Raw genomic sequence first — 198,541 nt, 5'->3', positions numbered from 1 at the left:
AAGTTGTCTTGCAACACTTTTTTAAATCTTTTTTTGATTTGTTTATTTCGCGTTGCATCGTTATTTAACGACAAAAACTATAATATCATCATTCAACTAACTTGACAATACCTTTTTCTAAAAAAATAAAAAAGTTGATTTAAGAGGGTAGCATCTCCTCTTAAATCAACTTTTATTCGCACCTTACAAGTATCAAAACAGCTATTAATACGATCATTGGAAAGAAAATTGCATTAATACCAATCCAGATAGAAAGCCATGAACTCAATATAGCGCCTAATACAAAGGTTAAGATAATAAGCAAACAATCAACAAATATCGTTTTATTTTCACTTTTATTCTCACCTAATAAGTAAGCAATTGCTGAATTTCCTACTTTTTTTAGATTACCCGTATTCATAGCAGAAGCATAAGGATGATTATTTACAACTCGAAATGAGTGAACCTGAAATGCCATAAAAAATGACAACATACTTACTATAATAGTAGTATCTAGTTGACTAATTAACAGTCTAGTGATGAATAGCCCTATCAATTCAATATATATAACAATTTCTTGCCAAACAAACCGATTTAATTTTGGTCCAGATAATTCTACGAAATTGGCTATAGCGCTTGCCACTAAGAAAGAAAAGATGGGTAAGAGATAATGCAAGATTGCCCCTACATTAAATGTTGCAATGTTTAACCCAAGTAAAACAATATTTCCTGTTTGTAAAGCCGAAAAGACATGCCCTAGATGCAAATAACTAAAGGCATCAACAAACCCACCGACTATTGATAACATAATCGCGATTGGTAACGACTCAAACTTATGTCCTTTTTTCATTATATTCTCTCCAAATATGATTTAAACCCAACTATTCCACTGGGTTTTCCAGTTTTGCAATCCGACCTTGTTGAATGTAAACACTCAAAATACCAACATCAGCAGGATTCACCCCACTAATACGGCTAGCTTGAGCGATAGATTCAGGTCTGATTTTCATCAATTTTTGGCGAGATTCTGTGGCTAAGCCATTAATGGCTTCATAATCGATGTTCTTTGGAATCTTTTTAGACTCTAAGCGGCGTAACTTATCGATTTTACCTTGTTCTTTTTTGATATAACCTTCATATTTAAGTGAAATTTCCACTTGTTCTTTGACATAACGATCAATATCGTGATCAATAGCCATAAACTGTTCAACATCACCATAACTAATCCCTGGGCGTTTTAGCAATTCACTAGCCAAAATACCATCTTTCAATTTAGCTTGGTTATTTTCTTCCAAGTAAGTTTGTAATTCAGCGGTTGGTTTAAGACGTGTTGTCTGGAATTGTTTTAAAACAGCTTCGATTTGTTCTTTTTTCTGTGTGAATCGTTCAAATTGAGGTTCTTGTACCAAACCTAAGTCGTGTCCTTTTTGAGTTAAACGTAGGTCAGCATTATCATGACGCAAAATCAAACGATATTCAGCACGACTAGTTAGTAAGCGATAAGGTTCAGCTGTTCCTTTGGTTACTAAGTCGTCAATCATCACACCAATATAAGCTTCATCACGTTTCAAAGTAAAGCCTTCTTTACCTTGAGCACGAAGTGCAGCGTTGATTCCGGCCACAATTCCTTGTCCGGCTGCTTCTTCATATCCTGAAGTTCCGTTCATTTGACCTGCTGTAAATAAGTTTTTAACCACTTTAGTTTCTAGGGTATGAGTCAATTGCCAAGGTTCAATCACATCATATTCAATTGCGTAACCTGGACGCATCATTTCAGCTTTTTCAAGTCCTTCAACCGAGTGCAACATTTTCAATTGAACGTCTTCTGGCATTGATGTTGAAAAATCACCGACATAGTATTCTTCTGTGTGGCGACCTTCTGGTTCTAAAAATAGTTGGTGGCGAGGCTTATCTGCAAAACGTACAATTTTATCTTCAATAGATGGACAGTAGCGAGGACCTACCCCTTCAATCACACCTGAAAACATTGGGGCACGGTCAAGATTTTGACGAATGATATCGTGAGTGTTTTCGTTAGTGTAAGTCATCCAACAACTAATTTGATCAATTGCGTAATCTTCATCTTTGGTTTGATATGAAAAATGATTTGGTTTAGTGTCTCCTGGTTGTTCTTCTGTTTTAGAAAAATCAATCGTATTTTTATCGACACGAGGAGGTGTTCCGGTTTTGAATCGGTTTAACTTGAAGCCTAAACGTTCAAGACCTTCAGATAATTTAATAGAAGGAAGTGAATTATTTGGACCTGATGAATACATCAATTCACCGATAATAATCTTTCCACGTGAAGAAGTTCCGGCTGTTAAGACAACTGATTTAGCGTAGTATTTAGCCCCTGTATTTGTTAAAACTCCTTGGCAAACACCATCTTCAACAATTAAATCTTCAACAAGACCTTGTCTTAGCGTTAGATTGCCTTCTTGTTCAATCGCCTGTTTCATTGTTTCGTGGTATTGATTTTTATCAGCTTGTGCACGTAGTGCTCGAACCGCTGGTCCTTTACCTGTATTTAACATTCTCATTTGAATATAGGTTTGGTCAATGTTTTGGCCCATTTGACCACCTAAAGCATCAACTTCACGTACAACAATTCCTTTAGCGGGACCACCAATTGATGGATTACATGGCATAAAGGCTACCATATCTAAATTGATAGTTAGTAGGAGGGTTTTTTGACCCATTCTAGCTGAAGCAAGTGCCGCTTCTGAGCCCGCATGTCCAGCACCTACAACAATAACATCGTAATCATATGAATCGTATGTCTTCATGTGTTTAATCTCTCCTCATTATTTTCCTAAACAGAACTGGCTAAATAGCTGGGTAATTAATTCATCAGGTGCACTTTCACCTGTGATTTCACCTAATTTATCCCAACAAGCTGTCATGTCAATTTGAACTAAATCAATTGGCATACCGTTTGCAATTCCAGCAATCACTTCATCTAAACTGTGTTGAGCTTGCGTTAACAAGCCAATTTGGCGAGCATTCGTTACCATCACATCAGTCTGGTTAGTTTCGATTCCGCCAAAGAACATGGTCGCAATTTGTTCTTCAAGTTGATCAAGTCCTTGGGTATTTTGCACACTAATTTCGATAATTGGGGTATCAGGTGCTTGATTGATTAAATCATCACGTGAAATCTTAGCTCCCAAATCAATTTTGTTTAATAAAATGATCCGATTCTTATCTCGAGTTAGCTCTAGTAATGTTTGATCCTCGCCAGTTAACTCTTCTGCTGCATTAATAACTAGTAAAACCAAGTCTGATTCATTAATCGCTTTTTTAGACCGTTCCACGCCGATTTTTTCAACAACATCTTTAGTTTGACGGATACCTGCTGTATCAACTAATTTCAACGGTACATCACGAACATTGACATATTCTTCTAAAACATCACGCGTTGTTCCTTCAATGTCAGTCACAATCGCTTTATCTTCTTTAATTAAATAATTTAACAAGGACGATTTCCCAACATTTGGTCGCCCTACCAAAGCCGTTGCCAATCCATGACGTAAGATTTTTCCTTGTTTGGCAGTTTGAAGAAGACCATCAATTTGTGTTTGGATATGTTGTGCCTTTTCAAGTAGCAACTGGGTTGTCATATCATCCATGTCATATTCAGGGTAATCAATATTAACTTCTACTTGAGCTAAAACCTGTAAAATTTCTTCTCTTAAATTATGAATTAGATTATTTAATTGTCCATCTAATTGGTTAACTGCGACTTGCATAGCTTTGTCGGTTTTGGCACGAATTAAATCCATAACAGATTCGGCTTGTGTCAAATCGATTCGACCATTCAGAAAAGCTCTCTTAGTGAACTCACCTGGTTCAGCTAGCCGAACTTCTTCACCTAAAAAGTTTTGTAGAATTCTATTAGTTGCCACCACACCACCGTGACAATTAATCTCGACAATATCTTCACGAGTAAATGTTTTAGGTGCACGCATCACACTCACCATCACTTCATCAATTGGTTTTTGGGTGGTGGCATCCAAAATATGACCGTAGTGAATAGTATGGCTATCCACATCAGTCAAATCTTTTCCTTTAAATAAACGATTAACTTGTTCTACTGCATCTTCACCAGATAATCTCACAATCGAAATTGCACCTTCACCTATCGGCGTTGAAATCGCAGCTATCGTATCGTATTCCGTAACAGCAGTGGCCATAATTCCTCCTTGAAATAAAAAAGGTGCTAGATATCCACTAAGAGTTCAAGCTTCTAGTGGATAAAGCACCTTGACTACTTTATCGATATTCATTTATTTAAAATATAGCGGTATTCGCTAAATTTGTCAATGCTTCAATGTTTTCACGTGAAACATTTTTGATTTCTAACCGAGTTTCTTCCATTATATGTTATAAAAATGTATTATTTCTTTGCTTATTTATCAATAATTAACTATCATAGTAACAAAGCCTAAAAAAGGAGCTCACAATGAATCAAAAAAACAGCATGACCTCAAGACTATTTTTTCTTGCATTCGCCATTTTCATCAATGGACTTGGTAATGCTTTGACAGTATCCATGAATCTTGGTTCTGCACTTTGGACTGCTAGCGCCGTTAACATCAGTTCGTTTTTTTCTTGGAACTTAGGATCAACACTTTTTGGTACTGCTCTATTTGCAGCATTGTTGACAATCGTCTTGCTTCGCCAACTCAAACTCAAGCAGGTTATTGGCAACATCATTTTCATGGTTCCATTCAGTCTAGTCGTTAACTACTTAACATCTTTACTGATGATGACCTCACTTCCCGAATTACCTTATTTTGTTAAATTAATTATTGATTTAATTGGTATTGTTTTCATCGGATGTGGTATTTCACTTTATCAAAGAGTCAACTTAATCATGCACCCCGTTGATGACTTGATGAAAGTTATTCGATTTAAATACACAAACGGCAATCCCGTTAGTGCACAGTTATTAACCTTTACACCACCAATTATTATCATCATTATTATTTTCGCTGTTTCACACCAACTCTCAGCTGTTAATATCGGAACAATTTTTGCTCTGTTTTTCCAAGGTAAAATTGTTGATTTAGCTGATAAGTTTTTATTTCCTAATTTCAAATACGAAAACATAAAATAAAAAAGTCACGCAAATGCGTGACTTTTTTATTTTTTATAAATTTTCTTTTTCGCTTTATTCAATTTACGACGACGATTACGTTCTAGTTGTTCTTTTTCACGAATTTCGCGACGATATTTCAACGGATTTTGAAAAATGAAAGTTTGTGCTAATTGGAATAAGTTTGAAGCTACCCAATAAATTGTTAAGGCTGATGGCAAATTCAAACCTACGATTAAAATCATAATTGCTGGAACGAATGTCATAATCTTTGTAGTAGCATTAGTTTCAGGCTGCTGCATTGAACTAATATAAGAAGTAGCCAAAGTTAACAATGCCGAAAGGATTGGCATTACAAAGTACGGATCATGCTTCCCTAGCTCCATCCATAAAAATTTACCAACTTGAAGTTCTGGCGTTCTCAAAATCGAAGAATAAAGTGCCAACAAAATTGGCAATTGAGGCAGCATTGGTAAACACCCTGAAATCGGATTGATTCCTTCTTCAGAATATAATTTTTGAGTTTCTACCTGAACTTGTTTTTGACTTTGAGCATCTTTACCTGGATATTTTTTCTTGATTTCATCCATTTGTGGTTTCAGTTGTGACATTTTTTTCATATTACGCATTGAAATCACATTTAATGGTAATAAAATAATTTTAACGACAATAGTAAAAATTATAATAGCCAGACCAGGATTATTTCCAACACTTTTTGAAATCCAAATTAATAGCTGTGACATATTATACAAAATATAACGATCCCAAAAGTTTGACGTACTTGGATCAATTGGCTGATTTGTTGATGAACAACCCGTTAAAACTAATGTGAATAACATCAAAGTTGCCATCAGCAATATTTTTTTACGATGTTTCTTTATAAAATTAGTCAACTCTATCTCCTTAAGTTAAACACTTATTTTTCTAAAATATTAGCGACCTTCAAAGCATGCCGCAGATTCTGTCTAACCTCAGCCATCGTAAAATCACGAATGTAGGGTCTAGCAATAACCAAAAAATCCAGTTCTTGTGGTAGGTCTTGCAATTCTTCAGTTAATGTTTGACGAATATAACGTTTCAGACGATTCCTAACAACAGCATGGTGGCCAACTTTTTTTCCGACAGAAATCCCGACTCTAAAATGCTTCTGGTTTGGTTTGGACATTTGGTAAATTACAAAAGCACGATTTGCACAAGAGTTCTTCCCTTGATAAACTGTCTGAAACTCTTGTTCTTTTTTTATGCGATACTTTTTTCTCATTTGAGTATTTCCACCTTATATAACAAAAAAACCACTGAAGTTTATTCAGTGGCCTTAAGCAGATAATTCTGTTCTACCTTTACGACGGCGTCGTGCTAAAACTTTGCGGCCGTTCTTAGTACTCATACGTTTTCTAAAACCGTGAACACGTTGACGGTGACGTTTTTTAGGTTGGTAAGTTCTTTTTGACATGTTTTTGCACCTCCTAATTATTTCGAGTGCTTTGGACTGTTACGTCATTATTTTATAAATTACTGTAATGTATATAAGCACAATACTGTTAAATTTTAGCATATAAACAATAATAAGTCTACTTTATTTCAATTGAATAGTTGATAATTTCATTAAAAAAATTTGTGGATAAAAAAGTGGATAAAAAAAACAAAAAAATCCTCTTAAAAAATATCCACAGATTAATAAACAGCTTTATCCACATTCCATCTTCGATAAAAAATGTTATGCACAGGATGAAAAAACGCTTGATTTCAATAATTTTCACTATATATGGATATATATACAAAGTGTCAGTTATACCTAAAGCTTTTTATCCACAGGATAAATTTTGATGTTTTCCACAGCTGTGATTTTGTGTAAAACTATTTTTTATCTCTGTGGAAAAGCCGTTAATAAAATGTTAAAATATTTTTTGACGTTACCATTATTTTATTGATTGGAGGACCAACTGATTGTTTAATCTAAATAGCTTTTGGGAATATTTTACTAATGAAATGAAAAAAAGATACAATGAAGTCACCTATAATGCTTGGTTTAGAAATACACATCCTGCTTCATTTGATGAAAACACTAAGCAAATGACAATTAGTGTTGAAACTGCTGTCAGCAAAGGCTACTGGGAAAAAAATCTTTCTTCTGATTTAATTCAAGAAGCTTACGGCTATGCTGACCTTGAAATCTCACCTATTTTTTATGTTGAGAATCAACAACCTGAACCTGAAATAACTAATTACAAATCACAACCTGTTCAACAGCAATCATCAAATAATACCCGTTCTAGTTCAACTGATTTGCAACACACGCGATTGGCTTCTGACCTACGCTTGAATAATAAATATACATTTGACACCTTTGTTCAAGGGGAAGGTAATAAGCTAGCAGCTGGAGCTGCTATGGCAATTGCAGATAATCCTGGTGATTTTTACAACCCACTTTTTATATTTGGTGGTGTTGGCCTAGGTAAAACACATCTAATGCAGGCTATTGCTCACCAAATGCTACGAGAAGATCCTAACTGTCGAGTTGTTTATATTCAAAGTGAGACGTTTGTTAATGATTTAATTAACTCAATAAAGAATAATACCCAAGAAGCTTTTAGACGAAAATATCGTAATGCAGACTTATTTTTAGTTGACGACATTCAATTTTTTGCTAATAAACAAGGTATTCAAGAAGAATTCTTTCACACTTTTGAAACACTCTATAGTAATCAAAAACAAATTGTTATGACAAGCGATCGTTTACCAAACGAAATTAAAAGTCTTTCCGAAAGACTTAGCAACCGTTTTGCTTGGGGATTACAAGTCGAAATTACTCCTCCTGATTTCGAAACACGCATTGCTATTCTTAAAAAGAAAGCGGATGCTGAGAAAATCAAAATTAATGATGCCACTATCAGCTATATCGCCAAACAAGTCGATACTAATATTAGGAATCTTGAAGGAGCGCTTGTTCGTGTCCAAGCCCACGCGACTATTAAACGACAAGATATAAATCCTCAACTCGCTCAAGAAGCTCTACAAAATCTAAACTTAGTCCAACAATTCAGTAGTGTTACTATCCCAAAAATCCAAGAAGTTGTCGCCAATTACTATCAAATATCTACTAGTGATTTAAAAGGTAAAAAACGTGTTAAAACAATCGTTTTACCTAGGCAAATTGCCATGTACTTATCTCGAAATATGACTGACAAATCGCTTCCTAAAATCGGACAAGAATTTGGGGGTAAAGATCATACAACTGTTATGCACGCTCAAGAAAGAATAGCTGAACTTATCAAAATAGATTCTGATATTAAAAATCAAATTAATGATATTACCCAAAAACTTACACACAACTAGTGTGGAAAAAGTACCCCAGTTATACACAGTTTATTCACAGGCGAAATGTTGTGTTAACTAGTTATTAGCTGAGTTATCAACAGTATCCACAGTACCTACTACTATTACTAACTATATATAAATATAAATTAAATAGAAAAAGAGGATTTTTTAATGAAATTTACAATTGATAGAAATAAATTTATAAATCATTTAAATCATGTTATGCGTGCAATTTCTTCTAAGACTACGATTCCCATTTTGACAGGAATTAAATTAGAATTGTCAACAGAAGGACTGATATTGACAGGAAGTAACTCAGATATTTCAATCAAATCAACAGTGATAAAAGATACTGAATTACAAATTCAAAGTGAAGGAAACATCGTTTTACCTGCAAGATTTTTCAGTGAAATTGTTAAGAAATTGCCGGAATCCATTTTTACATTTGAAGTGAAAGAAAATTTACAAACAGTTATTAAATCTGGAAGTTCTGAATTCTTAATCAATGGATTAGATGCGGATAATTATCCAAGACTACCGCAAGTTTCAAAAAATTTGCAATTTGAGTTAAACGGGAAAATGTTACGCAACTTAATCAATCAAACTAACTTTGCTGTATCAACACAGGAAAGTAGACCCATTTTAACTGGAGTTCACTTTGTTATTTCAAATAATCAAGTGAAGGCTGTTGCCACAGATAGCCATCGACTATCGCAACGTATATTGCAAATTGAAAATGGTCCAGATAATATCTTAGATTTTATTATTCCTGGAAAAAGTTTAACTGAGCTTTCAAGGATTTTAAGTGATGTTGATGATAATATTCAGATTCAGATGAGTGAAAATCAGATTTTATTTACTATTGGAAACTTATCCTTTTATTCTCGTTTGCTTGAAGGAACTTACCCTGAAACTGATCGTTTATTGCCTGATAGTTCAACGACAGATATCACGTTTAACAGTTCAAAAATCTTTAGTGCATTGGAACGTGCTAGCCTGTTAACACATGAAAGCCGTAATAATGTTGTTCGTTTAGTGATTAATCCTGAATTACATCAAGTCGTTCTTTATGGGAACTCCCCAGAAGTTGGAAATGTTGAAGAAATTTTGAATGTTGACACTTTAGTTGGTGAAAGCCTTGAGATATCATTTAATCCTGATTATTTAAAATCAGCTCTTCGAGCATTCAAAACTGACCAAATCACAATGAAATTTACACAGCCTTTGAGACCATTTACAGTGGTACCAAAAGAAAATGACGGTCAATTTGTCCAATTGATTACCCCAGTTCGAACATTTTAAAAAAAGGTCACATATTTGTGGCCTTTTTTTATTTGGCAAATTTTAGCTATTCTCAGCCATTTTTTGTTTTTTGGATAGTTTACAAAGTTTAATAGTAAAATTTGTTAGGAATTAAAAATATCGATTTTAAATTTGTGCTTTACTTTAAAAGAAAGTATAATAGAAAGTGATAAAGTAATTGGTTTTATAAAGATGGGGGGAAATGACAATTCAAGATTTAACAATTAAAGAGGCATATATTACCTTAAACCAGGCGTTAAAAGAATTAGGTTATATTTCAACAGGGGGACAAGCCAAATGGTATTTGCAAGAATTCCCAGTGAAATTAAACGATGAACTCGAAAATCGTCGCGGTAAAAAATTATACCCAGGAGACATTGTCAATATTAATGGTGATTTGATTCAAATCAAAGATTAGCTTGTTTTGGTATAGATAATGTATTTAAAACAATTAAACATGGTTAATTACCGAAATTATAAGCAATTAAATGTTCAGTTTTCACCTAATATTAATATTTTCATTGGAAAAAATGCACAAGGAAAGACAAATTTATTAGAATCGATTTACTACTTAGCTTTTGCAAGATCTCATCGAACTAACGTTGATCGACAGTTAATTAATTTTGAAAGCCCTTTTGCGAAAGTTTCCTCCCGGATTTATAAAAGACAAACATCAAATATATTAGAATTAGTCACTTCTAATCGAGGAAAAAAAGCTAGTATCAATCATTTAGAACAAAAGCGATTATCAGCTTACATTGGCCAATTAAATGTTGTGTTGTTTTCACCAGAAAACCTCAATTTAATCAAAGGTTCTCCAAGTCAAAGAAGACGTTTTCTTGATTTGGAATTTGGTCAAATTGATAATCGTTATTTGATTTCACTAGCACGATATCAGCGAATACTTAAACAGCGTAATACATTTTTGAAAAAAATGACTTACCAAAAGGAACCTGATTTTTTATATTTAGAGGTTTTGACTCGGCAACTAGTCGATGTTGCAGCAATTGTCATTGAATTAAGATTGAAGTATTTAACTCATCTTGAACAGATGGCTAAAGACATTCATTTTCAAATCAGTAATCAAACCGAAACATTGGCGTTTCACTATCAGACGGCTAACTATGATTTTAAACAAAAAAACGACAAGCAAACAGTTGTCGATTTTTTAATTAATCAGTTTTCGAAAGTTCAAAATCGTGAAATTAAATTGGGCACAACACTAATAGGCCCTCATCGAGATGACATTAATTTTGAAATAAATGACAAAGATTTACAATCATTCGGTTCGCAAGGACAACAAAGAAGTTGTGTCTTAAGTTTAAAGTTAGCTGAAATTAAATTGATAAAACAAGTCACACACGAAAGCCCAATATTATTACTCGATGATGTATTATCGGAATTAGATAGTAAACGACAAGCAGCCTTAATTGAGATTATTGATGAAGATATCCAAACTTTTATTACGACAACCGATTTAGATAGTGTGTCAAAAGAATTACAACATAAGCCAACTATCTATGAAGTTAGTAATGGAAATTTAGTAAACAAAGGAGTTAAAAATGACCCAAAATAATGATGACCGTTTAAAGCAAAAGCAAGTTGAAGAATTAGAAGCTCGTGCTAAGTCTTATGACGCTAGTCAAATTCAAGTTCTAGGCGGACTTGAAGCAGTTAGAAAAAGACCAGGTATGTACATTGGATCAACTAGTTCACAAGGTCTTCACCATCTTGTGTGGGAAATTATCGATAATGGTATTGATGAAGCATTAGCTGGTTTTGCTGATGAAATTAATATCGAAATAGAAGCTGATAATAGTGTGACAATTACAGATAACGGTCGTGGTATTCCGACTGATATTCAACAAAAAACTGGACGTCCAGCTCTTGAAACTGTTTTTACGATTTTGCACGCAGGTGGTAAATTCGGTGGTGGCGGATACAAAGTTTCAGGAGGCTTGCACGGTGTGGGAGCTTCTGTTGTAAACGCACTTTCGACTGAACTTGATGTCACTGTGGTTCGCGATGGTAAAAAATACTACATTGATTTCACAAGTGGTAAAGTTAAAACGCCAATGAAGGAAATGGGAGAAGTAGCTGAACATCAACACGGTACAAAAGTTCACTTTGTACCAGACCCAGATATCTTTACTGAAACGACAACTTTCGATAGCAAAGTATTAACCACGCGTATACGTGAGTTAGCTTTCTTAAATAAAGGGCTAAGGCTGACTTATCTGGATAAACGCATTGAAAATCCCGAATTGATTGCCTATCACTATGAAGGTGGGATCAAAAGCTATGTTGACTATTTAAATCATAATAAAGAAGTGTTATTTGACACACCAATTTATGTTGAAGCCGATCAAGATGATATCCAAGTTGAGGTAGCACTTCAATATACCGATGGTTACCACACTAATTTAATGAGTTTTGCTAATAATATTCATACTTACGAAGGCGGAACACATGAGTCAGGATTTAAGTCGGCTCTAACTCGCGTTATCAATGACTATGCTAGAAAGACAGGATTATTAAAAGAAAATGATGCTAAGCTTTCTGGTGAAGATGTGCGTGAAGGAATGACAGCGGTCATTTCAATCAAACACCCTAATCCACAATTCGAAGGACAAACAAAAACTAAATTAGGAAACTCAGATGCCAGAACAATAACTGAACGGTTGTTTTCTGAAATTTTTTCTAAATTCTTAATGGAAAATCCGACAGTTGGTCGTCGTGTTGTTGAAAAAGGACAGTTAGCTTCAAAAGCAAGAGTCGCAGCTAAACGTGCACGAGAAGTGACTCGTAAAAAATCTGGTCTTGAAATTAGTAATTTACCAGGTAAATTAGCTGATAACTCAAGTAAGGACCCTGAAATGTCTGAATTGTTTATCGTCGAAGGTGATTCTGCTGGGGGTTCTGCAAAACAAGGACGTTCACGTTTAACTCAAGCCATTTTGCCTATCCGAGGTAAAATTTTAAACGTTGAAAAAGCTAGCATGGATAAAATTCTAGCTAACGAAGAAATCAGAACTTTATTTACAGCTCTAGGAACTGGTTTTGGTGCAGACTTTGATGTCTCAAAAGCGCGCTATCACAAACTAATTATCATGACCGATGCCGATGTCGATGGTGCTCATATTCGAATTCTGTTATTAACGCTATTTTATCGCTATATGCGTCCAATGGTTGAAGCAGGATATGTTTATATCGCAAAACCACCATTGTACCAAGTTCGCCAAGGAAAAATGGTGAAATATGTTGATAGTGATGAAGAATTAAAAGAACTACTTAGCACGCTATCGCCAAGTCCAAAACCCGTTGTTCAACGTTACAAAGGTCTTGGAGAAATGGATGCTGAACAACTTTGGGAAACCACAATGAATCCTGAAAATCGTCGTTTAGATCGTGTTGATCCACAAGATGCTGTTGAAGCTGATGGTATCTTTACGATGTTGATGGGTGACAAAGTAGACTCAAGACGTCAGTTTATTGAAGACAATGCGAAATATGTTGAAAACATTGACGTTTAATCAGGAGGTCAAAAATGGATAATACAAATGATAGACGAATAACGAATGTTAATTTATCGGAAACCATGCAATCCTCATTCTTGGATTACGCAATTAGCGTTATTGTTGCTCGTGCATTGCCTGATGTACGTGATGGTATGAAACCTGTTCACCGCCGTATCTTATACGGTATGCATGAACTAGGGGTTACACCTGATAAACCCTATAAAAAATCCGCACGTATTGTTGGGGACGTTATGGGTAAATATCACCCTCACGGTGATAGTGCGATTTATCAATCAATGGTTAGAATGGCACAAGATTTTAGTTACCGTTATATGCTAGTTGATGGTCACGGTAACTTTGGTTCTGTCGATGGTGATGGTGCTGCTGCGATGCGTTATACCGAAGCACGTATGAGCAAAATGGCGCTTGAAATGCTACGCGATATTAACAAAGATACGATTGACTATTCTGACAACTATGATGGTTCAGAACGCGAACCTGATGTGTTACCTGCACGTTTTCCTAACTTATTAGTGAACGGTGCAACAGGTATTGCTGTTGGGATGACCACTAATATCCCACCACATAACTTGAATGAAGTTATCAGTGGTTTGCATTTATTAATGAAAAATCCAGATATTAGCATTTTGGAACTAATGGAAGCTATCAAAGGACCAGACTTCCCAACTGGTGGGTTAGTTATCGGGAAATCTGGTATTAAAAAAGCTTATGAGACAGGAAAAGGCACAATTACATTGCGTGCCAAAACTGATATTCAAGTTGATAAAAAAGGCAAAGAACGCATTATTGTAACTGAATTACCTTACATGGTTAACAAAGCGAAACTGGTTGAAAGAATTGCTGAATTAGCTCGTGATAAGCGAATTGAAGGGATTGTCGATTTAAACGATGAATCCGACCGTGAAGGTATGCGTATCGTGATTGACGTTCGTCGTGATGCTAGTGCAAACGTGATTTTGAATAACCTTTACAAATTAACCTCTCTTCAAACCTCATTTGGATTTAACATGGTTTCTATTGTCGATGGTGTTCCTCGCTTGTTAAATCTAAAACAAATGTTAAGTTACTACTTGAAACATCAAGAAGATATCATTCGTCGTCGTACGCAGTTTGAATTAACACGTGCACAAAAACGTTTGCATATTGTTGAGGGTTTGCAGATTGCGTTAGATCACATTGATGCGATTATTTCAATTATTCGTAAATCAAGTACTTCTGAAATTGCTAAAAATCAATTGATGGATGATTATCAATTATCTAATAAGCAAGCACAGGCTATTTTGGATATGCGTCTGGTTCGTTTGACAGGTCTTGAACGCGATAAAATCGAAAAAGAATATCGCCAGCTTAAAGAAAAAATCGCTGACTATGAAGCAATTTTGAGCAATCAAGAACGCATTAACGAAATCATTTATCAAGAGTTATTAGATATCCAAGATAAATTTGGTGACCAAAGACGTACTGAACTAATGGTTGGTGAAGTACTAAGTATCGAAGATGAAGACTTGATTGAGCGTGAAGACGTCTTACTAACCCTAACTCATAACGGTTATATTAAGCGCCTACCAGCTGATGAGTTTAAAGTTCAGCATCGTGGTGGTCGAGGAATTAAAGGTATGGGTGTTCATAAAGATGACTTTATCGAAAAACTAATTTTTACCTCAACACATGATGTTGTCTTATTCTTTACTAACACAGGTAAAGTTTATCGTGCTAAAGGGTATGAAATTCCAGAATTTGGACGCGCAGCTAAGGGAATTCCAATTATTAACTTGCTGGGTATTGATTCAGATGAAAAAGTACAAACTGTTATTAGTGTTGAAGAATCAAAAGTTGACCAATTCCTATTCTTTATTACGAAAAACGGAACAGTTAAACGCACGCCAATTAGTGATTTTAAAAACATTAGAAGTAAAGGTATTCGCTCAATCACGCTTAAAGAGGATGACGAGTTGAATAACGTTTTACTAACAGATGGTCAACAAACTATTTTCATTGGAACGCACAAGGGTTATGCGGTTACTTTCAGCGAAGAAGCAATTCGTTCGATGGGCAGAACTGCTGCTGGTGTTCGTGGTATTCGTTTACGTGAAGGTGATGCAGTTATTGGATCAGATATAATCACACCCGATTCAAATGTTTTAGTTATTTCTGAAAAAGGTTATGGTAAACAAACTAAAGCGACTCATTATCCAATTAAGGGCCGTGGTGGTAAAGGTATAAAAACTGTTAATGTGACTGAAAAGAATGGTCCGCTTGCCGGAATACGTGTAGTAAATGGTCATGAAGATATTATGCTAATTACTGATGAGGGTGTTTTAATTCGTTTTAAAGTTGCTAATGTTTCAGAAACGGGTCGTGCAGCTCTAGGTGTACGCTTGATTAAAGTGAGTGAAAACTCAAAAGTGGCGACTTTGACAACCGTTCCAGAAAGTGAAATTGAAGAAGAATCTACTGAAATTGATGCAAATGCTGATAATTTGAGTAACTAAAGATAACTAAATAAGCTAATAATTAACTAGAAAATAAAACAATATTGTGATAGAATTAATGCTCGTGAGTAATCGGTATTTATTACCGGCTGAAGTAATTCAGTTTACTCCTTGTTCTTGATCACAAATATCGGGAGCCATAGACCATAAGGAGGTGACAGTCATGGCAACAACAAAATACGAAGTAACTTACATCATCAAACCAGATGTTGATGAAGAAAGTAAACAAGCGCTTGTTGAACGTTACGACAACGTTTTAAACCAAAACGGTTCAGAAGTTGTTGAATCCAAAGACTGGGGCAAAAAACGTTTTGCATACGAAATGAACAAGTATCGTGAAGGTACTTACCACATTGTCGTTGTAAATGCAGAAAATGCAGATGCAATTAACGAATTTGACCGTCTTGCAAAAATCGATTCAGCGATTTTACGTTCAATGACAGTAAAAATCGAAGCTTAATTAACTGAGACTTTAAGGGGTGAGAAATTATGATAAATCGAGTAGTTCTTGTAGGACGTTTAACACGTGATCCAGAGTTACGTAGTACAGGAAGTGGCACTTCTGTTGCTTCATTTACGATGGCAGTTAATCGCCAGTTTACAAATGCTCAAGGTGAGCGTCAAGCCGACTTTGTAAATTGTGTAATTTGGCGTAAAGCTGCTGAAAACTTTGTTAATTTCACGGATAAAGGTTCACTTGTAGCTGTTGAAGGACGTCTGCAAACGAGATCTTACGATAATGCTGAAGGTCAACGAGTATTCGTGACCGAAGTAGTTATTGATAATTTTTCACTGCTTGAATCAAAATCTCAAGCTGATGCTAGAAGAAGAGAAGGTGGAGGCGGTTTTAACCAAAACCAATCCCAACAAACTTCTAACTATTCATCACAAAGTAATACACAAAATCAAACTCATAATGATAATCAATCATTTACGGATCCTTTTGCAGATTCAGGAAATACAATTGATATTTCAGATGACGATTTACCATTTTAAGTAAAAGGAGGGAAACACTCATGGCTCAACAAAGAAGAGGTGGAAGACGTCGTCGTAAAGTTGATTTTATCGCGGCTAACCACATTGAATACATTGATTACAAGGATACAGACTTGTTGAAACGTTTTATCTCAGAAAGAGGTAAAATTTTACCACGCCGTGTGACGGGTACAAGTGCAAAAAACCAACGTAAGTTGACTATTGCCGTAAAACGTTCACGTATTATGGGACTATTACCATTCGTAGTCGAAGACTAACATGTTTCCTAATAGATAAAAATAAAAAGCTTTGCACATTCTGCAAGGCTTTTTATTTTTATCTATTTGCTTATAATTGAGGCTAACAACCCATTTTTGACTTTTATGATAGAATAGGCATAGATATTAATTAAAATAATTTTAAATTGAAATATCGTTTGGGGATACTTTATGAAAAAACTACTACAAAAAATAGAGATACCGACATTTTTAAGAGATATACGTCTGGTAATTGCTACAACTATGATATTTGCATTATGTATTATTGGCGCACTTATTGGCCTAGCCTTAAACTTATTTTTCGGTATGATAATCTTCATCATCTTTTTATTACTAGTTGTCAGTTTTATTTATGGCACGATGATTTTATCAGAAAATACTACTAATTTTGTCTCAAATCTAAGTTACCGAATAAAAAGAGGAGAACAAGAGGCATTAATTAAAATGCCAATAGGAATTTTACTTTATGATGAAAAAAAACAAATTCAGTGGGTAAATCCCTATTTACAGCTATACTTTGGGAATAAAGAAGTTATTGGCAAAAAAATTTCAGCTGTTGATTATGACTTATCTACATTAGTAGAAAAATCTCTCGATAGTCAAACTATTGAAAATCAGGTTGTAACCTGGGGTAAGCGTCAGTTTGAAATGAGCATTCAAGATGATTTAGGTGTATTATACTTACTTGACGTTACGCGATATGCAGCGATTGAACAGCGTTACTTATCAGAAAAAATGACAGTGGGACAATTGTTCTTAGACAACTATGATGAATTGTCACAAAGTATGGATGATCAAACCATTTCATCTTTAAATAATTACATTACGCACACATTAACTTCTTGGGCTAGTCAGTATCAAATGTACTTGAAGCGTGTAGATGATGATCACTTTTTAATTTTGGCACATTTTGATAAATTAAATGATGCTGAGCGTGATCGATTTATGGTACTTGATAAAATACGGGAGGAAACCTCCAAACAAAATTATCCAATCACTTTGAGTATTGGATTTGCTTACGGTGTTGATGACTTAAATGAACTAGCAACACTTGCACAACGTAATCTTGATCTTGCACTAGGCCGTGGTGGTGACCAAGTTGTCATTAAGAATCAAACTGACTCTGCTCGTTTTTATGGTGGAAAATCAAATCCTATGGAAAAGCGTACTCGTGTGCGAGCTAGAATGGTTAGCCAAGCTCTTAGAGATACAATTAAAGACCGAGATGAAATATTTGTAATGGGTCATAGACATCCGGATATGGATGCTATTGGTGCGGCACTTGGAATTAGTCGAATTGCAAAAATGAACAATAAAAAAGCTTACGTGGTATTGGATAATACAAAACTTAATTATGACGTTAAACGTTTGTACGATCTATTTTTAGATAAAGAAGAAAATGCAGAGAGATTTGTCACACCACAACAAGCTTTGAGCATGGCTGATGAAAAATCATTGTTAGTTATGGTCGATCACTCAAAACCATCAATGTCAGAAAGCCAAGAATTGTATCAAAAACTCGAAAATTCAACTGTGGTTATAGATCACCATCGTCGTGGAGAAGAGTTTCCAGAAAATCCAATGCTTGTCTATATTGAACCGTATGCTTCATCAACTTGTGAATTAGTGACAGAAATGCTTGAATATCAACCTAAAAAAGCTGATAATATTACCAAGATTGAAGCTTCTGCGATGCTTGCAGGAATCATCGTTGATACTAAGTCATTTTCACTTAGAACAGGAACACGGACATTTGATGCAGCTAGTTATCTTAGATCGGTTGGAGCTGACAATAAATTAATTCAAGATTTATTGAAAGAGGATTTGAATCAGTTTATTAATCGTAATCATTTGATTTCAACAATTGAAATTATAAAGCCAGGTATGGCATTATTAAAAGGTGAAGACGATCAAATATATGATCCAATCGTTGCTGCTCAGGCTGTCGATATGAGTTTATCTTTAGATAACATCGAAGCTGCTTTTATTATCACTAGACGTGATAAAAATACAATTGGTATTTCTGCTCGTTCTGTTGGTAAAGTCAATGTTCAAGTGATTATGGAAAAATTAGGTGGTGGTGGTCATTTATCAAATGCGGCTACTCAGCTCAAAGATGAAACCATTGATGTTTCAAGTGAACAACTAATAAAAGCTATCGACTCTTATCAAGCAGAAGAAGAACCAGAAGAACAAGAATAAGGGAGGACTATCAGTATGAAAGTTATATTTTTAGAAGATGTACGTGGTAAAGGAAAACGTGGAGAAATCAAAGAAGTTCCCAACGGCTATGCACAAAACTTTTTAATTAAAAATAACAAAGCAAAAGAAGCAACACCAACAGCAGTTAGTGCTTTGAAAGGTAAAAAAAATGCTGAAGCAAAAGCTTACCAAGAAGAAAAAGAAGAAGCACTAAAATTAAAAGCTTTTCTTGAAGAAGATAAAACGGTTGTTGAAATCAAAGCTAAGTCGGGTGAAGATAGTCGCTTGTTTGGTTCAGTACCAAGCAAACAAATTGCCAAAGCATTAGAACAACAGTTTAAAGTCAAATTAGACAAACGAAAAATTGAATTATCAAATCCAATTCGTACATTGGGTTATACAAATGTTCCTGTTAAATTATTTACAGGCGTTGAAGGTAAAATTAGAGTACATGTTGTTGCTGAATAAAAGTCACGTGAGTGGCTTTTTATTTAGTTATACAGAGAAGGTGAATTATGGATAATCAATATATTGCACAAAATATGCCGCGAGATGAAGAAGCAGAAAAATCTGTTCTAGGGGCGATATTCTTAGACCCAGAAGCGATTGTTGAAGCTTCGGAATTAATTATTACAGAAGACTTTTATCGTCATGCTAATCAACTTGTTTTTGCAGCTATGATTGAATTAAATGCGCAAGATAAAGCGATAGATGTAGTGACTTTGACTGACGAACTAAAACGTCAAAAACAATTAGAAGATATTGGTGGTGTTTCATATATTAGTGAGCTTGCTGAAGCTGTTCCAACAGCTGCTAATATTGTTTACTATGCTAAGATTGTTCAGCGAAAAGCGCTACTTAGACGCTTGATTTCAGCCTCACAAACAATTATTTCTGAGTCGTTTGAAGAAGACACCGATGTGACAACTATTTTAGATGATGCTGAACGAAAAATCTTGAATGTGTCGCAAGCTAATGGTCAAAACGGGTTTAAAACGATTCATCAAGTATTAGATACGACTTTAACACAGATTAATTCAATTCCTGAAAATGCAGAAAATATCACAGGACTTGGAACCGGATTTAAAGCTTTAGATAATTTAACAACTGGATTTCATGAAGACGAGTTGATTATTTTAGCAGCTCGTCCAGGTGTGGGTAAAACTGCCTTTGCTTTGAATATTTGCCAAGCTATCGGAATCAAAACTGAAAAAACAGTTGCGATTTTCAGTCTTGAAATGGGAGCTGAACAACTAGTGAGCCGAATGCTTTGTTCAGAAGGATTGATTGATGCCCAGCATTTAAGAACCGGTAACTTAACTGATGAAGAATGGCGTCGCTTAGTTGTGGCTGCGGGGTCACTTGATAAAACTAATATTTTTATTGACGATACTCCGGGAATTAAAATGGCAGAAATTCGTGCCAAAACAAGACGTCTCCAAAAAGAACAAGGGGATCTTGGGATTGTGGTAATTGACTACTTGCAACTGATTGAAGGAACCCGCAAAGAAAGTCGCCAACAAGAAGTGTCTGAAATTTCAAGACAACTTAAGAAACTAGCGAAAGAATTGCACGTACCGGTTATTGCACTATCACAACTTTCTCGTGGAGTGGAACAAAGACAAGATAAACGCCCTATCCTATCTGATATTCGTGAATCAGGGTCAATTGAACAAGATGCCGATATCGTCGCATTCTTATATCGTGATGATTACTATCATAGCGATGACGAAGAAGAACAAGAAAATCAAGACACCAGTGTGGTGGAAGTGATTATTGAAAAGAACAGAAGTGGTGCTCGTGGAACGGCTAACCTAATCTTTACTAAATCACATAACCGATTCTCAAACCTTGATTATCAACACGAACCTAGCTAAAAAAGACGCCTCTATTAAGGCGTCTTTTTTGTTTTACAGAAAAGGAAATATAATGTCTAAATTTTGTCGTGCATTGTGAAATAAATGCACAGCTACTTTGATAGCTAACTTTTTGGTTTTAGGATCAAGACCACGAAAGGCTTTGGTAAAGCTAATCGCACTTTGAATTTTACCATCTGTCAGCTGTGAAAGGTCTGTAATGTCGGCTTTTTCAAAAGCTTCAAAGATAGCCTTCCATAATAATTTGCGTCGTGAACGAGGAACTTCTTCAACCCAGCGACGTAATGTTTTATCAATAAAAATACTACCATTGGTGACCTCAGGCATTTCAATAAAGTTTGTTCGGCCAATATCCCACGTATCTGGCACATGCTGGGCCAGCAAATTACGGGTACTAGACTTAACAATAATATGAGGCTCATTGTGGTCTAGCATACGTCCAAAAATAGAACCTTGTGGAATAAATGTTAATATCTTATGTTGGATGTTTTTGTAACGTTTATTTTGGAGTAAGTTTTTTTCAAATCCGGGACCATCCAAATTATAAACATAGCTAATTCGTTCTTGAATTTTCATAGATAAATGTGTTGCTGCAAAAATAGCTAAGTTGCCACCTTTTGAGTGACCTGCTACAAATAATTTACGCTTGGGATATTTAGCTGACATTTGTTTTAAATAAAGCGTGGCTAAAAACTGTCCATTGATGGTCGGCGCATAACTCATCACCATGTCTTCATTCCAACCGACCATAGTTGTATCTGTTCCACGAAAAACAATATAAGCTGTTTTGTTCTCAAACAAAACAGTCATTGCTGCGAATTGAATCGCAGGGTTGTAGTTGAATTTTGTTTCCCAATTGGTGATTCGTGCAGAACTAAATCGCGGACTTCTTCTAAGTAGTTCTAACAATGTTTTTTCGATTTCAGGTAAATCATCAACACAATATAAAGGATTATCAAGTAATAATCTCGCCACTTCTCCAATGGGGACAGACTGACGATACTTCATAATATCATCTAAAGGAAGATAAACTAGCGCACTCAAAATAGCTGAGTCGATAGGATTCAAAGGATCTTGCTTAATGGACAAGTCTCCGCGAAAACGTAAATAATCTAAATAATTTGCCACTAGCTAGCCTCCTTAAAGTTTCATTTCTGTTATCATCATAATCTTATTATAGAATATTTTCAAAGTTTAAATTAACTGTGCTATAGTTTACTTAAAATATTATTAAGAAATGGAGCCAAGTTATGACAGCACAATCAGATATTGAATTATTAACCAAGTTAACCAATGCAAGTGGGGTTTCAGGTTTTGAGGATGAAGTTGTAGATTTATTTCAACAAGAAGTTGCAGGATCTGGAGAAGTTTCAAAAGATCCAATGAATAATGTTTATGTAAAAGCTAATCAAAATAAAGGTGATAGACTGCGTTTACAAATCGATGCTCATTCAGATGAGGTTGGCTATGTGGTCAAAAACATCAGACCTAATGGATTAATTGAATTTGTTTTAATTGGTGGGCAAACAGCTATTACACTCTCATCTACGAAAGTTAGAATTTTAAATGAAGACGGTCAATATATTTCAGGTGTTATTTCAAGCATCCCACCTCACTTTATGACACCTGAACAAAAAACACGTTTACCAAAAGTAGATGAACTAACGATTGATGTTGGGGCAACTTCTGCTAAAGAAGTTGAAGACTTGAAAATCAAACGTGGTGCACCAGTGACAATTGATGTCAAAACACAATACAACGACTACAACAAGACGCTAGTCGGGAAAGCTTTTGATAATCGTGTTGGGACAGCTTTACTTGCTAAAACAATGAATTATCTAAAAGATAAAACTTTACCTATTGATGTTGTGGGAGCTTTAGCTTCTCAAGAAGAAGTCGGAGCTCGTGGTGCACAAGTCACAGTTAGAAAAGTCCAACCTGATTTAGCAATCGTATTTGAAGGTGCACCTGCAAACGATACGTGTTTTCCTGACTATGCTATTCAAACTGGTATTAAACGTGGACCAATGATTCGTCACATGGATTCAACAATGATTACCAACCCTCGATTCCAAAAATTTGTTTTAGATGTTGCTAAAAAATACGATATTCCACATCAAGAATATGCCGATACTCGGGGTGGTCAAAATGGGTCAGTTATTGCGGGGTATAAAGGCGCGCCAACTATTGTAATTAGTGTACCCGTTCGTTATGCCCATACGCCACATTCATACATCGCATTAGAAGATTTTCAAAATAGTTTTGAACTAGCTAAAAAAGTCATTAATCATCTCACACCAGAAATTATTCAAAACTTCTAAAAAGTTTCATGTGAAACAATAAAAAAGGAGACTTAAAATGCCAACAATTCCAACAGTTACCTTAAATAATGGTGTCAAAATGCCACAAGAAGGATTTGGCGTTTTCCAAATCCCTGATTTTGATGAGTGTAAACAAGCAGTGAAAGAAGCACTAGAGGTTGGTTATCGTTTAATTGATACCGCCCAAATTTATCAAAATGAATCCGCCGTTGGACAGGCGATTCAAGAAAGTTCTGTTAGGCGAGAAGATATTTTCATTACCACTAAAATTTGGGTAACAGATTATGGTTTTGAAGAAACAAAAGCTGCCGTTGAAAAATCAATGGAAAGATTAAAAACAGACTATCTAGATTTGGTGTTATTACATCAACCGTTTAACGATTATTATCGGGCATATCAAGCATTAGAAGCCTTATATGAAGCCAAAAAATTACGAGCAATCGGAGTTTCAAATTTCTATCCAGACCGTTATATTGATTTAGCTAACTATGCTAAAGTTGTACCTGCAGTTAATCAACTTGAGATGCATGTGTTTCATCAACGTGCAGAAGATCAATATTATTTAGAAAAATACGGCACAAAAATTGAATCTTGGGGCCCATTTGCCGAAGGTAAAAATGGGTTGTTTACTAATGAAGTACTGGTCAAAATTGGCCAGGACCACAATAAAACCGCTGCTCAAGTGGCTTTAAGATATTTGAGTCAACTAGGTGCGATTATTATTCCAAAATCCGTTCATAAAGAACGAATGCAACAAAATATTGAGGTATGGGATTTTGAACTAACAGCAGATGAGATGGCAAAAATTAAAGCGTTAGACTTAAAACAACCTTTATTTATTGATCATCATAGTCCAGCAGCGATTGAACGATTTGTCGATTTGAAGAAATAGAAAGAAGTCAGTTTATGACCACAATTAATGTTATTTTAGGTAGCTCAAGAAGAAACTCATTAGGTCGCCACGTTTTGAACTATCTTAAAAAACAACAACAGTCTTACGAAGAAGAAATGTCAGTCAAGCTTAATTTGATGGAGATTGGTGACTATCACTTGCCATTTTTCTATGAAGCATTACCACCTCTTGGCAATCCTGATCGAAAACTTAAAGAAAATGAACAAAAATGGGTGGATGATATGGCCCAAGCTGATGGCTTTATCTTTTTGACACCAGAGTATAATCATTCATTTCCCGCTGTTTTAAAAAATGGAATTGATTATTTAAGTACACAGTTAGATGATAAACCTAGCTTGGTGATGACTTATGCTAATAATGCACGTGGTGGTCAATTTGGTGGGCTTGAATTAACACCAGTACTTGAAAGACTAGGGAATTTAGTTTTGCCAAAACCAATTGCAATTGCAAATGTTCAACAACACTTTAATGAAAATGGTGACTTACTTGAAGACGGACCTTCAAGCGGTTTTTATCAAAAACGATTACAACAAGGTCTTCATAAAATTTCATTTTATAGTCAATTATTTAAAGATAATCCTTATCCAGAATTAAATTAAAAAAGTTACCTGTTAACAGGTAACTTTTTTGGTATAAAAAAACCTCGTCAATTGACGAGGCTAAGTGTTGTTATGATGGGTGGTCAGGGGCTCGAACCCTGGACCCACGGATTAAGAGTCCGTTGCTCTACCAACTGAGCTAACCACCCGGTTTGCTTCAATATTGTTATACTATCACTTTACTAATAGAATAACAAGTATTAATTTATATAAAAATTAATACTTGTGCTAATAATTGGTTTTTGTGTCAAACTGGCTTAAAATGAATAAGTGAATACCTAAATCAGAAAAGTTAAAATTAATTTAGAGGTGAAAGATATGAGTAAAAAAATACTAGTCGTTGATGACGAAAAACCTATTTCAGATATTATTAAATTTAATCTCAAAAAAGAAAACTACGATGTGGTTGTCGCTTATGATGGTGAAGAAGCTGTTGCTCAAGTTGAAGCTGAAAAACCAGACCTAATTATTTTAGATTTGATGCTACCAAAAATGGACGGTATTGAAGTGGCTCGTGAAGTTCGCAAAAAGTATAACATGCCAATCATCATGGTAACTGCTAAAGATAGCGAAATTGATAAAGTGCTAGGGCTTGAAATTGGTGCTGATGATTATGTGACTAAACCGTTTTCAAATCGTGAATTAGTAGCACGTGTTAAAGCTAACTTAAGACGTGAAATCACCTCTTCCAGTGAAGAAGAACCAGAGCAAAAAATGATTAAAGTTGGGGATTTGATTATTAATTTAGATGCGTATAGTGTTTCCAAAAACGATGAAAAAATTGATTTAACGCATCGTGAATTTGAATTACTACACTACCTAGCTGCACATATTGGTCAAGTGATGACACGTGAAAATCTGCTACAAACTGTTTGGAGTTATGATTATTTTGGGGATGTGAGAACAGTTGATGTAACAGTTCGTCGTTTACGTGAAAAAATTGAAGACGATCCAAGTAAACCACAATATTTAGTAACTAGACGAGGTGTCGGTTACTTCATGAAAGACCCAAGTCAAGAAGACTAAAAAGTAATAGTAACTAGGAGAGTTGAATGATTTAATGAACAAAAAAATTGGTTTTTTTCAATCGATTCATTTTAAAATTTCGATTGTCTTTATTTTGCTTTTATTAGCAACAATTGAAATTATAGGAGCTTATTTTACTCAGCAACTACAAAGACAGAATATGGACACTTTCAAAACGTCGCTGCAAGTAAAACCGTATACCAATACGCAATTAGCCGATCAACTGAATAAAACCGACACTAAAGCAGCAAATGCCGAAATTGCTAATATTATTTCTGATATGAGTAATTCTCAAATTACGGATATTCAAGTGATTGATAATAAAGAAACAATTCGAGGTATCAGTAATTACAGTTCTCGTGATTTAATCGGCCAAAGATCGACTGATCCAGATATTAGATTAACAGATAATTCTAAAAGTCTTTATAAAACAAGGGTGATTAATGGGGAAAACTATTATATTCAAGTGTTGCCCATTACCTCTAATACTGGTGATAATAATGGAATTGTCGGGTTAATCTATATTAAGGCTAGCATGAGTTCTGTTTATAATAGTATTCAAAATGTCATGGTGATTTTTTTAACAGCGTCTTTAGTAGCATCAATATTAGGAGCAGTTATTGCGTTATTCATTGCACGTGCCGTTACGATGCCGATTGATGAAATGAAAAAACAAGCTATTCGTATTGCCAATGGTGATTATTCCGGACAGGTTAAGGTTTATGGCCAAGATGAACTCGGTCAATTAGCTCAGGCGGTTAATAATCTCTCTATTCGCGTTGAAGAAGCACAAGAAGCATCTGACTCTGAAAGAAGACGGCTCGATAATGTGTTAGCTCATATGACAGATGGCGTTATTGCGACTGATCGACATGGTAAAATTACAATTATTAATGAAACAGCCATGCAACTTTTTGATTGCACACAAGAGGAAACAATCGGGGAATCTGTGATGACGCTATTAGATGTTGAATCAGAAGACAATATTCAAAAGTTCTTAGAAAAACGAACTGAAATGTTTATTACATTGAATGAAGGCCATGGTCAAGAAATTATTTTACATGCTAATTTTTCACTAATTCAAAGAATTACAGGATTTGTTTCAGGGATGGTTTGTGTGTTCCATGATGTTACAGAACAACAGCAAAATGAACAAGAACAGCGTCAATTTGTGTCTAATGTTTCACATGAATTAAGAACACCACTAACATCTGTTCGTAGTTATATTGAGGCATTAAATGATGGTGCCTGGCAAGACCCAGATATTGCACCAGAATTTTTGAAAGTCACTCAAGAAGAAACTGATCGGATGATTCGAATGATTAATGATTTGTTGAATCTATCACGAATGGACCAAGGAACATCGAAGATGAACTTAGAGTGGGTTAACTTAAATGAGTTTGTTTCATATGTCCTCAATCGTTTTGATATGATTATTAAAAATAATCAAGAAGATCAGCAAAAAAGTAAAGACTATACTATCAAAAGAGTACTCGGATCCCATGATTTATGGGCAGAAATTGATACGGACAAGATGACACAAGTGATTGATAATATTGTCAATAATGCAATTAATTACTCACCAGATGGTGGTGTGATTACGGTTCGTTTGGTTAAAACTGCTAACCGTGTCATCATTAGTATTTCAGATCAAGGACTTGGTATTCCACGAAAAGACATTAACAAAATATTTGATCGTTTTTATCGAGTAGATAAAGCCCGCTCTAGACATCAAGGAGGAACAGGTCTTGGATTAGCTATTTCAAAAGAAGTAGTAGAATCGCATAAAGGGCGCATTTGGGTTGAAAGTACGGAAGGCAAAGGCTCTACTTTTTATATCTCTTTACCCTTTGAACCATTAAATGAAGGAGAACCGTGGGATGCAGTTTAGAAATTATATTGTCAGGATTTCTTTAGTTGGTTTGGTTGCTTCGAGCTTATTTTTAACTTTTTTAATCTGGACTAGCAACCAAAGTTTAGAACAAGAAAATTATGAAAATCCGGTAGTAACTGATGAAAATAATCAGTTAAATAATCAAAACTTTGCGCGAGTATTTTTACCAACACAGGTTGTAAATGCGCAAAATGGTCAGAATTATGTTCTAATTAACCAACAAAATGACTTAATCAGTAGCCTAATTGCTATGTTAAAATCTTGGAATTTAAAATTAAATCAAATCCAGACTTTAGATGATAAGAGTTATTTAGAAAAATTAAATAATCAAAATTATACTCAGGTTGTTTATACAGATAGCATGTCATTAAATGTCTTTTCAGATGTTATTGATAAAAAAGAATTACGACAAAATGATGATTTTATGTTTAATCGTGTCTTTATTCCCAAAGATTTGGATAATCATATTTACTTTGCTAATGATCAAACAAAAGAAATTTATGCGGTGGAACGTGGGGGTTATGATGCATCAGGATTTAATAAATTAGTTGATGATTATGGGTTTAAAACACCAGCGAAGTTTATCAAGTTAGCTTCAAATCGATACGTTCTTAACTACACAACTGAACCCAAACTTTCAGTCTATAGCTATATGATTTATCGTGAGATGGAAGATAGTTATGTTTCTCGGTTATTGGGAAATAATATTGCTCCCCCTCAAACAAATTATGTGACAACTTATAAGTCAGGAAGCAGTAAGCGTTTAGTTGTCGATAAAAATAATGATTCCTTGCAGTACAGCGACGTTTCAATGACAAAAATTCCTCAAGACTTACAAAGTTTATTCGAACAAAGTTTTCAATCTATCTCTAATTTAAAAACAAGGTTAGTTGAATGGCGGTATTATAGTTCTTCAGATGAAGCAGCTGATAAACAAATTACTTACCGAAATTATGTCGAAGGGCTACCTGTATTTAGTCAAACTGAAAATGGGGTAGCAAGCGTCAAATATTCAAATAGTGGCGAAGAAATGAACTTTACTAATCAAATGTTAAAAGTTCCGATTCCACCAGATGGCAAAGTCGCAACTTTACCAACGACGTCAGAGCTCCTAAATCAGCTTAAAAAGATTGGTTATGACTATCAAAATATCCAAGACGTTGAACTGGGTTTTGAATGGCAAAAAGATGCAACTAATAATGATTTGATCGATTTAGTGCCGACATACTACGTTAAAGTGAATGACAAACTGGTCAATTACGAAACACTGATTAATAAGTCATCTACTAATGATGTATCTACAGATAATAAATAGAAAGGAATTGCTATGGATTTTAGAAAAATAGAATACATTTTCATTGCGGTCTTTTTATTTATTAATATCTTTTTGAGTATTTCAGTTCAAAATCCGCCTTTTTTTGAGAATAGTTCAGCTAATAGTAATGACAACACCATTAATTCAATTCAAAAAGATAATATTAGTTTTCCTGAATTATCAACGACTACTGATGAAAGTCAGTACTTAGCAACACGCAATTTGAATAGTTTGGCTAACTACAATCAATACTTAAAAAATCAGCGTGTAAGTTATGATACTGATAAAAATGTGCTAACTAGTCAGCTTAATCAAGTGATTCATTATCAAAAAGAATCAGTAGCTAATGACTTAGCTCAATTTATGAGAAATAGCGAAAATGTCATTTATGGATCAGAGTATGTTTATGCACCTGAACTCTCAACAGATACTGAGGTTATTTTTGTACAACAGTTAAATCTAGGTCAAAGTAAACAAATGACAGGATTAATTTACGATGATAAAAGTCAGATTCGGTTTCAAATTAAAGGAAATAATATTACAGGCTATACGCAAAGTTATGTTAACGATTTAGCTCAAATAGGTGAAAAACAAGCAACAATTAGCCAACAAAGTGCCATTATTAACCTCTACAGTCAAAAATCGATCAGTAACAACTCAAAAGTGAATTTTTTGAAGCTAGGTTATAGTCCACTTTATAATACAACGATTAGAGGTAGCGAGATTTATGTCCCAACATGGTATGTGGGCGTTATTACCAATAATGATAATCGTTTCTTTGTAAAAGAAGTTAATGCATTTGATGGAAAAGTAATGAACTAATAAGGGAGCAATTCATAAAATGAAGTTATCAGTTTTAGCTAGTGGGTCAAAAGCCAACGTCACGTATATTGAAACAAGTCAGCATAAAATTTTAATTGATGCAGGACTTTCTGCTAAAAAAACGAAAGAAGCACTTGCTAAAATTGATCGAGATATTGCAGAAATTGATGCGATTTTTATTACACATGAGCATAGTGATCATGCCAAAGGATTAGGTGTTTTGATGAGAAAATATCACATTAAAGCCTATACTAATCAAAAAACTTGGCAATCTTTACTAACTAAGATAGGAAAAGTGGATACCGAACTTTGCCAAATTTTTGAGACAGGTGAATTAAAATTATTTGATGAACTACAAGTATTGAGCTTTGCGACTTCACATGATGCGGCTCAACCACAGTGTTACAAAGTTAAAGAAGCTGAACAATCTGCAGTTATTGTGACAGATACGGGTTATGTTCCTCAAAAAATATGGCCAACCCTCAGTGATTCGACAGTTTACGTGATGGAGTGTAATCATGATATTGAGTTATTGCGTTCAGGTCCTTATAGTTGGGATTTGAAGACAAGAATTTTATCTGATCAAGGTCATCTTTCAAATTCAGATAGTGCAAAATTGTTAGCTAATTGGGTTGGCGAAAGTACGGAGTATATTTATTTAAGTCATTTAAGCAAAGACAACAATACGCGTGAGGTTGCTTTTGAAACCATAGATGAAAGTTTACAAAAAAATCATATTTACCATGTTAAATTAATGAAAACACAGCAAAATCATGTTCAAAAGTTGATAACTTTATAAAAGTTGTAATCATTTTGTCACACATTTTTCTAAATTTAGCGTTAGAATAGAGGCAAATAAGGAGGAATTGATATGGCTAAAAATCAAGAAAGTCAAAAATCAACTAATAAAGGATGGAAATTGGTAGCTGTCAGTGCTGCTGCTGGTCTTTTAGCAGGAAGTATTCCTTTTGCAAGTGTTGGTGCTTATAATGCACTATCAGGTAACCAATCAATTGTACAAAGTAGCAATAATGTTAGTTCAAATACTAGTGGTTCTGCAAAACTACAAAACACATCTACAGGATCATCAAATAATGGCTCCATGACTAGTGCATTTAATAAAGTTAGTGCGGCCGTTGTTTCAGTTTCAAATTTACAACCCGCAAAATCTAGTCAAAATAGTTTATCATCTTATTTCGGTCAAATGTATGGAGATGATGAAAAAGCTAAGAGTACCCTTCAAACCGCTAGCGAAGGTTCAGGTCTTATTTATCAAACTGCTAACGGTAAAGGATACATAGTAACAAACAACCATGTTATTGAAGGTGCAACTAAACTTCAGGTTATTTTGAACACAGGTGAAGCAGTCGATGCTAATGTTGTTGGTTCTGATAGTGTGACTGATTTAGCTGTTTTATCAATTGAATCTGCTAAAGTTCCAGCTACGGCTAGTTTTGGTAGTTCAGATAGTTTAGAACCAGGACAACCTGTGATTGCAATTGGTTCACCTCTAGGCAGCCAATATGCAACAAGTGTGACTCAAGGAATTATCTCAGCTAAAAGTCGTACATTGAACAGTAATTCCGGTACTCAAACAACTGTTATTCAAACTGATGCCGCAATCAACCCAGGGAACTCAGGTGGTCCATTGGTTAATTCTGATGGTCAAGTAGTGGGTATTAACTCTATGAAACTGGCTCAAAGTCAAGATGGTACCAATGTTGAAGGTATGGGATTTGCTATTCCAAGTGATGAAGTTGTAACAATTATTAACCAACTTGTTGAAAAAGGTTCAATTACAAGACCTAAGATTGGTGTAAGAGTAGCAAGTGTTAGTGAAATGACACAACAACTTCGTCAAAAAGTTCAATTGCCAGACTCAGTAACTGGTGGTGTTTATATTGCTTCAGTAGATGATAATACATCTGCTAAGGAAGCTGGTATTCAAAGTGGTGATGTTATTACTAAATTTGAGGGACATGCTGTTAACTCTGTAACAGAATTACATTCATTGCTTTACCAAAAACAAGTTGGCGATACAATCAGTCTTGAAATTGTTCGTGCTGGACAAACACAAACTGTCAGCTTAAAACTTAACTAAAGCTCTGATATAATTGAGATGGTTATCATTTGATAGCCGTCTTTTTTGTATGTATAAAATGTGAAACATGTATAATGTTCGGATTTGGATGAAATTAATCAAAAATCAGAAAAGCACAAAAGGGTCAATACCTGTGGATAACCTTGTGAATTGTGGATATCTAAAAGATTTGAAGCAGAATTAACAATAGATATAAACCTCTATAAACATTAACGTAATAGTGTTTTAATCACTTTATGAAAAAACGAACTAAAATTATACTTTATAAGTTATTAAATTTTTTATAAGAGGTAATATCAACTTATAGTGGTTTAATTAATTGTTATATACAAGATATATGACTAGTGTTTCACGAAATAAAGGAGTTTTTGATAAAATGCCACAAAAAATAGTGTGTGTAGGAAAACTAAAAGAAAAATATTTGAAGTCAGCAATTGATGAATATCAAAAGCGGATGCAACGCTTTGGTAAACTTAATATTGTTGAAGTCCCTGATGAAAAAGCACCTCAAAATATGAGTGATAAAGAAATCGAACAGGTCAAAGATAAAGAAGGTGAAAAGATTTTATCTAAAATTAATGATCAAGATTTTGTGATTACGCTTGAGATTTTAGGTAAAGAAATTTCATCAGAAAAACTAGCTCAAAACATTAAGGACTGGACAACATATGGTCATAGCTCATTGGTTTTTGTTATCGGGGGTTCTAACGGATTGAGTGAGGCTGTGATGAAACGTTCTAATTATGCTTTGAGTTTTGGAAAAATGACATTACCTCATCAATTGATGCGAGTTGTGTTGTGTGAACAAGTTTATCGTGCTTTTATGATTAATAGTGGTAGTGCTTATCATAAATAAAAATACCTTTTCAGATGAGAAGGTATTTTTTATGGTCAAAATTTAAAAACATGGAATATATAGTTGACATCTATCAAAGATTATGTAATATATAAATTACTTAAGGAACTTATATATTACTTTTAAGGAGTAACTGCTGATGGAAAATAAAGTTAAAGTAGTCCGGATTTCTGAAGGTATGCAACAAAAAGATTTAGCCTTAAAAGTGGCGATATCAAGACAAACGCTTAGTTTGATTGAAAAAGGACAATATAATCCCTCTTTAAAGTTATGTATCAAGCTAGCTGAAGCCTTGGGGTCAGATTTAAATTCATTATTTTGGAGGATATAATTATGCAAAAAGAATCATTATATGTTAGAGCTGTCAGAAGATTTTATGGGATTGCAGGATAATTTGACGAATATCGCGAACAGGAAATTAACAAAATTGGAAATAAATCATTTATGATGTTAACTATCTATAACATGCTTTCTGTATTTGTCGCTTGGTTGGGACTTATGAGCTCTTTAGATAAGGAGCTAACATTTGCGAGTTATATTATATGTAATTTTGTTGTGCTGCTCGGAATATTTGGCTATATTGCGATCAAAGTTTATCGATTAAAGCTTGATCAGGTCGAAGTTTACAATGATACACAGTACGGCCAACTAATGAGAAAATCAAAGAAAAGTTTCGTTTTAGGAGGACTATTCTTTTTTGTAGGTACTCGTGTTTTAAGCATTATAATGAATTTAGTTGATGCTAAAAATCAGCTATCATTGATGGATTTAGTTCTTTCGCCAAAAGATAATATTCAAATGTTAATATCGACAGCATTATTTATTATTTTTATGTATATCCTAACGAAGGCCAGAATTAAAAAAGATGAATAAACAATAACTCAAAAGCCTAATTTAAAATTAGGCTTTTTTATATTGAAATAACTGTACTTTAAATTAGTACTAGGCTAGTGTAGTTGACGATCAATTCAATTGAGGATAGCAAAATGAAAACAAAACAATTTGAAACGCAATTAGGCACTTTTTCAGCACAAGTAAGACCAGGCAAACCACTGATTGTGTTCTTAAATGGTGCAGGGAATATTGAAGCTTGCGATAATTTTGCTTTGATTATTAATCAGTTAAGCCCTGAATATGGTATTTTTGCGATAGATTATTTGGATAATGGTAGAAGTGGTTTAGCTCAAAAGAATTATACTTTGGCCGATGAAGCTCAAAAAATTGCCCAATTTATCAAATTGCAGGATTCAGAATCTATTGCAATTGTGGCTCACAGTATTGGCGGAATCTATGCTAGATATTTGGTACAAGAGTTGGCCAATGTTAGGGGATTAGTTTTAATTGAACCAACTACTGGAGAAATTATGCTAAATCCACCTCAGACTCCTGACTATTTAGCAGCCCAACAACAGCCCATTACACTGGATAGTTTAAAAAGCTCACTTTCTGAAATTTTTTCGACTCGGCTAGTTAAAAAAATAGTAAAAAGTATCACGACTCCGCCAGCTGAACACGATCAGTCCTTTACCAAAATTCAGCAACAAAATTTTAATCAGTTATTACTATCTAATCATAGTCAATTAACTTCAGAGTCTGTTGTGATTTTTACACAGCCTTATCGTTTAGAAGAATATCAGCGTTCAGAATTTAAAACGTCGAACACCGAAAGGGCAACCCATTGCCTGCATTGGCATTATTCAAAGCAACTCACACAGGCGATTGTTGATTTAATCAAACCTTGATGCAGGTCAAGAATTGGGATAAACTGTATCAACAATAATAAGAGGTGACAATTATGCAAGAAGATATTCGACAAAAAGTAAAAGAAAGAATTCAATCAGGTGACTTTGACTGTGCCAAAGAGCTGACCATGTCGATGTTTATGGGCAAACATAAATTATTTATTTTATGGGAACTAAGAAAGGGCAATCCGATTCACTTTAATGAGTTTACACGCCTTATTCCAAATGTCAGTCGCAAAGTATTAACTAATCAGTTAAATGAATTAATTCAAGATAATATGATTAAAAAAAAGGACTATGATGAAGGCAACGTCAAACGTGTCAGTTATGAATTAACCCAAACTGGAAAAACAATTATGCCAATTCTTGAGGCGATGTATCAATGGGGTGAAAACCGCATTGAAGAGCTAAAAATCAGTCCTAATTACCAAACTAATTCGAGTGAAAATTAGGGAGTTACCTCAAGGTAACTAATTGTTTCAAAACAGTTCTTTCGATAAACTTTTAATTACAAAAAGTTAGTAGGAGGAACAATTAATTATGAAATTACAACTCGCAATTGATTTAGAAGATGTAGATGGTGCGATTGAACTTATCGAAAAAACAAAAGATAGTGTTGATGTATTTGAATATGGCACTCCATTAGTTATTAACTTTGGTCTTGAAGGACTAAAGAAAATTCGTGAGCGTTTTCCAGATATTACGTTATTAGCTGACGTTAAAATTATGGACGTTGCTGGTTACGAAGTTGAGCAAGCAATCAATTATGGTGCAGATATTGTGACAATTTTGGCTGCTGCTGAAGATCAATCTATTAAAGATGCTGTGGCTAAAGCACATGAACATGGCAAAGAATTATTAGTAGATATGATTGGGATTCAAGATGTTGAAAAACGTGCTAAAGAACTAGATGAAATGGGTGCAGACTATATTGCAACTCACACAGGTTATGATTTACAAGCACTAGGTCAAACACCACTTGAAAACTTCAACAAAATCAAAGCAACAGTTCAACAAACTAAAACAGCTGTTGCAGGTGGTATTAAAGAAGATTCTGCGCCAACAATTATTTCACAACAACCTGACTTATTAATCGTTGGTGGTGCAATTTCAACTGATGATAATCCAGCTGAAAAAGCAAAAGTGTTCAAGGATATGATTGATAATGCCTAAGCAATCTAATTGGCAATTAATTTTGTCAGAGTTGCAAAAAGGGGCAGTTGAAGTGAACGATTCACAACTGGAATTAGTTCGCCAAGCTAACCGTATCTTTGTGGCAGGAGCAGGACGTTCTGGGTTAAACTTGAAATCGTTTACGATGCGATTAAATCAACTTGGAAAGCCAACTTATGTTGTGGGTGAAACGACAACCCCTGCCTTTGGTGAAGCTGATTTATTAATTGTCGCAACGGGTTCTGGAACAACTAGTCAAATGATTCAATTTATGGAGAAAGCAGCTAATTTAGGTGGCAAAGTATGGCTCCTAACCGCTACTAAACAGACACCCGCTACTGAATTAGCTTCAGAAATCACGTATTTAGCTGGTAAAGGTAAATTCGATTCAGGTGAACAATCAACTCAACCGATGGGTTCGCTGTTTGAACAATCACTATTGATTTTTGGAGATGCTTTTACACTTTCATATATGAACCAATTTGATATTTTGGAATCAGATATGCAACACAATCATGCAAATTTAGAATAGAAAAAAGCTGCTAGTATTTGGTAACTAGCAGCTTTTTTGAACCTAATAAATTGTAAACAATCTAATTTGGTGTTATGATATTCTAAAATAAATGACAAGTCATGGAGGCAATCAAATGACAGCAAAATATGATTATGATGTTCTTTACTTAGGTGCAGGTCACGGGACTTTTGACGGTGCAGTGCCACTCGCACAAAAGGGCTTTAAAATTGGTGTAGTTGAAGCCGATAAAATGGGTGGAACTTGTCCGAACTGGGGCTGTAATGCCAAAATAGCGTTGGACGCACCTGTTTTGATTCGTCATCAACAACAAAATATGTCTGATTTATTCGAAGGTGAACTTCCTAAAGTAAACTGGAAAAATAATATGAAACACAAACATGATGTTATTGATGCACTACCTGATATGATCGAAGGATTGGTTCAATCCGTAGGAATTGATGTTATTCATGGCTTTGGTCAATTAAAAGATAGTCATACTGTTCAAGTAAACGGTGAAGAAAAAACAGCTGAAAAAATTGTGATTGCAACAGGTCTACATCCACATAAATTAATGGTTGATGGTCATGAATTAGCTCATGATAGTCAAGAATTTTTAGCTTTGGATGAATTACCTGAAGATATTACCATTATTGGTTCTGGTTATATTGGAATGGAATTTGCATCAATTGCTCAAGCAGCAGGTGCTAACGTGACGGTTATGATGAGTCATGGTATTGTCTTGAGAAACTTTTACCAACCTTACGTTACTTTAATTGTTGACCAAATGAAAAAAGATGGTATTCAATTTATCGAAAACGCTAATGTTTCTGCTTTTGAACAAACAACATCAGGCTATGTTGTGAAATATGGTGACAATCAAGAACATGCTACTAAATGGATCTTAGATGCTACAGGACGTACACCTAATGTTGAAAACATGGGACTTGAAGAAGTTGGTGTTGAATATGATCAAACTGGAATTAAGGTTAATGGCTATCTTCAAACAAGCGTAGATAGTATTTATGCTTCAGGGGATGTTATTTCAAGTTCTCAACCTAAGTTAACACCTACCGCAGCTTTTGAAAGTGCTTATTTAACACAATTGTTTTCACGTGAAACATCAAAAGAAATTGATTTTCCAGCAGTTGCTTCAGTGACATTTACAACACCAAGAATTGCACAAGTCGGTGTTTCAGTCGACGAAGCTAAAGATAATCCTGATTATCGTGTAGTGGAATCAGACTTAGCACAAACAAATTGGTATTATCAAGCCTTTAAAGAACCAATTGCCAAGAGAAGTCTTGTTTTTGATCAAAATAATCAATTAGTTGGTGCAACTGAAGTTAGTCAAAAAGCAGACGACGTCATTAATGCCTTGGTTCCAATTATCGAATTAAAACCAACAAAAGAACAAATGGGTCGGATGATTCACTTGTTCCCATCAATTGCTAGTGATGTTTTTAGTTCACTATAAATCATTACAATACTGCACACTGTTGTGTGCAAAATACATAATTCAATTGAATAAGGAGATGTTAAAATGAAAACTCAACAATACGATTACGATGTGATGTTTATTGGTGCAGGTCACGGTTCAGATGGTGCGGTGATGCTGAATAAACATGGCTATAAAGTAGCCAAAATTGAAGCTGAAAAAGTCGGCGGAACTTGTACAAACTGGGCATGTAATGCCAAAATTGTACTAGATGGTCCAGTTAAATTAAGCCGAACACATGAACAATTAAAAGATATTGTTCAAGGTGATTTACGTTTAAGTTGGGAACAAAACATGGCTCACAAACATGAAGTTATCGATCCACTAGCTGATGGTATGGAAAAGAAATTTACAGGTTCTGGTATTGATGTGCTTCATGGCTGGGCTAAGTTTGTTGATAATCATACTGTTGAAATTGACGGCAAAACCTATACATCAGATAAATTTGTGATTGCAACAGGCTTGCACCCACATCAACTAGATGTTCCAGGAAAAGAATATGCTCATGATAGTAAAGATTTCCTAGACTTAAACCCATTACCAAAACGAATGACAGTTATTGGTTCAGGTTATATCGGAATGGAATTTGCGACAATTGCGAATGCTTTTGGTAGCGAAGTCACTGTTTTGATGCGTGGAGATCGTGTATTGCGTCAATTCAATGCCGAGTATGTTGATGAAGTAGTCCAAGATATGACAGAACGTGGCGTTAAATTCATTAAAAACGCTACAGTAAGTGAATTCACTCAAGAAAATAATCACTATATTGTGCACTACGATGATGGCAAAACAGTTGAAACAGACTGGATTTTAGATGCAACAGGTCGTGTACCAAATACGTCAGGATATGGTTTGGACGAATTAGGGATTCACTATAGTGATAAAGGGATTCAAGTGAATGGTAAAATGCAAACTAATATCGACAATATTTTTGTTGCAGGAGATGTCGCTGATACAACTTATCCAAAACTAACACCAACAGCAACTCACCACTCAAACTATATCGCACACTTTATTATGGGGGATACCAAAGATGATATGAAACCATTTGTGGTACCAACTGTAACCTTTACTTCACCAAGAATTGCTGAAGCAGGCGTAACGGTTGCCGAAGCCAAAGCTGATCGTGAAAAATACGATATCTTAGAAAGTGATGTTACAGGCGATTGGTTCAGAAAAGTTAATGAAGATAAAATCGGTAAACAAACACTTGTTTTTGATAAAGCTGGCCACTTAGTCGGTGCAACTGAAGTCAGTGAAGAAGCTGAAAACTTTATTAATGCGGTTCTACCAGCGATTGCATTGAAATTAGAACGTGATCAAATCGAACAAATCGTCCCACTATTTCCATCAATTATGCACGAAGGATGGAAGAAACTTTAATTAACAAAAAATGCATCCAGTTTAGGATGCGTTTTTTATTTGGTCAGGTTATAGCATCAGTCAGGTAAACACGATATAATAAATTTATATTATTAAAATAAAATGAAAAACAGGAGAGACTCATGACAGAATTAAAACGATTATATGATGTTTTTGAACCTAAACATTATGACTTATATATTGATGTTAATCGTGAAACCAAAACGATTAGTGGTACAACAACAATAGTGGGTGAAGCAAAAGAAACAGCAATGGCTTTACACCAAAAAGATTTGGCTGTTTCAGAAGTGAAAGTAGCTGGTCAAGCTGTTGATTTTACAATTGATAAAGAAAAAGACTTAGTTAAATTTGAAACACCAACTACAGGTGAAGCGACGATTGAAGTGACTTATACAGCACCATTAACTGATACGATGATGGGTATTTATCCTTCATACTATGAACATGAAGGTGTCAAAAAACAATTAGTCGGCACACAATTTGAAACAAACTTTGCTCGCCAGGCTTTTCCTTGTGTGGATGAACCTGAAGCAAAAGCAACCTTTGAATTGGCACTAAAATTTGATGAAAAACCAGGCGAAATCGCTTTAAGTAACATGCCAGAAACCCTTGTTGAAGAGGGTGTGCATTACTTTGATAAAACCGTTAAAATGTCAACGTACCTAGTGGCCTTTGCTTTTGGTGAAATGCAAAGTAAATTAACAGAAACTAAAAGTGGGGTTAAAGTTGGCGTATTTTCAACAAAAGCACACCAATCTAATGAATTAGATTTTGCTTTGGATATTTCAAAACGTGCCATTGACTTCTATGAAGATTTCTACCAAACACCTTATCCATTACCTCATTCATGGCAATTAGCATTACCAGACTTTTCAGCTGGAGCAATGGAAAACTGGGGACTTGTAACTTATCGTGAAGCCTACTTATTGCTAGATCCAGACAATACAGCACTAAGTATGAAACAAGTAGTCGCTACTGTGATTGCCCATGAACTAGCTCACCAATGGTTTGGTGATTTAGTTACAATGAAATGGTGGGACGACTTATGGTTAAACGAAAGTTTTGCCAATATGATGGAATACGTGGCAATTGATGCTATTCAACCTGATTGGCATATTTGGGAAAGTTTCCAAACAGGTGAAGCACCTGCCGCTCTTCAACGTGATGCAACTGATGGTGTCCAATCTGTTCACGTTCAAGTTGAACATCCAGCTGAAGTTGATTCACTATTTGACCCTGCGATTGTTTATGCTAAAGGAGCACGTTTACTAGTTATGGTGCGTTCATTAATTGGTGATGATGCTTTACGAAAAGGGCTTAAGAATTACTTTGAAGCTCATCAATATAACAATGCAACAGGTCCAGATCTTTGGAAAGCTTTAGGTGAAGCCTCGGGTATGGACGTTAGTGCTGTGATGGATTCATGGTTAGAACAACCGGGTTATCCTGTAGTTAAAGCTGAAGTAATTGAGGGTGAACTAACCTTATCACAACAACAATTCTTTATTGGTGAAGGTCAAGATATTGACCGCAAATGGCAAATTCCGCTCAATGCAAATTATAAAGAACTGCCAGAGCTATTCACTGAAAAGAGTGTTTCTTTAGGTAACTATGATGCCTTAAGAAAAGCTAATAAACAAGCATTGCGTTTGAATGTGAACAATAATTCACACTTTATTGTGCAATATGATCAAGCTTTACTGGATGATATTTTAAGTGATGTGAACCAACTAGATGCAATTGCTCAAATGCAACTATTACAAGATTTACGTTTACTTGCTGAAGGCCGTCGTCTGTCTTATGCTGAACTAATCCCACTGTTACAAAACTTTGCAGATAGTTCATCAAATATTGTGAATGCAGGTCTTTACCGTTTAGCTAACAATCTAAAACGTTTTGTTAAAGAAGATAGCCAAGCTAAAAAAGATTTACAAAACTTATTCAACCGTTTAAGTGAAAAACAATTTGCTCGTTTAGGCTTCACACCAAAATCAGGTGAATCAAATGATGATCAATTGACTAGACCTTATGTGTTAAGTGCGGCTCTTTATGCCAAAAATGAACAAGCAATGAGTGAAGCACACGATTTATTTAACCAGCATCGCGATAACTTGCTAAGTTTACCAGCTGAAATTCGTTCATTTGTTTTGAGTAATGAAGTGAAGAATTATGGCTCAAAAGAATTATTTGATAACTTGCTTACACAATATCAAAAATCTACTGATGCTAGTTATAAACGTGATTTAACTGCTGCTTTAGTTTCAACATCTGATGTTAAATTAGCTCAAACGCTGATTTCAAACTTTGAAAATAGTGAAGTTATTAAACCGCAAGATTTAAGATCATGGTTTAGTGGTTTGCTTTCAAATGATAAATCTCAACAACAAACTTGGGATTGGCTACAAAACGATTGGCAATGGCTTGAAGATACCGTGGGTGGCGACATGGAATTTACTAGCTACATTACGGTTGTTTCAAATACTTTTAAAACAGCTGAAAGATTAGCTGAATTTAAAGCTTTCTTTGAACCAAAAATTAATACACCAGGTTTAACTCGTGAAATTAAAATGGGAATTAAAGCAATTGAAAGTCGTGTAGACTTAATTGAATCAGAACGTGAAGCAGTTGAAAAAGCACTAGCTAACAACTAATCTATGAAAAAAGCAAGATAGGCTTAAGCCTATCTTGCTTTTTTATTTTGCCATTCATCTCGTAGTAAAGACCAAATCGTTGAATCATGAAAACCATCTCGTAATAATTCACCTGCACGGTGAATACCATCAAAATGAAAACCAGCTTTTTTAGCAACATTGTTGCTACTGTCATTTTTAACACTGGCGTGAATTTCAACTTTGTCAATGTCATAATCGGTAAATGCAATATCGCATAGTGCCAACACAGTACGATGCATAATGCCCTTGCCACTAGCATCTTTATCGAGCCAGTAGCCAATCTCAGTACTTTTATCGCTCGCATGAAATCGGTTTAATGTGAGCGTACCAACAGGTTTGTGATTGTACCAAATAATGGTTAATAACATCTCACCTTTACCGTATTTTTGTAGACAATCTTTCAAAAATTTTTCTTCATCTTTTGGACTTTTGATGTTGCTTGCCCAAGGCAACCATTTTGCAAATTCAGTGCGATTTTTTTCAACTAATTGGTAAATTGCCTCAGCATCTAGTTCGGGTCTAGGTAGAGCAAGTTCTAATTCATGATCAATTTTGTAGGTAAACATAATTTATTCTCCTTAAAAAGTTTTTCAACAAAATTTATAATCGCAAACCTTTACTGAATAAGCTTTTTGTTGATAGAGGCTGTTATTAATTTAAAAAAGAGTTTGACATTCGATTATAATCTCGCTATAGTAGTCATCAACAAAGTAAATAATTAAATTTTACTGAGAAAAGATGAGTAAATATTTATCTTATTTTAACAGAGAGCCATGTTAGGTGAAAGATGGTATTTAAGAAAATATTGAAGATGGTCTTGGAGTAAGTTTAAATTGTGAGCCAGTTAGGTTAGCAATTTACGGGATAACACACGTTACTGTGTTGAAGGATAGCTACCATGAGTGTCCGGATCGAAGATGGTGATAATAGCATTGTATAATTATCACTAATATAGGGTGGTACCGCGTTTAACAACGCCCCTAGGTTTAAGCATAGTCTTAGATCTAGGGGCGTTTTTTTATGGTCTTAATCAAAAAAGGAGAGTTGAAAGTATGTCAGTGAATGCGTGTAATGGATTTTTAAAACAACAAAAAGAGTGGATAAATAGTCAACAAAGCAATCCTATGACTATCGTGATTTTGAATTTAATGCCTAACAAAAAAGAAACGGAAAGACAATTTTTGAATTTATTAGACAGTTTAGATGCTGAAATTGCGGTGCAATTTATTTATCCTAAAACACACCATTCAAAGCATACACAGGCTAAAGATTTAGCCGCATCTTATGCCACATTCGATGAAATTAAGCACCAACAAATTGATGGTCTAATTATTACTGGAGCACCTATTGAAAAGTTGGCGTTTTCAGAAATTGATTATATTGATGAATTAATCACTATTCGAAACTGGGCCAAAACACATGTTAAACAAACCATCAACGAGTGTTGGGCTGCCCAACAAGGTCTTAATCAAGATTTTGAGATAGAAAAAATCAATTTAAAGCAAAAATTATTTGGTATTTATCAAGCCAGTTATTTAGCTGAAGAAAACGAGTTAACGAAATATTGTGAAACGATAACAATGCCACAATCACGCCATACTAAATCTCTTGTGGATGAACAAAACTTACCAAAAGATTTAACGGTTATTGCCTCGAGTCCAGAGGCTGGTCCATTTATTTTATACTCTAAAAAATATCACCAACTTTACATTAGCGGTCATCCAGAATATGACACTCATACGCTTCATAATGAATACTTAAGAGATTTAAACCAACAAAAAAAGATTCAAAAACCAAAAAATTATGACACTAATCAACAGCTAATTAATACTTGGCAAGCTAGTAGTCAGCAATTTTATCAAAACTGGTCAGACTTAATTAAGAAAGAGGTTTTACTTTATGACACAATTTAATTTTGAAACTTTGCAAGTTCATGCAGGACAACAAGTTGATAAAGAAACAGGTGCTCGAGCTGTTCCAATTTATCAAACAACCTCTTATGTTTTTGATAATCCCAAACAAGCTGCAGATCGTTTTGAATTAAAAGAACCAGGTAATATTTATACTCGATTAACCAATCCCACAACAGATGTTTTAGAAAAAAGAATTGCAGCTCTTGAAAACGGCACATCTGCTGTCGTTCTAGCTACAGGTGCAGCAGCAATTACGTCTGCGATTTTAAATATTGCAGGACAGGGTGATGAAATTGTATCAGCTAGTAGTTTATATGGTGGTACATACGAATTGTTTTCGGTAACCCTACCTAAATATGGAATTACAACTAAATTTGTTGATTCTGATAATCCTTTGAATTTTGAAAAACAAATCACCGAAAATACCAAGGCTATTTATGTTGAAAGTATTGGGAATCCTAATATTAATCTCGTGGATTTTGAAAAAATTGCAGAAATTGCACACCGACACAATATTTTATTTATCGTTGATAATACCTTCGGAACACCTTATCTAGTTAAACCATTAGAACATGGAGCTGACATTGTGGTGCATTCTGCTACCAAATTCATTGGTGGTCATGGAACAACAATGGGTGGTGTGGTTGTTGAAAATGGTCAATTTGATTATCGAAAAACGAATCGTTACCCAGAATTTATTACACCAAATCCACACTACGATGGTTTGATTTTTGCAGATATTGAAGGAGCTGCTTTTACAACTAAAGTAAGGGCAGAAACGCTAAGAGATTTAGGAGCCGCAATTAGTCCATTTAATTCATTTTTACTACTTCAGGGACTGGAAACATTGTCGCTAAGAGTTGAACGTCACGTTTCAAATACTGAAAAAGTCATCGATTTTCTAAAACAACATCCTAAAGTTGACTGGATTAATTATCCAAAATTAGCAGATAATCCTTACCACGAACTAGCCAATACTTATTTCAAAAAAGGAACAGGCTCAATTTTCACTTTAGGATTGAAAGGTGGAAAAGCAGCTGGTCAAAAATTAATTGAAGAACTTCAGTTATTTTCATTATTAGCCAATGTTGCAGATACTAAATCACTCATTATTCATCCTGCTTCAACAACTCATGCTCAATTAAACGAGGAAGAACTAAAATCAGCTGGTGTAACACCTGATTTAATTCGCTTATCAATAGGAATTGAAAATAGTGATGATTTGATTGCTGATTTAAAACAAGCACTTGATAAAATCTAAATTTTAAGGAGCAAAAAAATGGAAAGTCACTGTACATGGAAGAAGAAAATCGATACGATTCTTGCCCAAGCAGGAAATCGCCAAGATAATGTCACGGGTGCGATTTCGATGCCACTTTATTTTTCAACAGCTTATCGACACCACGGTTTAGGTGAATCAACAGGTTATGATTATTCACGAATGAACCAGCCAACACGACAAGTACTCGAAGAAGTATTAGCTAAACTTGAAAATGGTGTGCGTGCATTTGGATTATCATCAGGGATGGCTGCGATTCAATTGGTTTTTACGCAATTTAAAAGTGGTAATCATATTGTCGTATCTGATGATTTGTATGGTGGTTCTTTTCGATTTTTTGATTTATTGAGCCAACAATATGGCATTGAATTTAGTCAATGGAATGGTCAGGATTTTGACCAGCTTGCCCAATTGCTGACCGAAAAAACCAAAGCTGTTTGGATAGAAACACCCTCAAATCCAATGATGAAAGTCATCGACATCAAAAAGACAGCTGAATTAACACATCAAAATCAGGCTCAATTAATTGTAGATAATACGTTTTATACGCCACTCATTCAACAAGTTTTGGATGAAGGAGCCGATATTGCAGTTCATAGTGCGACCAAATATTTGTCAGGTCATAATGATATTTTAGCTGGGGCCGTCATTTGTAAAGATGAGCAAACAGCTGAGGTTCTGGATAAAAATCTGATTACAATTGGCTCAAACATTAGCCCATTTGATTCATGGTTGCTACTTCGTAGTCTGAAAACTTTACCTATTCGATTGAAGAAGCAACAAGAAAATGCACAGCAATTAGTCAGTTTATTTAAACAATCAAAGGCCGTAACTAATGTTTTATATCCAGGTAAAGGCGGTATGATTAGTCTTTATACGGCAAAAAATATTAAAATCGATACGTTTTTAAAGAAGCTGGAAGTCGTTTCTTTTGCAGAAAGCTTAGGTGGAACAGAAACCTTAGTCACTGTTCCAGCTGTTCAAACTCATGCCGATTTAAGTGAACAGCAACGACAAAAAACAGGTATCACCGATAACTTACTACGAATTTCATGTGGTCTAGAAGATAGTGATGATTTAATTAAAGACTTCAAACAAGCATTTAAGCAAGCTGAAAGCGAGGAATGAAAAATGAGTCAAGCAGAATTTTCAGATTGGACTAAAGTAGTCAAATCAACAGCTAAACCTGATTCCCATACTGGAGCGGTGAATCCACCGATTTATTTGTCTTCAACATTTGAACAACCCGGACTCGATGAATTTGGTCAGTGGGATTATGCCCGAAGTGGTAATCCAACTCGAGATGTTTTGGAAGAAAGTATTGCAGAACTTGAAAATGGTGACCGTGGGTTTGCCTTTGCTACCGGAATGGCCGCAATCTCAACAGCCTTACTAACGCTTAAACAAGGTGATCACGTTATTGTGACAAAAAATGTTTATGGTGGTACTTTTCGCTTGGTAACTGAAGTTTTAGTTAATTATGGTATCAGTCATACATTTGTTGATTTAAGCGATGAAAAAGCGTTGAAAGATGCTTTTCAAGAGAACACTAAAGTGGTCTATCTTGAAACACCAGCAAACCCGACTTTACAAGTAACCGACATTCAAAAGGTTTCAAAAATTGCTCATGAAAGAGGTGCTTTGGTATTTGCTGATAATACTTTTATGACACCTATTTTACAAAAGCCATTAGAATTAGGAGCAGACCTTATTGTTCACAGTGCAACTAAATTTTTAGCGGGTCATAGTGATATTTTAGCGGGACTTGTCGTGACGAAAACTAAAGCTTTATCAGATCAAGTTTATTTCTTACAAAATGCGATGGGAGCAACTTTAGGTGTTGCTGATTCCTTCTTGTTATTAAGAGGGATTAAAACACTTGGTGTTCGAATGCAAACTTCGTCAAGAAATGCCCTAGAATTTGTCAAGTGGTTAACCGAGCAACCTGTCGTTACAAAAGTGAACTATCCTGGACTTGAAACATCTGACAGTTATTATTTACAGATTAGCCAAGCAAAAGCAGGTGGTGCGGTTTTATCATTTGACATTGGAACTGAAGAAAATGTCAAAAAGTTAATTGAAGAAATTAAAATCCCAGTCTTTTCGGTATCTTTAGGTGCAACTGAGTCAATTATTTCATACCCTCCGAAAATGTCCCATGCTGAATTGAACCGAGAAGAACGTCTAGAACGTGGCATTACTGATGGATTATTAAGACTATCAATTGGACTTGAAGACATTGATGATTTAAAACAGGATTTTGCCCAAGCTTTTGAAAAATTAAAGTAATCAAACAATCTGAAGGAGGCCCTTATTATGCCAAAAATTAATGGAACACTTAGTCACTATGATACAGTTGGTAGTTTTTTGAGACCTGAAAGTCTAAAAATTGCACGTGAAGAATTTAATCAAAATAAAATTACGCAAGCTGACTTAACACAAATTGAAAATGAAGAAATCAAAAAATTAGTCCAAAAACAAAAAGAAGTTGGATTAAAAATCGTAACGGATGGTGAATTACGCCGAAGTTACTGGCACTTAGATACTTTTTGGGGATTTGATGGGATTAGTCATACTAAACAAGAACATGGCTATTTATTCCAGGGTGTTGAAACTCGTAATGATTCTGCTCAAGTGAGCGGAAAAATCAAATTTAACCCTAATCATCCTGATTTATTAGCATTTAAATATTTGCAAAGTCTAGTTGAACACGATGATGAGTTAGTTGCTCGTCAAAGTATCCCAGCTCCTGCTCAACTTTATGCAGAACTGGTCAGAGGACCTGAGAATATTGAAGCAATCGGTCGATTTTATTCAAGTGAAGATCAGTTAATTGAAGACGTTGCCCAAGCCTATCACGATTTAATTATTGCTTTATATAATGAAGGCTGTCGTCATGTTAAATTAGATGACTGTACTTGGGGAATGATTGCCGATAAAAGTTTTTGGAAGACGATTTCAAAAGATTATCAAGATATTGATCGACTAAAAGCCCTTTACCTAAGCTTTAATAATCGTGCATTAGCTGATTTACCAGAAGATTTAGCAGTGACAACGCATGTTTGTCGTGGTAATTATGCCTCAACATGGGCAGCAAGTGGGGGTTATGAAACCGTTGCTGATACGTTATTTGCAAAAGAAAATGTTTCAGCTTTCTATCTTGAATTTGATGATGATCGTTCAGGTGATTTTGAACCCTTAAAACATGTTACACCTGGTAAAGAAGTCGTTTTAGGATTAATTACTAGCAAAAAACCAGAACTTGAGTCAAAAGAAGTCATTAAATCGCGTATTAAAGAAGCTAGTCAATATGTCCCACTTGAAAACTTATCCCTAAGCACTCAATGTGGTTTTGCTTCAACAGAAGAAGGGAACCATTTAACTGAAGAACAGCAATGGGATAAAATTAAACTCGTAATCGAAATTGCAAACGAAGTATTTGCAGTTGGTAAAGTTAAATAAAAAAGCTAGCTATGATGTGACCCCAAAAAGTTGGACACATTGATTTAGTTAAAATGGGTGGTGAGTTTTCGGTATTGAACCGGAGACTTGCCACCCAATTTTAATTTGATTCGATCATTATTGTAATAATGAATCCATTTTTTCATCGCGTCAACTAATTCGGGTTTTGTTTGATAATGTGTTGTCATGACTTCAGCTTTCATAATGTGAAAAAATGATTCCATGGCTGCATTATCTAAACAGTTACCTTTGCGTGACATACTTTGACTAATTGAATTATCTTTTAACGTTTTCTGCCAAATTGGTGTTTGATATTGAAATCCTTGGTCACTGTGTAAAATAGGTTGTGTCTGTGTTTGAGGTAATCGTTTAACCAGTCTTTGAACTGGATTTAGTGTCAACTTTACAGTCGGATGGGAACTGATTTCATAATCTAAAACTTCTCGAGAATACAAATCTAGTATTGGCGATAAATAAACGCGATGGTTGATATCGGCTTTACCATATCTAAATTCACTGACATCTGTTACCAGTTTTTGATAAGGTTTTTGAGCATCAAAACGACGCTTGAGATGATTATTTGCGATTTTTCCAATTTGACCCCGATAAGAATTATAGCGACGCTTTTTCTTACCATAGGCGGTTACTTGCAAGTGATTTAACTGCATGATACGCTGAACACGTTTATGATTAACGTCTATCCCTTCATTTTTTAGGGCGAAGGTTAGACGGCCGATAACCATAGTTAGGATGAGCCTGCTTAATTAATTTGATGTGATTAAGCAGTCGCTCATCTTTTTGTTTGTCTTGATTTAAGTGATAATAATACACACTTTTAGCCAGACCAATGGTATGCAAAATAAACCGAGTTGAATACTCAGGTAATTGTTGGATTAATTCTGTCGCAGCTTTGATAGTTGAAGTTACTTGATGTTTGATTCTTTCATAGTGATACTTAATAAAGTAATGTGGATCTTGTGGTTTTATTTGTCTTTTAGGGCAACCAGGACATGATTGTAAGCCTGATTCACCGTATAACTCCCATTGTTTTGCCAATTATAAATCGTACTAGCAGTTGGAATATTGAAATATAAAGCTGCTTCAGGATAGGATAATTGGTGTCTTTTTTGAAAGTCTAACACCTGCAGTTTAAATTCAAAAGTATAGGTTTTGGTGTTTGGTTTTTGAATCGCTAAACCAGCTATACCATAACGTTGGTAACGCTTAACCCATTTGAAAATAGTACCAGTTTGAGCAATATGATATTGACGACACAAGTTGGTTGAACTTTTCCCATTGAGATAATCGGTTACAATTTTTAGTTTGAATGCTTGATTAAATTTGACCATAAAAAAGACCCCTTTAAGTTTGGATTTTTGGTCCAACTTTTGGGGGTCACATCATGAAGTCTTTTTTGCTTGGCTTTCGAAAATAATAATTAGTTTTTACCTTTCAATTGTCTCATGTATTTTTTGAAATAAGAGCCAAAAATACATACCGCAACAATTGATATAACAATTGAAAGACAGATTTTGATATTTATACCACTTGTAAATAAGGTATAGCTATCAAAAAATATATTTATGATAGCTGCTATTGTAATAACGGCGGTTTCTAAAACTTTAAGCTTGATCATAAAAATTTTTCCTATTAATTTTCACTATAAGGCTATTAAGTTATCTTTTTACCTTATGAGTTACTTAATAAATTAACCGTAGTGAAGAATCTTTTCGTTGTTTTCGTAATATTTTGTATTACAAATTTATAATACCTTGGATTTTATGTTAATAGTAGTTTAATAGTGTGGATTTAAAATGTCTACAGAGTGTAGCGATAATTTAAATATTAATAAATTGTCTATTTTATTGTTTTCATGATAATTAATTGGAGTTTCATGAAACTTTTCTTCAACAAGTAGTGTTGATTATAATAATTCTACTAATTGGTGAGTAATTTTGATATTAGTTTGATTACTGGTTTATATTAGATTTATCATAATAAAAAAGGAGATAAAATATGGAGAAAATGATTTGTTTATCTAATGCAGAATTAGAAAAAATTAATGGCGGAGGCCTTTTTGATTTTATTGGTAATACATGGAGTACAATTTACAATACTGGAAGAGATTTTGGAAGAAGTGTTGTCAGAGGCGTAATGTCTTAATATAGGAGGTATAGAGAAATGAAAAATAGAAATGGTATTGAGTTTGAGTTAAGTGATGATAAGTTACAAGAAATTAATGGAGGTTTTTGGCCTGCAGTTTTGGTTGGAGTTGGACTTCCATTTGCTGCTGGTGCAATTGCTGGTGGTTTTGATGAATATGCAAGACAAAGGGGTAATCGTTAAATTATGATTGAATTTATCATTGATAATAAATCAACATTAACTAAAGTTGGTTTAGCTTTAGTGGCTTTCATACTTTTATTGGCGTATCCGTCAACTTTTGTTAGTATTTATAATACTGGTAAAGATTTCGGAAGAAGTTTAATCAATGGTCTAATGTAATTTAGTGATTTGAACATCAAATTATTGATTTCTTGCATGAAAATAAAAATTAGTTATTTAAAATATTTATAATTTTTATTTTCGTGATGACTAGTATTCAAATTAATCTTTGAATCGGTTTTAAAGTAAACTTCAAAGTCAGATGAGAACTAATTTTATAATCTAAAACTTATCGATAATATAAATCTAATACTGGCGATAGATAAACACACTGCTTAATATCAGCTTTGCCATATCTAAATTCACTGACATCTGCTATGAGTTTTTGATAAGGCTTTTGAGCATCAAAACGATGCTTAAACTGATTCTTAGCGATTTTTCTAACTGACCACGATAAGAATTGTTTTATCTTGTTGTGAGACCTCGCTTGTAAGTGATTGACCTGAATGATACGCTGAACGCGTCTGTGATTATCGTCTAGTCCCTTCATTTGAGACGCCGATAAAACTATAGTTAGGATGAGCCTGCTTAATTAATTTAATTTGATTGAGCAATCGCTCATCTTTTTGTTTATCTTAGTTTAAGTGATAATAATATATGCTTTTAATTAGGCCAACGGTATGCAAAATAAATCGAGTTGAATACTCAGGTAACTGTTGAATTGATTTTTTTCGTACCTTTGATAGTCAAAGTGGTGTGATGTTTGATTCTTTCATAGTGATATTTAATAAAGTAATGCGAATCTTGAGAGTTCATTTGACTTTTAGAGCGACCAGGACGTGACTGTAAACCTGGTGGGCCCATATAATTCCCATTGTTTTCGCCAGTTATAAATCGTGTTAGCAGTCGGAAAATTGAAATATACAGTTGCTCAGGATAGGATAATTGATGGCTTTTTTGAAAGTTTAATACCTGTCGTTTAAATTCAAAGAATAGTTTTTGGTATTTGGCTTTTGAACATATAAGCTAGCCATACCATAACTTTGGCATCGATTAACCGATTTAAAAATAGTGCTCGGTTTAGCAATATGATATTGACGGACACAGACTAGTTGCTAAATACTCTGTGACGACTTTTATAAATTTGATCATAAAAAAGATCTCTTTAAGTTTGGATTTTTGGTTCACCTTTTTTGTTTATATCATATAAGAATTTTTGATAACGAAAAATAAAAAACTGAAACATCTTGTTTGTCTCTTTTGATATCCTAAACAACGAAACATTTTGTTTGTGTTAAAATAATAACAGTTATTAAAAATACTTATTAATAAGGAGAAAATGTATGAAAAAATTATCAGATAAAAAATTATTCAAAATCAGAGGGGGAAGTACTGGTGATTTTATGCGTGGACGTTCAAAAACAGATCCACTGCAATGTATTTTTTCATTATTTACTAGATGTTAACTTAGATAGGTAAATTATATGGTTGTAGATACAAAAATATACCTATTACATTTTTCGCTTTTAACTATACTACAGATTATAGTCCTTTTTTTTATTTTATATTCGGTTACTAATACTAAAAAAATAATTTTATATCTACTCTCAATGGTACCTATAATGATATTGTTAATAGTTTCTGACTTATTTAATATCCTAACTATATGCATTACGTATTTTATATTTAAAAGATATAAATTTGATTTTTTTGTATTAAGCAGCATATTATTCGTGCAAATAATATGCACAATAACATATTATTTCTGTGAATCTATATTAAATTTTGTGGAGAAAGTATTTAGTTCAGAAATTACTTCATTTTATCCAATATCATTTTGGAGTAATGTGTTCCTGTTAGTAATAGTTATTTTTCTAGTAAAGAGATATAAAATTGTTGATAGATTAAAAAAAAGTAACCTAATATCAACATCACTTTTTTTATATTTTTTTCTAGTTATCAGACTCACTATTTTTATAAGTAATTTCTTTGATATTTTAGATACATCTATAATGGTGATTAATTTTCTGTTGATAGTTCAGGCAATTTTTACAGTATTAGCTTTTTTAATTATTTCATATAATCGGCGTAAAAAGTATAATTTTCAACTTTTAAAAAAACAGTTAGATGTTCTAAAAGAGTATACAAAAGAGCTAGAATATGATGAACAAGTTAATGCTAAATTCAAGCATGATTATAAAAATTTGTTATTGAGTTTAAAAGGTTCAGCAGAAAATGATAGTAGTTCTGAACTGATTAATACTGTTTCCGATTTAGAACAATACTCAGATAATTATTTCAAAAAAATAGAAGTTGACTTTAGACACTGTCAAAATATTAAAAATGATTATTTGAAGAGTTTGATTATTTCTAAACTATCAAAAGCCAAACAAAAAGAGATAGCTTGTCATTTTGAATGTGAAATGGTGGTTGATAAGATGCCAATTGATCAATTTGATTGCGTTAGAATGTTTGGCATTGTTTTAGATAATGCTATTGAAGCTGCCGTAGAAACCGCTCATCCAAGAATTGATATCATGTTGTATCAAGATGATAATCAATTAGAGTTTTGGGTAAGAAATAATTATGTAGCTAATACAATTGATTTGAAATCATTAAGACAAGCGAATGTTTCGACTAAAGCAGGACATTCTGGATTAGGATTAGTTAATATTGAAGAGATTAGTCAAAAACATCCTAATATTTTAAAAACTTTTTCTAAGAAAAAAGATATTTTTTCAGTAAACATTAAAATTTTAGTTAATTAATAGAAGGGAACGAGATATGTCTTATCCAATTATAATCTGTGAGGATAATCCTGTTCAGTTAAAACAAGTTGAAAAGACGATAACGAATTATCTATTATTTCATGAAGGAAATTTTGAGATTAAATTGGCGACACAAAGTCCCGATGACGTTATGCACTATTTATCACAAAACGAAGTTTCAAATGGTATTTTTTTGCTAGATATCGACTTAAATCACGCAGTTAATGGGATTGAATTAGCTGTTCAAATTAGACAGTCATGTGTGGATGCAAAAATTATTTTTATCACAACTCATGACGAGCTAATGCCTTTAACTTTACAAAGAAAAGTTGAGCCTTTAGGATTTATAGCCAAGGATCAAGCATTAGATGTCTTTAGAGATGAAATTCTAGAGCTTTTAATTCTAGCAAAAGCAAGAAATGATAAATACAATACTGATAAAAATAAAAGTTTTAATTTTTCTATTTCTAATCAGACTTTTTCAATTAATAAAGATGAAATTTTATCAATTGAAACCTCAACTATTCCGCATAAAATCGTTTTGTATACGATTGACGAGCAACATGAGTTTTATGATAAATTATCTGAAGTATCTGCTAAACATCCTGAACTGTTCAAAATTAGTCGATCATGTTTAATTAACTTAGATAATATTGAAACGGTTAATCATCATGATAGAGAAATCACTTTTACAAATGGGATGACACGATATTATTCAATTGGAAAAAGTAAAAAATTGAAAAATGCAATGAAACGATAGGTGTCTAACTAACGCCTATTTTTTATGGTCTTAGAGGACGAAGAAAAACATGAAAGAAAACCAGTCATTTATCAGACAACATGAACAAAAAGATTGTGGAGTTGCCTGTTTAGCAATGATTCTAAAAACATACCAAACAGACGTCTCATTTTCTGAACTAAGAGAATTATCTGGCACAAATTTAGAGGGAACAACAGCTCTAGGATTGAAAAAGACTCTAGAAGCTTTTAATTTTAAATGTGATGCTTTTAAAGCTGATGAATCAGTATGGCAAAATAATGAATTAAAATTCCCTTTGATTGCACACCTAGTTGTTGATAATCAATATACACATTATGTTGTTATTTATGGTATCAAGAAAAATAAACTGATAATAGGTGATCCTGCTCAAGGAAAAGTAGAGAAAACAATTGAGGAATTCAATCAAGAATGGACAGGGACTTTACTTTTTGCTACTCCCAATGAAGACTATCAACCTGTACAACGAAAAAAATATCGCCTATCTTCATTTATGCCTTTAGTTATGCAGCAAAAGAAACTACTCTCTTTAATCGTTATCCTATCTATTTGTATAACGATGCTCGGAATTGCTTCTTCTTATTACTTTCAAAGTATTATTGATTTTCTAGTTCCTCGACAAGAAATTAATTTACTTAATATTATTTCGATAGGTATGATTACAATTTATGTAGTGAGGACAGTATTTGAATATTTGCGTAACCTTTTGATGACTAAACTAGGTCAAAAAATGAGTTTAACTATCATTTTGGACTATTTAAAGCACGTTCTACGACTCCCTATGAGCTTCTTTAATACAAGAAAATCTGGAGATATCATTTCTAGGTTTTTAGATGCTAATAAAATTATCGATGCACTAGCCAACATTAGTTTATCAATGATTTTAGACTTGGGAATGGTGATTATCATTGGGATAACACTACTGGCTCAAAATAGTACTCTGTTTTTGATTGCTTTAGGAACACTGCCTTTTTATATGGTTGCCATATTAGCCTTTGTTAAAAAATCAGATAGAGCAAATCAAGAAGAGATGTCTGCTAGTTCGGAACTTAATTCTAATATTATTGAAGCGTTTAATGGCGTTGAGACTATTAAAGCTTATAACGGGGAACAGGTAGTAGATGATAAAGTTACAGAATTGTTTGAAAAAGCTTTGAACAAATCATACGACAACAATAAATTAAATAATCTACAGCAAACTTCCAAACAATTAATACAGTTGATCAGTAGTGTGCTAATTTTATGGATTGGTTCCTATTATGTGATGAATACTACCATTAGCTTAGGACAGCTAATTACATTTAATGCTTTATTAGTCTTCTTTACAGAACCTTTGCAGAATATCATAAACTTACAAGCAAAATTGCAAACAGCAAAAGTCGCTACAGAAAGATTATCTGAAGTTTTATCAATTGAACGTGAACAAAGTCATAATGAAACAAAAGTAGAAGCTGATGCATTTAATGAAGATATCGCAATTAACAACGTTTCATTCTCTTATAAAATGGGAACTCAAACTTTGGATAATATTAATTTTAAGATTGCGGCTAAAAGTAAAGTTGCTTTGCTTGGACTTAGTGGATCTGGGAAATCTACTTTAGCAAAAATTTTAGTTAACTTTTTTGAACCCTCAACTGGTAATGTGAGTTATGGCCATTATAAAAGTTCAGATATCAATAATTCCCAGTTAAGAAACCATGTTACTTATATTCCTCAAGAATCTTTCTTTTTTAGAGGAACAATACTAGAAAACTTAACCTTTGGTTTAGATGTAATACCGACTTTAGAAGAAATTAAAGAAGTTTGTGACAGAGTTAAACTAAGTGACTTTATTCAACAACAAGAATTGCAACTAGGAACGATGCTAGAAGAAGGGGCTTCTAACTTATCTGGCGGACAAAAGCAAAGGTTGGCCATAGCTAGAGCTTTACTCAAAAAATCTAATGTTTTTATACTAGATGAGGCAACAAGTGGTTTAGATGCTTTAATAGAAAAAGAAATTACCGACTACTTGCTATCATTAAATCAAAAAACAGTTATTTTTATTTCACATCACTTACCTGTAGCTAAAAAATGTGATCAAATTTTAGTTTTAGATAAAGGAAAATTAGTTGAACAGGGTAGTCACAGTGAGTTAATTAAGCAGGAACAGCTGTATCATCAATTATGTAACATATAAAAAAAGGTGACATCTATGATTGATTAAAGTTAAGATAGTTGTAGAACACAGACTTAGAGGAGTAAATATGTCACTTTATCAATTTCAAAATAATCAACTAACGCGCCTGAAAGCCATTCCATTTAAAGTTGAAAAAGAAATTCAACGTTTAGTCGAGGAAAATACTGAAGTTTTGCTGGGATTAACTTTTTTGGCGACTGAGTTTCACGTGGAACATTATCGCTTAGATACAGTTACTTTTGATGAAACAACTAATAGTTTTGTGATTATTGAGTATAAAAACGATACCAAATATAGTGTGATTGACCAGGGATATGCTTATTTGAATACATTACTCAACCATAAAGCAGATTTTGTTTTGCTATATAACGAGGTTCATGGCACGCATAGACGCGTGGATGAATTCAATTTTGAACAAACTAAAATTAACTTTATTACCAAAGGGTATACGAATTATCAGTTAGATGCAGTGAATAATCCGGAGTTACCAATTGATTTATATCAAATCAAGCAATTTGAGAATGGTCAAATTCAACTCGATTATACTGAAAAAACAAAGCCAGCAAAGGTGGCTAAAAGTCAAACAATGTTAACTAAAGAGCCAGTTAACTTTACACAGATTAGTGAATTGAAAAACTATACTGAAGCCGATATGTTGAGGAAAGGTTCAGATGAAACAAACGACTTGTATCAGGAATTGAAAACTGAAATTTTGGATTTGAATCCCAATATTTCAATCAAAGCTCATAAAACTTATCTGGCTTTTTTGATTAATGATAAGGATTTTTGTGATATCACCATTCAAAAGAAGCAATTAAAGTTATTCTTGAATATGAAATTTGGTCAATTAAATGACAAACTCGATTATGCCCGAGATATGCGAAATATTGGTAAATATGGGAATGGGGATTATGAAGTGACATTCAATAATCATACTGATTTACCTTATATTATCGATTTAATAAAACAATCTATGGTAAAAAATGATCAGTAAAAAACCTTTAGACTTTAGTCTAAAGGTTTTTATTTTTTTGAAACTTGATAAATTTATGTATTTCAGAGAACGATGCCCAGGGTTTGCCAGTTTTTATTAAAGAAAAAGATTGGTAACTAATAACAATAGCTTGAGCTAGCATGTAGGAAATAATAATCCAAGCCATGAATGCTGCGGCAAATTCTATATTTGATAAAGTTGAAGAGAATAAATACACACCAAATGAAGAATTACCTAATATAAGATTAATTGTGAATAAATAAAGTACTGCCTTTTTGTGCAAAGACTTTTGAAAATTATCTGGGCTGAAGCGGTTGAGCTGGATATTTAGATAGATTGAGGTCAATATAAGTATGCAAGAATTAATTGTATTATTGTAAATTTTAAGCAACGTTAAATAGCCTAAAAATATAAAAATAATTTCAATATATAATGCCCAGTTAACTTTCTTTTTGAATTTAGACTGCAATTCGTTTGAATTTAAAAAGATTTTTTGTTTCTTGTTCATTAATTGATTTTCTGGGATATTAAATATGCTTTCAATAGCTTTAACTAAGTAATAATCAGGAATTCCACGATTATTTTCCCAAGCAGAAATCGTTTTACGAGAAACATTGAGTTTTTTGGCAAGTTGATCTTGAGTTAGATTGTGATAGTTTCTGATATATTTGATTTTCTCACTAAATTCGATAACTGTAAGCTCCTTTAATTTTGATTTGAAATATGTTTTTCTTTATACAAAATGATTATGACTTTATAAATAACAAAAATAGCATAACTGATTATTAGACTAACAATTATTAGACTTGCTAATATTCCTAAATTGTAGCTGATACTTAAATGTGAACTAGCATATATAAGTTTATTAGAAAATATTCCGCCTAAAAAAGTATTGCTAATCAGTATTACTCCAAACAAACCTAGAGGAGAAGCATATTCAGAAAAATAGTTAGCAAATTTTTTATAATAACCTCTTATTAATTTATTTAAGTAGAAAGTATTTAAAAGTAAAAACGGCGTATTGTAAAAAGTATTTACTAATTTCATTAGGGTTAAGTATCCAATAATTAATGATATGGTTTCTATGACAGAAATGATTTTAATTTTTAAAAGCTGTTTTCGTTTTAATTCAAACATATCAAAATTGATTTCTTTTTTCGGATTGAGAAGAGAGTCAGAATCAATATTAAATAATTGTTCAATAGCTTTAACTAGATAATAATCAGGAATTCCACGATTATTTTCCCAAGCAGAAATCGTTTTACGAGAAACATTGAGTTTGTTGGCGAGCTGATCTTGAGTTAGATTGTGATAGCTTCTGATATATTTAATTTTCTCACTAAATTCGATAACCGTAATCTCCTTTAATATGAGTTTATGAATTATTTTAATTATATCGAAAAAGTTGTCCATAGAATAGGTAAATGTAACCCAAAATAGCTAAGTAAATCATTAATAATTTGTTATAGTCAGGTCAGATAGCAGGATATTTCAAAAGAGGAACATCTTTTTGAAATGGAATAATTAACTAGGAGAATTATTAATGAAGCGAGGAACAATTAAATTATGCAGTGCGGTATTATCTGCAATATGTTTATTAGGCGTGGGACAAACAGCAAGTGCTGCAACAAAGCAAGTTATTAAGGAGGATGATTATAATAAAGGTGTAACTGCAACGGTTAATTATGTAAAAGGGTATGGAATTTCTACTTGGAAAAATGTTGATGAAACACCTACAAGACACTATTTACCAACAGGAACGCAATGGATTGTTAACCACGTGTCAATGCTAACAGATAATTCATTTTGGTACTTAGTTGGAAATAATGAATGGGCTAGTGCTAAATATTACGATTTAAATCATGAATATAATAATCAAAAAATGAACGCAGTTATTACCATTAAAAATACAAATACTTTTAGAAAAGGTGTTCCTATTTTTTCTGACACTACAAGTTATAATCAAACAGGATTTGTAAAGTTTAATAATGATTATCAAGTTTTCAGTAGACAACTTGTTAATGGTAAAAATTGGTATAATGTTGGCCAAAATCAATGGATTGAAGGTCAATATGCTGATATTAAGAGTGAAGTTTCACGAGAAGATAAGGTATATCCAGATAATTTACCAGATGTTAATCAAAAGAACTATAATTTTTATCAAAATAAAATCAAAAATCGACAACTATAACTAGTGGAGGATAACGATATGAAAAAGAAAACAATTGCTACAGGGTTAGCATTATTAACTGCTATGATTGGACTTTCAACAAGTCAATCCCAATCAGCAGAAGCAGCTGCACCTGATAAAACAGCAACCGTCAATTATGTCAAAGGATATGGCATTGCGACATGGCGTGATGTTCAAACAGCTTCCAGTGTAACAGGTCATTATTTACCAACAGAATCTCAATGGTTAGTGAATACAACTGTTACAGGAGCAGACGGTCAACCTTGGTACCTAGTAGGAAATAATGAATGGGCAAGTTCTAAATATTATGATTTGGGTAATGAAAACTCAGTACAAGATTTAGATGCTATTGTTAAAATGGAGAAAAATGATTATTATGATACTCAATTTATATACTCTAGTCCATTAATCCCTGAAATATCGACTGTTACTTCGCCATTTGGAACTGAATATAAAACATTTAGTAAAAGAGTTGTTGGCGGAAATGCGTGGTATGAAATCGGTAAAAATCAATGGGTTAAAGATATATGTGCTACGATAAAAAGTGAAAAATCTAGGGGGAATAAAACATTTTTTGAGCCTACAGATTACAGGAAAGGTCCAAATCCTTATCAGGGGGAGTAAAATATGAAAAAGAAAACAATTATCTCAGGGTTAGCATTATTAACTGCTATGATTGGACTTTCAACAAGTCAATCCCAATCAGCAAAAGCAGCTGCACCCGATAAAACCGCAACCGTCAATTATGTCAAAGGATATGGCATTGTGACATGGCGGGATGTTCAAACAGCTTCCAGTGTAACAGGTCACTATTTACCAACAGAATCTCAATGGTTAGTGAACACAACTGTTACAGGAGCAGATGGCCAACCTTGGTACTTAGTTGGAAATAATGAGTGGGCAAGTTCTAAATATTATGATTTAGGTGGTGAAAATTCAGTACAAGACTTAGATGCAGTTATTAAAATTGAAGCTGATGTTGATTCAAGAGGAACTGAGACACTTTTAAGTGCGGTGGGCTTTAGAGGTAATAAAGCTACTGGTCGGGTTTATCCAAATATGGAATACAAAGTACAATCCCGAAGACTAGTAAGAGGCGAGGCTTGGTATGAATTGGGAAAAGATCAATGGCTTCGAGCAAGCATGGCTACTATCAAAACAGAAAAATCTAGAGGCAATAAACTAATATCTGAACCAAGCTTTATTACAAATAATCAATAATCTAAACTTAATAGAGGACGTGTAACCCGAAATAGCTAAGAAAACCAACGATTATTTGATATAGTCAGATATTAGCAGTTCCATAACAACTGGTAGTCGTTAGGAATTGCGATACTTTTATCAAAACGCTAAGTACATTGTTGATAATTAGGAGGTTGTTATTTAAGTTCTATTATGGAAGATTGACGAGATATTAGTAAGAAACAAGCTTATATCATAGGGATATCAGCAAGTAGTGGGTTAATATTAAGTCAATTGAATCTCATAATCTATTGGAGGTAATGAGTAAATGACAAACACTCATCGAAAACTAGTTTTTATTTATACGGGACTATTTCTAATTATGATAGCCATGATTTTAGCTTTAGTATCTTATTTGAGTATTTTGCCAGGTAATGATTATGTATGGCAAATACCAAGAGTTTTGCTTTTGATTTTCATTTTATCAAATGTCATAAAATTAGGACTGTGGCTATTTAAAAGCGGTTTAAAAATAAAAGAATAACGCAATCGATAGCCTTAAAAAATGATACTAGTTATCATTTTTTAGGGTTATTTTTTATTTGCAATAAATCGCTTAATAATGTATTTTAAAAATGTACTTTCTAAGTACACACATATACGTTTACTTCTGAGTAAAAACATACAAAAAGGCTTGTTTGACGACTGTCAAGCAGGCCTTTTTTGTGTAGAATAAAAGAAGAGAGTTAAACACTATTTAATAGGGAGAATCAATAAGTGATTATAAAGAGGGTATATTATTTAGATATTTTAAGAATTATGGCAATTATAGCGGTGATTATGATTCATGTATCGTCTCAAAGTCTGTATTATACGGCAGATGTGAGATCATTTACTTGGCAGAGTTTGAACTTCTGGGATGCGATGATGCGATGGTGCGTGCCAATATTTGTCATGATTTCTGGGGCATTGTTTTTAAACCCCAAAAGAAAACTAAATCTAAAGAAATTGTTTCAAAAAAATATTGCTAAGATTGCTTATCTGACAATTTTTTGGCATATTGCATATGGTATTTTCAATTATTTTGAAGTAGGAAGTTTAAGAGAAGCAATCGTCACAATGATTGAAGGTTATTCGCACTTATGGTTTTTGCATATGCTGCTAGGACTTTATGTACTCATTCCACTGCTACGCAAAATTACTGAAGATATAAAATTAACACGTTATTTTTGGGCTTTAGCACTTATTTTCACGTTTTTATTGCCAACATTATCAGAATGTTATGAAAATTTGGCGATTTATCAAACTATGCCACACGCCATTAAAGTTATTTTTGATAGTATAGCGATTTCTTTTTCAAGGATTTACTTTAATTTCACATTAGGTTTTTCAGCTTATTTTGTGGCGGGCCATTATTTTGATGAAGTCAGCATACCAAAGAAGTGGCGTCATATTTTGTACATTTTAGGGCTAATTAGTGCAATTATTACTTTTGCGGCGACAGGAATATTATCACATCACTATCAAGTTATTATGATTCCACTCTATAGTTATACAAGTTTTAACGTTATGTTAACCACTTTTGCACTGTTTATTTTTATCAAACAATTAAGTAACAAGATAGATTGGCAATCTAATTATAATCAGAAATGGTCACCTTATATGGTTCAGTTATCTCAAATTGTAATGGGGATTTATTTAGTTCACTTTTTCATTGTGACGATTTTAATAAAAAAATGTCAGGCATTTGAGTGGTTCAATAATACATTGATTGCTGTACCAGTTATTTCAATAATTGTTTTTCTTCTATCAATATGTCTGACATTGATTGCACGTCGTATACCATTACTAAAGAAGTTTATGATGTAAAATCGAAAACTTTTAATTTAGTTAAAAATAATTTTGAGTATTTTTTAGGAAAAAATATTATGATTATTCTTCCGTGATTTTGGCTTAAATCAAATAATAAGTTGTCTCAAATAAAATTTTCTTAGTTTTACCTTCAGTTATTTTTAGTTTTATGGGAGCTGAAGAATCTAAAATCTTATAAGATGAAGATCTGGTGCTATAATCAATATCGTTGATTTTTGATTGGGTATTATTAACGCCATCACTAATCAATTCTTGTTTATTTTGAGAAATACTGATATCTGTGTAATTATCATTAGGAACACCAATCGTTGTATGATTGTAATCGTATGGTGTATCAAATATAAGCGTGAATTGGTTATATTGAGAAACAATTTGATAACCAGTTATTTTCGTTGGCTGATTTAGAAGGTAAACTGTATCTTCACGTCGATTAAAAGTGCCGGCGTTATTTTGGTAGATAATATGCTGATCAAGTTGTGCTTTAGAGTGTTGTGAGCTGTTGTTGGGTTGATTTGAGCAGCCAGTTAAAACCAGTATAAAAATTAGTCCAAATAATTTTTTGTTCATAGTGATTCCTTTCATAATTTTGATTTAGTTGAGGTAGTAAGTTCTTTCAAATAAAATCTGATTTGTCTTGTAGTCAGATAATTGAAAGTAAACGGGGATCGTTAAATCAAAAAGTTGAAAATATTTGATGGAGTTATTTTCATTGATAACCTCTTCGTATACTAAAGTGTGATCACCTTGTTTAGCAGAGACTTTAAAAAAAGTATTAGTGTTGTTTTTTGTCATCTTGATAGGTAATTCAAATTGATTGGGATTATCGTTATTACTAGTAACTGCTAGATTTTGAATGATGGTAGAACTCGAACTTTTCGGCAAAGTCAATTCGTCAGTTTTTGAATTTGTGTCAATAGGCAGTGAATTTTGCGATGATTCCTGTGATGGTAATTCATAATGTTTAACTGAGCATCCTGTAAACATTATTAAAGTTAATATCGTCAACAATGTACAACTGTACTTTTTAAGCATAAAAGTGTAACCTCTTTTCATAGTTATTAATAAATTCAAATTACTAAAGATAGTCGAAGATGAACATCCCCAAATTGTTGATTTTTGATTATCTTTATTTTGTAGAGAAGTTCTTTGTAACTGATTTCAAATTCTGGGTGAGATTTAGTATACTGAAACTACAATTGGAGGCGTGAGATGTATTTTAGTCATAATTTAAAAAGATTACGAAAACAAAAATCATTAACTCAAGAGCAATTATCACAGAAATTAAATGTTTCTAGTAAAGTCATTTCATCTTGGGAGAATAGTCGAACTGAGCCTGATATGTTATCGCTTCAAAAGATTAGTGCTTTTTTTGAAACGACAATTGACGACTTGATTCATCATAATGGTGTAAGTGAAGACCATTCAACAGTTCCGATGGGCAACCGACATCGTTTATTTAGCAAACTTTTTATTATTATGCAATTGATTTTAGTTCTACTAATGTATGGCGATACTTTCCAGGTAGTTAATTTTCCAGGTGCTTTTGTATTGGTCATTGTTAGTATTTTGGTTTATGGTATCTTCTTTCGCAAAACAAAAATGCAAAATAGGGGATTTATACTAATGAGTTGCCTGCCATTTAGCTTAATGCTTATTAATTTAATTGTTTTATTTCAGCCACTCATTGCAGGTCATATCACTGGAATTACGATTGGTACTATACCAATTATGTTAAACATTAAAGTCTATTATGTTTTGGCAGCATTGATTATAAGTATGAGTGAGTTTTCGATTATCTTGGCGTTCTTAAATAGAAAAAGCTAGTCCAGATTAGGACTAGCTTTTTGATTAATAAACCAATGTAACATGACAATTGCTTGTGATGTGACAACATTTTGGTGTAAGTTAAAATAAGAGAGCGAGGAAAAATGATGACATTAGGACAAAAGTTACAAGAGCTAAGGCAAGAAAGTAGAGCGACACAATCACAGGTAGCAAAAGAACTATATGTAACTAGGCAAACTATTTCTAGATGGGAACAGGATCAGGCTTTGCCCAGCATTGAGACACTAAATCAGATTGCCCATCTTTATCAAACACCACTAAATACTTTGGTTTCAGATAAGAATTATAATGAACAAAAAAATAACAAGAGAATAAATATTTTAGCCTTGTTTGGTGTCATTTTGTTTAACTTGATAGTTGGTCTTGCTGTGTTTATTGTGGTTATTAGTATTGTGTTTTCACTTTGGGTAACCCTTATTGCTTTTATTTTATCACCATTCATATTATATATATCAACATTGTCAGGGCTGCAGTCTTTTGCATTATGGCAATTAATAAGTAGTGTGTTACTTTGTATATTTGGAGCAGTATTGATTCCATTTTTATATAAGGGAACTGTTAAAGTAGTTAATATTATTAACCATTATTTAGGATTAAACAAAAAATTAATTTTTAGTCATTAATAACAAAGAATTTTTCTTAGTAATGAAAAATAGCCTGAAAAGGCTATTTTTAAGTTTCACTATTATTAGGATTTTTAAGTCGTTGTTGGCCTATAATTTTACCTCCTTTAGTGGCACTCAAAGTAAAATCAGAATTATCGTCTTTAACTGGATAACATATATAATAATAATGATTTGGATCAGTTTTATCCATATTTTTTGCAGGTGAAGACATTCCACTAAAGTTTAATTGAACTGTTACAGGTGATGGGGCATTATCTTGGTAAACACTGAAAAAATTAGTGAAGACGCTATTACCATCGATATCATTGTTAGGGATTTTGCTATCTGATTCAAACTTGATAACAAGTTGTGAATACTGAGCAGTATCATGTAAATAATCAGAGTACTCACCTTTTTTAACGACCTTGTACCCTACTATTTTAAGTCTAAGTGAGTCAGTTTCGAGTAATCCATTTTCGAAAGATCCTGTCTTAGAATTAGCTAGTTCATTATCAAGGTTAATATTTGTTGTAGCAGGACTTTTATCGTTAGTACATCCTGTCATAACTAAAGTTAATAATAATAACCCCATTAATATTATTTTTTTCATTTTAAATCCTCCAAAATTTTATTATTTGCATTATAACATAGAGCTTACTTAACTGCTGATTGTCCCTATTAATTAGCAGTTATATCGGTTATAGTGGAAGATACAAGACTAATATTGGAGGATATGATTGATGGTAAATCGAAAACAACTTAAAGAAAGAGCAAGAGACTTGATTAGTCAAGATAGGGGTTATTACTTTAAATTAACATTATTGCCAGCATTACTACAGTTTATGGTAATTGTAGCTGTTGTACTGTTACTGTCAGCTGATATCTCAAGTTTGTTTTCTGATATGAATCCACTAAAGGCGATGCAATTAGCTTATTCATTACTAGCAACTTTACTTAGTATTTCAGTATTTTTTTCATTAATTAAAATCTGGTTTGACTTTAGTATGAAAATGATGATGTTGCGATCTTATCGAAAAGATAAAAAACCAAAAAAAGTATCCAAAGCCATTACTTATGTGTTCACAGATAGTAAGTGGCTGTACGTGATTGGGTTATTGATTGTAACCGGAATTTATACGAATATTGTGAATTGGATTACAGAACTCTTTGTTGATTTAGTTGCAACGATTATGAGTTTTGGTAGAATTGCTGCTAATAATCAGACGCTATCCGTAATTTTGGTTGTCGTTTATATTCTGATTGCAGTTATATTGAATATTATTAGCGTTTTATTTTTAAATGTGAATGAACAAATTGCTTATGCTTATCTAGATAGTTATGACATAGGAGAAGGTGTTTTCTACACTTTCAAAAAGGCGTTCGTTTTAATGACAAAAAAAGAAAATATGCTACAATTCTTCTATTTACAGTTAAGCTTTTTAGGGTGGTATATTCTAAATACGCTAACTTTAGGAATACTAGGAATTTGCTGGTTTAACGCCTACGCTGAAATGACTTATGCTGGATTTTATGATGAAATAACTAAAAAAGAAGATTAAAAAAAGACTTAACCATTAAGGTTAAGTCTTTTTAAGTTGTTCTTAAAGTAAGTCACTAATGATCTGCTTGATATATGATTTATTAAACCAAAAAGACTGTGTTGTCATATAATTGCCAGTATATTTTTGATTATCTTCAGGTGTTTTAATCCATTTTGCAAGTGTTGGTAGTTTATTAGCATATTCATTATTTTGATAACTTGAAAGACCAGAATGTGGCCTAACATGAATAATTGATTTATCAGTAGCTTTAATCAAGTTATTATGAACACGTTGACCTCTAAGTTCTAATTGAACACCTTCTTGTAATTTGCACTTAGTATCAAGCCAGGCTTTTTTAATAGTTGTATCCAAATCGTATTGGGGAACATTATAAAATTCAATACCTTTTAGTATGATTGTACTTTTGTCGATTTTTTTGAAAACTACAAATAAAAATTTGCTTTCGATAAGGTAATTGTGTAAATCAGCTTCAGGATTTCCATTCTTATCAGTCCAATTTTGAGTTACTAATTCTTGAAAGTTAAACTCTGGAAACGACATATGTTCAGTAGGATTATTTTTTTCATCAACTAGAATAGTTTTTGGTACAATTGAGGCTTTTTCAAATTCAGCAATCTTATCAAGTTTGCTATTCTTATTAAGACCTAAAATAGCTCGAACAATCATATTACGAATACTTTTACTTGTTGAGTTAATTTCAAAGATTTCTTGCAGTTCTTTTTGACTTTTGCCAACATAAGGTGCAAATTTGTCTTTGATTAACTCTTCAAGTGATTTATTTTTAACTTCACTAGCATTTTTGATAATACTTTCGTTGCTATTATCATTGAAGACGTATTGTCTTAACAAGTTAGTCATAAATCCTGACTTAAAAGAAAAAGCACGCTGTTTTGCTTTAATATCTGAAAAAGGTTGGCTACGGACTGATTTTCGATTAGCACCTTTAGTACATGCAGATAAGTAGTCTGTTAAACTTTCACTCAATTCATGAGCTTTACCAGCTTTTACATATTCTTGAATGATGTGCCAATCTTTTTTGATAATTTCAAAATCAGCGGGATATTGTTGCATTTGATAGCTGAAAACTTCTTGAAAGAACCATTCTGACTTAGAAACTTCTGGATTAGCCTCATAAAAAGCTAGCTCTAAGTTTTTGTTTTTTTGAATTAAATGACTACTATCAAATGATTCATTAACGAGGTTTTCGTAATTAATAATGTTCAAAACTAGTCTTTCTTTAGCACTTATTTTGCCGCTTTTTAGTCGTTTAAAAGGAGTCGCTTTTAATTCAACAAGTCCTAGGTCAGGTGAACTATCCGAATCTTTTGGCTTTCCAAACCACTCTTCAAATAAATCTCCCATTAAATTTTTGTTTCCATTGACGCTGTAGTTGAAACGTTCAATTAAGTCTTTTTGCTTAATATTACGAATACCTTTAGCTTTTTCATGCACTTCTTCAATACTTAAATATGTCATATTGATTTTTCTCCCCTCAGATTTGATCTTTTGTTATAAACAAAGTATAATAAAAGACATCGAAAACTTTTAAATAACAATAACTAGATAGAAGGAAACTGATACGATGCCAAGAAAATTGAAAGTACTAGAACTATTTGCCGGTGTTGGTGGATTTAGAGTAGGACTTGAACATGCAAATAAAGAGCTCTTTGAAACAAAATGGGCTAACCAATTCGAACCTTCTCGTAAAAGCCAAGATGCCTTTGAAGTTTATGATTATCATTATCCAGAATCTCACAATATTTGTACAGATATAAACGAAATTTCAGATGATGAGTTTAAGCAGATGGATGCAGATATTATTGTAGGTGGTTTTCCTTGCCAAGATTACTCAGTTGCCCGTTCAGTTAAAAATGAGATGGGAATCCAAGGGAAAAAAGGGGTACTATTTTGGCAGATTATCCGTGCAATTGAGAATATTAAGCCAAAATATTTAATCTTAGAAAACGTTGATCGTTTGTTAAAAGCACCTACTAAACAGCGTGGTCGAGATTTTGCTGTAATGTTGTCCGCTTTAAATCATTTGAATTACTCAGTTGAATGGCGTGTTGTTAATGCTGCTGATTATGGTGGTGCCCAACGCAGAAGACGGGTGTATTTTTTCGTTTTTAGAAATGACTTACCTTATGCTAAACAGTTGGATAAGCAATATGAAATTAACGACGATAAAACCCGATATGATTCGTATATTTTCAATGAGGGTTTATTTGCTAAGCAATTTAAAATTAAACAAGAAGCCTACAAAAAAAGACATGCAGCCTACACATTATCAGATGATATTGTTGAGGTATCAGATAATTTTTCTGGTAAAGTTTTCAATACAGGTGTAATGCGACATGGTGAATATTTTACAATTGACACACAAGCACTGGGAAATGAACAACCAACAGCTTTGAAGGATATTCTACAACCAGAACAAGATGTGGATGAAAAGTATTTCGTTGACGATGCAACAAGAATTGAAAAATTTGCTTATCTTCGTGGTCCTAAAAAAATTAACAGAACTAGTCAAGAAGGATATGAATATACTTATTCTGAAGGTGGCATGTCACCTTATGAAGATATTAATCTTCCTGGTCGAACAATGCTGACCTCTGAAGGAACAACTAATCGATCAACTCACTGGTTGAAAATTAATAATCGCTATCGCTTTTTGACACCAATTGAAACGGAACGTTTACAGAGTTTTCCTGATAATTGGACGAAATATAAAAAAGTTGATGGTGAAATAAAAGAAGTATCAAACCGTATGCGAATGTTCTTTATGGGAAATGCTTTAGTGACTGATATTGTTAAACGAATTGGGAATTATATTGACTATATCGAAAATAATTATAAATAAAAAGCTTGCTGAGCCTTCAGCAAGCTTTTTTAGATTAATTGAATTAAACCTAGTGAAATGATTCCAACAACAACCGTTATTAATAAACTTTTTGAAAAAATGGCGGCGAGTAAGGTGGGAATAGAAGCGAGTAGATTTGGAATATTGAGTTCAGGTAATTGACCTAATCTTTGAATAAACAAGTTTTCAAACCAAAGAGCAGACATAATAACAATCGGAACAAAGTTTAAAAATTCAATCGCTTTATCAGGCAAATTAACTTTTTTAAGGACGGCAAATGGTAAAACACGTGAACACCAAGTGACAAAACCACACAAAAAAATGGTTAAGATAACAAAGTTAGTTGAAGGCATTTTTAATCACCACCCCTAAAGAACAGCCAATCAATGTGACAATAATGATTAAAATATTTGACGGTAAGAAAATCAGCCCAATGTACATTAGAATTAATACTAATCCAATAACCGTTAATTGTAATTTTTTACTTAATTTTTGATCACTTTCAACTTGTAAATAAAGTAGTCCAATAAACATGGCAACAATCGCAAACTGAAGCCCGAGTGATTGAGGATTAGGTATAAAGTTTCCAACTAATCCGCCAATAATTGACGCAATAAACCAGGTTAAATAAGCAACGATATTAGCCGTGTTAAACCACGTAAACGATAACTGATTTTGCGTATAGTTTAATTTATTCATACTTAACGCAAAACTTTCGTCAGTTAATAACGTTCCAAGCCATAAATTTTTAAGTAGTGATTCTTTTTTGAAATAAGGTGCTACAGATAAACTCATGATAAACATGCGAGAATTCACTAAAAAAATAGCCAAAACAATTGAAGCAAGTGGCGCATGGGCTAGCAACATGCTCACTAATACAAATTGTGCTGATCCGGCATAAGTGATGAGTGAAATCAGTCCAATTAAGAAGATAGATAATCCAGAAGCTTGCCCAATAATCCCAAAGGCAATCCCAATTCCCAGATACCCAAAAGTTGTCGGCAATACATCTTGCATAGCTGTTTTAAAATCTAGTTTTGAATTCATAAAACCCCTCCTCAAGTTTAGTCAATACACTACTTGACTTTGGGGTTAAATTCAACAAAAAAAGCCAACCAATTAAGGTTAGCTTTTAATAAAAAACGAGGGAATGCGATTAATTAAAATCAAAACAATAATAATGGCTAAAATCGTGTCAGGAATGACATAACTGCTATTGTAAACCAGCGAATATAACCAAACAGGTTGACCTTCAGGTGCAAAGCTTTGATAGAAGAAAATTCCGGCTAAAAAGTGGCTAATTAAAGAAAATATTCCCCCAACTAGTCCTCCCATAATTACGGTAAATCCAGCTTTTTTAGATTGCTTTTGCTTCAGTGCTTTTTTGAATTGTGCTGAAAAAATCCCCGCTAATCCAATTAACGCAAAAGCCAAAATATAGTCGAATAAGACTTGAATTGGATTTAAAAAGTAGCCCCCAAATACTAAAGAAATCACGCCGGTAATTAGACCAGAAATACTTCCAGTTAATAAACCGTACTTTAAACTGAGTAAAATAATGGGAACAAAGGTTAGTGAAACGCTTCCGCCTTGTGGCATTTGAAATAAAACCAAATAGTTAAATACAATAGCTAATGCCGACATAATCGCCGTTTCTGTTAATAATTGAACTTTAGTTGTCATCATAGGTTATCCTCATTTAGTTAAATTAGTTGTTAGACAAAGTTTAACAGAATTCATCATAGTTTGATTGTAAAAAAACGCTTCTTAAAAGTAGAAGCGTTTTTTAATAATATTAGTGATTTTGTGCTTCAAATAATTGCCCCGTTTTGATCAATTGTTCAGGGGCATCCATCACGCCCATATTAGCTTGAATAACGATTAATTTGTCGGGAATATCGTTAGCTTTTTGCATAGCGTTAACTAAATCTTTTTCAGTATCGACATTAATAAATAGATATTGCTTATCAGTTGCACCAAAGGCATGGGGAATTGTATAGTAGTTTAATTGAGGCACATCGTTATAGGGCTCAGTTTCACCATGAATAACACGTTCAACTGTGTAACCGCTGTTTTCAATAATGAAAATGACAGGTGTTAAGTTTTCTTTGAAAGCAACTCCAAAATCTTGGATAGTTAAAAGAAGTGACCCTTCACCAGTTGAAAGGACAGTACGACGGTTATCTTTTTGGTTGGCGAATTGTGAACCCAAAGCAGAAGGGAAAGCATAACCAATTGATCCCCAAAGCGGTTGTCCAATAAAGTTAGTGTTGGCTTTTAGTTGTTGACTTGCTAACCCAAAGAAGGAAGTTCCTTGTTCAGCAACTAGCGTATTCTTGCCTTGAACAAAGTATTGTAAAGCACGGTCATAGAATTCTTGTGTTAATTTGTTGTCTGTTGCTTTTAATTCGTTTGATGCAAGTTGTGGACGAACGACTTTGTCGTAGTTTTGGTTTAAGTTTGTTGCAGCTAACTGATTGATAACAGCTTCAAAATTATACGGTGTGGTTAATCTTTCGCCGTAAATCGTAACATTATCAAAGTTTAAACTGATTGTTTTTTCGGGACCAAAACTTTGCGTAAATCCACCAGTGATGGAGTCTGTCAATTTAGCACCAATAGTAATCACAGTATCTGCTTCATCAACAAAACGATTAATAGCTTCATCAGAAATTGATCCGTTGTAAGTTCCAATAAAGTTTTCAAATTCTTCACTTACTGTACTTTTACCCATTGCAAGAGTAGCAACAGGAATATTATTGTGTTTTGAAAAGTCTTCGATTGCATCGCCTAAGTTAAAACGTTGTGCTTCATGACCAACGATGATAACTGGTTTTTTAGCAGTTTTAATTGCTGAAGTGATTGTTTCAAATGATTGAGAAACATCAGTTTGTTTGCTTTCAAATAAGTGTGGGATGTTAGCTTTTAAATTGTCATTAACAGGAAGAGCGACTAAATCTGTTGGTAAAACAAGGTAAGCAGGTTTTTTATTTTCGTAAATGTAATGAATGGTATCATTAATTTGATTAATCGCATTATCTTTCGTTAAAAAGGAAGCTTTAAGACCTAAAGCTTCGTGTGCTTTAATGAAACGTTTGAATTGACTATCTGCAAATGTATGGTGAACAAGTCCGCCATTATGTTGCACTTTTGTTGTAGGTGCACCAACAATTTCAAGTACAGGAACTTGTTCAGCAACACTACCAGCAAGTCCATTAATTGCACTTAATTCGCCAACACCAAAGGTTGTGACAAATGTCGCAAAACCACGTTCACGCGCATAACCGTCAGCCATGTAAGAGGCGTTTAGTTCGTTTGCATTTCCAATCCATTTCATATCATGACGGTGAGTAATGTGATCCAAGAATTGTAAGTTGAAATCTCCAGGCACTCCAAAAATTTCATCTGAACCAAGATATTTTGTTACATCTAATAAATAATCTGCTAAGGTATACATAGTATAAGTCTTCTTTCATCTCAAAAATTAATCAGTCAATTTAATTGACCTATTCACAATTATCACTATACTATTTCAAACCAAAAAGTCAACTAAGTTGACCTAATATTTTACAGGAGGATTTCTATGGAATCTAAAAATCGCTTAGCGACGATTTTTTTCGCTTACCAAAAATTTGCAAGTTTAATTGATTATGAAGCCTATGGATTAACCAAAAATCAACATCGGGTGTTATTTTGCTTATACACACTAGAAGAGGCCTCAATCAAGAACTTATTGTTAGTTTTAAATATTTCAAAACAAGCATGCCACGTTTTAGTTAAAGACTTGGTTGAACGAGAATTGGTTTATGAAGTCCCTTCAAAAGTGGATAAACGTATTAAACTATTGAAATTAACGACAAAAGGTCATGAGTTAAATCAACAAATGAATCAGGAACAATCTCAAATTATCGATGCTATTTTTGAAGCTCAAGATGACGATTTTGAAAGAGCCATGGCTCAAATGGCTGATGATTATTTAGATGCGTTAAAATAAAAATACTGCAGGAGGTAGTTAAAATGAAAAATCAAAAAGCTCGCGAAAAAATTCAACAAGCACTCTATGATTTGATTGAATCGGGGAATCAATTATCAGATATAAAAGTGACGACACTTTGTCAAAAAGCTGGAATTAATCGCTCAACTTTTTATGATAACTACCTTGATATTTATGATTTGGCAGATCGATTAAAAGTTTATTTAGTTGATAGCTACCTGACCTTTTTGAAAAACGATCAAGAAAAAAGTATCTTGTCATTATTACGACATATGTCGCAATATCCCGAAACTTATCGCTTATTCTTTTGGTTTAATTTAGACGACCAACTCACAAAAAACCATGAAAAAATAAAACAATTCGCTTATCAAAATAGTCGTCTGAAAAACCCTTACCAACATTTGTTTTTTATTTCAGGACTAAATGCAGTTATCAAACAATGGTTAGCTAACGGATGTCAAAAGTCACCAGAAGAAATTGCCGATTTACTTGAACATAATTTAGCGAAACTTTCGGAGTGATAAGTCCGTATTTTGAAAGATAAATATCAGGTTAATAATTAAAATGATTGAGCAGATAACAATCCCTGTATAGCTCATAAATGAGCTTTTCATCAAGCCATCTTGGCTGTATCTAGCAAGCATCAAAGATTGCATATTATAAACAGAGACAAGTGCTGTCATAAAATTAATAATGGCGTAAAAATTGAAAAAGTCTTTAAAGTGATTTTGTTTTTTAAATAAAATGACGACAGATTTGATTAACATACCCAAGGTGTAACCAGAAATCAGATAAATCATTTCATCACGATAAACAATTTGATAATAGTGATTTAAAGTCAAACCAACAATCCCTACAAGCATCAAATTAATAGACAGTAGAATCACACTGATTAAAAGTGTCGATTGTTGTGGGAGTTTTTGATTTCGAGTAAAAATAAGAACTGTGAGTCGAAGTAAAAGCACAAATAAATAATAAAGCCCCATAGTTGTATGCCAAATTGAATTATAAGTTATCCCCAAAAAGAGTTCGTAACTTAAAATAAAGCTATTAATAACTAGGCCACTTAATAAGATAATGTGTTTGATACTTTTATTTTGACTTACTTTTTTAATCATAGGGGCGACTTTTTTGCTAATGATGAGACAATCTAAAAATGCCACAATTCCTGAAAAAGAGGAACAAGTTAGTGTAATCCAGTCTGCTACTGCTAAGTTTTTATTAAAAATAAAGGGTAAGATGAAAAGCATCATGAGATTTAAAATAATTAAAGTAGGGCCAATTTTTTGATTAATTTGAGTCAATTTCAAGTCACCTTCACTCCAGTTTAAAAGTTCGTCAATCTTTATTTTAATTCACGAATAGTCTGATCATAACCCACAATTTTTCTAAAAATGTTGGATTTGGATGAGTTGACAGAATGAAAAGTGTGCTATAGGTTAAATCTGAGGTGAATAAAATGAAAGTATTAATTGGTGTACCAGAATCAAACTCAAATTTATCTGCTGAAGAAATCAAACAACACTTTGAAGAAAGTGCCAAGACTTATCAATTTGATTTAGCTTTAAGCACTGATAATTTAACGTCTTCAGAATTAGATGAAGTTGAAGTTTATGTTGGAAATAATATCGCTGTGTTGACCCAACTTCTTGAACGACCTCACAGTCAGTTGCGTTGGGTGCAAACTTTATCAGCTGGGATTGATAACTTGCCCTTAACACGATTACAAGAAAAAGGAATTCGACTAACAACGGTTAAAGGCATTCATGCTGAACCTATCTCTGAGTCCGTTATTGGGATGATCTTAGCCATGTATCGAGGCATTAATGAATCAGCCCAAGAAGGCCAGTGGTTTAAATTAACGCAAACACTCAAAATGCTACAAGGAAAGCAAGTGGTGATTTATGGGACAGGCCATATCGGCGGTCGAATTGCTGAAATCTTGACGGTTTTTCATGCTAAAACTATTGGAATCAACTCTAGTGGACATGAAGCTAAAGGCTTTCAACAAGTTGTCTCGATGGCTGATAGTCAACCTGCAATTGAAAATGCGGATATTTTAGTTAATGCATTGCCCTTAACACCTCAAACAAAGCATTTATTTAATGCAGACTTATTTAAGCAACTTAAACACCATCCGTTATTTATCAATATTGGACGAGGACCAAGTGTGAATACAAGCGATTTAGTACAAGCACTTGATACTAAACAGTTAAGTGGAGCGGCACTTGATGTTACTGATCCAGAGCCTTTACCAAAAGATCATGCGCTTTGGCAAAAGGCTAATGTTTTGATTACGCCACATATTTCAGGTATTCACGCCGAATATTTGGCTGAGTCATTAGCCATTTTTAATCACAATATGACGGAATTTGTACAAAATGGACAAGTTGTTCAAAACCAAGTCGATTATAAAAAAGGTTATTAGTATTAAAAAAAGAGTTAGCAGTTGCTAACTCTTTTTTATTATCCTTGTTTCAACCCTTTTGAAAGTGGAATCAAACTAAGTAAAGCCATAATCCCGATGATAGCTAAAATAGTGCCGAATACCAGTTGGTTGAACACCATAGTTAGTGATAAACCACCACCAAATATAATAACACCAATAATAGCCACTAAAGCAATACCGACTGTTTTAAGTGATAAGTTGATTTTGGGCTTATTTGTCATTTTTCGGTGAACTATAACGGTAATTAAACTGAAAATAATGCCTAAACAACCAACAATGACACCTTGATTGTAAAGTCCTGAATCTGGAAGGAGTGCCATGCTCATGCCACTACCTAAGACTAAGGCACTAAATATACCTAATACTAACGTTACAAAACTACTTTTTTTCATTTCTTTCACCTTCTCATTGATTGTTAACTATTAATGTTGATGTTTTTGTTTTTCTAAATCTTCACGACGTTTTTTGTTTTCTTGACTTAAACGTTTTTGAGCATCCTCAACTGATTCGCCATCACGTGTTAAATATAAATCAACGAATTTGTTTTCAACTTGTTTGTAGCTACCAACAACCGTGTCTTCGATTTTCTTATAACCACCGACAACACCGTTTTCGATTTTTTTGTTTGCTTTGATTAATTTTGATTTTGCCATTTGAATAGCCTCCTTATAAAATCTCTTTGCGTTTATCTATGTCTAGATTATAGTGCGGTTTTATCAGGGGATTCAATCAACAGCTTTTTTGAAATTGTTGGGTAAATCTGTTAGCAACTAGTAGTTGCAAGGTCGGCAATAAGGTATTGCCAGTCAAACAATTGCTATTTTAAATGCGAAGAGGATAATGAAATTTATCAATACAACCGAAAAGAGGAGAAGCGATGAACAACGTTTTTAGTCAGCAACTCGTTAATTTAAGAAGGCAAAATAATTGGTCACAAAGTGAGTTAGCAGAAAAGCTGTTTGTTTCAAGACAAGCAATCTCAAAATGGGAAATGGGGACATCTGAACCTGATATAGATAAGTTAATTCAATTATCGCAATTGTTTAATAGTGATTTGGATTTTTTGATAGTAGGAAAATCAATCCATAAGAATCAGATTCTATCAGTAAATAATTTATCAAAAGCTTATGAGTATCCTGTATTAAAAAAGATTAACTTTACAGTTCACAGTCGAGAACGAATTGCTTTATTAGGATCTAATGGTGCAGGGAAATCAACTTTGATTAATTTGATTTTAAGTCAACAACAACCAGATACTGGTGATATTGAATTGAAATTAAATCCAAAAGAGGATTTGAATGTAATGAAGCAAGAAGATAATCTTTTACTTGCTTGCACGGTTTGGGAGCAAATTGCCCTAGTTTCAAATATGATGAATAACTATTCGCAAGAAAAGATCACTCAGTGGTTAAAACAATTTAATTTAGAAAAACAAATGAAAACTAAAGTTAATAACTTATCGGGTGGACAAAAAAGAAGGCTATCTTTATTACTGAGCTTAATTCGTCCTTCCAAACTCCTTATTTTAGATGAACCAACTGCTGGAATGGATTTGGAATCAATTGATATGTTTTGGCAATCTTTAGATTATGTTTCGGGGAGTGTGCTAACAGTTACACATGATTTTAATCAAATAGATAAATACTTTTCACGTGTTTTGTTACTCAAAAATGGTGAAATTTATGCAGATAGTTCAGTAGACAAGATTCACAGTCATAATCAAACGATTGAACAATGGTATCGTCAGCTCAATAAGGAGAACTAAACATGATTAGAAGTATTCAGCTTAAGCAGATTTATCGCAATAAACGATTTTTATTTTTTACGATAATGGTGCCATCATTTTATTATATTTTCATGATTTTGATGTATAAAAACAATAATCAGGCAAATTTCCAACAAATCATAAACGAAACGTTACTTCCGATTTATTGTGAGTGTGTGTTACTTGGGATTGTTAGCAATAGTTTATTAACATTTGGTTCTAAAATTAGTTCAACTAGAAAATTTTACAGTTTGTATAATCGTATAACGACTTACACTATTCACCAATTTTTAGTTGATCAAATTATGATTCAAATTATCGCTAATTTGACGATTAGTACACTAATTACACTTGTTGGATTTGGATTTCAAGTTTTATCATTTAATTGGCAAACCCTATTATTATTTTTATTACTTAATATTTTAGGTATTTATTTTACAGTCATTGGCTTTTTTATGGGTCAAAAAATCAAAACGGAAACTTTTCAAATGATGAGTATGCCATTGATACTACTCGTACTAGCATTTACATTGCCTTATCATCTCATGACATCAGGTACTTTAATTACGCTAATCACCATGATTCAACAACTATTTCCAATTCATTATTTTTACGGTATTTATTATGATTTAATGATGCAAAACAGCTATTTAGGCAATCTTTTAGGCTTCACTATTAGCTTAGTTCTGACATTAATACCTGTTTTATATCTTAACTATAAAAAGTTAAAGTGATAAAATTTATTAAAAATAAATTAATTTTACATTTGACTTTTTAATGATCAGGTGTTTTAATAATGACAACAAACAACACAGGAAGGGAATTTCAAAATGAATAATCTCAATCATAGTCGTAACTATTATTATAACTTTTATTACTTTAGCAAAAGCGTTTGCTAGTCCAGGTTTACTGATGCAAACGCTTCAAACAAGGCGTTTGCATCTAAAGCATAGGAGTTATAATAATTCTTTGTCGGTTAGATGCAGCAAGTCATCTAATTCGATAAAGTGATAGTTAGTTATGATTACAGGTTTTCATATGTGTAATTTAATTCTCTATAAACCAAAGTCGGTTAGATGATTATCATCTAGCCGACTTTTTTATTTAGGAGGATTTAAAAATGAGTCATGGAAAACTGAAAACGAGTTTATTCTTGAACTACTTAGTGCATGGAATGGCCTTAATCATTGTCGCTCAAAATATTAAAGAGCTTGGAGCTAATTGGGCAACACCTTTGGCAACAGCATCTTATGTATTGTCAGGAGTTGGACTTGGTCGACTTGGTGCTTACCTTATTTTGGGGTACTTATCTGATAAAATCGGTCGCAAACAAGTTTTAATGTTAGGGATGTTGGCTTACTTCACCTTCTTTATCGTTTCACCGTTTAATCACAATGTAACCATTGCTTATGGATTATCGATTTTAGCAGGGGTAGCTAATTCAGCCTTTGATTCAGCGACTTACCCAACATTTTTAGAAATCGGCGATAAAAATAAATTTGCTAGTATTTTACTTAAAGCGTTTATTTCAATTGGTGAATTTATCCTGCCATTAGTAGTTGCGAGTCTACATAATAATGGTATGTGGTTTGGTTGGTCATTTATCGTTGCAGCCGTAATTGTTCTCATCAATTTTGTCACAATTTTAACAACCAAATTTCCTAAACAACAATCAGCGATTGCTGAAGAAGTTGCCCAACAATCACCATTTTCTGTAAATAAAAAACGATTAATTGCTATTCTACTAGGCGTTTACAGTTACACGTCCATGGCAATAATGATTTGGTTCACACAGTGGATTAGCTTATTTGCCATAGATATTTTACATTACGATGCACTTACTTCACACACATTAATTTCACTATACAGTGTCGGCTCAATCTTAGGAGTTTTAAGTATTTTCTTCTTACTCAAAAAAGAATTTTCAGCAACAAAGTTACTAGTTTTAATGAGTATGATTTCACTAATGTCTTTGATTGTCGTTACACAAGTTGCACAACCAACAATTTCAATGATGGCCGCATTCTTATTTGGCTTTAGTGCGGCTAGTGGTGTTATGCAGATCGGATTGAACTTATTAATCCAGCTATTCCCACAAAACAAGGGTATTTTAACTGGTATTTACTTTATGTTTGGGAGTATTGCTTCATTCACAGTGCCACTTATTACAGGAAAATTATCACAATTTGGAATTCAAGTTGCCCTACAAAGCAATATTATTGTCGCTATCATTGGTACATTAGCAGTTATTGGCATTTACTTTGCTTACAAAACCGTACACCAAACTGATAATTTGAGTGCTTCACGTGAAAAAATTAATCAAATTGATCAACAAATTGTTGGATTATTACAACAGCGATTTGAAGCGGTAACCGCTGTTAGTGAAGCAAAACGACAAACAGCGAAACCTGTTTTTGATCCTAAAAGAGAGCAACAAGTTTTAACAAAAATCACGAGCTATAGTCAAAGTGACAAGTTAGCACCTCATTTCAAAAAAATTTATCAAGGTATTATGGATGCATCAAAGGATTACCAAACAGAACTCAATAAAATCGGAGGAAATAAATAATGAATTACTTAACAGCAGGAGAATCACACGGCCCACAATTAACTGGGATTTTAGAAGGTATACCAGCAGGATTAACAATCGATGTTGACGGAATTAATGATCTTTTAGCGGCTAGACAAGGGGGATATGGCCGTGGCAATCGCCAACAAATTGAACATGATCAAATTGAAATAACTGGTGGTGTCCGTCATAAGAAAACACTCGGTTCACCTATTTCTCTAGTTATCAAGAATATCGATCACAATCACTGGAAAGATATTATGAATCCCTTAATTGATGCGACACCAGAAAATACAATTCGTAACTTAACTCGTCCAAGACCAGGTCATGCTGATTTAGCCGGTGCCATTAAATACAATCACCAAGATTTAAGAAATGTACTAGAACGTTCATCAGCTCGTGAAACAGCTATGAGAGTGGCAATTGGGGCTATTTGTAAGCAATTACTTAAACAATTAGATATTGATATTGTTGGCTATGTTGAGCAAGTTGGTTCAAAAATTGCTGATCAAAAAGCTTTACTAGACGTCCAAGAAATCGAAAACAAAATCAAACAAAACGATTTAAGAGTGACAGACCAAGCACAAGTTGAAAGTATTCACGAGTTAATTGACCGAACCAAACGCAATCGAGATACCTTAGGCGGTGTGGTGCGTGTCGTTGCCACGAATATGCCTGTCGGGATGGGAAGTTACGTCAGCTTTGATCAAAAACTAGATGGCAAAATTGCAGGAGCTGTTATGGCAGTTAATGCAATGAAGGGTGTTGAAATTGGCGACGGCTTTGCGACATCTAAAAATCCAGGAAGTGCAGTTATGGATGAAATTGACTGGCAAGAAACTAAAGGTTTTGGTCGCTTAACTGATCATTTAGGTGGTTTTGAAGGTGGAATGACAAATGGTATGCCAGTCATTGTTAAAGCTGCTATGAAGCCAATCCCAACTTTATACAAACCCCTTCAAAGTGCAGATATTAAAACCAAAGAAATCAAAAAAGCAAATGTTGAACGTTCAGATACAACGGCTATCGTACCAGCATCCATTGTGATTGAAAGCGTGGTTGCCATTGAATTAGCTAAAGTCATTACCGAAACTTTTGACGGTAGCAATCTTGAACGTCTTAAACGCCAAGTCGCTGATTACCGAAAAGAAGTTTTGAATTTTTAAGGAGTCGATTATGAAAGAGTTAACAACAGCCCTAAAGACTGGGCTAACGGGTGAACTAACCGTTCCAGGTGACAAAAGTATTTCGCATCGTGCCATTATGTTGGGAGCTTTAGCTGAAGGAACGACAACTATTCACAATTTTTTACAATCCAAAGACTGCTTATCAACACTTAAAGCTTTTCAGGACTTAGGTGTTGAAATTGATAATCAGATAGATGTAGTGACTGTTAGAGGTGTGGGATTAAATGGGTTAAAGCAGCCGCAAAAACCGCTAGACATGGGAAATTCTGGGACAACAACCCGACTTATTATGGGGATTTTAGCAGCCCAACGCTTTCAAACAGACTTATTCGGGGATGATTCACTTAGTAAGCGACCACTGGATCGAGTCTGTCAGCCATTGCGACAAATGGGAGCAAAAATTGAGTCAAAAACTGATAAGTTACCACTAACGATTGAACCTAGTCAGATTAAACCAATCACTTATGACTTACCTGTTGCTAGTGCTCAAGTCAAAAGTGCTGTCATCTTAGCTGGACTTTTTGCACAAGGTAAAACACAAATTATTGAAAAACAACCTACACGTGACCACACCAAACGCTTATTAAATACTTTTGCACCGGATACAATCCAAACTCAGGCGGATAAAATTACGGTTAATCCGCCTAAGCAATTAGTGGGACAAACCGTTGAGATCCCAAGTGATATTTCATCTGCTGCATTCTTTATGGTCGCAGCAGCGACTTTGCCCAATTCTGATTTAACGCTTAAAGCGATTAGTTTAAACAAGACTAGAACCGGATTACTCAAAGTACTTGAAAAAATGGGTGTTCAGTTAACCTTTAAAAATCAGCGGAATTTAAGTGGCGAACCAGTTGCCGATGTTCAAGTCAAAACGAGCCAGTTAAACGCCATTGAACTCAAAGAATCAGATATTCCTGCTATGATTGATGAATTGCCTATTATTGCACTTCTTTGCAGTTTTGCTAATGGGACTAGCAAAATCACAGGTGCACAAGAGCTACGTGTTAAAGAAACCGATCGAATTGCAGCAGTGGTAACAGAATTTAAAAAATTAGGGATTGCAATCACTGAATTACCTGATGGTTTTATCATTGAAGGAAAACCAGAGCTAACAATTGTAAATCCTCAATTATCAAGCCACAAAGATCATCGAATTGGCATGACATTAGCGATTGCAGCTCTTAAAGCTAACCAATCATTAGAATTAGCAGATGCAGAATATGTGGGGATTTCATACCCTAGTTTCTTTGAAGATTTAGAGAAAGTGATGAGGTAGTCAGGATGGAAACAGTGTTTATAAGCGGCATGGGACTGATTGGTAGTTCTATTGCCCGAATTATTCGCCAAAAAAATAAAGCAATTAAGCTACTAGCCGAAGACGTTAAGGCCACAAATACTGATTATCTGTTAAAAGAAGGGTTAATCGATGAGATTGTTGCCTTTGAGCAAGGCGTTAAAGCTGCTGACTTTGTTTTTTTGGCAACACCTGTTTCCATAATCAAACAACAACTACAACAGCTGGGGGACTTACCATTGTCTTCTAAAACAATTGTGACGGATGTTGGCAGTACCAAATTATCGATTATGGCAGTTGCAAAAAAAGCTATCCAAAAAAATAAGCAACTGCGGTTTATTGGGGGACATCCGATGAGTGGGTCGCATTTAACTGGTAGTCAAAATGGTCATGTCCATTTATTTAAGGAGGCATTTTACTTTTTGATTAATCAAAATGGCAGTGACGATGAAATCAAACAACTGACTTCACTTTTAAGTGAAAGCTGCAGTCGATTTACACGCCTTTCTGCTGAGGAACATGATCAGTTAGTTGGCATCACAAGCCATTTACCACATCTTTTAGCGACAACATTAGTCAATACAGCAACTAAGGAATTAAAAGACCAAACAATGGGTCTTGAAACTGCTGCCAATGGGTTTAAAAAAACAACTGAAATTGCTCAGGCAGATGAAGTGATGTGGCAAGCCATTTTTTTAGAAAATAAAGCGATTATAGCTGATCAAATTAATCATTTTCAAGCAGAATTAGAGCAACTGAAGCAAGCCATTTTATCAGATGACCAAGCAACTGTAATTAATCAAATCAAGCAAGCAAAACTAACGAGACAATCGTTATAAGGAGGAATTAGAATGCCTGTTATTTTAATTGGATTTATGGGAACGGGAAAATCGACAGTTGGCAGATTATTAGCTGAAAGTATGAATCAATCATTTTGTGATTTAGATGAGTTAATTGAAAAAGAAGCAGGAATGACAATTCCTACTTACTTCGATACTTATGGTGAGCAAGTTTTTCGACAATTAGAACAAGATCTACTCAAAAAAGCGATTGATGAGTATGATATTTTATCAACAGGTGGTGGAACACCTACTATCTCAGCCAATCAAAAAGTCATTCAAGCGGCAATGGGAAGAACTATCAAACTGGATGCACCGATTGATGAAATTCGGGCCCGAATTGGGGATGATATGAATCGTCCTATTTTTAAAAAGTTGAGTCAACAAGCCTTTAATGAACTTAAGGAAAAGAGGGATGCGATTTACACTAAATTTTGTGATGTAATTATTGATACTAGCCAAAAAAACCCTCGAGAAATTGTAGCAGAAATTAAAGCACTCATTTATTCAAATACTGACGAATTAAATTACGCTTCACTCTAGAATAGAGTTCAAAGTTGGCGAAATGAATAAATTTGTTTATGATAATTCTTACCCTACGTCACTTAATAATTTAAAAAATAAGAGGCCATTATGAAACATTTAGATTATCAACGACAAGACCAGTGGCAAAAGCCAACTAATATCTTATGTCAATCACCGATTTCTTTGAAAAAATCATCTTCAACCAATATGAAAGGTCAATTAGTTTTAATTAATTTTCATCAAGTCATAATGATTAAAGACCAGATTGTGGGTCAACAGTTTATGAGTCAAGGTGACCTCGATATTTTCGGTATTAAATGGCAACTTGAACGGTTTCACTTTCATGAACATTCAGAACATCGCATTGAAAACAATTACTATGATATCGAAGTTCATTTTGTATTTAAAAATAATACATCTATTTTGGTGGTTGCCGTACTAGGTAATGTTAATAAGTATAGTCAGTCGAAGTTTGTAGAACTTTTTGAAAATAATTATGCGCAATTTGAGCTAGCTTCAATTTTTCCTAAAAAATCTAATTACTATAGCTATCAAGGATCACTAACGACGCCCCCCTTTGATCAGTCTGTTCGGTGGTTAGTAATGGCAGATCCTATCGAAATTAGTTTTGCTGATTTATTAGCTATTAAGGAAAGCTATCCAAATAATTACAGACAAGAACAACCCTTGAAAAAAAGAAAAATTAACTATCATATAACGCCATAAGAAAAGAGCCTCTACGTTTTGTAAAGGCTCTTTTTAATCTTCTAAATTATTGATGATATGATGCATTGTTTTTAGGAAAGCTTGCTGTTCAGTTTTATCAAAAATTGATAAGTTTTTCTTCCACCAATTGTTTCTGATTTCTAAAATGCTAGGAATTAAGCTACAACCTAAGTCGGAAAGTTCAAGACTTTGTGAACGTCCAGTACTTTCTTTTTTATTAATATAGTCAATTTTGATGAGCTTGTTCACCTCTCGAGTGACTAGCGCACGGTCTTGACCTAAAACCTTCGCAATTTGATTTTTATTAATATCTTTATTTTGATAAATTATTAATAAAATATTTGCAGTTGTAGGGTTGAGATTTATTTTTGCACATTGTTTATGTGTATCATTGTAATATTTTCTAGCGAGTATGGATACATATTGTGATAAATTACCTAAATCTTCCATATCAATCTCCTCAATTAAAGTTGCCTAATGCACAGCTATAACTATAACATGAATCTAACATTTTTCTATGTTGACAAATCAACATACCGGTTTTATGATTATGTAGACAACTCAACATTAAAAAATAAGAGGATTTTAAATGAAAATAGAAAAAAATGGGTCAAATGCTTTAATTCAGACCATGATTAATCAAGGAATTGATTATATTTTTGGAATTCCGGGTGCAAAAATTGATCAATTATTCAATGACTTAAAAAATTATCCAGACTCTAAAAAGCCGAAGTTAATCGTGGCTCGTCATGAACAAAATGCTGCTTTTATGGCCAGCGGCATTGGTCGGTTAACTGAAAAGCCAGGTGTGGTGCTAGTGACATCAGGACCAGGAGTATCAAATTTAGCGACTGGTTTAATTACGGCTACGTCAGAAGGTGATCCAGTTATTGCATTAGGAGGTCAAGTGCCAAGAAATGATATCTCACGATTGACACATCAAAGTATTCCTAGCCGAGAATTGTTATCAGAAGCAACTAAAAGTAGCTATGAAGTTGAAATGGCAGATAATATTTCTGAAGTTTTTATCAGTGCCTATATAGCAGCAACATCCCCTAAAGCGGGAGCTAGTTTTATTTCAATCCCACAAGATGTGTTATCGGCACCAGTTGAAAAAGAAGCGATTAAACGATTTGACTTGCCAGATGAAAATGCTGAAGCAACAACAGCATCATTAAAAAAAGTTATCAGTAAGATAAAAAATGCGGATTTTCCAGTTATTTTAGCGGGAATGCGCTCATCTGAACAGCGCGTAACCGATGCTTTACATCAATTACTTAGTCGCTTTTCTATTCCAATTGTTGAAACCTTTCAGGCGGCAGGGATTTTGTCACACAAATATGAGCATAATTATTTTGGTCGTGTCGGATTATTTAGAAATCAAATAGGTGATACCGTATTAAAGCAAAGTGACTTAGTGATTACAATTGGCTATGATCCTGTTGAATATGAAGCACGTAACTGGAATTCAAGTGGTTATCGAGAAATTATCAACATTGATACGGTTGATCCAGAGATTACTAATGAGTATCAACCTAGTTTGATTATAAAAACTGATTTAGCTAACACAATTAATAAGCTAGCTCAATTATTACCAGAAGGTTTAAAAATAAAAGCAACTTCAAATCAGATTATTCAAAAGTTGCGCTATCAATTTGATTATGAAGAATCAGATTTTAAATTCAAAAACCCTGATTTACTTAATCCGCTTCAGATTGTTGAAACATTGCAGCAATTTGCTGATGACAGTAATATTGTAACAGTTGATGTGGGGAGTCATTATATTTGGATGGCGAGATATTTTAGGAGTTATCAACCGCGTCAGTTGTTATTTAGCAACGGAATGCAGACACTAGGAGTCGCTTTGCCCTGGGCAATATCTGCTTCTATTTTGAATCCAGATAAAAAAATTATTTCTGTTTCAGGAGATGGCGGATTTTTATTCTCCGGACAAGAGCTAGAAACCGCAGTTCGACTACAGTCAAATATTATTCATTTGATTTGGGAAGATAATGCGTATGATATGGTGAAATTCCAAGAAGAAATCAAGTATAATCAAAGTTCAGGGGTAGATTTTGGACCTGTAGATTATATGAAATATGCTCAGGCTTTTGGTGCTGAGGGAATTAAAGTCAATTCGCAACAAGAACTAGCCGAAGCCTTAAACCAAGCAAACGAGATACAAGGTCCAGTTATTATCGTGATTCCTGTAGATTATAGTGCTAACATACAGTTAAAAACTAGCTTAATTGAAAATACTACCAACTAATAAGGAGTGATTGCTATCAGCTACATTGAATGGTCCGATGATACAATTAAACGATTTAGAAAAAAGCTATTAACTTGGTACGATGAAAACAAACGCGACTTACCTTGGCGAAAAGATACCAATCCTTATCATGTGTTTATTAGTGAAATTATGTTGCAACAAACACAAGTGAATACGGTTATTGATTATTATTTAAAGTTCATTGAAGCTTTTCCTACAGTTTTTGATTTAGCCCAAGCACCTGAAGATAAACTGATGGCTGTATGGCAAGGATTAGGGTATTATTCTAGAGCACGTAACATGCAAGCAGCTGCTCAGCAAATTGTTTTCGATTACAAAGGCCAGTGGCCTAAAACAGCTAAGGAGCTTGAAAAGTTAAAGGGTATTGGCCCTTATACGTCGTGTGCCATTGCCTCAATTTCTTTTGGTGAAGTAGAGCCGGCTATTGATGGTAATGCATTTCGAGTTTTTGCACGATTGCTCAAAATTGAAGACGATATCGCTAAACCTAAAACGAAAACAATCTTTTATGATATTGTCAAAAAAATAATTGATCCTAATCGACCTGGAGATTTTAATCAGGCAATTATGGATTTGGGTTCAAGCTACATGCGAGCTAAAAATCCACTTATTGAACAATCACCTGTTTATGAGTTTGATGCTAGTGGTCAAGATGGTACTTGTCTCAATTACCCAGTTAAGACTAAAAAAAAGCCGCCACAAAAGATACCTTATTACGGTTTTATTATAAAGACTTCTGAGGGTTATTTAATGGAAAAAAGACCGAAAACAGGTATTTTAGCTAATTTTTTGATGTTTCCTTTAGTCAAAAAAACTTTAACTGAAATTGAGTCATTTGAAAATTATTTTAAAAGCAATTATGCAGTAGAGATAAAAAATGCGCAGTTGAGTGATGATTTAAAAGTCATTCATACGTTTACACATCAACAATGGCAGATTAGCCTTGTTGTGGCCGATTTAGTAGCTTTTGATAATTCCAATTTTATTGAAGTTACATCTGAAGAACTAGATTATCTTAATTTGTCGGCTCTGCAAAAGAAAATGAACAAAATTTTAGCATAGAAAAAAGACTACTCATTTGAGTAGTCTTTTTTAGTTGGCTTTTTTATCATTGAATCTAATGAAATAGATGATTGTCATGATAATTAAGAACGCAACCCCAACCAACAATGATGCACGTGTAGCTGGGTTGATGAACATATAAACTAATGTAATTGCTAAGAATGCCAAAGTTACATAGTTAGTGTAAGGTGATAGAGGCATTTTGAATGGATGGTCTTTAAGTAGTTCAGGATGTTGTTTTCTAAATCTTAAATGACTGATTAAAATCACAACCCAAGGAACCATCCCTGGTAATACACTTGAACTATAAACTAGTTCAAAAATGTTGTTAGTGCCCGGGAATAATAGTGGAATGACAACACTTAAAAATACACCTAAAAGAATTCCCAATGTAATTGTGATAACGCCGATATAAGGAACATTATGACTATTCAACTTTTTAAATACTTTTGGAATTTGATTTTCACTAGCTAACGTATATGACATTCGGCTAGCACTGTAAATACCAGAGTTAGCACCTGATAAAGCAGCAGTTAGAACAACAAAGTTGATAATCCCTGCTGCAAATGTAATACCTGCTTTTTCGAATGTGGCCACAAATGGTGAACCAACTTCGTTTAAACCATTCCATGGGTAAATTGTAACAATAACAAAGATAGCCCCAATGTAGAAGATTAAAATGCGACTAACTGTTGATTTGATAGCACGCACAAGAGTTGGTTGTGGGTCTTCAGCTTCACCAGCTGTAATCCCAACTAACTCGATACCTTGGTATGAAGCAAGCACCAAGGCTAGTGCAAACATAAATCCGTTGAATCCACCAGTGAAAAATCCACCGTGTGCCCAAAGGTTACTTAATCCTGTCGCAGGATGACCTGCAAGACCAAAGAAGATAAAGATTAAACCAACGATAATCATTAAGACGATGGTGACAACCTTAATTAGTGAGAACCAAAACTCTAACTCACCAAACATTTTAACGGAGATTAAGTTTGCAATCATTAGAAGTGCAATAGCGATTACACCAGGAACCCAAACAGGTAATCCCGGGAACCAAAACTCCATATACTCACCAATGGCAATAACCTCACTCATTCCAACAACAATAAATTGAAAAATATTACTCCAAGCGGTTAAATACCCAAATACAGGATGAATATATTCAGAAGCAAATTTTGAAAATGAACCTGTAGAAGGGTCAACGTATAACATTTCACCCAAGGCTCTCATAATTAAGTACAAGAATAATCCGGCAATGGCGTAAGCGATTAAAACAGATGGTCCAGTCCAACCAATGGTTGATTTGGCTCCCATGAATAAACCTACCCCAATTGTACCGCCAAGCGCAATCATCTGCATATGACGATGTGATAATTTTCTTTCCAAGTTCCGTACACCTACTTACTATATTTTATTCATTCATTTTACATGAAAACAAAAATGCCGACAATGTTCAATTACAAAAAGTAATAAAAATAAGCAAAAAAAGCTTGTATTTAAGGACACAATCCGTTAGTATTACTTATGTAAAGGTTGTACACAACTTATATTTGTGAAAGTGAGGCGCTAATTATGAAATTAGTTATTAAGGATACAGCAAAAGATTTCTTGAAAGATAAATTACCATCAGATAAGAGACACGTTTTCTTGGCATTAGATGATGGTTCTAGCAAGTTTTCAAAAATGGGTGGTTCTTGCGCCATAGGAAATAAGTTTCAGTTTGTGTTTAGTAATCAACCAGATGATGACTATCAAAATGTTATCGAAAATAATTTTGATTTAGATTTGACTATGTCAAAAGAAGAAGAAGCCTTCTTAGGTAATGGACTGGTCTTAGAATATAAAAATGCAGCGTTAGTTTTACGTGATGATAGCGGTATTTTAGATGGTGCTGTTTCAGTAGTTGAATACACTGAACCCGCTAATGCCGACCAGTTGAAAAAAGATATGGAAAAGTTCGGTACAAAAATTTGTTAAAATAATTAACTAGCCATGCGTTGAGCATGGCTTTTTTTGTATCTTGCAGTACGAAAAGAAATATTAAGCAATTTATGATAAAATAATAATAGATTTAATAAAAAGGAAGTTGATATTTTGGATAATTCTCGACCGAAACTGACAAGAAAAATCATGCTATTTGTATTACAATCTCTAGTTTCATTTGCAGGTATAGCAGTGCTGTCTTTAGGAGCTGCAATATTGAGATTAGGTTCTGTTGGATTGGATCCGTTCACAGCAATAAATACGGGTCTTTCTGCTAAATTAAATGTAGATTTGGGTGTCTTTCAACTTGGTTTCAACTTTATTATATTCATATTTATTGTATTGCTTGATCGTAAAAAAATCGGGTTTGGCACTATAATGAATATGGTTTTAGTAGGTTTTGAAATTCAATTCTTTTATGAATCATTTAGTAACTTCTTTATTTTAACTTCAACTTTTGTTTCAATTGCTGCTGCAATTATAGGATTATTGCTGTTCACTTTGGGAAGTTCATTGTATATGGGCCCAGGACTTGGTGTTGCTCCCTATGATGCGGTAGCTCCTATTTTGAGTAAAAAGTTTCATATTAAATATAAGGTAGCACGTATTATTCAAGATTTATTGTTTATGGCAGGCGCTTTTTATTTAGGCGGTCCAGTGGGATTTGCAACAATTATTATTGCTTTCTTTGCGGGTCCACTAATTACCATGTGGAATAAACGTGTTAGTTATCCGCTAGTTCGAAATGTTAAAGAATTTGCAGCTGAGCCAACACCTAAGAGTTTAGGGAATCGCCTTGTTGCTGCAACAAAAGTTGGTTATGAAGCAGTTAGAAAATCATATGAAGAAACCTTTGAAATTCAAAAAGAAATGACGGGTTTTAGTGATGAAGAATTGCAAAACCGTATTAAAGTTGCTAAGCAAAATTATCAAGATGCTGAACGTGTTGCACAAAATTCTCAACGTCAGTATGAGATGTTAGAAAAAGAACGTGAAAACAGAAATGAATAAGTATATGAATAAGGATGGTAATAAGTGAATCAAAATAAAATAACAAAAACACTAATACGTTTTTTCCTGATTGCTGTGGGTGTTGAAATCATTGCAATCAGTATTAATCTTTTCGCAGCACCTCACAAAATCGCATTGGGTGGTGTTAGTGGAGTTTCAGTTTTACTAGATGCGGTATTTTCAATTCCTACTTACGCGACGGTTTTAGTTTTAAACTTATTGATGTTGGTCTTGTCGTATCTGTTTCTAGGAAAGAAGACAACAATTAATATTGCCCTAGGGAGTTTAATGTTGCCGATTGGATTAGCTTTGACACCAGAAATCATGTTAGTTAAAGATCCGTTTGTCAGTGTAATTGCTTCTGGCGCAATTTTTGGAGTTGGGCTAGCCCTATTGTACAGATGTAATGCTTCAAGCGGTGGAACAGCAGTGCCACCAATGATTGTGAAAAAATATTTTAGAATTAAAGAACCCATTACCTTATTAGTAATCGATTTAGTCGTAACGTTCTTCAATATTTTTGTTACAGGATTTGAAAGCTTTGTAGTTGCCACTATAGCGTTAGTAATTTCTTCTGCTGTTATTGATTACATTGAAACCGGCCTAGATAGAAAAAAAGTGCTTTATATTATGTCGACGGAAAAAGAAAATGAAATAAGAAAAGCTATTTTGGCTTATGGAACGACAACGACTATATTTGATGTAACAGGTGGTCACAGTGGTGATGAAAACCGCATGATTATGGTAGTTATTGAGAGTAATGATTACTTTGCTTTATTAAGTATTTTAGAAGATATTGATCCTAAGGCTTTTGTTTTAGTTTACAATGCCTCGGAAGTTCATGGTGGATTTTCATTAAAAGATTAGGTATACTTGATTTTATTCCTGATTTTCTATATTATAGACTAGAAAGATTAAAATAAGGAGAGATATTATGGGACACAACAAAAGAACAAACGTGCACGTCGGCGTAGGTAATGACCGTCGTCCAGTAAATAGTACAAACTTGAAAAAACGTTTACAAGATAACTTAGATGTTATTAACTTTTTGAAATCAAGAAAAGATAACGCCTAATAAAGAGCGATGATATTTTATGATATCATCGCTTTTTTTTAAGCAAAAGTTGAGTTTATGGAACAGGTTTGATAACATAGAAAAAATTTATCAAAAAATAGGAGGATATTTTATGGGAATGCATGCATACTTACAAGGATTGAACAACTTGGAGACATTGAATCGAGCACCGGGGTATTTTCAATACCAACAACACTCTGTTTCTACACACTCTTTTAGAGTGACGCAAATGGCGCAAATGCTGGGCGATTTAGAAGAAATTTCAGGTCATACGATTAATTGGCGCGTACTCTATGAAAAAGCCTTAAATCATGATTATACAGAGCGTTTCATTGGCGATATTAAGACACCTGTTAAATATGCAACTTCTGAATTGCGTGAGTTGATTGCGAATGTTGAAGATTCAATGACTGAAAGTTTTATTAAAAGTGAAATTCCACAAGAATTACAAGAACGTTACCGTAGACGATTATCTGAAGGTAAAGATGAGACGTTAGAAGGTCAAATTTTATCAATTTCAGATAAGATGGATTTGTTATATGAAGCGTTTGGTGAAATTCAAAAAGGAAATCCACAAGAAGTTTTCATGGAAATTTACCGTGAAAGTTTACAAAGTATCAAAAAATTCAATCACTTGTATAGTGTGCAGTACTTCTTTGAAAATATTTTACCTGAAATGTTAGCAGAAGACTTTCCATTTAGAACAAGAGTAGTAGAAGTTACTAATTTAATTTTAGAATAAAAAAACACCGCTTGAAGCGGTGTTTTTTTATTGGTTCAAATAACGTTTTAAGAACTCTTTTGTACGAGCTTCTTTTGGATTGTTAAAGATTTTTTCTGGTGTGCCTTCTTCAGCCACCACACCTTTGTCCATAAAGACAACATGATCTGAAACATCACGTGCAAAAGCCATTTCGTGAGTTACCAGAATCATAGTCAAACCAGTATGTGCTAATGCTTTCATAGAAGCAAGCACGTCTTCAACCATTTCAGGGTCAAGCGCACTGGTAGGTTCATCGAACAATAGGACATCTGGTGACATTGAAACGGCACGAGCAATCGCAACACGTTGTTTTTGTCCACCTGAAAGTTGAGCAGGTTTTGCCTTGATGTAAGGATCCATACCAACTTTTTTAAGTTGTTCCATAGCCATTTCTTCAGCTTCTTGTCGTGAACGGCCAAGAACAGTCGTTTGGCCTACAATACAGTTTTCAAGAACGTCTAAGTTGTTGAATAAGTTAAAGGATTGAAAAACCATGCCGACTTTGGAGCGGTACTTGGTAATTTCAAAACCGTTACCTAAAATGTTTTCACCTTTGAAGTTAATTTCGCCATTAGTTGGATCTTCAAGCAAGTTTAAACATCTTAGTAAAGTTGATTTACCAGAACCGGAAGAACCAATAATGGTTACAACTTCACCCGGTGTAACATCTAGTGAAATATCTTTTAAAACAAGATGATTTCCAAATTTTTTCTCTAAGTTACGAACACTAATAATTGAGTCTTGGTTAGCCATTAGTTTTTCACCTCTCTTGAATTAGAAGTCACTTGTTCTTGATTAGCCATTAAATTGTAATCTTTAGGACCATTTAATTTCTTTTCGATAAGTCTGAAGATACGTGTAATTGTAAAGGTTAGAACTAAGTAAATAAATGTAATTGTTAGGTAAGTGTGGAAGAACTGGAAGTTTTGTCCAGCAATTGTTGAACCTGTGAAGAATAGTTCAGAAACTGAGATGATGCTCAAGACGGAAGTATCTTTGATGTTAACGATGAATTCGTTAGCAACAGAAGGTAAACTGTTACGAACAGCTTGAGGGAGAATGATTTTTCTCATTCGTTGGAAGTGATTCATTCCTAAAGCACTTGCAGCTTCAAATTGTCCTTCGTCAGTTGAAATAATCCCACTACGGATGATTTCAGAAAGGTAAGCCCCTGTGTTAATTGAAACAACAATTAAAGCAGCTAAAGTACGGTCTAAGTTAAGCCCAAACATTTGAGCAGCACCGTAGTAGAATACAGCAGCTTGCACAATCATCGGTGTTCCACGGAACAGTTCGATATAAACAGAAGCCAGGAAACTAGCAACTCTAGTCGTCCAACGTTTACCACGCGATTTAGCAAGTGGAATCGTTCTGATAATTCCAACTAACAAACCAATGAAGAAACCGACGATAGTTCCGATTAATGAAATGAAAACTGTCATAGCAGTACCACGAAGTAACATAGCACCATATTGTTGCCAAATATTGATGAACCAATTACCTTCAGTCGCAGGTTTTGGCTGACTGTGAACGGCTGTTGTCATCATTTTATCACGTTCATCTTCGGGAATAGTTGCTAGAATTTCGTTAACTTTTTCAAGATTTGAATCACCTTTACGTAATCCAATTGCACTTTGTGTTTCTGAAGGATCTAAATGGAAACCTTGTCCTCTTTTGAATTCAATCATTTTAAGATTTGGATTAGCACTTGAAACGCTAATGCCTTCCGGCTTTTCAGAAACGTAACCATCGATAGTTTTTGATTCAAGAGACACACGCATTGCTGAAAAGTCTTTCATAGCAGGTTCTTTGATGGCACCTTGAATTTGTTCGATAGCATCATAATGGAAAGTTCCCAGTTGTCCTGTGATCTTAGCACCATTAAAGTCAGCTAAGTTAGTTGCGTTAGCGTATTTGCCAGTACTATTCACAACCATTACAATATTTGAGGTGTAGTAAGCGTTTGTAAAGTCAATAGCTTGGCGACGTTCAGGTGTTGGTGACATACCCGCGATAATCATATCGATTTTGCCAGAAGTTAGAGAAGGAAGTAATCCATCCCATTGGGTTTTAGCAACCACAACATTTTTTTTACCAAGTCCAGCGGCAATTTTTTTAGCCATTTGAACGTCATATCCATTGGCATAAAGTGATTCTCCGTCAATTTTGACAGCCCCATTAGAATCATCTTGTTGTGTCCAGTTGTAGGGTGGGTAGTTAGCCTCCATTCCGACACGTAAGGTATCACTTTCTTCAGCGTGCACTTGGTTGCTGGAAAAACCGGCTAATCCAAGAAGCATGATAATAGCGGAAAAGAAAGTTAACAGCGGGTTAGCTTTCAGATTTTTCATAAAATTACTCCTTCATTTTTTAAATTTACACAATAAAAAAAACCTTTAAATAATAAAGGTTTTGAGGCATTATGAAATAAATTATTGGTGATTAAATAACATAATAGCACTCCTCAGATAAACTGAGACAGTCCTAGCCGTCTGTCGACTAGGCCCAGAAGACTAGCAGTGTAGTCTGCTAATGTTCTTCGGCGAAAATCCTGCTACAATTGGTCAATGTGAGCTACCCACTCGCAATTATTTAGTGATTACCGCAACCTCTATTGCATTTCTTATTAAATTTACTTACATATGATACCCTTAGAATAGATTATTGTCAACGAAAACCAGGAGGAACACCATGAAAGTCCAAATTTTTGTTTCGCACCCCGATGTTAATAATTCTGTGACACAACAGTTTTTCAAATCAACACTCGCTTTGGCAGAGGCAGATGTTGAGATAACGGTTCTCGATGAAGAACTTCATTCAAGTCAGCAATTTAATGTTGCTGACCATCAAGAAAAAATTTTAGCTGCTGATCATGTCATTTTGCAATTTCCATTATATTGGTATTTGGCACCTTACTCACTTAAAAAATGGCAAGACGATGTTTTCACTAATCGATTTATCAATGAGCTGAAAAAAGTCAATCAATTGAAATCAAAAAGCTTATCTCTAGTGATTAATACAGGACAACCTCAAAAGGATTTTCAACCCGGCAAAAAATCACAATTTAGTTTAAATGAAATTTTAAGACCTTATCAGGTTTTCGCAAATGAATTAGGATTTGATTACTTAACACCGTTTATTGTGTATCAATTTGCTTATTTAAATGAGCAAGAACAATACCATTTGTTGGTTGATTATTTGATTCACGTAGAATTAATTAATCCAAGTTTTGTTGATAAAGGTCAGTATTTATTAAATAAAGTCAAGCAAACGATTGAATTAGATGCAAAAATCCAACTGCAGGCAGTTGTCGATACCTTAGAAGAACAGCTAACCGATTATAAAGACTTACGTGAAGCATTAGATGAGGTGAAAGATAATGAAGAATGACTGGATGAAAGCCATTATTGAAGAAGCAACAAAAAACGAAAACAACTACGAAAAAAGAGCATTATTGAGTTATCTCAATCAATTTCAGCATCAACTAGAAGTGCGTCACGATTTAGCAGAAGGCGAATTAGATGGTCGACTCTGGAATCATGAACAATGGTAACTCCTATAAATTTGTTAACAGGCACTAGATTTCGTAATTTTTATATATGGTTATAATTTTAATAGATTGGAAAAAATATTTCGTCTATCGGTATTTGTCTTATTAATAAAATTAGTTGTCAGAACCCAATTTACTAACAAATCTTCATTTACATTTTTTGACTTATTATGAGCATAGTACCCCGCTAGATAAAGGATATAGTCCATTCTATCAATTTTAGAGTATAACTTTTTTGTTTTCAATAGAGCTAAGGCTTTGTCTAAATCATTTAATGTTTCATTTATAATCATTTTTAATGTGTTTGAATCTAATCGAGCTAGTTTTTTTTCTTTTGTATCAGACGGTATCGGACAAAAGTTATTAGAATGAGGAGTTTTAAGATGAACTTCTAGTTCTGGTGTTAAAAGGGCAACAGGATAAGAAACGTTGGTAGTGTAAGGTTTAAATAAGTTATCCATATCTATTTCCGCAATTTTTTTACTAAAAGGTTCAGCATATTCACGATATATATCGAAATCATTAGATCCGAGTTTGGCAAAAGCCATCTGCAATGCAGTTACCTTACTACCAGCATTATTTAGAACCTCGAACCATTCGATTTGTTCTTTTTCAATCATACGATTAGCAATATGTATAGTATAACTGTACTGTGTTAATTTTGTTCTTACTTTAGCTATAGTACTTATATCTTTAAATGACTTAAATCCCGAATTGTCTAAATAATTTGTTAATTCCTCTTCATTTTTGTTTAGTAAGATACCAACAGGAATTTGATAATCATATTTTGAGTTATCTTTAACTAATTTAAACCTTCCTTGGTTTGCATCGAGTACAATATTTTGAACAGATTCGTGATTTATATAGGCCTTATAGTTTGTAGCCAGACGTTGTTGACCATCAATTATGGAAAGAGTTTCATTTGAGAGTTTATTACTATCAATAATTTCTCTGTTAATAAGATCGACTTGGTTTACTTTGTTATCATACGACAGTTTGTTGAAAGATATAGGGGCAACTGGTGCCTTACCAAATAACTGATAATTGAAAAGACTTACCATTTTTGATTCTGGCCAGCTTAGATTTCTTTGGTAGATGGGAAGGACAATTGTGAGGTCATCTATTTGTTGATTCAAAGTGGATATATTACTACTTTGACTTTGTTTTGTTGGATCAAAAGAGCAGCCTTGCTCTAGCTTGTTTGATATCATTTGAATTTTCTCCTTTGTATTTATAAAACAACTTTAACCTTAGCTGCTAAAAATGTCAAGAATTAAAAAAGTTGTAATATCAGCTTTTTTATATTTATATATATAAAAATATATTTAGCAGCGAAAAAAGAACATATCCGTAAAACGGATATGTTCTTTTTGAATATAAATTATTTAGTCGCCCCATTCTTCAACAGCTTCGTTGATTGAGCCGCCTTCCCATGAAAAGTCATTGTACCAAAGTGAACGTTTTTCTTGGTTCATGCTGTATAATTTTTGCATATCTTGAGCAGATAATTCAAAGTCAAAGATGTCAGCATTTTGTTGGATACGTTCTTCATGAACAGATTTAGGAATTGTGATAATACCGCTTTGGAAGTTCCAACGTAAAACAATTTGAGCAACTGTTTTGTTGTATTTATCAGCAATTTGTTTTAGTTCTGGGTCATTTAAAACAGCGCCACCGCCAAGAGGTGACCAAGCTTGTAAATGAATACCATGTTGTTGGTTGAATGCTAAAATGTCACGTTCTTGAATTAGTGGATTGTATTCCATTTGGTTAACAGCTGGAATAATTGTTGCGTGATCAAGTAAGTTTTGCATACGTTCGTTATCAAAGTTTGATACACCAATTGCACGAGCTTTACCAGCTTTGTAGATTTCTTCAACTGCACGCCATGTATCCACGTATTTACCGGTTACAGGCCAGTGAACAAGTAGTAAATCAACGTAGTCAGTTTGTAGACGTTCTAATTGACCATCGATTGCGTCAAGTGTTTCTTGGTAACCTTGGTCACCACCGAAAATTTTAGTTGTTAAAAAGATGTCTTCGCGGGTTTTACCAACAGCTTTAAGTCCTTCAACAAGACCTTCACCAACACCGCGTTCATTTCCATATTGTTTAGCAGTATCAAACATTTCATAACCATGTTTTAAACCTAGCATAACTGCTTCTTTTGCTTGAGTGTTGTTAGATTTCCAAACACCAAGTCCCATTTGAGGAATACTTGTACCATTATTTAAAGTGATACGTGTAGATAAATCGAAACTCATAAATAAAATCCTCCTTTATATTTTCAATTCTATAAAAACATTTTAGGTAAATAATTTCAAATGAAAATTATGAATTGATAAGCATTTATAGAAATTTTAATTATTTATCACGGAAACTTCATATTAAGTTGATAGGATAAACTTGATAAAGTAGGTGAAAAGTTGTGTATTCTTTTTTGAAATTTTTGCTCAAATTGGGATTTGAAATTATGATTTTAGGTATATTTTGCTGGTTTTTGTTTACCCAAGTCATCAATATCGGTATTATAAAAGGGCAATCAATGGAAAAAACATTGTATGACGGACAATATACTATCTCTTTAAAGATGATTAAGCCAAATCGTGGCGATATTGTTGTTATTAAAGCACCAGATAATCCACAACTACGCTATATCAAGAGGGTTGTCGGTATTGGTGGCGACACAATCCAGGTTAAAAATAATCAATTATATATCAATGGACAGTTAACAAAAGAGCCATACTTAACTCCTGATGCTAAAACAGAAGATTTTATTTTAGGTGATTTCACAGGTAGAGCACACGTTCCATATGGGTGCTACTTTGTGATGGGAGATAACCGTAGTAATTCATTGGATAGTCGTTCTTTTGGTTATATAACTCCAGATAATTTGGAAAGTGTTGTTAAATTCGTGATTTTTCCATTTCAAGATTTTAAAACAGTTTAATATCGAAAGAGGAATAAAATGATGACTAAAAAATCAATTGCTGTGGTAGGTAGTTTAAATATGGATGTGATACTTCAAATCATGGAATTACCGGAGGCCGGTGAAACGATCCAAACCCAAAAATCTATTTCATATGCCTTTGGAGGTAAGGGTTCTAACCAGGCTGTTTCTTGTGCAAGAAATGGTACTCAAGTTTCCATGATTGGCTGTCTAGGGCAAGATAGATATGGCGAACAGTTTGAAAAAATGCTTCAAAAAAATAACGTAGACACACGATTTGTGAAGCAACTGGCTAATGAAAATACAGGACAAGCTTATATTTTGTTGCAAAGTTCAGGTCAAAATTCTATTGTGGTATCTGGTGAAGCTAATCGTTTATTAACCACTGAAATGATACAAGACAGCTTGCCTGTTATTCGGGATTCAGATTTTGTTTTAGCTCAATTTGAAGTCCCACTAGCTGCTATTGAAGAAAGCTTTGTTTTGGCTAGAGCTAATCAATCTAAAACAGTTTTGAACCCAGGTCCTGTTATTGAAGGAGACTTTGAGCATTTATATTCACTAACTGATATTATTATTCCAAACGAAACTGAAAGTGAAAAATTAACAGGAATTAAAATTATAGATGACCAAACCCTAAGAGATTCTGCAGAATTTTTTCACCAAAAAGGAGTCAAAGTTGTCATTATTACACTCGGCGAATTGGGAGTATATTACTCAAACAGTGAAAATAATCAAACAGGTAATGTTGAAGCACATGTGGTTAAAGCAATTGATACCACAGCAGCTGGCGACACTTTTATTGGAGCTTTACTATCACAATTAGATTTTAGTTTTTCTAATTTGGAATCGGCTATTTCATATGCAAACTTTGCGTCATCATTAGCTGTTCAAAAATTGGGCGCAGTTGATTCAATTCCGACGGAAGAAGAAGTTAAATCCAAAATAAAAAAATCTTAGCTAATTTAGCTAAGATTTTTTTATAAGGTACTATTGTCGCGCAGACAATAGTTTATATTGAACTTTGTAAAGAAGTCTTTTGGTGATAACTGATAAAGCACTTTCATATTTTCTGGGCTCATATCGATATTTTGGATAACAAATGATGACTGCTGATCAGTTTTATCAATACCAACTAAGTATGTGGTGTTTTGCTGGCTAATTAGTTCACTTGGATTCCACAATTCAAATAGTTGAGATAAATGTTGGTGGTTGAGTTGTCGCTCTGATAAAACAGGTGACACAGTCATTGTTTGATTTAAGGCAGGCAGTTGAATACCCATGTTTTGGTAAAATTCTGTCACAGCATTGAGACCTTTGATGATGGTTCCACGCAACTTACGATTGGTGTCAATTGTGTTTTTGTGCATAGCTTTTAGAAGCTTTTCAGCAGCATCAAATGCTAATGGATAGGTATGATGTAAAGTCGTATTGCGTGTTTTGAAACCTTCACAAAAGATAAAAGTATCCAAAATTTGTAAAGTGCGAGACAATTTCAAAAAAGCACTGTCTGTTGGCTTTTCTTGGGGGATAACATCTAGTACGCGAGTTAAGATAGCTTGTTGTACTTCATAAGTTAAGACATCCAAATCTTTTAAATCTGGTATTATGATTTGATGAAGAACACAGGTTGTTGTAAAATCGCCAACTTCACTAACAACTTGAGATAAGTTATCTTGATTCAAAGGAAAAGCTAACCCAGAACTTACAACATTAAGACCGTGTTGTTTAAGATGAAGTAACTCATGTGCGACACAAAAATTAATGAATTCTTTTTTTGGAACATTGATTTCATAAGTATTGGCGCTTATAGGTTTAGTGAATGAGGCTTCTGGGTCTAAGCCATCTTTATGATCATCGTTGATTTTGATAAGTAGTTTTGCTTTTAATAATGTTTCAACTTCAGTTAATAAAGCTGCGACATTAGGATATAAATCAGTAGTCAACATGTTTCTCCTTGTTATTAAAATTCTTCATATACTGCAGGATTTTGGTTTTTTTGACGACCATCCGGTCTGTCTAGCTCACAAATACGTGTCACTTCTTGTGGCGATAGATTGAAATCAAAAATATTTTGGTTTTGTTCTTGTCGATTTTTTGAACTAGATTTTGGAATAGCAACCACATTTAATTGAAAAATCCATCTTAATATAACTTGATAGATAGATTTTTCATATTTTTTTGCTAGCTCTTGTAAAATAGGTTCATCGCTTACTAAAGCGGCTCGATGTAACGGACTCCACGCCTGTGTTACGATATTATTTTCTTCATGGAATTCACGAAGTTCAGGCTGTGAAAAATAAGGGTGTAGTTCGATTTGATTAATAGCTGGAAAGACGCCTGTTTCTTCTTTTAATTTAGTTAAGTGCTCGGGTAAAAAGTTGCAAACACCAACTTCTTTAATCAATCCCTCTTTTTTGGCATCAAGTAATGCTTTGAAGGCTTCAACGTAAAGGCCTTGTTTTGGATTAGGCCAGTGAATTAAGTAGTAGTCGATATAATCAACATCAAGATTTTCAAGAGATGTTTTAATTGCTTGCTTAGCATCATCGTATTTTTGAAAACGTCCGGGTAATTTTGAAATAATTTGAATTTCTTGGCGATTAATACCGCTTTGCTTGATAGCTTGACCTACTTCACGTTCATTTTGATAGTTGTATGCTGTATCAATTAATCGGTAACCACAATCTAGAGCAGACTTGATACTTTGTATACCGTCTTCTTGTGTTAATTTATAAGTTCCAAATCCTAATGCAGGTATTTGGGTATCATTATATAGTGAAAAATTAGGAATCATCATAAAATCTCCTTAGTTTAGTTTAGTTTATCAGGCAAGCTATTCTTGTATGAAATCGTATTGGGTTGATTGGTTGATAAACTAGTTAAAATTGTAAAAGTACTGTTAGTTGAATAAGGTATTTGAATACCGGGAGACCCATCATCAAAAGATATTAAGATTGTAATCGTTTTATTTTGAGTATTTACTGAAAATTTACCAGATTTAATTTTAACCATTTGATTGTTAAACTCTTCAAAACTGCCATCCGGATTATAATTAATGTAATCGATAGTTTGACCGTCACTAGAAATCCTAGTCCAGGTTCCAATTAAAGACTCAGAGGCATACTGAGGTGCATATTTAAGGCTGTTAGTCATATAAAAGTTACTGGCCACAGGCGCAACATCGGTTGACCTTGAAAACGTTCCCAAGTTATCGACAGAAACTTTAGTATCACCTTGGTTAAACCTAAAATACAGGTAGGTTTCTCCAGAATGTTGTGCAAAGTAGGTTAACTTTAATAAAATAATGTCCTCATACTCACCAGCAACTAGATAAGATCCCGAAGCCTGATAGTCTTCACTTTTATAAGTATATGTGCCATTGTCCTTAAACGAAAATGACGTGTTAGAACCTGACCAATTACCAATAAAACCGTGATGGTTAATTTGGATTAAGGCATTTGATGAGGGATTATTAATTGCGGACGAATTAGATTCGGATATAATGTCTTGGCTCATGTTTGCAACTTCCAATTCTCGTTTTTGGCCTAAACTTGAAATAATCACAAGTAACAGTCCAGCTAAAACAATTATAGTGGCAAATATGGCAAGAACGATCTTCTTTGATTGACTAAATTGGCGCAATATATAACCTCCCTTCAATACTATTGTTTATTATCTCTAAAAATCCCCTATTTGTAAAATGAGGTTTTAAAGAATAGGGGACAACAGGCGTGATACTTGCTGTTTGAGCTTTAGTGACTGAGATTGTTGATTAATCATATTTTGCGTGAGTAAAGTGCAATCTTTCATGTCATGTTTAAAATGCTGTGATAACTGCCGACTTATTTTTTTGTCATAAAAGAAAGCATTAGCTTCAAAATTAAGCATATAACTTCTAAAGTCCTGATTCATGGAACCAACAGTTGCAAATTTATCATCAACAATAACAGTTTTGGCGTGCAAAAAGCCATTATTGTAGATATAAATTTCGATGCCGTATTTAGTTAAATAGTTAGCATAATATTGTGTTGCACGGTAAATAAAAGGGTGATCAGGTTTACATGGAATCATTATTTTGACATCAATGCCAGACCTTGCTGCAATAACTAAAGTTGAAATCATCGAATCATCAGGTACAAGATAGGGTGTTTGAATCCATATTTTATGTCGTGCAATATTCATTAAGCGAATAACGCCGTTTTTCAAAAAATCTTCTTCCTGTTCAGGACCGTCAGAAACAATTTGAATAGCTGTATTATCACGACTAGTTGAACTCGGATTTGGAAACAAATCCTGTCTAAAGACGATTTTATTTTTGTTATCTTGGACAGATGCATTAAAGTCTAGAACGAATCTTTCTTGAAGAAGTAAAGTAGCAGGGCCTACGATTCTGACATGCGTGTCACGCCAGTAACCAAATTTTTTCTTGCGACCTAAATATTGATCACCTACATTAAATCCACCAGTCCATCCTATTTGACCATCAATTACCACAATTTTACGATGCAGATGGTAATTAAGACGATATTTTCTAATCATATTTCGTGAAGTAATGAACGGAACGACAATTCCACCCAATCGTTCAAGATTATCAAAAAAACTACTACTGTTACCAACAGATCCCCAAGGGTCATAAATTAGCTTAACTTCAACCCCTTCGCGTGCTTTGTCTTCTAGTAACGTGATAAAGTCATGGCCAATTGCATCGTCATAAAACGTATAGTATTCGACATGAACACTATATTTAGCTTTGATAATATCTTTAAATAACTTTTTAAATTTAGAAGCGCCATCGGTAAAGAAATTAACATCATTTTTTTTTGACAGCGGGTTTTTATAATCATAGTTGAAGTAGTCAATAACCAAACGTGCATCTTGAGTCGTGTCGTTTGGGTTATCATAATTAAGGCTTTCTTTTTCGAGTTTCTTTGCAAAATCTAACCCAACTTCTTTTTGGGCACTGATTGACATTAAATTCTCTTCGGCTAAGCCGCGTCCAAAAAAAGCATAAAGTAAAAATCCTAAAACTGGTAAAACATTTAACAAAATCAACCAAGCCCAAGTCGTCGCAATACTCCTTGGGCGTTTGAAGACTAAGTAAATAGAAAAAAGTGTATTAAAAAAAAGTAGTATAAAAATAAGCGGTTTTAGAAAATTCACGTTAAAAAATCTCCATTATAGACTAGATGAGTTAGTCGTTATTTCGGTTAGTAAAAAGTAAAACGAGACGAAGTAGCTGCAAAAAAGTACTTAGGGCTGATGCAATGTAAGTAAATGCAGCAGCAGTTAGAACTTTCTTGACAGCTGAAAGTTCAGTTTCAGTTAGTAATTTTTGGTTTTTAAGTGAGACTACAGCTCTTCTTGAGGCATCAAATTCAACAGGAAGTGTGACCACTTGAAATAACAACACAGCGGCAAATGCTAAGATACCAATATTAATCAATGTTTGATTCATACCCAATAAAACACCAATAAGAATAAGAGGCATTGAAAGGGATGCACCTAAGTTAGCTACTGGAACAATGCGTGCTCTTAATCTCATCGGTGCATAATCAGATGCATCTTGAATAGCATGACCAACTTCATGAGCTGCAACGCCAACAGCAGCTACTGAAGAATTATCAAAAGTAGCTTCTGATAAGTTTAAAGTTTTGTTTTGGCCATTATAGTTATCAGTTAAGTTTCCCTCAATGGCATGGATAGTAACATTTTGAATAGTTTGATCAGCTAAAATTGCTTTTGCAGCTTGTTCACCAGTTAAATTGCTTTGACTTAAAACACGGCTATATTTAGAAAAAGTAGACTGGACAAACATTGAAGCAAGTGCCGAAAGCCCCATTCCGATTAAAATAAGGAAAAAGTAAGGGTCATAGAATAAAGGAAACATAAAAATCACTCCATTTCATTTGAATATAAAAATCGATTTAAAACATCAATAGCATATCGATTGTCATGAATTAAACTATGTTCACCAAATTTGCCTAAAAGTTCAAATTCATGGAACTCTTTAACGACTGGTGACAAGATGTATTTAATAGATCTAGCTGAGATGACTGAAATATACTTATCAGTATTAGAATCGTCATCAACATTGCCGTACATATTTAAGATACGGACATTTTTTGGAAAACGGTGCCGTTTAAATAAAAGTTGCAGGTAGCGCAGGTTCATTAGAATCGGTCTGCCTTTTTTGGTGAGCTGGTTGACATTTGGGAAGTCCCCTAAGTAAACAACACCATCAAATGGCCCGGCTAATAGCACTAGTTTGTTTAATCGTGGAAAATGGCTTGAACGGTGTTTTTTCATTGCTTCAAGGACTAAACTAGTAGCCCCTAGTGAATGCCCTACAGCATTGAACTGTGTGAAGTGATAGGTATTGGCTAAAGCTGGTAAAATCATATCTAAATATCTTGTAATCCCAATATTACCCACAAATCTATCTTTGAAAACAACTTGTACAATAGGATGAGGCCCATCACCTAAATCTCCATCGTAGTCAATATTTCCTAGTAAGTCGATTGTAACACGCAAGAAAGTTTTATTTTGACTATAACTCATTGCCGCATCGACCATTTGCTGTGTGGAAGAGTCATTTCCTCGAAATCCGTGAACATAAAAGGTTGGAATTTGTTTACTTGGTTTAATATCGGGTTCTCGTTTTTTATAACGATATTTTTTGCTAAAAAGGCGTAAAAAAGGTTTAAGAATACCAAAACTAGTTAAAATTCCCATTACAATAGAGAGGTAAGAATCTGTTTTCTTTTTTTTCATTCATCAACCTCCTTTGTTTAATGTAATAGTATTATTTTACATTAAACTTGTTAAAATGAGAAATATAACGAAAATAACAGGAGGTAAGCTTATGAAATACTACGCAGTTAAAAAAGGACGTCAGGTTGGTATCTATAAAGATTGGGATAGTGCAAAAGCACAAGTCGATGGCTATAAAGGTGCTGTCTATAAAAGTTTTAGTACTAAGCAAGAAGCTGATAACTTTATAGCAGGTATCACGGTGAAACAACAGCCACCAAAAACAGAATTACAAAGCATGAAATCAATTAGAGTGTTTACAGATGGTGGTTCTAGAAACACTGGAAATTATAAAGGCGGTCAAGTCAAAAAAACGGACAAAGCAGCATGGGCTTTTTTGATTCAAACACCTCAACAAAATTATAAAGGGACAGGATTTGAAGCAGGTGCCACAAATAATCGTATGGAGATTATGGCATTACTAAAAGCTATGTCATCAATAACATCATTAAAATTAAATCCTGATGAAGTTGAATTTGTTTTAGATTCAAAGTATGTTTTAGATGCAATCAGACTGGGCTGGTTAAAAGGCTGGGCAAAAAATGGATTCAAGCGAAAAAATGGAGAATTGAAAAATAAAGAATTATGGCAAAAGATGTATGAATTACTACCAAAGTTTGAAAAATCAATTTTTTCATGGACTAAGGGACATGCAGTAAGTCAAGGAAACATATTTGTGGATGAATTGTTGAATCAAACAATGGATCAAAATTAGAGAAAGAAGTTTTGGGTTTTGATAAATGATGCCGAAGAAAAGCTAAATGATGTCAGTCAACTGAGCTTTGGACAAGAAAAAGTAACTCATGAGATATTTGATCAAGTTAAAAAACACTTTTCAGACGATAATCCTTATGTGATATGGTTAGATGGGGATGCAGGGACAGGGAAAAGCGTAGTACTGACAGAATTATTCAAAAAGATTCAATATGAGAGTCGTACACAAAAAAACACATGTCTTTATCAAACCTCTAACTATCTGACAGTTAATCACGCTGAAGTAATTAAAGTTTACAAAGGAATTGCTGGGAAAGAACCACATCTTTACAAAAAAGATGTTCAAAAACCAACCACTTTAATTAATCGCCTACAAAAAGAAAACAAAAAAGCAGATGTCGTTTTGATAGATGAGGGGCACTTGTTGTTAACTCAACCCGATAGATATAACAATTTTAATCAAACCAATCAATTGGATGAATTAATTAAACAAGCTAAAATCGTTGTTATCGTTTTTGATGAACATCAATTTTTGAAAACGAAAAGTTTTTGGACTAATCAAAAACTGCAGTCTATTTTGCAAAAATATTGCCACAAAAAGTTTAAACTAACTGAACAGTTTAGACTGAAAGCGCCTACAGAAGTTCTTAACTGGATTGATAATTTTGCAAAAGAACGCCAATTAGTCAAATATCCAGAAAGCGGGAATTATGATTTTCGATTATATACTGACTTATCAACCATGTATCAAGATTTGAAGCAAAAAAATAGTCAATATGGATTGTCACGCTTAATTAGTACAGCTGATTATCCTTATAAACTAGATGGGAAGTTGTATTATATTACAGAGCCAGGATTTAGGTTGCCATGGGATCATGATATTAATCCAAATTTGCCATGGGCTCAAAGACCTGAGACAATCAATGAAGTAGGTTCAATATATACAATACAAGGTTTTGATTTGAATTATGCAGGGGTTATCATAGGACCTGGAATAACTTATGATAAAAAAACCAATCAAATTATACCCAAGCCAAAATATTATCAAGACTTTGAAGCTTTTAAGAAGTCTTCGGATGAAAACAGCAATCAGCAATTATTAACAATTAAAGAGCAGATTATGATGAATGCAGTTAATGTCCTACTAAAAAGAGGCGCTTATGGATTGTTCATTTATGCTAGCGATTCTAATCTAAAAGAGGCATTTGCCAATTTTAACTCCAATAATTGGAAGTGATAACCTTTAACAAAGTCTTAAAAAAGTGTAAAATAGCTTAGAAAAGCCATTTTTCTAATGTAGAATGAGGGAGATAAACGCTATGAAAGGTGAAGATAAAGAATGTGTGAAAAGCCATTATTAACAGTATTAATGCCAGTTTATAATGTAGAGGGTTATATTAAAAGGGGTCTAGACAGCTTATTAAAGCAAAAAAATGAAAATTTTGAAATATTGGTTATTAATGACGGTTCAACGGATAAAACACCTGAAATTGTCGAATCATATCGCCATCAGTTCAAACATTTGAAAATGGTGTCACAGCCTAATATGGGACTTTCAGCTGCTCGAAACACCGGACTTGATAATGTTGAAACACCTTATTTAACATTTCTAGATGGTGATGATTGGGTTGAGCCAGAATTTACAAATCACTTCATCAAAAATATGTCAAAACAAGATGTAGACCTAGCAACAAGTAGTTTTTTTATTGACTATGAAGGAAAGCCAAGTAAGGTTGCACATAAAAAGAATGAGTCTAAAGTTTTAGATAGAGGCCAAATGGCCACACAAATTATTAGACCAGGTGGTAGCGTCAAAGGCTATACTTGGAATAAGTGTTATCGTATTGATTTAATTCGTAAACATAACTTGAAATTCGACGAAACGATTTCAATTATGGAAGATCAGTATTTCAATTTGAAATATTTAGAAAAAGCGCAGGGATCGTTTTTTTATAGTACTAAACCTTTATATCACTACATCCAGCGTGATGACAGTTTAATTCATAATATTGATCTTAAAGAATTTGCCGTTGCGATGGTGAAATGTCATGGACTTTATATCAACTTAAGTATGTCAAAGAAAAATAACCGGCCCAATAAAAAACAAAAAATATTGAAACAAGAGATTGAAACAAGTATTGAAGAGGAGAAAAATGAATATCAAAGTCAATAATATCTCATTAAACTACCAAAAACTTGGATCAGGACACCCATTAATTTTATTGCACGGTAATCAAGAAGATAGCCGTATATTTGATCGATTAATGGCTGCTTTAAGTGCACAATATACTGTTTACATAATTGATACCCGCGGACATGGACAAAGCGAAAGACCAGATACTTTTTCTTATCAGGATATGGTTGAGGATATTGCAAGCTTTATTCGAAAATTTAATTTGAAGCAGCCGTACTTATTTGGGTTTAGCGATGGTGGAATTGTGGGGTTGATGCTTGCAAGCCAATACCCTAACATTCTAGGAAAATTAGTTGTAGCCGGAGCTAATACTGAAATTTCAGGTTTAACTCGAAAGGAACGGTTGAAACTTAAATTTGAGAACTTTATTAAACCCAATCCGTTGATAGAATTGATGCTAAACCAACAACCAATCACAGATGTACAACTCAAACGAATAACTGTTCAGGTTCTAGCGATGGTTGGTGAAAAAGACGTTGTTACCATAGAACATACACGTGAATTTTCTAGCAAAATCAAACATGCACGATTAATGGTTATGCCAAAGCAAACACATGATAGTTATATTACTCATAGTTTGTACTTGGTTCCTACATTAAAAAACTTTTTCAAATAAAAAATCCTAACATTATGTTAGGATTTTTTATTTTGATAATGCAATAATTTCATCAACGACTGTTTCAAGATAACTAATAGTATTTTCAAGTGGTGTTGACGTTGTAATATCGATTCCTAGTTTGTTAGCTGAATCAATAGGGGAAAGTGAATTTCCAATCGCTAAAAAATCTAGCCAATTATCACGTTCTGCTGTTGGATTTTCTTTAAACTTTAAGAATTCCTGTGTTGAAATTGTAAGAGAAGCTGAGTAAGTGTAGCTATAAAGTCCCATGTAATAGTGACTCTGACGCATCCAAGTTAATTCAGTACCCTCATTATAATCAAGACTATCACCATAAAATTGTTTTAGTACGTCTAGTTTAAGATCGTTAAGAATTTGGGCGTTAAAACTTTTGCCTTTATCAACTAATTGATAAACTTTTTGCTGGAAAGCAGCTTCAAGTAAATGAGTGACAAAGTTGTGGAAATAAGTATTATTGAATAATTTCCCTAAAGCAAAACGTTTTTGCTGGTTGTTTTGACTAGTTGTAGACAAATAATCCGTCAATAGTAGTTCATTAAATGTTGAAGCTGTTTCTACAATGTAGGTTGAAGGGTTAAAGTCAAGATAAGTATTCGCTTCACTACTTAAAATGCCTTGTCCGGCATGTCCTAATTCATGTATCAAAGTATAAACATCTGAAAGTGTATTTTGCCAAGATAATAAAATTTTGGGTTTCTTTTGATAAGGCTGTGCACAAAAAGCACCGGTTTCTTTACCTTTGTTAGCAGTGAAATCAATCCATCGTTCATTAAATCCTTTTAAAATCATGTTTTGATAACTATTGCCTAAAGGTGCTAATGCATTTTTGATGTAGTCTTTCGACTGTGCGATAGAAACTTTGGGTGTGTAGTCAAAATCAATATCGATTAGTCGATCAGCAAAAGTCAATTGATCTAGTTGATGTTCATTTTTCAAAAATTTTAGGTATTTTTGCACAACGGGACCAAATTTAGTCATAATTAAATCGATTTGACGATTGAACATTTCTCGAGAAACTTCTTGATTATATAGTAGATAGTCGATAACGGAATCAAAACCATATAAATCGGCTAAAACTTTTTCGCTAGTTACCTTATTTAGATAATTAGCAGCTAGTGTGTCTTGGTATTTGCGAAGTTGTTTTGAAAAAGCATCAAAAGCCGTACGTCTGATATCGGTGTTATGATGAAAAGCGTAATAGTCTTCATATAGGCTAAAGGAGAGCGGGTAAGCTTGGCCATTAACCGTGAAATCATCAAAAGATAAGTCAGCACCGATGACTTGGCCATATAATCGGCTAGGACCTTGAAGTACGGGCATCAGTTTATTTAATGTTTGTTCGATTTTTTTGTTAGGCGCAATTTTTTGTTTTTGTTTAATATTTCTTAAGAATCCAGTGAATTGAGGATTATCTCTCATTAATTTTTTGAAGTTTTCGTGAGGTAATTTTAAAAGTAAATCTTCAAAGAATTGTAAATTGGTTGTTAATTCTGATTCGATTTGGTCTCCTCGAAACGCAATATTACTATTTTCAGTGTTAGTTAAATCAACGGATTGATTTAAAAAAGCATAATTCAATAAAATATCTGCGTGACACCATAAATCGTTATAATCAAAAAGTGCTGTTTCAATTTCGCTAATATTGAGTGAACGATTGGCGTATTGTTTACGGAATTGTTGAACCTGATCCATCAAATTATCAGCTTGGTTTGAAAAATCAGCATTATTTTGACATAAATCACTTAAATCGTAGGTATAACTTTTTTCGACATCTTTGCGATTAAGGTTGGCTTTTTTTATGCTCATTTGAAACCTCCAAATAATAATTTTGAATCGATTATAGCATTTTTTAACTATTGACGACATTTATTTGGTAAACTAGAATTGAAAAAATAACAAATAAAAAGGTGAGATTTAATAATATGTCAACATCAAAACATTCAATTAAGTTACTAGGACTAAATGGCAATCTACCATTAGCTGAAAAAATCGCAGCTAAAATAGGTGCTCCTTTACTTGAAACGAGTACACGTCACTTTAGTGATGGTGAAATTCAAGTGAATATTGATGAAACAATTCGTGGTGATGATATTTATGTTATTCAATCACTTCAAAATCCAATCAATGAAAACATTATGGAAACACTGATTGTTATTGATGCGTTAAGACGTGCATCCGCACATGAAATTAACGTTGTTCTTCCTTATTTTGCTTATTCGCGCGCAGATAGAAAGACACATTCAAGAGAACCCATTACAGCTAAATTATTAGCAAATATGATTGAAGAAGCGGGTGCGGATCGTGTGATTACGCTTGACTTGCATGCTGATCAGGTTCAAGGATTCTTTGATATTCCTGTTGATCATTTGCAAGCTATACCGATTTTAGCAAAATACTTTATTTCTAAACGTTTTGAAGAAGAAGATATCGTAATTATTTCGCCTGATCACAGTGGAACAAAGTTAGCTAGAAGATTTGCTGAATATTTTAATGCACCAATCGCAATTATCGATCAACGTGGTCCACACTATGATACGGAAGCTGTTAAGGATGTTATTGGTGATGTCAAAGATAAAACTGCAATCGTAGTGGATGACATGATTGATACGGGTGTACGCTTTGCTTATGCTTCAAAATCGTTGTTAGCCGCTGGTGCAAAAGAAATTTATGGAGCTGCAACTCACGCTTTATTATCAAATGGAGCAAGTCAATTATTAAATGATGCTCCAATTGAAGAAATTGCGGTAACCGATTCAATCGAATTGCCAAAAGAACAATATCCAGAAAAAATCAAACGTTTATCAGTTGATTATTTATTTGCAAATGCAATTGAACATATCTATGATAAAAAATCAATTCATTCTGTTTTTGAAGAACAACAAAAACTATAAAAAAAGAAAGTGCGTATTATGCACTTTCTTTTTTTATCTGTCGTTTATTAATCTTCAAAAACTTTAAAACGTGTACTGTCATCTAAAAAGTCTTTATCACCAGCTGGATTTTCAACAGAACCAAATGGCATCTGAGCTCTTAACACCCAGTTTTCTGGAATATCAAAGGCTTCTTTAACTTGATCATCAATGATTGGGTTATAGTGTTGGATGTTGGCGCCAATATTATTTGAAGCTAAAGTGGTCCAAACACTAAATTGCGCACCACCGAGACCTTGCTCACTCCAGTCATGCATATTTTGTGCGTAAGGTGCGAATTGTTTTTTGCTTTCTTCGATAGCATCTTGGTCACTGAAGTAAAGGATAGTACCGATACCATTTTTGAAAGATGATACACGCGCCTTTGATTGTTCAAAAGCATCATCATCTGACATGATGCTACGTAGCACATCAATTGTCATATCCCAAACTTTATCAGAAGAGTTACCAAACAAAATAACAGCACGAGTTGTTTGATTGTTAAAAGCAGTTGGTGATTGTTTAATGGCTTCTTTAATTAAAGTAGTAATTTCTTCTTTTGACTGAGGAACGTTTTTACCTAAAGCATAAATAGAGCGACGTTGAGTCATTAAGTCGATAAATGAGTTATTCATAGAAAATACCTTCTTATTCTTATTTTTTAGTTGTTACTTTTAATATCACAACTTCATTGTAAAAGTCTTTTTGGTATTTGTCAATTAAAAAGATTAGTCGATGATATCGTAAATTTCAGATAGTGGCAGACGTTTTTTTGGTGTTATTTCTTCATTACGGTAACCAAAACCAGCCATTAAAGATACACCGAACTTTTCGCGGTCTAAAATACCTTTTTGTGATAAGTAATCTTCAACTTTATCGATGTCAAAGCCTTCGATAGGGCAGCTGTCAATATCTAAGAATGCAGCAGTTGTCATCATATTAGCTAGTGTAATATAAGTTTGTTTAGCAGCCCAGTGATAAAGGTCGTGTGCGTTATCGAGTTTAAAGTCGTTTCGCTGAAAACTAGCAACACGCTTCAAAAATGGTGATTCAGGATCATAAGTACGTTTGCTGACAGTTTCAGTGAAGTGTTTGATATAATCGCTTGTTGGTGTAACATCTTTACGAGCTAAAAAAATAACAAAGTGACTAGCGCCAGTTAAACTAGGATTAGCTCCCCAAGCGACATCTTTTAAATCTTCTTTAACCGTATCGTTTTTAATTAGTAAAATTTTCCACGGTGAAAATCCAAGTGAACTTGGGGATAATCGACCAGCTTCAACGATTGTTTCCCAATCACTATCAGAAATCTTTTTATTACTATCAAATGATTTTGTTGCATATCTTCTGTTCATTACATTTAATATTTGTTGGTTTTTAGTCATTAAAAATCCTTCTTTCTTATTTTTTATAAGTATAATTAGTTTAACGTACTTTTTTTAATCATTCAATTGATGTATAGTATTAAAAGATTAGAAAATATCACCAACTGACATTGGAGGGTTTTAATATCGCAAATACAAAATTTAGTAACGCTATCTATATTTTAGTAGCAATTGCAACTAGTGATAATGAACAATTATCAAGTCAAAAAATCGCAGCACAGTTCAACGGTTCAGCCTGTGTTGTTAGAAGAATCATGTCAGAGTTGAATAAGGATGAGCTAATTAATACAACTCGGGGTTCGGCTAAAACGACACTTTTAAAAGATCCCAAGGATATGACGTTATATCAAATTTTCAAGACAGTTACACCTGATTATAAGATTTTAAATGTTGATGAAAAAGTTGATCAATCGTGTCCGCTAGCACGTGCTATGCCTGAAGTATTAAAAACGAGGTATGAAGATCTGCAGCGTACAATGGAAAATCAGTTGAAAGAGCAAACCTTGCAAGACGTGATTGATGATATAAAAAAAGCACAACCTCAGTGAGGTTTGTGCTTTTTATTTAGACTTGATAAAGGTTTCGCCGTCTGCTTTTGGTGCGGTTGATTTACCAATGAAGAAGGCAAGAACAACAATTGTGATTAAGTATGGTGCGACTTTGAAGACAACATCATTCCAACCAGAAATAATTGGAATGTAAGCTCCTACTATTGATAAGCTTTGTGCAAATCCAAAGAATAGGGCGGCAAACATTGCACCAATTGGATTCCATTTACCAAAAATCATCGCAGCAAGCGCCATAAACCCTTGTCCAGCGATTGTTGAAACATTGTAGTTTAGGGTAATTGCTTGTGACATGATGGCACCACCGATACCACCAAGCATTCCTGAAATTAAAACGGCTGAGTAACGCATTTTATAAACACTGATACCTAAGGTATCAGCAGCTTCAGGATTTTCACCAACAGATCTTAAGCGCAAGCCAAATCGAGTTTTGTAAAGAACCCACCAAGAAGCAAAAGCAAGTAAAATCCCAATCCAACCAATCACTAATGTGTTACTGAAGAAAATATCACCAATAACAGGGATTTTTGAAAGTAATGGAATATCAGTTGTCGACATATTTTGTTGGATAATAGGGGTTTGACCTTTACCATCGTAGATAACTTTAGTTAAGAAAACAGCAGCAGCAGGTGCTAACATGTTCAGCACAGTACCACTAATGATGTGGTTAGCACGTAAGTTAACAGTTGCAACAGCATGAACAATTGAGAAAAGCAAACCACAAATTCCACCAACAATTAAGGCTAACCAAGGTGTGGCAGCACCGAATGTTTCGTTGAAAGAAATACTGAAAACAGTTGAGGCAAAAGCACCAATTACCATGATACCTTCTAGTCCAACGTTAACAATTCCACCACGTTCAGAAAAAGTACCACCTAGTGATGTAAAAATTAATGGAGAAGCATAAATCAAAGTAGTTGAAACGATTGTCATTAAAATTGTCATTGTGTTCATTATGCTTTACCTCCTTTTGATTTGTTTGTTTTCATTTTTTTAGAAATATATTCAAATAAGTAACTTGCACCAACAAAGAAGATAATTAAAGCAATCACAATATCGACAATTTCTGAAGGTGTATTTGAGACAACCGGAATGTTTAAGCCACCAATTTTTAGTGAGGCAAATAATAGTGAAGCAAAGACAATTCCGATAGGGTTACCGTAAGCTAGTAAGGCAACAGCCAATCCATCAAAACCAACAGAAGGGGTGCTTGCTAGAACTAGAATGTTTTGATAGTTACCAATCCCATCAACAGCACCACCAATACCGGCAAGTAGTCCTGAGAGTGTCATCGCTAAAATGATAACTTTCTTGGTACTCATACCAGCATATTTTGAAGCATCTGAGTTCAAACCGATTGAACGAATTTCGTATCCAACGGTTGTTTTTTTCATAACGAAAGCCATGATAATAGCAATCACAATTGCGATGAATAAACCGTAGTGGAAAGTGGAGTTATTCGTTAATTCCATTAAGAAAGGAGAGCGCAGAGAAGCACTTTGTGGAATAGACTTACTATAATCAGCATCGCCATTTGCTAGGAATGATTTAACAATCCAGTTAGATAGATACAAAGCGATGTAGTTTAACATAATAGTTGTGATAACTTCGTTTGTTTTAAGGTAAGCACGAAGAACACCGGCAATTCCTGACCAGATACCTCCAGCAATCGCACCAGCAGCAATTGCACCTGTGATTAAAACAACTCCAGGGAGTGAAGGAAATGATAGGACGAACCAGATAGAAGATAGCCAACCAACAAGGTATTGACCAGCTCCCCCGATATTAAAAAATCCAGCAGAGGTTGCAACTGAAAATCCAAGACCAGTTAAAATTAACGGTGTTGCTTGACGAAGCGTTTCACCAATTGAGTTTGGATCACCCCAAGCTCCGGTGAATAAAGCTTCATAAGTCATGATAGGATCATAGCCTAGACATAACATAATAATTGCACCAAGGACGAAACCGGCTAATATTGAAATTAAAGGTATACTTAAACGACTTTTCCAATTCTTTGACATATTATTTATCTGCTACCTTTCGTTTGCTTTTTTTGATTTTATCAAGAGGTGTTCCTGCCATCATTAAACCAAGCTCTTGTTCAGAAGTCCTGCTTGCTTCAACAATTCCCATGTTTTCCCCATTGTGCATAACTAGGATACGGTCAGAAACGTTCAAGATTTCATCTAATGAAAAGCTAACAAGTAAAACACCGTTTCCTTTGTCACGCTGATCAACAAGACGTTTATGAATATATTCAATCGCACCAACATCAAGTCCACGAGTTGGGTTAGCAGCAATCAATAACTTAGGATTACGTTCAACTTCTCGAGCAATAATTACTTTTTGTTGGTTACCACCTGAAAGTGCACCAGTTTCACTTTTTTCGGAAGAAGTACGAATATCAAATTGTTCAATTAGGTGACGAGCATGTTCGTTCATGTAGTTATACTTCAACACACCATGAGCTGAGTCAGGTTTACAATAATAACTTTGTAATGCAATATTTTCTGATACAGTCATTGGTAAAATTAAACCAAATCGTTGTCTATCTTCAGGAATATGACCAAGACCTGCTTCGGTAACTTTTCGAACTTTTAGGTTGGTGATATTTTGATTATCTAATGTAATTGAACCAGATGAAGACTTTTCAAGTCCACTAATAGCTTGAACTAGTTCGCTTTGTCCATTACCATCAACACCTGCGATCCCTAAAACTTCACCAGCACGAACATTAAAACTAAGATTTTTAACACGTTCGACTTTTTGACTATCTTTAACAGATAGGTTTTCAATTTTCAGAACAGCTTCACCAGGTTTTGATTTAGTTTTATCTGTTTTGAAGCTAACTTCACGTCCAACCATCATATCAGCTAGTTGTTGCTCAGATGAATTTTTAACCAAGACACTACCGATGATTTGACCACGACGAATAACTGTACATTCATCAGCAACTTCTTTGATTTCATCTAATTTGTGGGTAATCAAGATAATTGATTTACCTTCTTGAACCATTTCCTTCATGATTGCCATTAATTCTGTGATTTCAGAAGGGGTTAAAACAGCTGTTGGTTCGTCGAAAATCAAAATATTAGCATCACGGTAAAGTAATTTAAGAATTTCAACACGTTGTTGCATACCGACAGAAATGTCTCTAACTTTGGCATCTGGATCAATTTCTAAATGATATTTTTCGGATAAGTCCATGATTTTTTGTCTAGCTTGCTTAAGGTTTAAAATACCAGCTGCCTTAGTGGGTTCGGCACCTAAAACAATGTTTTCAATTACAGTAAAGTCATCAACCAACATAAAATGTTGGTGGACCATTCCGATTCCAAGATTGTTGGCATCTTTTGAGGAAGTCATTGCAACTTTCTCACCGTTAACGAAAACGTCACCGCTAGTGGGTTGATACAAACCAGATAAAACGTTCATCATGGTAGACTTACCAGCACCGTTTTCACCTAGAAGTGCATGGATTTGTCCTTTTTTAATTTTTAAATTAATGTCGTTATTGGCTTTAAAATCGCCAAATGCTTTTGTCATGTGCTTGAGTTCAATTGCACACGAAGCTTGATCAAAATTTGATTGCATCTGTTGTATCTCCTTCGTCATCCATTTATTACTACTATTATATCGAAAAATAACCAATTGTTAAATAAAGGTTAAGCATAAAAATAAGAGCTGAAGTTAGTTTCAGCTCTTATTATTTGGTTGTGAGTTAAAAACTAAGATTAAGGTTTTTCTGGAACTGTTATTTTCCCATCAATAATATCTTGTTTAGTTTGTTCAACTTTGTTCCAAATATCAGTTGATAATTGACCTTTTGAAATGTCAACACCATTTTCTTTCAAACCAAAAACTTTGTGTTGTTTACCTGGGAAGTTACCAGCAAGTGTTTCGTTTGAAACTTCTTCAACAACTGTGTTTAAAGCCTTGATTGATGAAGTAAGTGTTAAGTTACCACCGTCGTATTGACCTTCTTCGGTTTGGTCACGGTCACAACCCACAACATAAACTTCTTTACCACTCTTACGAGCATCTTTTGCACTTGAGAAAACACCTAATCCAGCACTTCCAGCTGCTTGATAAATGGCATCATTACCATTATTATACATTGCTGTTGCAATTGATTTAGCAACGTCAGCTTTATCAAAAGCACCAACGTATTTAACGTCAACTTGAATATCAGGAACAGCGGCTTTAGCACCAGCTACATAACCTGCTTCAAAACGATTAATAACTTCACCTTTGACACCACCGATAAAACCGATTTTTTTGGTTTTACTATTCAAGGCAGCAGACATACCAGCGAGGTAAGCTGATTCGTTGTCTTTAAATGTTAATGAAGTAACGTTATCTAAATCAGGAACAACAGTATCAATAATCGCAAACTTTGTATTTGGATTTTGTTTAGCACCATCTGTTACAGCTTTATCAAGTTTGTAACCAATAGCATAAATTAAGTTATAGTTGTTTTTGATTAATTTGTTAATATTTACGGGATAATCTGAATCTTGGTGAGATTGAACGTAATCGTAACCACCTAATCCTTTAGTTAGGTTGTGTTCTTTGCCCCATTTTGTTAAACCTTCCCAAGCGGATTGGTTAAATGATTTGTCATCAACTCCGTTTAAATCGGTTAAAAGGGCTACAGCGAGTGAATTTCCTTTGTTTTGTGATTCGGAATTGTTCGAAGCCGAACGATTTGTACAAGCTGATAATGGTATGATGATGCCAAGTGCTAAAATAGCTAAGCTTATTTTTTTGATTAATTTATTCATAATTTCCTCCGTTATAGGTAATTAACCTAAAATCATTATATCAATATAATAACAGAAGACTGATAAATTAAAAAGTAAAAACTGTATGTTTTGTAAAAAAAGCATATAAACGTTCGTGTTTATGTCAATTTGAGTATAAAAAAACAACTTGAGTATAAAAAAACAACTAGTTTAAACTAGTTGTTTGAGTTTTTTTAATGATTAAATAGTGATTTTACCTGACATAATATCTTTTTTAGCTTGATCAACTTTTGCCCAAGTATCATCGCTTAGTTGACCTTTAACTAAATCAACACCATCTTCGTTAAGACCATAGATAGTGTGTTTTCCACCAGGGAATTCACCGTTCGCATTTTTATCAGCAACGTCTTTAATAACGCTTGATAGGTTTTTGATAGAAGAAGTTAAAGTGACATTTCCACCACTGTATTGACCTTCATCAGTTTGGTCACGATCAGCACCGATAACCCAAACTTTGTTACCACTTTTAGCTGAATCTTTAGCAACTGAGAATACACCAGTACCTGTTTCACCAGCAAGTTGGTAAATCACATCTGCACCTGTGTTATACATTGCAGTTGCCATTGATTTACCTAAATCAGCGCGACTGAATGAACCAGCATATTTAACATCAATCGAAATATCGGGGTTAACAGATTGTGCACCTGCACGGTAACCTTTTTCAAATTTACCTAGAACTTCACCTTGAACACCCCCGATAAAACCGATTTTGTTAGTTTTAGTTGAAAGTGCAGCAGAAACACCTGCAAGGTAAGCGGCTTGTTCATCTTTAAAGGTTAAAGATGCAACGTTTGATTGGTCAGAAATCACGTCATCAACAATTGCAAAGTTTGTATTTGGATTTTGTTTAGCAGCATCACCAATTGATTTAGATAAACGGTAACCAACACCGAAAATCATTTGGTATTTATTTTTGATTAGATTATTAATTTGAGAAGTTAAGTCTGAATCTTGTGTTGCAGCAGCATAGTTAAAACCACCAACACCCTTGGTGATGTTTTTTGACTGCCCCCATTGTTGAAGACCTTCCCATGCAGACTGGTTAAAAGATTTATCATCAATACTACCTAAAACTGTAACAGCTGTAGGTGTTTTGAAATTTTGGTTAACTTGACTTGCTGATTCTGTTGCTTGTTTTGAGCGGTTGGTACACCCTGTCAAAGCAAGTGAACACACAGCTAATGTAGAAATAATTCCAAAAATATAACGCTTCTTCATATATAGACCTCCGAAATAATTAAAATAGTAAAAATATTCAAAACCTCAAACATGTTACTAAATTTTTTTGTTGAAATCAAGAGATATTGAGAATGTTTGTATAAATTATACTGATAACGGTCACAACAAACAAAATAGTCTGTTGTCACTTTGGGTATTATTGTGGTAATATTTCTAAGGAGTAATGTAGATAATGTCATTATATTATGGTAGGAGTTGTTTTTATGGCGAATGCAACACAATCAGTACAGCCAAGATATCAACAAATCGCAATTGGAATTGCAGAGCGGATAGTTGAAGGGCGCTATGTTGAAGGTGAGAAATTAAGAGCACGTTCAACTATTGCAATGCAGTTTCAAGTTTCACCGGAAACTGCAAGAAAAGCGATTACAATTTTAGCCGATCTTTCTATTGTGGAAGTAAAGCATGGATCTGGTTTTTTTGTTTCTTCAAAAGATCGTGCACAAGAATTTATTAAGCAGCATCAAGATGTTAGAAGTTTAACGACGATTAAACAAGATCTAAATCACAGCATTAAACGACAACAGTCAGAATCTAAGGAATTCATTACATTACTAAATAAATTGGTTGATCAAACCAAACGATTTAATGAAGATAATACTTTAATTCCATATGAACTACTTGTAACTGAAGATTTTGAAGATCATTCTAAAAACATCAGTGAGTTAAACTTTTGGCATAATACTGGAGCGACAATTGTTGCAGTTAAACATAAAAATAAAATGATTGTATCTCCAGGACCGTTAGCTAAAATAGAAGTAGGAGATATTATCTACTTTGTAGGTGATGAATTTGCCTATCAAAGAGTTGTAAATCTACTCATGTCAAGGTAATCTAGAGGTAGCTATTTGACAAAAGTGACCCTAGGTGTTTTAATAGTGTGGTCACTTAAGAAATTGAGACAAAATTATATGGAGGTAACCATGCCAGTAGTAGAAGTTAAAAATTTAACAAAAGTCTTTGGTAGAAAGTCCAAAGCGGCACTAGAAATGGTTAAAGATAAGAAAAGCAAAAACGAAATTTTACGCGAAACAGGGTCAACTGTAGGGGTCTATGATGCAAGTTTCAAAGTCGAAAAAGGTGAAATCTTTGTTATCATGGGTCTTTCAGGATCCGGTAAGTCAACATTGATTCGTTTAATCAACCGTTTGATTGAACCAACTGATGGCTCAGTTATGGTTGATGGCGATGATATTGCTAAAGTAGATAAAGATAAGTTACGTGAAATTCGCCGTACTAAAATGAGTATGGTTTTCCAAAACTTTGGTCTTTTTCCAAATCGTACAATTTTAGAAAACACAGCTTACGGATTAGAAATTCGAGGCGTTGAAAAAGAAGAACGTAATCAACGTGCAGGGGAAGCACTTAAAAACCTACATTTATATGACTTTAAAGATCAACTACCTAGTCAATTATCAGGTGGTATGCAACAACGTGTAGGGCTTGCCCGCGCACTTGCAAATGATCCAGAAGTTCTATTAATGGACGAAGCGTTCTCAGCTCTTGATCCATTGATTCGTAAAGAAATGCAAGATGAACTGTTAGAGCTACAACAAAAATTACAAAAAACAATTATTTTTATCACTCACGATTTAAATGAAGCACTTCGTTTAGGTGACAGAATTACAATTATGCGTGACGGTAAAATTCAACAAATCGGTACAGGAGAAGAAATTCTAACAACTCCTGCCAATGACTATGTTAAAACATTCGTTCAAGATGTTGATTATTCACGTGTGTTAACAGCTCAAAATATTATGGAACCGGCTTCATTGCTAAATATTCAAGCAGAAGGTCCAAATATTGCATTGCGTCGTATGAAGCATGACCGCGTTTCAATGCTTCTTGCAGTTGATCGCGATCGTAAGTTACAAGGTGTTATTACTGCAGATGCCGCACGTGATGCTAAAAACACAGGAAAAGATTTAGTAGATTACCTAGACACTTCAATTCCAACAATTGCAAAAGACACAACTGTAAACGATATCTTCAATATCATTTACGATGCTAAAACACCGGTTGCTGTAACAGAAAACGGAAAAGTTTTAGGTGTTGTTATTCGTGGTAGCGTGATTGAAGCATTAGCTGATGAAGATGCTGAAAGTATCGATACTAACGATATTGTAGATGTTCAACCTGAAAAGGGGGATAAATAATGTTATTCAACATGTCAGTTCCTCAACTTCCTGTAGCAGATTGGGTTGAAGCACTTACTCAGTGGTTGACCACGACTCTGTCAGGCTTGTTTGGATTTATTCAAACAATTGGGCAAGGATTAATGAACGGCATTACAAATTATTTAACATGGATTAATCCTTTTGTAATGATTGCTATCGTAGTAATTGGTGCGTTCTTTATTTCAGGACGTAAGTTCGGATTGGCTGCTTTTAGTTTAATCGGATTATTATTTGTCGAAAACCAAGGCGCTTGGAACGACTTAATGAGTACTTTTACTTTAATTTTGGTTTCAAGTTTATTAGCCGTAATTATTGGGATTCCACTTGGTATTTGGTCATCAAAAAGCAACGGTGCTCAAGCTATAATCACGCCAATTCTTGATTTTATGCAAACAATGCCAGGTTTCGTTTACTTGATTCCTGCTGTTGCATTCTTTGGTATTGGTGTTGTACCTGGTGTGTTTGCATCAGTTATCTTTGCACTACCACCAACAGTTAGAATGACGAACTTAGGTATCCGTCAAGTTCCCGGTGAACTAGTTGAAGCTTCTGAATCGTTTGGTTCAACAGCTAGTCAAAGACTATTTAAATTAGATTTACCACTTGCTAAAAACACAATCATGGCTGGTGTTAATCAGACCGTTATGCTGTCACTTTCAATGGTTGTTATTTCATCAATGATTGGTGCGCCTGGTCTTGGACGTGGTATTTTGTCATCTGTTCAAAGAGCACAAGTGGGTAGTGGTTTTGTTAATGGATTATCTATCGTTATTTTAGCGATTATTATTGACCGTTACACACAAGGCTTAAACCGTATTATGAGTGAAAATATTGCTGATGAAGCTATTCGCCAAAGTAAAAAACGTAATCGTCTAATTGGTGTTATTATTGCACTAGTTGCACTAGTGGGTGGATTCATCACACAAACAGTTGTAGCTAGTCAGTCAGGTACAACATCAAAAGGTAATATCACATTGGCTTACTTTGAAATGGACGACGCTGTAGCAACAACAAACGTAGCAGCACAAATCTTGAGAGATGCTGGGTACAATGTTGATGCAACACCATTAGATAATAGTGTTATGTGGCAAGCAGTTGCTAACAAGCAAGCTGATGCATTACTTGCTGGTTGGTTACCATTAACCCATAAAGCACAATATGAAAAATTTAAAGATCAACTAGATTTATTGGGTGCAAACTACGAAGGTGCGCAATTAGGGTTAGTTGTACCTTCATATATGAATGTTAACTCTATTGATGATCTTAAAAATCAAGCAAACAAAACAATTGTAACTAACGAACCTGGTTCAGGTGCGACTGCTGCAACTAAATCAGTTATTGATCAATATGCTAACTTAAAAGACAACGGTTGGAAGATTGAATCATCATCTACAGGTGCAATGGCTGTTTCATTAGGACAAGCTATTAAAAACCACAAAGAAATTATTATTAGTGGTTGGACACCTCACTGGATTTTTGGTGAATATGATGTCAAATTCTTACAAGATCCTAAAAAAGGTTTTGGAGACTCAGAAACAATTAATACATTTGCTCGTCAAGGATTAAAAGATGATAAGCCTGAAGCTTACAACATCTTGAAACAGTTCAAATGGGATGACAAAGCTATTAATGAGGTTATGCTTGCTATTCGTGGAGGTAAATCGCCTCAGGATGCTGCCAAAGACTGGATTTCAAAAAATAAAGATAAAGTTGATGGCTGGATTAATAGCAGCAAATAAAAAAGTCACCTACAACGATTTGTAGGTGATTTTTATTAGTAAAAGTGACTATTTTTAGTCATCTAAAGAACGATGTATTTGTCACTTTAATACCCAATGTGTTATTATATAGATGTCAAGAAATTAGAGATATTTTATTAAAAAATTTTATTTTTAAAATATTTAGTTTTATGAATATCCCGCTGCAACAATGTTTGTAATGGTTGTAGTGCCGGAAGTTGTAGTAATTAAAAATGATTCCAAATTAATATAAGATGAAAAACACTCAAACATATTAGTAGTAATCTTGACAAAAAGTGCCTTTTTATGATTATATGTTATAGTCTGTTAATCATCTTAACAAAATTTATGGAGGTAACCATGCCAGTAGTAGAAGTTAAAAATTTAACAAAAGTCTTTGGTAGAAAAACTAAAGCCGCTCTAGAAATGGTTAAAGATAAAAAGAGTAAAAATGAAATCTTGCGTAAAACCGGCTCCACTGTAGGGGTTTATGATGCAAGTTTCAAAGTTGAAAAGGGCGAAATCTTCGTTATCATGGGTCTTTCAGGATCTGGTAAATCAACATTGATTCGTTTAATTAACCGTTTAATTGAACCAACAGATGGTTCTGTTATGGTAGACGGCGATGATATTGCTAAAGTAGACAAAGATAAGTTACGTGAAATTCGCCGTACTAAAATGAGTATGGTTTTCCAAAACTTTGGTCTTTTCCCAAATCGTACTATTCTAGAAAATACAGCTTACGGATTAGAAATTCGTGGTGTTGAAAAAGAAGAACGTAACAAACGTGCCGGAGAAGCACTTAAAAACTTACATTTATATGACTTTAAAGATCAGCTACCTAGTCAATTATCAGGTGGTATGCAACAACGTGTTGGTTTAGCTCGTGCACTTGCAAATGATCCAGAAGTTTTATTAATGGACGAAGCATTCTCAGCTCTTGATCCATTGATTCGTAAAGAAATGCAAGATGAATTGTTAGAGTTACAACAAAAACTACAAAAAACAATTATCTTCATCACTCACGATTTAAACGAAGCACTTCGTTTGGGTGACAGAATTACAATTATGCGTGATGGTCAAATCCAACAAATTGGTACAGGGGAAGAAATTCTAACAACTCCTGCCAACGATTACGTTAAAACATTCGTTCAAGATGTTGATTACTCACGTGTGTTAACAGCTCAAAACATTATGGAACCGGCTTCATTGCTAAATATTCAAGCAGAAGGTCCAAATATTGCATTACGTCGTATGAAGCATGATAAAATTTCAATGTTGCTTGCGGTTGATCGTGAACGTAAGTTACAAGGTGTTATCACTGCTGAAGCTGCTCGTGATGCTAAAAATACTGGAAAAGATTTAGTAGATTACTTAGATACTTCAATTCCAACAATTGCAAAAGATACAACTGTAAACGATATCTTCAATATCATTTACGATGCTAAAACACCGGTTGCTGTAACAGAAAACGGAAAAGTTTTAGGTGTTGTTATTCGTGGTAGCGTGATTGAAGCATTAGCTGATGAAGATGCTGAAAGTATCGATACTAACGATATTGTAGATGTTCAACCTGAAAAGGGGGATAAATAATGTTACCTAATATGTTACTTCAACAACTTCCAGTTGCTGACTGGGTTGAATCAATTACGAACTGGTTAACTAATACACTATCTGGCCTATTTGGTTTCATTCAAACAGTAGGTCAAGGCTTAATGGATTGGATGACCAATTACTTAACATGGATTAATCCTTTTGTAATGATTGCTATCGTAGTGATTGGTGCGTTCTTTATTTCAGGACGTAAGCTAGGATTAGCTACCTTTAGTTTAATCGGATTACTATTCGTGTTGAACCAAGACTTGTGGTCAGATTTAATGAGTACATTTACATTGGTACTTATTTCAAGTTTGGTTTCTGTTGTTATTGGTGTTCCTCTTGGTATTTGGTCATCAAAAAGTGATCGTGCACAAGCAGTTATTACACCAATTCTTGACTTTATGCAAACAATGCCAGGTTTCGTTTACTTGATTCCTGCTGTTGCATTCTTTGGTATCGGAGTTGTACCTGGTGTATTCTCATCAGTTATCTTTGCGTTACCACCAACAGTTAGAATGACAAACTTAGGTATTCGCCAAGTTCCTGAAGAACTTGTTGAAGCTGCTGAATCATTTGGTTCAACAGGTAGCCAACGTTTATTTAAACTAGATTTACCACTTGCTAAAAACACAATCATGGCTGGTATTAACCAAACAATTATGTTATCACTTTCAATGGTTGTTATGTCATCAATGATTGGTGCGCCTGGTCTTGGACGTGGTGTTTTATCTGCTGTACAAAGAGCTCAAGTTGGGACTGGTTTTGTTAACGGTATCTCATTAGTTATCTTGGCTATTATTATTGACCGTTACACACAAAACATTAACCGTCTAATGTCAGCAGAATCAAAAGCTATTGACAAAGACGCAAAACTAAAACAAATGAAAGTTCGTCGCGGTGTTTTAATTGGATCAATTGTTGTAATCGTAGTTAGTGCAATTGTTCAAGCTGTGATGGGATAGCTATTATTGAAACATGTTAATTTATTGAGAAGAGAAAAAAGAATTGAATTTATTACTTTATTTGAGAGCATAAATTATTTCTTCTTATCAACTCTTTGAATCAACATTTTGACATTTTAATAATAAATAAAAATGTGCTCTCTGGTTTCTTTAGAGAGCACATTTTTTTGTACATATAATGCGTAAAGCAATTAAATTTGGAGGACAAAAGTAATTATGAGTAAATTGAAAAAAGGTATATTAGCCGTATTAATGTTAGCGATTATCATGCCTTTATCAGCCTGTTCAGCAAATAGCAGTAAATCATCAGAAGATAATTCAAAAACTGTGAAATTAGCTTACATGGAATGGGATGATTCAGTCTCATCTACTAATCTAGTAGCTGAGGTCTTGAAACAAATGGGATACACAGTAGAAATGACCCCATTGGATAATGCGATTGTATGGCAATCAGTCGCCAATAAGCAGGCAGATGCAATGGTATCAGCCTGGTTGCCACTAACACACGGTCCACAGTATGATAAATACAAAAATCAAATTGATGTCTTAGGAGCTAATTTAACAGGTGCTCAATCAGGTTTAGTTGTTCCGTCTTATATGAATGTTAATTCTGTTGAAGATTTATCTAACCAAGCTAAAAAAACAATTACAGGAATAGAACCTGGTGCTGGTATAATGACAAATGCTGAAAAAGCAATGAGTCAGTATTCTAATTTAAGTGGTTGGAATTTAATGTCTTCATCAACTGGAGCAATGACAGCTTCACTAGATAAGGCATACAAAAACAAAGATGAAATTGTAATTACAGGATGGGCACCACATTGGATGTTTACAAAGTACGATCTTAAATTCCTAAATGACCCTAAACAAGTTATTAGCTCACCAGAAACAATTAATACTGTTGCACGTCAAGGATTGAAAAATGACAAACCAGAAGTTTACAAAGTTTTAAAAAACTTTAAGTGGGATATGAAAGATATTGGCGATGTTATGTTTGATATGAATAATGGAAAAAAAGCCAATCAAGCTGCTAAAGACTGGATTGCGAAAAATCAAGATAAAGTTAACAGTTGGAAAAATTCATAATTATAGTATAATGAAGGAATGCGCTATCAACCGGATAGCGCATTTTTTATTGCCGAGATAAGTTGGAGGAAAAATATTTAAATGAAATTTGCTAGGAAAATTAGCATCATGTTGTCACTATTGTTAGTTGGATTGAGTATAACTGCATGCTCTTCTAAAAAAACCAGCCAAGTACAAGATACACAGCCATCTTCAAATAAGATAAGGTTAGCTTACAAAGAATGGGATGATGCTATTTCATCAACATTTGTGGTTGGTGAGGTTTTACAAGACATGGGATACCAAGTTGAGATGGTACCTTTAGACAACATTTTTATGTGGAAGTCAGTAGCTGATGGTAGCGCTGATGCTATGGTAACGGCATGGTTGCCCACAACCAATGGTCCGGAATATAAGCGTTACAAAAATAATGTGGATATCATAGGTGAAAGTTTGGTAGATGGTGCAAAAGCAGGATTTATCGTTCCATCATATATGTCAGTTAACTCAATAGCCGATTTAAAAAATGAAGCTAACAAAACAATTACTGGGATGGAACCTGGAGCAGGAATTACTGCTAATGCTGAAAAAACATTAAAAAGATATCCTAATTTAAAAGGATTCAAATTAATGCCTTCGTCTTCAGGAGCTATGTTTTCTGCTTTAGACAAGGCTATCAAGAACAAAGAAGAAATAATTATTACAGGATGGATGCCGCATTGGTCATTTAACAAGTATGATATTAAGGTTTTAGATGATCCACAAGGAACAATAAGTGCTCCAGAAACAATCACAACGATTGCTCGAAAAGGATTAAAAGAAGACAAACCAGAAGCTTTTAAAGTTCTACAAAATTTCAAATGGGATTTACCTGATATTAATGAAATCATGGTTAAACTAAGTGATAATGTTGACCCTAAAAAAGCAGCTAGAGAGTGGATTGAGAAAAATCCAGAGAAAGTAGCAAGCTGGAAACAATCTTGATTGTAAGATGAAATGATTCTTAAAAAATTCAAATTTTCTTTGAAAAAAGTTCAAAAGTTGCTAGAATGGAATTGTTGATTTTCAAAAAATATCAAGGAGGAAATTTTAATGAAACTAATGAAAAAGATTTTATTAACAGCTTTTGTAGCCGTTGCTGCAGTAGCCGTTACTGCATGTTCATCAAACAACAGCAGTAACAATTCAAGTGATAATAAATCAAACTCATCTAAAACAGTTAAATTGTCTTACGTTGAGTGGGATAGTGAAGTTGCTTCAACAAACGTTTTAGGTCAAGTTTTAAAAGACATGGGGTATAGTGTTGAATTAACTCCACTTGACAATGCTATTATGTGGCAATCAGTTGCTAACAAACAAGCAGATGCAATGGTATCAGCTTGGTTGCCAAGTACTCATGAAGCACAATACAATAAATATAAAGATAAAGTAGATCTATTGGGTGCTAATCTAGAAGGTGCAAAACTTGGATTAGTTGTTCCTAAATACATGGAAAACGTGAACTCAATTTCAGATCTTTCAGATCAAGCTAAGAAAACAATCACAGGTATCGATGCTGGTGCTGGTGTTATGTCAGCTGCTGAAAAAACTGCTAAAGAATACGACAACTTAAAATCATGGCAAGTGCTACCATCTTCATCAGGTGCTATGGCAACTGCTTTAGATAAAGCATACAAGAACAAACAAGAAATCGTTGTAACTGGTTGGGCACCACACTGGATGTTCGCTAAATACGATCTTAAGTTCTTAGAAGATCCAAAAGGTACAATGGGTGCTGCTGAATCAATCAACTCAGTTGCACGCCAAGGTCTTAAAGAAGATAAACCTGAAGTTTACAAAGTAATTAAAAACTTCAAATGGAGTAACGAAGATATTAACAGTGTAATGCTTGCAATCAGTAATGGTGAAAAACCAGAAAAAGCTGCGCAAGATTGGATTGCTAGTCATCAAGACAAAGTTAATTCATGGAAAAATGCTTAATTAAGTCCCAAACAAAAACACTAGCTCATAGCTAGTGTTTTTATTTATATTTTGTTTTAGGTAAATTTAAATTAATACGTGATATTTTTAAAATTATTGTTACAATGAAGGCATAAATTGATTATGTTTAAAATTACTAGGAGGAAAAAGAAAAAATGACTGCTAACATAGACGTCCCCCGGCTGCCGATAGCTGAATGGATTGACGGATTTGTGCAATGGTTTACACAAACATTTGCGCAACTGTTTAATGTTATTCAAACAATTGGACAAGGGGGTATCGACTGGATTAGCGACTTTTTAATTTGGATTAATCCGTTTGTGTTAATGTTACTCATCGTTGTGACAGCGTATTATATTTCAGGCAAAAAACTAGGATTAACAATTTTTAGTTTTTTAGGATTATTATTTATCTACAATCAACACTTGTGGAATGATTTAATGAGCACATTAACATTAGTGATGGTTTCAAGTTTAATTGCACTAATTATCGGGGTTCCTTTGGGAATATTAGATGCTAAAAGTCAAACTGCTTCAAAGATAATCACACCCTTTCTTGACTTTATGCAAACGATGCCGGGATTTGTTTATTTAATTCCTGCTGTTGCTTTTTTTGGAATAGGAGTTATGCCAGGTGTTGTATCATCAGTGATTTTTGCTTTGCCACCGGTTGTTAGAATGACGAATTTAGGTATTCATCAAGTACCGAAGTCTTTAGTTGAAACTTCTGCTTCATTTGGTTCAACAGATACGCAGAGATTATTTAAGCTTGATTTGCCTTATGCGCGTAATACGATTTTAGAAGGGGCCAACCAAACCATTATGATGTCATTATCAATGGTCGTTATTGCATCAATGATTGGTGCTCCTGGCCTTGGTCGTGGCGTTTTATCTGCGGTCCAACGTGCCCAAGTCGGACACGGTTTTGTAAACGGTCTGGCACTTGTTATTATGGCTATTATTATTGATCGATTTGCTCATAATATAAACCGCCATGTTGCACATCGAAAATTGATAGATGCTCAAAGTAGAAAGCATCAACATAAAGTTCATATTATAGCCGCTGTAGCCTTAATTTTACTGACAGTAACTGGGGGTGTTGTGCAAGCCGCTACGACCTCAGGCAACCATTCCAAAGGACATATTAAGTTAGTCTATGTCGAATGGGATGATGCAGTAGCTACAACCAATGTTGCAGGTGAATTGTTACGTCAAGCAGGGTACGATGTTGATATTATGCCATTAGATGATTCAATTATGTGGAAGTCAGTAGCCACTAAACAGGCAGATGCGATGTTGTGTGCCTGGTTACCAACAACTCACAAGAATGAGTACGCTGAGTATAAAAATCAACTCGATTTACTAGGTGTTAATTATGATAAGGCTCAAGTAGGGTTGGTGGTGCCTGATTATATGAAGGCCAATTCTATTGAAGATTTAAAAAACGAAGCAAACAAAACGATTACAGGAATTGAACCCTCTGAATCGATAGTTGATTACGCACAAAATGCCACAAAAGAATATACTAATTTAAAAGGTTGGCAAGTTAGTACATCTTCATCAGGTGCGATGGCAGTCGTTTTAGGTCAAGCTGTTAAGAATCATCAAGATGTTGTTGTAACTGGTTGGTCACCACATTGGATATTTGCAAAGTATCACTTGAAAATTTTGCAAGATCCTAAAAAAATAATGGGTGAATCTGAAAAAATCAACACAATTGCACGACAAGGGTTGAAAGATGACTATCCAGAAGCATATAGACTACTTAAAAACTTCAAATGGGATGAACAAGATATTAGCCAAGTCATGTTGAGAATTAGAAATGGTGAAAATCCACAAGAAGTAGCACAATGGTGGTTATCGAGTCATTCATCTCGTGTACAAACTTTTAAACAATAAAAAAGACGACAATTGTCGTCTTTTTTATTGCCAGTCAAAACCTTGATTACTAAGTATTTTGGCAATATCTAATCTTTTTCCTTGTATTAAGTGACCCCCTTGAGCTATTTGTGTAATGAAAGAGTCATTTCGATTATGGGAGTCACGACTATCGTAATAATCTTTAACTTTTTTATCATAGGTGTCAAAATTGATGGAATTGATGTGATTTGTGTCGTAGCTGTTTTCAAATAGGCGGTTAGTATCATCCAGTTTTGGTTTAATGTCTGGCTTATCATCAGGATAACCAAACGCCATAGCAAATAGAGGAAAAGTATATTTTGGAAGTTTGAGCAAATCGATGACTTTTTGTGTATCATTTAAAATACTACCCAAATATACTGAACCAATATTTAAGCTGTCAGAAGCTAAGCTAGCATTTTGTGCCATTAGTGAAGTATCAACAATTGCATTAATAAGAGAAATAGGTTTTTTGTACATAAAATGTTCTTGATTTTGTTCTTTAGCAATCGCAATATTACGGTACTCGTCTGCTATAAAAACAAGCAAAAGACCGTTGTTAGCAACATAAGATTGGCCACAAATTTCAGCTAGTTGTTGCTTGATTTTAGGATCTGAGACTTCAATAACTGAACCAGCTTGTCTAAACTGAGTCGTTGGAGCACTGAAACTAGCCTTAGTAATTTGCTTTTTATCGTCACCAGAAAGTAACATAGGTTTAAATTTTCGAATACTAGTTCTTTGATTAATTAAATCAAGAACATGAGTGATTGACTGTGACATAAGGACACCTCTATATAAATTTTAATTGTTTTAATTGTAGGCAATTTTAATCAACTTGTAAATAGTAAGTGTTAGGTTTTAATAGGATTTTATAGAATATGTTATAATCTAAAAAGAGAATTAAATAAAAAGTCTGAGGTGCATAATAATGGCTACAAAGGAACTGAAGAGGTCAAAAAGGGTAACATCAACGGCTAAAAAAACAGCAAAGACTCAGCCAAAAAGTTTAGCTGGTTTTTTAGTGAGTGATATTTTGGTGATTATACTATCAATTTTACTAATGGCTACCTATCTAAACCCAAGTTTTATGAAGTCAAATCTAAATGATTCAACACATATGTCTAACTACATTAATCGACAATTCGTTAAACTGTCTAATGCTGTTTCAAATGATCAAAATCAACTGTCAGCTAAAATTTTAAATGAAGAGCAGGTAAAAGATGTCATGAACGACATGATTGATTATACGTCTGGCATTCATAATTTTAGAAATAACAGCTTGCAGATTTCATCTGAAATCAAAACTACGTTGATAAATATTATTGATGATAGCAGCGCAACAAAAGCCAAACGAATCAAAGTGGCATTACAAGAAAATGATCAAACATCGCAATACGCAGTTTTAAGTGCATTTGATTTAGATGCATTAACAACGTTGTCCAATGCGGTTACATTGTTTTGGATAGTAGCTATTGGCATTTTATTAATTGCACTTATTTTACTAGTGATTATTTTGAATAGAATGCGAAAGTCAAATTTAACTTGGAAGTTAGCTCTCAAAGAGTTTTTGTCAGTAGTATCAAGTCTGGGCTTAATATTGACAATATTGTTTATGATTTTAGCAATTGTTTCATCACTTTTTGATTTTTCAAATTTTATAGGGGAGTTTGCGGCAACAGTTATTCAATATACCTCATATCTATCGTTTAATGTTGTTCTGGTTGGAGTTATTATGTATGTTATTTCAACACTGCCATTAGCGTTATTTAAATCGACTTTAACAAAATAAAAAAGGTTTCTCGAGTATATCGAGAAACCTTTTTTATTTTTCGTCAGCCTTAAATTTTTCATCGGCTTCTTTTTCATCGTGTTCACTTTTTTCATCATCTTCATCACCAATACCTGAGTAAGGGAAGATAACAATTTTGTGTGAGAGATAATTAGCCATATAGATTTGATTAAGTTCATATCCTCTAAGTTTAAGCTGTCTCATTAACCAATCTTCATCACGGTTGATGACATCTAGCGCATCTTCATCAATTTGGCCGTCCATAATAATAGGATATTTAATGGTTTCATCGCCAACCTGAGTAACTGTCAATTGACCATTTTGTTCAACTACACCACGTTTAACTTTGCGAATATCAAAAGCACCTGTGGAACGTAGTTTGAAAGATAAATCGTGAGCAGATAAGCCAATGCTATTTAAAACGTCAACATTGATTTGACCATTTTTAATGACTGTTACCGGTGAACCGTCAATTGCACGTTTGAAGAAACGACTGTGATTAGTTAGTAGCTTAACAAATGATACAATAAAAGACCAAACTAGCAAGACAATAAAGAATTGAAGGAGAGTAACGTCTTTGCTGTAAAGCATCCCCCCGATAACTCCCCCTAGAACGTAGTTTTGTAATTGATCAACAGCATTACTAGGTGCCAAGTTTCCTTTACCAAAGACGTTAATTTGAATAATCACAGTTGTGAAGGCTAAAATTAATTTAAGACCAATATCAACATAGTTAAACATTACTTTTCCCCCTAGTTAATTAATATATTTAATATCTTTTGTGTTAATTAAATTGGTTTCCGTTAAGTCATACGAGCTTACGGCATTGTCGTTATTGAACTGTACTTTATAAAAGCGTCCATTACTACCACCAATATTTAAAATCATACCGCTAGAAAGTGAGGTTTGGTTAACAAATATTTTATCGGTGTCAGTATTTTGATTAACTTTAACTGCATCAAGAAATGTTTTAACTTGTGCTGAATTATTAAATGAGTTATGTGCTTGTTGGAAACTTGAATATTGATTAAGTACCAATAAAGCAGAGAAGATAACTAATACAATCAAAATGTCACGGTTACGCATTGAATCTTTATTCCTGAAATAATCAAAAGCAGTCCATGCTAAAAATCCGAGAACAATAATAATCAAGGCGAAGCGGATAATGATACTTAAATCGCTTTGACTACCTTCAAAAAAGCTATATGACCAAAAATCTGTTAAAAAGTAAAACATTATTTTCAATACTCCTTTACCTGTAGCTAAATTTAAATTACACTAATTGGTTGTGGGTAATTAAAATCATATTTTAATCACTAACATACTTATCATAACGCTATTTTTAAATTTTTTCTATTTTAAAATAGCAGTTAAAAAATAGGAGCGATTCATTTTGGATAAAGAGTCAAATAAGTTAGGCTTTTGGAGTATTGTATTATTAGGAATCAATGGAATTATTGGTTCTGGAATATTTTTACTACCAAATAATGCTTATAAGTCAATGGGAACATCAAGTATACTTGCTTTTTTATGTGCAATGATTTTAGCATTATTCATTGCTTTAGTTATCGCTGAAAACGCTTCATTGTTTAATGATGATGGTGGACCATATCTTTATACTAAAGAAGCTTTTGGTGATTTTATAGGTTATGAAATTGGTGTTATTAATTGGATTGCACAGATTGTTGCTTTTGCGACAGTTGTGAATGGGTTTGTGACAACGCTATCAGGAGTCTCCCCCATTTTTTACGATACAGTTATTAAAAATATCACAATCGTTATTGTCTTCTTATTATTAATGCTTTTGAATATCAGAGGATTGAAGCTCAATCGAAACGTTAATAATATTTTGACAATTTCAAAACTCGTGCCATTGGTACTTTTCTTAGCTGTAGGTATTTTCTTCTTAAACGGTGCTCACTACCAGCCATTAATTGCTGAGGGTGTTTTGGAGCCTAATAACTTTTCACAAACAATCTTTTTGATCTTTTATGCTTTTGGTGGCTTTGAATCACTTCCGCTTGTTGCTGGGGAAATGAAAAACCCAAGAAAAAATCTTCCTCGTGCGATTGTTACAACAATTTTAATGGTGTCACTAATTTATGTTCTATTACAAATTGTTTCAATTGGGATATTAGGTAGTGATTTAGCTAACAGTGTCGTCCCAGTTCAAGATGCCTTTACTAAAATTGCAGGACCATTTGGGGGAGCAATTGTTGCGGCCGGTACCGTTGTGGCAAGTGCAGGGGCCTGTGTTGCAGGTGCTTTTTGGATGTCTAGACCAGGTGTTGCAATGTCAGAAAATAAAATGTTGCCACAGTTTTTATCAAAGAAAAATAAATTTGAAATGCCACAATATGGTATTATCGTATCAATGATTATCGCACTTCTAGTTTCATTAAGCGGTAGTTTTGTTTTCTTATCACAAATTAGCTCTGTCATCACGTTTGTTATTTTTATTCCAACAACATTAGCATTAATTGTGTTTAGATTTAAACACAAGGAAAGAAAAGGGTCATTTACAATTAAAGGTGGCTTAATTATCCCTATCCTAGTTATTATTTTTAGTGTTATTTTGTTAACACAGACCACCTTTATTCAATGGATTTCACTTATTTTAACATTTGTGGTCGCAATTCCGTTTTATTTCATATATTATAGAAGAAACTAACTTTTACTTAGTAATTACTTCAGAGAGGAAGTTGAGATTGTTAATTAAAGAAACCAATTTGAAATTATTAATGACAATACCTTTTTGTTTAGTACATCATTCCAACATTTAAAACGCAGATTTTAAATAGTAGGAGCAGATGTATGAGATATCACCAAGTACAAGAATTTCTTTATGACCATCGACATCTTATTAATTTTAGCTAATCAATAATTCAATTACTAAAAATTAATGGGAGATTATTACTATGAAGAAATCAAATCAAAATAAAAACAAACTTGGCTTTTGGAGTATTGTACTACTCGGAATTAATGGCGTGATGGGATCAGGAATTTTTCTGTTACCCAATAACGCCTATAAATCAATGGGGACAGCTAGTTTACTAGCCTTTGTGTTCGCCTCATTTTTAGTTTTACTAATTGCTTTAGTTATAGGGGAAAATGCTTCGCTTTTCAAAGAAGATGGCGGTCCGTATCTCTATACAAAAGAAGCATTTGGAAACTTCGTAAGTTATGAAGTTGGAATTTTAAATTGGTTAGCACAAATTTTTGTGTTGGCGACTGTTGTTAACGGTTTTATTACGACACTGGCAGGAATATCACCAGTATTTGCTGGCGGATGGATTAAGACTGTCGCGATTATGATGACATTTTTAGTTTTGATTATTTTAAATGTTAGAGGATTAAAATTAACAAAATATGTTAATAATTTGATGACTTTTTCAAAATTAATTCCGTTGTTTTTATTCTTATGTATCGGAATTTTCTTTTTAAAAGGTCAAAATTTTCAACCTCTTACACTACCACAATCTTTTGAACCTTCTAACTTTGCTCAAACCGTTTTCTTAATTTTCTACGCTTTTGGTGGCTTTGAAGCATTACCACTAGTGGCTGGTGAAATGGAAAATCCTAGAAAGAATTTACCCAGAGCTTTAATCGTAACTATTTCTTTGATTTCAGTTATCTATATTGCCCTTCAAGTTGTTTCTATTGGGATTTTAGGACCAGATTTAGCAACTAGTGTTGTACCAATACAAGATGCCTTTCAAAGAATACTTGGGCCTATTGGTGGAATAGTAGTTGCTGCAGGGACCATTGTAGCCAGTGCTGGAGCAAGTGTCGCAACTGCCTTTTGGACACCACGCCCAGCAATTGCACTTTCAAAAAACAAAATGTTACCTGAATTTTTGTCCAAAGAAAATAAACGACAAATGCCTTACATTGGAATTATTGTAACTTTAGTTGTTTCGATGTTTATTTCTATTAGTGGCAGTTTTGTTTATCTCTCACAGGTGAGTTCAGTCATTACATTCTTGTTATTTATTCCAACAACATTGGCGCTTGTGGTATTTAGATATACTAAAAAAGAAGAAAGAACATTTAAAGTTAAAGGTGGCAAAACAATTGCAGTCCTAGCAGCTTTAATCAGTATTGTATTACTTACACAGGCTTCATTAAGTCAGTTTATCGGAGTACTTATCGTTTTAATTTTAGCAGTGCCATTTTACTTTATATATGCTACAAAAAATAGTAACGAGAAAGGATAAAACCATTATGGAAACAGGACACCTGATGTCGGTTCCTTTTTGTTTGATGTATTGGCGTTCTTAAGCCATTAATCAAGCAAAAAATACATTAAAAGGAGCCAGTAGTTATGAAAAATCAATTGCAAAACAGTTTACAAAATAAAATAGGAATGGCACTTACTCATTATTATTGGCGCTACTATCAAAATAATAACTAAGCAAACAGTCAATTAATTTTCGATAGGAGTGTTTTATAATGGGAAAAAGTGAACAAAAAGAAAAGAATAAATTAGGTTTTTGGAGTATTGTATTAATCGGAATTAACGGAATTATTGGATCAGGGATTTATTTAATTCCCAATTCTGCTTATGCCAAGGTGGGGACTGCAAGTCTATTAACCTTTTTATTAGCTGCTGTACTTGTTTTAACAGTAGCATTATCTATCGCTCAAAATGCGTCATTATTTAAAGAAGATGGTGGTCCATACTTATATGCAAAAGAAGCTTTCGGTGATTTTGTGGGGTATATTGTTGGATTATTAAATTGTATGTTACAGATTACGATTTTAGCCACCATCATTAGTGGTTTAGTTAAAATTTTGGGCGGTTCATTATCATTTCTAAGTGGTGAATTCACACAAAAAGTGTTAACTGTTGCTATATTTGCAGTTTTAGCCATTATTAACTTGTCAGGTGTAACATTAGCGAAGTACATTAACAATATTATGACTATCGCTAAGTTGTTACCATTAGTTTTATTCATTGTTATTGGTGTTTTCTTCATCAAACAAGGCAATTATTCACCAGTTGTACCGCCTCAAGGGATTAGTTTTGATAGTTTTTCACAAGCTATCTTACTTATTTACTTCGCATTCGGTGGTTTTGAATCATTACCATTGATTGCTGCGGATATGAAGAATCCAACACGTAATTTACCACGTGCTTTAGTGACAATTATTGCACTAGTTTCAGCATTTTACATTTTGTTACAAGCTGTATCTATTGGTATTTTAGGAACAGAACTTGCACAAAATACAGTGCCGGTTCAAGCTGCCTTTGGTCGAATTCTAGGACCAGTTGGATCAGGAATCGTGGCTGTTGGTAGTGTTGTTTCAATGGCAGGAGCTGCAATGGCTGTTGCTTTATGGGCACCTAGACCTGTTGGCGCTATGGCGCAAAATGGTATGCTTCCTAAAGTCTTAGCTAAGAAAAATGCTAAAAATGTACCAGCGGTAGCAATTATTGTAACTTATGTATTATCTATGCTGTTATCTTTATCTGGTGGATTCGAAATCTTATCACAATTAACATCAGTGATTTCCTTGGTGATTTTCTTACCAACGACACTTTCTGTAATGGTGTTTCACTTCACTAAAAAGGACGTTGAACGTCCTGTTAATATAAAAGGAAGCTTATATATTGCTGGGTTTGCAACAATCCTAATTCTTATTTTGTTAACACAAACTTCAGCAGTTCAATTACTGAGTGCAGGTGCAGCTATTGTCTTCTCAGCAATTATGTACTTCATCACTCAAAAATCACGTAAAAAAGCTTAAGATAATTTAAAGAGTACCCACAATTGGGTACTCTTTTTTTCTAACATGTTACAGTTGAAAGGACCTATATTAATGGAGGAATTATCATGGAAAGTTTGTCAAAGTTTAAATCAATTTATTTATGGCTGTTTATTGTGGGGATTGTCTCATTAATTATCCCAGCTGCAAACATCTTTTTTATTACAACTGCGATTTTAATTTTAGGAACGGTTTACGTTATTGCTAAATCACCTAAAGACGCAGTCAAAAAACGAGGCGCAATTGTATTATTGGTTGGGGCAGTATTTACAATTTTAGCTTTTGTGTTATTTCAAGCTGTTCACATCGATCAAAAATTACTTAAACAATTACAACAAAATTCACAAGCTATCGATGAGCAAAAATTATCGCAATTCATAATGTCGATGTTACCTGGTTTCATTGTAGCTTTTATCGGATGGGTGATTCGCATCGTAGGTGTTGTATTGTCATTCAAAGAATATAAGTATCTAAAAAAAGAAGAGGCCTAATGAGGCTTCTTCTTTTTTAGTGCTGTTGAAATTAAAACAACTTCTAAAATACTTAATATAACTAATAAAATAATGGCATTATGCGCACCATTTACATAAGAGTGAGTGGTTTGTTGGGTTTGCGTGATAATTGTTGAAATCACGGCAGTTCCCATTGCACCAGCAAATTGTTGCAATGTGTTTAGCAGCGCATTTCCGTCAGCGTTTTGTTCTTTTGAAAGTTGTTTAAGACTATTGGTCATAATATTACCAAATGCAAATCCTAATCCAATCATGTAGACAATGTAGAAAATAGTGATTAACAGATTTGATAGATTTGAGCTAAATATCCAAAATAGTAAAGTACCTATCAAAATTAATGAAGATCCTAATATTATGGGTTTTTGTGGACCGAATTTATCTAATATTAATCCACTAAAAGGCGATAGTATTGCCCCCATTAAAGCGGCAGGTAATAATAATAAACCAGCAACTGTGGCATTGCTATTATTAACAAGTTGAATGTAGTTAGGTAGTATGAAAGAAAAAGATAAAGTTAAAAATTGCAAAACAAAGAAAGAAAATAAGTGAATACTGAATTTTTTGTTTGTCAAAATAGTGAAGTTAATAACGGGATTATCAATTCTATTAGAACGAACAATTAATGCTAATAATCCTAGTAAACCGACTGCTAAAAATCCAATAACGGGTAAACTAATTAAAGAATGTGTACCCATGTTACTTAAACCAATAATCAATCCAACAAAAGTTAACATAATAAAAGCAAGACTTAGATAATCAAAATTAGTTTTAGATGTTTGACTAGCTTGCTGAATAGAGATAAAACCAAGTAAAAAGGTCACGACTAAAACCGGAATTAAAATGATAAAAATGTAGCGCCATCCAAGATTAGAAATGATTAATCCGCCAAAAGTAGGTCCGACAGCAGGTGCTATCGCGGTAATAAGTGATCCTACTCCCATCATGATTCCTATTTTTTCTTTAGGCACTTGTTCTAATATAATATTGAACATTAATGGAAGTGCAATTCCCGTTCCGATACCTTGAATTACCCGACCCAGAATTAATAGTATAAAGTTTGGTGCAATAGCATCAATCACTACACCAACAATAAAAAATAAAATAGCATAACTAAAAAGCGTTTTGTTAGTAAATCTCTTCTTCAGTGTTGCGGATAATGGAACGATAATTGATAATGTTAAAAGATAAGAAGTTGTCATCCATTGTACTGTTGATGTCCCAACTTGAAATTCCGTCATTAGTGCAGGAAATGCAATATTCATAGCTGTTTCAACAACAACACCACAAAATGACATAATACCTGTTGCGATGACTGCCATAAGCGTTTTGGGTTGAATTTTAGATACCAAGAAAATTCCTCCTTATTTATTAATATAATAATTTAAAATAGATTCAAATGTTTCGATTTCTTCTTTTGTAAAAGTGTCGTACAGTTGATCTTGCTCTAACTTCATATAGTTTTTGATTGAATTAATCAGCTCTTTTGATTTAGATGTGAGATAAATGAACTTCTGACGACTATCCTCAGGATTTTCAACACGATATATCAGTTCTTTTTTTTCCATTAACTTTAATAAGTTGGTGGCAGTTGATCTCTTAATCACAAACTCATGTTCGATTTCTTTTTGTAAAGCGGGACCATTTGAAAGACTAATAAAATCTAAAATTGACATTTGAGTGCTAGTTAAATCGTACTGCACAGCAAAGTTGTTAAAGCTTCTAGTCAAATTATTTGAAGCAATTTTAAGTAAACGGCTCATATTTTTTTTCAAAGTAATACCTCCTTTTTGTTAGTTAGCTAACGAAATAATAGTTTAATGATTTCTTCACACAATGTCAATAAAAAAAACGTTCAAATTTGAACGTTTTAACAGTTAACCTTTAAAAGCTTCGAGTGCACGTTGTCGTGCAAATTTGTGATCAACGATTTCCTGTGGATATCCTAATGTTTGACGTTGAGAATCATTAGGCTTGTGGATATCTTTATTGGATAAATTTGCTAGATTGGGCAAGTGTTGACGGATGAAGTCACCTTTTGGATCAAAGCGTTCGCTTTGTGTTGTAGGATTGAAAATTCTAAAATAAGGTGCAGCATCTGTACCAGTTGAAGAAGCCCATTGCCAACCGCCAATGTTTGAAGCTGAATCATAGTCAATCAGCTGTTCACTGAAATATTTTTCGCCCCAACGCCAATCAATCAGTAAATCTTTAGTCAAAAACGAAGCAACTACCATTCTAAGACGATTGTGCAATTCACCTGTTTGTTTAAAATGTTTCATAGCAGCGTCCACAAGTGGATAACCAGTTTCACCATCTATCCATTTCTGGAAATCCTCTTCGCTATAGCGCCAATTAATTTTGCGATATTCTGATTTAATTTCTAAATTTTTTGCATCTGGATTATAAGCATAAACCATATTGTAAAAGTCTCGCCAACAGAGTTGACGAATAAAAGCTTGTTTAGCATCACTTTCGGGTGCATGCTGTACAAGACGCCAGTAAACTTCGCGAATAGAAATCAATCCAGTTGTGAGGTCTTTTGATAAATCACTTGTGCCATTTAAAGAAGGAAAGTCACGGTCTTTTGGATAATCCTCTAAGCGGTTATCAATGAATTCATCATAAGATTCACGAACTTGTTTTAAATTGGTATTAAAAGACTGCTCAATATTTTCAGTCAGTTCTTTTAATTTAGCAGTTCCTTCTTTAAATAAATCAATCTCTTGTCTTTGAATAACTAAGTGCTTAAACTTCTCTAAATCTACTTTTTGAAATGCTGGTTTAGCTAGTTTTTTCCATTGATTATAATAAGGTGTGAATACTTTAAAAGGCGTTTGATCTTTTTTAAGCAATTCATGTGCACCAATTAAATGGTGGTCCATAAAGCCATAAAAATCGACGGTATGATTTTGGGCAACCTTTCGAATAAGATGATCACGTTCAAGACCATATCCACGTTCAGAAATATTGGTGTAGATGGCTTTTGTTTCAGGAAATTGAGTAAGGAGTTTATCAAAGCTATCTTCGGTATCGCCATAAATAAAATGCAAAGGCTGATTAATTTGAATTAAATTATCATTGAATACTTGAACAGATTGAAAGAAGTAATCTTGGCTCTTGCTATTTTCTAGTAGTTGCGGATTATTAATTTGAAAAACACACATAATCGGTTGATTGGTTTTTATTGCTTCAATCAAAGCTGTGTTGTCATTAAGTCTTAAATCATTTTTGAACCAAACAATTATCATAAAATACCTCCATAATAGTAATTAACCTTATTTTATCATTCTTGAAATTATTTTTTTCAAATTAACTATTCGAAATCAAAATAAATTAAGTAACCTTATTATAAAAATCGAATTTCGCAAAATTTTATTACACAAATCATAATATAAATGGTACGATTATAATTGATAAATACACGACGGAGGGGTTTTCATGTCAAAGACAGTTCGCGAACTTTCAGAAGAACTTGGCGTTTCAAAAACGACAATCAATAAGCTACTTAAAGATGAAAGTAGACAACAATATGTTGAAAAAGTAGGTAACAAATTTGTGATTTCAGATGAAGGTGTTGAATCAATTACAGCACACTTTGCAAATTCTGACTCACCCAAATCAAAGGCTAAGCCAAAAGCACAAGCTAAGCCAACTTCAAAGAAAGAAGAGCTACTTACCAAAGAAGAAGCTCAAGATACTGAAGTGAAGGATGAATCTGAAGATTTATCAAAAGTTACAGAGCTTGAAGCAGAACTTGAACAAGCTAAAGCAGAGCTTGAAAAAACAAAAGAAGCTCTAGATGAAAAAGAATCAGAGTTAACTCAAAAAGATGATAAAATCGATTCATTGAAAGATAAAGTGACAGAAGTCAAAGAAGCGGTTTCATCACAAAAAAAATCAAAACCTTGGTGGAAAATTTGGTAAAAAAAATAATCGCATACTAGTATGCGATTATTTTTTTTATCCTTTACCATCCATGAAAGCAGGATAAAGTGTCATTCCACCATCAACGAATAAAGTGATACCAGTTACATATTTGGATTCATTTGAAGCCAGCCATGCAGCGGCTGCTGCAACATCTTTAGGTTCACCGATTTCTTTCATCGGAATCATATTAGTGGTTTCTTCAAGTTGTTTTGGATCATCAAACTTTTCAGCATTAATTGGCGTTTTAATAGCACCTGGGCCAATGTTATTAACCCGAATATGATGACGAGCATATTCAGATGCCATAGTTTGTGTAAGCAACTTAACGCCACCTTTACTTGCGGAATAGTGAGCAAAAGTAGGCCATGGAATTTGTTCGTGAACGCTAGAAATGTTGATGATGCTACCAGGTTTATCTTTATCTAAGAAGTGGTTAAGTGCTTTTTGACTTCCCAAGAAAGTTCCGGTTAAGTTGACATCGATAACACGTTGCCAATCTTTGAGTGTTAATTTTTTGGTTTCATGTTTATTTTCCATACCAGCGTTATTTACCCAAACATCAAGTCCACCGAATTCTGATACGGCTGTTTCAAGTAAATGTGAAACGCCGTCCTCTGTTGAAATATCAGCATGAATCGCAATGGCATCGCCACCGTGTTTTTTGATTAAGTCAACAACTTTTTGAGCGCCTTTTTGATCGGAGTTGTAATTAATAACAACTTTCATGCCTTCTTCACCAAATCGGCGACTGATAGCTGTTCCAATTCCTTTTGAACCACCAGTAACAACGGCAACTTTTTGATTTAAATCTTGATACATATTTTGACCTCCCATTTTTCTTAAGTACAAGAATTAACTAATTTATTTGACCTATTGATAGGGTTAATTGATATTACTGCATTACGTAAGACTTTAATATAAAAAAACTCAGTTCATGCCTATTTTGAAATAATCACGATAACTGTTAGTATTCCAATTGTTATTTTTGAGCACCTCTTTTCAAAACTAGTTATTTAGTTGATGAATTCATTTTAAACCTTGAATTTCACTTCAAGGCAAGTAGTTTTTAAAATAAAAACTTTTCAACTCATCAAGTCGTGAGCTGAAAAGTTTACATGTTAAAGTTTCTGATAGTAATTCCAGCGACCTTTTGATTTGAATTTTGATACATAATTATACCTTCTAAGTATAATTACCATCATTGGCTGATTTGCTTAACCCATTGTTTGGGACCTAAGTAGTACCAAACTTCTTGACCAACTGTAATTGTTTGGCCATAAGGGAGCGTTTCGCCAATATTTAAGAAATGATAAGTTGATTCTCTTTGACTTGGATAAGGACTTGTGTAGACTTGACGATCAAGCATTCTAGAAGAAATATCAATTAAACCAGCTTTAATATCTGGATTTGAAAATTCAAAGAAATCCTTAAACCATTGGTCATCTCCCAAATTATAAAAATCATTCCCGTCTTGGTAAGAACGTCCAAAAACTAAATATTGAAAATTATTACGAGACTCTAGTGAATCGCGAATAAACTCGGCTTTTTTCATTAAGTTCTTTCGAAATTCATTAGGTGAAATTTCAACTTTAGGTGTTTGTGCAGTTGGTTTTGTTTGTGCAGGTGTAGTAGTTGGATTCGTGGTTGAAGTTGGTTTTTTGACCGCTTCTTCATCAGTCAAAGTGATTTCGGGTTGGTTGGCAGCAACTTGATTAAATAACTTAAAGTTGTAGCTGTAAACGCCTTCAACTTCTACGTAATATTCATGAGTTGAGACTAACGGCAAATCCCCGGGAGAAAATGTGATAATTGTGTGAAAATTACCAAATTGATCTTGACTATAGTTCGACACGTTTTGAGCATCGACAACTTGTCCAGTATCAACATCTTTAACCGTAATTTTAGGTGTACTAAAAATAGCTTTATCAGATAGATAGATAGACCAAGGGGTATTTCGACTATTAATCATTTCAATTGGGAATAATGTGCTTGATGGATAAGTAACAGTACTTTTTGAAGGTTGTTTGAAGATATCATTACCATACATCACAGGTTGTACAAAATAACGGAAACCATTACTACCATAAGCAGCACCAATACCAGTTTTACTGATACGAGAAGATAGTAGCCAAGCACGATGACCAGTATCATTGCCTGTTAAGTTGTAGTTATCACGAACTAAATCTGTAATCACATCACCAGCACTTTGATCATAGATGTTGAAATTTAAGTTTGATGAATTAGAAACTTGCTGTGCAATTTTCCAATCGTCATCAGAAACAAAATCAGGTTTAGTGGCATTAGGTAAGCCATGTTGATTTTTAAAAGGTGTTGCCTGAGCTGCTGCCATAATGGAAGCAGTTAATTGTGCATCACTATTTTCTTCTGGCAAAGAAGTGATGGCAGGCAAACCAAACAAGTCACGATAGTAGTTAATGTAAGCAATTGTGTTTGAGATATAACTATCAGGTAGTTTACCTGGTTGAAATGGCTCAATCAAACTGGGAACATCTTGATAAAGCGTTTGTGCGTTAATCGGTGTTTTATCTAAATTATTGTAACGAGATTGAATGCTTTCAACTTGTTGCTTTTCAGCTTTCGTGAATGTGGCAGCTTCAGTATAATTGTTTTGATTACCTACCAATAAAGTAACTGAAAATAGTGCTCCAAAAAGCAATAAGCTTTTTTTCTTTTTAAATTGAATCATAAAAACACTCCTCCTATTACTGACATTATAAGCAAAAATTAGGAAAAAAGTTAACTTTAAAGTTTATATTTAAAAAATATTTTTGAATTAAATTAACTCGTAGTATAATACAACCATACTACAGTAATTAACTGAGAGGAAATTTACATAATGAAAAAAACAAAAGTAGGCTTGATTTTTGGTGGGAATTCTTCTGAATATGAAGTATCCGTTCAATCAGCTAAAAATATCTATGAAGCTATCGATAAAGCTAAATATGAAGTGTACCCAATGGCCTTAACCCAATCAGGATTTATGGTGGATTTAGAAACATCAAAACAATTATTTGATAATCCACATCTTGAAGTAGAAAATAAAGCGGCTGTTGAAAATGTTGCAAATATTGTGCAATTAGGTGACTACCAAGATGTTGATGTCTTTTTCCCAATTGTGCACGGTAACATTGGTGAAGATGGTGCTTTACAAGGATTATTTAGAATCTTAAATAAACCGTTTGTAGGATCAGATGTCTTGAGCACTGCTGTCACAATGGATAAAGATTTCACAAAAATTATTGCCCAAAGTGCGGGTATTAAAGTAGCAGATTGGGTAATTGTTAAACGCCATACACAAGATGACTGGACCTATGACAAAGTCTCACAAAAACTAGGGTCAACCGTTTTCATCAAACCATCAAACCAAGGTTCTTCGGTAGGAATTAGTAAAGCGATTGATGAAGAAAGTTTCAACAAAGGACTTGCTGAAGCTTTTGAATACGATGATAAAGTGCTAGTTGAAGAAGCAATTAATGGTGTTGAAATTGAAGTTGCCGTTTTGGGAAATGAAAATCCTCAAGCAAGTGGTGTTGGTCAAATCACCACACCCGAAGGTGAATTTTATAGCTATGAAAATAAATACATTGATGAATCTGGTGCAACGTTAGCTATTCCAGCACCTATTTCTGAAGAACTTACTGAAGAAGTGAGAGCCGAAGCCTTGAAAGTTTATGACATCCTAGAATGTTCAGGACTTGCACGTGTTGACTTCATGTTACAAAATTCTGACTCACAAATTGTTTTTAATGAGTTAAATGCGTTACCAGGATTTACCAACATCAGTATGTATCCAAAATTATTTGAGCTTGCGGGTATTACTTATCCAGATTTAATTGATCACTTAATTTCTTATGCCAAAGAGCGTTTTGATCATAAAAAAGAATTACACCACACGAGATAAAAGGGTGCTACTAAAAGGTAGCCCCTTTTTTAAAGCGTAAGTTTTCTTAAAAAACAGATTTATCTTTGGAAAAAGAACTTAAAAGCGTTAAAATATGAAAGTATGCCAAAAGCATAAATTACATAATCGGAATAGGAAGATAATTCATGTCGCCTGTAACTCAACATACAAAAATCAATCGGGATTTTATTATTTATTGTCTAATTGGAATTAGTGGATTGGTTGTTGATTTTGGAAGTTTTTTCATTTTACATACTATTTTTGAATCTACACAAATTTTAAATTTTGTCAGTTCAACATTAGGACTCACTTCCAATTTCTTTTTGAATGCTCACTACAACTTCAAAGTTAAAGATAATTTATTGAAGCGCTATCTAAATTATTATGTGGTCGGTTTAGTTGGAATCATGTTTAGTAATTTAATTTTATTTATTTTCGCTACTAAATTAGGTTACAATATTTATATCGTTAAACTGTTTGCTTTAGGTATTGTCACCGTATCACAGTATACATTTAATAAATTCGTAACTTTCAAAGAAGCAGCAGATGACAAGGTAACAGATAATTAAAATTTACAAAAAAACGTAATCAAATCTTGAACTTTGATTACGTTTTTTTTGGAGGGATCTTTTGTGGAAAAAAACTTAATTTATAAAAAAATCATGCATGAACTGCAAAACCAAATTTTAGATGGTGAATATCAAGAAACAATGAAGCTACCTGATGAAAGAACATTGAGCCAGACTTTTGGGGTAAGCCGTAGTTCGATTAAACGGGCTTTGAAGTTATTAGCTGATAAGGGTGCAGTTTTTCAAAAACGAGGTTCAGGAACATTCATCAATCCAATATTTGTGAAAAATGATTCGGTATTTCATTATAAAAACGGATCTAATTTAGGAATTAGTGATAGTTTTCAAATGAATGGCCAATCACCTCAAATAAAATTATTATCATTCAATGTTGAGCGCTGCCCTAAAGAATTAGCGACTGACTTATTTATCAAAGACACGGACTTTGTTTATGCTTTTAAACGATTGCGTTCATTTGATGATCAGTCGTTTATGATTGAGACTGGTTATATCCCAATTAAGATTTTGCCACAGTTAGAAGAAAAGACATTGACTGAATCATTGTTTAAGTATGTTGAACAAGTCAAAAAGCAAGGTGTGACAAAATCTTATTTGACAATTGGTGTGAGCCCGTCAACTGAAGAAGATAGAACCGAGTTGAATTTATTATCTACGGAGCCGGTAGGGACACTATCTGGAATTTTCTTCTTGGATGATGGAACACCGTTTGAATATTCTCAAATGCGGTTACGCTATGATTACATGAATTACCATACATTTGTCTCGTTAGAAGATTAAGATTTCTTAAATTGGTACGCACCTTTTTTATAAATGGTTGACTATTAGTAAGGGGAAACTTTATACTGGGATTATCAAATCAAGCGAATTATTTCGGAGGAAGAATTACATGGTAGACTACAATTCAAAACAATATTTTGATCTAATGACAAAATACTGGCGCGCTGTTAACTACGTTTCAGTTGGTCAACTATATTTAAAAGATAACCCATTGTTAAAGAGACCACTGCAAGCAGATGATTTAAAAATCCATCCAATCGGTCACTGGGGAACAATTTCTGGTCAAAACTTTATTTACACACATCTAAACCGTGTGATTAACAAATATGACCTAGATATGTTCTACATTGAAGGACCTGGTCATGGTGGACAAGTAATGGTTTCAAACGCTTACCTAGATGGTTCTTATTCAGAAATCTATCCTGAAGTTTCTCGCGATGAAGCTGGAATGACTCAACTATTCAAACAATTTTCATTCCCAGGCGGAGTGGCTTCACATGCAGCTCCTGAAACACCAGGTTCAATCCACGAAGGTGGAGAACTTGGTTATGCACTTTCACATGGTGTTGGTGCAATTTTAGATAATAAAGATACTATTTCAGCAGTTGTGATTGGAGACGGTGAAACTGAAACTGGCCCACTAGCTGCTTCGTGGTTCTCTAATGTATTCATCAACCCTGCTAAAGATGGTGCCGTTTTACCAATTGTACACATGAATGGTTACAAAATTTCAAACCCAACTATTCTAGCACGTAAAACAGATGCAGAACTCACACAATACTTTGAAGGTATGGGCTGGAAACCTTACTTTGTTGAAGGCAACGATGCTGATAAATTAAACCCTGAAATGGCTAAAGTGATGGATCAAGCGATTGAAGAAATCAAATCTATCCAAGAAAATGCTCGCCGTGAAGGAGCAGAAAATGTGACTCGTCCTAACTGGCCAGTGCTAATTGTTCGTACACCAAAAGGCTGGACAGGTCCAAAAACATGGGATAACAATGTCATTGAAGGCTCATTTAGAGCTCACCAAATTCCAATTCCTGTTGACCAACATCATATGGAACATGTAGGTGCTTTAACTGATTGGTTAAACTCATATGGTCCAGAAGAATTATTTGATGAAAATGGTCGCTTGATTCAAGAATTAGAAGATCTTACACCAAAAGGTAATCACCGTATGGCAATGAACCCAATCACAAATGGTGGAATTAATCCTAAACCACTTAAAATGCCAGATTACCGTCAATATGCATTAGACAACTCAAAACGTGGTCAAGTGGTTGCTCAAGATATGTTGGTTATGAGTGACTTTATTGGCGATATTATTCGTCAAAATCCAGATAACTTCCGTTTATTTGGTCCTGATGAAACGATGTCAAACCGTTTATATGATGCTTTTGAAGCTTCACCTCGTCAATGGTTAGAAGCAACTGAACCAGGTGTTGATCAATACATTAGTCCTGAAGGTCGTATTATTGATTCCCAATTATCAGAACATCAAGCAGAAGGACTACTAGAAGGCTATGTTCTAACAGGTCGTCATGGATTCTTCTCATCATATGAAGCTTTCTTGCGTGTCGTTGATTCAATGATTACCCAACACTTTAAGTGGTTACGTAAAGCTAATGAAATGCCTTGGCGTAAAAAATACCCATCATTGAACGTATTAGCAACATCAACTTCATTCCAACAAGATCACAATGGTTATACTCACCAAGATCCAGGTATTATTACGCACTTGGCTGAGAAAAAACCTGAATACATTCGCCAATACTTACCAGCTGATGCTAACAGTTTATTAGCTGTGATGGACAAGACACTTCGTTCAGAAGAAAAAGTGAACTTAATTGTGGCTTCAAAACAACCTCGTCCACAATTCTACAGTATTGAAGAAGCAGCTGAATTGGTAGATAAAGGTCTTAAAGTGATTGACTGGGCTTCAACTGATAACGGTGAAGAACCTGATGTTGTGATTGCTGCAAGTGGTATGGAACCAAACGTTGAATCACTAGCTGCAATTTCAATCTTGCATGAACAATATCCAGACCTAAAAATTCGCTTCGTAAACGTTGTGGATATTATGAAACTTCGTTCACAAAAATTTGATCCTCGTGGATTAAGTGATGATGAGTTTGACCGTATCTTTACTAAAGATAAACCTGTTATCTTTGCTTTCCATGGTTATGAAACCTTAATTCGTGATTACTTCTTTGACCGCACAAACCGTAATGTTTTCCCTCACGGTTACCGTGAAAATGGTGATATTACAACACCATTTGATATGAGAGTTGTGAACGAATTAGACCGTTTCCATTTAGCACAAGATGTGGCTAATCAAGTATATGGTACAAAAGCAGCAGGATTTTCAAGTAAGATGGATAGCATTTTACAAAAACACCACGATTATATTCGTGATATTGGTGATGATCTTCCTGAAGTACAAGAATGGGAATGGAAACCATTAGACAAATAAAAAAAGAGAACGCTTAAAGCGTTCTCTTTTTTTATTTGTCTTCAGTAACAACCGCAGTTCCTGAACACATCACCATTAACATCTCATTGGCTAAATCATAATCAAACTTAACGCCAACAATGTCGGTGGCACCAACTGCAGCCGCACGTTGCTTCATTTCTTCAATCACTTCAGTACGAGCTTGCATCATTTCATTTTCATAACCTCTTGAACGACCACCGAAAACGTTACGAAAACTTGCACCGATATCGCGAAACATATTTACACCGGCGACTGCTTCACCGAAAACAATATCGCAATATTCAGTTATCTGTTTACCTTCGATTTGATTTGTTGTTGTGACAATCATCATGAACCTCCTAAAATTTATCTTGTATGGCTAGTTTACTCCTTAATTAATAATATTTAATTAAAACCAATATGAAATTAACCTAAATTTAAATAAATATGATACGCTAAAATGTGAAGTGTTATCTATAAGGAGGAAAATCATGACAACAGAATTGAAAGTTAGTCATTTAAATAAGAAATATCGTACCAAAAAAGCGCTAGACGATGTTTCTTTTGAAGTTAAGTCTGGTCAAATTGTCGGGCTGGTAGGACCTAATGGTTCAGGTAAAACCACATTAATGAAAGCAGCACTAGGGTTGATTAAAGTGGATGGGGAAGTTGAAATTCAGGGTGATCCCGTCACTTTCTCAAAACATAAACAACTTGAAAAAGTAGGACAGTTAATTGAATATCCAGCTATCTATCCATTTTTAACTGGATATGATCATTTAAAGATGTTCGCTGACGGTAAAAATCAAAAAGCGCGTATTGATGAATTGGTGCAGGATTTGGGGATGCAAGACTACATCAAAAATCGTGCCAAAAGTTACTCACTAGGGATGAAACAAAAGCTAGGGATTGCCATGGCATTAATCAACAATCCTAGTTTAGTGATTTTAGATGAACCTATGAATGGACTAGATCCTCATGCTGTAATTGAAGTTCGTCAATTGATTCAAAAATTGGCTAAACAAGGTGTGACATTCTTGATTTCTAGTCACATTTTGAGTGAACTAGAAAAGGTAATTGATCACTTAATTATTTTTAACGAAGGTAAAGTTGTTCGTGATACAACACCTCAAGAACTAAATGGCTCCTACAAGATTCGTGTGGTTATTAAAACAAATGATGACCGTGCTGCTTGTGAAACCTTGAATAATGCTGGATTCAAAATGCCAAAAACAAAAGTGAGCTTTTTACTAAAAGATGAAACAACATTAGCTGTTGTGATTAAATTCTTAGTAGAGCAAGGTTTTGATGTTTTAGATGTGGATAAACAGGCTTCTGACTTAGAGTCATCTTTAATGAAGTTACTTTATCCAAATGAATCAGCGCAAGGAGGAGAAGCATAAAATGGGGACATTAGTTAAAAACGAGTTATTTAAATTACGTAAAAAAAGCAGTACATGGATTATGATTTTGTTGATGTTTGTTATTATGCTTTTAGGCCCAATCCTGACTATATTATCAGGTTCTGAAGTGATGAGCTACACAGCAATTTCATCTGCTGGAGCATTGTGGCTGGTCGTAACCTTGATTTCATCTGCTGGAAGTATTTTATCAATGGAATATGAATATGGAACTATTAAAGAATTATTTGCTTCTAAATATTCACGTGGAAAAATTTTAATAAGTAAATGGTTTACAATATTTATATACTCAATTATTTTAAATATTTTATTAGTTGTTTATACTGGCATTATTTATTATGCTGGGCGTTTGTTGACTACTAATATGTCATTTACGTGGTCTGAAAACGCTATTAGCGGTGAAACGGTTACAACGATGACAGAAAGTTTTTTAAGAATGTTAGCTAGTGATTTTATTAACGCTTGGTTAGTGATTTCAGTTGTGTTTTTATTAGCAAGTATTATCAAAAAATCATCATTGGCTGTTACATTAGGATTGGTATTCTTTTTAACATCATCAATGATATCGTCACTTCTATCAAGTTTAATGAAATTGACAAATTTAGACTGGCTAAAATATACGCCATTTAATATGCTATTTTTGAATTTTAATGAAAGTACTGCATCTCTTGAAAAAGTGGCTCATTTAAATGCAACTCAACTTGGAATTGGATCATTAATTTATATCATCATCTTCTTAATTATCGGTTTACTATTTTACCGCAGAAAAGAAGTTTAATAAAAAAGCATTGAGTTTTTACTCAATGCTTTTTAGTTTGTGCTATTAGTGTAAATAGATTTCACGTAACTTTTTGATTTTGTCATCTGTTACGCCAAGAATATCTTTCAAGTAGTTGTCGATACCGCCGAAATCTTTGTCCATTAATTCAAGTGCATAGTTAATGTAACCTTCTTGAACAGAAACCAAATCTTTAACGGCTTGATAAGTTACAGGATCGCCACCTTTTTCTTCAACAAGACCTAAGCGGTTGTCAATATAAGGTTTTGAAGCTTGGTTAGTTAATAAATAATCTTCTTTGATAGTTTCATAATTCATGCCAAGTGCGTGCATTAAAAAGACACCCGCCATACCTGTACGATCTTTACCTGCTGTACAGTGGAAAAGAAGTGCTTCGTTATCTTGGTCGTTTTTGAGTAAGTAGTCAAAGAACTTGCGATAAGCTTTTTGAGCTTTTTCACCTAAAATGATATCGTGATAAGCATAAATCATACGGTTAAAACCAAATTTTGGATCATCTGTTGTTTCATCAGCTAGTTCTGTTGCACTTTTAGAGTTATCGGTTAAATCTTGTGAAAAAACAGGATTCCAAACGTATTGAGCACCTTCAGGAACACGGTCTGGGACCGCTTTGATTTCTTCTTGTGATCTAAAGTCCATGTCATAAGTTAGTCCGTGGTCTTTTAGGACTTGGATATCTGCATCACTTAAATCACCTAAATGGCCACTACGCAAAAGTTTGTTTGGTTTAATAGTTAAACCATCTTTATTTTTGTAGCCGGTAAGTTCACGGAAATTAGAACCGTTTTTTACACCAATCATATTATATGCCATTGGATTTTACCTCGCTTTATTTTTGATAAATGGTACAACTTCTATTTTAAGCTAAAACCGGCAAGACCTCAAAGTCTTAACGCTAATTAGTGTAAATAAATTGCTTTTAATTTTGCGATTTTTTGGGGTGTTAAATTCAAAACTTCTTCAAGGAAAGTTGGCATATCACCATATTTTTCATTAATTAAGTTAAAAGCATAGTCAACGTAGTCACTTCTAACAGTTGCAAGGTCTGTGATTGCTTCGATGGTTGCTTCATCTGCATCGTTTTCATGAGCAACAGCTAAGCAACTATTCAAATATGCAGTAGTGGCGGGATTAGTTAATAAGTAATCTTTTTTGATAGTCTCTTCATCAAAATCAAGTGCTGATAATAAGAAAATAGTAGCCATTCCTGTACGGTCTTTACCTTCTGAACAGTGATATAAGATAGCTTGATTATCTTGATCATTTTTGAGTAGGTAATCAAAAAATGTACGATAAGCCTGTCTAGGATGGTCGTTTAAGATGATATCGTGATAGCAACTAATTAAATGCTTATAACCAAATTTAGGGTCATCAATTGTATTTTTAGTGATATCAACTGTACGAACAGCATTTTTAGCGATTTCTTCTGAGAAAACAGGATTTTTAATATAGTCAGCATCGCGTAGTACACGATCAGGCATAGTAGTAATTTCATGGTCAGTTCTGAAGTCCATATTATAGACAACACCATAGTCTTCTAAAAATTTAACGTCATCGTCGGTTAGTTGACCTAGATGACCGGAACGAATTAGTTTGTGAGGTTTTATCGTTAAATGTTCGCGATTAACGTAACCGGTTAATTGACGAAAGTTTGAACCTTTTTGGATGGGAAGTAGTTGATTTTTCATGATATGACCTCATTTCAGCTGGGTTATAGTCAGCAAATTGTCAGCTTCAGGATATTATAATAAGAATAAGGGTAGAATTTAATTTTTTATTTTACGTATAATTTGTCTTGATTATATATTAATGTTCGTATATTATATAACTATAACGTCTAATTCGGAGGAATCGTTCATGAAAAAAATCAAAAGTCTTATTGCTATTTTAGCCGTATCATTATTAGCTGTGATGTTAACCGCATGTTCAAAAAATAATTCAGGTTCATCGTCAGAATCAACAAGTTCTACTGCTAAAAGCTATGTTCCACAATCTATTAACCTACAGGTAACGCCTAGTGTTCAAGCAGGTGAAATGGAAAATTTAGCCAAACCACTTGGTCAAATGTTATCAGATAAATTAGGTATTCCGGTTAATGTAACGGTTGCTACCGATTCAAATTCAATGGTTGAAGCAATGTCATCTAAGAAAGTAGACATGGCATTCTTATCACCAGGTAACTATGTCAAAGCCCATCAAAGAGGTGCTGCAGATGTTATCTTACAAGCGCAACGTTACGGTCAAAATGATGGTAAAGTGACTGATCAACTAGTTGATAGTTACCGTTCAATGATTACGGTTAAAAACGGTAGCAGCATTAAGAGTTGGGAAGACCTAAAAGGTAAGAAAATTGCGGTTCAAGCCGTAACTTCTGCTGCAGGTTATATGTTGCCGGTTCTTGAATTAAAAGATAAAGGGCTTGATGTTGAAACTCAGGCTCAATTAGTCACTGTAAAGGGTCATGATCAGGGTATTATTTCTGTGTTAAATGGCGACGTTGATGCTGCCTTTACTTTTGAAGATGCAAGATTGAATGTGCAAAAAGATGATCCAAATATCATGAATGATGTGAAAGCTGTTTACTTCACTGAACAACGCATTCCAAACGATACAATTAGTGTTCGTTCAGACATGGATGAAGCTTTCAGAACAAAATTAGCTGATGCAATGATTGAAATTGCTAAAACTCCAGAAGGACATAAAGTAGTTAAATCAATTGCGAGTCATGAAGGTTATGTAAAATCTGACGACTCAAAATTCGCAAGTATGTACAAAATTGAAGAAGCACTACAAAACAAATAATCAAGCAAATAAAAAACACGCTAAGCATAAAGCTTAGCGTGTTTTTTATTTATACTTTAAAAGATTTCAAATAATTCTTTTTTTGGTTTTGGTTTGATTTTGACTATTTTAATTATATTATTTTGAATTTTAAGTCCCAATAACATCTGTACATTTAAGTAGATTCAAGGTAAGATATTAGGGATTGTGTTTTGACTCAAAATAATGAAAGGTTTTGTAATATGAAATAATTAAAGAATGATTTGGAATCTTCTTTTTCAATAAGGAATTAAGGTGTCTTATTGAAAAAACTATTGTAATACATTTTGAAAAAAAATAAAAGTCTTTTATTGATTTTTGTTCAATTTTATTTGTTGAGTTAATGTTAACGTACTATTAATTATATGAACAATTTACAATGTTCACTTGGTGAAAATTATAGAAAAACGAACATTAAGTATGTATAATAGGTATATTGTTGGGTATTCCCATTTATTAAAATGAATTTGAGGAGTTTTTATATGTCAGAGGGTTCAAGTATGCATCCAATTATTGAATTGGCTAATGTCACTAAAGTTTATCCAAATGGTGTTAAAGGTCTAAATGATATTAACTTATCCGTAGCTAAAGGAGAATTTGTGGTAATTGTTGGTTTATCGGGTGCGGGGAAAAGTACACTTCTTCGTTCAATCAACCGTCTACACGATATTACAGAAGGTGATATCAAGATTGATGGCCAATCAATCACGAAAGCAAAAGGAAAGTCTTTGAGACACATTCGTCGTGATGTGGGTATGATTTTCCAAAGCTTTAACTTAGTTAAAAGAATGTCTGTTTTAAAAAATGTTTTAACTGGACGTGTTGCTTATTATAACTTCTTAAAATCGAGTTTGGGATTGTTCTCAAATGAAGATAAATTACGCGCATATGAAGCACTTGAACGTGTAGGATTAGAATCAAAATTATATAATCGTGCAGATGAATTAAGTGGTGGACAACAACAACGTGTGTCAATTGCACGTGTGTTAACACAATCACCTAAAATTATTTTAGCTGATGAACCCGTTGCCTCACTTGATCCAAAAACAACCACTCAAGTGATGGATGATTTAAGAAAAATTAATCAAGATTTAAAAATGACAGTGATGGTTAACTTACACTCTGTTGAGTTGGCTAAAAAATACGCTACTCGTTTTATTGGAATTCGTAACGGGGAAATTGTGTTAGATTGTCCAGCAAGTAAAATCACAGATGAAAAGATTAAATCTGTTTATACTGCTTCAAAAACAGAGGAGGCAGCTCAATAATGGAACAGTTACCAAAAAAGCCGCTTAATTTAAATAAATGGATTGTAACAGTGGTTATGATTTTGGGTTTTATCTATTCTGTTATGATCACTCAGCTGGATTTTACACAGTTATTTGCTAACTTAGGCGATTTTACCGAAATTTTAGTTAAAATGTGTTCACCAGACTGGGGCTATTTGGATAAAATTACAAATCCTCTGCTTGAAACAATTAAAATGTCCATCTTGGGAACTTTAATTGGATCTGTTATTGCATTTCCATACGCATTATTAGTGTCACAAAATATTGTCAAAAATAAAATTGTAACAGGTGTATTTCGATTTATTTTGAACATCATCAGAACAATTCCTAACTTATTACTGGGAGCGATTTTCGTTGCTATTATCGGAATTGGCGCCGTAACGGGGGTTTTTGCCTTAGCCGTATTCACATTCGGTATGGTAAGTAAATTGTTCTATGAAGCAATCGAAACAATTGATGAAGGCCCAATTGAAGCCTTAACAGCTGTTGGTGCTAGCAAAATGCAAATCATCCGTTATGGTGTTTTACCTCAAGTAATGAGTTACTACATCAGTTATGTGCTTTATGCATTTGAAATCAACGTTCGTTCTTCAACAATTTTAGGTTATATTGGTGCCGGAGGAATTGGATTATTCCTAGAACGTTCTTTAAGTATGTATCGCTATGATCGTGTCGGGTTAATTGTACTAGTGACTTTCATTGTCATTTTAGTAATTGATGAAATTAGTAACCGTTCAAGGGAGGCTTTGACAAAATAATGCAGTCAGTTAAACGTTTACCAAAACAAGAAAAATCAACAATTAAAACGGTCCGCAATATCGTTATTTTTGCATTAGTTTTTGCAATTATTATTTGGTCATTTACAGGTATTCCCTTTACAGGAATTAAAGAGCAAGCGGGAAAAATTACAGCCTCAATTTTTAATGGCTTAATTCATCCAGATCTTGACTATGTTTGGCGTGGAGACGGTGAAGATTTAATTAGTAACTTAGTTGCAACGATTGCGATGGCATTTTTAGGTACGTCAATTTCTGCTATTATTAGTGTGCCATTTGCTTTTTGGGCAGCTCGAAGTAAATATAAACATCGTTTTACCTCCGCTACAGGTAAAATTGTGTTAACATTTATAAGGACTTTTCCAGAAATTGTTCTAGCCTTAATGTTCATCAAAGCTGTCGGCCCTGGTGCTTTTGCCGGAGTTATGGCTATGGGAGTTCACTCCATTGGAATGCTGGCTAAGTTATTCAGTGAAGCAATTGAGAACTTAGATGGCGGAACAGATGAAGCAGTTATTGCATCTGGAGGATCAAAACTAAACGTCATGATGTTTTCAACTTTTCCACAAGTTTTACCTGAGTTTGTTTCAAACACATTGTATCGTTTTGAATTATCGATTCGTGCAGCTACAACTTTAGGGTTAGTAGGTGCTGGGGGAATCGGTACACCACTTGTGTTTGCATTATCAACACGTGCTTGGTCTCGTGTAGGTATCATTTTAATTGGGATTATTGTGATGGTAACACTTGTCGATTTTGTTTCAGGTAGCATTAGAAAACGTCTAGTTTAAAAATTATTTATCGGAGGATTTTATGAAAAAGATTATTAAGTTAACAGCACTTATTGGTGCGTTGTTAGTAACCTTAGGATTAACAGCTTGTTCTTCAGGTTCAAAAACAACTGAAAAACAAACTGAAGATCCAAAGAGTTTAACTGTTCAGTTTGTACCAAGTCGTCAAGCTGATACAATGGAAGCACGTGCTAAACCTTTGGCTGATTTATTATCAGAAAAACTGGGGATTCCTGTTAAAGTAAGTGTTTCAACAGATTACACTTCAATGGTTGAAGCAATGGCTTCTAAAAAAATTGATGTTGGTTTCTTACCACCTGATGGGTATGTAAAAGCGCATGATCGTGGTGCAGCAGATGTTTTACTTCAAGCATTGCGTTATGGTGTTAAACAACCAAATGGTCAATCAACAACTGATTTAGTTGATGGTTACCGTTCAATGATTGTGGCCAAATCAGATAGTGGCATTAAATCTTATGAAGACTTAAAAGGTAAGAAAATCGCTGTTCAAAATGTTACCTCAACTTCGGGTTACATGATGCCAGTGGCTGATCTTAAAGAAAAAGGCTTCGATGTTGAAAAAGATGCGCAATTAGTGACAGTTAAGGGTCACGACCAAGGTATTATTTCAGTACTAAATGGTGATACAGATGCAGCGTTTGTATTTGAAGATGCAAGAACATTATTGCAAAAAGACAATCCAAATATTATGTCTGAAATCACACCAATTTACTTTACTGAAATGATTCCAAATGACACAATTAGTGTTCGTTCAGATATGTCAGATAGTTTTCGTCAAAAATTATCAGACGCATTTATTGACATTGCTAAAACAGAAAAAGGTCATGAAATCGTAGCTTCAATTTATAGTCATCAAGGCTATGAAAAAGCTGATGACTCAAAATTTGATCTTATTCGTAAGTATGAAAAATTAATTAATGACTAGACTATTTTTTCATTGTTAGTATTTTGATACTAGCTATTACAACTAAAAAAGATACCCTGAAAAGAGGGTATCTTTTTTAGTTGTAAATTCAAAATGTTATACTAATAATAAAGCTAAAAAGTTCAAGAAATCAGGGTGGATAATATGGTAATGAAGTCTATTTTAGGTTTGATTGATAAAAAAACGAAAAATTTGTCAATAATTGACAGAAGGTCGAAAACCGGAACATATGCCGGAATTGTGGGTCTGATTTTAAATATCATCTTAGTCGCAATTAAATTAACAGTAGGGCTAATATCAGGTTCTGTAGCTATTATGGCAGATGCGATTAACTCATTGTCTGATGCAGGTTCTTCGGTCTTAACATTAGTCGGTTTTCATGTTTCAGGTAAAAGACCTGACTCTGGTCATCCTTATGGACATCAGAGATTTGAAGATATTTCAGGCTTGATTATTGCGGTTGTAATGTTGATAGTAGGGGTTCAGTTTGTTTTTGAATCAATTGGTAAAATCATTTCGCCAACCGATATCGATTTAAGTTTAATTTCTTTAATTTTTTTGGTTGTATCATTTGTGATCAAATTGTGGCAAGCGATTTTTTATTATAAATTAGGTAATAAATTGAAATCTAAAACATTAATCGCTACAGGAGTTGATGCAAGAAACGACTTGATTACGACTGGATCAATTATTTTCAGTTCGTTACTTTTTTACTTTTTAAATATTAATATTGATAGTTATTTGGCTCTAGTAGTTGCAGTTTTCATTGTTTATTCGAGCTTTAAATTGATTACTGAATCAATCAATTTATTGATGGGGTCTCGCCCTGAAAAGCAGTTGCTAGAAAAAGTTGATCAACAGTTAATGTCTTATCAAACTATCTTAGGCTATCATGATTTGATGATACATGAATATGGACCTAATCGAATTTATGCAGTAATTGATATTGAGCTTGATAGCACTCTGAGTCTTGATAAAGCACATGAGATAGTTGATCGAATTGAGCGTGATTTTGGCAAAAAATTTAATATTAATCTTGTTGCACACATGGATCCTATTGATATTCGCAGTCGAAAAGCGACACACATTATGCAAACTATTCGAGAAGTTATCAATTCATATGAAACTAATTTAAAAATCCATGATTTTCACGTGGAAACGCTTAAAAATAATGATCATTTGATTCGATTTGATATTGTTGTACCAAATGATAGTCCCTTAACTGATGATGAGTGGTTAGTTGAGATTAATCACGCGCTTCGTAAACGACTAGGAGACGTGACAGTTCAAATTAATTTTGACCATACTGACTTAGGTGTTGACCGTTCATTAATTTAACTGCAAAATGACGAAAAATTTGCTATAATTTATAGCTATAAATGCCCTAGGAGGATATTATGAGTAAATTAGCAATTTTGCAATTATCAGATGAAATTACAGAATCAGAAAAAAAGATTGTTAACCAAACAAAAGAAGTCGATTTAGCACGCATTTTTGAAATAATTGACGGATTAAAAGTTTTAAATCAAAAAGCAAGTCAATATGTTGATATGACACAAGATGATTACTATCAAAATGAATCAGACCATCGTTTAACACTTGAGAACATGAAGCAACCATTATCAACGTTGTCAGATCGAATTTTAACAAATCACGTAGATGGACTTCCTGAAGATAATCAACTAAACTTTGATTACAACCATGAATCCGTTTTAGAAGATAATAATTATGACCGTGAAATGGACTTTCATGTTTTATCTTACAGTTTAAAAGTTATTAGTGCAGCTGCAACAGTTGTCGGAATTGCCAATCTATCAAACGTATTATCTAAAGATGCGGCTATTTCAATTATCTTGGCAGCTTACAATTTACAAAATCGTTAAAAGGTCACTTCTACTGAAGTGGCTTTTTTATTATGATTGATTTTGTAAATCAAGCTAACCCGTCCTTGCTCTATGGTAAAATAAAATAAAGTTACCAAAAGTCTTTTAATCAAAACTACAAAAGAGGGAAACCAATGCTTAGAAAGATTCAATCTAACTTAAATAAATTAAAAAGGAAAGTCGATCCTTTTGATAATATGCAACGATTTACTAAAGTTGGACAGTATCATGTCGGGGCTGTTGAGGCGACACCTCATCGTCAAAATTACTATTTAGTCGTGAAATATAATAATCAAAATGTATTGAAACAATATTTAATTCCTGAGGATGAACATTTAGAACTCAAAAGTTATCAGAGATCATGGTCAAAGAAACTAAAACGATTTCATGCATTTGAGGAAATTTCATCAAAAAGACGTTATATTATGCAAGAAAATATTGAAAAGTTTAGTGAACGAGTTAAAAAGTTCATCCAGCCAAATACTTTTAATATTGGGTTGATTACAGATACTTTTGATAGACAACTTATGGCGTCTGAAAATTTAAAAAGTGATGGGTTGCAGCAAATTGAAGAATTTAATACATTAGGCGAATTGGGTTTATTAGATTTAAAAGTACATTTAGGAAATTGGATTTCTGGTTGTGATGAGGGTTATACATCGCAAAAGCGTTTAATTGATATGCGTAATGCTTTTCAAGATGGGCAAATCCCTTTTGTTAATCTAAAAGGAAACTGTGATGATAACGATAGTTACGACGAACAAGAACCCAAATGGCCTAGTTTTGGTGAACGTGAATTTGAAGATATTATGTGGCACAAAATGTATCAGCAAGAAGCTCTGAGTTTTATTTACTCAGGTAATGGTGTAAGCTATTATGATTATCAAAATTTCAGGATTATTTTTATTAATACTAGTGATTTACCTTACGATATTGATAGCCACGGTCAAAAGAGATTCAATACGAAAAAAACACTGGCCGTTAGAGAAGACCAAGTTGAAGAAATTATCGAAATTTTATCAATCAGCCATCACAAGCGCATTATATTTATGGGTCATAGTGTTCCTATTACTAGACGTGGTGACAATGCCTTAAAGTATAATGGCCGTACTTTACATGAATTATTTGTGGCATTTAACCAAAAAGCGATAGGACATTTAAGTAATCATGGTGTACCAATTGAATTTAAATTAGGCAATCAATTTGATTTTTCAAAAGTTGTGGATAGTCAGATAGTTAGCTACATTGGAGGCCATCATCAAACTGAATCCAATTATCGCTTGAATACAATTGACTATATTACTTTGAATACAAGCTCACGTCTTTTTAATAAAAAGCAAAAAAGAGAACTTGATACACCTAATGAAGTAGCAGGATATGTATTAAATATCAATCCTAGTCAAAATGAAATTCAATTATTTGGTTATGGTGCATCAACTTTTCGTAAAATTTTCAAAATATAGTCCACAAAATAACTAAAAAGGGTTACTATAGTTAATTGTGATAAAAGATATCAAGAAGTGCAGAGGAGAGATGAGTATGTGTGGAATCATTGCTTTTGTTGATCCAAAAGGAACAAACAAAGAGGGATCAATTACGTCAATGATGGATATGATTCAACACCGTGGTCCAAACAGTGGTGGTAGTTTTATTAATGAAACGGCCGCACTTGGATTTAGAAGATTATCAATTATTGATTTGGCGGGTGGAACTCAGCCAATTTATAACGAAGATGAAACCAAAGTAATTACCTTTAATGGTGAAATTTATAACTACAAAGAAATTCGTAGTGATTTGATTGAAGCGGGTCATGAATTCAAAACACAATCTGATACAGAAGTATTGCTTCATGGGTATGAAGAATACGGAATGGCTAAGTTGTTAGATAAAGTTCGTGGCATGTTTGCGTTTTTGATTTGGGATAGTGAAGCCAATCAACTTGTTGGTGCGCGAGACTTCTTCGGAATTAAACCACTTTACTACTATAATCGTGATGGTCAATTTATTGTCGGGTCAGAGATTAAGTCATTTTTAGAACATCCTGATTTCGTTAAAGAGTTGAACATTGAAGCAGTTAAGCCTTATTTAATGAATCAATATAACGATTTAGAAGAAACTTTTTTCAAAGGTGTTTATAAATTTCCAGCAGGACATTGGTTTACCTATAAAGATGGCGAATTGAATATGCACCAATATTGGGATGCAGATTACACACAAAATGATTTGAGTTTTGAAGATACTGTAGAAAAAATTCATGAAGTGATTTCTGAATCAGTTGATTTGCATAATGTATCAGATGTCCCTGTAGGAAGCTTTTTGTCAGAAGGAATTGATTCAAGTTATATCACGAGTATTTTGAAACCTGAAAAAGTATTCAGTGTCGGTTTTGATGATAAGACATACGATGAAGTTAAGAATGCACGCGATTTAGCTAACATGAAAGGCTTTGACTTTTATGAATCCCGTGTTAAACGTGATGATGTTTTGCGTGATTTTGAAGAAATGCAATATCATATGGATGAACCTGATGGTAATCCAAGCGTTGTACCACTTTGGTATTTAGCTAAATTAGCTAGAAAACATGTAACTGTTGCTTTATCGGGTGAGGGTGCAGATGAATTATTCGGTGGGTATGTAAACTATGGGATGCATTCACACAACACATTAATAAAGGTTTTTGCCAATGGATTGAAACGTCTACCTAAGAATGTGAAGACAAGATTAAGTCGTCGATTATCAAAATCACGTAATTTCAAAGGTAAATTACATTTATACACGAGTATTACAGAACCTAGTGAATATTACGTTGGACAAGCCAAAATTTATGACGCAGATTATCCATCAATCTTTTCTGCACAAGACGCTAACCAAGTATTACAACCGGTTTATCGTAATAAAATCACGGTCAAAAGCATTTACAAGCCTGATTTTGAAAAAGTGAAGTCGTTAGATTATGTGCGTCAAATGCAATATATTGATTTGCATCACTTCCTAGTAAATGACATTTTGCAAAAAGCAGATAAAATCTCAATGGCGCACTCATTAGAAGTTCGTGTGCCATACTTAGATCGCAAAGTTGCCGACTTTGCAAATAGTATCAAAACATCATACTTGGTAAATAATAAAGACACCAAGTATGCATTACGTAAAGCAAGTGAAGCGGTTGTGCCAAAAGAATGGTCACAACGACCAAAACTTGGATTTCCAGTGCCAATTAAGAAGTGGTTGAGAACACAATCTTTCTATCAACAAGTTAAAAAGTTATTCTCTGAAGAATTTGTTAAAGATGTGTTTGAACAAGATAAGTTACTTAACTTACTTGAACAACATTATACGGATGAAGCTGATCTGCAACGTCAGATTTGGACGATTTATAGTTTTCTTGTTTGGTATCGTGCTTATTTCATTGACTTTGAAGGCACGAAAGAAAAATATCGCCGCGTTCAACCTGAAGTCAAAGACATGATTGATCAAGGTAAATTAGTGAATACTTAATAACTTAAACAAAAAGGTTTCGATTTTTAAATCGAAACCTTTTTTGTTTGGACAAAATGTAACCAAAATGGTGCTAGGCTTGCTGAGCATACGTAGGTAAACTAGTAAGTAGTAAGGAGGTATTTCAATGGATGTAGCAGACAGATTAAAAACAATCAGACAGCAACGAAAGTGGTCACAGGAAGAACTGGCAAAAAAATTATACGTTACAAGGCAGACTATTTCCAGGTGGGAGACTGGGACAAGAGAACCGACCCTTAGTGCTTTAAAAGACATAGCAGAAGTTTATCAAATAAGTTTAGAGGAATTATTAGGAGGAGAATTAGTCATGAAGAAAAAAGAATTAAATTGGTTTGCTATTTTAGGATTAGTTATCTTTAATGTTGCATTTTTAGGTACAGTTGGCATTTTAGTTGGGTTAGTTTTATTTTCGTTATATTTTATTGGAACGATGAGTTTGATATCGACGATAGGGTTAATTCAGCAACTATTATTTCCATCACCGAACCAGACAATTGACATGGCAATAAAATATCCATGGTCAATTGCTTTGTTACCCATTATTGGTGTTTTACTCTTAGTTGCTGCAGTTTATGTCACAAAATTTTTAATGCGTTATGGTTATAAATATTTTAAATACAGTATGTCAAAATCTTTTTATGAAGTTAAATAAAAAACGATGTTTTTGTAAACATCGTTTTTTTGAACAGTTTTAGTTGTAATTAGGACTACGACCAAGTAGTAGTTTATGATGATAGAAAAGACCACAATTAATTAGGAGAAAGAATAATGGAAAAAATATGTAATTGGTCACAAAATGGCCATCAAAATATGGCGCAATATCATGATAATGAATGGGGATTTGCAGTTTTAGATGAAACTAAAACTTTTGAGTCGATGATTCTTGAAATAATGCAAGCGGGCCTTTCTTGGCAAACGATTTTGAACAAGCGTCCTGCGTTTAGACAAGCATTTTCAAACTACACTATTGAAAAAATCGCACAGTATAACGATTACGATGTTAAACAGTTAATTTCAAACAAAGAGATTATTCGTAATAAACGTAAAATCGAAGCAATTATTTCCAATGCACAATTATTGTCATTGCTTCACGTAGAAGAAGCGTTTAGTTTGAATGCTTATCTGTGGTCATTTTTTGATGATAAGCCTTTGATAATGAATTATCACACACAAGCAGATATGCAAGGATTCACATCTATTTCATCAACTATTAGTCGCGAGTTGAAGAAGCAGGGGTTTAAATTTTTGGGACCAACTATTGTACAATCTTGGCTAGAGGCGTTAGGCATAATCAATTCCCATCTAACCGCGTGTCCTGTTAAACAGCAGTGTGAAAACTTTTTTAGCAAAAACTACACATTGTAGTTTGACAACTTACTTGTGTAGGTGTATTATTTCAAATGTTAGTTAAGGGGGTTATGAAGTGGCAAAAAGAAATACCGTTGGTTATGACAGAGTCATTGAGATGGCAATTAAAATTATCGAAGATGAAGGTCCAGAAGAATTAACTTTTAGAAACCTAGCTAAAGCTTTAGATATTAAGTCTCAATCTTTGTATAACTACTTTAAAAATCAATCAGAATTACTTGAAGAACTAGGGACTCAATTTGTGAGATGGTTACATCAAGAGCTAACTGAAGGACTTATAGGATATTCAGGTAAAAAGGCATTGATAAAGTATGCTGAAATTATCAGAAATTATTTTTCTGAACGTGGTCAGTCGATTTCTTTAATTCATAAAGTTAAAAACTACGATAAGAGCTCTGACTTTTTTGTAGAAATGAAAAAAGTAATTGATTTGATTGATCGGATTTTGGATTCGATTGATTTGCATGGTGTGGATAAAACCTCTTTTGGTGAAGGCTACATCAGTCAAATCCTTGGTTTTTTACTCATCGAACAATTAGGATTTCTTGATCAATATGGATTACCTCATAACGATGAGAGTTTTCGTCAGATGCTTGAACTCTCGACTAAGATTATTGATTAATACATAACGAAAGGATAAGAAGTCATGAGTCAATTTTTCAAAAATCATTATCATGCACTTATTGGCTGGTTACTAGCATTAGTGATTGCAATTGTTGCATTGCCAAATGTTGGGGAATTAACCACTCAAAATTCTGCCATTAAGCTACCTGATACTGTTCAAACGCAACTCGCTGAAAAAATGAAAAATCAGTGGAGTGATTCTCAAAAAGATACGACTGAAGCTGTTGTGATTTTCCACAATGAAGGAAACGCACTTTCACAAGAGCAAAAAGATCGTGTCAAAGAAACTGTGGATAAGTTACGTCAAAATGGATCTGAATACGGCATCAAGAGTATGACAGCTTCAATGGATAATGAATACACACAAAAACAATTGATTTCACAGGATGAAACGACCCAATTATTACAATTAAATATTGATAAAAATCATGGGACACTTTCAGAAATTGAAAAGCAGTTGAATGAAGCAACCAAAACCGATGGTGTGACAACTTATGTGACAGGCGCAGATATTTTAACAAACGCCTTCAGTCAAAAAACACAGGACGGGATTAAAAAAACAGAGGTTATTGCTGTTATCTTTATCTTTTTCGTGTTGATACTAGTCTTTAAGTCACCGGTGGTACCGCTAGTTTCCATCGCAACGGTAGCAGTGTCATTTATTGTTTCCCTAAGTATTGTGACCAACTTAGTGGCACACTTTGGTTTCCCATTCTCAAACTTCACCCAAGTCTTTATGGTGGTTGTACTATTTGGGATTGGAACTGACTACAATATTTTGCTGTACGATGAGTTTAAGGATCAGCTCAGTCTGGGTGTTTCCAATTCAGAAGCCATGCAAGTAGCCCGTAAAAAAGCTGGGCATACCATTTTATATTCAGGAACTTCTGTTTTAATTGGATTTGCAGTTTTAGGTCTTGCACAATTTTCAATTTATCAATCAGCTGTTGGTGTAGCAATCGGAATTGCTGTTTTAATTCCGGTCTTGCTAACGCTAAATGCATTCTTCATGGTTGTACTTGGCAAAAAATTATTTTGGCCAGCAAAAAGTTTTGAAGGTCACTCAACCAGCAAATTCTGGCACATGCTTTCAAAAAATAGTGTTTTAAGACCAGTTTTAAGTTTGTTGCTAGTCCTTGTGATTATGTTGCCATTATCATTCATGTACTCAAATCATCTTAACTATGATGACTTAGATGAATTGGGTAATGATACGCCAGCTAAGGTTGGATTTGAAGTCGTTCAAGCTCATTTCTCAAAAGGAACCGCTGAACCAACAACATTGTATGTGCAAAGTGACCAAACTTTAGATAATACGCAAAATCTAAAAGATATTGACAGTTTGACCCAAGCAATTAAAGCTATTCCAGGTGTCAAAACGGTCACTTCTGCTACACAACCTGGTGGCGATCAAATTGACAAACTTTATGTTGATAGCCAAATGAAAACAGTTAATTCAGGAGTTTCTGAAGCACAAAAAGGTGCTAAAGATTTACAAACTGGATTAGTGGGTGATGGACAATCAGCTCAAAGCGGGAATCAATTGCCAACTGATTTATTAACGGGGGTTAATAACGCAAGCAGTGGGCTAACTCAATTGCAAAACGGTAGTCAACAACTTGTTGATGGCTTAACACAGCTAAATGATAAGCTAGCTAGCCAAACAAGTGGACAATCCCAAAGTCAAATCACGCAATTAGTTGATGGCTTGCCACAAATTAATTCAGCTATTCAACAATTAAATGGTGCTTTGCAAAATGCTGGGACTTCTGGTGTTGATACAAATAGCTTGACGCAAAAATTAGCTCAAGTAGCAGACCATACCAAAGCAATTGGGGCTGAATTAACCCAAGCAGGTCAAACCTTAACTGGATTACAAGCTGAGCAGCAACAACAAAGTGCACAATATCAACAAATGCTTAGCCAATTACCCGAATCAGCTCGCCAAGCTATTGTGCAAAAAGATCAAAAAGTGCAACAAGCGTTAGCACAAGTTGGTCAAAATATTCAAAATGCGGGAAGTCATGATCAACAAATTGGTCAACAACTACAAGCAGTTAGTCAAGATTCACAATTATCAGGCATGATGCAACAATTGACAACATTGAAACAACAAGTCCAAACACTTGCTGATAAATCAAATGTCGCATTACCTGGTGCAACTCAAGCACTTAACCAATTGTATGGTGGTTTAACCCAAGTTCAATCTGCTGTTGCTCAAGGAAACACTGGTGCCCAGACACTTAATGGTGGTCTTACAACCATGACTGAACAAATGCCACAAATGGTTGACGGTGTTAAAAAAGCAGGTGATGGTGCTGGTCAATTGCACACTGGTTTAGGTACTGCCTATGACTACTTGAACAATTATCAAAACTCAGCTTCTGCTAAAACATTCTATATTCCATCTGATCAGATTCATGGCGAAGAATTCCAAAAATCATTAGACACTTACTTGTCAGCTGACAAGAAGACAACAAAATTAATGATTATCTTAGATGAAAATCCAAGTTCTGATGAAGCTATTCAAAAGGTTAATGAACTAACCAGCCAATCAAAAGGTATCTTGCAAAATGGTTCACTCAATAATGCAAAAGTTGCATTTGGTGGTCAAACAGCTACAATTGCCGATACACAAAAGACAGCTAACGATGACTTTATTCGTACAGCCATGATTATGGTATTGGGTATTGGTATTGCCTTGGTTTTTGTCACACGTTCAATCTTGCAACCCCTTTACATTTTAGGAACATTGTTACTAGCTTTCCTAAGTTCAATGACAATTACTAAATGGGTGAGTGCAACATTCCTTGGACATGAACTATTAACTTGGAACACACCTTTCTTCACCTTTATCATGATTTTTGCATTAGGAGTGGATTACAGTATCTTCTTAATGATGAAATATCGTGAATTTGGTGCTGAAGGCTTACAACCAAGCGAACAAATTATCAAAGCTTGTGAAATTATCGGAGCAGTTGTGATTTCTGCCGCTATTATCTTAGGTGGAACATTTGCTGCATTAATTCCAAGTGGTGTTTTGACATTGATTCAAGTAGCACTAGGCGTGATTATTGGTTTACTAATTTTGGTCGTTATTTTACCAATGATTCTATCCGCTGCTATTCGATTAACTTATGAAACATTCAATTTTAAAAAGTTATTCAAAAAAGACAACTAATTAATTCAAATCTTATATAGACAACTTTAAAAAGACAAACGAAACCGACTCTCATTTGAGAGTCGGTTTTTTAGTGGCAAAAATCAGCCGCTTATCTGTTGATTTAGACCACTCATCGTTTTTTGAAATACAGCAGAAGAGGTTAATGGTAATCTTTGTCTTGAGGTGAGTAGTTATGAATTTAATTGAAGCAAAAAAATTAACAAAGTCATATAACAATCAAATAGTTGTCAATCGAATCAATATGAGAGTTAACAAAGGCCAACTAACTGCACTTTTAGGTACGAACGGTGCAGGTAAATCAACAACAATTGCAATGTTGATTGGCTTATTAAAGCCAACTTCTGGTGAAGTTAAGTACAATAGTGAAAATAACCGACCTGTCAAAATAGGTGTTGTCTTTCAGCAAAGTGTGCTAGATGAAGAATTAACGGTTAAACAAAATTTGAAAATAAGAGCAAAACTTTATCAAAATCAATCAACTGATTATTTTGAAAAGTTAGTAAAGGTAACAGGATTAACTGATTTTATGGATCAAAAATATGGTCGACTTTCAGGTGGGCAAAAAAGACGTGCAGATATTGCAAGGGCGCTTTTAAATCAGCCTGATATCTTGTTTTTAGATGAGCCAACAACAGGACTAGATATTCAAACACGGCAAGCTATATGGTCTTTTATTCAATCCCTGCAAAAGAACGAACAACTAACAGTATTTTTAACGACTCATTATTTGGAAGAGGCACAGTCAGCTGAACAAATTTATATTATGTCAAAGGGAGAGTTGGTAGGATCAGGCTCTGCAGAAGAAATCAATCAAACTTATTCAATGCCAACTCTAAAGTTAGTAGCTAAAGATGTGGACGCATTAAAACAACGATTGTCATTAGATATTGCCAGTGAGAGTAATCATGTTTTAACCGTATATCCAAAATCGGCAAGTCAGGCAATTGCAATTTTAGAACAGGTTAAAGCGTTTATTGTTGATTTTGAATTTAAGCCAGGCGATTTAAATGATGCGTTTGTCACGTTAACAGGAAGGAAGATGAAGTGAAATGTTGAGTCTAACTTATCGTAGTCTAAAATTATATTTTTGTAGTCGATCTAATGTATTACTGTCAATGCTTGGAGCATTAATTGCATTTGTTTTGTATTTGGTTTTTATCAAACAAGGGATGGTAGATCAATGGCAAAATATGCCAGCTAAATTAGCGTTGCTTGATAATTGGTTAATTGGCGGTGTGCTGTCAGTTACTGCAATTACAACGACATTTTCTAGTCTTAAACAGTTTGTTTTAGATAGGGAATCAGATTCGATATTAACAGACGTTAGTTACTTCAAAATTCAGATGAGCTATGTTTGTGCCTCAGCTATTGTGGGGTTGTTGATGCAAATAATGATGGCTATTGTAATGATGAATTATTTTGCAAATAGTGATCAGGTTACATTTGATTTGGCTTTGTTACCACAATTAATTATCATTATGTTATTAGCCACAATTTTATCAACAGCGATTAACTTATTGATTTTACAATTCGTCAAAAAAGTCAGTACGGTAGCACTATTAAGTACAATTATTGGGACAGCTTCAGGATTTTTAGTGGGAACATATATTCCACTAGGTGCATTACCTAGTTTTGCACAATGGCTTGTTAAACTTACACCAGGAAGTTACGTTGCGGCTTTGTATCGACAACTGCTAATGTCTGATTTATTGCAAAACAACTTGGGGAACCAACTCGATTTAAGACATGAAGTTGAGTTTAACTTAGGCGTTAAATATGATTTGTTCGGTTCACAATTGAGCACGTGGCAATATTGGGGTATCTTATTAAGTGTTATTGTGTTGGCTATGGCTTTAATTGCGATAGTATCAAGTTGGCAAAAACGTGAACAACGTTAGGAGTTGGAGATGTGAAGGTTGAATTTATACCAGACAAACAATTGGCCAAAGATGTGATTGAGCTCGATGTTCGTGCGTCTGAATTAACACCAAATGTTCAAAATTTAATAAGCCAGTTAATAAATTTAGATAATAAAGCAGCTATCATTCCAATCAAAGAAGAAGATTGCGTGATAATTCTTAAACCCAGCGATATTATTTTTGTGGATGTTATCTCAAATGAATTATTGATTTACACCCAAAATAAAACCTATCAAATCAAAGAACGGCTAAATCGGTTTAGTGAGCGATTAGGTGGATATGATTTTGTACAAGTTTCAAAACATGCATTAGTTAACCTGAATCATTTGATATCACTTGAAAATAGTTTTTCAGGAAACATGTTAGCGATTTTGACGGCAGATTATAAGACAGATGTCAGCCGTAAATATTTAGGTTTATTAAAACAAAAATTAGGAATTTAGGAGTGTGTTGTATGAAAAAATTGATTAAACATGTGAATCAGCTGTTAATAGGTGCATCAACAGCTTCTTTGATTTATATTGTTGCCTTAATATTGAAATTAGATGTGCCAAGTTTGACGATTCAAAATGGCCTAATTGTGGTTGGTCTGGGAGCAATTATTGGGTTATATTCTGCTGTGTTCGATAGTGAAAAGCTATCATTTTTAACAGCACTAATTTGTCATTTTGTTTTGACTTTATCCAGCGTATTATTTAGTTTGTTATTTTTTAATTCTTCAATAACAATTATTCAGGAGGTCGGTTTTTGGGTTAGCTTTTTGATGATTTATTTGATTATTTGGGGCGGTGTGAGTTTATATCAACGCATCAGTATCAAAAAAATTAATCGAAAACTACAAGATAACTATCATAAAAGATAAATTTTGGTTAATTTTAAACCTTTAAAATTGATTTTTTGTCATTAATTTGTTAAAAGTACTTAATATCTAATTCTTGTATGGTAAAATAGAGTGGAATTTCTAAAAACCAGATGACAATATTAAGGTGAACTAAATGAATGACAATCAACCAAAATTCACCCCGATATTACTTGGTAGTGATATCAATGTTTATGGAATGGCTCGCTCATTTCATGAAGCATACGGGATGAAAGTAAAAGCATGGGCATCAGGCAAGTTAGCAGCAACACGTTATGCTAATATTGTTGAAATTGAAACAATCCCAAATTTTGGGGATGATGAAGTTTTTATTGAAGCCATGCGTCAAAAAGCAGAAATATATAAGAATCACTCAGAACCAGTTATTTTAATTGCTTGTGGGGATGCTTATGCTGAATTACTATCTAAATACAAAGATGAATTAAAAGAAACGTTTATCGTCCCTTACATTGATTATGATTTACTTGAAAAGCTCAATCATAAAGATACATTTTATCAAACTGCTGAGGAATACGATTTACCTTACCCCAAAACAAAAATTATTGATGAAGCACAATTCAAGGATGGTGAGTATCAAACTTTACCATTTGATTATCCAATTGCATTAAAACCTGCTAATAGTGTAAAGTGGGCTGAAATCAATTTTCCAGGTAAGAAAAAAGCTTATACAATTCAAGATGAAGCAGAATTAAAACGCTCTTTGGAACAAATTTATGCGCACAATTACCGTGATCGTATCATTTTACAAGAGTTTATTCCTGGTGATGATTCAAATATGCGGGTATTAAACGCTTATGTAGATCAAGATCATCAAGTGAAAATGATGTGCTTGGGTCATCCATTGCTAGAAGATCCAACACCACATTCAATCGGAAATTATGTTGCCATCATTCCAGAATATAATCAGGCATTGTATGAACGTGTTCAAAGTTTTCTTGAAGCAATCAAGTTTACAGGATATGCGAACTTTGACATGAAATATGACCATCGTGATGGTCAGTTCAAGTTCTTTGAAATTAACTTAAGACAAGGTCGCTCGAGTTTTTATACAACTTTAAATGGTTATAACTTAGCTGAATGGGTTGTTAAAGATTATGTGACAGATGAATTGAAGTCACAACCAACGACATATGCGAACCAAGCAGGTAACAAGCATATGTTATGGTTGGGTGTTCCTGAAAAAGTATTTAAAAAATATGCCACTGATAATGAAGATAAAGCTTATGCACTTGAATTGATTCGTCAAGGTCGTGTTGGGACAACTGTCTTTTACGACAAAGATATGGGATTCAAACGTTTCTTCTTAATGAAGTACATGTTCCATAATTATATTGGCCGTTTTAAGAAGTACTTTGAAGAAAATAAAGGTCAAAATATCTAAAAAACGCAACTTGTTTGAGCAAGTGGCGTTTTTTTATTAGTTGGAGGTATTTAGATGTTCAAAAATAAAGTGGGAGTTATCATAACTTGTCTAGTGCTAGCTATTCCGCTAGCACTAATTTATAGTTTGGCATCATTATTGATGCATCCCCAAAATCTCAATTTCACAACAGACTTCATCCTAGCTTATGGTGTTATTTTACCCATTCAAACTTTGGCTATTATCGGGTATTTTATTCATCAAAACAAAAAGCATTAAACTCAGCCGTTAATTTTTGACTTGTTTAACGACAAGACTATAATAATCACCGTAAAATAAATTTATACATATAACACGGAGGCTTTTATTATGGTTGAAGAATTATCTTCAGAAGTTATGAAACACTTAAAGAAGTTATCAAATAGCGACAATGTTGTAAGTGCACTTGCAATTGATCAAAGAGGATCATTGAAGCGCATGATTGCATCTGCTGCTAACCAACCCTCTAATGAAACTGAAATCGTTGATTTCAAGAAAGCAGTATCCCGTGAGTTAACAAAATATACCTCAGCTATTTTGCTAGACCCAGAATACGGCCTTCCTGCATCAAAGGTTAAAGCTTCAGATTCAGGATTGCTACTGGCATACGAAAAAACAGGTTATGATGCAACAGAACCAGGACGCTTACCTGACTTACTTGAACATTGGTCAGTACGCCGCCTAAAAGAAGCAGGTGCTGATGCGGTTAAGTTCTTGCTTTACTATAACCCAGATGAAAGCGAAGACATTAATCAAAGAAAACATGCCTTTGTTGAACGTGTTGGTGCTGAAGCTAAACAATATGACTTACCTTTATTTATGGAAGTGGTTACTTACGATAATAACGTCACTGACGCTAGTTCAGCAGAGTTTGCTAAATTAAAACCAGCTAAGGTACTAAAATCAATGGCGGAATTTGCTAAACCACAATATAATGTGACTGTTCTGAAAATGGAAGTTCCTGTTAATATGAACTTCGTTGAAGGATACGGTGATGGTGAAGTGGTCTACACTAAAGAAGAAGCTAAGAAATACTTCAAAGAACAAAGTGAAGTTACAACAAAACCTTATATTTTCTTAAGTGGTGGTGTTAGCTTTGATTTATTCAAAGAAACATTGAAATTGGCTAAAGAAGCCGGATCAACATTTAGTGGTGTCTTATGTGGCCGTGCTACTTGGAGACCAGGTGTTCAACCATTCGCTGCAAAAGGTGAAGAAGCTGGAGACAAATGGTTACAAACTGAAGGTCGCCACAATGTGGAAGAACTAAATGCCATTCTTAAAGAAACAGCCACCCCTTGGACTAACAAAGTACAAGAAGATAAATAAGTTTCAAAAAAGTCAGCAAAATTGCTGGCTTTTTGTTTTCTCATCATTATTTAATTGTGTTATCATAGTAAACATACAAACAAGAAAAAGGTAGGTTTATTTATGACACATTATATGAACGTTCGTGGTGGTGCAGGTGACATTACAGTTCCTGAAACAAAATCACCAAAAGATAATCTTTATCTATCAGTTAATGCTGAATGGTTAAAGACAGCCGAAATCCCAGGAGATAAGCCTGCAACAGGTAGCTTTAATAAAATTGCTGAAGATGTTGAAAAAACATTAATGGCTGATTTTGAAGATTTTGCCTCAGGTAAAAAAGAACCCAAAGCCAAAGAGTTAAAAGAAGCCATTAAGTTATATCAATTAGCTTTAGACTTTGATAAGCGTAATGCAGAAGGTGCAGAACCTATTCAAGAAGACTTAGCCAAATTGACTAACTTGAAAGATTTTGCTGACCTTAACCAACAAGCTGGTCAATTATCAAAGACAGGATTTTCTCTTCCAATTGATTTTGGGGTTAATATTGATATGAAAGATACTAAACACCATATTTTATTCCATAGTGGCCCAGGCGTTTTCTTGCCTGATACAACACAATATGGCACTGAACAAGGTGATCAGTTATTAGCTGTTTACAAAGATCAATCTGAAAAGTTATTACAATTAGCAGGTTTTGATAACCCAACAGCTAAAGCTTACGTTAAAGATGCTCTTGCATTTGATGAAAAATTATCAAAAGTGGTTAAAAGTAATGAAGAATGGGCAGACCGTCCAGCAGTGTACAACCCTTATTCAGCAGCAGACTTCAAAAAACACTTCAAGAGTTTTGACGTTGAAGGCTTAATCACTGAACTTGTGGGTCATATGCCAGAACGTTTGATTGAAGCTGAACCAAGATTTTTAGAACATGCTGAATCATTAGTAAACCCAGATAATTTTGACGAAATCAAAGGGTGGATGATGATCACTTATATCAATAGTGTTGTGGGATCACTTTCACAAGAATTCCGTGAAACAGGATTTGCTTATAATCAAGCATTAACGGGTGTTAAAGAAATGGCTAGACCACAAAAACACGCGTATCATTTAGCTAATAGTCGTTTTGCAGAACCTGTAGGGAACTATTATGGTGAAACTTACTTTGGTGACGATGCTAAGCAAGATGTGACTCGTATGGTTGAAAAAATGGTACAAATCTACAAAAACCGTATTCAAGCAAATGACTGGCTGTCAGATGAAACTAAAGAAAAGGCCATTGTGAAACTGGAAAAGATTGCCGTTAAGATTGGTTACCCTGATAAAATTGAAGACATTTACTCAAAATTCCATGTCACACCAGCTGAACAAGGCGGCACATTATATGGTAATTTGTCTGCTATGAGTCGCATTTCAATTCAAGAAAACCTAGACAAGTTGACTAAAGAAGTTGACCGCTCAGAATGGGCAATGCCAGGTAACTTAGTGAATGCTTGTTATGATCCAAGTCGTAATGATATTACATTCCCAGCTGCTATTTTGCAAAAACCATTCTATGATTTACATCAATCTTCTTCTGCTAACTATGGTGGAATTGGCGCTGTTATTGCGCACGAAATCTCACATGCTTTTGATAATAATGGCGCACAATTTGATGAATACGGTAACATGAACAACTGGTGGCAAGATCAAGATTTTACTGAATTCAAAAAACGGACACAAGATATGATTGATTTATTTGATGGCGTTGAATATGGTGATGGCAAGATTAATGGTAAACAAGTTGTTTCAGAAAACGTAGCTGATGCAGGTGGTCTATCTAACGCTATTGAAGCAGCAAAATCAGAACCAGATGCTGATTTGAAAGCATTATTTGAGAACTGGGCGCGTGTTTGGAGTCAAAAAGCTGAAAAAGCTTACATGCAAATGTTGCTTGCTGTTGACGTTCATGCGCCAGGTCCAATGCGTGCCAACGTTCAAGCACAAAATATGAATGAATTCTATGAAGTCTTTGATGTTAAAGAAGATGATGGTATGTATCTAGAACCAGAAAAACGCGTTAATATTTGGTAAAATAGAAAGTCTCTACATTTTTGTAGAGATTTTTTATTTTTCTAAAGTGTCGCTTTTGTGATATGATAAAAATATGTTATTTTAATATTTTATTAATTTAAAGAAAAGGAGGTAATCATGTTATCAAAATTGCTAGAAAGTAGATGGTTCAACCGTTTGTATCATGCCATTCACAAGGTATTTGTTTTTGATGTGACAGCTTTATTTTATAGCGGGCTATCCTTTATTTTAATAGTCTTGTACTTTTATGGTCAGATGTACGTTGTTAATCATTTAGAGTACCCTGAAAGTTATTTTATTGGGCCAGGCAGTTTCTATGATGTTGTTTATCTACTGGGTAAAAATGATCACGTGATTGCGCCTTTGATTGTCACGACATTATTTTTTATTATGCCATTGCTACTGAGTTTAGGGTCAATCGTTCGATTTAAATCTCGGGGTCGTTACTTCTTAATCTCAGTATCGACGATGAGTGTAATTTTTGTCGGTCTATATACATTTGTTATTAACAAAAGAGACTATCGGTTTTATCCTGTGAATTATTTCAATATGACAAGTCTTGTCACGCTATTTATTTTAAGTGTCATGTTACTTTATGCAGGGTATCTCATTTACCAAAAACAAAAAATTGACAAGGGAGAAAGCTTGGATGCACAAAACTGAAAAAACTAAACTGTTAAATTTTATTATGATTAAAAAGCAAGATGAGGTTTTGATTTTGAATCGTCATGATAAGTTTAAAGGCTACACATTTCCCGGCGGTCATGTTGAAGCAAATGAATCTTTTGTTCAAAGCGTTAAACGAGAAGCTAAAGAAGAGACAGGACTTGATATTGTTGATATTGAACTAGTGGGGACTTGTCAGTATCAAGAGCAAGATTATCGCCGTGTTATTTTGTGTTATCAGGCAAAGGCTTCCACAACTAAACTATTATCTAGTTCAGAAGGTGAAGTGTTTTTTGCCAAGTTATCAGATTTAGATATAAACAAGTATGCTAGCGGGTTTAAAGAACTGCTAGAGTTGTGTATTAATCCTAATTATTCTGAATTAGTTTTTGAAACTTTACCAAACGAAGAGAATCAAACACACTATTATTAAAAAAAGCACCTGACAAATTGTCAGCGTGCTTTTTATTTGAGCTTAGTCAACATTTGAGATAACATGCGTCGTTCTGTTGGAGTTAAGCCAGAAGTCAGTGATCGTGTGGTTTGGGTGATAACATCATCCACTTGTGGATAAATGCGGGCACCTTTCTCGGTTAAAGAAAGAATTGATGTTCGACGATCCACAAAATCTTGTTGTTTGTATACCAAATCCAAATCAATTAGATGCTTAAGTTGACGCGTCACATTGCTGGCATTGATGGCGGTATTTTGAATCAATGCTTCTTGTTTGAGTTGTCTTTCTTTGGCCACTTTCAAAAAGAAAAAGTAGTTGGTGCTGTTTAATTGAAAAGGCTTGAGATTTTTATTGAGTTGATTTTGAAATTTGCGAGATAATAAGGAAAATAAAGGCAAAATATCATTTGCTTTCGTCATAACAAGCCTCCTAAAGTGATAATTTAACAATTTCAAGTATACACTAATTTCACTAAAATAGGAAAACTCACAAGACTCAATATTGGTAAAAATCATGAGTTGGGTGTAGGCTCAAGATAATAAAATAAATTAGAAAGAAGTGTGCAGATATGTCATTAACAACAAAAATTGGAAAAAGTAATATTGAAACAAAAAAGTTGGGACTGGGAACCAATAAAGTTGGGGGACATAATTTGTTTCCTAATCTAGATGATGAAGAAGGACAAGAAGTTGTTCAAACGGCAATTGATTCAGGAATTGAAATGATTGATACAGCATTTGCTTATGGATTAGGACGTTCAGAAGAATTGATCGGGGAAGTTCTAGCTAAAAACCCAGCACGACGCAAGAAATTAACAATTGCTACAAAAGCCGCACAAGATCCAGCACAAGAAATGGCCATTAACAATGACCCGGAATTTTTAAAACAAGCTGTTCATGATGCACTTAAACGATTGCAAACTGATTATATTGATATTTTTTATATTCACTTTCCAGATAAAGATACACCAAAAGATGAAGCTATTGGTGCTTTGCATGAATTAAAAGAACAAGGGCTAATTCGAGCTATTGGGGTTTCAAACTTCTCGCTTGAACAATTAAAAGAAGCCAATAAAGATGGCTATGTTGATATTGTCGAAGATCGTTATAACTTATTGCATCGTGAAGCAGAAGATGAGTTATTCCCATATTTACGCGAGAATAATATTTCATTCGTGCCATTCTTCCCATTGGCTTCTGGATTGTTGACAGGTAAATATCATGAAATCACTAGCTTTGCAGATGATGATATTCGTAGCCAAGATGAAGACTTTCAAGGAACACGGTTTGAACGAATTATCAAAAGTATTCAAGAAGTTCAAAAAATTGCAGATGCTTATGGCGTAAACGTTGCACAGTTAATCTTAGCTTGGTATATCAAAAATCCAGACATTTCAGTTGTTATTCCTGGTGCTCGTGTTAAAGAACAAGTTGTTTCTAATATGCGCTCACTTGAAATCATTTTGAACCAAGAAGATTATGATAAAATTGATAATCTATTTCAGCTATAAACCTATGCTATAATTAATTTTGTAACTAATCTTCACAGGAGGACTAAGTCACGATGAGACAATTATTTGCATTATTTTGGCTAGTACTAGGTGTCATCTATTTGTTTTTTAATATTTCAGATTTGTTCACCGCATTTTCATTCAAATCAGTGCTTTTAAGTTTGGTAGCACTGTTTGTGATTGCAATCAGTGTGGGTGATTTGAAAAATAATCGACAATAAAAAAACAGCTACTTTTAAGTAGCTGTTTTTTTGTGAATTTAATTAAAGGTGACGACTTGCCATCCATTTAATCATTTCAGGATCATGGTGATCAAAGAATTGACTAGTTTGTGTATCTAGTGTTTTGATTTGATCCATGTCTTCTTTTGATAATTCAAAGTCCAAAACATCAATATTTTGAGCCATTCTTTCAGCTTTAACTGATTTAGCCAAAGGAATGATATTACGTTGTACTAACCAGCGTAATATTACTTGAGCAACTGATTTATGATATTTTTGACCGATTTCAGATAAGATTGGGTTAGTGAATAAACCGTTTTTACCTTCGGCAAAAGGTGCCCAGGCTTCAATAGTAATGCCATAATCTTGAAGATAGCTTACTTTTTCAATATTTTGGTTGAATGGGTTCACTTCAATTTGGTTGACCATTGGTTTGATTTTGCTGAATTCTGCTAGGTTAATGGCTTGGGCAACATCAAAGTTTGAAATTCCGATTGATTTAAGCTTGCCTGCTTCATATGCTGCTTCCATAGCGCGCCAAGCACCGAAAATATCATTATAAGGTTGGTGAATTAAAAGTAAATCAAGGTAATCTAGTTGTAAACGGTCTAAAGAAGCTTGAATAGCTTGAGGGGCTTTGTCAGCTGTGACATCTTCAACCCATAGTTTTGAAGTAACGAATAACGCTTCACGAGTGACAAGTCCTGATTCAATTGCTTCTTTGATAGCTTGGCCGACTTCAACTTCGTTGCCATAACTAGCAGCAGTATCGATTAAACGGTATCCTGTTTTAATAGCATCAAGAACAGCTTGTTTTGTTGCCCCTTCTTCACTGATTTGAAAAACACCAAAACCAAGTTCTGGGATTGTTACATTGTTTGTTAATTTAGTCATTTGTTAGTCTCCTTTTTCATCTTTAGCATGATAAACTAATTTTTCATTTTCATAGTTAAGTGTATGATCTTCAAAATGATCAATTTTATAAGAAAGATAGTTAATTGTTTTTTGTCTTTCTTCAACTTCTTTGAGTAGTGAGTCACGTTGTTCAACTAATAATTGTTTGCGGTAATCATTGGTATTTTGGTCACTGCGAAATAATTCAACGAATTCAAATAATGCTTCAATTGACATTCCTGCGTTACGCAAAACTTTAATATAAAAGACCCAGTTCATATCCATCTCTGAATAGTCGCGATAACCGCTAGTGTTACGAGTGATTTTAGGGAGCAAACCAATCCGCTCCCAATAACGCAACGTATCTTTTGATACATCGAATTCCTTACTAACTGCATCAATTGTCATTTTTAGCACCTCTTTTCAAAACTAGTTGTTTAATTGATAAATTCATTCTAAACCTTTAAGTTCACTTCAAGGCAAGCCTTTTTTGAAAATAAAAAAGAGTGCTACTCATATCTTCATGAGTAGCACTCTTTTACTAGGTATTAAAGTTCTTCAACTAGGACCTCAACGTGTGGGGTTAAGCTGTAAAATTTTTCGATTGAATAATTAGTGATTTGTTTAGCACTTGAATAGATAACGTTAGTTAAGGCTTCACTCACACAAGAAAAGTATTGCATGAGTAAACCGTCAAACATTGGCTTAATCGTTCCGTTAATCATGCCATTGCGTTGTCTAACAGGAACTGTTTTTGGAATTTGGTTATAAACATGTACGGTGATTTTGATAGCACTTGCAATCGGTAAATCTTGATACATGATTTTGGCCTCTTGGCTCAACCTAGCAGAATATTGCTTAATGGCTTCTAGGTTTGATAGATTCTCAAACTGAAAATCTTTTTGATTAGTTTCAACGTCATTAGCGTCGAATTTTAAATGGATCAATAAAAAACTCCTTGGTTATGGGTCATAAATTACGGTTGCCGAAATACGACAACCCAATAAGTATACCACGTTTGGCACTAAACACCTAATAAAAAAAGACAACCACAAAATTGTAGTCGTCTTTTAGGTTAGAAATTAAGAAATTGAATCGTGAACTAATCCACGTTCTTTGTGGTACCAGTTGTTCCAATCTTCAAATGTTTCAAAGTTGTGAACGTCTTCATTACCTTTTTCAGCAATATCATTAATTAACATTTTGAAACGATCACCTTGATTAAATAAACATTTACGCATTAATTCATAGTCAGGCACGTTGATGTTTTGGATGATGAAACGGTTCAAGTCCATTGTTAAGTGATGTGGACGGTCATAGTAAGTCAATAATTCAAGATTATCATTCTTTAGACGATCAATATAAAATAACACGAAACTTTTATCTTTATCTGAGTAGTCAGGGTAGTCCGTATCTTCTTCAACGTTGTAAGTGAAAGGACGGTCAAAGATGGCACGGTTCTTGTTGTAAAATTCGTCAGCAAAGCGTTCTTGAACGCTTTCTTCAGTTGTTTCTTGTTCTTGTTGTAAGTCTTTTTCTTCAGCCATTGTTAGGCTCCTTTCTTAGTGTGATTCACCAAGGAATTCTTCTACATCTTCCATTGTAATAGAACTATGGTGATTTGCAATAGAAAAACGATGCAACTTTTGTAATTGTTCATCAGAAAATTCTTTTTCATCAATTCCAAGAGCCGTTAACCGTTTACGAGCTTGAATGAGTTCTTGGATAGCTGAGAGATTAGTTAATTCTGTTGTGGGTTGTGGGGTAGGTTGATTAGAAGCAGTGACCTTTTGTTGAGTCTTGAATTTAGCTTTGTCAGCTTCTTGCTTATCTTTTGCAGATTTTGCAAGAGACTCAAACTTGGCTTTGATATCACCAAAAGCAGGTTTTGATAATTGTTCATCAGTTAACAAGCGATTAGTTTGGTCAATGACTTCTTGATAGTGGCTTTCATTGAAGAGTTGACGCAGATTATTTAGTTTTGGGTTGTAGTCAGACTGAATGGTGGTAAGGGCGTTGTCAATCGTACTAACCCAATCACTGGCTGTTTCACTCATCATAGCATTGCCGTGTTCAAGCGTTTGTGCTTGGTTGAAGTAGTCTTTTGCTGTGACTAAATCAGAGTTTTTGAAATAATTCACGGCTGTACTTAATAGTTGGGCTTGATTCTGGTAGGTCTTGGCAACCCCTTTGTCATCATAAATGGTGCTGGCTTCATTGAATTGCTGTTTAGCACTTTGATAGTTTCCTTTTTTAGCGGCATCTTGGGCTAAATTGAAAACGAGATTATAGTGGTTTTGTTCAGCATTAGCGTTAAGTGAACCATTAGCAAATAGCATGACTGCTAGACCAATAGCCATTACACTAGCAACTGCTATCACCACCGAAAAAATCGACTTTTTCATCTGTATCCTCCGTAAGGTAAAAGTAAAACTGAAACTTCAAGTTTCTATATTATCGGTAATTATCAAAAAAAACAAGATGACTTGTCCAGTTTACTCGATTTCAAACGTTACTAAAGATGTAAGCAATTTGAAGCTAGCTCAAAAGAACTTACACACTTATATAAACAATAGAGGAGAACAATATTATGACCGATACAAGAGATTTCATCAGTGCTAACTTAGAACTAACTTATTCAAATGAAGAAAACAAGGCCTACAAGGGCGGCATTCATACCCGTCGCTTCAGTGATATTCGAGAATCTGCAACGTCAACTGACATTAAGACATTTGGCCAAGCGATTGAATCCCTCACTGCAGGAGATGTGATGCAAAAAGCCGTACTAGTGACACGCCAAATGATTCAAACTGATAATGGAGGACAAAACTAATGACTAATGAAACTTTAACTTTACAACTCGAATTCAAAGACGCTGAAAAGAAAACACGTCAACTAAATCTGGAACATACCAAACAAGACTTATCCGCTGAACTCGTGCAACAAGCCATGAACCAAATTGTAACTAGTCACTTGATTGACAAAAAAGGAGTCGATGCGTATCAATCACCACAAGCTGCTCGCTATATTCGTCGAACTGTATCTGATGTATTTGCTGCTGCAAAAAATTAGGGTGTTGCTTGAACTATTCTTTCAATTAACTTAGCTGAGAAAGTATCCTTTGTGATGAGGGATGCTTTTTTAGTTTACAGTTATGTTTCAATTATTTTACAGTTGAGTAATAGAACTGTTAACAAGCATAGAAAGAGCGTTTATTTCCCTTTAAATCAACGATTATCTATTTTGTGACCAACCAAAAAGCCTTTGCATTATTATAATATTTTGTTACAATGTTCATGTGGTTATGCGAATGACCTAACTAGATAGACTTAATTCAACCTGTACAGCATGCGTGATCTTTTCATGACGGATGACTACCCAGGTGGATTTATAGACCGCCTGATTCGTAAGTAAGGGTTAATGTACATTATGGGTTTACCCAATATGTTAAGCCGTCTAGCTAAGGCTTCGTAACTTAACAATCTAAAGGAGGACACCACAATTATGAAAAAATCATCAATCAAATACTTTGGTGTGACAGCTGCTGCTTTACTAGCAGTTGCACCAATGGCTGCACAAACAGTATCATCTTCTCAAGGAAATACAGTTGCAGCTGCAACATCTGATGACACAAAAAATGCTACTACAGCAGCTCTAAACAGTATGAACTCATCAGTAACACTTTCATCAGCAGACAAAGTTTCAGCTGCATTGAAAAACACAAATGGTTCTATGAATCAATCTGCTAAAACAGGCTATTCAGATTTGAAAGATCAAGTAGCAAATAATGACTTTTTAGGTAAATTGTTACCTGCTTATACAACTATTACAAATGATACATCTGTAGAATATCGTTTATCACAAGTTGATGGTATGTCAGGTGATGACTTATCACAAAATGTAGCCAACAAAACTAAAAATGGTGCATCATACCCAGTGAACTTTACAGTTACTGCTTATGACACTGCCAATAAAAATGTTGTGGGTACAAAAAACATCACAATTAACTTCACAGGAGCTACAACTAATTCAGCTGAAAAAGTTAATCTTACCTTTGATACAGCCTCAGCAAAAGTTGGTGACAATTCATACAACTTTAACTTAGGTTATCAAGCTGTTAAAGATTTAATTGTTAAAGATGATTCAGGAAATGCAATTAAAGCATCGGGAACAAAAGCTCAACTTACAAAACAAGATAACAGTGCAGTTCCATCTACCGTAATTAGTTCAGATACAGGAAACTTTTTACAAAATACTCAATTGAAACAAACATTGACATTCACAATTCCTGCTATCAATACAGGTACAACTTCAAACCCTAGCTATAAAGTTCCTAGAGAAGTATCATTAAATGGTACTCCTGTCAGTCCAGTAAGTGATACTGCAAATGAGACAACAAGTAATGCAAACATTACTTACCAAGTAACGCGTAATGTTGTTGTATACAACAATGATATTTCAGCAACACCTTTCTTCTCAGTTAATGGTACAACTGCATCAAACGGTTCAATCGTTACTTTGAAAAAGGTTGACTCAGCTGATACAGAAACTAAAGGTTACAGTGTAAACGCAAATGGTGTAGTTCAAGCGGGATCTTCTGCTAAGACATCACAAATTGCCAAAGCCTTGAACACAGATTCTGATGTTAACAACAATAAAGTACAATTCAACTACGGTACCGGTGTGAATACTGACAACGCAATAATTACAAAAGATGACATTGCTAACGGTATTAAATCAATCGGTGGTAAAGTTGATAGTGATGGTTTAGTATCTGGTTTAAAAGGTGTAAATTATATTCCTGTAACTGTTTACAGCCCTATTAACAACAAATCAGCAAACATCCAATTGCTAGTTAACTTCTCAGCATCAACACAAAATGCTGATACTTCACTACCTGGATTTACTTTTGATAACAATACAGATTCATCAAAAGCTACATTGAATCCATCAGATATTACACTTATTCAAGGTCAAAAATTCAACGCTTACGATGGTGTTAAATCTTTTGATAACACAAATAACAGTGCTCCTGAAATTATGAGCGGTTACTGGACAGTTTCAAACCCAGTTAACACAAATGTACCAGGTTCATACACAGTAACTTACTCAGTAACAAACTCACAAGGTAAAACAACTTCAGTTAACCGTAAAGTTAACGTGCTATCAGTAAACAATGCTGGTGTAGATAAAGTTGTTAACTTCGTACCTGGTTACGGTGTTATGGTTTGGTCAGCTACTGACAATGCAGTTAACGCTACAAGTGACTTCGTACAACACGGTACAACTGTTAAAACATTTGATACAAAAACTGTAGATGGCGTATCTTACACACGTATCAACAAAGCTAACAGCAACCAATGGGTACAAAGCAAATACTTTGACGCAAACGCAAACAACGCACCACAAACAAACAACAACGATAACAACACAAACACAGATTCAAACAAAGAAACACCATTTGAAAGCACATTGACAATCAACTACGTACCAGGATACCGTGTATTCTTACGTGATGGTCAAGCTAACATGCAACAACAATCAGTTGCTCATGGTGAATCATTCAAAGTTTGGGCTAAGAAAACTGTCGGAAACCACACATACTACCGTATCGGTACAGATGCACAATGGATTGAAGACACATACGCTCAATTCTAATTAATACCTAATTAGATATTAAAAGACAATCTCAATTGAGATTGTCTTTTTTTGTGTCTTCAAATATAACATTTTGGTTACAAGTCGGGGCTTGACCTTGTTTAGCAAGTCTAAAGTTGGTACGATTGAGATAATAAGATGATTATAAAGAGGAGAGTAACTATAATGAGTAAAAAGTTTCTAACAACCACGTTAGCTGCTGCAACAGTTCTGTCTGTGTCAGCGTTGCCAGCGTCACATTTGTTGTCACAACAAGCTTCAGGTAATACTGTACAAGCTGCAACTAATGATAACGGTCAATTTATCGAAAGAATCGCACCTTATGCTCAAGCACAAGCAATGAATTATGGTGTTTATCCATCTGTTATGATGGCACAATCAATTCTTGAAAGTGCATGGGGAACATCAGCCCTTGGACAAGCACCTAATTATAACCTGTTTGGGATTAAAGGCGCCTATCAAGGTCAATCTGTTATGATGCCAACAAGTGAATGGGATTACAATGCAGGTAAATATATCCAAATTCAAGCACCATTCCGTAAATACCCTGACTTTGGCGCATCATTTGGTGATAATGGAGATAAGCTTCGTAATGGGTTAACAACTAACTCTAATTTCTATAATGGTACATGGATTGAAAACACAACAAGTTACCAAGATTCAACTAAGTGGCTAACAGGTCGTTATGCAACTTCTCCTACTTATAATACAAACTTAAATCGTGTGATTGAAACTTATAACTTAACGCGTTTTGATCCACAAGTGACTGCGGTAACAGGGCAAGTCCAAACTAAGACAACAGCTAACTTATACAACACTTACACAGGCGTAAAGACGAAGTCTAATACTGCAACAGCAGGTCAAGTTTTCTCAATCAACCAAAAGGTTGTTTTACCAGACAACAGTGTCTACTACCGTCTAACGAATAATCTATGGGTCAGTGACAAAGATGTGACTTCAAACATCAGCCAAGGGCCAACGAATAGTAATCAAAATACACAACCTACAACTGACAAAGCCCAAAGCTTTGCACCATTCAGTAAAGGTGCACAGTTGAATAGCAATGTTTCAGGCTATCAATTGGGTTCAGATAATACATTCAGTGCAAGTAAACAGTTGACAAGTCAACATATTCAACTAACAACTAAAGCAACAACGACACAGGGCGCAGTTTACTATCTATCAAGTACAAATGGTGTTTGGATTAAAGCTTCTGACTTAACTTTAGATAAAGACCAAGTGAGTCAAGCACCCGAAAACCCTGTGAATAAGACAACAATTGAAGCTAAAGATATGCGTATGCAAGATAACTACAATATGTATAGTTTAAATGGCAATACATTTAGCTTATCAAGCAATACCAATAATTTTAGTGAAAAGAATGTCAAAGCAATCCAAAAAGCTACACAAGGTAATCGTACTTACTACTTATTATCAGATGGTCAAAAAGAATTGGGTTGGATTGATCAATCAGGTGTTATTGATGGCTATAAAGTAGTTGAAGATTTCTACAACAAACAACCAGTTAAAATTACTGACTTAACACCTAGAACTGTCACAATCAAAGATAACTTCGACATGATGGCCTTAAAAGATAACTTATTTAGTCCTTCAATCAATACAAGTTCTTTGAGTAATAAGACTGTTACAATTACTAAGCAAGCAGTTAAAGATCACAGTATTTTCTTCTTAGCAACCGATGGCCAAAAAGAATTAGGCTGGATTGGTCAAATAGAACTTGATATTCATACAAGTAATCAAAGTAACTCACTAACTACACAAGATGTAACGCCACAAAAAGTGTCTGTTAATACAGGTGCTAAGAATTATTACTTAATGAACAATGGCTTTGTGAATGCAGGCGAAAAATTATCAGCATCAATGACAGTAATCAAAAACGCAAGCAAAGACGGTATCAGCTACAGCTTACTAGCAACTGATGGCAAGACACCAGTTGCTTGGGTACAAAGTTCAGATGTCAAAGCTACTAATGCAAATACACAACAACCGACAGATAACAAAATCACAACTCAAGATGCTTCAGGTCACAAGGTGACAGTTAACGCTAGTGCCAAGACTTACTACTTAATGCCAAATGGCTTTGTTGAAGCTGGTGAAAAATCACCATCATCAATGACTGTGATTAAGACAGCCACAAAGGGATCAACTCAATACAGCTTATTATCACAAGATGGTAAGACACCATTTGCATGGGTACAAACTTCAGACATTAAATCAGACAGCACAACATCAAATACAACTGATAACGCTAAAGTCACAACTCAAGCTATCACACCTAAATCAGTTAAAGTTGCACCTGATTACAACACTTACTACTTACTATCAAGTGGTTTTTCACGTTTTGGTAACACATCAGATATTAAGGACTCACAATTCAAAGTAATGCAAACTGCAACTCAAGGTAATAAGAATTATTCACTACTTTCAACAGATGGCCAAACCCCATTTGCTTGGGTATCAAGTGAAGCAGTGAGCGACAACCAAACAACACCACCAACATCAAACAACACAACTGCTAATATTTCATTAACTAATGTATCCAAAACAGCAACTGTTGTGAATGGTGGCAATGCCTTCTACCTAACAGGCAATAACAGCTCACTAGCACTAACTAGTGCAGGCAAGAGTGATAGTTTTACAGGTTCTGTTCAAGTAATCAAACAAGCCACTCAAAACGGTAAGAACTACTACTTAGTATCAAAAGATGGTCATACAGGACTTGCTTGGATTGACGAAGCAGGTTTATATTTTGGCGGTAATTCAAACCAAAGTAGTGTGCAAATTACTAAGGAAGATGGCCAACCTGTTTGGGTTCAACAAAGCAATCCAATGTTCCAACTACGTAACAATAGGTTTGAACCAATTCAAGGTAATGGCAGCTCTGCTAATGATTCATACCTCCTAACTGAAAGTGCAAAAGTTGGTCAAACAACTTATTACCACGTTTCAAAAAATGGCGGTGGTGATGATTTTTGGACAACAACACTTAAATTCCAAACTGGTCGTTTTACTAACCCAATCTCTGTAGCAGGTGTCGCAAAGATTAACTACATTCCTGGTTACAGTATTCGTGTGTGGGATCAAGACCAAAAACCAACTGATAATTTCTTAAAGCATGGGACAGAATGGCGCATCTTAGGTGAAGCACATTCAGATGGTAAGACTTACTATCAAGTTGGATTAAATCAATGGATTGACGGTCAATACGTACAATTAAGTAACTACAATAGATATAACTAAACAAACAAAAAAACCTCTCACAAGAGAGGTTTTTTGTTTGTTTAAAAATAATAGTACGCATTAACTGTATATTATGCTAATCTTAAGTTATTATAATATAAGGAGAGTATAATGAGAATTAAGTCGCATCCAGCATTAGAATTTTTTAAAGGAAAAATCATCTCACACGAGTTTTTGCAAACGGAGGAAGCAAAACAACAAATTGAGTTTAAAGATAGTCATGTGTTATCAGAAAAAGTGATAGCCATGTACTCATTCTTTGATGCGCCTATATTTTCAGGAGTGAAAACAATTATTTTTGATTTGGATCATGGGGTTATCGGGGTTAAAGCATCAACTAGACAATTAATGAATGATTTTGTAAAGTCAGGCACTTTGAACTTCTTACATGACCGTTATTTAAGGCGCTACTTTAAAGCGTCACACTTACATACATTTTGTTGTGGCACTTATACGTTTTTTTCATTGAAGGGATATGCTAAGCAAGTGACGGATTGGGTCGGGTTACACCATATTTTAGATATGAGTGATAATCAGCGTTTGATCTTATTTAAGTCACTTGTTGGGCTAGACTTTCGCTTCCAGGGTTTATTTGCTGTGGTTCATAAATTCGTGAATGAATCGGTTTCCATGTCAGCGTTTGCCCATCAGATTCTGCGACTGTTTTTGGATGAGCGTGGGTTATTATTTGCACCAAAAGACAACTTCGTTAAACGCTCCTTAGCCTTTAACGATGACTATATTTTGCGTCATTATCGACTGTTATTTCCAAGAAGTACGGAAAAAACAGTCTTTTTTTGTACCCTTATGAAAGAGGAGGCACTTAAAATCGCTTATCAACTACTCAAAAAAGAATATGACCTAATTATTGAAGAGCGTGAATGGTTACAGTTAATTGATTATCGGCTGAAGTCAAAACTTTATTTGTGGTAATTTTGCCCGCTGGGTAGTAGTGAAAAGGGTTGATGGCTGAAGAACCCAGGTATTGAATGATTAGCCTAATGTTGATGCCTTGCGGGGTTAGCTTGGTTAGACAAGCGGAGGAAGTACCAGTGTGATTCTTATATTCTAAGACTACCACAAGCGCTTGTGGCAACTTTTAGACGAAGAGGTCACAATATGGAACAGGCATTTAACCAAGCATTAATTAATAGTCGCGTGATACACGGGGCGATTAAAGCTGCCGGAATTTATCACTACAGAATGGATTATCAAGATTTTGTACAAGACGGCATCATTAATTACGCTAACGTTTACCACAAATATGCACCGCAAGAAGAGATGACTAAGATTAATCAGCTCGCTTTTCAAAAAATCAAATGGCAAGCACTGGATCAACTGAGAAAGCAAATGAGGCAAAGTGTTGAGGTTATCACAACAGACGAACAGTGGGAACTATTTCAAGATAACAACTCGTTTGATATTAGTGAAATAATTAATCAATTATCTTTTTCAATCCAAGATAAAAAACGACTTATTGCAATTTTTGATTCGGGATATACAATGGTGGATTTAGCTAAGAAAGAAAATATTTCAACCAAACATTTACAACGATTGAAGCAAGAATTAAGACGACAACTAACGAATAATTAGCTGTTAGTTTTCAATTGTATTACAAACCCCCCAACTGTATTGAGTATCGGCGGGTTAAATGTTAATTTATTAATATCGAGACTAATTTGTAAACAGCTCATGATGGAGGAAACATCTTTAAATGAAATCAACTAACAAAAAAATGCTTAAATTAGTGAGTGCGTCATCTTTAGCACTGACTTTGACTTTAGCTATTCAAAATAATTCAACTAATCAACAATCTGATAATCAATCACACGTTGTGCAAGCTGCAACGTCTCAAGTGAATGACTATATTAAAACTAAAGGATTTGCCAACCCAGCAGTCAATATTTCTGCTTCTACCTTTACTTCTGATGGCACGTATCGTTATGGTCGTCCAGAAGGGGTTGTCATTCACGAAACTGCTAACCCAACTTCAACAATTTATAATGAAGTAACGTACATGAAGAATAACTGGGACGATATTGGTGCTTATGTTCATGCTTTTGTAGATAAGTCCCAAGTTATTCAAATCCACAATCCAAGTCGTAGCGTTTGGGGAGCTGGCCCAGTTGCTAATAAACGATATATTCAAGTTGAATTGGTTCGTGAAAAGACATTTGACGGATTTGCACGTTCTGTCAATAATGATGCTTACTATGTAGCAAGCTTACTTAAGACTTACAACTTGCCTGTAGATAGCGCTGAATATGACGGTGCTGGAACAGTTTGGTCACATAATGCTGTTTCTAAATTCTTAGGAGGAACAAACCACACTGACCCTGTAGCTTACTTTAACAGCTATGGTTATAGCATGGATCAATTTATTGACCTAGTTAACCAAAAATATCAAGCTCTAGGGGGTAATACATCATCACAATCACCAACCCCAACCCCAACCCCAACCCCAACCCCTTCTAATACAGTGTCACAATATGGTGCGACTGAAAAACAATATACAGTTAAATCAGGAACATCAGGCTACTTATACACCTTAGGTTCAGATAATAAATTTAATCAATCGTCATCAGCTTCAAGTTTAGCTAATGGTCAAATTTATTCAACTAATACCAAAGCAACATACAACGGTGAAACTTACTCTTTACTAAAAAACAGTAGCAATGTTCCTTTTTCATGGATTAAAGACGCCGACTTAGTTGAATATATTAAGAATCAAGATCCAATTACTTCTCAAAGCAGCACTAGCTCATTGGCTACAATTAATGCGGGTCAACCAATCTACCAATACACAGACGAAGGTTACAAATCAAGTAACTCAGCAACTAGTCAAGCGACTTTAACGTTGACAACTAAAGCTATTACAAAATCAGGTAAGACTTACTACTTGGCAACTCTAAATGGCCAAAACTATGGCTGGGTAAATGCAAATAACGTTTCAATTGTGAAACCTGAAGTTTCAAACTTTAATAGTCCAGTAACGGTTAATGGTAATCAACCTGTTTACTATCTAACAGGAACAGGCTTTGGTGATGCAGGATACTCAAATTCATTAAGTGATATTTCACAAATCACACAACAAGCAACTTATAACGGCCAAACTTATTACTTGCTATCTAATAGTCAAGGCAGCCCACTAGCTTGGATTAATAGTAAAGGTGTGTCTCTTAAAGCAAAACCGAAGCCAGTTGTAGCTGACTTTACAAGCAATGCGTCAATTAAAGGTGGTTACAATACTTACTACTTAACAGGTAATGGCTTTTCTAATGCGGGTAATTCAAGTCAATTAACAGGGATCAACCGTGTATTACAAAAAGCCACATTAGAAGGTCAAACTTATTACCTAGTAGGTAATGGTTCAACACCAATAGCTTGGATTAGTGAAAGTGGTGTGACGTTACAAGGTAATACACCTGCACCAGAACCAGCAAAACCGGCAATCAGCAATTACAGCATGACTAATATTCAAGTTGGAGCTAATCAACCAGCTTATTACTTAGGAAGTAATGGCTTTAGTGATTCTGGTCAAAAGAGCCAAGAATTCAGTGTAACTCAAGTCATTCAAAAAGCAACGTATGCTAACAAGACTTATTATCTACTAGCTGATAGTGCAGGATCACCAGTTGTTTGGGTGCCAGCAGATGCTGTTTCTCAAAAAGCTAACCCAACCCCACAACAACCTCAAAATACTAAACCAGTATACTCAGATGTTAACCAAGCTGCTTCATTGAATAGTAATTACAAAACTTACTACATGATGGATTCAGGATTAGTGGATTCAGGGATGCTAACACAATCTATTACGTCAGCTAAAAGTGTTGTCAAAAAAGCGCAAATTGACTCAACAACATACTATTTAGTGTCAGATGGACAATCACCACTTGCATGGGTTGCTGAGTCAGGCGTTAATTTCAACACGACAGCCAACCAACCAAAACCTCAAAAACCTACAGTTTCTCAAATTACACCGCAAAACATCACACTAAAAGGCAATCAAAATGCTTATTATTTGATGGATAGTTTTGTTGATGCTGGAAGTACTTCATCTTTTGCAAATGTGGCTAAAGAAGTGACTGCAAAAGTAAACTACAACAACCAAACTTATTACTTGGTATCAGATGGACAATCACCACTTGCATGGGTTCCTGAAGCAGCCGTATCTTTTAGCACAAATACTAACAATTCAACACCAATGGCTAGTCAATATACCATGAGCGATGTTAACCAATCAGCAACAGTTAAGTCTAACTACAAGATTTACTACTTAATGGCTGAAGGTATGGTTGAAGGTGGTTTAAGTCAAAATCTGCAAAATGTGAATGCTGTTGTCAAAAAAGCAACTTACAATAACCAAACTTACTACCTAGTATCAGATGGTCAAACACCACTAGCTTGGATAAATTCACAAGGTGTGAATTTGAATGCTAATACTAATTCATCACAACAAAATGTGACACCAATTAGTGGTACTGTAACAATTAATTATCCAAATGCTTCAATTGCAATCTGGGACAAACCAGCTTCTTCAACAATTGATGGCCGTTACTTGCCACACGATTCACAATGGCAAATCTTTGCTAAACAAACCACAGCTGACGGTCGTGTTTGGTACTGTGTCGGTACTGATCAATGGATTGATGCACAATACGCTAACTTAGCTAACTAATTACTTCAAAAAGCAAAACCTAAATTGATTGGGTTTTGCTTTTTTTTAGTTGATCATGTTAGCTTTTCTGACATAAATGATTTTTTTTAGAAAAGGTTTGTTATAACATTTAATGAGGAATAATTGATTAGCATTTTTTATAGTGACGAAATTGGTCTATCTGTTATTTGATTAACATAAGATGACTTTTTTATGGTATATTAGGAAATATAATGGAAAAGGTGAGAGGGATTTTTATGAAAAAAAGCATCGTAGCAATACTTGCAGCGATTGTATCAGTAATATCAATTGCACTTGTAACGCCACAGCAAACATCAGTAAATGCGACAGAAAAGAAAGTTTACCAAATTGGTACAGACGTTACTTTTCCGCCGTTTGAATTTTCAAACAGTACAAATGGTCAATACGTGGGAATTGATATTGACTTGATGAAAGCTATTGCCGAAGAAGAAGGATTTGAAGTCAAAATATTACCACTTGGGTTTAGCGCGGCTGTTCAAGCTCTTGATACTGGTCAAGTTGACGGTATGATTGCTGGAACAACAATCACTAATGAACGTAAAAACAAGATGGATTTTAGTACACCTTATTACCACAGTGGTATTATTTTTGCTTCTGCTAAAGGTAGCGATGTTAAGTCAATTGAAGATGTTAAAGGCAAGCGTGTTGCTGTTAAGACTGGGACATCTGGTGCTAAATATGCCACTGAGAATGCAGATAAATACGGTTATCAAATCGTTAATTTTGACGATAGTAACTCAATGTATCAAGATGTAATCACTGGCAACTCAGCAGGTGTTTTTGAAGATATGTCAGTTGTTTCTTACGCAATCAACCAAGGAACAGCACTTCAAATTGCATCCGATACATTATCTAACGATCCTTATGGATTCTCAGTTAAAAAAGGCCAAAATCAAGACCTATTAAATGCTTTTAATCAAGGTCTTGAAAAACTAAAACAAAATGGTACATATGATAAAATTATTGCTCGGTATGTTGGAGAAGAAGCCATGAATAATCAACGCCAACAAAAGAGTGACGAAAGTAGCTGGAGTGGTCTACTAAAAGTTAATGGTTCTTCTTTGATGGAAGGACTAAAACAAACACTAATCCTAACCGTGATGGCGATTTTCTTTGCCACAATTTTTGGTGTCATTTTCGGATTAATGGGTGTTGTTCCAAGTAAAATATTGAATGGCATTTCAACTACTGTAATTTACATTTTCCGTGGATTACCACTGTTAGTATTAGCATTGTTTATTTATACAGGTATTCCAAGTTTAACGGGTGTTAGAATTCCAGCTGTTGTGGCCGGAATTATTACCTTAATGTTCAATGAGGGGGCTTATACCGCAGCCTTTATTGCAGGTGGGATTAAGTCTGTTGATAATGGACAAATGGAAGCTGCGCGTTCACTTGGGTTACCATTTAGTAAAGCCATGAGACGAGTTGTTCTACCACAAGGAATTAAATTAATTATTCCATCATTTATTAACCAATTTATTATCACATTGAAAGATACCTCAATCTTATCAATTATCGGACTAGTTGAACTGACTCAAACAGGTAAGATTATTATTGCTAGAAACCTTGAAGGATTCAAAGTTTGGGCAATTATTGCACTAATTTACTTAGTGATTATTACGTTATTAACATGGGCTTCTCAATATGTAGAAAGAAGGTTGAGTAAATAATGACTAAACAAACGGAAAATATTATTAAAGTTCGTGACTTGCAAAAAAGTTACGGTGATAATCATGTCATTAAAGGCGTTGATTTAGATGTTAAACGTAATCAAGTTGTTGTTATCATTGGGCCTTCTGGATCAGGGAAGAGTACCTTTTTGAGAATGCTAAACCATTTAGAAGAACCGACAGATGGCAATATCAATATTGATGGACATGACTTGAATAGTAAAGAAACTGATATTAATAAAGTCCGTGAAAAAATCGGCATG

At 34.2% G+C, this 198,541-nt stretch carries 193 protein-coding genes, 1 tRNA gene, 4 pseudogenes, 1 riboswitch and 1 other annotated feature; of the genes and pseudogenes, 136 read left to right on the top strand and 62 right to left on the bottom strand.

From position 1 onward, the window contains the following. Positions 1 to 172: 172 nt before the first annotated feature. Genes FC86_RS01155 through mnmE form a run of 3 tightly spaced genes read right to left on the bottom strand, consistent with a single transcriptional unit; the run spans position 173 to position 4,172 of the window. The gene (locus FC86_RS01155) at positions 173 to 829 is read right to left on the bottom strand and encodes a YoaK family protein (RefSeq protein ID WP_056974192.1); all 657 of its coding nucleotides are present in this window, start codon (positions 827 to 829) and stop codon (positions 173 to 175) included. Between the two features lie 31 nt (positions 830 to 860). After that, entirely contained in the window at positions 861 to 2,765 is a 1,905-nt protein-coding gene (gene mnmG, locus FC86_RS01150; protein WP_056974191.1) for a tRNA uridine-5-carboxymethylaminomethyl(34) synthesis enzyme MnmG, read from the bottom strand. Positions 2,766 to 2,783: 18 nt separating this feature from the next. After that, positions 2,784 to 4,172 (bottom strand): tRNA uridine-5-carboxymethylaminomethyl(34) synthesis GTPase MnmE, encoded by a 1,389-nt coding sequence (gene mnmE, locus FC86_RS01145; RefSeq protein ID WP_056974190.1) that lies wholly within the window; start codon positions 4,170 to 4,172, stop codon positions 2,784 to 2,786. 269 nt (positions 4,173 to 4,441) lie between these two features. Between mnmE and FC86_RS01140 the strand changes: the two genes are divergently transcribed. Beyond that, the gene (locus tag FC86_RS01140; RefSeq protein WP_056974189.1) at positions 4,442 to 5,098 is read left to right on the top strand and encodes a YczE/YyaS/YitT family protein; all 657 of its coding nucleotides are present in this window, start codon (positions 4,442 to 4,444) and stop codon (positions 5,096 to 5,098) included. A gap of 26 nt (positions 5,099 to 5,124) precedes the next feature. On the opposite strand, the gene yidC is transcribed toward FC86_RS01140, so the two are convergent. The 3 genes from yidC to rpmH are packed head-to-tail and all read right to left on the bottom strand — an operon-like array spanning position 5,125 to position 6,530. Beyond that, a complete protein-coding gene (gene yidC, locus FC86_RS01135) occupies positions 5,125 to 5,970 on the bottom strand; it encodes a membrane protein insertase YidC (protein WP_056974188.1) in 846 nt (281 codons plus the stop codon). Between the two features lie 23 nt (positions 5,971 to 5,993). Further along, positions 5,994 to 6,338 (bottom strand): ribonuclease P protein component, encoded by a 345-nt coding sequence (gene rnpA, locus FC86_RS01130; RefSeq protein ID WP_056974187.1) that lies wholly within the window; start codon positions 6,336 to 6,338, stop codon positions 5,994 to 5,996. 54 nt (positions 6,339 to 6,392) lie between these two features. Further along, on the bottom strand, positions 6,393 to 6,530 hold the full coding sequence (gene rpmH / locus FC86_RS01125) for a 50S ribosomal protein L34 (protein ID WP_056974186.1): 138 nt from the start codon (positions 6,528 to 6,530) through the stop codon (positions 6,393 to 6,395). Between the two features lie 494 nt (positions 6,531 to 7,024). Here rpmH and dnaA point away from each other — a divergent pair, with 494 nt between their 5' ends. From dnaA to dnaB, 12 genes are all read left to right on the top strand, one after another. Then, positions 7,025 to 8,413 carry a chromosomal replication initiator protein DnaA gene (gene dnaA, locus FC86_RS01120; RefSeq protein WP_056974185.1) on the top strand — a complete coding sequence of 463 codons (1,389 nt, stop codon included), beginning with the start codon at positions 7,025 to 7,027 and terminating at the stop codon, positions 8,411 to 8,413. Between the two features lie 153 nt (positions 8,414 to 8,566). Continuing rightward, positions 8,567 to 9,697, top strand: a complete 1,131-nt coding sequence (gene dnaN / locus FC86_RS01115) for a DNA polymerase III subunit beta (protein WP_056974184.1) — start codon at positions 8,567 to 8,569, stop codon at positions 9,695 to 9,697. A 202-nt stretch (positions 9,698 to 9,899) separates the two neighbouring features. Then, positions 9,900 to 10,115: a S4 domain-containing protein YaaA gene (gene yaaA, locus FC86_RS01110; protein WP_056974183.1), complete on the top strand. Its 216-nt coding sequence runs from the start codon at positions 9,900 to 9,902 to the stop codon at positions 10,113 to 10,115. A gap of 18 nt (positions 10,116 to 10,133) precedes the next feature. Continuing rightward, positions 10,134 to 11,273: a DNA replication/repair protein RecF gene (gene recF / locus FC86_RS01105; RefSeq protein ID WP_056974182.1), complete on the top strand. Its 1,140-nt coding sequence runs from the start codon at positions 10,134 to 10,136 to the stop codon at positions 11,271 to 11,273. After that, complete coding sequence (gene gyrB / locus FC86_RS01100; protein ID WP_056974181.1) at positions 11,260 to 13,230, top strand: DNA topoisomerase (ATP-hydrolyzing) subunit B; 1,971 nt, start codon at positions 11,260 to 11,262, stop codon at positions 13,228 to 13,230. The genes recF and gyrB overlap by 14 nt, the downstream gene beginning before the upstream one ends. 14 nt (positions 13,231 to 13,244) lie before the next feature. Continuing rightward, on the top strand, positions 13,245 to 15,728 hold the full coding sequence (gene gyrA, locus FC86_RS01095) for a DNA gyrase subunit A (protein ID WP_056974180.1): 2,484 nt from the start codon (positions 13,245 to 13,247) through the stop codon (positions 15,726 to 15,728). A gap of 163 nt (positions 15,729 to 15,891) precedes the next feature. Continuing rightward, positions 15,892 to 16,188 carry a 30S ribosomal protein S6 gene (gene rpsF, locus FC86_RS01090; RefSeq protein WP_056974179.1) on the top strand — a complete coding sequence of 99 codons (297 nt, stop codon included), beginning with the start codon at positions 15,892 to 15,894 and terminating at the stop codon, positions 16,186 to 16,188. A 29-nt stretch (positions 16,189 to 16,217) separates the two neighbouring features. Beyond that, positions 16,218 to 16,724 carry a single-stranded DNA-binding protein gene (ssb, locus tag FC86_RS01085; protein WP_056974178.1) on the top strand — a complete coding sequence of 169 codons (507 nt, stop codon included), beginning with the start codon at positions 16,218 to 16,220 and terminating at the stop codon, positions 16,722 to 16,724. A 20-nt stretch (positions 16,725 to 16,744) separates the two neighbouring features. Then, positions 16,745 to 16,981, top strand: coding sequence for a 30S ribosomal protein S18 (rpsR, locus tag FC86_RS01080; RefSeq protein WP_056974177.1), 237 nt, complete (start codon positions 16,745 to 16,747; stop codon positions 16,979 to 16,981). Positions 16,982 to 17,152: 171 nt separating this feature from the next. Beyond that, positions 17,153 to 19,183: a DHH family phosphoesterase gene (locus FC86_RS01075; protein WP_056974176.1), complete on the top strand. Its 2,031-nt coding sequence runs from the start codon at positions 17,153 to 17,155 to the stop codon at positions 19,181 to 19,183. Positions 19,184 to 19,198: 15 nt separating this feature from the next. Beyond that, on the top strand, positions 19,199 to 19,651 hold the full coding sequence (gene rplI / locus FC86_RS01070) for a 50S ribosomal protein L9 (protein WP_056974175.1): 453 nt from the start codon (positions 19,199 to 19,201) through the stop codon (positions 19,649 to 19,651). Between the two features lie 47 nt (positions 19,652 to 19,698). Beyond that, positions 19,699 to 21,060 (top strand): replicative DNA helicase, encoded by a 1,362-nt coding sequence (gene dnaB / locus FC86_RS01065; protein WP_056974174.1) that lies wholly within the window; start codon positions 19,699 to 19,701, stop codon positions 21,058 to 21,060. 33 nt (positions 21,061 to 21,093) lie between these two features. Here the strand turns inward: dnaB and FC86_RS01060 are convergent, their stop codons facing one another. Next, positions 21,094 to 22,188 (bottom strand): Mbeg1-like protein, encoded by a 1,095-nt coding sequence (locus FC86_RS01060; RefSeq protein WP_056974173.1) that lies wholly within the window; start codon positions 22,186 to 22,188, stop codon positions 21,094 to 21,096. A 122-nt stretch (positions 22,189 to 22,310) separates the two neighbouring features. Between FC86_RS01060 and FC86_RS01055 the strand changes: the two genes are divergently transcribed. Genes FC86_RS01055 through FC86_RS01045 form a run of 3 tightly spaced genes read left to right on the top strand, consistent with a single transcriptional unit; the run spans position 22,311 to position 24,893 of the window. After that, positions 22,311 to 23,381: a M42 family metallopeptidase gene (locus FC86_RS01055; protein WP_056974172.1), complete on the top strand. Its 1,071-nt coding sequence runs from the start codon at positions 22,311 to 22,313 to the stop codon at positions 23,379 to 23,381. A gap of 46 nt (positions 23,382 to 23,427) precedes the next feature. Further along, the gene (locus FC86_RS01050; protein WP_156403315.1) at positions 23,428 to 24,273 is read left to right on the top strand and encodes an aldo/keto reductase; all 846 of its coding nucleotides are present in this window, start codon (positions 23,428 to 23,430) and stop codon (positions 24,271 to 24,273) included. 14 nt (positions 24,274 to 24,287) lie between these two features. Beyond that, entirely contained in the window at positions 24,288 to 24,893 is a 606-nt protein-coding gene (locus FC86_RS01045) for an NADPH-dependent FMN reductase (RefSeq protein ID WP_056974170.1), read from the top strand. 76 nt (positions 24,894 to 24,969) lie between these two features. Here FC86_RS01045 and FC86_RS01040 read toward each other — a convergent pair. Then, positions 24,970 to 25,042: transfer RNA gene (locus FC86_RS01040), tRNA-Lys, on the bottom strand. Between the two features lie 169 nt (positions 25,043 to 25,211). On the opposite strand from FC86_RS01040, the gene yycF reads away from it, so the two are divergent. The 16 genes and pseudogenes from yycF to FC86_RS00960 all read left to right on the top strand — a co-directional run bounded on the left by yycF (position 25,212) and on the right by FC86_RS00960 (position 41,865). Further along, positions 25,212 to 25,919, top strand: coding sequence for a response regulator YycF (gene yycF / locus FC86_RS01035; protein ID WP_056974169.1), 708 nt, complete (start codon positions 25,212 to 25,214; stop codon positions 25,917 to 25,919). Positions 25,920 to 25,953: 34 nt separating this feature from the next. Continuing rightward, positions 25,954 to 27,810, top strand: coding sequence for a cell wall metabolism sensor histidine kinase WalK (gene walK, locus FC86_RS01030; protein WP_056974168.1), 1,857 nt, complete (start codon positions 25,954 to 25,956; stop codon positions 27,808 to 27,810). Continuing rightward, positions 27,800 to 29,128, top strand: a complete 1,329-nt coding sequence (locus FC86_RS01025; RefSeq protein WP_056974167.1) for a hypothetical protein — start codon at positions 27,800 to 27,802, stop codon at positions 29,126 to 29,128. Before walK ends, FC86_RS01025 begins: the two co-directional genes overlap by 11 nt. Before the next feature lie 12 nt (positions 29,129 to 29,140). Next, positions 29,141 to 29,950 (top strand): two-component system regulatory protein YycI, encoded by an 810-nt coding sequence (locus FC86_RS01020; RefSeq protein WP_056974166.1) that lies wholly within the window; start codon positions 29,141 to 29,143, stop codon positions 29,948 to 29,950. A 19-nt stretch (positions 29,951 to 29,969) separates the two neighbouring features. Then, positions 29,970 to 30,749 (top strand): MBL fold metallo-hydrolase, encoded by a 780-nt coding sequence (locus FC86_RS01015; protein WP_056974165.1) that lies wholly within the window; start codon positions 29,970 to 29,972, stop codon positions 30,747 to 30,749. A gap of 72 nt (positions 30,750 to 30,821) precedes the next feature. After that, entirely contained in the window at positions 30,822 to 32,051 is a 1,230-nt protein-coding gene (locus tag FC86_RS01010) for a S1C family serine protease (protein ID WP_056974164.1), read from the top strand. 376 nt (positions 32,052 to 32,427) lie between these two features. Next, positions 32,428 to 32,907, top strand: coding sequence for a 23S rRNA (pseudouridine(1915)-N(3))-methyltransferase RlmH (gene rlmH / locus FC86_RS01005; RefSeq protein WP_056974163.1), 480 nt, complete (start codon positions 32,428 to 32,430; stop codon positions 32,905 to 32,907). Positions 32,908 to 33,046: 139 nt separating this feature from the next. Further along, the gene (locus tag FC86_RS01000) at positions 33,047 to 33,238 is read left to right on the top strand and encodes a helix-turn-helix transcriptional regulator (RefSeq protein ID WP_056974162.1); all 192 of its coding nucleotides are present in this window, start codon (positions 33,047 to 33,049) and stop codon (positions 33,236 to 33,238) included. Positions 33,239 to 33,312: 74 nt separating this feature from the next. Further along, a pseudogene (locus FC86_RS00995) lies at positions 33,313 to 33,780 on the top strand (DUF3278 domain-containing protein); the annotation flags it as partial. Positions 33,781 to 33,893: 113 nt separating this feature from the next. After that, positions 33,894 to 34,649: an alpha/beta fold hydrolase gene (locus tag FC86_RS00990; RefSeq protein WP_056974160.1), complete on the top strand. Its 756-nt coding sequence runs from the start codon at positions 33,894 to 33,896 to the stop codon at positions 34,647 to 34,649. A 53-nt stretch (positions 34,650 to 34,702) separates the two neighbouring features. Beyond that, positions 34,703 to 35,101, top strand: coding sequence for a winged helix-turn-helix transcriptional regulator (locus tag FC86_RS00985; protein ID WP_056974159.1), 399 nt, complete (start codon positions 34,703 to 34,705; stop codon positions 35,099 to 35,101). 88 nt (positions 35,102 to 35,189) lie between these two features. Continuing rightward, positions 35,190 to 35,822, top strand: coding sequence for a 3-hexulose-6-phosphate synthase (gene hxlA, locus FC86_RS00980; RefSeq protein WP_056974158.1), 633 nt, complete (start codon positions 35,190 to 35,192; stop codon positions 35,820 to 35,822). Next, a complete protein-coding gene (gene hxlB, locus FC86_RS00975; RefSeq protein ID WP_056974157.1) occupies positions 35,815 to 36,354 on the top strand; it encodes a 6-phospho-3-hexuloisomerase in 540 nt (179 codons plus the stop codon). The genes hxlA and hxlB overlap by 8 nt, the downstream gene beginning before the upstream one ends. A gap of 115 nt (positions 36,355 to 36,469) precedes the next feature. Further along, positions 36,470 to 37,810 (top strand): dihydrolipoyl dehydrogenase family protein, encoded by a 1,341-nt coding sequence (locus tag FC86_RS00970; protein ID WP_056974156.1) that lies wholly within the window; start codon positions 36,470 to 36,472, stop codon positions 37,808 to 37,810. A gap of 66 nt (positions 37,811 to 37,876) precedes the next feature. Next, positions 37,877 to 39,214, top strand: coding sequence for a dihydrolipoyl dehydrogenase family protein (locus FC86_RS00965; protein ID WP_056974155.1), 1,338 nt, complete (start codon positions 37,877 to 37,879; stop codon positions 39,212 to 39,214). A 122-nt stretch (positions 39,215 to 39,336) separates the two neighbouring features. After that, a complete protein-coding gene (locus tag FC86_RS00960; RefSeq protein WP_056974154.1) occupies positions 39,337 to 41,865 on the top strand; it encodes a M1 family metallopeptidase in 2,529 nt (842 codons plus the stop codon). A 29-nt stretch (positions 41,866 to 41,894) separates the two neighbouring features. Here the strand turns inward: FC86_RS00960 and FC86_RS00955 are convergent, their stop codons facing one another. After that, positions 41,895 to 42,452 (bottom strand): GNAT family N-acetyltransferase, encoded by a 558-nt coding sequence (locus FC86_RS00955; RefSeq protein WP_056974153.1) that lies wholly within the window; start codon positions 42,450 to 42,452, stop codon positions 41,895 to 41,897. A gap of 155 nt (positions 42,453 to 42,607) precedes the next feature. After that, positions 42,608 to 42,871: a binding site (T-box leader), on the top strand. Between the two features lie 67 nt (positions 42,872 to 42,938). Here FC86_RS00955 and FC86_RS00950 point away from each other — a divergent pair. Genes FC86_RS00950 through FC86_RS00930 form a run of 5 tightly spaced genes read left to right on the top strand, consistent with a single transcriptional unit; the run spans position 42,939 to position 48,540 of the window. Next, positions 42,939 to 43,799, top strand: a complete 861-nt coding sequence (locus FC86_RS00950) for a homoserine O-acetyltransferase/O-succinyltransferase family protein (RefSeq protein ID WP_056974152.1) — start codon at positions 42,939 to 42,941, stop codon at positions 43,797 to 43,799. After that, entirely contained in the window at positions 43,786 to 45,060 is a 1,275-nt protein-coding gene (locus FC86_RS00945) for an O-acetylhomoserine aminocarboxypropyltransferase/cysteine synthase family protein (RefSeq protein ID WP_056974151.1), read from the top strand. The genes FC86_RS00950 and FC86_RS00945 overlap by 14 nt, the downstream gene beginning before the upstream one ends. Before the next feature lie 18 nt (positions 45,061 to 45,078). Continuing rightward, entirely contained in the window at positions 45,079 to 46,206 is a 1,128-nt protein-coding gene (locus tag FC86_RS00940; protein ID WP_056974150.1) for an aminotransferase class I/II-fold pyridoxal phosphate-dependent enzyme, read from the top strand. 3 nt (positions 46,207 to 46,209) lie between these two features. Further along, positions 46,210 to 47,367: an aminotransferase class V-fold PLP-dependent enzyme gene (locus FC86_RS00935; RefSeq protein ID WP_056974149.1), complete on the top strand. Its 1,158-nt coding sequence runs from the start codon at positions 46,210 to 46,212 to the stop codon at positions 47,365 to 47,367. Between the two features lie 27 nt (positions 47,368 to 47,394). Continuing rightward, positions 47,395 to 48,540, top strand: a complete 1,146-nt coding sequence (locus FC86_RS00930; RefSeq protein WP_056974148.1) for a 5-methyltetrahydropteroyltriglutamate--homocysteine S-methyltransferase — start codon at positions 47,395 to 47,397, stop codon at positions 48,538 to 48,540. A 44-nt stretch (positions 48,541 to 48,584) separates the two neighbouring features. Here FC86_RS00930 and FC86_RS00925 read toward each other — a convergent pair whose 3' ends face one another. Then, positions 48,585 to 49,283 carry an IS3 family transposase gene (locus FC86_RS00925; RefSeq protein ID WP_082618809.1) on the bottom strand — a complete coding sequence of 233 codons (699 nt, stop codon included), beginning with the start codon at positions 49,281 to 49,283 and terminating at the stop codon, positions 48,585 to 48,587. Positions 49,284 to 49,523: 240 nt separating this feature from the next. Then, on the bottom strand, positions 49,524 to 49,889 hold the full coding sequence (locus FC86_RS00920) for a helix-turn-helix domain containing protein (RefSeq protein WP_056974147.1): 366 nt from the start codon (positions 49,887 to 49,889) through the stop codon (positions 49,524 to 49,526). A gap of 667 nt (positions 49,890 to 50,556) precedes the next feature. On the opposite strand from FC86_RS00920, the gene FC86_RS06520 reads away from it, so the two are divergent. Both FC86_RS06520 and FC86_RS06440 read left to right on the top strand, forming a co-directional pair. After that, the gene (locus FC86_RS06520) at positions 50,557 to 50,703 is read left to right on the top strand and encodes an alcohol dehydrogenase (protein WP_156403311.1); all 147 of its coding nucleotides are present in this window, start codon (positions 50,557 to 50,559) and stop codon (positions 50,701 to 50,703) included. Positions 50,704 to 50,721: 18 nt separating this feature from the next. Continuing rightward, the gene (locus FC86_RS06440; RefSeq protein WP_082618808.1) at positions 50,722 to 50,886 is read left to right on the top strand and encodes a class IIb bacteriocin, lactobin A/cerein 7B family; all 165 of its coding nucleotides are present in this window, start codon (positions 50,722 to 50,724) and stop codon (positions 50,884 to 50,886) included. 328 nt (positions 50,887 to 51,214) lie between these two features. Here the strand turns inward: FC86_RS06440 and FC86_RS00910 are convergent, their stop codons facing one another. After that, on the bottom strand, positions 51,215 to 51,475 hold the full coding sequence (locus tag FC86_RS00910; RefSeq protein WP_056974145.1) for a hypothetical protein: 261 nt from the start codon (positions 51,473 to 51,475) through the stop codon (positions 51,215 to 51,217). 793 nt (positions 51,476 to 52,268) lie between these two features. On the opposite strand from FC86_RS00910, the gene FC86_RS06515 reads away from it, so the two are divergent. The 5 genes from FC86_RS06515 (at position 52,269) to FC86_RS00890 (ending at position 57,644) form a co-directional block, all read left to right on the top strand. After that, a complete protein-coding gene (locus tag FC86_RS06515; protein WP_156403310.1) occupies positions 52,269 to 52,391 on the top strand; it encodes an EntF family bacteriocin induction factor in 123 nt (40 codons plus the stop codon). Positions 52,392 to 52,937: 546 nt separating this feature from the next. Beyond that, positions 52,938 to 53,693: a sensor histidine kinase gene (locus tag FC86_RS06590; RefSeq protein WP_236692272.1), complete on the top strand. Its 756-nt coding sequence runs from the start codon at positions 52,938 to 52,940 to the stop codon at positions 53,691 to 53,693. Between the two features lie 16 nt (positions 53,694 to 53,709). Further along, a complete protein-coding gene (locus FC86_RS00900; RefSeq protein ID WP_056974143.1) occupies positions 53,710 to 54,453 on the top strand; it encodes a response regulator transcription factor in 744 nt (247 codons plus the stop codon). Positions 54,454 to 54,502: 49 nt separating this feature from the next. Then, entirely contained in the window at positions 54,503 to 56,650 is a 2,148-nt protein-coding gene (locus FC86_RS00895) for a peptide cleavage/export ABC transporter (protein WP_056974142.1), read from the top strand. A 67-nt stretch (positions 56,651 to 56,717) separates the two neighbouring features. Then, on the top strand, positions 56,718 to 57,644 hold the full coding sequence (locus FC86_RS00890; RefSeq protein ID WP_056974141.1) for a DUF5655 domain-containing protein: 927 nt from the start codon (positions 56,718 to 56,720) through the stop codon (positions 57,642 to 57,644). A 19-nt stretch (positions 57,645 to 57,663) separates the two neighbouring features. On the opposite strand, the gene FC86_RS00885 is transcribed toward FC86_RS00890, so the two are convergent. Together FC86_RS00885 and FC86_RS00880 are read right to left on the bottom strand one after the other, a co-directional pair. Next, the gene (locus tag FC86_RS00885; protein ID WP_338033307.1) at positions 57,664 to 58,317 is read right to left on the bottom strand and encodes a helix-turn-helix transcriptional regulator; all 654 of its coding nucleotides are present in this window, start codon (positions 58,315 to 58,317) and stop codon (positions 57,664 to 57,666) included. A 32-nt stretch (positions 58,318 to 58,349) separates the two neighbouring features. Then, positions 58,350 to 59,057 carry a helix-turn-helix transcriptional regulator gene (locus FC86_RS00880; protein WP_056974139.1) on the bottom strand — a complete coding sequence of 236 codons (708 nt, stop codon included), beginning with the start codon at positions 59,055 to 59,057 and terminating at the stop codon, positions 58,350 to 58,352. A gap of 130 nt (positions 59,058 to 59,187) precedes the next feature. Between FC86_RS00880 and FC86_RS00875 the strand changes: the two genes are divergently transcribed. The 5 genes from FC86_RS00875 (at position 59,188) to FC86_RS00855 (ending at position 62,886) form a co-directional block, all read left to right on the top strand. Further along, the gene (locus FC86_RS00875; RefSeq protein WP_056974138.1) at positions 59,188 to 59,835 is read left to right on the top strand and encodes a hypothetical protein; all 648 of its coding nucleotides are present in this window, start codon (positions 59,188 to 59,190) and stop codon (positions 59,833 to 59,835) included. A gap of 18 nt (positions 59,836 to 59,853) precedes the next feature. Beyond that, positions 59,854 to 60,459: a hypothetical protein gene (locus FC86_RS00870; protein ID WP_056974137.1), complete on the top strand. Its 606-nt coding sequence runs from the start codon at positions 59,854 to 59,856 to the stop codon at positions 60,457 to 60,459. Between the two features lie 3 nt (positions 60,460 to 60,462). Continuing rightward, on the top strand, positions 60,463 to 61,056 hold the full coding sequence (locus FC86_RS00865) for a hypothetical protein (protein WP_056974136.1): 594 nt from the start codon (positions 60,463 to 60,465) through the stop codon (positions 61,054 to 61,056). Between the two features lie 289 nt (positions 61,057 to 61,345). Beyond that, positions 61,346 to 61,561, top strand: a complete 216-nt coding sequence (locus FC86_RS00860) for a hypothetical protein (protein WP_056974135.1) — start codon at positions 61,346 to 61,348, stop codon at positions 61,559 to 61,561. A 233-nt stretch (positions 61,562 to 61,794) separates the two neighbouring features. Continuing rightward, complete coding sequence (locus FC86_RS00855) at positions 61,795 to 62,886, top strand: acyltransferase (RefSeq protein ID WP_056974134.1); 1,092 nt, start codon at positions 61,795 to 61,797, stop codon at positions 62,884 to 62,886. An 84-nt stretch (positions 62,887 to 62,970) separates the two neighbouring features. Here FC86_RS00855 and FC86_RS00850 read toward each other — a convergent pair whose 3' ends face one another. Further along, positions 62,971 to 63,471 (bottom strand): hypothetical protein, encoded by a 501-nt coding sequence (locus FC86_RS00850; RefSeq protein WP_236692271.1) that lies wholly within the window; start codon positions 63,469 to 63,471, stop codon positions 62,971 to 62,973. A 9-nt stretch (positions 63,472 to 63,480) separates the two neighbouring features. Then, the gene (locus FC86_RS00845; RefSeq protein WP_056974132.1) at positions 63,481 to 63,921 is read right to left on the bottom strand and encodes a hypothetical protein; all 441 of its coding nucleotides are present in this window, start codon (positions 63,919 to 63,921) and stop codon (positions 63,481 to 63,483) included. A 177-nt stretch (positions 63,922 to 64,098) separates the two neighbouring features. Between FC86_RS00845 and FC86_RS06430 the strand changes: the two genes are divergently transcribed. After that, on the top strand, positions 64,099 to 64,713 hold the full coding sequence (locus FC86_RS06430) for a helix-turn-helix transcriptional regulator (protein ID WP_082618805.1): 615 nt from the start codon (positions 64,099 to 64,101) through the stop codon (positions 64,711 to 64,713). 104 nt (positions 64,714 to 64,817) lie between these two features. Next, positions 64,818 to 65,357 carry a helix-turn-helix domain-containing protein gene (locus tag FC86_RS00835; RefSeq protein WP_056974131.1) on the top strand — a complete coding sequence of 180 codons (540 nt, stop codon included), beginning with the start codon at positions 64,818 to 64,820 and terminating at the stop codon, positions 65,355 to 65,357. Between the two features lie 49 nt (positions 65,358 to 65,406). On the opposite strand, the gene FC86_RS00830 is transcribed toward FC86_RS00835, so the two are convergent. Further along, positions 65,407 to 65,949 (bottom strand): hypothetical protein, encoded by a 543-nt coding sequence (locus FC86_RS00830; RefSeq protein ID WP_056974130.1) that lies wholly within the window; start codon positions 65,947 to 65,949, stop codon positions 65,407 to 65,409. Between the two features lie 130 nt (positions 65,950 to 66,079). On the opposite strand from FC86_RS00830, the gene FC86_RS00825 reads away from it, so the two are divergent. Beyond that, positions 66,080 to 66,898 (top strand): DUF975 family protein, encoded by an 819-nt coding sequence (locus FC86_RS00825; RefSeq protein WP_056974129.1) that lies wholly within the window; start codon positions 66,080 to 66,082, stop codon positions 66,896 to 66,898. A 42-nt stretch (positions 66,899 to 66,940) separates the two neighbouring features. Here the strand turns inward: FC86_RS00825 and FC86_RS00820 are convergent, their stop codons facing one another. Continuing rightward, positions 66,941 to 68,377, bottom strand: coding sequence for a Sau3AI family type II restriction endonuclease (locus tag FC86_RS00820; protein WP_056974128.1), 1,437 nt, complete (start codon positions 68,375 to 68,377; stop codon positions 66,941 to 66,943). 106 nt (positions 68,378 to 68,483) lie between these two features. Here FC86_RS00820 and dcm point away from each other — a divergent pair, with 106 nt between their 5' ends. Then, a complete protein-coding gene (gene dcm, locus FC86_RS00815) occupies positions 68,484 to 69,761 on the top strand; it encodes a DNA (cytosine-5-)-methyltransferase (protein ID WP_236692270.1) in 1,278 nt (425 codons plus the stop codon). 29 nt (positions 69,762 to 69,790) lie between these two features. Here the strand turns inward: dcm and FC86_RS00810 are convergent, their stop codons facing one another. The 4 genes from FC86_RS00810 to FC86_RS00795 all read right to left on the bottom strand — a co-directional run bounded on the left by FC86_RS00810 (position 69,791) and on the right by FC86_RS00795 (position 73,218). Beyond that, on the bottom strand, positions 69,791 to 70,114 hold the full coding sequence (locus FC86_RS00810) for an AzlD domain-containing protein (RefSeq protein WP_056974127.1): 324 nt from the start codon (positions 70,112 to 70,114) through the stop codon (positions 69,791 to 69,793). After that, positions 70,101 to 70,808 (bottom strand): AzlC family ABC transporter permease, encoded by a 708-nt coding sequence (locus tag FC86_RS00805; RefSeq protein WP_056974126.1) that lies wholly within the window; start codon positions 70,806 to 70,808, stop codon positions 70,101 to 70,103. The genes FC86_RS00810 and FC86_RS00805 overlap by 14 nt, the downstream gene beginning before the upstream one ends. Before the next feature lie 78 nt (positions 70,809 to 70,886). After that, positions 70,887 to 71,447, bottom strand: a complete 561-nt coding sequence (gene thiT / locus FC86_RS00800) for an energy-coupled thiamine transporter ThiT (RefSeq protein WP_056974125.1) — start codon at positions 71,445 to 71,447, stop codon at positions 70,887 to 70,889. Positions 71,448 to 71,556: 109 nt separating this feature from the next. After that, positions 71,557 to 73,218: an alpha-keto acid decarboxylase family protein gene (locus FC86_RS00795; RefSeq protein ID WP_056974124.1), complete on the bottom strand. Its 1,662-nt coding sequence runs from the start codon at positions 73,216 to 73,218 to the stop codon at positions 71,557 to 71,559. Positions 73,219 to 73,344: 126 nt separating this feature from the next. Here FC86_RS00795 and FC86_RS00790 point away from each other — a divergent pair, with 126 nt between their 5' ends. Both FC86_RS00790 and FC86_RS00785 read left to right on the top strand, forming a co-directional pair. Beyond that, a complete protein-coding gene (locus tag FC86_RS00790) occupies positions 73,345 to 73,755 on the top strand; it encodes a MarR family winged helix-turn-helix transcriptional regulator (protein WP_056974123.1) in 411 nt (136 codons plus the stop codon). A 23-nt stretch (positions 73,756 to 73,778) separates the two neighbouring features. Next, on the top strand, positions 73,779 to 74,276 hold the full coding sequence (locus FC86_RS00785) for a TetR/AcrR family transcriptional regulator (RefSeq protein WP_056974122.1): 498 nt from the start codon (positions 73,779 to 73,781) through the stop codon (positions 74,274 to 74,276). On the opposite strand, the gene FC86_RS00780 is transcribed toward FC86_RS00785, so the two are convergent. Further along, positions 74,256 to 75,065 (bottom strand): hypothetical protein, encoded by an 810-nt coding sequence (locus FC86_RS00780; protein ID WP_056974121.1) that lies wholly within the window; start codon positions 75,063 to 75,065, stop codon positions 74,256 to 74,258. The two genes, FC86_RS00785 and FC86_RS00780, sit on opposite strands and share 21 nt — an antisense overlap. A 149-nt stretch (positions 75,066 to 75,214) precedes the next feature. On the opposite strand from FC86_RS00780, the gene FC86_RS00775 reads away from it, so the two are divergent. Then, positions 75,215 to 76,183, top strand: a complete 969-nt coding sequence (locus FC86_RS00775) for an NAD(P)-dependent oxidoreductase (protein ID WP_056974120.1) — start codon at positions 75,215 to 75,217, stop codon at positions 76,181 to 76,183. 38 nt (positions 76,184 to 76,221) lie between these two features. Here the strand turns inward: FC86_RS00775 and FC86_RS00770 are convergent, their stop codons facing one another. Together FC86_RS00770 and FC86_RS00765 are read right to left on the bottom strand one after the other, a co-directional pair. Then, positions 76,222 to 76,596 carry a hypothetical protein gene (locus tag FC86_RS00770; RefSeq protein ID WP_056974119.1) on the bottom strand — a complete coding sequence of 125 codons (375 nt, stop codon included), beginning with the start codon at positions 76,594 to 76,596 and terminating at the stop codon, positions 76,222 to 76,224. A 30-nt stretch (positions 76,597 to 76,626) separates the two neighbouring features. Then, on the bottom strand, positions 76,627 to 76,857 hold the full coding sequence (locus FC86_RS00765; RefSeq protein WP_056974118.1) for a hypothetical protein: 231 nt from the start codon (positions 76,855 to 76,857) through the stop codon (positions 76,627 to 76,629). A 224-nt stretch (positions 76,858 to 77,081) separates the two neighbouring features. Here FC86_RS00765 and FC86_RS00760 point away from each other — a divergent pair, with 224 nt between their 5' ends. The 8 genes from FC86_RS00760 to FC86_RS00725 all read left to right on the top strand — a co-directional run bounded on the left by FC86_RS00760 (position 77,082) and on the right by FC86_RS00725 (position 85,112). After that, on the top strand, positions 77,082 to 77,969 hold the full coding sequence (locus FC86_RS00760; protein WP_056974117.1) for an XRE family transcriptional regulator: 888 nt from the start codon (positions 77,082 to 77,084) through the stop codon (positions 77,967 to 77,969). A gap of 2 nt (positions 77,970 to 77,971) precedes the next feature. Then, positions 77,972 to 78,703 (top strand): hypothetical protein, encoded by a 732-nt coding sequence (locus tag FC86_RS00755; RefSeq protein WP_056974116.1) that lies wholly within the window; start codon positions 77,972 to 77,974, stop codon positions 78,701 to 78,703. A gap of 386 nt (positions 78,704 to 79,089) precedes the next feature. After that, positions 79,090 to 80,538 carry a chorismate mutase gene (locus tag FC86_RS00750; protein WP_056974115.1) on the top strand — a complete coding sequence of 483 codons (1,449 nt, stop codon included), beginning with the start codon at positions 79,090 to 79,092 and terminating at the stop codon, positions 80,536 to 80,538. After that, positions 80,535 to 81,704: a chorismate synthase gene (gene aroC, locus FC86_RS00745; RefSeq protein ID WP_056974114.1), complete on the top strand. Its 1,170-nt coding sequence runs from the start codon at positions 80,535 to 80,537 to the stop codon at positions 81,702 to 81,704. Before FC86_RS00750 ends, aroC begins: the two co-directional genes overlap by 4 nt. Positions 81,705 to 81,714: 10 nt before the next feature. Then, positions 81,715 to 83,004 carry a 3-phosphoshikimate 1-carboxyvinyltransferase gene (aroA, locus tag FC86_RS00740; protein ID WP_056974113.1) on the top strand — a complete coding sequence of 430 codons (1,290 nt, stop codon included), beginning with the start codon at positions 81,715 to 81,717 and terminating at the stop codon, positions 83,002 to 83,004. Positions 83,005 to 83,009: 5 nt separating this feature from the next. Continuing rightward, positions 83,010 to 83,861, top strand: a complete 852-nt coding sequence (locus tag FC86_RS00735; protein WP_056974112.1) for a prephenate dehydrogenase — start codon at positions 83,010 to 83,012, stop codon at positions 83,859 to 83,861. 12 nt (positions 83,862 to 83,873) lie between these two features. After that, on the top strand, positions 83,874 to 84,404 hold the full coding sequence (locus tag FC86_RS00730) for a shikimate kinase (RefSeq protein ID WP_056974111.1): 531 nt from the start codon (positions 83,874 to 83,876) through the stop codon (positions 84,402 to 84,404). Positions 84,405 to 84,494: 90 nt separating this feature from the next. Then, on the top strand, positions 84,495 to 85,112 hold the full coding sequence (locus FC86_RS00725; RefSeq protein WP_056974110.1) for a carbonic anhydrase family protein: 618 nt from the start codon (positions 84,495 to 84,497) through the stop codon (positions 85,110 to 85,112). A gap of 33 nt (positions 85,113 to 85,145) precedes the next feature. Here FC86_RS00725 and FC86_RS00720 read toward each other — a convergent pair whose 3' ends face one another. Continuing rightward, a complete protein-coding gene (locus FC86_RS00720) occupies positions 85,146 to 85,562 on the bottom strand; it encodes a MarR family winged helix-turn-helix transcriptional regulator (protein ID WP_056974109.1) in 417 nt (138 codons plus the stop codon). Positions 85,563 to 85,701: 139 nt separating this feature from the next. Here FC86_RS00720 and alsS point away from each other — a divergent pair, with 139 nt between their 5' ends. Further along, positions 85,702 to 87,381: an acetolactate synthase AlsS gene (gene alsS / locus FC86_RS00715; RefSeq protein ID WP_056974108.1), complete on the top strand. Its 1,680-nt coding sequence runs from the start codon at positions 85,702 to 85,704 to the stop codon at positions 87,379 to 87,381. 9 nt (positions 87,382 to 87,390) lie between these two features. Next, positions 87,391 to 88,464, top strand: coding sequence for an A/G-specific adenine glycosylase (gene mutY / locus FC86_RS00710; protein WP_420835994.1), 1,074 nt, complete (start codon positions 87,391 to 87,393; stop codon positions 88,462 to 88,464). Between the two features lie 30 nt (positions 88,465 to 88,494). Here mutY and FC86_RS00705 read toward each other — a convergent pair whose 3' ends face one another. Further along, complete coding sequence (locus tag FC86_RS00705; protein ID WP_056974107.1) at positions 88,495 to 89,850, bottom strand: amino acid permease; 1,356 nt, start codon at positions 89,848 to 89,850, stop codon at positions 88,495 to 88,497. Positions 89,851 to 90,036: 186 nt separating this feature from the next. On the opposite strand from FC86_RS00705, the gene FC86_RS00700 reads away from it, so the two are divergent. From FC86_RS00700 to FC86_RS00685, 5 genes are all read left to right on the top strand, one after another. Then, a complete protein-coding gene (locus FC86_RS00700) occupies positions 90,037 to 90,441 on the top strand; it encodes an iron-sulfur cluster biosynthesis family protein (RefSeq protein WP_056974106.1) in 405 nt (134 codons plus the stop codon). Positions 90,442 to 90,558: 117 nt separating this feature from the next. Continuing rightward, the gene (locus tag FC86_RS00695; RefSeq protein ID WP_236692268.1) at positions 90,559 to 91,458 is read left to right on the top strand and encodes a YczE/YyaS/YitT family protein; all 900 of its coding nucleotides are present in this window, start codon (positions 90,559 to 90,561) and stop codon (positions 91,456 to 91,458) included. Positions 91,459 to 91,482: 24 nt separating this feature from the next. Further along, positions 91,483 to 92,325: a YitT family protein gene (locus FC86_RS00690; protein ID WP_056974105.1), complete on the top strand. Its 843-nt coding sequence runs from the start codon at positions 91,483 to 91,485 to the stop codon at positions 92,323 to 92,325. Between the two features lie 67 nt (positions 92,326 to 92,392). Next, positions 92,393 to 92,533 (top strand): hypothetical protein, encoded by a 141-nt coding sequence (locus FC86_RS06630; RefSeq protein ID WP_169790162.1) that lies wholly within the window; start codon positions 92,393 to 92,395, stop codon positions 92,531 to 92,533. Between the two features lie 112 nt (positions 92,534 to 92,645). After that, on the top strand, positions 92,646 to 93,275 hold the full coding sequence (locus FC86_RS00685; RefSeq protein WP_056974104.1) for a YfbR-like 5'-deoxynucleotidase: 630 nt from the start codon (positions 92,646 to 92,648) through the stop codon (positions 93,273 to 93,275). 27 nt (positions 93,276 to 93,302) lie between these two features. On the opposite strand, the gene FC86_RS00680 is transcribed toward FC86_RS00685, so the two are convergent. Continuing rightward, the gene (locus FC86_RS00680; RefSeq protein WP_056974103.1) at positions 93,303 to 94,049 is read right to left on the bottom strand and encodes an amino acid ABC transporter ATP-binding protein; all 747 of its coding nucleotides are present in this window, start codon (positions 94,047 to 94,049) and stop codon (positions 93,303 to 93,305) included. Then, positions 94,049 to 95,647, bottom strand: a complete 1,599-nt coding sequence (locus FC86_RS00675; protein WP_056974102.1) for an ABC transporter permease subunit — start codon at positions 95,645 to 95,647, stop codon at positions 94,049 to 94,051. Before FC86_RS00675 ends, FC86_RS00680 begins: the two co-directional genes overlap by 1 nt. Positions 95,648 to 95,743: 96 nt before the next feature. Continuing rightward, positions 95,744 to 95,918: riboswitch (Lysine riboswitch) on the bottom strand. A gap of 69 nt (positions 95,919 to 95,987) precedes the next feature. Between FC86_RS00675 and FC86_RS00670 the strand changes: the two genes are divergently transcribed. Further along, on the top strand, positions 95,988 to 96,686 hold the full coding sequence (locus tag FC86_RS00670) for an NAD(P)H-dependent oxidoreductase (protein WP_056974101.1): 699 nt from the start codon (positions 95,988 to 95,990) through the stop codon (positions 96,684 to 96,686). Next, positions 96,676 to 96,849: a hypothetical protein gene (locus tag FC86_RS06510; protein ID WP_156403309.1), complete on the top strand. Its 174-nt coding sequence runs from the start codon at positions 96,676 to 96,678 to the stop codon at positions 96,847 to 96,849. Before FC86_RS00670 ends, FC86_RS06510 begins: the two co-directional genes overlap by 11 nt. Before the next feature lie 50 nt (positions 96,850 to 96,899). On the opposite strand, the gene FC86_RS00665 is transcribed toward FC86_RS06510, so the two are convergent. Both FC86_RS00665 and FC86_RS00660 read right to left on the bottom strand, forming a co-directional pair. After that, complete coding sequence (locus FC86_RS00665; RefSeq protein ID WP_082618804.1) at positions 96,900 to 98,057, bottom strand: GmrSD restriction endonuclease domain-containing protein; 1,158 nt, start codon at positions 98,055 to 98,057, stop codon at positions 96,900 to 96,902. Positions 98,058 to 98,231: 174 nt separating this feature from the next. Further along, positions 98,232 to 99,110: an aldo/keto reductase gene (locus FC86_RS00660; protein WP_056974100.1), complete on the bottom strand. Its 879-nt coding sequence runs from the start codon at positions 99,108 to 99,110 to the stop codon at positions 98,232 to 98,234. Positions 99,111 to 99,319: 209 nt separating this feature from the next. On the opposite strand from FC86_RS00660, the gene lepB reads away from it, so the two are divergent. Together lepB and rbsK are read left to right on the top strand one after the other, a co-directional pair. Beyond that, a complete protein-coding gene (gene lepB / locus FC86_RS00655) occupies positions 99,320 to 99,796 on the top strand; it encodes a signal peptidase I (RefSeq protein WP_162257562.1) in 477 nt (158 codons plus the stop codon). Positions 99,797 to 99,814: 18 nt separating this feature from the next. After that, the gene (rbsK, locus tag FC86_RS00650) at positions 99,815 to 100,756 is read left to right on the top strand and encodes a ribokinase (protein ID WP_236692267.1); all 942 of its coding nucleotides are present in this window, start codon (positions 99,815 to 99,817) and stop codon (positions 100,754 to 100,756) included. Positions 100,757 to 100,776: 20 nt separating this feature from the next. On the opposite strand, the gene FC86_RS00645 is transcribed toward rbsK, so the two are convergent. The 6 genes from FC86_RS00645 to FC86_RS00620 all read right to left on the bottom strand — a co-directional run bounded on the left by FC86_RS00645 (position 100,777) and on the right by FC86_RS00620 (position 106,570). Continuing rightward, positions 100,777 to 101,742 (bottom strand): hypothetical protein, encoded by a 966-nt coding sequence (locus tag FC86_RS00645; RefSeq protein ID WP_156403307.1) that lies wholly within the window; start codon positions 101,740 to 101,742, stop codon positions 100,777 to 100,779. 17 nt (positions 101,743 to 101,759) lie between these two features. Beyond that, positions 101,760 to 102,596: an aldo/keto reductase gene (locus FC86_RS00640; protein WP_056974097.1), complete on the bottom strand. Its 837-nt coding sequence runs from the start codon at positions 102,594 to 102,596 to the stop codon at positions 101,760 to 101,762. Between the two features lie 14 nt (positions 102,597 to 102,610). Then, positions 102,611 to 103,441, bottom strand: coding sequence for a hypothetical protein (locus tag FC86_RS00635; protein ID WP_056974096.1), 831 nt, complete (start codon positions 103,439 to 103,441; stop codon positions 102,611 to 102,613). A gap of 66 nt (positions 103,442 to 103,507) precedes the next feature. Continuing rightward, positions 103,508 to 104,959: a cardiolipin synthase gene (gene cls / locus FC86_RS00630; protein WP_056974095.1), complete on the bottom strand. Its 1,452-nt coding sequence runs from the start codon at positions 104,957 to 104,959 to the stop codon at positions 103,508 to 103,510. A gap of 31 nt (positions 104,960 to 104,990) precedes the next feature. Beyond that, positions 104,991 to 105,686, bottom strand: coding sequence for a zinc metallopeptidase (locus FC86_RS00625; protein WP_056974094.1), 696 nt, complete (start codon positions 105,684 to 105,686; stop codon positions 104,991 to 104,993). Between the two features lie 5 nt (positions 105,687 to 105,691). Next, positions 105,692 to 106,570 carry an alpha/beta hydrolase gene (locus tag FC86_RS00620; RefSeq protein ID WP_056974093.1) on the bottom strand — a complete coding sequence of 293 codons (879 nt, stop codon included), beginning with the start codon at positions 106,568 to 106,570 and terminating at the stop codon, positions 105,692 to 105,694. 91 nt (positions 106,571 to 106,661) lie between these two features. Here FC86_RS00620 and FC86_RS00615 point away from each other — a divergent pair, with 91 nt between their 5' ends. From FC86_RS00615 to FC86_RS00600, 4 genes are all read left to right on the top strand, one after another. Then, complete coding sequence (locus FC86_RS00615) at positions 106,662 to 107,324, top strand: ribonuclease H family protein (RefSeq protein WP_236692266.1); 663 nt, start codon at positions 106,662 to 106,664, stop codon at positions 107,322 to 107,324. Positions 107,325 to 107,342: 18 nt separating this feature from the next. Beyond that, on the top strand, positions 107,343 to 108,560 hold the full coding sequence (locus tag FC86_RS00610) for a DUF2075 domain-containing protein (protein ID WP_056974092.1): 1,218 nt from the start codon (positions 107,343 to 107,345) through the stop codon (positions 108,558 to 108,560). Positions 108,561 to 108,662: 102 nt separating this feature from the next. Next, on the top strand, positions 108,663 to 109,496 hold the full coding sequence (locus FC86_RS00605; RefSeq protein ID WP_056974091.1) for a glycosyltransferase family 2 protein: 834 nt from the start codon (positions 108,663 to 108,665) through the stop codon (positions 109,494 to 109,496). Further along, on the top strand, positions 109,477 to 110,133 hold the full coding sequence (locus tag FC86_RS00600) for an alpha/beta fold hydrolase (protein WP_056974090.1): 657 nt from the start codon (positions 109,477 to 109,479) through the stop codon (positions 110,131 to 110,133). Before FC86_RS00605 ends, FC86_RS00600 begins: the two co-directional genes overlap by 20 nt. Positions 110,134 to 110,160: 27 nt before the next feature. Here the strand turns inward: FC86_RS00600 and pepF are convergent, their stop codons facing one another. After that, positions 110,161 to 111,963 carry an oligoendopeptidase F gene (gene pepF, locus FC86_RS00595; protein WP_056974089.1) on the bottom strand — a complete coding sequence of 601 codons (1,803 nt, stop codon included), beginning with the start codon at positions 111,961 to 111,963 and terminating at the stop codon, positions 110,161 to 110,163. 116 nt (positions 111,964 to 112,079) lie between these two features. On the opposite strand from pepF, the gene FC86_RS00590 reads away from it, so the two are divergent. Continuing rightward, positions 112,080 to 113,048, top strand: coding sequence for a ribose-phosphate diphosphokinase (locus FC86_RS00590; RefSeq protein WP_056974088.1), 969 nt, complete (start codon positions 112,080 to 112,082; stop codon positions 113,046 to 113,048). A 47-nt stretch (positions 113,049 to 113,095) separates the two neighbouring features. On the opposite strand, the gene FC86_RS00585 is transcribed toward FC86_RS00590, so the two are convergent. Further along, positions 113,096 to 113,701: a nitroreductase family protein gene (locus FC86_RS00585; protein ID WP_056974087.1), complete on the bottom strand. Its 606-nt coding sequence runs from the start codon at positions 113,699 to 113,701 to the stop codon at positions 113,096 to 113,098. Positions 113,702 to 113,794: 93 nt separating this feature from the next. Continuing rightward, positions 113,795 to 114,451: an NAD(P)H-dependent oxidoreductase gene (locus FC86_RS00580; RefSeq protein WP_056974086.1), complete on the bottom strand. Its 657-nt coding sequence runs from the start codon at positions 114,449 to 114,451 to the stop codon at positions 113,795 to 113,797. Between the two features lie 110 nt (positions 114,452 to 114,561). Here FC86_RS00580 and FC86_RS00575 point away from each other — a divergent pair, with 110 nt between their 5' ends. Continuing rightward, positions 114,562 to 114,999 (top strand): Rrf2 family transcriptional regulator, encoded by a 438-nt coding sequence (locus tag FC86_RS00575; RefSeq protein ID WP_056974085.1) that lies wholly within the window; start codon positions 114,562 to 114,564, stop codon positions 114,997 to 114,999. A gap of 12 nt (positions 115,000 to 115,011) precedes the next feature. Here FC86_RS00575 and FC86_RS00570 read toward each other — a convergent pair whose 3' ends face one another. From FC86_RS00570 to FC86_RS00550, 5 genes are all read right to left on the bottom strand, one after another. Then, a complete protein-coding gene (locus FC86_RS00570) occupies positions 115,012 to 115,971 on the bottom strand; it encodes an ABC transporter permease (RefSeq protein ID WP_056974084.1) in 960 nt (319 codons plus the stop codon). Further along, positions 115,971 to 117,038 (bottom strand): ABC transporter permease, encoded by a 1,068-nt coding sequence (locus tag FC86_RS00565; protein WP_056974083.1) that lies wholly within the window; start codon positions 117,036 to 117,038, stop codon positions 115,971 to 115,973. The genes FC86_RS00570 and FC86_RS00565 overlap by 1 nt, the downstream gene beginning before the upstream one ends. Before the next feature lies 1 nt (position 117,039). Beyond that, the gene (locus FC86_RS00560; RefSeq protein ID WP_056974082.1) at positions 117,040 to 118,611 is read right to left on the bottom strand and encodes an ABC transporter ATP-binding protein; all 1,572 of its coding nucleotides are present in this window, start codon (positions 118,609 to 118,611) and stop codon (positions 117,040 to 117,042) included. Positions 118,612 to 118,751: 140 nt separating this feature from the next. Continuing rightward, complete coding sequence (locus FC86_RS00555; protein WP_056974081.1) at positions 118,752 to 119,801, bottom strand: BMP family lipoprotein; 1,050 nt, start codon at positions 119,799 to 119,801, stop codon at positions 118,752 to 118,754. A 201-nt stretch (positions 119,802 to 120,002) separates the two neighbouring features. Continuing rightward, positions 120,003 to 121,040 carry a BMP family lipoprotein gene (locus tag FC86_RS00550; protein ID WP_056974080.1) on the bottom strand — a complete coding sequence of 346 codons (1,038 nt, stop codon included), beginning with the start codon at positions 121,038 to 121,040 and terminating at the stop codon, positions 120,003 to 120,005. 224 nt (positions 121,041 to 121,264) lie between these two features. On the opposite strand from FC86_RS00550, the gene FC86_RS00545 reads away from it, so the two are divergent. From FC86_RS00545 to FC86_RS00505, 9 genes and pseudogenes are all read left to right on the top strand, one after another. Then, positions 121,265 to 121,894 (top strand): GntR family transcriptional regulator, encoded by a 630-nt coding sequence (locus tag FC86_RS00545; protein WP_056974079.1) that lies wholly within the window; start codon positions 121,265 to 121,267, stop codon positions 121,892 to 121,894. 90 nt (positions 121,895 to 121,984) lie between these two features. Then, positions 121,985 to 123,217 (top strand): quaternary amine ABC transporter ATP-binding protein, encoded by a 1,233-nt coding sequence (locus FC86_RS00540; protein WP_056974078.1) that lies wholly within the window; start codon positions 121,985 to 121,987, stop codon positions 123,215 to 123,217. Positions 123,218 to 123,228: 11 nt separating this feature from the next. Then, the gene (locus FC86_RS00535) at positions 123,229 to 124,977 is read left to right on the top strand and encodes an ABC transporter permease/substrate binding protein (RefSeq protein ID WP_056974197.1); all 1,749 of its coding nucleotides are present in this window, start codon (positions 123,229 to 123,231) and stop codon (positions 124,975 to 124,977) included. Between the two features lie 360 nt (positions 124,978 to 125,337). After that, on the top strand, positions 125,338 to 126,570 hold the full coding sequence (locus FC86_RS00530) for a quaternary amine ABC transporter ATP-binding protein (protein WP_056974077.1): 1,233 nt from the start codon (positions 125,338 to 125,340) through the stop codon (positions 126,568 to 126,570). Continuing rightward, positions 126,570 to 127,517: pseudogene (locus tag FC86_RS00525) on the top strand (ABC transporter permease); the annotation flags it as partial. The gene FC86_RS00530 and the pseudogene FC86_RS00525, both read left to right, overlap by 1 nt. Before the next feature lie 318 nt (positions 127,518 to 127,835). Further along, a pseudogene (locus FC86_RS00520) lies at positions 127,836 to 128,624 on the top strand (glycine betaine ABC transporter substrate-binding protein); the annotation flags it as partial. A gap of 81 nt (positions 128,625 to 128,705) precedes the next feature. Further along, positions 128,706 to 129,587, top strand: a complete 882-nt coding sequence (locus FC86_RS00515; protein ID WP_056974076.1) for a glycine betaine ABC transporter substrate-binding protein — start codon at positions 128,706 to 128,708, stop codon at positions 129,585 to 129,587. A 120-nt stretch (positions 129,588 to 129,707) separates the two neighbouring features. Next, positions 129,708 to 130,583 (top strand): annotated as a pseudogene (locus FC86_RS00510) (glycine betaine ABC transporter substrate-binding protein); the annotation flags it as partial. 155 nt (positions 130,584 to 130,738) lie between these two features. After that, a complete protein-coding gene (locus FC86_RS00505; protein ID WP_056974075.1) occupies positions 130,739 to 132,481 on the top strand; it encodes an ABC transporter permease/substrate binding protein in 1,743 nt (580 codons plus the stop codon). A 24-nt stretch (positions 132,482 to 132,505) separates the two neighbouring features. Here FC86_RS00505 and FC86_RS00500 read toward each other — a convergent pair whose 3' ends face one another. Continuing rightward, positions 132,506 to 133,264, bottom strand: coding sequence for a nitroreductase family protein (locus tag FC86_RS00500; protein ID WP_056974074.1), 759 nt, complete (start codon positions 133,262 to 133,264; stop codon positions 132,506 to 132,508). A 148-nt stretch (positions 133,265 to 133,412) separates the two neighbouring features. On the opposite strand from FC86_RS00500, the gene FC86_RS00495 reads away from it, so the two are divergent. Beyond that, entirely contained in the window at positions 133,413 to 134,273 is an 861-nt protein-coding gene (locus FC86_RS00495) for a hypothetical protein (RefSeq protein WP_056974073.1), read from the top strand. A 33-nt stretch (positions 134,274 to 134,306) separates the two neighbouring features. Here the strand turns inward: FC86_RS00495 and FC86_RS00490 are convergent, their stop codons facing one another. Together FC86_RS00490 and FC86_RS00485 are read right to left on the bottom strand one after the other, a co-directional pair. Then, on the bottom strand, positions 134,307 to 135,014 hold the full coding sequence (locus FC86_RS00490) for a DUF421 domain-containing protein (RefSeq protein ID WP_082618800.1): 708 nt from the start codon (positions 135,012 to 135,014) through the stop codon (positions 134,307 to 134,309). Positions 135,015 to 135,029: 15 nt separating this feature from the next. Further along, positions 135,030 to 135,509 carry a DUF3290 family protein gene (locus tag FC86_RS00485; protein ID WP_056974072.1) on the bottom strand — a complete coding sequence of 160 codons (480 nt, stop codon included), beginning with the start codon at positions 135,507 to 135,509 and terminating at the stop codon, positions 135,030 to 135,032. Between the two features lie 157 nt (positions 135,510 to 135,666). Between FC86_RS00485 and FC86_RS00480 the strand changes: the two genes are divergently transcribed. The 4 genes from FC86_RS00480 to FC86_RS00465 all read left to right on the top strand — a co-directional run bounded on the left by FC86_RS00480 (position 135,667) and on the right by FC86_RS00465 (position 140,533). Beyond that, positions 135,667 to 136,944, top strand: a complete 1,278-nt coding sequence (locus FC86_RS00480; RefSeq protein ID WP_056974071.1) for an APC family permease — start codon at positions 135,667 to 135,669, stop codon at positions 136,942 to 136,944. 247 nt (positions 136,945 to 137,191) lie between these two features. After that, the gene (locus FC86_RS00475) at positions 137,192 to 138,490 is read left to right on the top strand and encodes an APC family permease (RefSeq protein WP_056974070.1); all 1,299 of its coding nucleotides are present in this window, start codon (positions 137,192 to 137,194) and stop codon (positions 138,488 to 138,490) included. Positions 138,491 to 138,725: 235 nt separating this feature from the next. Beyond that, on the top strand, positions 138,726 to 140,024 hold the full coding sequence (locus FC86_RS00470) for an APC family permease (RefSeq protein ID WP_056974069.1): 1,299 nt from the start codon (positions 138,726 to 138,728) through the stop codon (positions 140,022 to 140,024). A gap of 86 nt (positions 140,025 to 140,110) precedes the next feature. Next, positions 140,111 to 140,533: a hypothetical protein gene (locus FC86_RS00465; RefSeq protein WP_056974068.1), complete on the top strand. Its 423-nt coding sequence runs from the start codon at positions 140,111 to 140,113 to the stop codon at positions 140,531 to 140,533. Here the strand turns inward: FC86_RS00465 and FC86_RS00460 are convergent. From FC86_RS00460 to FC86_RS00450, 3 genes are all read right to left on the bottom strand, one after another. Beyond that, positions 140,530 to 141,873 (bottom strand): DHA2 family efflux MFS transporter permease subunit, encoded by a 1,344-nt coding sequence (locus tag FC86_RS00460; protein ID WP_056974194.1) that lies wholly within the window; start codon positions 141,871 to 141,873, stop codon positions 140,530 to 140,532. The two genes, FC86_RS00465 and FC86_RS00460, sit on opposite strands and share 4 nt — an antisense overlap. Positions 141,874 to 141,915: 42 nt before the next feature. Next, positions 141,916 to 142,326, bottom strand: a complete 411-nt coding sequence (locus tag FC86_RS00455) for a MarR family winged helix-turn-helix transcriptional regulator (protein ID WP_056974067.1) — start codon at positions 142,324 to 142,326, stop codon at positions 141,916 to 141,918. A 102-nt stretch (positions 142,327 to 142,428) separates the two neighbouring features. Further along, positions 142,429 to 143,802: a cryptochrome/photolyase family protein gene (locus FC86_RS00450; RefSeq protein ID WP_056974066.1), complete on the bottom strand. Its 1,374-nt coding sequence runs from the start codon at positions 143,800 to 143,802 to the stop codon at positions 142,429 to 142,431. A gap of 190 nt (positions 143,803 to 143,992) precedes the next feature. Between FC86_RS00450 and FC86_RS00445 the strand changes: the two genes are divergently transcribed. After that, entirely contained in the window at positions 143,993 to 144,478 is a 486-nt protein-coding gene (locus FC86_RS00445; RefSeq protein ID WP_056974065.1) for a hypothetical protein, read from the top strand. Positions 144,479 to 144,514: 36 nt separating this feature from the next. On the opposite strand, the gene FC86_RS00440 is transcribed toward FC86_RS00445, so the two are convergent. Next, positions 144,515 to 145,300, bottom strand: coding sequence for a glucose-1-dehydrogenase (locus tag FC86_RS00440; RefSeq protein ID WP_056974064.1), 786 nt, complete (start codon positions 145,298 to 145,300; stop codon positions 144,515 to 144,517). 379 nt (positions 145,301 to 145,679) lie between these two features. Next, the gene (locus FC86_RS00435) at positions 145,680 to 147,188 is read right to left on the bottom strand and encodes a CAP domain-containing protein (RefSeq protein ID WP_056974063.1); all 1,509 of its coding nucleotides are present in this window, start codon (positions 147,186 to 147,188) and stop codon (positions 145,680 to 145,682) included. 147 nt (positions 147,189 to 147,335) lie between these two features. Between FC86_RS00435 and FC86_RS00430 the strand changes: the two genes are divergently transcribed. The 4 genes from FC86_RS00430 to FC86_RS00415 all read left to right on the top strand — a co-directional run bounded on the left by FC86_RS00430 (position 147,336) and on the right by FC86_RS00415 (position 152,246). Then, the gene (locus tag FC86_RS00430) at positions 147,336 to 148,403 is read left to right on the top strand and encodes a D-alanine--D-alanine ligase family protein (RefSeq protein WP_056974062.1); all 1,068 of its coding nucleotides are present in this window, start codon (positions 147,336 to 147,338) and stop codon (positions 148,401 to 148,403) included. A 146-nt stretch (positions 148,404 to 148,549) separates the two neighbouring features. Beyond that, positions 148,550 to 148,972, top strand: coding sequence for a GtrA family protein (locus tag FC86_RS00425; RefSeq protein ID WP_056974061.1), 423 nt, complete (start codon positions 148,550 to 148,552; stop codon positions 148,970 to 148,972). 93 nt (positions 148,973 to 149,065) lie between these two features. Continuing rightward, positions 149,066 to 149,770 carry a GntR family transcriptional regulator gene (locus FC86_RS00420; protein WP_056974193.1) on the top strand — a complete coding sequence of 235 codons (705 nt, stop codon included), beginning with the start codon at positions 149,066 to 149,068 and terminating at the stop codon, positions 149,768 to 149,770. Positions 149,771 to 149,879: 109 nt separating this feature from the next. Continuing rightward, the gene (locus FC86_RS00415) at positions 149,880 to 152,246 is read left to right on the top strand and encodes a phosphoketolase family protein (protein WP_056974060.1); all 2,367 of its coding nucleotides are present in this window, start codon (positions 149,880 to 149,882) and stop codon (positions 152,244 to 152,246) included. Between the two features lie 31 nt (positions 152,247 to 152,277). Here the strand turns inward: FC86_RS00415 and FC86_RS00410 are convergent, their stop codons facing one another. Further along, positions 152,278 to 152,595 carry a heavy metal-binding domain-containing protein gene (locus FC86_RS00410; RefSeq protein ID WP_056974059.1) on the bottom strand — a complete coding sequence of 106 codons (318 nt, stop codon included), beginning with the start codon at positions 152,593 to 152,595 and terminating at the stop codon, positions 152,278 to 152,280. 142 nt (positions 152,596 to 152,737) lie between these two features. Here FC86_RS00410 and FC86_RS00405 point away from each other — a divergent pair, with 142 nt between their 5' ends. Next, positions 152,738 to 153,649, top strand: coding sequence for an ABC transporter ATP-binding protein (locus FC86_RS00405; RefSeq protein WP_056974058.1), 912 nt, complete (start codon positions 152,738 to 152,740; stop codon positions 153,647 to 153,649). A 1-nt stretch (position 153,650) separates the two neighbouring features. Beyond that, the gene (locus tag FC86_RS00400; protein WP_056974057.1) at positions 153,651 to 154,445 is read left to right on the top strand and encodes an ABC transporter permease; all 795 of its coding nucleotides are present in this window, start codon (positions 153,651 to 153,653) and stop codon (positions 154,443 to 154,445) included. Between the two features lie 45 nt (positions 154,446 to 154,490). Here the strand turns inward: FC86_RS00400 and FC86_RS00395 are convergent, their stop codons facing one another. Further along, a complete protein-coding gene (locus FC86_RS00395) occupies positions 154,491 to 155,279 on the bottom strand; it encodes a tyrosine-protein phosphatase (RefSeq protein WP_056974056.1) in 789 nt (262 codons plus the stop codon). Between the two features lie 86 nt (positions 155,280 to 155,365). Beyond that, the gene (locus tag FC86_RS00390; protein ID WP_056974055.1) at positions 155,366 to 156,154 is read right to left on the bottom strand and encodes a tyrosine-protein phosphatase; all 789 of its coding nucleotides are present in this window, start codon (positions 156,152 to 156,154) and stop codon (positions 155,366 to 155,368) included. Positions 156,155 to 156,323: 169 nt separating this feature from the next. Between FC86_RS00390 and FC86_RS00385 the strand changes: the two genes are divergently transcribed. From FC86_RS00385 to FC86_RS00275, 23 genes are all read left to right on the top strand, one after another. Next, complete coding sequence (locus FC86_RS00385) at positions 156,324 to 157,268, top strand: phosphate/phosphite/phosphonate ABC transporter substrate-binding protein (protein WP_056974054.1); 945 nt, start codon at positions 156,324 to 156,326, stop codon at positions 157,266 to 157,268. 500 nt (positions 157,269 to 157,768) lie between these two features. Continuing rightward, complete coding sequence (gene phnC / locus FC86_RS00380; protein WP_056974053.1) at positions 157,769 to 158,554, top strand: phosphonate ABC transporter ATP-binding protein; 786 nt, start codon at positions 157,769 to 157,771, stop codon at positions 158,552 to 158,554. Further along, a complete protein-coding gene (phnE, locus tag FC86_RS00375) occupies positions 158,554 to 159,333 on the top strand; it encodes a phosphonate ABC transporter, permease protein PhnE (protein ID WP_056974052.1) in 780 nt (259 codons plus the stop codon). The genes phnC and phnE (FC86_RS00375) overlap by 1 nt, the downstream gene beginning before the upstream one ends. Continuing rightward, complete coding sequence (gene phnE / locus FC86_RS00370) at positions 159,333 to 160,142, top strand: phosphonate ABC transporter, permease protein PhnE (protein ID WP_056974051.1); 810 nt, start codon at positions 159,333 to 159,335, stop codon at positions 160,140 to 160,142. Before phnE (FC86_RS00375) ends, phnE (FC86_RS00370) begins: the two co-directional genes overlap by 1 nt. 22 nt (positions 160,143 to 160,164) lie before the next feature. After that, positions 160,165 to 161,088: a phosphate/phosphite/phosphonate ABC transporter substrate-binding protein gene (gene phnD, locus FC86_RS00365; protein ID WP_056974050.1), complete on the top strand. Its 924-nt coding sequence runs from the start codon at positions 160,165 to 160,167 to the stop codon at positions 161,086 to 161,088. A 144-nt stretch (positions 161,089 to 161,232) separates the two neighbouring features. Next, on the top strand, positions 161,233 to 162,426 hold the full coding sequence (locus FC86_RS00360) for a cation diffusion facilitator family transporter (protein WP_056974049.1): 1,194 nt from the start codon (positions 161,233 to 161,235) through the stop codon (positions 162,424 to 162,426). A gap of 59 nt (positions 162,427 to 162,485) precedes the next feature. After that, positions 162,486 to 162,971, top strand: coding sequence for a hypothetical protein (locus FC86_RS00355; protein WP_056974048.1), 486 nt, complete (start codon positions 162,486 to 162,488; stop codon positions 162,969 to 162,971). A 134-nt stretch (positions 162,972 to 163,105) separates the two neighbouring features. After that, on the top strand, positions 163,106 to 164,434 hold the full coding sequence (locus FC86_RS00350) for a hypothetical protein (RefSeq protein WP_056974047.1): 1,329 nt from the start codon (positions 163,106 to 163,108) through the stop codon (positions 164,432 to 164,434). A gap of 76 nt (positions 164,435 to 164,510) precedes the next feature. Then, entirely contained in the window at positions 164,511 to 166,466 is a 1,956-nt protein-coding gene (gene asnB / locus FC86_RS00345) for an asparagine synthase (glutamine-hydrolyzing) (RefSeq protein ID WP_056974046.1), read from the top strand. 127 nt (positions 166,467 to 166,593) lie between these two features. Further along, positions 166,594 to 167,139: a helix-turn-helix domain-containing protein gene (locus FC86_RS00340; protein ID WP_056974045.1), complete on the top strand. Its 546-nt coding sequence runs from the start codon at positions 166,594 to 166,596 to the stop codon at positions 167,137 to 167,139. A 116-nt stretch (positions 167,140 to 167,255) separates the two neighbouring features. Then, positions 167,256 to 167,852, top strand: a complete 597-nt coding sequence (locus FC86_RS00335; protein WP_056974044.1) for a DNA-3-methyladenine glycosylase I — start codon at positions 167,256 to 167,258, stop codon at positions 167,850 to 167,852. A gap of 58 nt (positions 167,853 to 167,910) precedes the next feature. After that, on the top strand, positions 167,911 to 168,477 hold the full coding sequence (locus FC86_RS00330) for a TetR/AcrR family transcriptional regulator (protein ID WP_056974043.1): 567 nt from the start codon (positions 167,911 to 167,913) through the stop codon (positions 168,475 to 168,477). 24 nt (positions 168,478 to 168,501) lie between these two features. Beyond that, positions 168,502 to 171,660: an MMPL family transporter gene (locus FC86_RS00325; protein ID WP_056974042.1), complete on the top strand. Its 3,159-nt coding sequence runs from the start codon at positions 168,502 to 168,504 to the stop codon at positions 171,658 to 171,660. A gap of 175 nt (positions 171,661 to 171,835) precedes the next feature. Continuing rightward, entirely contained in the window at positions 171,836 to 172,711 is an 876-nt protein-coding gene (locus tag FC86_RS00320) for an ABC transporter ATP-binding protein (RefSeq protein ID WP_056974041.1), read from the top strand. A gap of 1 nt (position 172,712) precedes the next feature. Further along, a complete protein-coding gene (locus FC86_RS00315) occupies positions 172,713 to 173,561 on the top strand; it encodes an ABC transporter permease (RefSeq protein ID WP_056974040.1) in 849 nt (282 codons plus the stop codon). Between the two features lie 11 nt (positions 173,562 to 173,572). Further along, positions 173,573 to 174,025, top strand: coding sequence for a LytTR family DNA-binding domain-containing protein (locus FC86_RS00310; protein ID WP_056974039.1), 453 nt, complete (start codon positions 173,573 to 173,575; stop codon positions 174,023 to 174,025). An 11-nt stretch (positions 174,026 to 174,036) separates the two neighbouring features. Then, positions 174,037 to 174,444: a DUF3021 family protein gene (locus FC86_RS00305; protein ID WP_056974038.1), complete on the top strand. Its 408-nt coding sequence runs from the start codon at positions 174,037 to 174,039 to the stop codon at positions 174,442 to 174,444. Between the two features lie 133 nt (positions 174,445 to 174,577). Further along, positions 174,578 to 175,843 (top strand): carboxylate--amine ligase, encoded by a 1,266-nt coding sequence (locus FC86_RS00300; RefSeq protein WP_056974037.1) that lies wholly within the window; start codon positions 174,578 to 174,580, stop codon positions 175,841 to 175,843. A 54-nt stretch (positions 175,844 to 175,897) separates the two neighbouring features. Continuing rightward, entirely contained in the window at positions 175,898 to 176,101 is a 204-nt protein-coding gene (locus FC86_RS00295; RefSeq protein WP_056974036.1) for a hypothetical protein, read from the top strand. A gap of 90 nt (positions 176,102 to 176,191) precedes the next feature. Next, positions 176,192 to 177,190, top strand: a complete 999-nt coding sequence (gene lacD / locus FC86_RS00290) for a tagatose-bisphosphate aldolase (protein WP_056974035.1) — start codon at positions 176,192 to 176,194, stop codon at positions 177,188 to 177,190. A 102-nt stretch (positions 177,191 to 177,292) separates the two neighbouring features. Then, on the top strand, positions 177,293 to 179,242 hold the full coding sequence (locus tag FC86_RS00285; protein WP_056974034.1) for a M13 family metallopeptidase: 1,950 nt from the start codon (positions 177,293 to 177,295) through the stop codon (positions 179,240 to 179,242). Between the two features lie 117 nt (positions 179,243 to 179,359). Then, positions 179,360 to 179,905: a hypothetical protein gene (locus FC86_RS00280; RefSeq protein ID WP_056974033.1), complete on the top strand. Its 546-nt coding sequence runs from the start codon at positions 179,360 to 179,362 to the stop codon at positions 179,903 to 179,905. Next, positions 179,892 to 180,341, top strand: coding sequence for an 8-oxo-dGTP diphosphatase (locus FC86_RS00275; protein ID WP_056974032.1), 450 nt, complete (start codon positions 179,892 to 179,894; stop codon positions 180,339 to 180,341). Before FC86_RS00280 ends, FC86_RS00275 begins: the two co-directional genes overlap by 14 nt. A 32-nt stretch (positions 180,342 to 180,373) precedes the next feature. Here FC86_RS00275 and FC86_RS00270 read toward each other — a convergent pair whose 3' ends face one another. Beyond that, positions 180,374 to 180,781: a MarR family winged helix-turn-helix transcriptional regulator gene (locus tag FC86_RS00270; RefSeq protein WP_056974031.1), complete on the bottom strand. Its 408-nt coding sequence runs from the start codon at positions 180,779 to 180,781 to the stop codon at positions 180,374 to 180,376. Between the two features lie 149 nt (positions 180,782 to 180,930). On the opposite strand from FC86_RS00270, the gene FC86_RS00265 reads away from it, so the two are divergent. Both FC86_RS00265 and FC86_RS06505 read left to right on the top strand, forming a co-directional pair. Then, positions 180,931 to 181,872, top strand: coding sequence for an aldo/keto reductase (locus FC86_RS00265; protein ID WP_056974030.1), 942 nt, complete (start codon positions 180,931 to 180,933; stop codon positions 181,870 to 181,872). A 53-nt stretch (positions 181,873 to 181,925) separates the two neighbouring features. Then, a complete protein-coding gene (locus FC86_RS06505; protein WP_156403305.1) occupies positions 181,926 to 182,093 on the top strand; it encodes a hypothetical protein in 168 nt (55 codons plus the stop codon). Between the two features lie 42 nt (positions 182,094 to 182,135). On the opposite strand, the gene FC86_RS00260 is transcribed toward FC86_RS06505, so the two are convergent. The 5 genes from FC86_RS00260 to FC86_RS00240 all read right to left on the bottom strand — a co-directional run bounded on the left by FC86_RS00260 (position 182,136) and on the right by FC86_RS00240 (position 185,392). After that, the gene (locus FC86_RS00260) at positions 182,136 to 182,987 is read right to left on the bottom strand and encodes an aldo/keto reductase (protein WP_056974029.1); all 852 of its coding nucleotides are present in this window, start codon (positions 182,985 to 182,987) and stop codon (positions 182,136 to 182,138) included. A gap of 3 nt (positions 182,988 to 182,990) precedes the next feature. Next, on the bottom strand, positions 182,991 to 183,395 hold the full coding sequence (locus FC86_RS00255) for a MerR family transcriptional regulator (protein WP_056974028.1): 405 nt from the start codon (positions 183,393 to 183,395) through the stop codon (positions 182,991 to 182,993). A gap of 140 nt (positions 183,396 to 183,535) precedes the next feature. Beyond that, complete coding sequence (locus FC86_RS00250; RefSeq protein WP_056974027.1) at positions 183,536 to 183,934, bottom strand: RusA family crossover junction endodeoxyribonuclease; 399 nt, start codon at positions 183,932 to 183,934, stop codon at positions 183,536 to 183,538. A gap of 135 nt (positions 183,935 to 184,069) precedes the next feature. Next, positions 184,070 to 184,534 (bottom strand): hypothetical protein, encoded by a 465-nt coding sequence (locus FC86_RS00245; protein WP_056974026.1) that lies wholly within the window; start codon positions 184,532 to 184,534, stop codon positions 184,070 to 184,072. Positions 184,535 to 184,549: 15 nt separating this feature from the next. Next, positions 184,550 to 185,392 carry an outer membrane protein assembly factor BamD gene (locus tag FC86_RS00240; RefSeq protein ID WP_056974025.1) on the bottom strand — a complete coding sequence of 281 codons (843 nt, stop codon included), beginning with the start codon at positions 185,390 to 185,392 and terminating at the stop codon, positions 184,550 to 184,552. A gap of 185 nt (positions 185,393 to 185,577) precedes the next feature. On the opposite strand from FC86_RS00240, the gene FC86_RS00235 reads away from it, so the two are divergent. From FC86_RS00235 to FC86_RS00195, 9 genes are all read left to right on the top strand, one after another. Further along, the gene (locus FC86_RS00235) at positions 185,578 to 185,820 is read left to right on the top strand and encodes a DUF1659 domain-containing protein (protein ID WP_056974024.1); all 243 of its coding nucleotides are present in this window, start codon (positions 185,578 to 185,580) and stop codon (positions 185,818 to 185,820) included. Further along, positions 185,820 to 186,059: a DUF2922 domain-containing protein gene (locus FC86_RS00230; protein WP_056974023.1), complete on the top strand. Its 240-nt coding sequence runs from the start codon at positions 185,820 to 185,822 to the stop codon at positions 186,057 to 186,059. Before FC86_RS00235 ends, FC86_RS00230 begins: the two co-directional genes overlap by 1 nt. Positions 186,060 to 186,491: 432 nt before the next feature. After that, a complete protein-coding gene (locus FC86_RS00225) occupies positions 186,492 to 188,645 on the top strand; it encodes an immunoglobulin-like domain-containing protein (protein WP_056974022.1) in 2,154 nt (717 codons plus the stop codon). A 165-nt stretch (positions 188,646 to 188,810) separates the two neighbouring features. After that, positions 188,811 to 191,906 carry a glucosaminidase domain-containing protein gene (locus FC86_RS00220; protein WP_056974021.1) on the top strand — a complete coding sequence of 1,032 codons (3,096 nt, stop codon included), beginning with the start codon at positions 188,811 to 188,813 and terminating at the stop codon, positions 191,904 to 191,906. A 111-nt stretch (positions 191,907 to 192,017) separates the two neighbouring features. Next, positions 192,018 to 192,839, top strand: a complete 822-nt coding sequence (locus tag FC86_RS00215) for a type 2 periplasmic-binding domain-containing protein (RefSeq protein WP_056974020.1) — start codon at positions 192,018 to 192,020, stop codon at positions 192,837 to 192,839. A 186-nt stretch (positions 192,840 to 193,025) separates the two neighbouring features. Further along, a complete protein-coding gene (locus FC86_RS00210; RefSeq protein WP_056974019.1) occupies positions 193,026 to 193,499 on the top strand; it encodes a sigma-70 RNA polymerase sigma factor region 4 domain-containing protein in 474 nt (157 codons plus the stop codon). A 121-nt stretch (positions 193,500 to 193,620) separates the two neighbouring features. Continuing rightward, positions 193,621 to 196,584: a peptidoglycan recognition protein family protein gene (locus FC86_RS00205; protein WP_056974018.1), complete on the top strand. Its 2,964-nt coding sequence runs from the start codon at positions 193,621 to 193,623 to the stop codon at positions 196,582 to 196,584. A gap of 236 nt (positions 196,585 to 196,820) precedes the next feature. Continuing rightward, positions 196,821 to 198,278, top strand: coding sequence for an ABC transporter substrate-binding protein/permease (locus FC86_RS00200; protein ID WP_156403304.1), 1,458 nt, complete (start codon positions 196,821 to 196,823; stop codon positions 198,276 to 198,278). Continuing rightward, positions 198,278 to 198,541 (top strand): ATP-binding cassette domain-containing protein (locus FC86_RS00195; protein ID WP_156403303.1); only part of this gene is annotated, 264 nt, incomplete at its 3' end. The genes FC86_RS00200 and FC86_RS00195, both read left to right, overlap by 1 nt.

Origin of the sequence: Holzapfeliella floricola DSM 23037 = JCM 16512 (genome assembly GCF_001436605.1) — a bacterium.
Taxonomy (GTDB): domain Bacteria; phylum Bacillota; class Bacilli; order Lactobacillales; family Lactobacillaceae; genus Holzapfeliella; species Holzapfeliella floricola.
The sequence above is the reverse complement of the archived record's forward strand: the minus strand, read 5'-3'. Positions and strand labels throughout refer to the sequence as shown.

Excerpts from the sequence above, each read along its gene's own strand:
- FC86_RS01155 (WP_056974192.1), bottom strand. The coding sequence starts at position 829 with ATGAAAAAAGGACATAAGTTTGAGTCGTTACCAATCGCGATTATGTTA.
- mnmG (WP_056974191.1), bottom strand. The coding sequence starts at position 2,765 with ATGAAGACATACGATTCATATGATTACGATGTTATTGTTGTAGGTGCT.
- mnmE (WP_056974190.1), bottom strand. The coding sequence starts at position 4,172 with ATGGCCACTGCTGTTACGGAATACGATACGATAGCTGCGATTTCAACG.
- FC86_RS01140 (WP_056974189.1), top strand. The coding sequence starts at position 4,442 with ATGAATCAAAAAAACAGCATGACCTCAAGACTATTTTTTCTTGCATTC.
- rnpA (WP_056974187.1), bottom strand. The coding sequence starts at position 6,338 with ATGAGAAAAAAGTATCGCATAAAAAAAGAACAAGAGTTTCAGACAGTT.
- rpmH (WP_056974186.1), bottom strand. The coding sequence starts at position 6,530 with ATGTCAAAAAGAACTTACCAACCTAAAAAACGTCACCGTCAACGTGTT.
- dnaN (WP_056974184.1), top strand. The coding sequence starts at position 8,567 with ATGAAATTTACAATTGATAGAAATAAATTTATAAATCATTTAAATCAT.
- yaaA (WP_056974183.1), top strand. The coding sequence starts at position 9,900 with ATGACAATTCAAGATTTAACAATTAAAGAGGCATATATTACCTTAAAC.
- recF (WP_056974182.1), top strand. The coding sequence starts at position 10,134 with ATGTATTTAAAACAATTAAACATGGTTAATTACCGAAATTATAAGCAA.
- gyrB (WP_056974181.1), top strand. The coding sequence starts at position 11,260 with ATGACCCAAAATAATGATGACCGTTTAAAGCAAAAGCAAGTTGAAGAA.
- gyrA (WP_056974180.1), top strand. The coding sequence starts at position 13,245 with ATGGATAATACAAATGATAGACGAATAACGAATGTTAATTTATCGGAA.
- rpsF (WP_056974179.1), top strand. The coding sequence starts at position 15,892 with ATGGCAACAACAAAATACGAAGTAACTTACATCATCAAACCAGATGTT.
- ssb (WP_056974178.1), top strand. The coding sequence starts at position 16,218 with ATGATAAATCGAGTAGTTCTTGTAGGACGTTTAACACGTGATCCAGAG.
- rpsR (WP_056974177.1), top strand. The coding sequence starts at position 16,745 with ATGGCTCAACAAAGAAGAGGTGGAAGACGTCGTCGTAAAGTTGATTTT.
- FC86_RS01075 (WP_056974176.1), top strand. The coding sequence starts at position 17,153 with ATGAAAAAACTACTACAAAAAATAGAGATACCGACATTTTTAAGAGAT.
- rplI (WP_056974175.1), top strand. The coding sequence starts at position 19,199 with ATGAAAGTTATATTTTTAGAAGATGTACGTGGTAAAGGAAAACGTGGA.
- dnaB (WP_056974174.1), top strand. The coding sequence starts at position 19,699 with ATGGATAATCAATATATTGCACAAAATATGCCGCGAGATGAAGAAGCA.
- FC86_RS01055 (WP_056974172.1), top strand. The coding sequence starts at position 22,311 with ATGACAGCACAATCAGATATTGAATTATTAACCAAGTTAACCAATGCA.
- FC86_RS01045 (WP_056974170.1), top strand. The coding sequence starts at position 24,288 with ATGACCACAATTAATGTTATTTTAGGTAGCTCAAGAAGAAACTCATTA.
- yycF (WP_056974169.1), top strand. The coding sequence starts at position 25,212 with ATGAGTAAAAAAATACTAGTCGTTGATGACGAAAAACCTATTTCAGAT.
- walK (WP_056974168.1), top strand. The coding sequence starts at position 25,954 with ATGAACAAAAAAATTGGTTTTTTTCAATCGATTCATTTTAAAATTTCG.
- FC86_RS01025 (WP_056974167.1), top strand. The coding sequence starts at position 27,800 with ATGCAGTTTAGAAATTATATTGTCAGGATTTCTTTAGTTGGTTTGGTT.
- FC86_RS01020 (WP_056974166.1), top strand. The coding sequence starts at position 29,141 with ATGGATTTTAGAAAAATAGAATACATTTTCATTGCGGTCTTTTTATTT.
- FC86_RS01015 (WP_056974165.1), top strand. The coding sequence starts at position 29,970 with ATGAAGTTATCAGTTTTAGCTAGTGGGTCAAAAGCCAACGTCACGTAT.
- FC86_RS01010 (WP_056974164.1), top strand. The coding sequence starts at position 30,822 with ATGGCTAAAAATCAAGAAAGTCAAAAATCAACTAATAAAGGATGGAAA.
- rlmH (WP_056974163.1), top strand. The coding sequence starts at position 32,428 with ATGCCACAAAAAATAGTGTGTGTAGGAAAACTAAAAGAAAAATATTTG.
- FC86_RS01000 (WP_056974162.1), top strand. The coding sequence starts at position 33,047 with ATGGAAAATAAAGTTAAAGTAGTCCGGATTTCTGAAGGTATGCAACAA.
- FC86_RS00990 (WP_056974160.1), top strand. The coding sequence starts at position 33,894 with ATGAAAACAAAACAATTTGAAACGCAATTAGGCACTTTTTCAGCACAA.
- FC86_RS00985 (WP_056974159.1), top strand. The coding sequence starts at position 34,703 with ATGCAAGAAGATATTCGACAAAAAGTAAAAGAAAGAATTCAATCAGGT.
- hxlA (WP_056974158.1), top strand. The coding sequence starts at position 35,190 with ATGAAATTACAACTCGCAATTGATTTAGAAGATGTAGATGGTGCGATT.
- hxlB (WP_056974157.1), top strand. The coding sequence starts at position 35,815 with ATGCCTAAGCAATCTAATTGGCAATTAATTTTGTCAGAGTTGCAAAAA.
- FC86_RS00970 (WP_056974156.1), top strand. The coding sequence starts at position 36,470 with ATGACAGCAAAATATGATTATGATGTTCTTTACTTAGGTGCAGGTCAC.
- FC86_RS00965 (WP_056974155.1), top strand. The coding sequence starts at position 37,877 with ATGAAAACTCAACAATACGATTACGATGTGATGTTTATTGGTGCAGGT.
- FC86_RS00960 (WP_056974154.1), top strand. The coding sequence starts at position 39,337 with ATGACAGAATTAAAACGATTATATGATGTTTTTGAACCTAAACATTAT.
- FC86_RS00955 (WP_056974153.1), bottom strand. The coding sequence starts at position 42,452 with ATGTTTACCTACAAAATTGATCATGAATTAGAACTTGCTCTACCTAGA.
- FC86_RS00950 (WP_056974152.1), top strand. The coding sequence starts at position 42,939 with ATGTCAGTGAATGCGTGTAATGGATTTTTAAAACAACAAAAAGAGTGG.
- FC86_RS00945 (WP_056974151.1), top strand. The coding sequence starts at position 43,786 with ATGACACAATTTAATTTTGAAACTTTGCAAGTTCATGCAGGACAACAA.
- FC86_RS00940 (WP_056974150.1), top strand. The coding sequence starts at position 45,079 with ATGGAAAGTCACTGTACATGGAAGAAGAAAATCGATACGATTCTTGCC.
- FC86_RS00935 (WP_056974149.1), top strand. The coding sequence starts at position 46,210 with ATGAGTCAAGCAGAATTTTCAGATTGGACTAAAGTAGTCAAATCAACA.
- FC86_RS00930 (WP_056974148.1), top strand. The coding sequence starts at position 47,395 with ATGCCAAAAATTAATGGAACACTTAGTCACTATGATACAGTTGGTAGT.
- FC86_RS00925 (WP_082618809.1), bottom strand. The coding sequence starts at position 49,283 with ATGGTTATCGGCCGTCTAACCTTCGCCCTAAAAAATGAAGGGATAGAC.
- FC86_RS00920 (WP_056974147.1), bottom strand. The coding sequence starts at position 49,889 with ATGGTCAAATTTAATCAAGCATTCAAACTAAAAATTGTAACCGATTAT.
- FC86_RS06520 (WP_156403311.1), top strand. The coding sequence starts at position 50,557 with ATGGAGAAAATGATTTGTTTATCTAATGCAGAATTAGAAAAAATTAAT.
- FC86_RS06440 (WP_082618808.1), top strand. The coding sequence starts at position 50,722 with ATGAAAAATAGAAATGGTATTGAGTTTGAGTTAAGTGATGATAAGTTA.
- FC86_RS00910 (WP_056974145.1), bottom strand. The coding sequence starts at position 51,475 with ATGAAGGGACTAGACGATAATCACAGACGCGTTCAGCGTATCATTCAG.
- FC86_RS06515 (WP_156403310.1), top strand. The coding sequence starts at position 52,269 with ATGAAAAAATTATCAGATAAAAAATTATTCAAAATCAGAGGGGGAAGT.
- FC86_RS06590 (WP_236692272.1), top strand. The coding sequence starts at position 52,938 with ATGGTGATTAATTTTCTGTTGATAGTTCAGGCAATTTTTACAGTATTA.
- FC86_RS00900 (WP_056974143.1), top strand. The coding sequence starts at position 53,710 with ATGTCTTATCCAATTATAATCTGTGAGGATAATCCTGTTCAGTTAAAA.
- FC86_RS00895 (WP_056974142.1), top strand. The coding sequence starts at position 54,503 with ATGAAAGAAAACCAGTCATTTATCAGACAACATGAACAAAAAGATTGT.
- FC86_RS00890 (WP_056974141.1), top strand. The coding sequence starts at position 56,718 with ATGTCACTTTATCAATTTCAAAATAATCAACTAACGCGCCTGAAAGCC.
- FC86_RS00880 (WP_056974139.1), bottom strand. The coding sequence starts at position 59,057 with ATGGACAACTTTTTCGATATAATTAAAATAATTCATAAACTCATATTA.
- FC86_RS00875 (WP_056974138.1), top strand. The coding sequence starts at position 59,188 with ATGAAGCGAGGAACAATTAAATTATGCAGTGCGGTATTATCTGCAATA.
- FC86_RS00870 (WP_056974137.1), top strand. The coding sequence starts at position 59,854 with ATGAAAAAGAAAACAATTGCTACAGGGTTAGCATTATTAACTGCTATG.
- FC86_RS00865 (WP_056974136.1), top strand. The coding sequence starts at position 60,463 with ATGAAAAAGAAAACAATTATCTCAGGGTTAGCATTATTAACTGCTATG.
- FC86_RS00860 (WP_056974135.1), top strand. The coding sequence starts at position 61,346 with ATGACAAACACTCATCGAAAACTAGTTTTTATTTATACGGGACTATTT.
- FC86_RS00850 (WP_236692271.1), bottom strand. The coding sequence starts at position 63,471 with ATGAAAGGAATCACTATGAACAAAAAATTATTTGGACTAATTTTTATA.
- FC86_RS00845 (WP_056974132.1), bottom strand. The coding sequence starts at position 63,921 with ATGCTTAAAAAGTACAGTTGTACATTGTTGACGATATTAACTTTAATA.
- FC86_RS06430 (WP_082618805.1), top strand. The coding sequence starts at position 64,099 with ATGTATTTTAGTCATAATTTAAAAAGATTACGAAAACAAAAATCATTA.
- FC86_RS00835 (WP_056974131.1), top strand. The coding sequence starts at position 64,818 with ATGATGACATTAGGACAAAAGTTACAAGAGCTAAGGCAAGAAAGTAGA.
- FC86_RS00830 (WP_056974130.1), bottom strand. The coding sequence starts at position 65,949 with ATGAAAAAAATAATATTAATGGGGTTATTATTATTAACTTTAGTTATG.
- FC86_RS00825 (WP_056974129.1), top strand. The coding sequence starts at position 66,080 with ATGGTAAATCGAAAACAACTTAAAGAAAGAGCAAGAGACTTGATTAGT.
- FC86_RS00820 (WP_056974128.1), bottom strand. The coding sequence starts at position 68,377 with ATGACATATTTAAGTATTGAAGAAGTGCATGAAAAAGCTAAAGGTATT.
- dcm (WP_236692270.1), top strand. The coding sequence starts at position 68,484 with ATGCCAAGAAAATTGAAAGTACTAGAACTATTTGCCGGTGTTGGTGGA.
- FC86_RS00810 (WP_056974127.1), bottom strand. The coding sequence starts at position 70,114 with ATGCCTTCAACTAACTTTGTTATCTTAACCATTTTTTTGTGTGGTTTT.
- FC86_RS00805 (WP_056974126.1), bottom strand. The coding sequence starts at position 70,808 with ATGAATTCAAAACTAGATTTTAAAACAGCTATGCAAGATGTATTGCCG.
- thiT (WP_056974125.1), bottom strand. The coding sequence starts at position 71,447 with ATGATGACAACTAAAGTTCAATTATTAACAGAAACGGCGATTATGTCG.
- FC86_RS00795 (WP_056974124.1), bottom strand. The coding sequence starts at position 73,218 with ATGTATACCTTAGCAGATTATTTATTAGATGTAACAAAATATCTTGGT.
- FC86_RS00790 (WP_056974123.1), top strand. The coding sequence starts at position 73,345 with ATGGAATCTAAAAATCGCTTAGCGACGATTTTTTTCGCTTACCAAAAA.
- FC86_RS00785 (WP_056974122.1), top strand. The coding sequence starts at position 73,779 with ATGAAAAATCAAAAAGCTCGCGAAAAAATTCAACAAGCACTCTATGAT.
- FC86_RS00775 (WP_056974120.1), top strand. The coding sequence starts at position 75,215 with ATGAAAGTATTAATTGGTGTACCAGAATCAAACTCAAATTTATCTGCT.
- FC86_RS00770 (WP_056974119.1), bottom strand. The coding sequence starts at position 76,596 with ATGAAAAAAAGTAGTTTTGTAACGTTAGTATTAGGTATATTTAGTGCC.
- FC86_RS00765 (WP_056974118.1), bottom strand. The coding sequence starts at position 76,857 with ATGGCAAAATCAAAATTAATCAAAGCAAACAAAAAAATCGAAAACGGT.
- FC86_RS00760 (WP_056974117.1), top strand. The coding sequence starts at position 77,082 with ATGAACAACGTTTTTAGTCAGCAACTCGTTAATTTAAGAAGGCAAAAT.
- FC86_RS00755 (WP_056974116.1), top strand. The coding sequence starts at position 77,972 with ATGATTAGAAGTATTCAGCTTAAGCAGATTTATCGCAATAAACGATTT.
- FC86_RS00750 (WP_056974115.1), top strand. The coding sequence starts at position 79,090 with ATGAGTCATGGAAAACTGAAAACGAGTTTATTCTTGAACTACTTAGTG.
- aroA (WP_056974113.1), top strand. The coding sequence starts at position 81,715 with ATGAAAGAGTTAACAACAGCCCTAAAGACTGGGCTAACGGGTGAACTA.
- FC86_RS00735 (WP_056974112.1), top strand. The coding sequence starts at position 83,010 with ATGGAAACAGTGTTTATAAGCGGCATGGGACTGATTGGTAGTTCTATT.
- FC86_RS00730 (WP_056974111.1), top strand. The coding sequence starts at position 83,874 with ATGCCTGTTATTTTAATTGGATTTATGGGAACGGGAAAATCGACAGTT.
- FC86_RS00725 (WP_056974110.1), top strand. The coding sequence starts at position 84,495 with ATGAAACATTTAGATTATCAACGACAAGACCAGTGGCAAAAGCCAACT.
- FC86_RS00720 (WP_056974109.1), bottom strand. The coding sequence starts at position 85,562 with ATGGAAGATTTAGGTAATTTATCACAATATGTATCCATACTCGCTAGA.
- alsS (WP_056974108.1), top strand. The coding sequence starts at position 85,702 with ATGAAAATAGAAAAAAATGGGTCAAATGCTTTAATTCAGACCATGATT.
- FC86_RS00700 (WP_056974106.1), top strand. The coding sequence starts at position 90,037 with ATGAAATTAGTTATTAAGGATACAGCAAAAGATTTCTTGAAAGATAAA.
- FC86_RS06630 (WP_169790162.1), top strand. The coding sequence starts at position 92,393 with ATGGGACACAACAAAAGAACAAACGTGCACGTCGGCGTAGGTAATGAC.
- FC86_RS00685 (WP_056974104.1), top strand. The coding sequence starts at position 92,646 with ATGGGAATGCATGCATACTTACAAGGATTGAACAACTTGGAGACATTG.
- FC86_RS00680 (WP_056974103.1), bottom strand. The coding sequence starts at position 94,049 with ATGGCTAACCAAGACTCAATTATTAGTGTTCGTAACTTAGAGAAAAAA.
- FC86_RS00675 (WP_056974102.1), bottom strand. The coding sequence starts at position 95,647 with ATGAAAAATCTGAAAGCTAACCCGCTGTTAACTTTCTTTTCCGCTATT.
- FC86_RS00670 (WP_056974101.1), top strand. The coding sequence starts at position 95,988 with ATGAAAGTCCAAATTTTTGTTTCGCACCCCGATGTTAATAATTCTGTG.
- FC86_RS06510 (WP_156403309.1), top strand. The coding sequence starts at position 96,676 with ATGAAGAATGACTGGATGAAAGCCATTATTGAAGAAGCAACAAAAAAC.
- FC86_RS00665 (WP_082618804.1), bottom strand. The coding sequence starts at position 98,057 with ATGATATCAAACAAGCTAGAGCAAGGCTGCTCTTTTGATCCAACAAAA.
- FC86_RS00660 (WP_056974100.1), bottom strand. The coding sequence starts at position 99,110 with ATGAGTTTCGATTTATCTACACGTATCACTTTAAATAATGGTACAAGT.
- lepB (WP_162257562.1), top strand. The coding sequence starts at position 99,320 with ATGATTTTAGGTATATTTTGCTGGTTTTTGTTTACCCAAGTCATCAAT.
- rbsK (WP_236692267.1), top strand. The coding sequence starts at position 99,815 with ATGATGACTAAAAAATCAATTGCTGTGGTAGGTAGTTTAAATATGGAT.
- FC86_RS00640 (WP_056974097.1), bottom strand. The coding sequence starts at position 102,596 with ATGATGATTCCTAATTTTTCACTATATAATGATACCCAAATACCTGCA.
- FC86_RS00625 (WP_056974094.1), bottom strand. The coding sequence starts at position 105,686 with ATGTTTCCTTTATTCTATGACCCTTACTTTTTCCTTATTTTAATCGGA.
- FC86_RS00620 (WP_056974093.1), bottom strand. The coding sequence starts at position 106,570 with ATGAAAAAAAAGAAAACAGATTCTTACCTCTCTATTGTAATGGGAATT.
- FC86_RS00615 (WP_236692266.1), top strand. The coding sequence starts at position 106,662 with ATGAAATACTACGCAGTTAAAAAAGGACGTCAGGTTGGTATCTATAAA.
- FC86_RS00605 (WP_056974091.1), top strand. The coding sequence starts at position 108,663 with ATGTGTGAAAAGCCATTATTAACAGTATTAATGCCAGTTTATAATGTA.
- FC86_RS00600 (WP_056974090.1), top strand. The coding sequence starts at position 109,477 with ATGAATATCAAAGTCAATAATATCTCATTAAACTACCAAAAACTTGGA.
- pepF (WP_056974089.1), bottom strand. The coding sequence starts at position 111,963 with ATGAGCATAAAAAAAGCCAACCTTAATCGCAAAGATGTCGAAAAAAGT.
- FC86_RS00590 (WP_056974088.1), top strand. The coding sequence starts at position 112,080 with ATGTCAACATCAAAACATTCAATTAAGTTACTAGGACTAAATGGCAAT.
- FC86_RS00585 (WP_056974087.1), bottom strand. The coding sequence starts at position 113,701 with ATGAATAACTCATTTATCGACTTAATGACTCAACGTCGCTCTATTTAT.
- FC86_RS00580 (WP_056974086.1), bottom strand. The coding sequence starts at position 114,451 with ATGACTAAAAACCAACAAATATTAAATGTAATGAACAGAAGATATGCA.
- FC86_RS00570 (WP_056974084.1), bottom strand. The coding sequence starts at position 115,971 with ATGAACACAATGACAATTTTAATGACAATCGTTTCAACTACTTTGATT.
- FC86_RS00565 (WP_056974083.1), bottom strand. The coding sequence starts at position 117,038 with ATGTCAAAGAATTGGAAAAGTCGTTTAAGTATACCTTTAATTTCAATA.
- FC86_RS00560 (WP_056974082.1), bottom strand. The coding sequence starts at position 118,611 with ATGCAATCAAATTTTGATCAAGCTTCGTGTGCAATTGAACTCAAGCAC.
- FC86_RS00555 (WP_056974081.1), bottom strand. The coding sequence starts at position 119,801 with ATGAATAAATTAATCAAAAAAATAAGCTTAGCTATTTTAGCACTTGGC.
- FC86_RS00550 (WP_056974080.1), bottom strand. The coding sequence starts at position 121,040 with ATGAAGAAGCGTTATATTTTTGGAATTATTTCTACATTAGCTGTGTGT.
- FC86_RS00545 (WP_056974079.1), top strand. The coding sequence starts at position 121,265 with ATGGCGAATGCAACACAATCAGTACAGCCAAGATATCAACAAATCGCA.
- FC86_RS00540 (WP_056974078.1), top strand. The coding sequence starts at position 121,985 with ATGCCAGTAGTAGAAGTTAAAAATTTAACAAAAGTCTTTGGTAGAAAG.
- FC86_RS00535 (WP_056974197.1), top strand. The coding sequence starts at position 123,229 with ATGTCAGTTCCTCAACTTCCTGTAGCAGATTGGGTTGAAGCACTTACT.
- FC86_RS00530 (WP_056974077.1), top strand. The coding sequence starts at position 125,338 with ATGCCAGTAGTAGAAGTTAAAAATTTAACAAAAGTCTTTGGTAGAAAA.
- FC86_RS00515 (WP_056974076.1), top strand. The coding sequence starts at position 128,706 with ATGAAATTTGCTAGGAAAATTAGCATCATGTTGTCACTATTGTTAGTT.
- FC86_RS00505 (WP_056974075.1), top strand. The coding sequence starts at position 130,739 with ATGACTGCTAACATAGACGTCCCCCGGCTGCCGATAGCTGAATGGATT.
- FC86_RS00500 (WP_056974074.1), bottom strand. The coding sequence starts at position 133,264 with ATGTCACAGTCAATCACTCATGTTCTTGATTTAATTAATCAAAGAACT.
- FC86_RS00495 (WP_056974073.1), top strand. The coding sequence starts at position 133,413 with ATGGCTACAAAGGAACTGAAGAGGTCAAAAAGGGTAACATCAACGGCT.
- FC86_RS00490 (WP_082618800.1), bottom strand. The coding sequence starts at position 135,014 with ATGTTTAACTATGTTGATATTGGTCTTAAATTAATTTTAGCCTTCACA.
- FC86_RS00485 (WP_056974072.1), bottom strand. The coding sequence starts at position 135,509 with ATGTTTTACTTTTTAACAGATTTTTGGTCATATAGCTTTTTTGAAGGT.
- FC86_RS00475 (WP_056974070.1), top strand. The coding sequence starts at position 137,192 with ATGAAGAAATCAAATCAAAATAAAAACAAACTTGGCTTTTGGAGTATT.
- FC86_RS00470 (WP_056974069.1), top strand. The coding sequence starts at position 138,726 with ATGGGAAAAAGTGAACAAAAAGAAAAGAATAAATTAGGTTTTTGGAGT.
- FC86_RS00465 (WP_056974068.1), top strand. The coding sequence starts at position 140,111 with ATGGAAAGTTTGTCAAAGTTTAAATCAATTTATTTATGGCTGTTTATT.
- FC86_RS00460 (WP_056974194.1), bottom strand. The coding sequence starts at position 141,873 with ATGGCAGTCATCGCAACAGGTATTATGTCATTTTGTGGTGTTGTTGTT.
- FC86_RS00450 (WP_056974066.1), bottom strand. The coding sequence starts at position 143,802 with ATGATAATTGTTTGGTTCAAAAATGATTTAAGACTTAATGACAACACA.
- FC86_RS00445 (WP_056974065.1), top strand. The coding sequence starts at position 143,993 with ATGTCAAAGACAGTTCGCGAACTTTCAGAAGAACTTGGCGTTTCAAAA.
- FC86_RS00440 (WP_056974064.1), bottom strand. The coding sequence starts at position 145,300 with ATGTATCAAGATTTAAATCAAAAAGTTGCCGTTGTTACTGGTGGTTCA.
- FC86_RS00435 (WP_056974063.1), bottom strand. The coding sequence starts at position 147,188 with ATGATTCAATTTAAAAAGAAAAAAAGCTTATTGCTTTTTGGAGCACTA.
- FC86_RS00425 (WP_056974061.1), top strand. The coding sequence starts at position 148,550 with ATGTCGCCTGTAACTCAACATACAAAAATCAATCGGGATTTTATTATT.
- FC86_RS00420 (WP_056974193.1), top strand. The coding sequence starts at position 149,066 with ATGCATGAACTGCAAAACCAAATTTTAGATGGTGAATATCAAGAAACA.
- FC86_RS00415 (WP_056974060.1), top strand. The coding sequence starts at position 149,880 with ATGGTAGACTACAATTCAAAACAATATTTTGATCTAATGACAAAATAC.
- FC86_RS00410 (WP_056974059.1), bottom strand. The coding sequence starts at position 152,595 with ATGATTGTCACAACAACAAATCAAATCGAAGGTAAACAGATAACTGAA.
- FC86_RS00405 (WP_056974058.1), top strand. The coding sequence starts at position 152,738 with ATGACAACAGAATTGAAAGTTAGTCATTTAAATAAGAAATATCGTACC.
- FC86_RS00400 (WP_056974057.1), top strand. The coding sequence starts at position 153,651 with ATGGGGACATTAGTTAAAAACGAGTTATTTAAATTACGTAAAAAAAGC.
- FC86_RS00395 (WP_056974056.1), bottom strand. The coding sequence starts at position 155,279 with ATGGCATATAATATGATTGGTGTAAAAAACGGTTCTAATTTCCGTGAA.
- FC86_RS00390 (WP_056974055.1), bottom strand. The coding sequence starts at position 156,154 with ATGAAAAATCAACTACTTCCCATCCAAAAAGGTTCAAACTTTCGTCAA.
- FC86_RS00385 (WP_056974054.1), top strand. The coding sequence starts at position 156,324 with ATGAAAAAAATCAAAAGTCTTATTGCTATTTTAGCCGTATCATTATTA.
- phnC (WP_056974053.1), top strand. The coding sequence starts at position 157,769 with ATGTCAGAGGGTTCAAGTATGCATCCAATTATTGAATTGGCTAATGTC.
- phnE (WP_056974052.1), top strand. The coding sequence starts at position 158,554 with ATGGAACAGTTACCAAAAAAGCCGCTTAATTTAAATAAATGGATTGTA.
- phnE (WP_056974051.1), top strand. The coding sequence starts at position 159,333 with ATGCAGTCAGTTAAACGTTTACCAAAACAAGAAAAATCAACAATTAAA.
- phnD (WP_056974050.1), top strand. The coding sequence starts at position 160,165 with ATGAAAAAGATTATTAAGTTAACAGCACTTATTGGTGCGTTGTTAGTA.
- FC86_RS00360 (WP_056974049.1), top strand. The coding sequence starts at position 161,233 with ATGGTAATGAAGTCTATTTTAGGTTTGATTGATAAAAAAACGAAAAAT.
- FC86_RS00355 (WP_056974048.1), top strand. The coding sequence starts at position 162,486 with ATGAGTAAATTAGCAATTTTGCAATTATCAGATGAAATTACAGAATCA.
- FC86_RS00350 (WP_056974047.1), top strand. The coding sequence starts at position 163,106 with ATGCTTAGAAAGATTCAATCTAACTTAAATAAATTAAAAAGGAAAGTC.
- asnB (WP_056974046.1), top strand. The coding sequence starts at position 164,511 with ATGTGTGGAATCATTGCTTTTGTTGATCCAAAAGGAACAAACAAAGAG.
- FC86_RS00340 (WP_056974045.1), top strand. The coding sequence starts at position 166,594 with ATGGATGTAGCAGACAGATTAAAAACAATCAGACAGCAACGAAAGTGG.
- FC86_RS00335 (WP_056974044.1), top strand. The coding sequence starts at position 167,256 with ATGGAAAAAATATGTAATTGGTCACAAAATGGCCATCAAAATATGGCG.
- FC86_RS00325 (WP_056974042.1), top strand. The coding sequence starts at position 168,502 with ATGAGTCAATTTTTCAAAAATCATTATCATGCACTTATTGGCTGGTTA.
- FC86_RS00320 (WP_056974041.1), top strand. The coding sequence starts at position 171,836 with ATGAATTTAATTGAAGCAAAAAAATTAACAAAGTCATATAACAATCAA.
- FC86_RS00315 (WP_056974040.1), top strand. The coding sequence starts at position 172,713 with ATGTTGAGTCTAACTTATCGTAGTCTAAAATTATATTTTTGTAGTCGA.
- FC86_RS00305 (WP_056974038.1), top strand. The coding sequence starts at position 174,037 with ATGAAAAAATTGATTAAACATGTGAATCAGCTGTTAATAGGTGCATCA.
- FC86_RS00300 (WP_056974037.1), top strand. The coding sequence starts at position 174,578 with ATGAATGACAATCAACCAAAATTCACCCCGATATTACTTGGTAGTGAT.
- FC86_RS00295 (WP_056974036.1), top strand. The coding sequence starts at position 175,898 with ATGTTCAAAAATAAAGTGGGAGTTATCATAACTTGTCTAGTGCTAGCT.
- lacD (WP_056974035.1), top strand. The coding sequence starts at position 176,192 with ATGGTTGAAGAATTATCTTCAGAAGTTATGAAACACTTAAAGAAGTTA.
- FC86_RS00285 (WP_056974034.1), top strand. The coding sequence starts at position 177,293 with ATGACACATTATATGAACGTTCGTGGTGGTGCAGGTGACATTACAGTT.
- FC86_RS00280 (WP_056974033.1), top strand. The coding sequence starts at position 179,360 with ATGTTATCAAAATTGCTAGAAAGTAGATGGTTCAACCGTTTGTATCAT.
- FC86_RS00275 (WP_056974032.1), top strand. The coding sequence starts at position 179,892 with ATGCACAAAACTGAAAAAACTAAACTGTTAAATTTTATTATGATTAAA.
- FC86_RS00270 (WP_056974031.1), bottom strand. The coding sequence starts at position 180,781 with ATGACGAAAGCAAATGATATTTTGCCTTTATTTTCCTTATTATCTCGC.
- FC86_RS00265 (WP_056974030.1), top strand. The coding sequence starts at position 180,931 with ATGTCATTAACAACAAAAATTGGAAAAAGTAATATTGAAACAAAAAAG.
- FC86_RS06505 (WP_156403305.1), top strand. The coding sequence starts at position 181,926 with ATGAGACAATTATTTGCATTATTTTGGCTAGTACTAGGTGTCATCTAT.
- FC86_RS00260 (WP_056974029.1), bottom strand. The coding sequence starts at position 182,987 with ATGACTAAATTAACAAACAATGTAACAATCCCAGAACTTGGTTTTGGT.
- FC86_RS00255 (WP_056974028.1), bottom strand. The coding sequence starts at position 183,395 with ATGACAATTGATGCAGTTAGTAAGGAATTCGATGTATCAAAAGATACG.
- FC86_RS00245 (WP_056974026.1), bottom strand. The coding sequence starts at position 184,534 with ATGGCTGAAGAAAAAGACTTACAACAAGAACAAGAAACAACTGAAGAA.
- FC86_RS00240 (WP_056974025.1), bottom strand. The coding sequence starts at position 185,392 with ATGAAAAAGTCGATTTTTTCGGTGGTGATAGCAGTTGCTAGTGTAATG.
- FC86_RS00235 (WP_056974024.1), top strand. The coding sequence starts at position 185,578 with ATGACCGATACAAGAGATTTCATCAGTGCTAACTTAGAACTAACTTAT.
- FC86_RS00230 (WP_056974023.1), top strand. The coding sequence starts at position 185,820 with ATGACTAATGAAACTTTAACTTTACAACTCGAATTCAAAGACGCTGAA.
- FC86_RS00225 (WP_056974022.1), top strand. The coding sequence starts at position 186,492 with ATGAAAAAATCATCAATCAAATACTTTGGTGTGACAGCTGCTGCTTTA.
- FC86_RS00220 (WP_056974021.1), top strand. The coding sequence starts at position 188,811 with ATGAGTAAAAAGTTTCTAACAACCACGTTAGCTGCTGCAACAGTTCTG.
- FC86_RS00215 (WP_056974020.1), top strand. The coding sequence starts at position 192,018 with ATGAGAATTAAGTCGCATCCAGCATTAGAATTTTTTAAAGGAAAAATC.
- FC86_RS00210 (WP_056974019.1), top strand. The coding sequence starts at position 193,026 with ATGGAACAGGCATTTAACCAAGCATTAATTAATAGTCGCGTGATACAC.
- FC86_RS00205 (WP_056974018.1), top strand. The coding sequence starts at position 193,621 with ATGAAATCAACTAACAAAAAAATGCTTAAATTAGTGAGTGCGTCATCT.
- FC86_RS00200 (WP_156403304.1), top strand. The coding sequence starts at position 196,821 with ATGAAAAAAAGCATCGTAGCAATACTTGCAGCGATTGTATCAGTAATA.